Genomic DNA, 230,686 nt, shown 5'->3' with positions numbered 1-230,686 from the left:
TGAGTTTTGGAGAAAGTTCTGACATTTTCTTGCCTCTGGACACAGTTTGTTCAGGTCATTGCCTTTTGCAGGCTGTTGATTTTCTTAGCGTTTAAGCAGCGCTTTTGTTGCGTTTTCTACATCGTCCTGCCGCATCAGGCTTTCACCGATGAGGAAGGTGGAGATGCCGGATTTTTCCATGCGGGAAAGATCTTCCGGAGTGAACAGGCCGCTTTCGCCGACGATGATCCGGTCTTGCGGGATCAATGGAGCAAGGCGTTCACTGGTCTCCAGTGATGTCTCGAATGTTTTCAGGTTGCGGTTATTGATGCCGACGAGTGGTGAGGTGAGCTTCAGTGCGCGCTCCAGCTCAGCCTCATCGTGCACCTCAATCAGTGCATCCATGCCAAGCTCAAAGGCGGTGTCTTCCAGCTCTTTGGCTAATGCATCATCAACGGCTGCCATGATGATCAGGATGCAGTCTGCGCCCCAGGCGCGGGCTTCATGCACCTGATAGGTGTCATAAAGAAAGTCTTTGCGCAGAACTGGCAAGGAGACTTCATTGCGGGCTGCGACGAGGTATTCTGGCTTGCCCTGGAAGGACGGCGTGTCGGTCAGCACGGACAAACAGGCTGCGCCGCCGTTCTCATAAGCTTTTGCAAGTACTGGTGGATTGAAGTCTGCGCGGATCAGGCCTTTGGACGGGCTGGCCTTTTTTACCTCAGCAATCAGGGCGCACTCACCGTTTGCGTGCTTTGCTTTCAGTGCGTTTGCGAAGCCGCGGGTTGGAGTTGCTGCCTTGATTGCCGCATCCAGATCAGCCAGAGAAGTTTGCGCTTTTGCAGCGGCAATCTCTTCACGCTTGTAAGCTTCGATTTTCTTAAGGATATCTGACATGGGATCCGTGGTCTTAGAGTTTCATGTTAGCAGCTGTTGCAGCGTCGGAGGCTTCAACAAGTTTGTCCAGTCGGGAAAGGGCGGTACCTGTATCGATTGCCTGTGCAGCCATCTCTACGCCATCGGTGAGAGTGGCGACTTTGTCCGCAACGATCAGGGATGCTGCGGAGTTGAGCAGGACGATGTCGCGGTATGCGTTCTTGGCGCCTTGCAGTACTTCGCGCAGGGCTTGAGCGTTTTCTTTTGGATCGCCGCCCTTCAGGTCTTCCGTCTTTGCAACAGGTAAGCCTGCATCTTCTGGTGAGATGGTGAAGGTGTTGATGCTGCCGTTTTTCAGTTCGGCGACAAAGGTCGTTCCTGTGGTGGTGATTTCATCCATGCCATCGGAGCCATTGACGATCCAGGCTTTCTCGGTGCCCAGTTCTTTCAGGGTGTTGGCGAGCGGCTCAACCCACTGCTGCGCGAACACGCCGGTCATCTGGCGCTTTGCGCCTGCCGGGTTGGCGAGAGGGCCAAGCAGATTGAAAATGGTTCTGGTGCCAAGCTCGATACGAGCCGGGCCGACATGGCGCATGGCTTTGTGGTGGTTTGGCGCGAACATGAAGCCAATGCCAGCCTCGTGAATGCAGTGGCTGATGCCGTTTGCATCCAGATCTAGATTGATGCCCAGTTCGGCCAGTGCTTCAGCGGAACCTGATTTGGAGGAGAGGGAACGGTTGCCGTGTTTGGCAACTGTTACGCCGCAGCCTGCGACCACAATCGCTGTGCAGGTTGAGATGTTGTAGGAGCCGGATGCATCACCGCCAGTGCCGACAATGTCGATGGCGTGGTCTGGTGCTTTTACCGGGATCATCTTGGCGCGCATGGTCTCAACTGCTGCGGAGATTTCATCGATGGTTTCGCCGCGCAAACGCAGGGCCATCAGGAAGCCTCCAATCTGAGCAGGAGTTGCGGCGCCTGACATGATGATCTCGAATGCCTCGCGGGCCTGAGGCCGGTCCAGTGCGTTGCCGTCAGCGACAATTCCAATGAGATTTTTCAAATTGCTCACGGCGAAAACTCCCTCAATCCCTCAGGTAATTCCTTAATGCACACAAAGGCTAACTATTAGATAGCTTTAGGAGGGCTGTCTAGGAGATAAACAAAAGCCCGCCACACTTAAAAGTGTGGCGGGCTTGTTTTCGACAAGGTTTTGTCTACTGGCGATCCAGGCCGGTCAACTGATTGAAGACTGCCTGATTTACGAGGACGCCTTCAGTCTGTTCCAGCTGGTTGATGAACTGGTTGAGCAATGAGCTTTCCAGTGCGCCTGTCAGCTGGGTGTTGATGCGCTGAGCGTTCTCTGACTCTATCATGAAGGCTGGAGCTGTTGTGTCCGTCAGAACCAGAAGGATCCGATCTTCATTGTTGCCAGGAACCTGTGCAGCGGTGCCTTTCGGGCCGGAGAAGGCTGCTGTAACAGCTGAGCCGGAAAGGCCTTGTACGCCTCCGTTGCGGGTGAATGGCTGAGAAGTCGTTGTTGTCAGGCCTTCAGCTGTCGCGATCTCGGAAAGCGACTTTCCTGCTTCCACTTCCGCAATCAGAGCTTTGGCTTTTTCTTCCAGCAGTTCACCAGTGCGGTTTGCTGTCCAGTCAGCAATCACAGCCTCTTTGACTTCAGAGAGTTCTCTGTCGCGGGAAGGTGTGACTTCTTTGACTTCGTACCAGAGGTGACCGGTGCGGCCGATTTCCAGCGGATCGTTTTCAACGCCAACATCGGTTGAGAAGACAGCGGTGGTCAACTCGTTTGCGACTGGCAGTTCAACGGTTTCGCCTGCTTCATTATTGCCGGAGGCGTCGAAAGCAGGGGTGTTGATCAGTTCCAGATCGAAGCGTTCTGCGATCTCTTCAAAGGTGCTTCCGCCTGCGCGAGCATCTTCAACCTCATTGAACAGGTCTTCCACTTCATCAGCGGCGTTTGCCTGAGCAACTACGGTGCGCAGTTCGTCTTTCACGTCTTCAATTGGCTGAACAGCAGCTGGTTTGACTTCTTTTGCAAAGAGGATGGCGTTGGTGAACTGCCCTTCGACCACGTTACTTGCCTGACCTTCTTTCAGAGCAAACGCAGCGTCTGCGATCTTCTGATCGAGAAAGCCTGCCTTATTCATGAGGCCGAGATCGACGTCTTTTTCAGTCAGGTCGCGCTCGTTCATCAGGTCTTCAAAGGTCTTGCCGGAATCCATCTCCACCACAGCAGCTTCTGCTTCCTGTTTGGTTGGGAAGGAGATCTGATAGATGCGGCGCTGTTCCTGAGACTGGTAACGGTTTTTGGTGCGCTCATATTCCTGAGCGATCTCTTCATCCGTTACGTTTTCAGGCTTTGCGATTTTGTCTGATGTCAGCTCGATGATGGTCGTGCTGCGGTATTCAGGTGCTTTGTAGTTACCTTTGTTTTCTTCAAAGAACGCGTTGAGTTCTTCGTCAGTCGGCGCAGGAACGTCGGTAAGAGAGCTTTTTGGCAGTACGAGGTACTCAACAGTGCGCTCTTCCATCGCGTACTTGTCGAAAGCTTCGAGCATGGTTTCTGGCACTACAATGCCACCAATGATGGCTTCGGCGAGCTGCTGGCGCTCAGCGACGAGCTGCTGCTGCATGACGAACTCGTCTTCGCTCATGCCGAGATTGTAAAGAACCTGACCGAGGCGATTACGGTCATATCCATTCACACCCTGAAAGGCAGGTGTTTCCTGAATGGTCTTGATGATTGCTTCATCTGAAACGCCGATGCGCAGCTTTGATGCTTCATTATCAAGCGCAGCTTCAGCGACCAGGCGGCCCAGAACCTGAGCTGGTACGCCAAATGCAGCGGCCTGTTCCTGTGTGACAGGCTGGCCGACGCGGCGTGACAGCTGGTCGAGCTCGCGTGAATAAGCTCGTTGGAAATCCTGAGCTGAAATTTCTTTGTCACCAACTGAGGCAACAGATGTGGAGCCGATTCCAGTAAAGACGTCAGCGATCCCCCAAACTGCAAAGCTGAGCACCAGAAGGCCGATCAGGATCTTTGCAAACCAGGAACCTACGCTATTACGTAGCGCGTCGAGCATAATTTTATCCGTTCTCTTGTTGAAGGCGAGGGACAGTCTCCCCGCGCACACATGCAAGGCCGCCGGATAATAGTGTTCCTTTCGCCGTGGGGCAAGTTTACACAACATAAAGCCTGTGAGATTCGCCGTGAGATACGAAGTTCATCGCACTAGCGGTAATCCACTATGGGACTTAAGTGTTTTTTCTGCTAGTGAGCACACATTCCATATGGGAATCTAGAATTCATATTTGGGGAACGGATCAAATGACTAATCGGCCACTTGTTGCTGGTAACTGGAAAATGAATGGCACCAAAGCTTCTGCTGCAGAGCTGGAAGCTATGGGTGCGGGATACGACTCAGCACTTGCCGAAAAAGTAGAGCTTCTGATTTGCCCTCCTGCATTGCTGGTTGCACAGCTTGCTTCTCAGGACAAAATCGCGATTGGCGCCCAGAACTGCCACGCTAAAGAAAGCGGTGCGCATACTGGCGACATCTCCGCTGAGATGATCCGTGATGCTGGCGGCAAGTTTGTTATTGTTGGTCACTCCGAGCGCCGTGAAGACCATGGCGAATCTGACGCGGATGTTTGCGAGAAGGCTGAAGCTGCTTATCGCGCTGGTCTGGTTGCGATCGTTTGTGTTGGTGAAGTTGAGAGTGAGCGCCGCGCTGGCACTACTCTTGATGTTGTTACCAAACAGGTTCTTGGTTCTGTGCCAGCAGGCGCAACCGCTGAGAATACCGTGATCGCTTATGAGCCAGTCTGGGCAATCGGTACCGGCCTGACGCCAACACCTGCTGATGTGGCTGAAGTTCATGCGTCCATCCGCGCAACGCTGATCAAGCAGTTTGGCGATGAGATTGGTGGCAAAATGCGCGTCCTTTATGGTGGCTCTGTTAAGCCTACCAACGCAAAAGAACTGCTTGCGGTTGAAAACGTTGACGGTGCACTGGTTGGCGGTGCAAGCCTGAAAGCGGCGGATTTCCTTGGAATCGCTGAGGCTTATCGCGGCTAATATTAGTCGGATTATAATAATATTCTTAGCAGTCCACCAATTTGCTGCGCCTTTAGGGTAGAAAGGCGCAGCAAATTCGGTTAGAAGGCCGACTAACGAATTCATTAAACCTACGGATACCTATGGAAACCGTTCTGATTGTTATCCACCTGATGGTCGTCGTTGCGCTGGTAGCAATGGTTCTACTGCAGCGCTCCGAAGGCGGCGCATTGGGTATTGGCGGCGGCGGCGGCGGTGGCGTGATGAGCAGCCGTGGTACAGCAAATGTGCTGACACGCGGTACTGCGATTCTTGCTGTCTGCTTCTTTGCAACTTCACTCGCTCTTTCTCTGCTGGCACGCTACGATGAGCGTCCAGGTTCTCTGCTTGATCAGGTTCCAGCTGGTTCCGCAACTCAGGGCACAGAGCAGGGCGGCGGCAATGGTCTTCTTGACCAGCTTCAGCAGCAAAGTCAGCCAACTGGCCCGCAGGTTCCACCTGCACAGTAATCTGCTGTAAAGCAGAAACAGTTGAAATATACGTTTGACGGCACCGCACCTTGTGCAGTGTCCGTCATTCGTGCGTTCAGACATAACTCAAATATCCAGGGTATTGGATTATCAGGCACAACGCTAAGTGTGCTTCCCTACTGATAAAATCCGCCCTTTCTAACGTGGTAGCGATCCATGGCACGGTACATATTCATCACCGGTGGTGTTGTTTCTTCTCTCGGGAAGGGACTTGCCTCCGCAGCTCTTGGTGCGGCTTTACAAGCGCGCGGATACAAGGTGCGACTTCGTAAGCTCGACCCTTATTTGAACGTTGATCCAGGTACCATGAGCCCTTACCAGCATGGTGAGTGTTATGTGACCGACGATGGCGCTGAAACTGACCTGGATCTTGGTCACTACGAGCGTTTCACTGGCCGTCCGGCAAACAAGCAGGACAACATTACCACTGGTCGCATTTATCAGGACATTATCGCGAAAGAACGCCGTGGTGATTACCTGGGTGGTACCGTGCAGGTGATTCCTCATGTGACTGACGCGATCAAGAACTTCGTTCTGGATGGTAATGAAGGCTATGATTTCGTACTCTGCGAGATCGGCGGTACCGTTGGTGACATTGAAGGTCTGCCATTCTTTGAAGCTATTCGTCAGCTTGGCAACGATCTACCACGCGGACAGGCTGTTTACATCCACCTGACACTGCTGCCTTATATTGCAAGTGCTGGTGAAATGAAAACCAAGCCAACCCAGCACTCTGTTAAAGAGCTGCGCTCCATCGGTATTCAGCCAGACATTCTCATGGTTCGCTGTGATCGCCAGATCCCTGAGAATGAGCGTCGCAAGCTGTCCCAGTTCTGTAACGTTCGCGAAGAAGCTGTTATCCCGGCATACGATGCAAAGAGCATTTATGAAGTGCCGCTGGCCTACCACAAGGAAGGTCTGGACGAACAGGTTCTGGATGCGTTTGGTATCACAGGTGCTCCGGCTCCTGACCTGTCCCGCTGGGAAACCATCGTTCATTCTCTGTTTAATCCAGAGGGTGAAGTCACTATCGCAATCGTTGGCAAGTACACCGTACTCAAGGATGCATATAAGTCCCTGATCGAAGCGCTGGTTCACGGCGGTATTGCGAATGGTGTGAAGGTCAATCTTGAGTGGATTGAATCTGAAGTCTTTGAAAAAGAAGACCCAAGCGAGTTCCTTGCCAATGTGAATGGTATTCTTGTTCCTGGTGGTTTTGGTGAGCGCGGATCTGAGGGTAAGATCGCTGCAGCACACTATGCACGTGTGAACAACATTCCTTACTTCGGTATCTGCTTCGGTATGCAGATGGCTGTTGTGGAAGCTGCCCGCAACATGGCTGGCATTGCTGACGCAAGCTCTACCGAGTTTGGTCCTGCAAAAGAGCCAGTTGTTGGCCTGATGACCGAATGGACCCGCGGTAACGAAAAAGAAGAGCGTCATGCTGAAGGCGATCTGGGCGGTACCATGCGCCTTGGTGCTTATGATGCAGTTCTGAAAGCTGACAGTAAGATTGCTGCGATCTACGATTCTACCGAGATCTCTGAGCGTCACCGTCACCGTTATGAAGTGAACATCGGCTATCGTGAGAAGCTTGAAGAAGCTGGCCTCATCTTTGCTGGCACATCACCAGACGGCGTTCTGCCTGAGACTGTAGAGATCGACAACCATCCGTGGTTCATCGGTGTACAGTATCACCCAGAGCTGAAGTCCCGTCCGTTTGAGCCGCATCCGCTGTTCTCCTCATTTGTAGGTGCTGCGCGCGACAACAGCCGTCTGGTTTAATCTGCTGTTTTGGGGGAAACGCTTTGACCAAGGGAATTGACCACATTGTGCTTGCTGTAAACTCTTTGCAGGATTCAGCAGGACACTGGGAACAGCTAGGTTTCAAGGTGACGCCAACTGCGCGTCATCCTTGGGGGACTGAAAATCGTCTCGTCCAGCTGAATGGTAGTTTCCTTGAGGTTCTGGCAATCGGCGAAGGTGCTGAGCTGACAGAACCGAGTGAAGGCGTTTTCTCTTTCGGTGCATTCAACCGTGACTTTCTGCTGAAGGGCGAGGGTGCTTCCATGTTTGTTATGGACAGCACCAACGCTGCGGCAGATCGTAGGGCCTACAATGCTGCTGGCCTTGCAGAGTACGCGCCATTTTCCTTTGAGCGGATTGCTGTGACGCCAGAAGGTGAAGAACGCCAGGTCGCGTTTGATCTGACGTTCACCACTGATCCGCTCAGTGCGGAAATGGGCTTCTTCACTTGCCACAACAAATTTCCTGAGAACTTCTGGAAGGCTGACTATCAGTCGCATCCGAATACTGTTCGCGATCTGACTGAGGTGGTTTTTGTAGCAGACGATCCGGCAGACCATCATGAGTTCCTCAAGGCATTCATTGGAGAACGTACTGCACGACTTTCCAGTCTTGGCGTTGAGATTGAGACTGCTCGTGGGACTGTGAAGGTGTTGTCACCAAGCGCTTATGAAAGCCTTTATGGTGTGAAGGCGCCCGCTGACCGCAAAGGTCTGAAATTGGCTGCCTTGGGCTTTACCGCAGAAGATCTTGAGAGCTTTGCTACCTATGCCAAGGCTCTTGGAGGACGCAAGCGCGGTGACTTCTGGGTTATAGAGCCTGAGCGAATGGCCGGTGTGGCTGTTTTCTGTAGCTGATCGTGTTTTGAACCCCGGTAGCATTGCTCCTGGGGTTTTTCTTTGCCCGAGTTATTATGCTGTTACGACCACTGGTGCCTGATTTTCATCCACGATCAGTTCCAGCTGTGCTGGTGGTGATGAAAACTCCATAACCTGAACCATGTTGTGATTGGTGCCCGCTCCATCCTGATCGAAGCTCAGGATACCGCCCGAGAGCTGGAAATAATCTCCCACATTTTGTTGCGTGATCTCTTCTGTGCCAACTAGTTCCGTTACATCTAGTTTGTCTGCATCTTCTCCGGTGGATTTGTAATCTGTAATCAGATCTGCCACGGAGAGGTTGGAAAGATCGAGCACGAATGTGTCGCTGTCCTCTCCGCCGGTGAGCGTATCTTTCCCCCCCATACCGGCGATCTTGTCTCGCCCGGCACCACCGTTGATCGTATCATCACCACCAAGGCCTTTGATGAGTTCGCTTGTCTGGGTACCAGTGAGGACATCGTTGCCTGAGGTGCCGAGAATGGGCGGTGCTGCTGGTTTGATAGAAATGAGATGACTATCCGTATCTGTATCACCATCCCCATCTTCAACGGATATGAAGAACTGCAGAGTTTGAGGTTGGTTGAAGTCCAGCCCCGTACTGGCTGTGAACTCCCAGGTCCCATCTGAATGGATGGTTAGCTCACCTTGTTTCGTGTAGAGCGTAGTTTGTGTGTTGGGAGCTAAGCTGACGATGTGTTGGTCGTTGATGTCTGTATAGACCGTCACCTGTTTATACCCATCCGCTCCCGAACTGAGGGAAAACGTATCGGTGATGGTTTCACCTTCAGAGACGATATCCTGAACATCTGCAATATCAATATCCGGACCATCATCCTTGATTGAGATGTTTGTGAAACCAAGAGCTGTACTGCCATCTGTATCAGTCGCGATGATGGGTACGCCCAAAATAGTGAAGTCGCTGGTTCCGTTGGTGACGTGAGGAAATTCGGCAAGAAGTGTTGCCGTGACCTGAACTGTGCCCGTGGTGCCAGCAAGGATGGTTGATCCGGTTAGAGACAGCTGGATGACGTTCTGACCGTTGATTGATCCAGTTAGGGTTTGCTTGTCAGCGGACAGTGTCCAGTTCAAAGAAGTTACAACAGCTCCACTGTCGTCCCGAACTTCGATGCTGGAGGTGTCTCCTATAGTGAAGCTGACGATATTGTCAGAACCTGCAGTGAAGCTGAGTGTATCGCTTTGAGTTTCTGCTGTGCTTGCCGGATTGGAACCGATGACATCCCCAGTGGGGTCATTGTTGCCAATCTGCTCTCCAAGCGCGCTTTCATCAAGGCTCAGCGCGATGATATCGCCCCCAAACGGATTGGGGCCATCTGTGATGGTGATGGTCTGGGTATCGGTTGTCGTGTCACCATCTGCATCCATTGCGGTGATGGTGAAGTTTTGCTCTTGTGGGTCGTCATTATCCAGATTGGTTGCTGCTTCAAAGGAGTAAGTGCCGTCTGGATTGACGGTTAGGGTTCCCTTCGGCAACGTGAAGGTAGCGGGTGTGTTGCCGGACAGTGCGATTGTCTGGTCCGCTTCACCGGGGACAGACACGGTTATGTGCGTGACGTCATCTGCTCCCGGGTTGAGGGTCCATGTTCCGTTGAGCGTGTTGCCCTCCGCAACTGATGCAGGCGTATCGGCGATGTCCAGCTGGGGTGCGTCGTCGATTATGTTGACCTGAATGTTCGCTGTGACAGTGTCGCCATCGTGATCTGAGGCATTGATGGTGATGCCGTTGATCTTGATTGGCTCTCCGCTTGCATCATGCGGGAAGGCGTCTGTGAGTGTTGCTGTGACTTGCACCGTGCCTTGTTGGCCTGCTTGGATCTCTGCTGCATTGAGCACCAGAATGATTGCTGGTGTGCCGTTTATGGAACCGACGAGCTGGCCGTTGGTAATTGTCCAGCTGACGTTGAGAGCTGCATCGCCGTTGGTGATGGTGATGCCCGAGGGATCACCAAAGGCAAAGGTGGAGAGGTTGTCCGAGCCAGCTGTGAAGGTGAGGGTACTGGAGATCTCTGTCTCATCAGTGCTTGTTGGATCGGATCCAGAAGTATTTCCGGTGGCCAGATCATCCTGATCCTGTGTTGTATCAAGGGCTGCTTCGTTAACTGTGAGGATCAGATCGACGACTTCACCGGGAAGGTTGTCTGGCGGTGTTGGCGATGTACCGTCAGTGATTGTGATGATCTGGGTGTCTGTTGTTGTATCTCCATCCGCATCCGTTGCGGTGATGGTGAAACTTTGCTCTTGTGGATCGTCATTATCCAGATTGGTTGCTGCTTCAAAGGCGTAGGTGCCGTCTGGATTGACGGTTAAGGTTCCCTTCGGCAACGTGAAGGTGGCGGATGTGTTGCCGGATAATGCGATTGTCTGGTCCGCTTCACCAGGGACAGACACGGTTATGTGCATGACGCCATCTGCTCCTGGGTTGAGCGTCCATGTTCCGTTAAGCGTGTTGCCCTCTGCAACTGATGCAGGTGTATCAGCGATATCCAGTTGTGGTGCGTCGTCGATTATGTTGACCTGAATGTCTGCTGTGACCGTGTCGCCATCGTGGTCTGAAGCGTCGATGGTGATGCCGTTGATCTTGATTGGCTCTCCGCTTGCATCATGCGGGAAGGCGTCTGTGAGTGTTGCAGTAACTTGTATAGAGCCTTGCTGGCCTGCGGGGATCTCAGATGCATTGAGAGCCAGAATGATGGCTGGCGTGCCGTTTATGGAGCCGATGAGCTGGCCATTGCTAACCGTCCAGCTCACATTGAGAGCTGCATCGCCGTTGGTGATGGTGATGCCCGAGGGATCACCAAAGGCAAAGGTAGAGAGGTTATCCGAGCCCGCGGTAAAGGTGAGAGAGCTGGAGATCTCCGTCTCAGCAGAGCTTGTTGGGTCGGAACCGGTGATGTTCCCAGCGGCCAGATCATCCTGATCCTGCGTTGTATCAAGGGCTGCTTCGTTGACGGTAAGGATCAGATCGACGGCTTCACCGGGCAGATTGTCTGGCGGTGTTGGCGATATGCCGTCGGTGATGGTGATGGTCTGGGTATCGGTTGTCGTGTCTCCATCCGCATCCGTTGCGGTGATGGTGAAGCTTTGCTCCTGTGGCTCGTCATTATCCAGGTTGCCTGCTGCTTCAAAGGAGTAGGTGCCGTCTGGGTTGACGGTGAGTGTGCCTTTGGGCAACGTGAAGGTAGCGGGTGTGTTGCCGGACAGGGCGATTGTCTGATCCGCTTCACCGGGGACAGACACGGTTATGTGTGTGACGCCATCTGCTCCCGGGTTGAGGGTCCATGTTCCGTTCAAGGTGTTTCCTTCAGCGACGGAAGCGGGCGTATCAGCGATGTCCAGCTGGGGTGCGTCATCGATGATGTTGACCTGAATGTCCGCTGTGACAGTGTCGCCATCGTGATCTGAGGCATTGATGGTGATGCCGTTGATCTTGATTGGCTCTCCGCTTGCATCATGCGGGAAGGCGTCTGTGAGTGTTGCTGTGACTTGCACCGTGCCTTGTTGGCCTGCTTGGATCTCTGATGCAGAGAGTACCAGAATGATGGCTGGAGTGCCGTTTATGGAACCAATGAGTTGGCCGTTGGTAATTGTCCAGCTCACATTGAGAGCTGCATCGCCGTTAGTAATGGTGATGCCTGAGAGATCTCCAAAAGCGAAGGTTGAGAGGTTGTCAGAGCCAGCTGTGAAAGTGAGGGTGCTGGAGACCTCTGTCTCAGCAGTGCTTGTTGGATCGGATCCAGTGATGTTGCCGGCGGCCAGATCATTCTGATCCTGCGTTGTATCAAGGGCAGCTTCGTTGACTGTCAGGATCAGGTCGACAGCTTCACCGGGGAGATTGTCTGGCGGTGTTGGCGATGTGCCATCAGTGATGGTGATGGTTTGGGTATCGGTTGTCGTATCTCCATCTGCATCCGTCGCGGTAATGGTGAAGCTTTGCTCTTGCGGATCGTCATTATCCAGATTGGTTGCCGCTTCAAAGGCGTAGGTGCCGTCTGGATTAACGGTGAGTGTGCCTTTGGGCAGCGTGAAGGTGGCGGATGTGTTGCCGGACAGGGCGATTGTCTGATCCGCTTCACCGGGGACAGACACGGTTATGTGTGTGACGCCATCTGCTCCGGGGTTGAGAGACCATGTGCTTACGAGGGTATCGCCTTCAGCCACTTGAGCCGGATTATCGGTGATATCGATGAGTGGCTCATCGTCGACGATGTTGATGGTGATGTCGCCGGTTGCCTTATTGCCTTCCTCGTTCGTAACACGAACTTTTAACATGTCTTGTTGGGCGTTGTTACTGTGATCACCCGCTGTATCAAGGGTGTATGTCCAGCTGTAGGTTCCGTCTGGATGAGCTGTGATGGTGTAGGTGCCATGAGGCGTGGTGATTTGTCCGCCATTGGTTACATCGATCCAAATATCCTGTGTCGGATCACAGACTTCGAGTGTCTGGAGCGGAGATGATCCGCTCTGAATGTTCATGGGGCCTGCTGTTTGCGTCACAGCCTGACCAGCATTGCTGCCGGATGCCAGGCCTGCCTCATACACGTCATCGGTGTTGCCTTCGAAGAAAGCGGGGCGCACTGTTGGATCAGATGGATCCATGCTGGAGATGATTGGTTCGTTGTTTTCAAAGACTCCATCCCCGAAGTCTCTTTCCAAAAACTCTTCGCTGCGTTCTGAAGGGAGCAGGAGCGGAGTGATTGGAAAAGAAGGTTGAACGGCGATCGGAATGGGCTCAAAATCATTACCGCTTCCGGTCAGGTCCTCATTTGCTGGTAATGGAGACTGTGGCTCGTTGTTGCCGCTGGAGGGTTCTGACCCACTTGAAGGGCCCGATGAGGCCTCCGGGCCGGCGCTTGGTTCTGCATTTCTTGCAGCGGCAAACGCTGTTTGAATCTCCTGTGCAGTGAGGATCTGATTTTCAATCTCAATGGATGGAGGATTTTCGCTGTGGCCCTGGATGATCAGCAGCGTGCCATCTGCAAGTGTGATCTGGGTGGTGTTATTGGCTGTCTGGATACCTGCGAGTTCCAAGCCTGATGGAAGCAGCAAAACCTCTCTGACCGGGTCCCATTCAACCTCATTCAGCAGCAGGTTTATGCCGCGTGGTGGGGCATCCGGCTGGTCCTCCAGATCGGCTGCAATATCTGGTGGAAGTTCAATGATGAGGCGGCTTTGAGAGGGAGCGGATGGGCCCTTATTAGGTTGCAGCTCAACAACTTGTTCTGAAGAAGTGTCCTGGACTGAAGGGACTTGCGTTTCATCAGTTCTGATTGTCGGCATATAGGTCTTCCTTTGCAAACAGAAACAAGACGTTGACGGGCATTCTCCGAGAAGGAAAATGTTGCAAGGATGAAATTGTGTTGCCGAATTCTAAATCAAATAGGGTTCAAATTTATATATACATTATGCAATACGTATAAATGACATGTATTCGTATTCGGATTTATGAATTGCTATTGTTATTAATTTTTGAGCTATCGATATTTATTACACTTAATTGGTTGAGGAATGACATTATATTAAAATAAAGTAAATTAAAGCTTCAGTTGCCCGGTTGTCTTAAGTATTGCGTAGAGGGCGTGTGTATGAAGTTGTTTGCGCCTTTTTTCCTTGGCGTTGCTGCAGTTGGCCTGTTGAGCGGAGCAGGTCACGCGATGTCTCTCAGAGATGCAGTGAATCTGACCGTTTACAGCAATCCCGAAATTGGTGAAGCAGTATTTGATCGCAATGCGATCGGCTTTGAGCTGAAGCAGGCCAAAGGTGAATGGCTGCCGCGTCTTGATCTAGAGTTTCGTGGAGGTGCGGAATGGGCGGACCGAAGTTTTACCCGCCAACGCGATCAGTTCTTCTATGGCCCTTATGAGGTTCGAGCTACGGGGCGGCAAAAGCTGTTTGACGGCTTTGCGACGACCTATGAGATTGAACGTCAACGGGCGCGGTTGGATGCGACTTCCTTCCGTGTATGGGAGCGCTCTGAGTTCATTGGCTTGAGTGCTGTGCGGGCTTATGTGGAAGTTTCCCGCCTTTCTGAGGTCAAGCAGGCGGCGCAGCGCAATATTGCTTATCACAGCAAGGTTGCGTCGGATATGCGTGCGGGCTTGTCACGCGGTGTCGTATCAGTGGCTGATGTTCAGCAGGCCAGCGAGAGAGTGTTTGCTGCAACACTGGCATTGGAAGAGGTCGTTGAAGAGCTGGAATTGGCCGAGGCGACGTTTATTGAGGTGGTTGGTAAACCAGTGGGACGCTTGGGGGGCGTGCCAAGTGTGACGCGCCGCATTCCGGGTACGCTTCCAGCGGTCCTGAATGTGGCGCGGCGCAACAACCCGCTGATTGCCTTGCGCAAAGCGGATGTGGATGCTGCAAACGCTCAGATTAAGATTGCGGAAGCGGACTACTATCCTAGATTTGATCTGGAACTGTCGTCTCGTGTGGGAGAGAACCTCAACGGTTTTCCCGGCGTGAACAATCAGGCGACTGCGCTGGTCGTGATGCGTTGGAATCTGTTCAACGGCAACATTACAAAGAACCGGCGTGCGGAACAGGTGGAACGTGCTGGAGAGGCGCGCATGCGGACGGCGCGTGCGTATCGTGAAGTGGAACGGGAGACACGCGCTTCCTGGATCCGGCGGGTGGAGCTTTCCAAACAGCTTGCAATCATCAAAAAGCAGTTGTCAGCGTCACAGCAACTGCTGATTTCCTATGAAGGACAGTTCACAGTTGGTCAGCGCACTCTGCTGGATGTTCTGGATACGCAAAACACGGTGTTCTTCACTGAGGTTTCTGAGATTTCTGCGCGGTATGCGCAGACTTTTGCTAATTACCGGCTACTTGCTGCTATGGGCGGATTGCTGGAGGCGTTTGAGGTTCAACCACCGGCGCAGGCTGAAGCTGGCTATCGTAAAGTACGGGATGATGAAGAGACAGAGAGCTGGTTGCCGGGCAAAGCCTTGCCGGGAGTTACTGCTCAATGGGTACGAGGCACACCTGTCGCAATGCCTAAGCCAAAACAGTGAGGGAGGGGATTATGGACATGCATAAGCTGCTAAAGCTGGCGAGTGGCCCCGCGCTTTTGTTTTGGGGGGCAGCGGCTTCGCTCAGCATTTGGGCGAGTGAAGCGACAAGTGCAGACCTTTCGGTAGCGACCTCTGACTATTACCGTGGTGGTGTTTGCTACAACTTCAATCTGCAGCATCCGGAGGAGCTGCACAATGAGATCTCCATTCGGGTGCATGATTACTTTGAGGAGGCCAACACAATCGTTGTGGCCGCTCAGCAGGCAACCATTGTGCAGCTGCGGTTTGATTGGGCCTTAGAAACGCGGGATTGGTGCGGCGTGGCCATTGGGTACATGAAAGAGGCGGTTTGGGATGATGAGGCCGTCAATCGCTGCCTTTGCTTTCATGAGTACATGAGAGAGTACTAGGCTGCTTGGTCATCCATTTCCCTTTGAGAGGATATGGATGACCTTTTCTTTTGGTCCATCTGCCAGAATGCGGCCTTTATCCAGAATGATCAGTCTGTCGACCAGTGAGAGTGGTGCGGTTCGGTGTGTCGCGATTATCAGTGTTTGCGCTGGTTTTATGGCAGCTGACAGCGCGTTGATAAGTTGCTGCTCTGTTTGCCCGTCCATCATGCCAGTCGGCTCATCTAGATAGAGCACCTTTGGATTGCCCATAAATGCTCTTGCAAGGATCAGCTTTTGTCTTTGTCCTGAAGATAAGTCTCTGCCACCTTCCTCGATCAGTCTGGCGAAGCCATGTGGGTGCGCGTCGATGAACTCCAAAGCGCCGGAATGCTCGCAGGCTTTGACTAGATCAGCATCAGAGGCTTCTGGTCGTCCCAACTTGATGTTGTCTCTGATTGAGCCTGAAAAGAGGCTGGCATCCTGTCCTATGTAGCTAATGGACCTTCTTAGTTCAGTGGGAGCGAACTGTTGATGATCCAGATTGTCGACGGAGTAATTGCCTGCTTCTGGCGCATAAAGACCGCTTAGGAGGCGGCCTAGTGTCGACTTTCCGGAACCAACGGGGCCGAGGATCGCGACGCGTTCGCCAGCCTTGATTGAAAGATTGAGGTTTCTGAGAGTGGGTTCTTCCGACTGAGGGTATGTGAAGCTGAGGTTCTTCAGAGCAAGCTGACCTTCATCAATGGTTTTGGTCAGATGTCTGGAAGCCCAAGGCTTTTCTCTTGGCAACTGATTGATGGCATCAAGGCGTTTGTATGCGGCTTTGACTTGCTGGAAGCGAGCAAGGAAGCTGGAAAGCGTAGCGAGCGGAGCAACGGCTCTACCGCCCAGAATAACGCAAGCCACAATGCCACCCATGGAAATGAGCTTTTCTGAGAAGAGATAGGCTCCTGTCACTAAGAGAGCGACGGTGGTGAGCTGTTGCAGAAAGCCTGTCAGGTTCAATGCCCACGTGGAGAGGGATCTGACCTTGTTTTGGGCTGCAGCTGCTGCTGCGCTGGCACTTTCCCATTTGCCCAGCAGTTGGCCCTCTGCTCGCTGAAGCTTGATTGTTTCCAATCCATACAGACTTTCCACCAATAAGGCGTTTCGGAGTGTGGCATCCGCGACAGTGGTTTCAACGGCTTTCTTAATCGGGAACTGCATGATCAAGCCAATTGCGACCACACCGATTATGGCAGCTAAAAGCGGATAGACCATTGGGCCGCCGATGTACCAGATTAGTCCGAGGAACATTCCCAGAAAGGCAAGATCCGTAATCGCAGCGATTGTTGCTGAGGTCATGAACTCACGGATGGTCTCAAACTCGCGCATTTCATTCAGAAAGCCAGCAGTGCTGCTGGGTCTGTGAGACATCTTCAGGTGCAAGGCCTGATCGAACAGTCTAGACGAGATGATCAGATCAGCGCGTTTGCCGGCAAAGAAAATGAGGGATGCGCGTAATGTCTTCAAAAGCAGATCAAAGAGCAAGGCGCCGGTGACACCGAGCGTAAGAACCCAAAGTGTAGGGAATGCCGAGTTGGGCAACACGCGGTCATAGACGTTCATTGTGAACAGAGGTGATGCTAAAGCCAATAAATTGATGAAGGCTGCTGCGAGTGCAACGAAGACATAGTCGCGTGCGACTGCTTTGATGCCGCCAAAGAACCAGTGAGACTGTTCCGGGTCCTTTACTTCTTCTTCAGTGCGTTCCGGTTTGTAAAAGGGCTTGGCGACAATCACAGTGCCGCTGCAAAGGGCCTGAAGTTCTTCCAGTTTCGCAAGGACTGCGCCACCATCTGCATGGGGTAATGCGACGGCATAGGAGTGCTCATCGTATTTTTCCAGTACCACCAGCGCGCCGCCAGATTTCAGCATGAGTACAGCAGGGAACAAGAGAGAAGACAGGTCGGTGATCTTTTGATGGAATGCCTTCGTAGAGAAGCCAGCGCGCTGCAGGGCTCTTTGCAGCAGATCTTCAGTCAGCTTTCCATCTGCCAAGGGAAGTCCCGCGATCAGGTTCTCCGAGTTGGCGGGCATGTTGTGCTGAACAAGCAGGATCTCAAGACATCCTCTGAGAGGATCAATCTCGGTTAAGATATGAGGTTCTGCCGTATCTTCCTTGGGCTGCGTTTTTGGTGACTTCTTTTCTTGGGGCATTTCAATTTCAGGTGCGACTTCCGAAGCATATCCTTCGATCACCAATGCATCATCTTCGTCAGAAGACGCTTTGGGCAAGTCTGGTTTGGCCTCTTTTCCAGAAACCTGCGTCTTTTCTTTTTTGGTTTTTGGCTTGGCCGTTTCTGTCAGTTCCAACCTGCAATTCTCCGCAATAGATCCCCGTAGTATTCAGAAAAAACAAGGAGAGTTACCCTTGGTTAGGATAGCTTGATTCCGGTTGGCTGCGTGCCTCTGGAACTTGTTGGGGAGTTTCTAGGGGGATCATCTTTGCGCCTGTTAAATCTAAAGGAGCTGATGAGAAAGTGGATTGGTTCGGGCTCTGAAACTGCCCAGCTTCCCAAAGGAGCTGCTCAGGTTTCCGTTGGGCTGGAGCATGCTGTGTTTGCCAGAACACGATTGTTGATCCTGCTCATCGGTCTTCTTCTTGTTGCATTTGTTGTTTGGGCCAGTTGGGCTCAACTGGAGGAAGTGACACGTGGTGACGGGCGGATCATTCCCTCGGCAAAGATACAGGTGATCCAAAGCCTTGAGGGGGGGATCGTTAAGGAGGTGCTTGTTAAGACCGGAGATCTTGTCAGTAAAGGGGATGTGTTGATCCGGTTGGATGATACTGGCTTTTCATCCAATCTCGGAGAACTTGTCGCCAAGCAACTTGCTTTGGAGATCGCGCGGGAGCGGCTGGAGTTCCAATCGGTCTGGCCACAAAGGGGCGAGGAGCTGTCTTATACTGACCACTATCAGGAGAAAGCCCCTCAGATTGTTGCCTCAGAGCTTTCTCTGTTTCAAGCCAATGTGGAAGGCCTGAAAGGACAGGTCGCAATCAATCGGTCTCGTGTGGCACAGCGTATGGCGGAACTGGAAGCCTCTGAGAACCAGAAGCGTAAACTGATGGAGTTACTGCGTCTTGCAAACGAAGAACGTGAGTTGAAGGCGCCCCTTGCTGAAAAGCAGATCATCCCGCGCACTGATATGCTCAAGTTGCAGCGGGAGATTGGGGATCTGGAAGGGCAAATCAACACACTTCAGGTGACTGAGGGGCGGCTGCAAGCTGCCGTTGATGAGGCTGAGCAGGAGATTGAGAGTCTTTACATCAAGTTCCGTCAAGCTGCCCGAGCTGAGATGAGTGAGGTACAGGCACAGCTGGATATCATTACCGAAACCTCAAAAGGGGCCGGCGATAAGGTCAGGCGGGCAGAAATACGCGCTCCCATGGATGGCATTGTGAACACGATTGATGTGAGCACGATTGGAGGCGTTGCATCACCTTCGCAGCAATTGATGACTATCGTGCCCGTTGAAGATCTTCTGCTCGTGGAAGCCAAAGTTAAGCCGCAAGATATTGCCTTTATCCATCAGGGCCAGCAAGCACTTGTAAAATTAAGCGCTTATGATTTTTCCATCTATGGTGGGCTTGATGGAGAAGTTGAGGGAATTTCTGCAGATACTGTTTACGATGAAGTCACCCATGAGCAGTTTTACTCCGTAATTATCAAAACCAAGCAAACGGAGTTAGAAAGTCGCAACAAGAGTCTTCCCATCCTGCCGGGGATGGTCGCCTCCGTCGATATTCTCACCGGAGAGAAGAGTGTGCTTTCTTACATTCTTAAGCCGGTTAATCGTGCACGTGAGGAGGCGCTAAGAGAACGGTAATGCGTTATGGCTCTTCCGGAATACCGGGGCAAACATCGTAGAAAACGCGGTTTGCTGCGACGAAGCTTTATAGGGATGGTGGTGAAAGCCGCCTTTCTTTCCGGAATTGTGTCCAGCATCTCCAGAGGGCAGGCGCATACTGTAAAGCTCGACTATCCCAGCAAAATACGCCGTCGCCGTCTGTTTTCGTTTATCCGCTTCACCAATCCAGCAAACCGAAAGTCACAAGAGAGCTTTGGGTTGTTTGGATCTGTCGAGATTTCTGGTGGAGACAGTCGGGCTTTCAAGAAGTGGGAGGCTGTGCTGCCGGAATGCGATCAGCAGCTGGCTTCGCTGAAAGAGTGCATTGCTGGTAATGTGCGCTGTGCTGGCTCGGTTGACTATTGGTCGCGTATTGTGCGTGGGGTAGGGCAGACGCAGTCGGTGCGCCAGCTTTCCTTGCTCAACTCCTACATCAATGAAAGTGCGGGTTACGACCCGCAAGCTGTCGCCGCTGGGTATGCGGACGTCTGGCGTGCCCCCTTGCAGTTTCTTGGGTATCGGGGGGATTGCGAAGATTATGCGATCGCCAAGTACTTCAGCCTGCTTGCGCTGGGCTACGCGGAAGCGGATCTACGCTTTATAGTGGTAAAAGACAGTCGCAGGCAGGTTATCCATGCTGTGACTTCAGTGCAGTTTCAGGGTGAGCGGTATGTGCTCGACAGTCTGCTTCCGGTGGCAACAAAAGAAGTTGACCTTCTCCATTACCAGCCTTTGGTTTCCATGCAGCGTGACGCGCACTTTACTCACTTCAGAACAGTTGAGATGCGGCAGAGGTTCTGGGCTCAGCACCGTAATGGGTAGCTATGCTGAGCCGTTACATTTAAGCGCTGTGCAGTTCCTTTGAATTTTCGTAGGCGAGTATCGCGCCTGCCAGATCTTCCAGTGCAGCCCCGACGGACTTGAAGAAGGTGATCTCCTGATTACTCGTTCTGCCCGGATTTTCGCCTCGTGTCAGGTCGTATAGATCTGCAACTACGTCCTCAGGTTTCAGAGTGCCGTTTGCGAGCGGAATGGTCAGATCACCTGCTTCTTTCATGGCGCCTGCGCGTGTATCGACAAACACTCTGGAACGGGTGATCGCTGTGTCATCTGCTTCGCGCATATTCGGGGTGAAACCACCGACGAGATCAAGATGACATCCTTCTGGCAGCCACTCGCCTTTGACTAAGGGGGCATTGGAGAGTGTTGCCACTGAAACAATGTCTGCTTGTCCTACAGCCTTTTGCAGTGACTGCTCGGCAATTACATTGAGGCCGAGCGTTGCACTCAAGTCTCGCGCATTCTCCTGTGCTTTTTCGAAGTTTCTGCCCCAGAGGTAGACAGTTTCGATCTGTCTGGTTGCGCAATGTGCTTCGACGAGGTTGGCGGACAGACGGCCAGTTCCGACCATGGTCAGTGTCTTTGCATCTTTGCGCGCAAGGTAATCGGCCGCCAGAGCTGAGGCAGCTGCGGTGCGGCGGGCTGTCAGTTCTCCACCGTCAACCAAGGCAAGTGGAGCGCCTGTTGTTCCATCGGATAACAGATAAGTAGCTGAAACTGCTGGAATACCCATGTCCGCATTGCTTGGAAAGACGCTTGCCAGCTTCACACCGAAATAGGCACCCGATTGCCAGGCTGGCATAAGAAGGAGTGTGGCATCCGCTTTGTCCGGTACACCCATGGTGTGATGGTGCCGAACCGGCATTTCGCAGCCTTCCCTGAACATGGTTCTCAAGGCTTCCACCAGTGGTTGGAAGGGCAGGGCGTTTTTTGTTTGAGTGTCAGACAGCTGCAACATACGCGTTGCTCCCTCATAATCTGCGAAGAGTACTTTGATATCTCACAGGATTACTGGTGAAGGGTTGGGTTTGTCACTTGAGATTTCATAGGGTGCGCGCTGTACCCACAAAAAAGCCCGCCGATTGACCGGCGGGCTGATCAGCTTACCGTGCTGCGTAAACGATTTCTTTGATGACATCAGGGGTGATCTTGCCGTGCTCACCAATGGCCTGCAAGAAGTCTCGTCCCTCAATGATCTGCATCAGCGTGTCGATGTCGTTCTGCTCCGTGATTTTTGCATCAGAGAGGCGGATTGGCATTGCCAGTTCTTGATAAAAATCTTCGATAGCATCGATTGTCTTTTCCGCAAGATCTTCGGTTTTCGGCAAGGCAAAGACCTTGATGCCCATCTGTTCCAGTTTTTCCCGCTTCAACTCAATCTGGCTACGCAGAAGGCTTGGCTGGATAATGGAGAGTGTCTGAGCATGGTCGATTCCATAACACGCGGTCAACTCGTGACCGATCTGGTGAGTTGCCCAGTCTTGCGGTACGCCGCAGGATATCAATCCATTTAGCCCCTGATTTGCTGCATACATCAGATTTGCGCGCCACTCGTCTGTGTCTCGCTCAGAGTATGTCTGACCCAGCTGAATGAGCGTACGCAGGAGTGCTTCTGCGTAACCATCCTGAACCAGTGCGCCTGTCGGGAAGGTCAGATACTGCTCACATACATGAACGAATGCATCGACCAGGCCATTCTTAATCTGGCGCTCAGGTAGCGTTTTCATTGTGTCCGGATCCAACACTGAGAAAACCGGATAAACATGCGGTGACCCGAAGGCCAGCTTTTCACCCGTAGACTTGCGCGTGATGACAGAGTTGCCGTTGGACTCAGAACCGGTTGCCGGTAATGTCAACACGGACGCCAATGGAGTGGCTTTCTTAATGCGGTGTTTGCCGCTTGGGATATCCCAATGGTCGCCATCATAATGAGCGGCTGCAGCAACGAACTTACACCCATCAACGACAGACCCGCCCCCAACAGCGAGAATGAAGTTAAGGTCATGTTCCTTTACCAGATCAACAGCCTTTTCCAGCGTCTCAAAATGTGGGTTTGGTTCAATGCCGGAAAACTCCACTACAGTGAAGCCTTCCAGCGCGCTCATCACCTGATCATAGACACCATTGGCTTTGATGGATCCACCGCCATATGCAAATAGCACACGACTACCTACTGGGATCTGGCGGTGAATTTCAGAGATTTGTCCCTGACCAAACAGCAGCTTGGTTGGATTTTGATAATTAAATTTCATTTGATTGCCCGGACAATTAAATTGTGCAGCCTGAATTTAATGCACATTTCCCGAGTTTGAAGAGCCGAAGTGAAACTAATTCACTTAAATAGATGATTGGGTGAGGATATGTTTTCTGAAAGGCGAGTGATTGATGAGGGGGAGTAAGTTCTACACCAAAGCCAGCTCGTCGCGCTGCATCATTTGTAGGGTTTTAGGAGACAACCTTGTCAGGATTTAAGGTGCTGATTTGATTTTTGGTTCTGTGAAATGCAGTGATCTTGAAGATATGTAATGTAGTCACTAATCCATATAACTTATTGTATTTTTGAGTAATTCCAAATCTTGATTATTTAACTCATATTTGACTTTTGTCATTTGCGACAGGAAGTCTCTTTCATATTTCTCGGATTGCAAATCATTCTCAATTGCGGGAAGCGATCAGTTTTGTCCTGGTTGGTTCGGCGCATTGGAGGGGGATGGGGGAGGTTTGCTCATGTTGGGCCATATCCTCATAAAGAGATTCCGAGTTAAAGCATGTTGAACAAAACAGCACTTCTATCATTCGCATCCGCAGTGGCAATCAGCTCCGCAGCACTGGCTGGTTCTCCTGAGGTAAAAGTCGAGGTTCTCGACAAGGTCTTTGATCCGGCAGGTGGCTTCCTAGCATACACCGAATTCGAACTTTCCGGAGAACCATTGGCTGAGGGCCTTGGTCTGGATCTTGATGTTCTGGATCCAAACCTCGTTAACCAGCCAACTGCTTTTGACTATGCAGCCGGCATCGAAAGCTACGAGTACTCTGAAGAAGCAATGTATGCGGTGAACTACCAGTCCAAAATGGGCCCGCATATCGTCAACGGGCCTTTGAACAAAGCTCGTGGTGGTTCTCTGGAAAGTCTTGGCAAACGCGTGATTGAACTGGCTGGCTCTGTTGCCTTCCCAGCAGAAGAAATCCCGCTCAACATGTATCCGATTACCTTCCCATACATCTCAGCTCTTCCTGAGTTTGGGCAGGCCGTCGACACCTCTGTTGTGTCCGGTGATGAAGCAGAGATCCTGAACGCGCATGGAAAATCCAAGATCGTAAAGGTCGATATTCCTGCTTACTTCCGCGACTACGCATCGCTTGCGTGGAAGGAAGAGGGCATGGACAAATCCTTCAACCCGGGTGCTGCTGCCGGTATCATGCTGAAGGACGTGCTGTGGGCGCAGGACTTCATGGGCGGCATGCACACCATTGCTGATGATCTGGAAGTTGAAGCTGAAAGCGCTGTCATGGACCAGGACGGCGTACATGCACTTGGCGTGTCCACCGCAGATGGCTTTAACGGCGTTATCTTGACTGAAATGATCAATGATCGTCTGGTCACATTGCGCGATCAGTTTGGTTATGACGGCAAGATGCTGGGCACGAAGCTGACCTCTTCTTATGATCCTGCAAACGGACCAATCTGGTTCCCGCGTAAAGTGGCAGTGACCGAAAAGACCGAAAACTCAGTAAAAGCAATAGGATCTTTGAAGGTGATCGATGGAGCTTCAACACTGCGCGATACATGGCTGATGCTGTGGCCACTTGCTGAGATCTATGCGTACAGTGATCAGCGTACAGTGAACACCAACCAGAACCCTGCGTTCTTGGCGGTGTTTGATGGAGCTCCGTTTGCAGCAGCAGCTGATCTGAACAAAGACAGCGATCCAATGAATGACGTTGCTTCTGACGATGTCTTCTCTGTGGCCAATGTTCTGACCAACGCAACCTTCAAAAACCTTGATGCGCTTCACTTCAATAAAGAAGCAGGCACTCTGGTTGATCTTTATGACGGCAAGCAGGGCGCTACCGTAACCTCCTATGATGCAGCATACGCTTTGCAGGCGCTGAATATCTTCCAGCGTTCTCAGGATGCTCTGGCGGTTGGTTACGCTTCAGCTGATGCCGGTGAAAGCCTTGATACTGCACGCGGTAAGCGCGCTCTGGAGCTGATCAAAGCGCAGGCAGACTTCATCCTGAAGAACCTGATTGCTGACAACGGTCTGGCTGTTGATGGCTTTGAGATCGGAAAAGGCGCGCAAGACGGGCAGAGCCTAGGCACTCAGTTTGCAGTTGTTCATGGTCTGACCTCAGCGTTCCTTGCAACTAAGGACGAAGCCTACAAAGAGGCAGCTCGTAAGCTGTTCCTGACCATTGAAGCGAAGATGTATGACAAAGCAATTGGCACTTATGCCGTGGCTCCAGGTCAGCCAACTGAGCACACACCATACACTGCCGCTGCAATCAGCGCGGGCCTGCGCAGTGCAATGCTGATCCTGCGCAACAGCGAAGGTGAAAGTGAGCCTCTGCTCGATCTGGCAAGCCTTACTGAGCGTTATGAAAGCTGGTTCCGCACTGTCATCAATGGCCGTAATGTCAACGAAGGCATGCAACTAGCAGAGTGGCTCGGCGACAGTGGTGAGAACGTGGTTGCAGGCAGTGAAGATATAGACACTGATGCAGATGGCGTTCCTCAGGTAGTGCAAGCTGGTACTGCTATGGTGATGGCCGGTAAGGTCAAGGTTTCTGCTGTAAAATAAGTAGTTTACCGAAAACTATGACAGCCGGGGTGTAAAACATCCCGGCTTCTTCTGCTTGTTAACTTAAGTCAAATGCGAAGCATTCGCATTTAGCTATAGAGACAACAAAACCAATAATCCTACAAAAGAATCGATCCGCACTCATGGATGATGCAAGCAAAAACAGTGTACCTGCAAACGGACCTAAGCCAGCACAACCCGGCGCAATAGCAGTGTTTTGGAAGCGTCTTGGTTACAAAAGCAAACATGCTGAGTTCGTGCTTTACTTCCTCACTATCAGCGGATTGATGCTGTGGGATGTGGTTGGTCTCCCGTGGCAACTCATTCAGCCCACGCTTGCCGTCCACTTTGTTGTTTCTCTCGTCCTCTTTCCCTTGTTCGTTCTTCCATTCTGGTTTTCTCATCGTGATCTTATCAAGCGCAACGGTCGTCCGTTTTTGCGCAGAACAGGGCAGATGATTGAGATTGCACTGGCCTTACTGGTGTTGAGCGGCATATATCTCGCGTTTTTTGGTAATCGGGGCAACGTTTTAGGACAGCTGGCCTATTGGCTGCACCTGTTGCCAGCGCTTCCCGTATCCCTTTTGGTGTTCCATCACGCCAAACGCTATTCCATGGTCAAGGTTGCAGCCTGGATCTTTCCATTTCTACTGGCGCTGGTGGCACTCATGGTGCCAGCTTATGCTGCCGTTGAAAGTGGCTCCCTTACACTCAATAAGGATGGAACAAAGCTGATTTCTGCCAATTTTGATGCAGGCAGCGTGTCTGTTCTTGATCGCAGCTCCAACCTTTTGCTCCACGAAATTACAGTTGGTGGAGAGGTGCGCCGTGTCGCGCTGGATGGTCACCGCAATGTTGTTGGCCTGACCGATTACACAGGTGATCGTGTGATCTTTGTTGATCTGAAGACCAACAAGGTACTTTCCGAGTTCAAAACAGATTACCGCCCGTTTGGTATTGTTTATGACAAGGCAAACGATGTCTATTGGGTATCTCTATTCGAAGCACACAAGCTTATTGCGATTGATCCCAACCGCGGTGTTCTTCAGGAAATCGAGAGTGAAGAAACGCCGCGTGGTCTCGCACTGCTGAATGATGGTCGACTGATTGTGACCCATGCCATGGTTGGCAAGGTATCCATTTGGGACACTGCTGGCGCAAAATTGAAACTGCTCAAGACCATTGCTCTTGCTGAAACGCAGGACAGCGATGAAGCCGTTTCTCAAGGTGTTCCACGCATTCTGGATGATATCGCGGTGAGCCCGGATGAAAAAGAAGCCTGGCTGCCTCACGTTCTTTGGAACTTCGATCATCCGTTTCAGTTTCAGTCTACGGTGTTCCCGAGTGTTTCACTGCTGAGCCTTGAGCGAGGTCAGGAAACAGAGATTGCTGAGCGCCGTAAGCATCTGTTCAAGCAGATTAACATCATCGACACCAACAACCGCACACGCATTGTTTCCAATCCTCATGATGCAGCGTTCTCTGATGATGGCAAAAAGGTTTATGTGACACTGGCGGGCAGTGAAGACCTGATGGTCTTTGATCTGACACGCAGAACTGCACTGACCAGCAAGAAAAAACGTCGTGCGCGTCGGAAAGGCAAACTCCATCAGGGTGGGGCAAAGGTTACGCAGATTTTCCGCCATATCCCGGGTGATAATCCGCGCGGTCTTGTGGTCTCAGTCCAAGACATCTTCGTGCAAAATGCGATGACGCTTGATCTGGTTAAACTGAAGCGCGGTGGTGACGGTCCCTTTGCCAGAGTTGCGTTGAGTGACAAACCGTCTGTTCGCCTTGTGCAGAAGGACCCGGTTGAACCTAAGCTTCGCCGTGGTAAAACGCTCTTTAACAGCGGGAACACAGATGATGCCAAGCTGACGCCGACCACAGGTGATTTCTGGATGAGTTGTCAGAGTTGCCATGTGGACGGTTTTAACTTTACCAATGGCTATCTTTACCGTTCCACGCCTACTAAAAAGTTCGACAGATCCGTTATTGGTCACGATAATCTGAAACACATGATTTCGGGCAACTTTGTCGGCGATTACCTGCGTATCATGCAAAAAACGCAAGGCGGGATGGGACACGATGATCGCGATGGTGCGCTGCAGATTAATCCGGATGAACCTACTGAACCTGTTAAACGCGACATGGAAGCGCTGCAGGCCTTTGTAACGTCGCGTGGAAACCTTCCTCTGGGCGCAAGCTGGGTCCGGCTGGATGATGATCGCAAGGTTCTGCACGAAAAGGACTGGGTGAACTCCGCCGCATGTGCCTCCTGTCACTCAGATATGTTCGAGCAATGGGCTGACTCAAATCACCGCCTGATGGGGGAATCCAATCCGTACTTCATGGTCGTGAAGTCTGTTGCTGAACAGACTGAGGGTAAAGAGTTCGGCAAATGGTGCCTTGGTTGCCATGAGCCGCAAGAGCAGTTCACAGAACCAAAAGCTGTTCCACAGGAAGGGCATATGTTTGAAAAAGGCGGCATAAGCCTTTTCAAAGCGCTTGAAGAGGGTACCCCGGATTCTGATGAAGGCACCGGTTGTCTGTTCTGTCATCGCATCACACGCATTGAAGCGGCCATGGGCAAAACAGCGGGCACCAACGCCAGCTTCACTGTCAATGTGAAGGATAGAGAGAAGTACTTTTTCGAAGATAATGACAATGCGTTGCTGCATTGGGTTGGAAACCGCCAAATCAACGCCAAGCCCGAAGTACATGCCAAGTCATACTCTCAGCCGTTTTACAAGGATTCTGCGCTGTGTAGCACGTGCCACAACGAGGTTGCACCGGGCACAGGCAGTGTGATTGTGAACACCTATGGTGAGTGGGAGAAGTCCTCCTACAACAATCCTGATGATCCTTCCAAAAACCGAACTTGCATCAGTTGCCACATGATGGCTGATGTTCAGAAAATCGGTGAGAACGTTCCAGGCATCTCCACGGATGGCGGCAAAGTGAAAGACAATGTGGTGACCCACCAGTTTACGGGTGCCAATCATCACCTTGTTGGCCTGCGCAACAAAAAACTCGCAGACATGAGCATTGAATTGTTGCGGACTGCGGCCGAACTGGAAAGCCGGATTGATGACGATGGTCAGCTGGTTGTTCGCGTCAAGAATGTTGGAGCAGGGCACGCTTTACCAACCGGTGTGGCTGACTTCCGTCAGCTCTGGTTGGATGTGACGGTCAAAGACGCCAATGGAACCATCATTCTGGAAGACGGAAAAATGGATACCAAAGGCGTGGTACCTGCTGATGCCCGCATGTTCCAGAAAGTCTTTGGTGACAAAGATGGCAATCCTGTTGGCCTGCTGTTCTGGCGTTATGAGAAGATGATCAAGGATACCAAGATCCCAGCGGATGGCTATCGGGACGAGGCCTTTGTTCTGCCAGAAGGTGTTGCTTTTCCACTCAGCGTTGATGTGAAGATGATGTTCCGCATCTATCCGCAGTGGGTGACGGATGCCGTTCGTCAATCCTACCCAGACCTGCCAAACCCTGAAGCTGTTGTTATGGCTGAACTAAACGAAATTCTGGAGCGGCCATAATGTTTGCTAGTTTTCTGATCACTTTCCGCGAAGGGCTGGAAGCATTCTTGCTGGTCGGCATCATCCTGTCATATATGCACAAACTGGGTGTTCGGCACTTCAATAAGTACGTTTATCTGGGCGTCATTTTAGGCCTCATCGTTTCTCTTGGTCTTGCCTTTGTCTTCCAGGTGGTGATCGATCAGTTCTCCAATGAACACTATCAGCACCTTCTGATGATCTTCATCCTGCTGTTTGCCACGCTAGTGCTCAGCTATATGGCCATCTGGATGCACAGACAGGCCAAAGCGCAAGTTGATCATGTCAAGAAGCAGCTTGAGTTTCATATCTCCTCTGGCAACCTGTGGGGCATGGTGTTTCTGGCGTTCATTGCTGTGCTGCGCGAGGGCTTTGAGACAGTTCTGTTCTTCTCAGCTCTTATGTATTCAGGGCAGGGCGTTACGTTGGAAAACGGCCTGATTGGTGCTTCAATCGGTTTAATTGCGTCGATTGTTCTGGTCTGGGCCATGATGCGTGGTACGCGTCAGGTGCCGATTGCTCCATTCTTTAAGTACACCAGCTTGCTGATCATCATTATTGCGGCCGGTTTGTTCTCTTCTGCAATCAATATGCTGCAGGCGATTGATGTGGTTCCGATTGTGGTCGAGCAGATCTTCAATATCTCGTTCATTCTTGATGATCAGGGCACCTTTGGCACTTTCATGCGCGCCTTGTTCGGTTATAACGCATCTCCAACGCTGATCCAGTTTACAAGCTGGGCGCTTTATCTTGGACTATTCCTGAGTTTCTGGAGCCGCGGCTATGCTCAAAAGGCCTGATCATGTTTTGGTGCTGGGAGCGGGCCCAGCTGGCCTGACTGCTGCACTGCACCTGCTGGAAGCCGGTATTCAGGTCACCGTGCTTGAAAAAGCTACCAAAGAGGGCGGTCAGAGTGGGACGACCACTTTTGAAGGGCGTCACGGAACTTATCGCTTTGATTACGGTGGTCACCGCTTCATCACCCATAATGCAGGGCTATTGAAGTTAGTAGAGGACCTCGTTGGTGATGAGTTGCTCACCAGCCAGCGTAAAAGCGTTATACGCTTTCATGGCCGTACTTATGATTACCCGTTGGCAATGGGCAACATCCTCAAAACAGCTCCGGCATCCTTGCTGGCCGGTGCCCTAAAGGATCTGGCGGCCTTACCGTTTAGCAAGCCGAATGACGACAATTTTGCGACCTGGATCTCCAGCAGGTTTGGCAAGACCCTCTATAAGAACTTCTTTGAAGGATATACGGCCAAGCTATGGGGCCTTGATCCGTCAGAACTCTCTGCTGATTGGGCAGGGCAACGGATCAGTCTGCTGGATCTGAAAGATGTCGCAAAACGCCTGTTGCCCGTTGGTAAGGATACTCCACGAACCTACGCCAGAAGCTATCGCTATCCCAAGTACGGGTTTGGCGTGATCTTTGAACGAATGGTGCAAAAGGTCGAAGCTCTCGGCGGTAAAATTATCTATGACGCACCTGTCGATGGTTTCGACTATGAGAATGGGCGCATCAAATCTGTAAAAGCAGGTGGAAACTCCTACGCCGCAGATGCTGTGCTCTCGACACTCTCACTTCCGTACATGGTCAACCTGACAGGCGGAGAGCCCGATCTTTCGTTCAGAGGCCTGCGGTTCTTCAATATGCCTTTGGAGATGGATAACCTGTCTGATTGCACCTGGCAGTACCTCTCTGATCCTGACATCATGGCCACCCGTCTTCAGGAGCCTAAGAGACGCTCTCCCTTTATGGCGCCTGAGGGACATACCTCAGCCATGCTTGAAATCCCATGTGATCCGGGAAGTCCGCTCTGGGAAATGGACAACGAGCAGATGTTCGCCAAGGCTTGCGAGATGCTGAACAAACTTGGCATTGATAGCGCAGCGGCGACAGGGGAGTATTTCTCGACTTATCAGAGCCAAGCTTATCCTTTGATGTCTGTTGGCTATGAAGCAAAAAGAGCCAGAGCGATTGCTCACCTCAATCAGTTTGACAATCTGATCCAATGTGGTCGCCAAGGCACCTTCCGTTACATCTTCACGGACACCTCTATGGAGATGGGCCAGATGGCTGCAAATGCGCTGATTGGCGATGAGAATAACCGTACAACGATATATGAACACCGCAGCGAGCGAACCGTAATTGAAACGGAAAGTGTCGCCTAGGAGATTTGTCATGATGAGAGTGTTTTATGCATTGCTGATTTCCCTGTTCGTAGTGGGGCAAGCACATGCTTATTCTTATGCTGCTGCGGGCAAAGAACCGCTGATTGATGCACGTGAAGCAATGTTGAAGGCTGCACTTGAAGGCAACTTTGAGGCTGTAGAAACCGCTGCAAGTGAGATTTCTGAGGAGCTGACGTATCTGACGCAAGATTATGATAGCGGTCTTTCTGAAGCGTTCGAGAGTGCATTCGCATCGCAGGATACACCAGCGCTTTCAGCTGCTATCAACCGTGCATTCATCGCTGAGATAACCCGGCGCCTACAGGCTGGAGCTGAAAACCTGAACGACTATCAAACAGCAAAGGTGCTGGTGGTTAAATCTAAGCGTTTCTTCGATTCAATGGCTGGGGAGCTGCCTGGAGAAAAACGTCAGGCAGCAGATGAAGCCCTGCGTCAGGTACTGGAAGCAATAGGTAATCCGGGTGTGTTCGGTGTGGGTAAACGTGAGCCTGATCCAGCTGCCTACAATGCGGCCGTCGAAGCCACTCTGCAAGCTTTGGCAAACTAAGATGCTGCGGGTAGGGTGGGGCCTTGCTCTCTTTTGTTATGCGGCACTGTCCATCTGGCTGCTCCGCCACCCTCCCAGCATTCCGACTGACGATGCATTCTTTTTCGTCAATGGCACAATCCGCTTCAGTGTCCTTGAGTTCAGGCCACATTTCCCCGGTTACCCCGGTTTCATCGCTCTCAGCAAACTTCTGTATTTTGCAGGCCTAACCGCCAAGCAAGCCGTCTTCTATCTCACGCTCTGCTCAGCACTTTCACTACCACCACTTTCTGCATGGGCGGCAAGAGCACATGGAGCCACACCAGCAGGCACATTACTCGCGTTTGCCGGCGTTCTAACCCTCCCGTTTTTGCCTCTCGTCAGCCTCAGTATGATGAGTGACGCCACCGGCATAGCCTTCTTCCTTGTGGTTCTGGCAAGCATGGGCAGGGGGCATCACGGCTTCGCCGGTGCTTTCGCAGGATTGGCACTCGCCTGCAGACCGTCCTTCCTCATCCCTATCGGTCTCTCTCTTCTCTCCGAATGGTGTTTAAAGAAAGAAGCCCGGTTCACCTTGTTCGTTGCAATGGCAGCAACACTCTTCCTGTTTTTCGGCGCAGTTGTTCTGTTAGAGGGCGAAAGCTACTTCCTGGAAGCGCTACGGTTTACAGAGGGCCACTTCACAGTTTGGGGAAACACCTCATTCGAGCAAGCAACAAAACGCGACACTTGGCTCGACGCAGCAACCCGCGAACCTCTCGCTTTCATCACCTTATCCCTGCTCATCTGCACTGCTGCTTATGCACTTTTCAAAAAGCCCCAACTCACTCCTCTCACAATCGCCACCCTATCAGCTCTCCTCTGGACAGCATTAGCCCAAAACCCAGAGAACCTGCGCCACGTTTTGCTGCCGTCTGCATTGCTGGTTATTTGGTTGGCAAGTTTGCGGGCGAGGTATGCGAACTACGCGCTGCTCATTGGTGTGCTATTGCAGCTGAGCTTGTGGTCCCAATTTGTACTTCAACCGACATTAGACTCACCATTGGATCGGTCGATCGAGTTCCTAGAAAAACAACCAAACGGTCTGTTGGTTACAAATCGCGGAGTTTACTATCTGCGAAATCGGCTACCTAAACATCAGATTAAAGATGCTTATTACATTGATGGTGAAGAGCGACTAACTATTCAAACAAACAGTCCTGCGTGGAAACTTACAGGATCAACCGAAGATATAAAATGGTGTGAAAACAATTACTCGTTTGGAAGCAGAACACTTGGCGAGAGAGACTTGCATATTCAGTCTAATTGCTGAGTATTGCGAAATCGAACTAGAGAATTTTAATTACTCCTTATATAGTCACTCCAAAATGTAAAAAAATTCCCAATTGAAAACTTTACTAAACCTCTTAATATACCATGAGGTTAAATGGTGAGCCCGCACCGGTTCGAACCGTGGACCTACTGACTAGATGGCACTTCAGCGGGGAGCGTTCATTTGCGTTGAAGAGCGAATCATTGCTATGAATCACAAATAGTTGCAGAAAATTATTTGCTCTGACCTACCTTGCTTTTCGCGCTCAATCTCATACATTTGCTGACAGAGAACGGTAAGCAGTTCGTTTTGACCTATCACGGTTTGGATGCTGTTTTGCACAGGTTCTAAAAGAAACTCCTAGTGGTCGTCACAGGCTGTCAGGCCTTCAGAAACGGCAGTAATCGGCTACGTATTTCAATTGATATTTTCGTATGTGTGGTGGCTCCTGTCACGAGCCGTCAGCGGGAGAGGTTTGTCTATGCCGAACATAACGAAGCGAACGGTGGATGCGGCAAGTCCAGCAAGCAAAAAGCGACTTCTAAGGGATAGCAAGCTCAAAGGCTTTGGCCTTCAAGTGATGCCAAGCGGTGCAAAAACATTCATTGTGCAATATCGCACGCATGAAGGCCGCTTCCGTCGTATGAGCCTTGGCAGAAATGGAGAGTTGACCCCAGATCAAGCTAGGGACTTGGCGACCGATGTTCTGGCAAAGGTCCGAAACGGGGATGATCCCTTGTTAGAGCGGGAAAACAAACGACCGGCTCCCATAGTGAATCATCTTCTTGATACTTACATGAGCAAACATGTGCAGGTTCATAATATGCCTAAGACAATGAACGTCTCCTAAAGCGATGTGTCGTTCACGACTGGGACACATGAAACTCAGCTCTGTTAGGCGGCAGGATATTGCAAAGCTGCACCACGCGTTGCGAGCAACACCACGTCAAACCAATCAAGTTCTGGCAGTCTTATCAAAGGCGTTCAATCTCGCTGAAGTGTGGGGATTGCGACCAGAGCACACTAATCCGGTTCGGTTGGTCAAGCGTTACAAAGAAAACGAGCGTGACCGTTTCCTAACAGGGGAGGAGTTGCAATGACTGGGGCGGACTCTTGAACTGGCAGACCAGGAAGGTCTTCCCTGGGTCATAAAAGCTGGGAAGAGTACAGCCAAGCACTTGCCCAAAGATATTGCAAAGCGGAAGACATTTGTTAACCCAAGAACTCTTTGTTGCTTGCGTCTGCTGCTTTACACCGGTGCGCGTTTGAGTGAGATCGCAACCCTGAAATGGGAGCATATTGATTTTGAATTGGCCACGTTTGCACTGCCTTCAAGAAAAGGGGATGAACGTAAACCTCATCCGGTAAGTATCAGCGCCGTCGAAATACTCTCTGAGATCCAACGAGTGCATGGTTCACCTTATGTTTTACCCGGCTGTAAAGAACCGACACAACGTGACCATCACCAATCGCTATGTGAACCTTGATGCCCATCCAACTCGGGTGTTGTCAGAGACGATTGGAGAACGGATTGAGGCCGGATTGGAAGGACGAGAATGAGAACTCCGCTACAGCATTTGGAGGTATTTACTTGGATATTTGCGAGCACCGTATGAGGTTTTTGACCAATTGCTGCCATTTGCTTTGGTGTGAAACAATCCTAATCAAAGAAAGACCTCAACCTAGAAGCGACTATATAGGCTGGACGCTGCGGGGCAGTGTCCGTCATCAAGGATAGTTGGACAAGATTGGCTTTCGAATAGTGGAGTGTCTGGCCCTTTTGCGTGTTGATGTTAAGCGGCTTGAGCGTGGTAGCGCAAGCGACGATTTTGAAGAGTTCTGCGTTTAATCATCTGTCGGTTTTGTAAGATCGCCTTATCCCTCTCGAAATAAACATCTGCTGGTGTCACGTTACCTAGGCTCTCGTGATAGCGATGATTATTGTAGTAATCGACGAAGTTCCCGATCTGTGCTTCCAAGTCCTCCGACATGTAGTAGTTTTCGAGTAAGATGCGGTTCTTCATGGTCTGATGCCAACGCTCGATCTTACCTTGCGTTTGCGGATGGTATGGCGCTCCCCGAACATGCTTCATACGCTTCTCCTCCAACCATTCAGCCAGGTCGGTAGAGATGTAGGAGCTCCCGTTATCGGACAGTAGCCGTGGACGATGGAGTATCTTGGGCTGCTCGCATCCAGAGACATCGAGTGCCAGTTGAAGGGTATCGGTTACATCCTTGGCTTTCATAGTGGAACACAGCTTCCAGGCAATGATGTAACGGGAGTAATCGTCGAGAACAGTTGAGAGATAGAACCAACCCCAACCAATAATCTTGAAATAGGTAAAATCGGTCTGCCACTGCTGGTTCGGCTTTGTTGTCTTATCCTTGAACTCGTCTGCGGCCTTGATGACGACATAAGCCGGGCTGGTAATCAGGTCTTGCGCTTTCAGTAGTCGGTAGACAGAAGCTTCAGATACAAAATAGCCTTTTGTGTCTGTGAAGCGGACCGCGAGCTCTCGTGGTGACAAATCTGGCTCGTCTAGCGCCATCTCGATAATCTGTGATCTGATCTCATCGGGAATACGGTTCCAGACCTTGGCGGGACGTGAAACTCTGTCCTCCAACGCTTCAACGCCGCCTTCCAGATAGCAGTTATACCAAACATAGAACGTTGAGCGTGGAATACCCAGCAGCTCTAACGTGCGCTTGATTGGCTGATGTGATCCTTCAACCAGCCGAATAATCTCCAACTTCTCGTGGGCGGGATATCTCATTCGTCGTCTCCCCCATCCTCGAGCATGCTTTTTTTAAGAAGCCGCAGCTCCAGAGCTTGTTCGGCGACCACCTCCTTGAGATCGCGTGCTTCTTTGCGCAGCACCTTGACCTCACCGGTGCTGGCCTGACGGGCCGTATCACCAGCAAGTCGCTTCTTACCGGCTTCCAGAAACTCCTTCGACCAGCTGTAGTAAAGCCCCTGTGAGATGCCCTCTTGTCGGCACAACTCGGCAATACTGTCCTCACCACGCAGTCCAGCCAGAACGATACGTATCTTGTCTTCAGTGGAATAGCGCTTTCGGGTCTTGCGCCGGATGTCTTTAACCGCCTTCTCAGCTGCAGCGCTGGCGGTCCTTGTGTTTTGCCCCATTGTTCACTCCTAGTCTAGTGATCATGGGCCAAAACACTCCCTTACTCAAATCGATCGATCTGTCCATATGACTTCGACGGGGAACAAACTCCAGATGGTTGAGCAGTGGTACAATCGCGGATTTGAGATTTTGAAATTGAATGGGGCAGGGCAGCCTGCCCACTGCACTTATTATCAAGTCGCCGGCGCTGATCCGGCTCCCCTCAAAATTTACAGCGAAGAGATACGCTAGGAGACGGGAATAATGACTGCAACTCTTTACACGATGACGCCAACTCAACAAGCTGGCGTAATGGAATGGTCTGAGGTCGGACAGCCAGCATTCAGTCAATCCTATGACGCTCTGACAACCTACGACAATTATGGCACCATGATCCTCGTCGGATACCATAAGGGCAGCGGAAGTTGTGACACATTCGAGCTTCTTGAAGCAGAACCTTGGATCAAGCAAGTGCCCAATACATTTGAGCTTGGCAAAGATTGGGATTCAATTCAGCCGTTTCACATGATGAACAAGCCTCATTTGCTCGCCTATCAGGCTAAAAACGGGCACATGTATTTCTTCCCTTTAACTAAGGATCTAAAATCCGAATATCCTTTGCATTTTTATCATACACGCTATCCCTATACGACGAACCTGAGCGAAGTAAAATGCGCTGTCGATCTGGGGCAGAATTTTGTGTTTGGCTACAACCATACAGATGGTTCCGTTAATACCTGGACGATCGCAGCCACGGCAAAATCTGAAGGGAAAAGTCCTCCGCTTGTCGTAGAAAATGTCTGGGCTCACCAATGGGCTAAAGGCTGGACACGTTTTGCCTTCTTCACCTGGGGCAAAGAAAATTTCTTCTTGAAAACAAATACATGGAAACCGAACGTCAATATCGATCATTTCTCAGATGATCTAAGCGAAGGAACCAACGAAGTTGGATCTCATCTGCGTCTGAAGGATGATCAGGAGCTGGATATTGTGCATCCGTTTATGGTTGGTCCAGGAAATCCATATTTTATGACCTACATCGCGAGTAGTGGCGAAGTAACCTTAAACCGCGTGCACGGTGACTGTATGGGTTGGACAACTGAGGCAACTGTTACCGCGGTCACAGACGTGTCGCAAATTATTCCATACCGGCTGGGTGAGCAAAACTATGCGCTATTTATGTAGTTGGATAATAGACTAATCCAAAGTCCAGCGCAGTTGGTAGCCAAAGCAAAACTTCAGCCATATTTGCAGATTTAACATTTCCCAACGCTCGATACAGGGGCGTTGGAGACTTCAAAGCTTCTAATAACTCAGCCTGCCAATCATTAATTTGCAAAGAAATGATCTTGTAGTCTTTTCGCGTGAGAGCTACCCAATTTTCAGTTCGCTGTGGTGTTGTCACAGTGTCGTTCAAATGAAGTGACGCGGCCAGTGAACGGATTGGGTACTCTAACTTAAGAGTTCTTAGGCATGGCGATGCTTGTAATAGCTCAGAGTGGATTGATATCAGAGAAGTGATCGACGTTTCTGAAGGATAATAAAAATACTCTTCAAGACCATGATGGAGCAATATCTCGGCCTGCGTTCTCTCATATCGCGCCAACTCAGCTGGGATCTTAAATAGAGCGACTTGATCAGGGCAGTTTGCTCCCTTCGGTTGCGTTTCCTCCAGAAACTCAGGGAGTTTAGCTCCTAGCTTATATAAACTGGAATAACGCGAAGGATGGGTGACAATGTATGCCTTAGCAAATCCCTCAAAGACTTCATCTCCCATGAACTTACATAGCAGCGGATACTCTGCCTTTAACGCTTCGACCAAGCGCATAATGTATCCTGACGCATAAATGTTGATGCGCTCGATTGCAGGAAACTGTTCCGTCTCTTTTATGGCCTCTTCGAGGGTAAGGTTTGTTTGGTGCTGAGCTCCTAAAAGTTTTTGATAGAGGTCACCACGGTTTATCAATACCTCCTGTAGCCAGTTTTGTAGTTGCTTTAGTTGGGTATCTTTCTTTAGACAACTTTCCTTCATTATCGAACAACCGGGCTCGAGAATGCACCAGACGCTTGATTGATGTCGACATTCTCTAGTTGTTGGTAAGGCTTTCCTTCAAAAATGAGCCGTGCCTTGTTCAACTCAGCGACAACCTCAGAAAAGCTCGGAATGTTTGCATCCCATTCCAGCAGTGTCGAAACGGGGCCAGTTTTCTCTAGGAGCACTTTGTAAAGCTCCCAGACTTGATCTGGGACAGGTTGATCGTGGGTATCCACCAGACAGTTACCAGCCCGTGTAGGACCAGCTAAATGCACTTGTTGGATGCTGCTGTGAGGAATGTTCCTCAGATACTCCAGCGGATCATAGCCATGATTGAAGGAGGAGACGAAGACATTGTTTACATCAAGCAGTAAAAGGCAGTCTGTTTTTTTGACGAGTAACGACATGAACTCCCACTCGCTGAGCTCATTTTGTCGAAACTCAAGATACGTGGATGGGTTCTCAAGAAGGATTGGTTGCCCAAGAAAGGTCTGAACTTGCAGCACCCTCTCGGATACATGATTGAGGCTCTCTTCCGTCAAAGGCATTGGTAGGAGATCATGAGTGTTGTGCCCAAGAATGCCTGTCCAGCACAGGTGATCAGAGATCCACGATGGTTGGACAAAATCAGCCAGCTCTTTGAGCTTTTGAAGATACTCCCAGTTCAGTGGATCTGAAGATCCCAGATTGAGGGAGACACCATGCATCACAATCGGGCATCGGCTACGGAGCTCCTTGAGAACATGGCGACTATATCCGTGGTTGTCGATGAAGTTTTCACTTATGATCTCAAACCAGTCGACAGGTAAACTCTCGCAAGCCATAATCTCAGGGAAGTGTTGAGAACGCAGGCCAACCCCAAATCCTAAATAGTCAGTGTTTTCGTTCAATTTCGAAGCCGCTGAATCTGCGGCCTCGTGTTTTGAAGTAGTCAATGAACTCATTTGATCCCGTTCAGGTGCTTGGTGGCATTGCTAGGCGCAAATCATTGGCCTTTGGTGCTTTATGAACATCAGGATCGAGCCCTTTCGCATGACAGTAAGCTTTCCACGCTATGTCGTAAACGGCATCCCCTTCAGAGTAAGGGAGATGTTGCTTCAACGGCTCTGAGGTATGTTCAGGAGCAGGTCCAAACTTATAGAGTTGCATCTCATAGCAATCATCGTCTTGTTTTGGGTAAAGCTGAGAGGCTGAAATTGGTACTGCACATCCTCCAAAACCTCCGCATTTGTTGTCGGCTGGTGCGCTCTTAAGGCCTTTGGCAACAGAACCTCCACAGCTACCTCCACCGCTGGCACTTTGAACGAAACCGCACCCACCCTGCGTCTTACATTCGTTTGAACCTTTACAGCTATGGTAAGCTAAAACGCTTGCACAAGTCTCGGCATCTGAACCGTTTAAGTCCATACCCTGACAAGCATGGTAAAGAACATGCTCCTTTTGTGAAGCAATGCCTGACACAAGATCCGGTACTTTTCCGGTTACGGCCCAACATATAGAAACTCGATCACCAGACCCATCCATGGCAGGAGAGGGGAACTCGGTGTTATCGCTGTTGTTCCAATAGCTGTTCAAGACTGTAGTGATGCCCTTAATCGTCCCAACCGCGGCTTGGCTTAAGATTTGATAGCTATTGGGATTGGCTTTCAGGTTGTTGAGGGCTGTTGCGATGTCTTCAACACATGGCACGTTAGGGGCTCCATTTATGCCAAGCATATCTGGCTTCCAGATATGCTTTTCATGCCATGTATCCCATGTCATGTAATCGGGCTTTTGTACAAGTTGAAGCACTTCCGAAAATAGTTCGAAGTGGTCTTTATCCGCTGCATCAGATCTGGCGCGAGCTATACCAGATAACGTTGGGAGCTGTTTGCCTTGATCATCGTAATGAGGATAATCTTGAACCAACGCTTCTTTGTTAGGCTGGAACTTTTCCTTAACACTGCCTAGAGGGTTTGCTGAGCCTCTTGCAAGTGAGTTAGCCCATGACTTAAAGCCCCAAACCCTCACAATGTCTTGGACAACATCCCCGCCTTCACCCTGATCAGTGATTGCATTGATATTGTTAATGAGCTTGAGCTTCAGGCTGTCCAGCTCTTCCAGGTTCATATCAATCATCGGATATTGTGAAGCCGTTTGTACAGGCTTATTGAACCGGTCACGTTGTAAACCTAAGAGGCGCCCAAGCAAACTGGTTCCATCTGAATAGGTAATTTCAAGATAACTCCAGTAACATAAGTACATATGCCCAATTGAACCGAACAGAGGTAGATCTGCTTCCGTCATGCTGGCTTTAAACCAATCAAATGGTGCAGGTTCAAAGTACTTTAGTCTGGTCTTATCACCATCGGGCTGAGGATCTGGTATGGGAACTTCAGAATTTTCCAGATTGAGCTTGGCGAGTTCAACGGTCTCTTCAATTGCCATGAACAGTTTTGCCTGATCTTTGTTCATGGCGCGTAGGATCACTTGCATACCTTTTAAGTTCATTAGGTCGGGATCATATGAACACAAGATGGGATGATCTATCCAATCATTGAAATCCAAGATATGCGGAATCATGGTGTTGCCATGCTGATAGCAGATCCATCCGAACTCTTCGTTCTGTAAGGCTCTGCTTGTGAAACATGGTTTTACTCCAATCAAATTTGCCATGTTTGAAGCGAGTTGTAGATGCAACATCTCTTCGATAAACACGCTGTAGACTTTATTGAAGACTTGCTTGTTTGTTGTGTCAGGGTCAGCGGCAGGACCAGAACCAGGCCACCAGCGGCCTTCATAGAGCTTACTGCCCTTACTATTGATTTGATGTGTACCTTGGACTGAGTACAGTGCTGTCATGTAAAGGGGGATTGTAAACAACTCTACATTGATAGCTGCTTGAGCTATCGCTTTAACACAGGACAGATCGTCATCTATGTACTTTGGGTCGCGATCTGTGCAAGCATCGACCAGAGCCGAGCAGGCGCTATCAGTCAGTTCCAGGAAAGGGTGTTTCATTGAGGTGTCCTTCGGTTTGGCGAAAGCACACCTGGCGTTGATTTTCATTATCGCCAGGCGCTGAAGAGAAAAACAACGACTGACTTATATAGTTGAGATTGCAATTTGTGCCCCAACTCTGACAAATGGCCCATTGTCCGAGTTGTCATCTGAAAGTGGGTTTACAATCGTAAACTGCTTGATGGCTTTGGGCTGAAAAACAAGAGCCATTGAGGATCCCCCGTAGCTGAACCACCCAAGTTCTTGTCCTTTTTCAACTCTATCGCCTAGTTTGACCTGAATTGAGATAGATGAGATCTCTGTGATCCCAATGGGCATAACGCATACGCAACCGATTGCAGGATTTTCGCTCTCAATAAAGATAAGTGCCCTAGTGTTTACCATCGCTTCGTATCCTTGAGACTTAGTTCCAGCTGATGGATCAAACCCTTCCGAATAAAGCTCAGAGAACATATATCCGTTTACGACTCGTGCTTCGACAACCTTACCGGCGATAGGAGCTCTCCACCGGTGATAGTCGTTGCCACTCAGGAACGTTTGAACGACATCTCCGCCAACAAAGCGCGTTGTGAGAGGGCTGCCGTCAAGCATTTGCTTGAGAGAATAGTTTTGGGCTTTCGTCTCAAAATCGTCGTCTAGTTTTACATTACGTGCGATGCGATAAACGGTGCCATCATTAGCAGATGTAATCACTCGATCATTGTCCGGTCCATCAATTGGTCGGCAGATCGCAATGATTTGACGATGGAAGAAGTCGTTAAACGACGTGTATCCCCAATGCGCAGGGTCTTTCTCGATCTGTTCTTTCGTAACGAACTGATCCAGGCTGTTGGCTTTCCATGAGGCTTCAGAAAGCCAACCATCCTTTGAGGTAACAACGACACTCAGTGAAGCAGGAGAGTCCAAAAACTCACACCAGGCATCAAGAATGTTTCTCAGGGCGTCATTGAAAAGCTTGTTTTTAAAGACAAAGTTCCCTGCAGGTGTCCACATCATGTAGACAAACAATCCTGACATTGGAAATGCTGAATGCGGTAAGTCCGGGTCAAAGATTGGTGCATGTTTGATAATGTAATTGAGGGCACATAGCATATCGTTGATGGATTTAATTCCATACGTTACTTTAGGTTCTTCTTCCTGGTGAACTTGCCAGCCTTGCTCAATCATCTCGCTCACAAGACCATGAAGGTGATCGTCTTCATTCAGCAAAAAGGCTAGGGCTTGAACTGAGGGCTCGAGAAAAGAGTAGCCTTGTTCAATTTGCTGTCCATACGCTGATATGGACTTTTTACTGATATGATCCAACCACTTCCCCAGAAGCTTTGAGTCCCGCGGGAGAAAACCTGCAATCACACCCGGTCTATTTTCATGATGAGATTGAAACTGTCCTTGAGGCATCTATAGCTCCTGTCGCAGCATGCATGAACTTGATATGCATGCTGACAATAGGGAGAGCAGATTTTGGAGAGCAACTTCTGAATACTATTTGGCAAATCCTGCAACAGTAGAGTTAGATTAATTTTGCTTGCTTAAACAAGTGATTTTTGAGGTCTACTGGTATAATGGTTTAGTAAATTTCTTTGTAAAATATTCTATCGGCTACTACAGATGCTTAAATGAAGATCTGTAGCCTATCCAATTTGATTTCCGGGTTACTTCGAATTCCCCATTTGCATTCGGAAATAAAAATTTGGGCGTTTTCATTGTTGCAACTTGATTGAAAGCAGATTTTCTTCCAGCGATAAGAAGCTAATCATTTTTAAATGTACGATTTAAGATGTTGCGCTTAAGGCTAGCTCTTAATCAAAAATGGAAAGGATATCGGGAGGAGCTAAGAGAGATGAAATTGCGCTTTCAAATGCTCTCATTTGTTGACATAGGCTGACACAAGGCACAAAAGCAAAAAGCTCCCGGGAGGGAGCTTTGTTAAACCTCTTTATATACCATGAGGTTAAATGGTGAGCCCGCACGGGTTCGAACCGTGGACCTACTGATTAAAAGTCAGTTGCTCTACCAGCTGAGCTACGGGCTCTTGGGCGGTGACCGCTGGGTCGCTGCCTGTGAGGGGTCTTCTAAGGATTGCAGGGGTTTAGCGCAAGAGCTTTTTTTCATTTTCCACACAGTGCGTTTTTAGGCTTTTTGACCGTTCTTATGTTGAGGGGGCGATGCGATTGCTGAATTGCTTTAAACTGGAAAGATGGGGAGTGAATTGATGTTTGGTTGAGCACTCTCTATATGAACGACAGATGAGCGACCTCCGTCCTCACGTCGGCAGAGTGTAGGGTGCGGTGCACAAATTGCGCGTTGGGCTATGATCTGCTCCAGAGGAGGTGACTGCTGCAATCATTTCAGTCATCCATTGGTTTTGGGGGTATTATTAGTTCTCTAGGTGAAATAACGTAGGATCGCTACTTAAAATGAAGCGTGATACTTCACAAAATCTGTAATACCTTAGTATACTATTTTGTGGAGGCAATTGGCAGTTTGCTGGTGTATCACCTGAATTTTGGCAGTTTTTCGTGAAATATCTGTGGGGCTTTCGCGTGTGCGAAATGCTCATATATCTGAAAAAGTATTTTTGAATCAGTTTGTTAGGTGAAATGGCGTGCGGCTTGGACGTCACCGGCAGTTTTGAGAGTTTACTGGTAATCCAAGCAATAGATGTGTACGTATTTCACCGCTTTTGGCATCATTCATTCTGTGCCAGTGGGAAATAGGCGTGTCTGATGGTTAAAATGCCAAGATTTCCTATTCGCGATACCGTGAGTTACGGGATCGCGCAATTACAACTTAAGTGGAGGTTCGTATGAAACTTAGCAATGTTGCAGTTGGAGCTGCGCTGATTGCGGTTAGCGTTGCAACTGGAGCTTCGGCAGAAAATCGTTTCGTATCCATCGGCACCGGCGGTGTTACCGGTGTTTACTACCCAACCGGTGGTGCGATCTGTCGTCTTGTAAACAAGACCCGTAAAGAGCACGGCATCCGTTGTTCTGTAGAATCCACTGGTGGTTCTGTTTACAACATCAACACCATCCAGAATGGTGAGCTTGAGTTTGGTGTTGCTCAGTCTGACGTTCAGGCGAACGCATACGAAGGTCGCTCACAGTGGGACGGCAAGCCTTTCGGCGAGCTGCGCTCCGTATTCTCCGTACACCCTGAGCCAGTAACAATGCTTGCTGCAAAAGGTTCCGGCGTAAACAACTACACCGACCTGAAGGGCAAAAAAGTCAACATCGGTAACCCAGGTTCCGGTCAGTATGCGACTTGGCAGCTTCTTGAAAAAGAAGGCATCGTGAACAAGGGCGATCTGGCTCTGGCGACCGAGCTGAAGTCCGCTGAAGCTGGTGCTGCACTTTGTGACGGCAAGATCGACGCTTACTACTGGCTGGTGGGTCACCCATCCGCATCTACTCAGGAAACTGTAAGCACCTGTGATGCGCAGCTGGTGAACGTTGAAGGTAAAGCAATCGACGATCTGGTCGACAAATACTCCTTCTACCGTAAGGCAACTATCCCTGCAGGCATGTACAACAACGCAGAAGACATCAACACCTTTGGTGTTGGCGCAACTTTCGTGTCTTCCGCTGCTGTGCCTAACGATGTTGTTTACACCATCGTGAAGTCCGTATTCGAAAACTTCGATGACTTCAAAAAGCTGCACCCTGCATTCAAAAACCTGAAAGAAGAAGAGATGATCAAGGATTCCCTGACAGCTCCTCTGCATGACGGTGCGGTTAAGTACTACAAAGAACGCGGCTGGATGTAATCTATCCGGTTTTTCTATAATGCGGGGCGGCTCTAGCCCCGCATTTTTTGGTTTTCTATGAGATTTAGTAGGTTTCTTGCTCTGCCTTTACAGCTAAGGCAAAGGGGGAACTGTATTTGGGGGTGCGAATGAGTCCAGAACGACACAAGGCGCAAGTTGATGCGCAGGAACTGGTCGCTCAGGCAGATACCGGTGCACGAAGCCTTTCTGGCGGCTTAGGCACAATGATTGCGGCCATTGCCTTTTTCTGGTCTGTTTTTCAGCTCTACGTGGCGTCGAATGTTCCGTTTTGGCTGAATGATACCTTTGGCATCAATCTCATCTTCAACAACTCTGCAGTCAGAAACATTCACCTGGCCTTTGGTTTGGTGCTTGCAGCTTTTGCATACCCTCTGTTTTCCCGCAGCCCGCGTCACACCATACCGTGGTATGACTGGATCCTTGCATTTTTAGGCGCTGCGGCTTGTCTCTACCTTGTGATCATGCGGTCTGAAATCGCTAATCGCGCCGGTCTTCCAACTCAGATGGACCTGGTTGTGGCCACCACTGGCCTGACTGTGCTTGCGATCGCGGTTTACCGCAGCCTTGGTTTGCCACTTGTGATCGTTGCAGCGATCTTTGTCGGCTATGCCATGTTCGGCAACTCTTCTTTCCTGCCTGAAGTTATTCAGTGGCGCGGCGCTTCCTACGGTAAGGCCATGTGGCACTACTGGATCCAGGAGGAGGGCGTCTTTGGTGTTGCTGTTGGCGTCTCGGCTTCCATGATCTTCCTGTTCGTTCTCTTCGGCTCACTGCTGGAGAAGGCGGGTGCAGGTAACTACTTCATCAAAGCGGCGTTCGCGCTTCTCGGTCACCTGCGTGGCGGTCCGGCGAAAGCGGCGGTTCTTGCTTCTGCGATGAGTGGTCTTTATTCCGGTTCTTCCATTGCGAACGTTGTGACCACTGGTACCTTTACTATTCCGCTGATGAAGCGCACTGGCTTCCCGGCTGAAAAGGCGGGTGCTGTTGAGGTTGCGTCTTCCGTGAATGGTCAGTTGATGCCACCTGTGATGGGAGCTGCAGCGTTCCTGATCGCGGAGTTCACCGGTACCAGTTACCATCAGGTCGTTATTCACGCCTTCATTCCAGCTGTGATCTCCTATATCGCTCTGGTGTACATCGTGCACCTGGAAGCGTTGAAGATGAACCTGAAAGGCCTGCCTAAGCCTCCTGTGCATGTCACTGTGATGCAGCGTCTGATCGGTGTTCTGACCGGCTTTATCGGTATCACCATTGTTGGTGCTGCGGTTTACTACGGTCTGGGTTGGACTAAGACCGCGTTCCCGTCTCTGACGTTCCCAGTTGTTCTGGCACTGTTTGGTGCTGGTTATCTCTTCCTTGTTTACATCGCAGCTCAGGTTCCTGACCTTGAGGTGGATGATCCGAATGCACCTATCAAGGAGCTGCCGGCTGCTGGTGATGTTGGCCGTACTGGCTACTACTACATTCTGCCGATTGTTGTTCTGATCTGGTGTATTCTGGTTGAGCGTTTCTCGCCGTCTCTGTCAGCGTTCTACGCAACCATGGCGATGATCTTTATCGTTGTAACCCAACACCCAATCAAAGCTTTCTTCCGTGGGGAGTCTCAGACTGGCCGGGTATGGCAGGGTATCGTTGATTTTGCTGAAGGCATGATTGGCGGCGCGCGCAACATGATCGGCATTGCTGTTGCAACAGCTGCTGCGGGTATCATCGTGGGTACTGTGTCCCTGACCGGTATGCACCAGATGATCGCTGAACTGGTAGAATTCCTTTCAGGTGGCAATCTACTTGCAATGCTGTTCCTCGTCGCTGTGATGAGCTTGATCCTTGGTATGGGTTTGCCTACCACTGCTAACTACCTCGTGGTGTCCTCATTGATGGCACTTGTTGTGGTGCAGCTTGGTGAGCAGACTGGCTTTATCGTGCCACTGATTGCTGTTCACTTCTTCGTCTTCTACTTCGGTATCATGGCGGATGTGACGCCACCTGTGGGGCTTGCGGCCTTTGCTGCTGCTGCGATCAGCCGTGGTGATCCGATCAAGACGGGTGTTCAGGGCTTCATCTACTCTTTACGTACAGCAGCGCTGCCGTTCCTGTTCATCTTCAACACTGATCTTTTGTTGATCGATGTTGAGCCTCTTCAGGCGGTCTTTGTCTTCATTGTCTCTGTCGTGGCGATGATGCTGTTTGCAGCGGCGACGCAGGGCTACTTCTTTGCCCGTTCCCGTCTTTGGGAATCGCTGGTTCTGCTGCTCGTGGCATTTTCTCTGTTCCGTCCGGGCTTCTGGCTCAATCAGGTGCAGGACGAGTACGTAACTGTCACAGGTCCAGCCATTCTTGAGATGGTCAGCGATGCGCAGCCGGGTGAAATCGTGCGTCTTAACCTCGCAGGTCCGGATTTTGATGACATGGATAAAATCCTGACGCTGACATTGCCGCTAACTATTGGAGAAGAGCAGGGTGCTGATGCACGGCTTGAGGCTGCTGGTCTTGTCACCATGGAAGATGATGGCAAGCTGATCCTCGATGAGCCGTTCCCAGGCACAACGTTTGCTGAAAAACTGCAGGGCTTTGATTTTTACGGAGATGTTCCGGTTTCAATCCTAAGCTCTCAGGTGGAAGCAGAGCGTATGCCGAAGGAATTGTTCTACATTCCTGCGATACTCTTGCTCTTGCTGGTTGTTATGCTTCAACGCCGACGCCAAACTCAGCCCGCTTTTTAAGCGGGCTGTGCCATAAAACTATAATTTTTGAGGAGTTGGGAAATGTACTCCAATATCTTGCTGCCTTTGGATCTAAACGAAGAAAGCAGCTGGAAAACTGCGCTTCCCGTGGCTGTTGATCTGGCTCGTCATTACAAGGCTCAGCTGCATGTGGTGACGGTGCTGCCAGATTTTGGCAAATCTATTGTAGGCGGCTATTTCGCTCGCGAATTTGAAACCGAAGCTCTGGAGCGTACCCGTGAAGCTCTTGAAGAGTTTCTGGATACGCAGCTTCCTGATGAGGAGCTGGATGTGAAAGGGCACATCGCCCACGGAACGATCTATGAAGAGATCACCAGCGCAGCTGACAAGCTGGGCACTGATCTGATTGTTCTTTCCTCACATCGCCCTGAGCTGAAGGACTTCCTTCTGGGGCCAAATGCTGCGCGCGTTGTGCGCCATGCCAACCAGTCTGTTCTGGTGGTTCGTGACAAATAAAAGTCACTTATAGTGTTTTTGGTGGACGGTGGTTACGTGTTTCTACCCGCCGTTCACCAAAATGTGTCGCAGATTTTCTTGCCTGTTTGACGAAACACATCCAACTTTCAGCAAAATTGTATATATAAGCGTTGGTCATCTGTTGCCGGACCAGAACTTTGTCACGCCATCATGCGTGTCAGCGTCAGGTCCTTCAGGATGCATTCCAAACGGAATTAGGAAAGCTACATGTTGCAAGACATCACCCTATGGGGCGCATTTTTCGCGGGCATTTTGTCGTTTGTTTCTCCCTGCGTCTTACCGCTGGTGCCGCCTTATCTTGGATACATCGCTGGTCTGTCCATTGAAGAGGTGACAAGCAAAGATAAAAGCGCAGCGCAGAGCAACAGGGTTATGATTGCGGCCATGTGTTTTGTGGCTGGGTTCTCAACCGTGTTTGTGCTGCTTGGTGCAAGTGCATCGTTCCTTGGTCAGTTCGTGCTGCAGTACTCCCAGTACCTTGCTTATGTGGCAGGTGCGATGATCATCATTATGGGTCTGCATTTCCTTGGTGCGTTCAAGATCGGTTTTCTTTACCGCGAAGCGCGTGTGCAGATTGACCGCCAGCCAGGTGGCTTTGGTGGGGCTTATCTGATGGGCCTTGCGTTCGGCTTTGGCTGGACCCCGTGCATCGGTCCGGTTCTGGCAAGTATTCTTCTGATTGCTGGTACGCAGGCTTCTGTTAATCAGGGCGTCATCCTGCTGGCAGCTTATGCGCTGGGTATCGGTGTGCCGTTCATGATCGCTGCGATGTTTGCTGGTCCGTTCATGGGCTTCATGGCGCGATTCCGCAAGCATATGGGCACTGTTGAGAAAGTCATGGGTGCGTTTCTGGTGCTTACCGGTGTGGGCTTCCTGACCGGTTACATTCAGGCGTTCTCTTTCTGGCTGCTGGAAACTTTCCCGGTTTTCTCCCAGATCGGCTAAATCGCTCTATAAATGATGAAATGAAAAAGCAGGCCCCGGGGCCTGCTTTTTTGCGTTTAGAGCTGATTGTTTTCACGTCCTATGCGCTGGCCTTTTTCCGGAAGATGCCGGCTGGAAGAGTTGCCAGCAGGAGGCCTGCCATGATCGGTGCGAAGCCGAGGTAGTGGAATGTCTGCAGCTTCTCACCCAGAAACAGAACTGCCATGCCAACGCCGTAGGGTGTCATGAGATACATGAACATGCCCGCGATGGATGGGCCGACCAGGCGGATGCTGAACTGGTAGGTGAGGAACGAAGCAACAGATGCGACCAGTGCTACCCCTGCGATCGACATCCAAACTTCGCCTGTGTTTGGCACGGACGACGTGATTGCCATCTCAGTGACTGCGAATGGTGCGAGGATGAGCGTGCCGAGGATGGCGAGGATCGTGAACAGTGGTGCTGTTGAGATGCTTTGCAACTGGCTCTTCTTGATGAGCACGGAATAGATCGCCCAACTGAGTGTACACAGCGCAAAGAGCAAGTCACCGCTGTTCAGTTGCAGGCTGAGCAAGTTCCCCAGCGAGCCCTTGGTGACGATCACGAAGACACCGACGATGGCCAGTGAGATGCCGACAAGCTCGCGCATGGCCACTGCACGGCCTCTGAAGAGCCACTCAAGGGCTAGGATCAGAGCAGGAGCTGCAGAATAGATCAGCGTTCCGTTGGTGGCTGATGTTTCTTTCAAGGCCAGATAGACGATGGCACCGCAGATCCACATGGCGAGGAAGGCCATGAAGCTGAGGAGCTTCAGGTTTTTGCGGATAATCGGCAGACTTCTTTTCAGCTCACGATATGTAAACGGCAACAGGATGAGAGAGGCCAGACCCCATCTGAAAAAGGCGAGGGTCCATGGCTCTGTATGGGCAATGGCAGGCTTGGCAATAATGATATTGGAGCTCATGAAAACGGGCATGAGAAACAACAGGGCATATGTTGAGGCCCAATTTGAGCTCGAAGGAGAATGAGACACGCGTGGTATTCCGAAATGACCTGCAAGGCTGGGGTTGATCACGTCACTACTGGCGCGGTTGGTCCCAATCTCAGGTGCAGAAAGATGAAGCTAACTTATTGGAAAATGGTTGGCGAGCAATTGACTTTTTCTCGCACCAGTCTTGCGCAGACCACAGCGGTGTCTGCTGCGTTGAAGAATGGGCCCGCTGTCAATGTGAACTGCATTGTTCCATCAATCTCAGCGGTTGAGACCCGTTTCCTCAGGTCACCCAACAGGAGAGGATTGCTTTCCTTGAGCTTTTGCCACTGGTTGTTGAGCGCGTTGGTGTTGTCAAAGCTACCCAGATCAACCGCGAAGGAAGTGCGCACGATCTTGCGACGGCCCGACTGGCTGAGTTTGCCTGCTGCCGGGGTTTTGTAAAACTCAGGCAGCTCTGCTTTTGCCGGGATTGATGCGACAGTTTCAGGCGCTGAGGCATCCGGCAGAGTGGTTTCTGTGATTTCCGTCAGTTCTGAAAGTTTCATCTCCGGTAGTGGGTCGGGTGCCTGCGGTTGCGGCTTTGCGGCAGAAAGCTCTGGCGCTGGTAGCGTTTCGATTGGTGTTATCGGCTTTTGCTTTGGCTTTACTGCGGTGACTGCCGGTTTGGGAGCGGCTTTGGTTTCAGCCTGGGCTTGGCTTGCAGCTTCATCTAGCGCCTTCAGCTTGCTTGACAATCTGCGATTTTGCTCTGTCAAACGCAGCATGGAGCGGCGGAGAGAAACGATCTCCTCACGCACGGCCCGAAGCTCTTTTGTGTTCTGCAGTTCCTGCTGTGATTCGGTTTTTTCGCCAGTTCCATCATAAATCTGGAAGGCATTTTGTGCTGTTTGTCCACTGATTGAGGCCGTTGTGGTCACAGGGCCGGGTGCCGGGAGTGGAATTATTGCCTGGGCAAAATGGGGTGTTTGAGCTGCAAACTTGCCTGGCATCTGCACTGCGGAGGCGGCGAGGGCGACGAACGAGAGCGCAGCAATACCCCATGCCAGAACGGTCACACGTTCTCGCAGTACTTTCGGTTCTTGCCGTAACTCGTTGATTTTATGAGGAAGTCGCAACGCTTCCGGTCGCCTCGTATTCGAATCTAATCCTAACTATATGTATTAACTTGATTTTTTATGGTTAACAAAGTGCAAACGCAACCTGAAAAAGATGTATTAAACACTATCTGCTACTTCTAATGGGTGCGCTGATTTTCTTGGTGAAAGCAAAGGGATGTCCTTTGAAATGCCAAAGCTCTGGTGCAGGTTGCCTGTCAGTTTTGATTTCAAGTTACCCAAGGGGTTTGCATGTCCAATAGTTCTTGTTTGGCAATTGTTCTGGCTGCTGGATTGGGAACGCGTATGCGTTCGGCCCTGCCAAAGGTGATGCACGAGATTGGCGGGCTGCCGCTTGTTGGCCACGTGCTGAACTCTGTTGTTCACGCAGGAGCTGACAAGGTCGCTGTTGTGGTTGGCCCAGAGATGGCGAAGCTGGAAGAGCATGTCGCCATCCGCGTGCCTCATGCGACCTGCCATGTTCAGGTTGATCGCCTTGGTACCGCACATGCCGTAAAAGCGGCTGAGGATGCTTACAAGGCTGCTTCAGATCACGTTCTGGTTCTTTTTGGAGATACGCCATTGGTGAAGGCAGATACGCTGCATCGTCTGCGCGAGCGTCTTTCAGGTGGTGCTGATGTTGTGGTTCTGGGCTTTGAGGCAGATGACCCGTTTGGATATGGCCGTCTTCTGGAAAGCGATGGCGAACTTGTTGCGATCCGTGAAGAAAAAGAAGCAACTGATGAAGAACGCAGAGTCACGCTTTGCAATGCTGGCATCATGGCGTTCAAAGGCTCAGCATTGTCAGACCTGATCGCCGAGATCAAAAACGACAACGCCAAGGGTGAGTATTACCTGACTGATGCAGTGGAAGTGGCGCGCAGCAAAGGCATGCGTGTTGTTTCTGAACTGGCAGATGAGAAGGAAGTGCAAGGTATCAACAATCGCTCTCAGCTGGCCTCTTGTGAAGCTGTGTTCCAGCAGGTTCAACGGGAGACCTTCATGGAGAACGGCGTGACCTTGCAGGCGCCGGAAACTGTCTACTTCTCCTGGGATACTGAGATCGATCCAGATGTTGTGGTGGAGCCGAACGTCGTGTTTGGTCCGGGAGTTCATGTTGACAGCGGTGCTCGTATCCGTGCGTTCTCTCACCTTGAAAAGGCACATGTGAGTGCGGATGCCACAGTCGGTCCTTACGCACGACTGCGCCCGGGGGCGGATATCGGGGAAGGCGCCCATATCGGCAACTTTGTTGAGATCAAGAATGCCAAGGTTGAGAGTGGTGCCAAGGTCAACCACCTTTCTTACATCGGTGATGCACGTGTTGGTGCCAAATCCAACATCGGGGCAGGCACGATCACCTGCAACTACGACGGTTACCTGAAGCATCACACAGACATTGGGGCTGGCAGCTTTATCGGCTCTGACAGCGTGCTGGTGGCGCCTCTGACCCTTGGTGACGGTGCCTTTGTTGCTGCGGGCTCTGTGGTGACTTCTGATGTGCCTGAGAACGCGTTGGCGATTGGGCGTAGTCAGCAGGTGAACAAGGAAGGCCGTGCCAAAGTGATGCGTGAAATGCTTGCTGCGGCTAAAGCTTCAAGAAAGGGCTGAGCAATAATGTTGCACATTGCTGAGGTTAGCAGTGTGCTTGCTCAATTATCCTCAAGCTGTAACGAAACGAAACACGGATTGATTTCCCTCGCAGCAGTGCATCAGGTTAAAGACTTGGCCAAAAGTTGATGCTCGCATCAGTTGCGAGGTGGGATTTCAAGGAGAACACTTATGTGCGGTATTGTCGGTATTTTGGGGCAGACACCTGTTGCACCATTGCTGGTAGATGCGCTGAAACGGCTTGAGTATCGCGGGTATGACTCTGCAGGTATTGCAACTGTTGTCGGCGGCGACCTTAATCGCCGCCGTGCGAAGGGTAAACTTCGCAATCTGGAAGCGTTGCTGGAAGATAAGCCTCTTTCCGGCACAAGTGGCATTGGCCACACCCGTTGGGCAACCCACGGTGCTCCGACGGTAGAAAATGCACACCCGCATGCTGCTGATGGCGTGATGGTCGTGCATAACGGTATTATCGAAAACTTCCTGGAGCTGCGCGAAGATGTACGCAGCGCCGGTGTGAAGCTTTCTACCGAGACAGACTCTGAAGTTGTTGCGCACCTCATTTCACTTGAAGTGAAAACTGGTAAATCCCCACAGGCTGCTGTCGCAGCTGTTCTTGGTCGCCTGAAAGGTGCGTTCTCACTGGCAATTCTGTTTGCTGATCAGGACGATTTGATGATCGGCGCTCGCCGCGGTTCCCCGCTTGCTGTTGGGTATGGCGAAGGTGAGATGTTCCTTGGTTCTGATGCAATTGCTCTGTCCCCATTTACAGACCGCATCAGCTACCTTGAAGAAGGTGACTGGGTTGTTTTGACCCGTGCTGGTGCGCAGATCTTTGATGAGAACAACGCTGCTGTTGAGCGTGTGGTTCAAACGTCCAGCGTCAGCTCCACCATGATGGATAAGGGCAACTACCGTCACTTCATGGCCAAAGAAATCCATGAGCAGCCAGAAGTGCTGGGTCATGCGATCTCTCAGTATCTGAAATTCAATGAGGGCAAGGTCGCTCTACCGGAAGGCAATGATTTTGACTTCTCCAAGATCAATCGTCTCGTCATTTCCGCGTGTGGTACAGCTTACTATGCGGGATTGACTGCTAAGTACTGGTTTGAGAAGTACGCTCGCCTGCCAGTTGATATCGATATTGCCTCTGAGTTCCGCTACCGCGAAATGCCATTGGGTGAAGGTGATCTGGCGCTGTTCATTTCTCAGTCCGGTGAAACAGCAGATACGCTGGCATCACTGCGCTACTGTAAAGAGCAGGGCATGACCATCGGTGCGGTTGTGAACGTTTCTGAGAGCACGATTGCGCGTGAATCTGATCTGATCTTCCCGATCTTTGCAGGACCGGAAATCGGCGTTGCGTCAACGAAGGCCTTCACGTGTCAGCTGGCTGTTCTTGCAAGCCTTGCTGTGCTGGCTGGTCGTCAGCGTGGACATCTGAGTGAAGCTCAGGAAAATGAGCTGGTTGGTGCGCTTTCTGAGCTGCCAGCCCATGCTATGCAGGCACTGAAGCTGGAGCCTCAGATTGAAAAGCTGGCGCCATGGATGTCCAAGAAGCATCATGCTCTGTTCCTCGGTCGTGGCACAAGCTTCCCACTTGCTCTGGAAGGTGCGTTGAAGCTGAAGGAGCTCTCCTACATTCACGCAGAAGGCTATGCAGCGGGCGAGCTGAAGCATGGTCCGATCGCGTTGATTGATGAGAACATGCCGGTTCTGGTCGTTGCGCCATTTGATGGTGTTTACGAGAAGACCGTCTCCAACATGCAGGAAGTTGCTGCCCGTGGTGGTGAGATCGCTCTGTTCACGGATGAAAAAGGCGCGGAGGCAGCCGGTGTTGCTGCCAACCAGATGATCATTCTACCAGAGCTTCCGGAAATCGTCGCTCCACTCATCTACGCCCTGCCTCTGCAGATGCTCTCCTACCACACCGCCGTGTTCATGGGCACCGACGTAGACCAACCACGCAACCTGGCAAAGTCCGTCACCGTTGAATAAGCGGATGGAATGCTGAAGTTTTAAATGTTGGAGAGTAATAAAGTATCATACTGAGTAATAAAATTGCATACTGAGACCGCCGGTATTATGCTTGCTTTGCGAGTATTAAACCGGCGGTTTTGATATGGCAGGTAAGAACAAAGCGTTTTCTGACGCAAAGCTTGCAAAAATGATCAAAGAAGGGCGAGGGAGCGGAGCGTATTCTGAATACAAACCTTGGCTGACTGTTCGAGACTTGCCGTCTCTTGGGAGAGTACACCGTGTCTTCGGCCATAAATCGAAGAGAACCCATCATTTACTATCTGACCTAGAACTTTCCGTGTTCCTGCTTCTGGAATGGCATAATGAAGTTATCCAAGTCCGTGAGCAGTTCCCCCTTGAAAGAGATGATACTCGCAAGCTTGCGCTTGAAGCTGGGATCAAACATCCTAGTCTAGCTGGTGTTGACCAGTATATGTCCTCCGACTTCTTGGTGGACACGAGCGATGAGCAGCGGCCTAAGTTCGTATTGCAAGCGAAGTATAAAGATGCGCTGCAGGATGCTCGCACGGTTGAAAAGCTGGAGCTAGAGCGGCGATACTGGCAAGCGAAGGACGTACCTTGGTACCTCATTACCGAGCAAGAGGTGCCAGCTATCGTTACCAAAAATATAAAATGGCTCCACCCGGCGATGCGGAAGGAGGAAGGTCTTGACGAACTGTCTCTGGACCAGATGGATTTCTATGGTCACCACTTTAAAAAGAACCCAAATAAGACGCTCATCAGTATCTGTAAGGAATTGGATGTGGCCTATGGGCTGCCGCTTGGCCAGTCTCTTCAAGAGATAAGACAGCTTTTAGCTAAGCGATACTTCACCTTTGATATCTTTGCTCCTGTCACCAAGCTCAAGGCGAAAGAACTGAAAACAGGAGACCTAGGTTTTATCCGGGAGGTGTATCTTGTTTCAAATCAATGAAGTTTTGATGTTAGATCAAAGACGCTATCGCATTCTGCAGCTGATGGGTGAGTACTTAGTCTGGATTGATATAGACGATAAGTCGGCTTTCCCTGAAATCGCATCTACCGATGAGTTGAGATCTGCCATTGAAGCGGAAATCCTTGACCGGGTACAGGATCCTTTCAGTGAGCTTACTTTCCAGAACCCAGCAGAGGGAAGTACGGCGAAGGCAAAGCGAGACAGTAACTACGTTCTCATCAAACCTCTGGTGGATCTACCAGACTTTTATGATCCGGAAAGCCGCGGCGCTGCCATAAATATCATTCTTGCCAGTAAAGGCTCTACCAAGCAAACCCTCTACAGGTTAGCTCGTCGATACTGGCAAAGAGGTCAGGTTCCGAACGCTTTGCTACCTGATTACAAGAACTCAGGTGGGAAGGGGCAGCGGAGACTGGCAAAGGATAAGAAGTTAGGGCGTCCGCGCAAATACACCCCAGGAGTTGGTGCCAAGGTCGACGAATTTACAGAACGTTTGTTCCGCATAGCCATTGACCGTTATCTTCTCAAGGATAAGGGACACTCATTTCCTTATGCTCATCGCCGCTTTGAGAACATGTATCTGAATTACTTCCCAGATACACCTTCAGAAGAGTTGCCGTCCAACTGGCAGATGATGCATTTCTACAAGCGTGAGTACCAGCAGGCTGAAACACTAAAGAAACGAGTGTCTGCTATAGAATACAATAAAGATATCAGGCCTTTACGTAGTACCGCAAATGCACAAGTACTGGGGCCAGGTTCCCGCTATGAGATTGATGCGACCATAGCGGATATTTACTTGGTATCCGATAGTGAGCGCGGCAATATAGTTGGTCGACCCGTGGTATACATGGTGATTGATGTTTTCAGCCGCATGGTTGCTGGCTATTACATCGGCTTTGAAACACCTTCTTATGCAGCGGCGATGCAGGCTCTCTTTATGGCGGTAACTGATAAGACAAGTTACTGCAATGAAATGAAGTTTGAAATTGATGTCAAAGATTGGCCATGCATCGGTGTTCCTGACGCTGTCTTAGCTGACCGGGGTGAGTTGCTTGGGCATCAGATAGAAAATCTGGAGAGTAAGTTCTCAGTCAGGATAGAAAACACACCACCTTACAGAGGTGATGCGAAAGGTATTGTTGAACGTAACTTCAAGACAATTCAGAGCTCTTTCGGCCCCTTTGTGCCAGGCCATGTTTCAGGCACAACGGTTAAGAAACGTGGAGGGAGAGACTACCGACTGGATGCCAAGCTATCGGTTAAAGATTTTTCTCAAATTATCCTGTCGTCCGTGCTTTGCCACAACCAATACGCCGTCCTTGAGAAATACGACAGGGACGCTGACATGCCGACGGATCTTCCTGCCACTCCGCTCCATCTGTGGAACTGGGGGCTGCAGCACAGGACCGGGCGCCTGCATCAGGCTGATCCAGATGCACTCCGCATAGCCTTACTGCCGAGAAAAAAGGCAACTCTTTCAGAGCTTGGGGCCTGCTTGTTTGGCATCTACTATACATCAACAGAGTTTCTCCGACTTGGATGGACGCATCGTGGTCGGAATGTAAAACGTCCAGCGAGCATTGAAGCAGCCTACGATCCTTTGGTTGCAGACCGGATTTACCTGTTTCCAAACAGAGGCAGCAATAAATATTGGGTCTGTAATCTCTCAGAGCGCTCTCGTGAGTTCCGCGGGTGTTCGTTCTGGGATGTGTGGCAGGTTCGAGATGAACAGAAGAAAACATCAGCGACTGCCAAGGTGCGGTTCAAAACCATGAAGCGTCAGCATGAAGAGTTTGTGATTGAGAAGATTTCTCAGGCTAAGAATGCGGCGCCTGATAACTCGGCAGAGCCCAAAGCGCAGAGGATCCGTGCCATCAATGAGAACAAGCGTCACGAAAAAGCAGGTGAGCGAGCCCAAAAAGCACACCGTCCTGAAGCTGAAAGTGAACGTAAGTCAGGTGAGATAGTCCACCTTTCTGTGCGCGAACCGGATCTAAATTATCCTGATTTCATTGATGAGCTGTTTGAGGACGATGACTGATGCCATTGCCGGAAAACTTTGTTGAGGCTGTATATGTTGATCCGGGTTTGGAGCGTTATCGCGACAATCCATTGATTGAAGCGCTGCCACCAATCATGGATCTCTCTGCGCTTAAGAAGAAGTTAGCTGGAAAGATCACTTTCAATCCGCAAGATTGCTTTGAAAAAGGTCATATTCGTGCCCATCAGGTTAGCGCACTTCTAGACGATTTCTTTCAGCCATTGTCCATGCATAAGCAGTTGGAAGAAAAAATCTCAATTATGATCCGGGGTGGTTATGTCGGTCGCAATATAGCCGATGGTTCTTTGAACAGGAGGATGCAGGAAGGCTATCAAAGGATAATGTCAGGTGCGGCAGAAGGCTTTCATTTTGCTCAATCGAAGTCTACGGCTAAATGCTTCTCGCTGATTGGGTGCTCTGGTAGCGGCAAAAGCTCGACAATAAATCGTATTTTGGCGACCTATCCGCAAGTTATCTACCACAAGCAATACAACTACATTCAGATGCCCTATCTTCGGATCGAGTGCCCGTCTGATGGCTCTCTAAAGAGCTTGTGTCTAAATTTTTTCGTGAGGTCGATCGTGCGCTGAGCACCGCCTATGAGGAAAAGTACGCCCGTAAGCGTCACAGCACTGAAGTGCTGCTTTCTCTGATGGGACAAGTTGCAACGCAAAGGGCTGTCGGCGTGCTTGTTATTGATGAAATCCAGCGATTGACGCTTAAGAGGTCCATCAGCAAGGAAGCTATGCTGGAGTTCTTCGTTGAGCTAGTGAACAAGGTTGGTGTGCCAGTAGTCATGGTTGGCACTCCCAAGGCGAGACCTATATTTGAAATGGAGTTACAGGCAGGTAGGCGCAGTGCTGGCTTTGGGTCTCTGTTTTGGGAGCCGATGCAACGCGGTCCTGTCAGAGTAGATCCCGGTACAGGTAAGCAACGAAGGACAGAATGGCAGGCTTTTTCTGACAAGCTGTGGCGATACCAATGGTTATCTCAACGCGATGAGAACTTAAGTGAAGAAATCCGCGATTGCTGGTATGAGTTGTCGCAAGGGGTGATCGATATCGTGGTTAAGCTGTTTGTCCTTGCTCAGTTGCGGGCGATTTCTACAGGCTTGGAGCGGATAACGGTAAAGCTGCTACGTACAATCTATGAGCAGGAACTCAAGCCAGTGCACCCAATGTTAGACGCACTGCGTAGGGGAGATCCTGATGCAATTGTTAAATTCTCTGACCTGCAGATGCCGGCGATAGACAGACGCCTTCTTGAGTTGCGGAAATTAATCGATGAGAGGCAAGAAGAAAGAGAAAGTGAAGACGCATTCAGCGGTAATGAAAAAGCCAAAAAGTTGTCTACTTTATTGCAGGCAATGGGGTGCGATTCAAAGTTGCTACAGCCTTTAATAATAAACGCCTTCAATAAACATCCGAACCTTTCTTTACCTGACCTAGTTCAGATCGTTCTGGGCTGGTATTCTGCCTCGGTACAGCCGAAAACAGCTAAACCTGAAACAGTTAGATTTTCAGATTGGCATTCACTGCCCTCGGATGACTTTAGGTTCAAGTTTTCGCAGGCGGAACAGGGACTTTTCATGATGAACTGGCAGCAAGCCAGGATCTGTTCGACGTTTCTGGCTGGTTAAAGAGAGTGGGATGATATGTTAGGCTTCCCCTTACCTTATTGCGACGAACTGATTTATAGTACGATTGCAAGGTATGGGGTCCATAGCGGTATTACCTCCCCTAAAGAACTCCTGTTTGAGGTGTTCGGCGACACCAAAATTACTGCAGTTTCAGACCTGCCTGGACATTTAAAGAAGGTAGCAGAGCTTTATCCGGAACCACTCGGTATTGCGCCGCTCGACCTTCTCTACAAGCATACGCTCTTTCCTTTATATGCACCTTTTATCGGCAAAGCTCGACATAAGGCTCTTTCTCATGAGCTAGTCGGGAGCCGAAAAAGCTCCGTGCATCTGATGGCCGGCGTTATTGCATCACGCGTCAAGCAACCGAAGTACCTTCGGTATTGTCCTGATTGCGTAATCGAGCAATTTGAAAGGCATGGAGAATGTTATTGGCGTCGGATCTGGCAAGTCGCTGGAGCGGATAGCTGTCCTAGTCACGGTAAGTTAATTGATGCAAAAATATGCCGTCATGATGTGCATCGCCATGCATTTAAGGCAGCAAGCCCTGATACTTGCCCGTCAGTAAAAGCTCAATCTGGAAGTTGGCAAGATGTTGTGATGGCCATAAGTATAGACGAGCTACTGGGCCTTCGTGTGAAACATGTCCCTGAGTTAACTCAGTGGGGGATTTACTATAAAAACTTGGCAGCTGAGAAGGGTTTCAATCGGGGATTGCAGGTGCGCCATGAGGAAATCAAAGAGAGGGTCATAGAGTACTGGGGAGCGGAATGGCTTGCTGGGCACTCTCTTTTGCCCACCACGGACGCTGAGAGCTGGCTACAAAGCATCTTTCGAAAACACCGCAAGGCCTTTAGTTATCTTGAGCACTTGATCGTTCTTCATGCTTTGTTAGAGCCAAGATGGAATTTGCAAGACGCTATCAATGAGGTAGTGCAGGGCAAGGCTGTGAAGGGAGCTCCCAAGAGTTTACCAGTCCAGAACGAGGATAAGAGTGAAGCACACCGAAGTAAGTGGCTTGTTGCTCTTAATAAATATGGCGTAAAGGCGGCCAGGCTTAATGGCTTTGGGAGTGTCTACACGTGGCTCTATCGCCATGACAAAGTCTGGTTGATGGAGGTTAATCAGAAGCACTATAAACCGACAACTAGGCGGAAGGCACGTGTGGATTGGTCGATGCGGGATAGCAACACCCTTCGAGTGTTGGTTAAGTTGCGTGATCAGTTTGATAATCAGCTGAATGGGCCAAGGCGCTCAAAAAATTGGTACCTAAAGAAAATAGACGTTGCGGCGAGTGTTGAGAAGCACTTGGAACTGCTCCCTCTTTGCCGAGCTTTTCTAAAGCGTCACAGTGAGAGCATATCTGACTATCAAATAAGAAGAATTAAGTGCACCCTTTTAGGACTGAAACAGCACGGCGCTTCCATTAAGCGATGGAGAGTCCTAAGGGCAGCGGGATTGAGCGAAGAACGCCTTACTGAGCCAGCTCGTTGTTTTCTTATGGGGGTACTAAGAAATTGAATGGAATTGTGCATCTCAAAGGGTTTGAGGAAAATACCTGGATCAACGGTATAGGGGATTTGTTCTGCCGACAAGGTGGGGTTAGGTGGGCCGTAAACCTGAGTGTATTTCCACGCAGGCAAAACGGGGCTGACGCAACTTTGCTTTCAAATGCACCCTTACTGGTCCGCAAAAGCCTCATTAATCAAACAAAGGGCAATTATCGCCAGAGTCTTGAAAAGACTTTTACAGTTCAAAGAGCGAATGAATGGCGGTTTGACCGCTTGGGAAATTGCCCAGCTCTTGAACGGCGCTTACCAAATGAGCTTAGGCAATATTGTTTTGTCTTTGAACTGCGAGATGGCATTCAGGTTTTCCTTCCGCAATTCGAGTTAGCACGAGCTCTATTTTTCCATAATGGCTATTTAGCCCGCTCATCTGTGGTTCATGATGTTCTGAGTAATGAGTTTGCCGTTGAGTGTAACGAGTTCAATAAGGCGACAACCATCCATGTACTCCAGACCTGCAATTGCCCCCTGGAGATGTTTAATGATCCCGGATACCGCAGGTTGCTTGCCTGGTTGCTACTGGATAAGAATGCTAGGCGCTCCTATGAAAGCATAAGCCAATCCCAATTGCTCTACGGTCGCGACATAGGTCAGTATCGACGATGGACCTTTCAATTTGAGCCGCCACCGCTGACGAATGTTAGCTTAACGGTGAAGGGCAATTTTGAACCGGTGAGCCAGACACTGCTTGTTTATGAAGTGACTGGCATAAAAAACATTCCCGCTAATGTTCCAGATCAGGTCGAGTTCTGTAGCCCCAAGTTTTACGCGAATGGCAATGGTGCAGGAGAGAGAGGACAGCTTACCTCACCAATGCCAGAGCCTATGCAATATAATGTGGATGATAATGCAGAGGGTAGCCGGGAGAACAAACCAATCACCCTTAATGTAAGTAATACAGAGTTCGAGTTTGCGGAGGCGGTGGCAACTTCGAGGGTTGCGAAGAAGTCAAGACTGGCGCGGGGAGGTCGAAAGGATAACGGTCAACTTGAAAATGTTTTCACGAATGTGAGTACCGAGGAGCAAGGACCATTTGGAACGTTACCCAGCGCGGAGTGGGATAGCCTAAAAGAGCAAACAGACGATACCCACTTATACTTAAACAAGTTTAAGAGCTATTTTGAAATGCTTACGCTTCTGGAAGACAGGTACGGCTGCACTGTAGGCAAATATCCGCTTAGGAAGCTTCCGGCGCTAGGAAAATGCAGAAGGCATATCCTGGAAACTGATGGCAACCGTCGATGTCTTTCAGTTGCGCTCGTCACGATAGGTCAGCTGAGCTATTATTTTTTGGAGGTTGATACTTCTGATGCAAAGAAAGCATTGTCAACCAAAGTGATTTTTGCAACATCCATTCGAGCCATTACCGATCATTTGCGGGAGCTGGAAGAAAGACTCTTGAGTGGGTCTTTGTCTTGGCCAAACAAGTATTTAGACAATCTTGTTGGCAAAAAGAATCATTTTTGGATCTCTCATCAGAAGTCTCGTAAAAGTGGAGCTTTGACCTCTGATGAAATAGCTAAATGGGCAGAGCGTGTATTTTCTCGATTGCGTTAGCAGCTACTAACTGATGAAGATGCTTAGAGCAAAGATCGTCTTCGCCTTGTGTTGATTTAGTTGAAAAAGCCTATGGTTTTGAAGTGCTCGTTTCCATTTAACAGCAGCTAAGAATATGGAAAACAATAGGTGTCCGTCGTCGAATGAAGTTAGACAGAATTAGGTTCTGAATAGCGGAGTGTTTGGCCCGGTTTGCATGTTGATGCTAAGCGGCTTGCGCGTGGTAACGCAAGCGGCGATTTTGAAGAGTTCTGCGTTTAATCATCTGTCGGTTTTGTAGTATCGCCATATCCCTCCCGAAATATGCATCTGCTGGTGTCACGTTGCTCAGGCTCTCGTGATAGCGGTGGTGATTATAGTAATCGACAAACCTTTCAATCTGGGCTTCCAGATCCCCTGGCATGTAGTAGTTCTCGAGCAGGATGCGGTTCTTCATGGTTTGATGCCAACGTTCGATTTTGCCTTGGGTTTGCGAATGATAAGGAGCACCCCTGACATGCTCCATATCTTTTTCCTCCAGCCATTCGGCCAAGTCCGACGAGACGTATGAGCTGCCATTGTCAGAAAGTAGGCGTGGACGATGCAGCACCTTTGGTTGGTCACAGCCTGAGGCATCGAGCGCCAACTGAAGAGTGTCAGTGGCGTCCTTGGCTTTCATTGTGGTGCACAGCTTCCAGGCAATGATATAGCGGGAGTAATCATCAAGTACGGTGGACAGATAAAACCATCCCTAGCCTATGATCTTGAAATAGGTGAAGTCGGTTTGCCATTGCTGATTTGGAGCCGTGGTTTTGTCCCTGAACTCATCAGCGGCCTTGATGACCACATAGGCCGGTGAGGTATAAGGTCCTGCGCTTTCAGTAACCGATAGACGGAAGCCTCTGAAACAAAATAGCCTTTTGTGTCTGTGAAGCGGACCGCGAGCTCTCGTGGTGACAAATCTGGCTCGTCTAGCGCCATCTCGATAATCTGCGCTCTGATCTCATCGGGAATACGGTTCCAGATCCTGGATGGACGTGAGATACGGTCTTCAAGCGCTTCAACACCGCCTTCCAGATAGCGATCATACCAAACATAGAATGTTGAGCGTGGAATACCCAGCAGCTCCAACGTGCGCTTGATTGGCTAATGTGATCCGTCAACCAGCCGGATAATCTCCAACTTCTCGTGGGCGGGATATCTCATTCGTCGTCTCCCCCATCCTCGAGCATGCTTTTTTAAAGAAGCCGCAGCTCCAGAGCTTGTTCGGCGACCACCTCCTTGAGATCGCGTGCTTCTTTGCGCAGCACCTTGACTTCACCGGTGCTGGCCTGACGGGCGGTGTCACCGGCAAGTCGCATCTTACCAGCTTCCAGAAACTCCTTCGACCAGCTGCAGTAAAGCCCCTGTGAGATGCCCTCTTGTCGGCACAACTCGGCAATACTGTCCTCACCGCGCAGTCCAGCCAGAACGATACGGATCTTGTCTTCAGTGGAATAGCGCTTTCGGGTCTTGCGCCGGATGTCTTTAACCGCCTTCTCAGCTGCAGCGCTGGCGGTCCTTGTGTATTGCCCCATTGTTCACTCCTAATCTAGTGATCATGGGCCAAAACACTCCATTACTCAAATCGATCGATCTGTCCATAAGGCGTCGCCGACAAACAGCCCCGGTGAATGAGCCCATTCCCTTTTCCGGCATTTTAGATGAGATCTGGGCGAAGGCAGCACCTTGCATTGTGAACTCCGCATCGACGGGGTCAAAACCGACCTGATGCGGCTTGAGGTGTCCACCAGCGCTTATACTGTCAAGAAATATATTGGAGTACCGCTTGACCTGGTCATAAGCCTCTCCTGCAACTCCAGCTGCCAATCCAGCCTGCCGGCTAAACAGAACCTGGGTCATTGCGGTAATTTCCGCTCCGACAATAAAATGCTGGAACTTGTCAAATCCAGGCCAGTTGGTCGTTCCGGGGTTGTTATCGACGAACCTTTTTACCTTCCACCAGCGTTCCCGATCTTTAGCGCCCTCAAGGTTGCCCACGTTGCGCCCCAAGAGCCTGGCCATAGGATGAATAACGCGATGTTGGAAGGATCCGCGCCATTGCAGCGGATCTTGTCGATCGGCCAATGCCATTTCTGCCATTAAGCGATCAGGTTCCAGAACATCGGCATCAATAAGATCTCGCAGTTTTTGATTGGCAGTTTGAGTTACAGGTACAGACATTTCCCACCTTCAATGGATGCAATCAAAGCTTCCCAAACGTTAGTAACTTTAAGGGGGGAGCGGCAAGCCATTTGTCGTACATCAAGGCCGAACAAGTTCGACAAAGGGGATAAACGAAGTTGCGAGTTATGGTGACTGCTAAGCCAGATTTCGTAGATAGATCAGTTGTGGGAGAGTAATGAGCTTTCATACTGACAAGCACCTTTAGCAGTGCAACCCAGCTGCTACGAGATATCTGCCATAAAATAGAGTTACATGTTGGCCGAAACGCATTTGCTTTCAGTCGCAACGCTCATCTGGCTTTAGGTCTGCGCCATTGTTTGCAGGATGCGCAGTAGGAGTTGGACTTCTTTCACTCATTCTGACGATGAACTGCTGACATCTCCTGGGCGTCCACACATGCGTGTTGGGTCCAGTTGGGGCTTGAAAGAAAATTCTACAAAACAAATGATGCAAGAAAATAATCTACTACATACCCAGGGTAAGGCCGATTTATTGAAGATGATTCGAAGGTAAAATTAAAATTATGAGGCTTAAATTAACTAAAGTACTCAATAGATTCAAATTATGATAAGTATCACAATGGAAAGATGTAAAATAATTCATCTAAATCTATGTTGACTCATATGTACTACTTGTTTTGAATGTAATTCATACTTCAATGAATACAAAAAAGTGAATTGTGCAATTTATAGGTGTAAAAATGTCATCTAGTACTTTGAGTAATTCCCATCTGGTTCAAATAAGCGAGATTGCAGGTATTGGAGAGGCCAGATCTCAAGCAAAAATTGTAACTGGAAAGCTAGCTGACAGCTTTGCTGACGATCAAAAGATTCAAAAAAAACACTCAGATTTGCTCTCAGATTCATGAAAGTTTTTGCGCCGTAACAGATAGGCGTTTCATGACTGACAGCACCACTGCGCGGTGAGTTGTGAGCTTCTGTTGAGTTTTATTTTTTTACTTTTCCAAGGCCATTTCCCTTGACTTCAAACATCGATGATATTCTCCCTCTGTCGTCCTTACAGGAAGCCTTGCTCTTGCGGACGATCGAATATCCAGATGACGATGCTTATCTGGAAGAAGCGGTTGTACGCTTAAAACATCCCATAAATGTGGATCGGCTCCGCAATGTCCTCACAGCCTTATTCGATAGGCATGCCGGGCTTCGTGCACGCTTCCATTGGGAAGGATTGAGCCGTCCTGTACAAATGATCTTAAAGCCAGATGGAACAGCACCTTTCAGTGTCATTGATGTGTCTGGCAAAAAAAACTGTGATCTGGAAAATGCGCTTCAAGGATGGTTGGACAAGAGCAGAAGCAGCAATGATATTGCGCGTGCACCTATCCAGATTTGCCTAGTGCAAGGAAAGAAGAGTGCAGCGCTTGCACTATCATGGCACCACATCCTTCTTGATGGCTGGAGCCTTGCTATTTGCTTGAAGGAGATCTTTGAGGACTACTCAAAAGGGTTAGAGTGTACTCCGGAAAGGCTGCAGACCTCGCCGAAATCTCTCCTGCCGTCCAAAGACGCAATCCGACATGATGGCGAGTTTTGGAAGACTAACCTTCAATCTGCTGAACCTTCTTTTCTTATGGCATCAGGCACTCAGCCTGAACCGTGTGAAGCTACTTTAGTTAAAGAACAGCACACTAAAGAACTCGACTGTATTTCTCAGATTACCCGCTTCTGTTCGACTGTGTCGGTGACACCAGCTGCATTGTACTACACTGCTTGGGGGCTTCTTGTTCAAAGGTGGACGCATAGCTTTGAAGCATTGTTCGGTACGGTCTTTTCGGGTCGGAGCGCTGCCACCGTCAACTCAGATAAGACGGTTGGCATGTTCATCAACACCCTGCCGATACGGGTCGCGTTTGAGGGTTCCGATCGGGTCGATGAAGTCGTTCTGGCGACACAGACGCATATCCAAGATTGCTCGCAACATCAATCGGCTTCGCTAGCGGATGTCACGAAATTAGTCAATCCAGGTGCGCGAGGACGAGTTTTCGACTCGTTGTTTGTAGTTGAAAATTATCCATTAGACCCAGAGCTCCTTAGTAGCTCATCGGACCTAGTTCAAGCCGTGTCGTTAGATGAAACAACTGAGTTTCCCGTCACAGCAACAGTGCTCGAAATGGATGGGAAACTGCGGCTTGAGGTAACTACTCGGGACGTGCGCTCGCAAGGATTAGCAAGAACGTTCGCTGACCTGTGGTCTTGCCTGTTAGAACAGATGATTGCAGACCCCAAAGCGCAACTTGCAAGCTTGCAAAACCTGTCGGATGAAGAGCTTACTCTTCGTCAATCTGTATTCCATACAGCGGTTCAAGATCGTACTTTCTGTTCGATACTGGATCGGATCTGGTGCCAAGCAGAGCGATCTCCAGATCAGATCGCCTTGGTTGATGCAAAAAGGTCGATGACGTACCGGGCGATGATTGCAGACGTCGAACAAAAGGCGCAGGCTTTGGCAGCGCACGGAGTGCGACCGGGTGATCTTGTCGGAATTCTCACGGAACGTTCCGTCGAGACTATCCTTTGCCTCATGGCGATACATAGGGTTGGGGCAGCTTATGTTCCAATCTCTGGTGACTATCCCTCTGGGCGTATCTTGGAGATCCTCGAAGATTGCACACCAAAACTGGTTCTTACAAACTCAGACCACACTCTCTTGGAGTTGGAGGCGGCCTGCCCGTTTGTTCAGGTTCAAGATTTGCATATCAAAGAGCCTGTGGCCTCTTGGGAGCCGGACAAACCAAATCCAGATGACTTGGCTTATGTGATTTACTCGTCTGGGTCGACCGGGAAGCCAAAGGGTATCGCTGTGCAGTATCGAGCTATGCCCCGATTGGTGCTCGATCAGCAGGAGCTTCTACCCAGTCCAGGTGAAAGTGTCCTGTTGACGAGTGCCTTTGAGTTTGACGTTTCGGTTTTTGAGATGTGGTCGACACTTGCGCAAGGCGCCAAGCTGGTTGTGCCCTCATGGGTCGATCTTTTGGACAGTGACTTGCTGGCGCGCTGGGTAAAAGAAGAATCCATAACTCAAGCTTGGTTCATTACGTCGCTGTTTAATGCACATCTCTCATCAGGCGCGAAGTTTTTTGCGACGATGAAGAAGGTCATCATCGGTGGAGAAGCGCTGTCAACGTCCCACGTCCGGCAAGCACTAGAGGTTTTTCCGCACTTAGAGATATTGAATGGCTATGGTCCAACTGAGAACACTATCTTCACGACTTGTACGCCTTTGAGCCTACCTGTGGAAGAGCCGGTCCCAATTGGTTACGCCGTCAATGGAACAAGCCTGCAAGTTCTGGACTTAGACCAAAACCTATTGCCGGTAGGCGCTTTGGGTGCCCTGGCCGCTGGGGGAACTGGTGTTGCTGCAGGGTATTTGAATCGCCCTGAACTTGATCGGGCCCGTTTTGTTAATGATCCGTTCAATCCAGGCAAAAAGCGCTTTCTTACTGGTGATCTCGTCAGAGAGCGCACTGATGGATCCCTTTTGTATTATGGACGTGGTGATAGCCAGGTAAAGATCCGCGGCAATCGTCTGGACTTATCAGAGATTGAGCAACGGTTACTGGCGATTGAGGCCATCTGTGAGGCATCTGTTGTTCTCGTTAAACATCAAGACACTGAGCGCATTGTTGGCCTAATCCGGACTGAACAAGAGTTATCGAACTCAATCGTTCTCACTAAGCTTGCTGAGCATTTGCCGACTTGGGCGGTGCCTGAGCATCTGGTTCAGGTCAAGCAGCTCCCCACGCTTTCAAACGGGAAGCTCGACCGTTTGTTGGTAGCAAAACTTGCGCAAGAACATGTCAATGACCAACAAAAAGTGATCAGTCCCAACACTTTATCCTCAGAGCCGCCGAAGGGAAGCGGTATCGGGTCAGAAAGATCAACAGATCGAAACGCTATAGAACTAGCTGTGCGTTCTGCATGGGAAAAAGTACTGGACAAGACCGATATTCCTTACACGACGTCGTTTTTCGAGGCAGGTGGCACATCGCTGCACATCATCCGCTTGAAGAGTTTGTTGTCAAAGGCATTGGGGCGTTCGATTGCGGTCGCGGAGCTTTTTACTCACGTGACCATTGCTGATCAGGTGCGGCACCTGGAGGCTGCTGACGGATTAAGCCCCGCAAAGCCAGCGAGAAAATCGGAGATCAGAAGCACTCAGCCTGATGATGAAAGAGATTTTCGTCAAGATGATCTTGCGATTATTGGGATGGCTGGCCGCTTTCCCGGTGCTACCAATATTGATGAGCTTTGGGAGTTGGTGAAGAAGGGAAACTCGGCACTCCATCGCTTTAGTTGCGAAGATCTTATTGCCCATGGTGTTGCCCCTCAAGACCTTCTGGACGACAGCTATATTCCCATCAAAGGGCTTTTGGACGATGTCCATAAGTTTGATCCGACGTTTTTTGGGTATTCCGAGCGTCAGGCAAATTTAATGGACCCCCAAGTTCGCTTGTTGCACCAAGTTTGCTGGGACGCTCTGGAAGCGAGTGGTCAGAGCGATACTGACCACGGCACGCGGGTTGGCCTCTATGCTGGGATTTTGTCGAACCCGATATGGCTGAATGGAGTGATGGCTGGGGTTGATGGTGCGACGGAGTTATACGAAGCATCGAACTTGAACTTGCAGGCTCCCACTGCGCTGATCTCCCATTCATTGGGACTGACCGGACCATCGATGCAAATCGACACGGCGTGTTCGACCTCAGCGGTTGCGATCCATGTTGCCGCACAAGCAATACTGTCGTCTGACTGTGATGTTGCCTTGGCCGGAGCGTCTTCGATTGAAATGCCGGTTCGTCGAGGATATCGGCGCGTTGAAGGTATGATCCACTCTAAGGATGGCTACTGTCGTCCATTTGATGAGGCCGCATCTGGAACAGTGACTGGTGACGGTGTAGCTGTCATTGTCTTAAAGCGGTTAAGCGCAGCTATCCGGGACCATGATCAGATCCTTGCGGTTTTGAAGGCGAGCGCGATCAACAACGACGGTGACCGAAAGGTCAGTTACACGGCTCCCAGTGCGCTCGGACAGGCAGAAGTCATCAACGCCTGCCTCGATAAGGCGGGTATAGAACCAAGGACTATTGGTCTGGTCGAAGCGCACGGTACCGCCACGCCGCTTGGTGATCCAATCGAGGCAGCGGCACTGACCCAGGTATTTGCTACAGATGGTCAACCTGCCTGTGCCCTAGGTTCAATAAAAGGTACCATTGGACATTTGAACTCGACCGCAGGTGTCGCTGGTGTGATTAAGGCCATTTGTGCGTTACAGCATAAAACACTGCCGCCAAACCCCAACTTCAACCGCCTGAACCCAGAAATCAATGCGCAGACGCTGCCGTTCTTCTTTCCATCAAAAGCAACTGCTTGGGAAAAGACAAATGATACAGCACGGCGGGCAGTGATCAGCTCGTTCGGGATCGGCGGGACGAACGCACATATTGTTCTGGAAGAAGCGCCGGAGCGTGTTTCAGTCGAAGGAACGCGTGCATTCAAGAATGATGAAACCAAGCGAGCCGATAGACTACGCATCTATCCGTTCTCGGCATCTGACGATGCGTCGCTGAAACGGCGCATTCAAACCACGATAGGGGAGGCGGAGGCGCAAAGAGTATCCTGCGATGATGTCGAGTTTACCCTTCGCTCTAGCCGCCGTACGTTCGCGCACCGGGCAGTCGCTTTAGCCCGTCCAGTTGAGACCACGTTCACGCAAGATGAGATGCTGCTTGCAGATTGGGAACGCGGATGTGTTGCTGATCAACCTGCACAACCGGTGTTCCTATTTCCTGGGCAGGGTACACAGTACATAGGAATGGGACGTGGTCTTTATCGTAACGTCCCGCAATTTGCGAGAATTCTAGATGACCTTTTGGCCCGCTTAGAACCGCATATAGATTTTGATGCCCAGCATCTCATCTTTGAGGCGCCGATAGAAGAGGGGCTGCGGGATACTAAAATTGTCCAACCACTCTTGTTTACGCTGGAACTTGCGCTTGCGAAATGCCTGATGGCGATTGGTGTAACGCCAAAAGCAATGGTTGGGCACAGTTTGGGCGAGTTTACCGCTGCGACACTTGCCGGTGTTTTTGAGTTAAATGATGCATTGTCATTGGTTGCGTTGCGTGGCCGGTTGATGCAATCTCAGCCGACAGGGCATATGTATAGTCTGCCGATGTCTGAGGCTGAGATCGCCACTGTCCTTGAAGGTTGGCCAGACATTGAAGTTGCGACCATTAATATGGCGCAAGCCTGCGTTATTGCTGGCCCACAAGCGAAGCTGGCTGACTTCTTCGCACAAATGCCCGATCTCGCTAGTTCGGCGGTTCGCCTGCAAACATCGCACGCATTCCACACTCAAATGATGGACGGCATGCTGCCGGCTTTTAAAAAGGCGCTCCAGGCAATTACGTTAAGGGCACCAAGTATTCCGTATATTTCGAATGTAACGGGAACTTGGATTACTCCTGAACAGGCGATGGATCCGGATTATTGGTGCCAGCATACGCGCCAGGCTGTACGCTTTGCACAAGGTCTTTCAGAGCTGTTATCTGAGACCGGTTTGTTCATTGAGGTTGGTCCTCAAAATGTCCTATCTAATTTGGCAAAACGCCACGCAAGTTGGGATGTTAAATCGCATTCGGCGTTTGAGCTTTTACCTAAGGAACCAAGCCCTCCTGTAGATCAGGTTTCGCGTGATTGGCTACAGTTCAGCCGGACGCTCGCACAGCTTTGGTGCCGCGGTTGTAACTTGTCTTGGAGTGCTTTGGATGACCATTGTGATGGACAAAAGGTCAAAGTGCCAGGCTATCCATTTGCGCAACGGGCCTACTGGAAATTTGGCAATACATTCGAGCCTTTAACGCTACGGGACCGTAAGCGAGCGAGTAAGAGTGAGTGGGCACGTCAACCAGTCTGGACGGCGATGTCTACCACGGATGTTCGTCTGGCGCGCGGACATGAGCTTTGCGTAGTACCAATTGATCCGATGGCTACCGAAGCCACGAACCGCCTATGTGAGGTTCTAAAGAACCAAGGGATTGCCCATACTCATGTTAAACACAGGAGTGATGCGGCATTGGGGCGGAGTGGGACTGAGGCCGCGCCTTTATATTGGCTTTTGGTCGCAGAGTCACAAGCGGATCCGCTGGCGGATAGCGATGCCGCCAACGCATTGTTGGCGCAATATCTTGACCTTCTTAAGGGCGTGACTTCGCATTTCGGTCCGCATGACAAGATTTGTCTTTTAACTCATGGAGCCTTCCCGGTTCTGCAACAGGAAATAGCAAACCCCACAACACGTGCCATCGCTGGAGCAGCACTTCAAGCGCGCACTGAGCATGTGGGCCTGTCCATGTCTCAATGTGATCTTCCAGTTGGCGGGATCGCGCCGCAATGGCATATGACCTCCCTCCTGGCAGGGATGTTCGAAGGCCCGAACAAGCGGCCGTACTTGGCCTGTCGAGACGGTAAGCTCTTTGTCCGCGATGCTTGTCAGTTGAGCTATGCATTGTCAAAACGTACTGAGTTGCCGAGTGCACCAAAGGTTTGGGTCTTTGGAGGGCGTGGTGGCATCGGTTCAGCACTTGTCGAGTACTGGCTGACCCATCCCAAAGCTGAGGTATCAGTTTTTGTGCGAGGGGAAATTTCGCCGAGACAAGCAGCAGTGTTCCAACGCTTATCAGCCACTCACGGCTCGATGTGGAGGAGCGTCCGATTTGATGCCAACAATCGCGATGATTTGAAGATTATCGGCAATCATCTCCTGCAGTTTGGCAAGCCTGACCATATCGATTTTGCGATGGGCGTGGCTGGCTCTACGCTCCTGCATGCCTTAGACGAAAAAGCGTTGTCCAGGGAGCTATCTGCAAAAATCAATGGAACAGCTCTTTGCTTGGCTGAGTTGCAACGACATCGCGCTCTGCACGAAGAGCTCACGGTGAACTTTTGTTCATCGATTGCTTCAGAGGCAAGTGGGGGCCCCGGTCAGATTGCATATGGCGCTGCCAATGCTTGGTTAGACGCCATTGCGCACTATTGCTCCAAGACCTTCCATATCAACGCTTTGGCGTTGGGATGGGATACTTGGCGAGACCGCGGGATGGCTGCACGCCTAATCGGATCATCGTCTGCCGAAACTGAACCAGTTCCATTCTCTGAGCTTTTTTCAGGTGGAGCAGATGATATTTGGCCATCGCATGCATTGGGTCACAAGAACGTTAGAACATTGATCCGTCTGCAACGCTCAAACGATTGGATCGTGGAAGCTCACAAGTTGGGCGAGACGGGAGTTATGCCCGCGACTGGATATCTGTTTCTTGCGCTAGAAAGCGTGAAGGCTCTTGGGAGTGAGCTTGCAAACTTAGAAGAAGCCATTGTGCTTGCCCCCTTAAGCTTGGCTCAGGGCGAGGAGTGTTTGATCCGTGTGGACTGTGAGCAGGACGGTGATCACTTTAATATCGTAATTCGCTCTTGTTCGGACGCTTTTGATGACCAATGGACAACTCATTTTCAAGGCAAGGCTGCGATCGAACCGCCCGTTTATGTGAATGAGGCTGAACTTTCGCAAGATGTACAATTGTCTGACAGCAGACAGTTACAATCTGTACGCCTCCAGGACTTGCATACAACCGTCTTGAGTTATTCTGGCCCTTGGGAGTGTATCAAGAGTATTAAGTGCAATGCCGATATGTCGTTTGTTACGGCTGAACTGGCTATGCCGTCAAAATACTCACGGCAAACTGAGAGTATCCAGGTTCATCCAGCCCTTCTTGACGTGGCAATTGGGCTTCTCGACCGCGTTGCAGGAACCGGGTTGGATACAGTTCCGTTCTCGTTTGAAAAGCTGGCCGTGTCAGGACCTTTAGGTGCAACCGTCAAGGCGGAGATCACTGCGCAAAGCTGCGGTTCAGCGGTTCCGAGTTTTTCTATGGTTTTACATGGAGACACCGGCCATCGCCTAACATGCCAAGCTGTCATTAAGCGAAGAGTGGAAGTTGGTGTGCCTGAAGATGTCCAAGAACATCTTGTTAGAGGCTCATGGCGCACGCTTCCAACGAGTGCAAACTATGATCTGATCCAAGCCGAACCTGGCGTGCTGCAAAGCTTGGGTTTCGTTACTTGCGAGAAGACAGTGCTAGCAGCAGACGAAGTTGAAATCGAGGTCTTATCGTCTGGTCTCAGTTTCAAAGACGTGTTGTTTGCTGCAGGGCATTTACCGGAAAGTGCGGGCTTTACTAGTTTCGGGCTGGAATGTGCGGGGCGTGTCAACCGCGTCGGAAAAGATGTTTCGACCTTCCGCGTAGGTGATGGAGTTATGACGGTTGTGCCTGGCGCGTTCCGGCGTTTTTTGACGGTGCGTGAATGTTCTGTTGCAGCCATTCCAAGCAACAGTACATACGAATCCGCCGCTGCCTTGCCAGTTGCTTACCTAACGGCCCTTGTTGCTCTGCGCGAGCGGGCTAAACTCAAGCCTGGCGAAACAGTACTAATCCACTCCGCAGCCGGCGGTGTCGGATTGGCTGCCGTTCATATCGCAACGCACCTGGGCGCGAGCGTCTACACAACGGCTGGGACGGATGAGAAGAGACAGCGACTAGCAGATATGGGCACCACTGTTGTGGGGTCTACGCGCGATGAAAGTTTCGAAGCAGGTCTTTTGGCTGCCACCAACGGCAAAGGTGTAGATGTTGTTTTAAATGCTCTGACTGGGGAGCTTCTGGAAGCAGGTATGCGCTGCTTGTCTGTTGGTGGACGCTTTGTCGAAATGGGGGTTCAGGATATCTCATCTGGTCGCGGGTTGCCGATGGATCTGCTCAGCGGTGGCCGGCAGTTTATTCCCCTTGGAGACAGTTTGGATCCTGAAGCGTCGGGAGGAGCTTTAAGAGAACTCGTGCGCTTGGTGGAAGCTAGGGCCTTGCCACTCCTGCCTGCAACCACTTTCGGTGTAGATGAGGTTTGCGACGCATTCTCATATATGGCTGGCGCGCGGCATTTCGGCAAAATCACAATCACGCACCGTAACCGGGAGGTGATGAAACAGTTGAACGCGATCTTGGATGAGCGCGTCAACGGCGCCTTTGCTACGGGTTTTTCTGATGAAGAAGCTATTGAGTTGTTTGACAACTGGGCAGGGCGGTCAACTGCCTCGTCGCAGATCATCCTCAGTCCGCGCCCCCACGAGCAGTTGCACGAACAGATGCATAGCGAGCGTTCTACTGCATCTGCAGATACTGATCCGCTCAGGGCGGAACTTCGGCCGCGCCCAAATCTGACGTCTGAGTACAAAGCCGCGCGGTCGGAGATGGAAGAACGCTATGTGGCATTGCTCGAAAGCCACCTTGGCACTGCTCCAGTTGGAATTGATGATAACTTCTTTGAACTCGGTGCCACCTCACTCGATATTGTACAGATTGCTGGAAAATTGGCCAAGATCGAGGCCAGCAGTAAAGTCGTTGATTTTTACAAGTTCACCACAGTTGCGATGCTCGTCAAGCACTATGGGGCCGGTCAAGAAGAGCCAAGCTCCGTCTCTAATGCAACCGAAACGAACAAAACTGCCACCAAACCTAGACTGAGCGCCGTTGATGCCGTTCGCAACCGTGCCAAGACGGCGTCTCAAAAACGCGCCCAGAGTCGGAGGAAACGTGATGTCAGTAGCGTGTGATCCAACAGATTTTGGCATGGGCTTGGCGATTGTCGGAATGGCAGTCCGCCTTCCTCAAAGCGAGACCCTCGAAGATTACTGGCATACCATTGTCGGTAAGAAGGCGTGCCAGACTTGGTTCGACAAGGATGATCTGATTGATGAAGGTTGGGATCCAGAGCTTGTAAAAAATCCAGCTTTCATGCCAGTCAAGCCAGTGATTTCAGGCGTGGAGCATTTCGATGCTGACTTTTTCGGGTACAGCCGGGCAGAGGCGGCACATCTTGATCCGAAGACACGTGTCTTTCATGAGGTTGCTTATCATGCTTTGGAGCATGCGGGCTATGGTGGCAATATCAGATCAGAGATCCCAATTGGCGTCTTTGCTGGTGCGTCAGAGGACCCCGAATGGCTTCGCAGAACGTCTGCCATGCTTTCTCGAAACAGCGTTGAGCAGTTTGAACGTGGAGTTCTCGCACACAAGGACTTGTTAGCCCAACTTGTGGCGTTTCATCTTGATCTGCATGGCCCGGCATACACATTGTACACCGCCTGTTCCACATCATTAGCAGCGGTACATATGGCTGCGCAGAGCCTTTTGTTCGGCGAGTGTGATGTTGCTATTGCTGGCGGTGTCACAATAGATCTGCCCATAAAGTCAGGCTATTTGGCGCAAGAGGGCATGATCCACTCTCTTGACGGGTATTGCCGGCCGTTTGATGCCGCCGCAAAGGGCACGCTGTTTGGCGATGGCGCTTGTGCGGTGGTCTTGAAGCGCCTTCAAGATGCTGTGGCTGATAGAGATCACATTCACGCTGTCGTACGGGCTGTTAGTGCAAACAACGATGGACATCGAAAAGTTGGTTTCTCCGCGCCCAGCCTGCAAGGTCAAAGTGATCTGATTAGCACAACTTTGGCTATGGCTGACGTTGATCCAAGCACTATCGGATATGTCGAAACACACGGGACCGGGACAGTCATTGGCGATCCGGTTGAGTTTGATGCTTTGGTTGAGGCGTTCGGCACGACGCTAGGACAACGATGTGCGCTCGGTTCTGTGAAAGCCAACATTGGTCATACGCATGCCGCTGCTGGGGTCGCCGGTTTAATTAAGAGCGTCCTCGCCATCGAGAACGCCACAGTGCCGCCTATGGCGCATTTTCAGGCACCAAATCCCAACATGGCGCTGGAGCAAAGCCCTTTTTATATTCCAACTGAACCTCAGGTTTGGCCAGCTGAAATGACACCTCGGCGGGCGGCGGTCAGTTCTTTTGGGATTGGTGGTACTAATCTTCACGCTATTATCGAGCAAGCACCTAACTTTCCAACCCCTTCAGCTTCGCAAGGCCCATTAGTCTATCCAGTCTCAGCTCAGACAGAAGACGTTGCTAAGGAGCTGGCAGAGCGCCTGCAAGCGCAGTTGAGCACGTTATCCAAAAGGGATGATTTTAGTCGTCTGGCATTTTGCCTTCAAACCAAACGCAGAGAGTTTCCTTATCGTCTTGCAATTGTTGTGAGTGAGGGAAAGGAAGGACAGTGGCTCTTTGAGAAAGTAGAGCCTACTTGCGGTGCAAATGAGGTGTCAGGTTCTGTCTTACGATTGAGGCATGAAAACGCGGTCGCGCTGAGTGCCTGTGAACGCGATACACTGGTATCTCAAGCCAAGACGCTGATTTCGGCTGTGCCATCGATCACGTCTATTGCGGGTCAAGGCGATATGTTGTGGCTCGCAGCGGCCGTTGCTGGTGTGATGGAAAGTGAAGGTATTCTTTCGGCATTGGCCTTTGCACAGTCTGGTGCGTTGCCTACTGTTCCATCACGCCACCACACACCCTTCATAGTGCTGAGCGATATCAATGGGATCGCAATAACTCCCGATCAATTGGCTGATGATGGGTTCTGGATTGGGCAGCTGACTAACACGGCGCAAGCGCATCCGGCCTGTTCAGAGAATAAAAGAACTGTCGGTGGACATGGCTTAACCTTCGGCCTGGCAGAAACCCAATCACCTGGTCTTGAGCGCCTTCTTGCAGAACTGTGGGTCAACGGAGGTGCAATCGATTGGCGGGTCTTTCACAGTAACGGTGTACCGTCTCACCTTGCCGGACCGAATTACCCCTTCTCCAGAACGCCATTTCCGGTACCTCCTGCCGTATCTCAACAGGTAAGTCCAAGCTCAGACAGCGCACTGCCAAAAGAACTCACGAGTGTCAACGCACGTCCTGATCTTTCCTCCACATTTCGTCCCGCTGAAAACCAGACCGAACTCCTCGTCACTGGTTTGATGGAACAGATGCTCGGCATTGCACCGGTCGGAATGGATGATGATTTTTTCGAGTTAGGTGGTCACTCCCTTTTAGCCACCAAACTGGCAATCGCAATCGAAAAGAGCTTCGGCACGGTCTTAGAGATCGCCAACTTTCTTGAGGTTCCAACTGCAGCTTCGATCTGCAGCTTTCTTGCCAGCGCAACTCCAGCTCAGTTCCCTTACAACCATGGAAATGAGGAAGCAAACACATGAGTTCTCAGGTCAATAGCGACTTATCGGTCCTGTCCAAGCAAACAGTATGTGAGCCAATCTCCGAACTCGTCGCGGTCATCGGCGCCGGTACAATGGGTACTGGGATCGCGCATGACCTTGCTTTGCATGGGTTGGATACTGTTGTTGTAGATATCAACTCAGATCAGCTTGATATCTGTGCCAAGAACATCAAGCAGAACCTACGCCTGTATCAGATGCATGAAGTGCACGGGAAGCTAACGGTACCGCGCGAGACCATTTTGGAACGGTTGACATTCACCACATCGCTGGAGGACGTCGCGGACGCAGGGTTCGTCATCGAAAATGTCACCGAAGATTGGGACATTAAGCAGCAAGTTTATCAAAAGATGGCTGAAGTTTGTGGGCCAGAGACTGTCTATGGCGTTAATACTTCGGCCATTTCGATAACTCAGGTCGCTAGCTTGATGCCGGTGCCAGAGAATGTCGTCGGTGTGCATTTGATGAATCCGGTGCCGCTCAAGCCGATGGTTGAACTTATCCGTGGTTTTCGCAGCAGCGAGGGCGCTCTAAATCGTATGCGTGCTCTGTTGGCGCGGTTGAATAAAGAGAGCATTACCGTCGAGGACTCACCCGGTTTTGTTACCAACCGAGCCATGATGATCTTCGTCAACGAGGCCATCTTCATGGTCCAAGAACACGTCGCATCACCCTCTGACGTCGATACACTATTCAAGTCCTGTTTTGGCCACAAGATGGGGCCGCTTCAGACGGCCGATTTGATTGGTCTCGACACGATTCTTAAGTCGCTGGAGGTTCTTTACGAGGGCTTCAATGACAGCAAGTTTCGCCCCTGTTTTCTGCTCAAGAAAATGGTCAGTGCCGGCAAAATGGGCATGAAGTCCGGATCCGGTTTTTATGAGTACACACAATAAGCCTCGGAGATACTCTCATGGAAAACATTAGAGCACAGATCCGCGAATTCCTGTCTCGTGCGACCAATGGTGCCGCGATTGAAGACAACACGAACATATTCGAACTGGGATTAGCGCACTCGTTGTTCACCGTTCAGATGATCTTGTTCATCGAAGGTAAGTTCGGGATCGAACTCGAACTGGATGACATCAAACCAGAAGATATCAGCACAATTGCCAAAATCTCCGAACTGATCTCAACACATTTAGTGGCAGAAAATCGGGAGTTGGAACATGCAGCCTCCTGACAATCTTACTCAGTTCCAGGCCAACGTACGTGCCTTTGTCGAAAAGACGCTTTTGCCAGAAGTGAGTAAGATCGACGAAGCCGAGCAAATCGACCGTTCGCTAATTCAAGCGATGGCCAATCAAGGATTTTTGGGAGCGTCGATCAAGAAGAAGAATGGCGGGCAGGCTCTACCCTCTGATCACCTGATGGTGCTGCATAAGGAAGTGGCACGCGCGCATGGTTCTTTGGAGAATCTCGTGACGGTGACCGGCATGGTTGCAGCTGCGGTGGAGCGTTTTGCCAAGTCCGATCTGATACGTGACTACCTTAAGGCACTGGCTAAAGGCGAGTTGATCGGCGGTTTTGCGATGACCGAGCCCAATATCGGCAGCAATTTGAGCCATGTGGAAACCACCATCACACGCGATGGCGATGACTATGTGATCAATGGCGTCAAGACGTGGATCACTTTGGCCCAAATCGCAGATTTCTTTGTCGTCCTTGGTCGCACGCGTGACAACCACACCCAGGTCATTTTGGTTGATCGCTCGACGCCAGGTCTGAGTGTGGAACCGATCCGCGGGATGATTGGTCTGAGGGCCAATATGCTTGGCACGGTAACGTTTGATCAATGTCGAGTGCCTGCTCATTATCTTTTAGGCAGCGAAACTCAAGGATTGGCATTATCAGCGACGTTTGGCCTGCATGAGGGACGCTTTACAACGGCTTGCGGATGCCTTGGCCTGGCTGACGCTGCTCTGGAAGTGATGACTGAGCGGTGTATCTCACGCCAGCAGGCGGGCAAGCCACTTTACCGGCATCAGCTGGTTCAAAAGATGCTCTCGGAGACCTTGGTCGCGGTAATGTCTGCGCAAGAGCTGGTCAATCGCGCTGCTGAAGCTCGCGATATGGCCTCACCAGACATGGTGCAAGCGATTATGATCGCGAAATATGCGGCCTCCCAAGCTGCTCGTCTGGCCAGCAATAACGCGGTTCAGTTGTTGGGAGCCTCTGGGTGCCACGCCGTCAATCATGCCGAGCGTTACTTTCGCGATGCAAAGGCGATGGAGATTATCGAAGGCACGACGCAAATCCATGAAATTCAGATCGCGTTGGCATACATCGCAACGAATGTTGAACGGGCCGCAGCATGACACATCTTGCATTCATATTCCCCGGTTCCGGATCACAGTATCCGGCAATGGCATCGCGCTTGATCAAGAACCATGACTTGATCAAGGAGCTGTTTGTTGAAGCGTCAGATGTTCTCGGATGGGACTTGACCGATCTTTGTACTAAGGGCGGGTTGACGAAGCTTAGCAAAACTAAATTTCTGTTCCCAGCTTTGCACGTCACAAATGTTGCTCACTTCAAGGCAGCCATCCTGGAATATGAATGCAAGCCAACAGTTATGCTTGGTCACAGTTTAGGTGAGTACTCGGCACTTACTTGTGCCGGAGCGATGTCTTTTGCTGATAGTGTCAAAGTGGTCGCTAGACGCGCAGAAATTGCAGCAAAAGCTCAAGCGGCTGCGGTCTCTGCAACAACGATTTTTAAGAATACGGATCTGGAGACAGTTCGCAAAACGCTTGAAGAGGTGCGTGCGCAAACAGATGCCCTGGTGAGCCTTGCATGCATCAATAGTGACACGCAATTTATGGTGACGGGCGAAGCCAAGGCAGTGTTGCTGGCTGAGCAGTCTCTCTTAGCTTCTGATGGTAGTGCCGAGGTTGTACCACTGTATGGCGGTGCACCTTACCATAGTAGTCTTATGACACCTTACGTTGCAGAGTTACGCAGCGCATTAGAAATGGTAACGTGGCAATCACCGCAGATTTCCGTGATTTCCAGTGCGACCGCGAACAAAGTTGAGACGCCTGATGCCATTAAGGATGCTCTAGCACGGCAGCTTGATCATACTGTATTATGGCGGGATTGTATTGAGCGGATCAAAGATGAGGGCATTTCCTGCGTCGCCGAAGTTGGTCCACAAAGCGTTTTGAAAAACCTGCTTTTGGAGACGAACTATCCAGGTGTAGTTCTGGCTCATGATGACCAATCGGACAAGCTAAAACTGGCAGAGTTTGGTAATCCGCCAAAGACTGAGACACCCGAAAAAACCATTATGAGTGCAGTGGAGCGCTCGTTTCGCTCATATCCAGATGCTGTGGCTGTTCGTTGTGAAACGGGCAATCTGACGTACTGTGAGTTGGATAAGAAATCCAGCCATCTAGCTCATAAACTGAGAAGCCTCGGCGTTGGCAAAGACACGCCAACGGCCGTTTCAATGCCGCGCAGCTCTGATATGATTGTCGCTATATTCGCGATTTTGCGTGCAGGCGGGGCTTACTTACCAATCAATGCCCATCACCCTGTTGACCGTGTGCAGACCATTTTGCGTGATAGTGGTGCCGTTGGGCTAATCACAGACACGACCGATCGCTTAGACGTATCGTTTGATGGGTTCAGCCTCGCAATGGATGTCTACGATTGGGGCGCTCCGGTCGTAAGTGGTGAGCTGCCCGAACCACAGCCAGAAGACTTGGCGTACATAATTTACACCTCGGGTTCTACCGGGCGGGCAAAGGGTGTTTGTACAGAACACGCGGCGCTCAGCAATCGCCTTGACTGGATGCAAGAAGCTTATCCAATAGGTCCCGCTGACACGATACTCCAGAAGACTGTTACGACGTTTGATGTCTCGCTTTGGGAGTTGCTTTGGTGGGCTATGGAGGGTGCGAGTGTTGCTCTGCTGCCATCCGGGAAAGAGCATGATCCGAGGGCAATCTCTCGTAGTATTCGCACCCATAACGTTACTATTATTCACTTCGTGCCATCAGTATTTGAGCTGTTTCTGACCTATGAGGAGATCAAAGGACGTCCCGAAGAGCTTTCCAAGCTTCGGTTCATTTTTACAAGTGGCGAGAAGCTCTTGGTTGAAGCGGTTCAACGGTTCCATACGCTGACACAGAACCAACCAAGTATTGCGCTGGTTAATCTATACGGCCCTACTGAAGCGGCAATAGACGTGACCTATTTCAATTGCGTACGCGGCCAGGTCCTGTCCGATGTTCCAATTGGTAAACCGATTACAGGAATCGAACTGCACATTGTCGATGAGGCTCTTAAACCCATAGACGGTGAAGGGGAGTTGCTAATTTCTGGTGTTGGTTTGGCGCGAGGATATTTGAATGCAGAAGAACTGACAAATGCAGCCTTCGTAAATGTCCCAGCATTAAATGGTCTACGCGCCTATCGCACAGGTGACTTAGTCACGAAAGACAGCAAAACTGGTAACTATCACTATATCGGTCGTAATGACTTCCAGATCAAGCTACGTGGATTGCGTGTTGAGCTTGGTGAGATCGAGCATGTGATTTTGCAAAGCCACGGTGTTACGTCAGCATGTGTTTACGCTGACACGGATAACCCCATGTCACAAAACATCTTCGCGTCAATTGTTGGTGATGGTGAAGTTGATATTGATGACGTGCAGCTGAACCTCTTGAATGCGCTACCTGAGTATATGATCCCAAGCAGACTGCTCTTGTTAGATGCAATGCCACTGTCCAAAAATGGGAAGTTGGATCGCAAGGCACTTTTAGCTCAAGCTAAAAGCGTTCAGGGCGTGACAGTGGACCTTCGTAAAGCAAGTGATGTTGGTGGGAAGGCTATACAGGCTCAAGAAGCTATCCCTCTGATAAATGGGCAGAATGCAATGTGGGTTGCACAACAACTGCACCCTGATCGTAGCCTGTTCACCTCTCCGATAATGCTCAAGCTGAAGGGCATTTTGGACGTGGACCAGTTGTCCAAAGCAGTGGAACTGACCGTTGCCCGCCATGGGCAGCTGCGCTCAGGTATTTCTTCTGATCGCTCTGTTCAAGTTACAAATGCTTTTTTGCCCAAACTTGAGTGTCTTAGTACGCTGCCAGCAGGCTACAAGGCAGGCACACCACTTCCATTTGCGACGGGGCGCTATGACATAGAGCGACCTTTGGTTCGATTTGTCTTGGTTAAGCTAGCGCAGGATGAATACTTGCTACAGATTGATCTGGATCACATCCTTTGTGACGGTTGGTCTAAGGCGGTTCTGATTGATGATTTGCTCGGGTTTTATTATGACACCCCGACCGAAATGCCGGGCAAAACATACATTGATCATGTGTCCCAGTTAGCAGAGTTTGCATCTTCCGAAAAATATGACCGACAGCTTGATTTCTGGTTGAAAAAACTCTCAGGGGATCTGCCAGTTCTGAGCTTACCTTTTGATCGGCGCCGGCCATCGCTTTCTGCCCGGACTGGCTCATTCGTTGATTTTTCACTGCCATTAGAAACAACAAAAACCCTGAAAGGTGTCGCAGCACGTAATCGCGTTAGCTTTTATAATGTTCTTTTGGCGGCGTATGCCCTCTTTTTGAATAAGCATACAAGCCAGGCCGATATCATTATTGGCATCCCTATGGCTGGGCGATTTGAGGCAGCTTATGAACGAACATTCGGGCTTTTTGTAAACAGCCTTCCCCTTCGCTTAGACATTGATATTTCGCTTTCATTTTCCCAGTTGCTGGAAAAGATCAAGAGTGAAAGCCTGAATCTCATTCGAAATGGTTCGATAGGGTTTGAAGATATTGTCAAGACAGTCAAACCCCGGCGACAGGGGTCTGCCTTTCCAATCTATCAGACGTCTTTCCAGCTTGACAGTTTGCCGGTGCCGGATCTGAAAAGAGACGCACTAGAGGCTGACGTCCTGTTGAATGATACAGGTATTTCTCTTTTAGATTTGTCGATCAGTCTTCATGAAACAGGCGATGGTCTGCAAGGTACTTTTGAGTACGATGACGAGCTTTTTGATCGAGAAACAATCGAACGCTTTGCTGCGCGGTATCGTTGTCTCCTTGAGGCGATTGCAAAAGACGAGACGGTTGAATGTGCAGATCTTTCAATCATGTGCGCGCAAGATTTTGAGGCTTATGAACGACTAAATGCACGTTGTTTGACCAAACCCGCCCACTCCTCGCTTTGGCCCTTACTCAAATCTGCTCTTTCTGAAAAGGGAGACGCGATTTGTATTAAAGACAAGGGTGACGAGGTTAGTGGTAAATCGCTTTTGTCGGCAGTGTACCGTTTTACCAGTAAGCTTGCTGATTGTGGCGTGGTCCCGGGGTCGCGCGTCGCTAGTGTGATGGAGTCCGGCCTCCCAGCAATTGTGGCACAGCTGGCAACTTTTTGTATCGGGGCCGTCTGGGTCCCGGTTGATCCCAAATCTCCGGCTGATCGGTTGGCGCACGTGTTGAATGAGTGCGAGCCGCTTGTTTTGCTACTCGATTCAGCAAGCGCCGAGTTCTACGGTAAGACAAGTCCCGTCCTTGAAGGTCAAACTTTGATTGAGGTGGAACCTCTTCAGGCTCAGGACTTGCGAGTGTCGTCCGATGATGAAGACCCAAGCTTTGAGGTTCCAATCTCAAGTGATGCAGTGATCTTGTTTACGTCTGGTAGTACGGGTCGGCCCAAGGGTGTTCGGCTGACACATCAAGGACTTGCGATCTTGGTGGAGTCCTTTCTGGAAAGTTATGACATCACAAATCAAGATGTTCTGCTTCCGGTTACCTCGGTTGGCTCTGCAAGTTATTTGGGAGAAGTGTTGCCAATCCTCATCGGGGGCGGACAGCTCTTGCTTGTCGATCAGATGACAGCTCTCGACATAGACGCAACACTCAATGCCATAAAGCAGGATCACGTTACCATACTGAGCACAGTTCCAGGGCTCCTGGACCGCCTCAACAAGGCCGTTACCAAAGACGATACTCGTTTTGAAAGCGTGCGTTGGTTGTTAAGTGGTGGTGAAGCACTGAATTTCAGTCAGGTCGACAATCTGATCAACCATGCAAGGGTGGTGAACGGCTATGGTCTGACTGAGGCGACGATTTGTTCGACCTTCTACGAAGTGTCGGCGGCCGACAACAACACCGTGGGTCCATTGCCGATTGGCACGACGGTGTCAGAGACCGATGCGATTTTGCTCACTGAGAACGGAACCAAAGCGCCAATTGGCGTTAATGGCGAACTGTATCTTTCCGGACAAGGTCTTGCAGCAGGATATTTGCGGGAGGAGCAAACGGACAAAGCCTTTGTGGCACTCCCTCAAACCTCAGATCAAGTTTTCCTGCGCACTGGAGATCGTGTCCGGATGAGACCGGATGGGTGTTTGGATTATCTGGACCGTGTGGATCGGCAGGTCCAAATTCGTGGCCATCGAGTTGAACTCGGCGACATTGAAACGGTGTTGATGGGGCATCCGGAAATCGAGAGAGCCCATCTCGTCTTACACGAAGTACAAGGTGGTGCAAGAGACGCACAAGTGTTGTCGGCCTTCTACACGACCAAAACACAAGTGACAGTTGCTGATAGTGATTTGCGGGCTTTTGTTTCTGCTAAACTTCCGGCCTATATGGCCCCAGCTGCTTTTATCTTTCTCAAAGATTTGCCGCTGTCATTGAATGGCAAAGTTGATGAGGCGCAGTTGCCAACTGCACAAGCAACAGTTCAATCGATGGCCAGGCAGGAGCTCTGTCCGCCCCGAACGGATGTCGAAAAGAAGTTAGCTACCATTTGGGAAGACCTATTAGGCGGTGTTCAGCCTGCTGCTGATGCCAATTTCTTCGAACTGGGTGGCAACTCACTACTGCTCACAGACCTACAGCACCAAATCGCACGTGAGTTTACAACGAAGATTGAGTTAGTCGAGCTTTTTTCAAACCCAACAATTCAGTCGCAAGCCAAGCTGCTCGATACCTCCAGCACACTCGAGCCAACACATGAGCATGCTCCCGACAGTGCGATCGTGAGGAAATCTGCATTTGCCCCCAACCGATGGAAGCCAGCGGTAAACGCCTAGAGGGAAAACTGACATGACTACGCAAACTAATGATCTTGGTGTCGCTGTAATTGGGATGGCTGGACGATTTCCGAAAGCCGATACGACAGCGCAACTATGGGAAAACATTAGATCTGGGCGGGAGTGTATATCCGAGTTTACAGAGGAAGAAGTGATTGCATCTGGCGTCTCACCTGAGATCGTACGACGTCCGGATTACCTACGTCGCAAGGGCGCAGTCTCTGACATTGATCGGTTCGATGCGCCATTCTTCTCTATTTCTCCTCGGGAAGCTGAGTTAACCGATCCACAGCACCGTCTCATGTTGCAATGTGCTTGGAATGCGATGGAGGATGCTGGTTACGATCCCACTTCGTACCAGGGCGACATCGGTGTGTTCGCTGGGAAAAGCTTAGATTCTTATTTGATGCTCAATGTGTTGCCAACTTTCAAGAAGGTTTTCTCTTCGGGAAGTCTTCAGGCCGCAATCGGCAATGATAAAGATAGTATGACCACCCAGATCGCCTATCATCTAAATCTGACTGGGCCGGCCATCACCATTCAAACGTCTTCGTCGACTTCGCTCGTGGCAGTGTGCAGTGCTGCCCAAAGTCTGCTTACATGGCAATGTGATTTGGCACTTGCCGGTGGTGTGACGCTCGGACCACCAATTCACAGCGGATATCTGGCACAAGAAGGCGGCATCACATCTCACGATGGTCATTGTCGAGCGTTTGATGCGGCCAGCTCTGGTTTCGTACCTGGCACGGGTCTTGGTCTTGTTGTGTTGAAACGACTAGATGATGCAATCCGTGACAATGACTCCATTATATCAGTAATTCGCGGCTTCGCCGTCAACAATGATGGTTCCCAGAAAGTCAGCTATACTGCACCGAGTGTCGACGCACAGGCTCGAGTTATTGCGCGTGCGCATGCAATGGCAGGTTGGACAGCGGATGAGCTGTCTTATGTCGAAGCCCACGGAACGGGTACACGCATGGGAGACCCCATTGAGGTCTCCGCTCTAACAAACGCCTTTCGCAAGACAACCGATAAGACATCGTTTTGTTGGCTAGGCTCTGTGAAGTCCAACATTGGCCATCTGGATACTGCTGCTGGCGTGACAGGGTTGATCAAAGCCTCATTGAGTATAAAGCATGGAGAAATTCCTGCTTCAGTGAACTATGCGACACCAAACCCTGCATGTAACTTCGAAAGCTCTCCTTTTAAAGTTGTACAGGAACTTACCCCATGGGTACCGGATAGTGGTGTGCGTCGGGCTGGCGTGACTTCGTTGGGTATGGGGGGCACAAATGCCCATGTTGTATTGGAACAAGCGCCAGAGCGGTCTAAGTGCGAAGCCAGGCAGCTAGCGCTTCCCTATATCTTGTCAGCGCGCAGTGAAACCGCGTTGGCCAGGCAGATCGACCTTCAAGGCAAAGCTCTTTCAAGACGAGATTCTGCTCAACTTCTGCCTCAAGATGCAGCTTTTACTCTGGCTGTTGGCCGTAAGGCGATGCCCTGGCGTGCAGCAGTCGTAGCCCGCTCTATCCAGGAGGCTGGCAACAAGTTCCTGACTGGAGACAGAAACGAGATTTACCTTGGTCAACCGGGACTGGTCAGCCCCTTAGCCTTTTTGTTCACGGGGCAGGGGAGTCAGTATCCGGCAATGGGTGCAGATCTTTATAAGCATGATGCTGACTACCGCGATGCATTTAACAGTGCAGCTGAAGCCATAGCCGCCGCCGAGGGGCCGGATTTGAGGAATGGGCTTTATGGTGATGAAGATGTGAGATTTAGTGGAGATCAGCTTGCGCAAACTCACCTGACCCAACCCGCGTTGTTCGCTGTGGAGTATGCACTTGCGATGGCATGGTTAGCGCGTGGCATAACACCCGGTGCATTGATTGGCCATTCATTGGGTGAGTGGGTAGCGGCGGTCGTGGCAAATGTTATGTCTTTGGAGACTGCTGCACGTCTGGTTATTGTTCGTGCGAACGCGATGGCAACTGCACCATCGGGTGCGATGCTTTCCATCCGGGCGGATGCCAGCCAGATCCAGGATAAGCTTATTGAGAACGTTGAGCTTGCAGCCGAAAACGCTCCTGGGCTTTGTGTTGTTGCTGGTCCTTCTGAAGTGATTACCGATTTTGAGCAAAAACTGGATCAACTAGGTATCCGTCATAGCAGGCTCAAAACCTCTCATGCCTTCCACTCAGCATCAATGATAGGTGCTGCAACACAGTTGCGAGACGCAATGGAGGGGCAGACGCTCCATCCGCCAGTTTATCCGATTTATTCAACGGCGCTTGGTCGGCTGGCTCGGTCCGAAGAGCTAACAGATTCCACCTACTGGAGTGCGCAGGTGCTTAAGCCTGTTTTGTTCCAAAAAGCGTTGATGGCAGCTTTGGAAGATCTGAACTGTAACATGCTGGAGGTAGGACCGGGTAACGCATTGTCTTCGATGGGAGTGCTTTGTGCAGGTACGACAATCGCTCCCATTACATCGCTCCCGCAAATCACAGAACTACAGTCTGCTTTGGATCACAATATGACGGCAATGATCCAATTGTGGACCATGGGGTATGATCTGAGTTGGGAGGTTGTTTTTAAAAATCAGAAATGTGGGCGTGTCTCACTACCTGGTTACAATTTTGACAAGCATCGATATTGGATCGCAAGTGAAGAAGAGCAATGTGGGCACGATGGCGAGTCCACTGATTGGGATACAGATCAGGCTGCTGCCTCTACCACATTGTCAATGTCTGCTGCAAAGAGCCCAAGACCTAAGTCACTCTCAACAACTTTTGAGCCTGTGGCGTCCGAACTAGAAGCGAAAATCAGTGAAATCTTCGAGGATCTTCTAGGGATCTCCGGGATTGGTCGCACCGATGATTTCTTTGAACTTGGCGGCCATTCTCTGATGGCGTCGATGATGATAGCACGCCTTGCAGAGTTGCATGGCATCTCGCTTGATACCCAGACATTCTTCACAGCACCAAATATTGCAGATCTGACTGCTGAACTTGAGAAACGCGGCAAGGCAGGGAGTACTTCTCTTGTTGAGAGTTTGCTTACAGACTTTGAAGTTAGTTCTGAGCTGTTGGAACACGCACAGCAGCCAGAGGAGGTCGCAAAATGACGACATCTCCTCCTCTGTCTGTCGCGGATCGCTTGGTCGCGTTGCCTAAGGATAAGCGCAAGGCTTTCTTTTTGAAGTTGCTGGAAGAAGGTGGCTCTCTTGCATCGCTTCCAATCGCCCGTCTACATCAAGACGAAGAAGTGCAGCTGTCATTTGAGCAAGAGCGCCTTGCGATACTTGATCAGCTTGACCCAGATGCCTGTGACTATGTTCTCTACCAGGGCTTCCGAATTTCGGGCATGTTGGATGTCGACGTGCTTATCCAGGTTTTTGAAAATCTGATTCAGCGTCATTCGAGTCTACGTATACAAATTGATCTTGAAAAAGAAACACTGACGCAGCGTATTCGTCCCCACATTGGTGTGCCGCTCACAGTTCATAACTTGTCTGGTGACCAGTTCAATTTGTTAGAAAATGCGGCAGTTGGTATCGCAAGCAAGCCAATTCCGTTGGCCGAAGCTCCGCTGTTCAGGATTGACTTTCTAACGAATGATGGACCAGATCAGCTGCTTTTACTAAGGATCCATCATGTGATCGCTGATGGCCTATCATTGGCAATCCTGTTTCGACAAGCGATGACGTCATATGATGCGCTGGTCCGCGGACAAGCTCTGGAGCCTATAAAGGCGGAGCGGGCTAGCCTTGTTGATTTCGCGAACTGGCAGCGTAGCTGGTCTGATGGAATGCGCGCCTCGACCTTTGCCACTAACTGTGCAGAGGCTTTCCATAGCGCACCTGTGCAATCCATGTTGCCCCCAGATCAACCCGCACCTACGGGATCAATAACCACGCAGAAAGGGCGACGTCTTCGGCGTCTAATCGATCCAAGTCTGACGCAAAAGATTGAGGCAACAAGCCGAAGTGCGAAGACGGGCATGCACGCCGTTTTTCTTGCAGCACACGCTCTCACACTGCGTGCCTTCACCGGGCAGGACAGGATTATCGTGGGGTCACCAGCCACTGGTCGCTTGCGTCCAGAAGTTGAGGAAACAGTAGGTTTTTTTGCAACCACCACGCTTTTGGATGTGGATTTGGCAGAAGCTGAGACTTTTGCAGATGCTCTTGGTCAAGCGGCAAAGAGCATCCATAACTCTGACACGTTCAAGTCGCTTCCGATGGAGATTCTTCGGGAGAAGCTAGTTGTTGACGGACAACTTGACGGCAATGTGCCGTTTCAGACTTTCTTGATTTCTCATGCGACGGCAAAGCAGAGTAAGTTTCGGATTGCCGACCAAGATTGGGAGATGATTGACCTTCACAATGGTAGTTGCAAGTTCGACCTGACCCTCGAGCTAATACCATCGGAGGGAGGGTATGAGGTAACGGCTGAGTTTGATGTAACACGATATTCTACGTATCTAATCGAACTTTACTTCGACACCTTCCTGGAAATGCTCAAGCAGATTGCGCATGCGTCGGACGTAACTTTAGAAGCTGTCTCAACCCCTATCGAAGACAAGACCCAAGCTCTCCTTACAAGATTGAACAAGACCACCGCACCCCGCAGTGATGCTGATTTGGTTCTTGCACGATTTGAGGACTCTGTTCGTCAATTTTCAACGGACGTGGCGATTGCATCTCCACATGAGACCTGGAGTTACTGCGACCTTGATGAGGCAAGTCGGCGGTTTGCAGAAAATCTGCGGAGGCGCGGTATCGGCACTGGCGATCTTGTTGCTGTGGAACTGGACCGCGAACCATTATTGATCGCAGCAATGCTTGGCATCTGGCGGTTGGGTGCGGTCTATTTGCCCCTTGACCCGTATAACTTGCCGGAGCGCACAGACATTGTTTTGAACCTTGCTAAGCCATCGCTGATTGTCAGCCGCAATGCGCATGCATCGTTCAATGTCGCTGATCCACACGAGTTGACCTCGGGCACGGTTGAAACAGCTGAAGTGGATGAACTGCCGAGCTCCTCAGATACGGCTTACGTAATCTTTACGTCTGGCAGCACTGGAACGCCTAAAGGCGTCTGCATACGCCATGGCAACCTTGCTAACTTCCTGTCCTCAATGGCTCATCAACCAGGCTTGACGTCAAAGGACCGCCTTTTGTCCGTCACGACCCCAAGCTTTGATATTTCCCTTTTGGAGTTCCTATTGCCGTTATGTGTTGGTGCATGCGTCGAAATGGCTCCTCAGGATATTGTTAGCGATGTTTTTGAGTTACGGGCATTTATTGAGCAATGCCGCCCAACGGTGATGCAAGCAACGCCGTCTCTTTGGCAAATGTTGGTAACAAGCGGATGGCGTGCTGACAGTACACTGCGTATCTTGGTCGGTGGAGAACCATTGCCATTGTCTTTGGCGCAGGCGCTGACGAGCACAGGTGCCGAATGCTGGAACATGTATGGCCCGACTGAAACAACAATTTGGTCGTTGTGCTGCAAAGTAGAACCGTCTGACACGAGTATCTCAATTGGTGCGCCCATCGATAATACGAGTATTCGCATCATCGATGATCTGGGACGACAAGTACCTATTGGAGTGACTGGAGAGCTTTGGATTGGAGGAGCCGGGCTTGCGGCAGGCTATAAAGATCGCCCAGACCTGACAGACAAACAGTTTATGAGTTGCGGTGAACCAGCCGCTAGGTGGTATAAAACCGGTGATCGGGTGTGCCTGACATGGGATGGCAACATTGTATTTAAGGGACGCCAGGACAATCAACTTAAGATCCGCGGGCATCGGGTTGAGCTAGGGGATATTGAAACCAGCCTGATCGCGCATCCTGAAGTGTCGTTTGCTGTTATAAGGCCGCAAGAGGTAGACAGTGGCAATGTCCGATTGACTGCCTTTATCGAACCCGTAATCGGCACGGACACAGCCGATCTTCATCCTCGTCTGGTCCAATATACGACTGAGCATCTGCCCGATTACATGCGCCCGGCGCGTTGGAGATTTGTCGAAGCATTCCCTAAGAACTCAGCTGGCAAAATCGACCGAGCCGCGCTGGATGGACAAGAACTTGCTTCAGCAAATGTTGCGACCACAACGCAAGCACCAGAAACTGGAACTGAACTGTCCCTTGCTGCGATTTTGCAGCACTTGCTTTCATTAAAGACCCTTGATCGGCATGCGGATTTTTTTGCCATTGGTGGGCACTCTCTTTTGGCAGTCGAGTATCTTGTCCAAGTGCGCGCAGCATTGGGAGTGAAAGTTCTTCTCAAGGATCTACTCAGGAACCCAACTATTGCGTCTTTGGCATCACATATCGATGAAGGCCAAGCAGCTGGTGACTTGGCCCAGATCCAAATAGAGCATACGGATTATGGTTCTTTACGTCATATAAGTCAGCCGGATATCGATTTTCCGCTCACCGATGTTCAGCGTGCATACTGGTCTGGGCGTCAGCTTGGTGCCAATGGAGCTAAAGTTTCCTCGTTTGTTTATCAGGAGTTTGAGAGCCGGTCGGTGGATCTCAAACAGTTAGAAAATGCTTGGAACAGGTTGATCAAGCGTCAGGATATGTTGCGGGCAATCGTCACCCAAGACGGTCAACAACGGATTTTGTCGGATGTTTCGCATTACCCTATTCCAGTTGAAGATCTGAGCACCACACTAGTCGAGGTGCGAGAAGAAAAGCTGCAGCACAAGCGTGCCCGTTTGCGGCGGGGATGCGAGACGATTGATACTTGGCCTCTTTTCTCACTGGAAGCGACGGTGTTGCCTGATGGCATGGTGCGATTGCATTTCGGGATAGATCTTTTGATCGCTGATGCTGCGAGTTTGAGCATTATCGCTGAGGAGTTGATACTGCTTTACGAAGAGCAAGATGTGAAGCTGACGCCACTACCATTTTCTTTTAAAGATCATGTGCTGGCTTCACAACACGCGGTCCAGAAGCAAGATCTAACTGCTGCGGAGTGTTGGTGGGATGCCTCTATTGCGACCTTCCCGGCAGGTCCAGAGTTGCCTACACGCGATGACCAATTGGCTCTTCAAAGCACCACGTTTCGTCGTCGAAGTCACTGCCTCAATGGAAAAAACTGGGCTGCCCTTCGCAGCTCTGCTCAACGTATAGGTGTAAGTGCAACCAGTCTCCTGCTGTCGGCCTTCTCGCATGTTCTGAGAAGGTGGAGCCGCGCGCCTGAGTTTGCACTAAATCTCACTGTGTTCAATCGGCCGCGAGTCAAAGGGGCAGATACACTGATCGGTGACTTCACCGACATCCTTTTGCTTCCGGTAGATTTGAAGACAGTTACCAGTGTCAGATCGGCGGCTTTACAAATTCAAGACAGGCTCTGGGAGGCCCTTGACCACGCAGCCCTGTCTGGTGTGCGCGTCACGGAGAAACTCATCCGTGCAGGACGGCTCAGAGCCCCTTTGCCTGTTGTATTCACCAGTTTGCTTGACCAGCCGAAACAAGACACGAATGCGGCGATATCTGCATTGGGTGTTGAGACTGTCTACACTATCAGTCAGACCCCGCAGGTTTGGCTTGATCATCAGGTTATGGAGCGAGACGGGTGTCTTTATCTAAACTGGGATGCAGTTGAGGAGTTATTTGACGCGCGCATTCTGGATGAGATGTTTGCATCCTATGTTGCGCTTCTTGAAGGATTGGCGCTGGACCCGACCTTGTTGGAAGCGGCTGATTTACCGCGGTTGCCCGCGGTTGCGTTGCCGGTGGCCGAGAGCGCTCTCCCAGTTGCAAGCCTACATGATGGGCTGGCGCGATATGCGGTTGAGACACCAGAGGCAGTGGCTATCTGGCAGGCGGATGCAAAGGGTGGCTGCGCATTTGAGGTCAGCTATGATCAGTTGCATCGGGCGGCGAACAAGGTGGCCACGGTTTTGCGTGCAGGTGGTCTTGCGCGGGAAGAGTTTGTGGCCATCATCATGGACAAAGGGTGGGAGCAGAGTGCTGCAGCACATGGCATTTTGCGCGCTGGCGGAGCCTATCTTCCCATCGATCCTGAGGTGCCACCGCAGCGTCGTGCTGAGTTGCTCGCAGCGGCCGGTGTGCGCCAGATTCTCACACAGCCCTGGCATCTGGGTTCTCTGCAACGCGACTTGGCAAACCGACCAGGGGCGGTGGAGACGCCAGTATTACAGGCGCTCGACATAAGTTGGCAATGCCATGATGCTCCCTTCGCAGAGGTAGTGGCCACGCCCGATCAGACAGCCTATGTGATCTTCACCTCCGGTTCGACAGGCTCGCCCAAAGGTGTCGTGATCGCACACCAGGCTGTCATGAACACCATTGAAGATATCTGCGTGCGACGCTGCCTGACGTCAAATGATGGTGTGTTCGGCCTGTCATCACTCAGCTTCGATCTCTCCGTGTTCGATCTGTTCGGCACGAGCGCGCGGGGTGCACGCCTTGTGCTGCCGCATCCTGATGGTTTGAAGGATCCACGCCACTGGGGCCGTGTTCTGCGTGCTGCGGGTGTGACAGTCTGGAACTCGGTTCCGGCTTTGTTGCGCATGCTGGTTGCACACGAGCAAGACAGTGAAGCGGCTTTCCCAGAGCTGCGCGTTGCGATGCTGAGCGGCGATTGGATTCCGCTTTCACTGCCCGAGCAAGCTTGGCAGAGCCTTAATTCTGATCTGCAAATTATCTCGCTGGGTGGGGCGACAGAAGCCTCGATTTGGTCGATTGAATATCCGATTGAGACAGTGGATCCAACCTGGCAGAGCATTCCTTACGGGACTGGGCTGACCAACCAGCCAATGCGTGTTGTTGGTCACCGGCTGGATGAGTGCCCGACCGGTGTGATTGGTGAAATCGTGATCGCAGGTGTTGGACTAGCCAAGGGGTATCTCGGGCGTCCGGATTTGACCGAGCAGAGCTTTGTCACTCACGCTGATACTGGTGAGCGGCTCTACAAAACCGGTGATCTTGGCCGCTATACAGAAACGGGTCTTATCGAGTTCCTTGGCCGCAAAGACACCCAGGTCAAAGTCAACGGATACAGAATTGAACTGGGGGAAATCGAAACAATCCTCGAAAGGCATCCAGACATCGCCCAGGCGGTGGTGGTTCCAACAGAGGCAAGTTTGATGGCCTTTGTGTCTCCTGAAAATCAAAGCACACCCACAAAAGAGGTTTTGGGATCTTGGGTGGATTACCTGCGTAACCGGTTACCTGTCTACATGGTCCCACGCGCCCTAATACCGATTGAGACATTACCTGTAACAAGGAATGGAAAAGTGGATCGCAGAGCTCTTGCCGCCAAAGCAACCTCCCATACTCAGACTGAAGAAAAGACGATGCTGTCCACCACTACGGTGTCTGCGGGGAACGCGATCCAAAAGAAGCTCATGAACATTGTGGCTGATGTTTTAAATCGAGATCGGGTTGGACTTGATGACAACTTCTTTGATCTAGGCGGTGGATCGATCGAGATTGTTTTGATCCATCGCCAGCTGGAAGGCCAGTTTGATACTGAAATCCAGATTACCGACCTGTTCCGGCTTGGAACCATTCGGCGAGTTGCCGATCACCTGTCCAACAATGCCGATCCGTCCGATCAAATTACATCAGTCAAAGCGCAAGCGAAGACACGAGGCGAGCGACGTAAGGAAGTTGGTCGCCGTCGCCGATCATCGCAAAAGGCGAAATATGCAGTCAAGGCGAGGAATGAGCCATGAGCTTCAACGATACTGACATCGCGATCATAGGCATGAACTGCCGGTTCCCCGGCATTGATGGGTTAGATGCGTTTGAAGCCTGCCTTCGTGATGGAAGAGACATGTTGGCCCCAGTTGTTCAAGAGCTTGAAGGCGGTGGACGGCGGGTAATTTTGAACGCCACAGTTCCCGGATTAAAGGCGTTTGATGCCGATCGGTTTGGTTATACTCATCAGGAAGCACGCATCGCTGATCCTCAACAAAGGCTGTTTCTCGAGACTGTTTGGGAAATGCTGGAAATGGCTGGTTATTCGCCAAAACACATCCAGCCGACCACCGGGATATTTTCGGGCGTTAGCACCAGCTATTACTTGCTCTACCATCTGCTGGGGCATTCGAGTGAAGTTCGAAACTCGAGTGATTTGCAGGTAATGATCGGTAATGACAAAGATCATTTGACATCGCAGATAGCTTATCGTTTGGACCTGACTGGGCCAACGGTAACCGTTCAGGCTAGTTGTGCGACTTCCCTCGTCGCAACCCATCTTGCTTGTGAGAGCCTAAACAGTGGGCAATGTGATCTGGCGATTTCGGGGGGTGTTTCGCTGCGAGTGCCCTCCCAAAAAGATTATGACTTTCAACCTGGTGGTCTTTTGTCAGAAGATGGGGCGATCCATGCCTTCGATGCCAATGCCAGTGGCACCGTTTACAGCAGCGGCGTGGCAACGCTTTTGTTGAAGCGTGCCGAAGATGCCGTTCAAGATGGAGACCAAATCTTTGCGCTTATTTCTGGCTCAGCGATAAACAATGACGGCGCGCAACGCGTTGGGTACACGGCACCTGCCGTTAATGGGCAGGTCCGAGCCTTGATGGAGGCTCAGGAGGTTGCAGATGTCAATGCCCGAGACATTGCCTATATCGAAGCACACGGAAGCGGAACGCCATTAGGTGACCGTATTGAGTTGGATGCTTTGTATGAGGCTTTCCAACAGTCCAACTCTGCGACCATTGAAGCAGGCTCTTGCGGGCTGGGGTCGGTCAAGACAAACATTGGGCATTGTGAAATGGCGGCGGGAGCAGCGGGCCTGATAAAGACAGCATTGTCTTTGAAGTCAGGCAAGCTGTTTCCAAGCTTGCATTTCGAGACGCCTGCACAGGAATTGATGCAGGATGGGTCCCCGTTTTACGTGAATGACCAGCTATGCGATTGGCCCGTAGATCGTCCGCGGATTGCGGGCGTGAGTTCCTTTGGACTTGGTGGGAACAATGCGCACGCGATCCTAAGAGCTTACGATCCATCCGAGAGCACGCCCCAAGATATGGCTGAAGAACAGCCAGAACTGCTTGTTCTATCGGCCCGCAATCAAGATCAGTTCAGCACATACGAACGCTCTTTGATTAGTGCTGCAGGGACACTGGATCGCAGTGATGTTGCTCACACACTACGTGTCGGTCGCGAAGCGGACCCATTTCGCAAAGCAGTGATTTGGAGGCAGGGCCAGTCAATTGCCGATGCATTGACCCATGCGGATGTTATAGCGTCTGCTGAAAAGCAGATCGTTCTGTTGCTTTCTCCTGATGCCGCTTTGAGCGATGAGTGCGTAATAAATTTGTGTCGTCTCATGCCAGAAGTTTTGGATCAAATGCCAGAGCTTGTGACTGAACATTCGCTCAAAGATTATCCCAACTGGACGCCAGAGCGCCGCATCGCCTTCTCTACGTCTGTTATTTTTGCGTTTTTGGACCAGTTGGAGTGCACACCAGCTGCAGTGCTGTTCGCAGGCAATAAAGACGATGCTACTGCGTTATGGTCGTTTTTGATGAGGCAAGTCGAAGAGCGGCCGTGCTTTTACTGCAATGAGACTGGCTGGGTACCGGTAACAGGTGACAGTGTGTTCGCTACGATAAGCGACGTCACACAGCAGTTGGAGATTACCAATCCGTTCATTTTAGGATTTGGCAGTAATGGCGATGTGCAAACGGACCAAGCCTTCTACCACTTCGAAGGACAGGCCTCTTATTCTGATCTCATCAGCAGTTTCGGACAGGCTTGGGCACACGGGGTACCAGTCAATTGGCAGAACTGGCCTGGTACACAAAATGCGCGCCGGATCAGGATTCCACGGCCCGAGTTCATTCGCAATGATTTTTGGATTGAGATGCCGGACGTCAACTCCAATGTTTTGGAGTCTAGCTCGAAGGATCGCTCGACGCAAAAATTGGCAGAGATGGACAGCCAAGGAGTTTTCGATTGCGTCAAGGAAACTTGGGAAGAAGTATTCGGAACCGAACTTGAGAACGAAGACGCCAACTTCTTTGAACTGGGTGGGCATTCGCTTTTAGCAGCACGTTTGATTACGTTGCTTCAGGAACGGTTGGGTGTCACCGTTCCGATGAGCGCTTTTTTCGAGACCCCAACAGTCGCGGGACTTGCTTCTGCGTGTCAGCAACAAGCTACGCAGAACAAAGTCTTCAGTCCTCAAGAGGTCGTGCAAGAACCGGATAATCTTAACAAACCCTTCGCGCTGACAGATGTTCAATTGGCGTATTGGGTTGGGCGTCAATCTTCATTGGCATTAGGTGATGTCGCCACGCACATCTATTTCGAGTTCGACTTACCTGACTTCTCACACGTCCAATTCGAGGATGCTGTGAACAAGGTGATTGCACGCCATCCAATGTTGCGTGCAGTGATCAAAGAAGACGGGACCCAGCAGATACTGGAGTCAGTTCCACGCTTTACGATTGAAGACATTCCGGCGGATGATTGGAATTCGAATGCCTTCCAAGCGGCGACCAAACGACTGCGGTCGAAAATGTCCCATCAGGTGACGGATTGTAGTCAATGGCCGCTTTTCGATATTCGCGCTGTGACGGTCGATAGTGGGCAAGCACGGTTACATGTGTCTTTTGATCTTCTGATTGCCGATGCCTGGAGTATCGAGCTCTTTATGCGCGAAGTTTCATATCTTTATCGGCAACCCAAGATCGATTTACCTGCATTGTCGTTTAGTTTTCGCGACCATGTTCTGACGAGTAAGAAAGCCGAAGAAAGCGAGGCGTTCCAAGCTGCTAAATCTTATTGGGAAGAGCGAATTCCAACGCTGCCGATGGGACCTGATCTGCCTCTGGAAACAGCCCCAGCATCGTTAACGGCACCGAAGTTTGTTCGCAGAACCAAAGTGCTCGATCGTCCCTTTGTCACCCGACTTCAGTCCTTGGCGTCGCAGAATGCGTTGACAATGACTGGGCTTATGATGAGCTGCTTCGCTAGCGTTCTGGCGCGGTGGAGCCGCGATCCGCATTTCTGTATCAATCTCACGCTCTTCAATCGCCCAACTGTGCACCCCGACATTTTGGAGGTGATCGGAGACTTCACCACGTTAAACATCATGGAAATCGACTTTCGTGGTGATGGCAGCTTTCTCGACAATGCACAAAAGGTGCAACGTCAGATCTGGCAAGACCTTGATCACCGGTTGTTCAGTGGTGTGCAGGTGTCGCGGCGACTGACCAAACGCAATGGTTCAGCGCAGGAAAGCGTGATCCCTGTAGTATTCACCAGTCTGCTTAATCAAGATAGCGTTGATTGGGCTGATGAGACGAATGACACCCTGGGAGCTGATAACTTCTACACTATCAGCCAGACCCCGCAGGTTTGGCTTGATCATCAGGTTATGGAGCGAGACGGGTGTCTTTATCTAAACTGGGATGCAGTTGAGGAGTTATTTGACGCGCGCATTCTGGATGAGATGTTTGCATCCTATGTTGCGCTTCTTGAAGGATTGGCGCTGGACCCGACCTTGCTGGAAGCGGCTGATTTACCGCGGTTGCCCGCGGTTGCGTTGCCGGTGGCCGAGAGTGCTCTCCCAGTTGCAAGCCTACATGATGGGCTGGCGCGATATGCGGTTGAGACGCCAGAGGCAGTGGCTATCTGGCAGGCGGATGCAAAGGGTGGCTGCGCATTTGAGGTCAGCTATGATCAGTTGCATCGGGCGGCGAACAAGGTGGCCACGGTTTTGCGTGCAGGTGGTCTTGCGCGGGAAGAGTTTGTGGCCATCATCATGGACAAAGGGTGGGAGCAGAGTGCTGCAGCACATGGCATTTTGCGCGCTGGCGGAGCCTATCTTCCCATCGATCCTGAGGTGCCACCGCAGCGTCGTGCTGAGTTGCTCGCAGCGGCCGGTGTGCGCCAGATTCTCACACAGCCCTGGCATCTGGGTTCTCTGCAACGCGACTTGGCAAACCGACCAGGGGCGGTGGAGACGCCAGTATTACAGGCGCTCGACATAAGTTGGCAATGCCATGATGCTCCCTTCGCAGAGGTAGTGGCCACGCCCGATCAGACAGCCTATGTGATCTTCACCTCCGGTTCGACAGGCTCGCCCAAAGGTGTCGTGATCGCACACCAGGCTGTCATGAACACCATTGAAGATATCTGCGTGCGACGCTGCCTGACGTCAAATGATGGTGTGTTCGGCCTGTCATCACTCAGCTTCGATCTCTCCGTGTTCGATCTGTTCGGCACGAGCGCGCGGGGTGCACGCCTTGTGCTGCCGCATCCTGATGGTTTGAAGGATCCACGCCACTGGGGCCGTGTTCTGCGTGCTGCGGGTGTGACAGTCTGGAACTCGGTTCCGGCTTTGTTGCGCATGCTGGTTGCACACGAGCAAGACAGTGAAGCGGCTTTCCCAGAGCTGCGCGTTGCGATGCTGAGCGGCGATTGGATTCCGCTTTCACTGCCCGAGCAAGCTTGGCAGAGCCTTAATTCTGATCTGCAAATTATCTCGCTGGGTGGGGCGACAGAAGCCTCGATTTGGTCGATTGAATATCCGATTGAGACAGTGGATCCAACCTGGCAGAGCATTCCTTACGGGACTGGGCTGACCAACCAGCCAATGCGTGTTGTTGGTCACCGGCTGGATGAGTGCCCGACCGGTGTGATTGGTGAAATCGTGATCGCAGGTGTTGGACTAGCCAAGGGGTATCTCGGGCGTCCGGATTTGACCGAGCAGAGCTTTGTCACTCACGCTGATACTGGTGAGCGGCTCTACAAAACCGGTGATCTTGGCCGCTATACAGAAACGGGTCTTATCGAGTTCCTTGGCCGCAAAGACACCCAGGTCAAAGTCAACGGATACAGAATTGAACTGGGGGAAATCGAAACAATCCTCGAAAGGCATGAAAAAATCCGACATGCCAAAGCGATGGTACGGGACACAGGGGAGGGCGTAAGCCTGGTTGCCTTTGTGGAAACCGATGAAGATACTTCTACCCATAAGGTAGATCCGACGATCATAACTGATCCTGGTGCACGGCTTGCTTTCAAACTTGAACAACGCGGTATCCGTCGGCTCAAGGGTGAACGTCATGCCTTTGGTGTTCCTGAGGACACTGACACACGTTTTGTGCGGCGGAGAAGTTGTCGCAACTACGCAGATCAAATAGTCACGAAAGAACAACTGGGCGAAGTTCTTCGCTCGCTATCACAACGCCATTTCGACCGTCTGCCCTTTCCCAAGTATCGATATGGTTCAGCAGGTGGATTGTACCCGGTTCAAACCTATGTGGGTGTCCATTCTGGCAAAATCCAGGATGTGCCCGCAGGTCTTTACTACCATGATCCTAGGACCAATGAGCTGGTTGCCACGGGTGAACGATCAAGTGGCATTGTGGCAGGTCAGGCTGGACCAAATGTCTCGCTTATTGAGAGTGCATCGTTTGCTCTTTATTTTGTCTGCGACAAGTCGGCTATCGAACCTCTTTACGGTAAGGACCTGGGGGTGATGTTTGCCGCGATGGAGGTTGGTGCTATGTGCCAGCTTCTGGAAGACCAAGCTGCTGATCTTGAGTTGGGGTTCTGCCAGTTGGGCGCAATGAACGACCGAGATCTTCGTCGCGCACTGGATCTTGGGGATGGCTACATGCCCTTGCATTGTATCGTCGGTGGCTTTGTTCCAGCAGACCAACATGACGAGGAAGCGCTGATCCGGGATTTCTCCAGTTATGAGAAGCAACCGAAATCGGATGTAGCGGATCAGGATTTTGGCACTGAGTTGGCGGAGTTTCTGAAAGACAGACTTCCAAATTATATGGTTCCACAACGGGTTGTCTCGTGCCGACGGATGCCATTGACTTCAAACGGCAAGATCGACAACAAGGTCTTGATAGACCTGCTTGAAGATGAACAGCCTTCCAAGGAAGGCACTTCTGCTGCGCGCGAGATAGCGACACAAGAACCTGCACGGCATCAAGGTATAATCAAAAACGCTAATGATGCCGACGTCGAAGTGTTGGAAACCAAAGTTATTGGGTGGTGGACTGAGGCACTTGGTGGTCGGAATCTAAGATCTCAAGACAGCTTCTTTGATGCTGGCGGCACATCCCTTGAGCTAGTGCGGGTGCACCGGCTGATGGAGCAAGAGCTTGGGGCTGAAATTCCAATTGTAGACTTGTTCCGCTTAACGACGCCGCATGAGACGGCACTCTATCTGGCGGATTTGCAATCGCGCTCTGCAGAGGCTGAGCAGCTTGTTCAGAGAAGCGCAGAAACACATCAGTCTGTAAGACCTGAGAACCCAGCAAAAGCGAGCCGCTCGGCATTGTTGACGCGGCGTCATAATATGTCATCTGCACAGATGGAGGACGCGTAATGACATCGTCCAACATCTGGCAGTTGATGGAAGAACTTCGTCAAGGGCGGACCACGTCTCTTGAACTTGTTGAAACCTATGTACAGAACATTTCTGCGGCGAACTCAAAGCTCAATGCTATCAGCCAGTTGCGTCTCGATGAGGCGCGCAGAGAGGCAGAAGCAAGTGATGCCGCCCGAGCAAGGGGGCAGGCTCTAGGTGCTCTCGCTGGTATTCCTTGCACGGTGAAGGAGGCCTTTCACGTCGCCGGGCTTCGCAGTACGGCGGGTGCTAAGCACCTGGAAGATAACCTGGTGGAAGAAGACGCACCTGTGGTGGCAAAACTCAAGCACGCGGGGGCGATTGTGCTTGGGAAGACCAATATTCCAGCAATGACAGCTGATTGGCAGACTTATAACGACATCTTTGGCATTACTCGCAATCCGTGGAACATGGACTGTACAGCTGGTGGGTCATCAGGTGGATCTGCGGTGGCTGTTGCAAGCAATATGACCGCATTCGACATCGGTAGTGACTTATGTGGTTGTCTGCGAATTCCTGCGCATTTCTGTGGAGTTTATGCGCATCGTCCTAGCTATGGTCTCACATCGGTGCGGGGGCATATACCGGGTGATCCTGCCTCAGTCGTTGAACCTGATCTATGCGTATCCGGTCCTTTGGCGCGATCAGCACGGGACCTGACCTTGATCATGCAGGTGATGTTAGACCCCTGGATTGAAGCTCCTGAGTTCAAACCGTCAGTTGATCGTGAGCGCCCCTTACGAGTGTTGGTTTGGTTAGAGGCGCCGGCGCACAAGACCGACAGCGTCATGCGAGAGCACATAAAAGAGATGCTGGGGCGTATTGAGCCAACCGCGCATGTTGAACTGGTCTACGGAGCTCCGGCGGAGTTCGATCTTGATGAAATCATTGATCTTACCATGGTTTTGACTGGCCGCCTGATGTCTACGGCGAGTTCCCCCATTGGGCGTATGGCATCAGCAGTAAATGCACTTGGATTAAAGCTTTTCAACTCGAAGGACAAGCGGGCTGACTATGCTTGGTCGATTGCCAAAGGGCAGATTGGGGCTGATCGCGTTGATCGGGATCGTGCCGAGGTGAACGAGCGGGTGAATGCCTTCTTTGACCGGTTCGATCTTTTGGTGATGCCGGTGGCACCCGTCTGTGCATTCGAACACGATTTTAGACCATCCAACAAGCGCACGTTTGACGTTGATGGGCGGCCCATCGCCTACAATGAGCTCATGGTTTGGAATGCACTTGCGAGCGTTTTCGGGCTGCCGTCAACTATTATCCCTTTAGGGACAGGAGACAATGGGCTTCCCGTTGGCATTCAAGCCATCGCCAAGCGCTTTAACGACATTACAAGCCTGGATTTTGCTGAACGCGTAGAGGCCGTATTGCCAGCGAGCCCTGCCCCAAAGGAGTTTTTGCTATGAGTACTGCGCAATCAGAGAACATTGTCTCTCAGAGTGTTGATGGCGTGTACGAGGGGCCGCTTTTGCCCGTCATCATTCAGATGTCCGTTCCGATAGTGATCGGATTTCTAATCCAGGTCTTCTACAACATTGCGGATACGGTCTGGATCAGCATGATTGATCCATCAAACCCTGCGATTATTGCTGGGGTTGGCCTGGTCTTTCCGTTGGGAATGATATTGTTTGCGATCGGCAACGGTTTGCAAGTTGCGATGGGCTCTGTTTTATCTCGCGCGATTGGTGCACGTGAGGATGCTGCCACGCAGGAGCTCTTTGCAGTTGGCCTTTTACAAGCCTTGCTCATAGGTGCTCTCGTTCTGGCCCTTGCTTTGATTTTCGGAGAGCAACTGCTCGCCTTACTCGGCGCATCGGGAGAACTGGAAACTTACGCTCTAGAGTTTTTCATTTATTCATTGCCAGGCGTGGTACCAATCGTTCTGATTGGTACCTTGATGGGTATGCTACAGGGCCAGGGCCGCATGACGGCCATGATGCAGGCTGTCTTGATTGGATCGGTCGTCAACATCGTGCTCGATCCGGTGTTAATTTTCGTTTTCGACATGGGCGTAAAAGGTGCGGCACTTGCAACTGTGATCGCCCAGTTCATTGTAATGGCAAAACTGCTTTTGACGCTCGCGATGGAACCCGGTGAGCTGCGCCTGAAGCTGATCCCCGTAAAAGGAGGCTTTAGTCTTTCAAAGAGACTGTCGACCATCGGATCTGCTCAAATGTGGATCCAGATCATCATCGCTGGCAGCGTCCTGATCTACAATAGGTTTGTGATCGATGTCGATCCCATGGCGATGGCGGCATTCACACTTGTTGGTCGACTGGACTTCCTCATTATGATCCCGATGTTCGGGATATCCACGGCCTTGCTGACAATTGCTGGTCAGAACTGGGGGCGCAAGAATTACGACCGTGCGTTTGCTGTGCTCCGTATTGCGACGATTTTGGCGTTCGTGTGTGTTCTGGTTTTGGCACTGCTTCATATCCTGATTGCGCCCCTGATCTATCCGCTGTTTTCTCAGGTGCCCGAAGTTGTCAATTACGCAGTCCTGCAAGTGCGCATCATGGAGCTTTCGCTGCCCTTCATTGCGATTAGCCTTTGCGTTGCCGAGTTCCATCAGGCCATTGGCAAGCCTGCACCTGCTTTGATGCTGACGGTTATCCGGCATTTTGTCCTGTCGGTACCAGTCGTTTATGTGCTCATTTATATGCAGCAGATGGGGATTATGGGGGTTTACTTCGGAGCAATGTCGGGGACCTTCTTCGCCGCTGCGGTCGCCTATTACATGCGGTTTCGACTGGTCAGTGCTTACAGCAATGAAACCTCGATTCCAGCAATGGGGGATGCCTCATGACACATGCATCTCTCAGCCATGGGCAGCGGCGGGCTTTGGTGTCGCAAGAACTTCACCCTGACTCTGCCGTTAGTAACATTGGCGGCATCGTGCGCATTCATGGGCCTGTGGATGTGGCAAGACTTGAACAGTCAATCGAGGCAGCGCAGTCGGAGTTCGAGGCTTTTAGATTGTCCATTGAGGTCGAGGAACGAGACACTTTTCAAAAGCTGAATACTAGTCCGACTGGTGTGATCCAAACGGTAGATTTGTCTAACTTGTCGCTGTCGAAGGACGATACTTTCGATGCATGGGCCGAGGCAGAATTTCGCACGCCCTTGAAGGAGGGCGAGTATCACCATTTTTGCGTGTTCAAAACAAAGGATGGTGGGGGGTATGTCGTGCGAATGCACCATGTCTTCACAGACGGTTGGGCGATGTCCTTACTGACATCATTCATCGAGCGGGCATACCAATCCGAAACGCCAAAAGACTATCGAGAGAACGGTCCATCTTATCTATCTGTTCTGGAACGTCGCACGGACTACTTTTCATCCGACCGATGTGCTCGTGACAAAGAATATTGGTCAGGCAGGTTAGCTCAGCACAAACAGTCTTTACCGGTTTCAGCGGGCGCAATTGGCGGCCAAGGAGTACGCACTGTTTTCACGTTAAGTGATGCACAATCAGAGTGCTTCAGATCGTGTGCTAGTCGGCTAGATTTGTCCTTGAACCAACTCCTGCTTCTTCTACATGCAGTTTACCTTGGCCACCGTGACGGCGCAAATACCGGAGTGATAGGGTGTCCCCTGATGGATCGGCGTAGTCGAAGCGAACGCCAAACCTTCGGGATGATGACAACGCACATTCCGTTCACTTGGACTTTGGATCCAAGTGAGAGTTTTGAAGAGCTGGCAAAACGGATCAAACTTGATTTCGGGAATGCTATCCGTCATGGCCAGATGCCTCCCGAATGTATGCAGGATTCTATTCCGGTAGATAAACGCCATACGGGTCCGTTGTTTGATAGCTGCATCAATTATTACGCTTTTGGACACAACGCAGACTTCGCTGGCTTCCCGCAATCTGTCGAAGATTTCTATACTGGCTGCCAGACATTTCGCTATCAGATTGTCCTGCGTGAGAATCGAGATACTGATGTCATTCAACTGGTTTACGACGATGCGCCGGCGCAGGAGACACGTGCTGAGATCAAAGCACTACATGCTGGTCTCATGTCCCTTGCCGAGCAGGCTAACGACAATCCGGGTATGACGCTATCTTCGGCAAGGGTCCTATCAGCCGAGCAACTTGCGGCACGCAGGCAGTTGATGACTGGACCGAGTCGACACCTTTCACCCACAGCAGATGTTGTAGAAGCGCTACGCCATTTTGCCCGAACAACACCGGATGCGATTGCACTAAGGACCGATAAAGATGTGATTTCGTATCGGCAACTCGAACAGCATGTTGAAGCGATCGTACAGGATTTACATGACGCGGGTCTTGGTGAAGGTGCAACCGTTGGAATCCTTGTGCAACGAAGTCCACATACCGTTGCAGCACTTCTTGCGGTTTTGTGGCTCGGCGGTCGTTTTGTGCCTTTGAACCATGCATTTCCAATAGACCGTCTTGGTCATATGTGCGCGAAAGCAAAAGTTGACGCCATCTTACACGATCCCGGCGGTGCGACACTCGCCTTGAAACTTACAGACATCTGCATCCCTGTCGGTCTTAATAGGCTTAAAGCCCGAAGCAACCCGGTGCCATCACCGGTGAGAGGGAAGTCGGCCTATGTCTTGTTTACTTCTGGCTCGACGGGGTTGCCTAAGGGGGTGGAAATCAGCCGAGATAATCTTGATAACTATCTCCAGTTTTCATCGAGTGCTTATTATACAGCTGACGATTGCTCCGCCTTTTACACGCCCATCACATTTGATCTCACAATCACAGCTGTACTGTCACCGATCTCGGCGGGAGCGAGTATTCGGATATACGACGAAACGTTATCGGTCGCTGACATTTTTGAAGATATTGTTTCTGAGGCCCGTGTCACCACGCTCAAAATCACACCGTCACATCTCAAGATTTTGACGATGATCGAAGAGGGGCAATCGGCTTTGCGTCGGCTTGTCGTTGGGGGAGAAGACCTACGACAAAGTTTAGCGTCGCGTTCTGTAGATCGGTTTCCCAATAGTATCATTTACAATGAGTATGGACCAACAGAAGCAACAGTCGGCTGCATGATCTCGGTGTTTGACCCTAAAGGCCAGACAGAAAGCGTTCCGATAGGCGCCCCGATCGATAACATGCAAGTGCACATCCGAACACCCTGGGGCAGTGATGCACCAATAGGTGCGATTGGTGAAATAGTACTAGAGGGAGCATCCGTCGCACTTGGATATGTTGACGAGCCAGAACTCACATCCGCAAAGTTCTCACAAGCAGATCATATGCGCGGTGCAAGAATGTATCGTACTGGTGATTTAGCCAAGTTTCATGCAGAAGAGTCGTTGGTGTACCTTGGCAGGCGCGACCGTCAGATCAAGTTACTTGGAAACCGGATTGAGTTAGACGAAGTTGAAACTGCAGCATCCAATTGCCCGGGAGTAACACAGGCTGCGACGGTTGTTTTGCTCGATCATAACAGTGAGCCGAATGCTCTTGCAGTAGCCTTTACACCGTCCAGCATTGAGATCGAAACCGTGCGGGCATGTCTTGAGGCAGCATTGCCCAGCCAGATGATACCACATGTGTTTGTGGGATTAGACTGTCTGCCACTCACGAAAAATGGGAAGGTGGATACAGAGCGGTTAGCGAAGGAACTGGCTCCAAATGTACAAAGCACGTCTTCGATGGAAGAAAGCGAACTTCAAGTTCAAGTTCGTGAAGCCATTGAAGAGATCTTGAATGTGAAAGGCATCGGAGCTGACGAGAACCTATTCTTGTACGGTTTGGATTCCATCAAGAGCTTGCGTATTGCCGCGAAGCTACAACCCTTTGGCATGACATCGCCTGATATCCTGAAACTGGCATCATTGCGTGGCATAGCTATGAAGTGCTGCAGTCAGGCTCAGGTTGTAGATGACATTCCCCTGGGATCTTTGCCTCTTTGTTTGACGCCAGCCGCACAATGGTTCCTCAGTTGGAATGCACTGCGTCTGGACCGATATGCACAGTTCGCTATTGTGAATCTGAAAGAGCCTACGTCAATGGAAAGGGTCGCTGGAGCTGTCGCTAAACTCACCGAGAACCATGAAGCTCTGCGGCAGATTATTGATCAGCCAAATGATCAGGTAGGTCATAAGTTCCGGGCCACTTCCAATGTCCCGATTGTCGCGCTGGGAGAAGATCAAACACTTGAAAATGCAGTGGCGGCTGTCACCAGCAGCATCGATTTGGCCTCAGGGTGTTTGGTTGCCCTAGGCTCCTACGGAGCAACTAGCACACGCTTTCTCCTCGCAGTTCACCATCTTGCCGTCGACGCCTATTCTTGGCTCCTGTTGTTGCAAGAGTTGGATGCGATATTGAGCGGTACGGTTGCAAGCTCCGTTCCAAGTATGAGCGGTGAAGCATCCAATCGCGGTGCTTATCTTGAGAAGGTTGCGCGTGATTTACCACGTGCTCAAATTGAGGACTGGCATCGACTTGTAAGTGCTACTGGCCCGGCGTTTCAAAAGCAGATCAGCTGTCCATCTGAACAGCCCTTTACTCAAATGTCACGCAAGATCGCACTGAATGGAGTTGCGCTGGAAGGGCTTGCGCGAGATCTCTTTGGACTTAACGCAGAGACCTTGACGATTTCGGTTATTCTGAAAGCACTGTCTCATTGGACTACAACAGCATCATGTCAAATTGAACTGGAACGTACAGGTCGTACTGAGATTGCTGGTGTTCCATCCAATCTGAACGAAGTTGGCTGGTTCTCAGCGCTCTTCCCAATCGCGCCGCCCTCCTTCATGGGATCATGGGACCAGTGTTTTAGGAATGTCATCTCGCATTTGGCTGAGCTTCCGACGGCCCCAGAGCTCTTCGGTGCGTTGCAACAACTTATGCCGGAGAAGTTTAAATACCATCCGCAAGTTCGCCTCAACCCTCTTGGATCGTCTGTCGGTGTCGACTTAGAAAAGCTGACTGTTGATGCGAGGGACTGTGGTTTGCACAATGGAACAGGTATGCACAGTCAATGTGCTGCTGAGCTGGATGTTGCCTGGACATCCACTGAAGTTCTACTGCACTTGCGTGCGGATCCATTTGAAATATCTATTGAAAATCAGGAGCTTATACTTGAGCGTGTGGTTAGTGCGTTCAAAGAAGTTCATTTACATATTTCGCAACGGGGTGGGCGCGAAGCAAATATCTTAGACTTTGATGCCGTTGATCTGTCCGAAGATGAACTCGTGCTCTTGTTAGATGCAGCCTCAGAATTACGCGAGGTGGAGCGGAATGAAGCATGATATCGAAACACTGGCAAAACTAAAGATCGAACGCCATGAGCCACCGATCGAGGTGAAGGCCAAGAAACAAGCTTCTATTCTTCGAGATCTGATTGTTTTCCTCATTGGGACTGTGTCTGGGGCTGCAGGTCTGAGTTACATGGAAAGTGGTTTTGATCTTGAAAGCGCGTTCTTACAGCCCTTGGCGGTAGTGCCTGATACCGGATCGCAACCAACTAAAAATCAAGAAGCCAATGCAAAAGATGTTTCGGAGGAGCTTGCACCTTCTGCTGCAACGAAGGCTGCTGCATTTGTTCCTACGGCGGCCGCTTTAGAAGCGACCGGATATGTTCGTGCACCGCGACGCATTCAGGCAGTGCCACAGATCGGCGGCAAGGTTGAAGCCGTTTTTTTTGACATTGGCGAACACGTGGAAAAAGGCGACATCCTCGCTAGCTTAGACGACGAGTACGCTCAGATTGCGCACGATCAGGCCAAGTTAACGCTGAAGCGCGAACAAGCTGTCTTGTCCGAAACCAAACTGTCTTTGGAGCTGGCGGAAGCACAGCTGGAACGTAACCGCTTGCTGTCAAACAAAGGGCTACTCACATCGCGCACTCTGCAGGAGAGTGAGGTGGAAGTTGCTATTCTCAATACTCGGTTTCTAGCGCAGCAACAAGCGACCAAACTGGCTGATGCCAATCTTCGTTTGAAAGCATTAGACCTGAAGAAACACCTTGTTCGCGCAGCATTTTCTGGTGTCATTGTTGAACGCTTTGCAAGCCCAGGTGATTACGTATCCCCTACATCAAGTGCGACACAATCTGGTTCCAACCAAGGATTGGCAACCCTAGTGGATATCTCCAGTATCGATGCAGTGGTCGACGTATCTGAAAAACTCGTCTCACAAATCCAGCCAGGACAATCAGTTCTCGTGTCGGGAAATGGTGCTGATATTCCAGATATGCCGGGCCGTGTCAGCAAAGTCATTCCGATGGTCGACCGCGGACGGGCCACGGTCAAGATACTCATCAAACTGGATGAGTATGATGCTCGGTTTCTGGCCGATATGGGCGTCCGGGTTCGCTTTTTCTCATCCACCAATATATCCAATCAAGGACATTGAACATGACGAAGACAAATATTCGAATTCAAAACCTGTCCAAACACTTTGAGCAGGGCCAGGTTGAGACCCACATTTTCCAGGATCTCGATCTGAGTATCAAAGAAGGTGAATTTGTTGCCGTCATGGGGCCTTCAGGATCTGGCAAAACCACTCTGCTCAATTTGATTGGTGGTATCGATTCACCAGATGCCGGATCCGTTGTGGTGGACGGGCTTGATCTAGGCTCCGCATCCAAGAAGGAACTGGCGAAATTCCGTTCGCAGACCATCGGGTTTATTTTCCAGTTCTACAATCTGCTTCCCTTCCTGAATGCTGAAGACAACGTGGCGTTACCGTTGCAGCTGACAAGATTGAGTAGCAAAGAGAAGAGTGAGCGAGTAGCGCTGGCCCTAAACATTGTGGGATTGAGTGAGAAGGCAAAGTTCAAACCGAGCCAGCTTTCTGGCGGGCAAGAACAACGTGTAGCGATCGCACGAAGCATCGTGTCCGATCCGGCAATTTTGCTGTGCGATGAACCGACGGGCGACCTCGATCAGAAGACTGCAGATGAGATCATGGATTTGCTCTCTGCGTTGAGCGAAAGCCACAACAAGACGATCGTGATGGTGACGCATGACCCACGTGTTGCCCAACGCGCGTCACGCATCATTCACTTTGACAAAGCTGATCGTTTCACACGCATCGCCGAACCAGCGTAGCAGGAGGACACAATGCCTTTGCTCCTAAAAATGACGTGGCAATCTATGCTTCGCAAACCGCTTAGAACAATACTTGTCATGATGACCATTTCCTTTGCTTTTGCAATCTTTGGTCTTGCTGACGCCATCGACAATGCGTTCTCCGGTGGACGCGATTTGTCTCAAACCAAGCGTTTGATCACAAATCACAAAGTTTCGATGACAAACACGATGCCTATTCACTATGGCGATCAAATAGCTCAACTGGACGGCGTCACCATGGTCACCCACGCAACGTGGTATGGGGGCTACTATCAAGATGAGCGAAACCCAGTGACTGTCTTTGCCGTTGATGCGCAAAAGTACATTGAGATCTTTGATGAACTGGTCTTTGCAGATGAACAGAAGTCGGCATTCTTATCTAACATATCTGGTGCGGCTGTCGGCCGTGCAATGGCTGACCAGCAAGGCTGGCAGCTTGGTGACAGAGTGCAGATACATTCCAACATCTGGCGGACCAAGCATGACACCAATGTGTGGGACTTTGAAATTCTGGCAATCTTTGAAGGCGAAGACACCAACACTGAAACCAACTTATTTCTGATCCATCACGATGGGTTCGATGAAACCAGAAGCTATGGCAACTACAGTGCAGGTTGGTTTTCAATCAAAGTAGAACCCAGTGATACGAAAGAGCAACTGGCGATAGCAGCTGAGATTGATGCTCTTTTTGCCAACTCTGAATCGGAAACGAAAACAGCAACCGAACAGTCATTCCTTGAATCTTTTTCAAACCAGTATGCCGATATCGGCCTGGTTTTGAAGATGGTCATGGGGACTGTTGTGGCAACACTCTTGATTGTATGTGCGTCAACCATCACGCAATCTGCTAGGGAGCGCCAAAGAGATTTTGCCGTGCTTCAAACTATGGGGTTCCGTGTACCCTGGATATCCACTTGGATTGCATTGGAATCTTTCTTCACTGTTCTCATCGGTGCTGTGCTGGGCATCGTGATGGCCATGCTCTTTGCAGGGCGTCTTAAGGTGGTCTTCACAGAACTCATCCCTGAAGTGACGATCGGATTTGGCGACTTAGCATTTGGTTTGATGATCTCTGCTGGCGTTGGCCTTCTCGCTGCAATCTTGCCGATGTTTGAGCTGTCCAACACGCCCATCGTGAAAACCCTGAGCCGGAGATAACTCAATGGTATACCAAGTCATTACGTTGGTCGCGAACGGCTTAAAAAGCACGTTAACACGACTTTCGGGCGTATTCGTTGCCATCTTTTGTGTGGCCAGTGTGGTTTTTTTATTCATATCTGTTCTCTCGATGCTAGCAGGTTTCAGTAAGACTATGAGTAGAACCGGCCAAGAGGATGTTGCGGTCATCATGCGTTCTGGCGCTTTGTCTGAAGTGAACAGCGTCCTTAACGTATCTGATCTACCAGCGATGCTGGCGCATCCTGAGATCGCCTCAGAAGGGGATACCAAGTTGGCTTCGGGGCAATTCTACCTTGTCGTGGAGCTGGCCAAAAAGAATGGTCAAGCTGTGAACGTTCCTATGCGTGGTATCGAACATGAAGAAACCGCACTTCATCCAGATTTTGTGTTGTCAGCAGGTCGAATGTTTACACGTGGCACCACAGAGATTGTTGTTGGTACAGCAGCCTCCGGACAGTTCGCCGGTTTGGAACTCGGGAACACTGTGAACATTCAGGGCGCTAACTGGACTGTCGTTGGATTGTTTGATGATGGTGGAAATGTTTATGAGTCTGAGATTTGGGCTGACTTGCAAACGATGCAAGCAGTGTTCCAACACCAAGATACGCTTCAGTCGTTGCGGGTTAAACTGACCTCACCAGCAGTTTTCGACAGCTACAAAGCAGCGATCCAAGGGGATCCTCGGTTTGATCTCCAAGTCGAGCGAGAAACGGACTACTTTTCATCGCATGGCAGTGGGCTCATCACCTTGGTGCAAAAGACGGTGGATCCCTTAGCTATGTTGATGATGGTTGGTGCGATCTTTGCAGCGTTGAATGCAACATATGCATCTATCTCAACGCGAATGACGGAGATTGCAACGTTGCGCGCGCTTGGTTTCACTGATGGGGCAATGTCACTGGCTGTTCTTTTGGAGGCGATCCTGGTTTCTCTGATTGGTGGACTGATAGGAATCGGGGTCTCATATCTCATTGTTGATGGCTTCTTGTTCTCTACGATGAATGGCGAAGCATTCAGCCAGCTGGTGTTCCGGTTCAATGTTACTCCGATCATTGTGGCGCAGGGCATAGCAATGGCCTTGGCGATTGGTCTGCTATCGGGCCTTTTGCCAGCATGGCTGGCGATCCGAACTCCGCTTCATATCGCGTTACGCAAAGCGTGACAGTTGCAGTTGCTCACTGCCCAATCAGGGCATTGAGCAACTGTGGCCGATCTTCTGGAGTAGGATGAAAAAAGATGAATGATCCGACAGGTGATATCTCTCCTTTCGACGTAGCAATTGTCGGAATGAGCGGAAAGTTTCCTGGTGCTCGCTCGGTGGAAGCGCTTTGGGACGCGCTGCTTAAGGGTGTCGAGTTAACGTCGCCAAGGTTTGCCCCGGTGTCTTCGACAGAGATTGCGCATTCTGACACTCCGGTCGTCAAGCGCATACTGCTCGATAATATGATCGATGATCTTTATGGGTTTGATGCTGAATTCTTCAATGTGTCGCCATTGGATGCAAAGTTGACAGATCCACAACATCGGTTGGCGCTCGAGTCTTGCTATGATGCCTTGACACGAGCGAATGTGCCCAATGCAAAGAGTCCCCTTGTGATGAAGGAAGGCGACCATCCGACCATTGGCCTTTTTGCCAGCAAGTACAGCAATACTTATTTGCTTGAGCGTGTTTATCCTGCTGTTATCCAAAAGGGTGGGATGTCTGCCTTGCAATCCCAGATCGCGAATGACGGCGATCACCTTGGTCCGTTTATTGCGTATAAACTTGGGTTGAGTGGACCTGTCATTTCGGTTCAAAACGCTTGTTCCAGTTCACTGGTGTCGGTCCATCTAGCTTGCGAGTCATTGATTTCTGGACAGTGTGATGTGGCATTGGTTACGGCAGCCACTGTTAGTCTTTGGCAAAATGGCTCGTATGATGTCACCGAAGGGGCTCTGACTTCGAATGATGGCCATTGCAAACCGTTTTCGACCACCGCTGATGGCACGGTGTATACGAATGGCGTTTGCACCGTGGTTCTGAAACGACTTGAAGATGCTGTGTCGGATCAAAGTGATATCTATGCTGTGATAAAGGGATCGGCAGTCAACAACGACGCAGAGCGTCGGATGGGCTATGCGGTACCCTCGGTTGACGGGCAGAAGGCGGTTGTTTCAAAAGCTCTAAGTACAGCCTCGGTTGATAGTCGTCAGCTTGATTTTATTGAGTGCCACGGCACCGGGACGAACCTGGGTGATAAGATCGAAGTGCAAGCGCTTCAAGATGTTCACAAGATGCGCGAACACAACTCACAGCCCTGCTACTTGAGCTCTGTAAAGGCCAATATTGGTCACCTTGGTGTTGCCTCTGGGTTGGCTGGCCTTATCAAGGTAAGCCTGAGTTTACGGACAAGCCTGCTGCCGCCTCAGCTCAACTGTCCGCAATCATTACCTGAAATCTCTAATAAGGAATCTGGATTTGGAGTGAACCAGAATCTTGCTGAGTTGCCTAAGACCCGGCAGAGGTTTGCGGGGCTGAGCTCTTTCGGTTTAGGCGGAACAAACGCTCACGCGGTTCTGGCAAGCTGGCCGCCTATGACATCCGACGCTGAAGAAAGACCGGATACGGTGGGGGGCTCAATCATCTTGCCTTTTAGTGCTCGAACTCAAACAGGGTTGGATCGCTTGATTGAAGATATTGGGCGACGTCTTGAAACGATTGGCCCGGTATGGGCTGATGACATGGCGCGGTGCCTTTATCATCACCGTGAAGACTATCCTGTTCGTGCCGCTGTGGTCGTGGAGCACGGCACGCTTTTGAATTCTCACGACACATTGAAGGATGGCCTCAACTTTAGTGAAGCTAAGGATCTCGTCGAACCATATCTTTTGTTTTCAGGTTCGGAACAGGCGGCTACAGATCTTCTGGATCTCGAAGTCGACGAGGGATATGCAAAGGCCATTGCGCACTGGAAATCTATAATTTCTGTAGATCTAAGATCTCCATCATTGCTTTCACAAAGGGTTCTTTCTGTTGTGAGCCAGTGTGCCAAGGCAACGCGAGTAGCGACTGAAATCGGACCTATTGCAGCACTTGCTGGTGACGGAACTGGTTGGATTGCCGCTTTGCTTTTTGCTGGTGTGCTTTCAGGAGACCAAACCGTGGAAATGCTGGAAGGTTTACCAGACAAAGAAGGCGATATTGACGTTGATGGGTACGTTAGAAGCTTCCTCAATGTCCGCGGTGTTCGTACTGATCAGGGTCCGGTGCGAGTACTGAACTCACTGGATTGGAATGGCAAAATTGGCGTTCCGTCTTACTTGAATGGGCTCATAGCGGCAGCGTTAAATCCGAACGCAATCTTTATCGAAGTCGGTTCGCCTGGGGCTTTCAGCGAAGCGCATCACGATTTTTCCGCCTCAGGCAACAAACTTGCGTTTCATTCATTTAGTGCCTTGTCAGGTGACAGCTTAGAGCGTTTGCGGGCATTTCTTTGGAGCAACGGCGCAATCAAACTTCGTGCTCCTGTTGCAAAAAGCGGCTTTTGCCCCGCCCTACCAGTACCGGAACTGATCCATACGCATTATGAGATTCCTGCCGCAAAGATACTGGTCGAAGAGATAGATGGAGAGGACCTAGAGCTCTCCTTGAAACAAAATCTTCAACGTCTCTGGCACGAGGTGTTTAGCATCAAGGCAGCGATCGATGACGACATAATCTTTGAACACGGAGCCACCTCGCTAACAATCGCGAACTTTGTCGAAACCTTGTGCCGCGAGCTGGATGTCCACGTAGAGATTGCGGATATCTATGAGTGCCCCTCATTCGCAGCTCAGTTGCAGCTGATCAAGGAACGGATGTGAAATGAATACTGGGCGAAGAATTTTGATTGCTGTGCATTTCGCACTCATTAGCGCATTAACCGCTGCGTTTCTGCCAATGCCTGCTAACGCGGAGCAGCAGGAGCACACACAATCACGGGCGCATCTTGAGGAACAATTGGATGCATTGATGCGGGATGGTGTCATTCCAGGGCTAGCTGTCTATGTCTCCAGCCCAAACGGTCAATGGACTATCTTTAAAGGCGTGCAAGATCTTGACAACTCTGTTCCTGTGGGGCCGGAGACCATCTTTGAGATCGGGTCAAACAGCAAAGCCTTCACGGGTGCATTAGCCCAACTGTACATTGCGCGTGGCATCCTTGATCCAAATCGTAGTGTGCAGTCATATCTGTCTTGGTTTACGCCATCCTATAATGGTGTTGAACCTCGTGTCCGCGACCTAATGTATCATACCTCTGGTTTGGCATTTGGTACAATCGAGCATGTTAAAAGTGGGAACTCTGACAGTGCAGAGAAGATCGTTCGGAGCTTAGTCAACGATTCATTGGTGTTCGAACCAGGGACTACATTTTCTTATGCAACCCTAAACTACACAGTTCTAGCGCTGATCATCGAAGAAGTGACCCAAAAGTCGTTTGCTACGCTGATCAGAAGCGAGATCCTAGAGCCTTTGGATTTGAACAAGACTTGGATCCCTGACGGAACTGCAGCTCCACAGACAAAGAGTGATGGGCACAAGTTACGCTATGGCCAAGCTGCCCGTGTGGAAGCACCACTTCACATTGGTCATGCACCCGCCGGTTACATCCACTCAAACTTGTCTGATATGAGACTGTGGGCAGAGGCCATTTTAACAGCTGCTAAGAAACCAGCTTCTGAGTTGGACACTGCCTTTGCTCAATCATTAAAACCCAACATGAGCGTTGCGCCATCACCGACCTACGGATCCTTCTATGGTACTGGATGGTTTGTATTCAACACATGGGGGACAGAGTATTATCACGCCGGAGCTAATCCAACATTTTCATCCTGTATCGACATAAAACCCGACAATGATACTGTCATTGTTGTTCTTGCAAACCTCAACTCAAACTTGGTCGCAGAGTCTTGTCGTTCCATCCTCTTTTATCTAGAGACTGGGAATTTTGGACATAGCAGCGAGTTTTTTAAGACAATTGACCGCTACGCAATGGGCTTGTCTGCACTCGCATTAGTTGTTGTCTTTGTCTCATTGGCTTTATGCCTCTATCGATGTTTTTGCATCTTTAAGGAAAAACGCATCTCGACTCGGATAGGGGTTTTAAAGAGCGGCTTTTCATTGGCGCTTTGGGTTGGATTGGCGACTGGCCTGGCCCTCGTTCTTCCATCCATGCTGTTCTACATGCTTCCCTTGTCAGTCTTGTTTGAATGGGGGCCATTGAGTTTGGCACCGACAATTATTCTGCTTTGGTGCGCAGTCGCACTTGCAGCCTTGTTCCGGTTCCTCGGCACCTGGCAGAGCACTACGCTTTGATAGGAAAACGCGATGATGCCTATTGATTTGTTTTGTATTCCTTATTCAGGAAGTTCTGCGACGACCTTTTACAAATGGCGTCCGAAGCTGAATGAAGGTACGCGGCTTGTCCCATTGGAGTTAGCAGGGCGGGGCATGCGGATGCGTGAACCTCTCTATCAATCCGTGGAGGAAGCTGTGAGTGACCTTTATGAGAAACTTGTAAAGGAACGAAAGTCATCCTCTTACGTGATTTTTGGCCATTCGGTCGGTGGCCTTTTGACGTTTGAACTAACCCAGAAGATTCTTGCAAAAGGAGAGATTGAGCCGCCGTCGCACTTGTTCTTTTCGGCATGCCGCCCACCTCATAGCGCACATGACGAAGAGGTTGTTCATACTTTGCCCAATGATCGTTTTATGGAAAAAATATTTGCGCTTGGCGGAACATCAATCGACGTCCTGAGTAATCCATCTTTGATGGAAATGTTTTTGCCTATCATTCGGGCAGATTACCGGCTTTACGAAACCTATGTGTACCCGGGAAACACGCGCAAATTGCCGTGTCCCGTGACAATCCTGTCCGGAGATTTAGACAAGTTGGCCACACCAGAGTGCCTTACAGAGTGGCAAGTTCATGCACCATACGGGTTCCAGCACAAGGTTCTGCAAGATACTGGGCATTTCTTTGTAGAAGATCGGTTGGACGACACAATAGCCTCAGTAAACACCGTCCTTTCGGCAGTTGATGAGGGATTACGGGAGACTTCCTGAGACAATGCCTAAAGAGGCGATATCGCGCTTTTGCTAGCCAATCATCTGGAATGGTAGTTCCAGAAACGTGACTTGGTCATCGCTCGCGCTCTGGCTTTCTATAGCAGATGACATGTAGTGCTTAGGCGTCGGTTGGCAGCTTTGTGTGATCCAGTTGAGTGGCGCACCTGTCTGGCTGTCACAAATACGGCTCTTATAATCCAGAGCTTCAACGAAAAAGCTCTTTAAAGAATGGCTCATACCTAGTCCGATACCTTTGATGTATGCCTCTTTTGCAGTCCAAAGCTGAAAGAAGGTTTCCTGTCGCTCAGTGTCTGCCACACTATTTAGGAGATCGGTATCCTGCGAGGCCAAAAATGTCTTGGCTAGGTTTGCGGTATCTATATTGAGATTGACACACTCAACATCGACACCGATAGGGGCCTGGAACGCGACAGCAAAAGCGACAACTCCTTTCGTATGCGAGAGACTGAACTGAATGGGGTCTTCATCACATGCACGAATAAGTCTGGGTTTCCCATGCGACCCGATGGTGAGCGGAACGTCAGTGGGCGTTTGGCACGTCATGGCTCCGAGCGCGAGCCGCTTGATCGCGTGGGCAACGACAAAACTGTCGTGGTCGGTGCGAAAGTAAAAGCGTGCTGCCCGAGCGCACTCCTCCGGGCTTAGGTAGTTCTTAAGGTCGTCCGTTTCGCATGTCTCTGGGATCTCAGCAAAAAAGGCAAACGGGGTTTTCTTGGATTGAAAATGGGAGACAGCGAACTTTGAAAGCTGGTCGTTGATACTCGTGATCATGTGATGCCGTTTGCTCGTTTCCATTTGCGTAGCCGTGTGCGGGCGTTGGCATAGGGAGATGAGGTATTGAATTGGATCATACGCCCTAAGGTGTATTTCTCATACCAATTTGCCCCATAGAGGCGCTCGTCTGTCTGATCGGAAATGAAATCGACAATCTCCTGCTTGGCGCCTTTAAAATCCTTCAAAAGCTGATCGAAGGCGACGTCTTCATAATCTGAATAAAATTTCTGAGCGAGCAGGCCAAGTTGGTTCCATTGAAACCCAGTTTCCGGAAAATCGATCGGTGCGTCTTTGGCATCAAGATCAAGCCATTTCAGGACTAGATGGTTCCAGCCAACCAGATAGCTGACCAGATTGTGTACATTCATCATCGTGCCCTTTACGTGCCCTTCCAGGGTCGCCTCTCTGCATAACGCATCAGGGACAGTTTCAAGGTCTTTGAAAAGTTTTGCAAAGTTCACTTCGATTGCGTTAAGCAACTCGCTGCGGGATGTTGGAATCGGCATGCTGAAATGTCCCTTTTTCAAATATTACCAGTCCATCACGTTGCGTTAATAGCTGCCACAGATGGTTGATTTTGATGTTGAGTTCACTGCCTGCGGTAAATGCAACCAATTATATGTTATGGGTTTTACTCTGATGCTGCAACGATCAACTTTAGCGAGTTCAAAAGACTAATTACCTATTTCTCTGGTTGTAGCCCTAGTGGAATCAGCGCTTTGCCTTCATCGCTCATTAATCAAGGCAAAATCAGTTTGCTCACTCATTTGAGTGGATAGCGTCTTCTTCACATGTAGCTATGAAAACAGAGAAGAAGAATGAAGAAATCAACACTATTGGCTCTTGTAGCGGTTATGTCCTACATAGATCCAAGTTCAGTAACCGCGCAAAATGCTGCTCATTATGATCACCTATCTGCGCTAAACGCATACGAGCAATCATACTTCATTAATCCAAGCTATTTTCTTGGAGAGGGTAACTATAAAGCAGCTTTCTTGATCCCCAAACCTGCTCTAGTTATCAAGACCTGTATTGTTCAAGGAGCCACTCCCTTGAGTTGCTTTTATGAAATGCGCGCTCAGATCGAGGATTACAACACATTAGAGCGAGACTTTCGGGATCAGCTTGTTAATTTTTATCCAACAGATCATACCAGAATTAATCCGTTCGTGTGTGCTCAACACGATGCAGAAAATCCAAGTAAAGATTGTCACTTTATGCTCGAAGAGTTTCTTTATGGGGCTTGGATGCCACTGCACGCAGATTTTCAATCGCTCGAACGTTCTGGCGTTTGTCATTGGTCATACTTAACGGATGAAGCAACCTTCGCTTACGAGCTAAAAAAGGCGATGGAGCCCTTGTTCAATGATGGTGGGTATACAAAGCTGACAGGATCAGTGAATGGGAGTTCTATTGCCTCCATTTCAAGTACATTGGCCCGTGTCAGTTATGCCTTTGAGGACTTGCAAGGCTCATTCACTTCCAACGGATTTATTATTAGTGACACCGGAGTAGACAAAGGTGATGACTATAAAGAGGATCGAAATTGCCAAGTAAACTGGTTGTGTGCACTTGCTAAAGAACTTGATGCGGACGCGTCTTGTAGTTTTATCAGGCAAAACGAGTAGCTGTATCAGCTTGAGATTCCCCTGATTTACAGTCTTAAGCGAGCTGAGCCCCAAATCGTGATGGTCTCAGTTCGCTACCAGTACATAAGAGCCCTGAGCACCAGCCGATGCGGGCTGGACGTCCTCTCGATATGTCTGCGGAGCCATGTGCTCATAGCAAAGTTGCGAAGCCATTTCGGTTAAGCTACAGCACGAATAATGGTGCTGGCGTACAATGCGAGTAGCCTCCGTGTCTTGGTATGTTATCAGTCAGTACATAAACAGCTTTGCTGTACTGGCTGCTGTAGGAGAGCAAAAAACTTTCATACTGAAGAGCCCGTTGTAGTTATACGCCATACAATTTGCCTTGGCGTATGTAGCAAGTCGCTCAGTGACCATTTGCGGACATTCGCAGGTGTCCGAAGTAATCTCAGCTAATGCGAGGTTGCAACTGTAGGTCGGTGTTTCTAGGCTCAAAATGAAGGAAGTAAACAAAGCCTCCTTAGGTGGTCGAGTAGCCTGAAGGAATTTCACCCTCTGGCTCTCACAGAACCGGACGTGAACCTCTCGTCTCATAGCTTGCAGCAATAGGGCCATCAAATTCTTTTTGTTGCAGCGATCTATTGAGCCACTTACAAGCCGCCGTTGTATCACTAGAAGGCATAATGAGTATGAGACGAGCTGTATGAAATAAGCGCTGGCCAATAAGGTGAGACCACCTACCAATTACATTAAATCGCAGTGCCTAATCTAAAATTGCGAGCAAATGATATGTAGGTTGAGGGATCTGTATGCTTCGATAACTATTGTCGATAGAAACATACAAGAAATTTTGGGTCTTCAAGTATTATATCTAGATAGTGAAGCAATTACATCTCAGCGCCTGAGATTTGTGAAGTAATAATAATGAATATCTGGTTACTTCCAGCCAAGTTGTTCAAATTTGAATAAGTAAACCCTTGCATGCCACTTTAGCACGCGAAGTTCGGCTGTGTAGTCGTGCATAGGCTAAACGCATCAGCGTGAGCATACTGTATGAGTTGGCAGTAATTAGCCATGCAACCGGTTAGCTCAACTGGCCGCACAGCAAATTACATCACGCCCGTGGACATTATCGAAAGGACAAACCATGGTTTTACGTATAAACGATACAATTCCCGATTTGACGGTGACGACTGATCAGGGAAAACTCAACCTGCACAACTGGGTTGGCGACAGTTGGGCGATAATTTTCTCGCACCCTAAAGACTTTACACCCGTTTGCACAACTGAATTTGGTGCTGTTGCAAGACTGGCGAAGGAATGGGAAGCTAGAAACACCAAGGTATTGGGTATCTCGGTAGATGGTGTTGAAGACCATAAAAAGTGGAAAGGTGACATTGAAGCCGTTGGTGGGGCCAGGCCAGAGTTTGCAATTGTTGCTGATGACGATTTAGAGATGGCAAAGGCATTTGACATGCTGCCAGCGGAATATGTGATGCCAGACGGTCGGACGCCAGCAGACTCTGCCACAGTACGTTCAGTGTTTATCATTGGACCTGACAAGCAGGTGAAACTTATGATGACCTATCCGATGTCTGTTGGTCGTAATTTTTCCGAAATATTGCGTGCTTTGGATGGCCTGCAAATGTCTGCCAAAGGCGTTGCTACCCCAGCTGATTGGCAGGTAGGACAAGATGTGATTGTACCGCCAGCGGTTAGCACGGAGGATGCTCAAACGAAATTCGGTGTGGTGAATACCATTTTGCCGTATTTGCGCACTGTCCATGCGCCACGTTAACCTCATTTGCCTGATCGTGTTTTATTAAGCTAAGCGATTATGAACCTCGGAAGAAAAATTTCCCGAGGTTCTTCTCTAGTTCTTTCTTAGTGTATGATTTTTACAAAATTCATTCTGGCCCTAGAACACACTGAAATTGGCCGTTCTCTAAGATCAACTCAGTTTGGATGTCATTTCTCTTGAATATAATCTTGGCGCAGACGCGCTATAACTAGGATCTCGGTCTTTTAATCTCGAAAATCGACGATATTACACGGAAGCTGCAATATCAGAAAATCTCCCAGTTTTTAGGGCATATGAGCAAACAGTTTGCGACGGTTTGGCTGCTATGTCTATTTCTAACAGTTTCAAAATGTGGTCAAATTGGCAGCTTCACAAGCCTACACACTTCTGTTTAAAGCGCAGCCTCCTGTGGCATTTTCTGTTTGGGAGCTCGCGATCATTAGCAACGTTAAAATTGCTCAATGATTATTGCAGTGACTTAAGAGTATTCGTGGCTCTGACAGGCGGCAGGTTGGCTTACTTCCAAATGACCTGCACCGAATATCTTTGACCCACTTCTCAGCGGCATTGCCGACAGGCCTTACAAATTGCCTGGTTACTCTCTCCTGCACAAAAGATGATCTACTCACTTGGCCTTGATGACAAACACAGCAGCCTAATCAAACACAAACAGGTGGTCGCTCTCCCGACACCGCCTTCAGCAAATCATGCGGCTCGTGCAGCTTCATATGCACGGTCTATCCTACATTTTAGCCACTGAAGTGTCCTCCAACAGAGCCTGCGTTCCTCCCCCTTCACCTCATAGCTAATAGCAATAAGGCCTTCAATTTCTTTCTGTTGTGAAAGTCCAGAGTCTAATCCATCTCTGCAAATGAAATTGCCGAAATGTTGGATCCTAGAGGAAGGGTGAGCAATGCAGCTTTCAGATTACAATACTCAAATCAGGAACCTATCTCAGTCCTTTACCTGGGCAATTCTGGTTTTGGGCGCTTTTCAATTTCTGCTCGGAGTTGGGTTTTTCGAACAGAAGGCAACGGAGATCGACGCGGCGGGCTACACGCGCTTCCATGCATATTGGGGTATGGGACTTTTAATCGCCATTCTTGGCAAACTCATTCTACTTCGCTTTGTAGAAAAGCGTGGGCTTCTCGACAAATCGCACCATTGGTTTTTACGCCAATCAATCACAGTGCTATTTGCTCTCCTTGTCATTCTGCCTCTCGTTGGCGGAGTGAGAGTGCTGGCAAATGAAGGACCTAGCAGTTCTTTGGGGCTTGCTGTAGCGAGTTGGGTGCATGGGGAAGGCGTAAATCTTCTAGCGGAGTTGCACACTGCACTGGCTTATGCGCTTGGCTGTGCCACAGTCGTCTACGGCCTGAGCTGGGCGGCAAACTACATTCACTCTGTAAATAGAGAACTATCCCACATTGTTATAGAGGACCCATACACTTAGAGGTGGAGCTCCGCAATAAAGCTACGCCGGAAACTCTATCAAGTTTCATTTAACGAAGGGCAACGGTTAGTCCATTCGAAAAGCCTACCAGAGATGGGCCGAGTCAGATGAAATGAGTGACAGTAATTAGCAAGAGACTACCTCTTATCTGATACAGTTGTTCATTTTTACTCTCCACCACTTCAATCCGAATGAGTGATAGTGACCGTTCTGCATGAACGTGTTGCGCATAAAACTGTCCATCCGAACCGGAAGCACTTCGCAGGTACCATTTTGCGCTTTTTCGAGAAGCCATACCAAGAACTGACGAATGTTCCTGAATAGGCGCCGACAAATTCCACGTCAAAACAATAAAGTTTTGAACCAAGAGTTCTGATATACGCATGACTACTCCCCCTACAAGAACATGTTTTGAGCACTTTTTGAGCCATCTGAGGCACGGTGGACGTATGACTAAAGTGGCTGGTATTACAGCAAGTCGAGCGCCTTATCTTGCAGCTGCGGCAATAGCCTCAGGGCCTTTGATGTTGTCCGTTACAACCACTGCTCTGGGGCAGTCTTGGGAAGGCAACCACTCAACAGACTGGTTTACTGAGGATAACTGGTCTGGGGACATTATCCCGAATAAGACACAAGATGTTTACATCGATACCACAGCACCCAACTCGGCCAAAGTAACGAATAAAACCACCAACGGAACGGCAGGGGCGCAACGACTACATGTCGGTGAACGCGGCGAAGGTACACTGACGGTATCCGATGGCGGTGCGGTGAGTAGTACGCACGGCTATATCGGCCATTTCAGTGGCTCAACCGGCACTGTTGAGGTGACCAGCACCGGGGCAGCCTGGGACAATTCAGTGGATCTGTTTATCGGTGACTATGGCGATGGCACTCTGAGGGTGTCCGATGGCGGCGCGGTGAGTAGTGAGTGGGGTTATGTCGGTTATAACAGTGGCTCAACCGGCACTGTTGAGGTGACCGGCATCGGGTCAACCTTGGAAATTTTAGAGACCCTATATATCGGCGAAGGCGGCGAAGGCACTCTGACGATTTCCGAGGGCGGCTCGGTGATCGGTACGAACGGCTATATTGGTGGCAACAATGGCTCAACCGGCAGTGTTGAGGTGACCGGCACAGGTGCAACCTGGAGCAACTCGAACATCCTGCTTGTTGGGGAGCATGGTGATAGCACTCTGACGGTGTCTGATGGTGGCGTGGTGAGCAGTGCCTACGGCATTATTGGCGGCGGCAGTGACTCAACTGGCACAGTTGAGGTGACCGGCACAGGGACAACCTGGAACAACTCAAGCAGTCTGCAGGTCGGCCTCGGCGGTGATGGCACTCTGACGATTTTCGAGGGGGCAACAGTGAGTGTGTCTGGGGCGACCGAGTTGGGCGCTGTTTCAACGAGTTCTGGCGTTTTGAACATCGGTGCGGGCAGCGGCGAAACGGCGGTTGCTGCCGGCACACTTGATGCCTCGACGGTTGAGTTCGGAGACGGAATGGCCAAGCTGGTTTTCAACCACACGGATGAGACCGGTGCCTATCAGTTCGACGCTGACCTTGCCAGCACCGGCTCTGGAACTCATTCGATTGTGCACGAATCCGGCTGGACGGACTTAAGTGGTAACAACGCAAACTTCACCGGAACAACAGTAGTCAACGGTGGCACTCTGTCCGTAAGTGGGTCACTGGGCAGTTCGAGCGGCATCATCGGCTCCCAAAGCGGTTCAACGGGCATTGTTGAGATATCTGGTATCGGCTCAATCTGGGAGAACTCAGAGGATCTTTATATTGGCGAACATGGCGAAGGCACACTGACGATATCCAATGGCGGTGCGGTGAGTGATGTGAACGGCTTTATCGCTAATAGTAGTGGCTCAATCGGCACTGTTGAGGTGACCGGCACCGGGTCAACCTGGAGCAACTCGAGCACTCTATATGTCGGCGAAGACGGCGATGGTACAGTGGCCGTGTCTGATGGCGGCGCGGTGAGTAGCAGGAACGGCTATATTGGCGACAACAATGGCTCAACCGGCAGTGTTGAGGTAACCGGCATCGGATCAACCTGGGACAATTCGGGTATTCTGGTTGTCGGCGCTTCTGGCAGAGGCACTCTGACGGTATCTGATGGCGGCGCGGTGAGTAATGCGACCGGCTATATCGGCTCCAGCAGTGTCTCAACCGGCACTGTTGAGGTGACCGGTACCGGGGCAAACTGGGAGAATTCGGACACTCTATTTGTCGGCCACGACGGCGAAGGCACCCTGACGATTTCCGAGGGTGCAACAGTGAGTGTGTCTGGAGCGACCGAGCTGGGCTCAAGCTCAACGGGTTCGGGCGTTTTGAACATCGGTGCAGCAGCTGGAGATTCTGCCTTGGGGGCGGGAGTGCTCAACTCAGCAACCTTAACCTTTGGTACTGGTACAGGTACTATCAACTTCAATCACACGGATACCGATTACATTTTCACGCCCCAGATCGTTGGAAACGGAGCGGTTCATCAACTGTCCGGCACCACAATTCTGTCCACCACCAATTCGGGCTACACCGGTGGTACGACGGTCTCGGGAGGTGTGCTGGATGTGCGTAACGGCAATGCTCTGGCCAACACGGGGGATGTGAGTGTCAACGGCGGACGCCTTCTGATCACAAATACTGAGACAGTGGGTGATACAGCAGTCTCTGGTGGCTCTCTGGAGATCGGTACGGGCGCAACCCTTTTCGCGGATGCATTCACGCTGACGGATGGAACGGTTACTGGTGGCACGCTCAAGGGGAGTTCATATACAGTAGAAAACGGCAACATTGATACGGCCCTGACCGGGACCGGCCCTTTGACCAAGACCGGCACTGGCATAGTTAGATTGACTGGTACCAACACTTACACCGGTGGTACAACTGTCTCGGAAGGCGTGCTGGTGGTTGATGGTTCGATTAGCGATGTGACAATCAATGGCGGCACCCTTGGCGGTTCGGGCACGATCAATGGTTCGGCAACAGTCACAAGCGGAACCATCTCTGTCGGAAACAGTCCGGGTACGCTGACAATTGGCGGTGACCTTAATCTGACCTCCGCATCCGTTCTGGATTTTGAGCTTGGATCTCCGTCTGGCACAGCGGGTGTAGACAGTGACCTCATCACTGTTGGCGATGATTTGACGCTGGATGGATCGCTCAATGTCACTGATGCAGGTGGCTTTGACGCCGGGGTCTATAATTTGATCACCTATGGTGGCAGCTTGACCGATAACGGTCTGGTGGTGGGCACCGCGCCCACAGGCTTCCTTTACAACGTGCAGACAGCAACAGCCGGACAAGTCAACCTTCTGGTGAACCCGGACCAGCTGAGCTTCTGGAACGGAGCGGTAACAAGTGCTGATGGAACCGTTCATGGTGGTTCTGGCACCTGGAGCACTGCGGGAACCAACTGGACCGATGCCACTGGCTCAGCAAGTGCACCTCATCAACCGGACAGCACACTGATTTTCCAGGGAACACCGGGCACAGTCACGGTGGATAGCGCCGGAGTTTCAGTTTCCACGGGCATGCAGTTTGCAACAGACGGATACAGTATCTTGGGTGGCGATATTACACTGACAGGAGAAGCTGGATTCCGCGTCGGAGACGGGACCTCCGCGGGCGCGGGATATTCGGCAATCGTTGCGTCTAACCTGACCGGCACGGGTTCACTGGAAAAAAACGGCTTCGGCAAGCTCGTCCTGACCGGTACCAACACCTATACCGGCGACATCATTGTTTCCGGTGGCAAGCTGGTTGTTAACGGCACCATTGGTGATGTTACTGTCGATGGCGGTAGCCTTGGTGGTTCGGGAACGATCATCGGTTCGGCAACGGTCACAAGCGGAACCATTGCAGCGGGTAACAGTCCGGGTACGCTGACAATTGGCGGTGACCTTAATCTGACCTCCGCATCCGTTCTGGATTTCGAACTCGGCTCTCCGTCCGGCACAGCAGGCGTGGACAGTGACCTCATCGCCGTTGGTGGTGATCTGACACTGGATGGATCACTCAATGTCACTGATGCGGGTGGCTTTGACGCCGGGGTGTATAACCTGATCACTTATGGCGGCAGTTTGATCAATAACGGTCTGGTGGTGGGCACCGCGCCCACAGGTTTCCTTTACAACGTACAGACTGCAACAGCCGGACAGGTCAATCTTCTGGTGAACCCGGACCAGCTGAGCTTCTGGAACGGAGCAGTCACAAGCGCTGATGGAACCGTTCATGGTGGCTCTGGCGCCTGGAGCAGTGCAGGAACCAACTGGACCGATGCCACCGGTTCAGCAAGTGCACCTTATCAACCGAACAGCACGCTGATTTTCCAGGGAACACCGGGAACGATCACGGTGGATAGCGCCGGGGGTTCGGTCTCCAAGGGCATGCAGTTTGCCGTGGACGGCTACAGCGTAACTGGCGGAGATGTGGCTCTGAATGCTCGTTCTCAGTTTGATAACATTTCTTTCAGGGTTGGGGACGGAACCAACTTGGGCACCGGTTTCACCTCAACCATTGCTTCCAACCTGACCGGGACTGGATCACTGCAAAAAACGGGTCTTGGAACTCTCGTCTTGACGGGTGACAACACCTACAACGGCAGCACCACTGTTTCAGAAGGAGTACTGGAGTTCAGGGATGGTGCTACCCTCAGTGAAGGCCAATTTTTTCGCGTTGGCGGTTCTGCAACAGCATCTCTGATCATTGCAGATGGCAGCGATGTTTCTGCAAGAATATATACCTTCGTCGCTACGGGCGCCGGCTCGTCTGGAGCTGTAACGGTAACAGGCCCTGGTACACGTTTTCAAGCTGGGAGTACTTTTGGCATTGGATACCATGGAAACGGAGCCCTGAGTATCTTGGAGGGCGGTTTAGTTTCCGGCATTTCTGGCAATATCGGCTCGTATGCAGGCTCCACCGGAACTGTGGAGGTGACTGGAGAAGGGTCGCATTGGAAGAACGATTTCGGTTTGGATACACAAGGTATCAGTCTTGCCGTGGGACGTGACGGGACCGGAACTCTGACCATTGCCGAAGGTGGTCGGGTGACCAGTCAAAAAGGGGTGATCGGTTCTGGAGCTGGTTCTTCGGGGGACGTAGTCGTGACTGGAGATGGGTCTCTCTGGGAAAACAGCCACTATATGAACATCGGATTGCTCGGACGGGGTACTCTGACGATCTCAGATGGTGGTGTGGTTGAGGTGGAAAATAGCGCTTATCTGGGCAGGATGACAGGTTCCAGTGGCACGCTCAACATTGGTGCTGCAGCAGATGATCTGGCTCAGGCAGCAGGTGTTTTAGATGCTGCAGCGGTTAAATTTGGTGATGGTGCCGGGGTAATTAACTTCAACCATACGGATACTGACTACACCTTCTCCGCAGATATTAGCGGGACGGGCAGTGTCAATCAGCTTGCAGGCACCACTATCCTGACCGGTACCAACACTTATACCGGCGGCACTACTGTTTCGGGTGGCAAGCTGGTTGTTAATGGCACCATCGGTAATGTGACAATCAACGGCGGTAGCCTTGGTGGTTCGGGGACTGTCGGGGCTGTTGCCTTCAACTCAGGTGCCGTAATCGCTCCGGGAAACTCCATCGGGACTCTGAATGCGACTTCTCTTGTTTTCAATAGTGGTTCAACCTTTGAAGTTGAGTTGAACGATGGGGGCAATGCGGCAGGCATCAACAATGATCTGCTGGACGCCAGCGGGACTGTGACGATCAATGGTGGTACTGTGCATGTGAAGCCGGAAAACGGAACCGACGATGGTTCAACCTACGCTGCAAATACGGTCTATACAATTATAAGCGCTGTAGGCGGCGTCTCCGGAACATTTGATTCATCCACCCCAACAGATGACTTCGCATTCCTTGATTTCGCTCTGTCATACGACGCGAGCAACGTTTATCTGAGTTCCCAAATGGCAACCAGCACGTTCTGTATTCCTGGGATGAGTTCTAATCAGTGTGCTACGGGTGAGGGTACATTCTCACTTGGCAGCGGAAGTTTGTTTAATTCAGTCTTGAACCTGTCCAACTCAGATGCACCAGAAGCACTCGATCAGCTTTCAGGTGAAGCCCACGCCTCAATAAAAACAGCACTGATTGAAGATAGCCGCTTTGTCCGCGAGGCCGCTCTCAATCGAGTGCGCATTGCAATGGATTCCATTGCTGTGGATGGACAGGAGCAAGTAGAAAAGCGCGTTGGTGAGAGCCTTGCGTTCTGGGGACAAAGTTTTGGGTCTTGGGGACGCTGGAGTGGAAACAGCAATGCCGCAGCGCTAGATCGATCAATCGGCGGTTTCCTTCTGGGTGGAGATGTCCAGATTGGTGAGAACTCCCGTCTTGGCTTTTTCGGTGGCTACGACAACAGCAGTTTCAAGGTAAATAGCAGAACGACCTCTGCGACGGCAGACACGCTGCACCTTGGTGCTTATGGAGGCACAGAATTTGGGCCTCTGGGATTACGCGCAGGTGCTAGCTATGCATGGCATGATATCGACACGACCCGTTCGGTCGCCTTCACTGGCTTTGCCGAGAACCTGTCAGGGTCCCACACAGCGCAAACAGCGCAGATCTTTGGTGAAGCAGGGTATCGTTTTGATTATGCTGCAACCAGTCTGGAGCCTTTTGCCAACCTATCCTACATCCAGTTGTCCAGCGATGGGTATTCTGAAACCGGTGGATCTGCTGCGCTGAAGGCTGGTCGCCAGACAATGGACAGCACCTTCACCAGTATCGGGCTGCGTGCAGAGACATGGGCGAAACTTGGTCAATTTGCCGCGAAGCTCTCGGCTCAAGCTGCCTGGCAGCATGCGTTTGGCGATGTAACACCTGTTGCCAATCATGCCTTTGCCGGAGGCGATGATTTCTCCGTTGCTGGCATCCCGATTGCCAGAGATGCCCTCCTGCTGAATCTGGGAACATCAGTGGATTTGGGGCGTAACACAACCTTGGACTTAGCATACGATGGCCAGTTTGGTTCCGGCTTCACCGATCAGGGGCTCAAAGCAAACATTGCCGTGAAGTTTTGACCGTTTTCCTGTCTGTGCAAGAACACCAACCCGACATAGACTTGCCCGCCACCTGAAAACTCAAGTGGCGGGCAAGTGCTCTCCAATTGTCAGAATCCATATGAACCAATCCCGCTGTTTTATCCCCGCCCTGAGCACGGTGTTATTCATTAGCACTGTGACCTTTGCGTAGGAAATGAAGGCAGTCCCGGGGTAATCCCCCCGAGAACTCTGTCAGTCTGCCATCCAGACCGCTTCAACCATTGATAGAACAGTGCGAATGACCGCAAATGGCCCGACTTTAGCAACTGCCTCTCAGTTGCCTGAGTTTTCGTGCTGCAACGAATGGCGGATGTGATCCGCTCTTCTACTGTTCGCAATTAATGTGGTTCGGACTTATGATTGCAGGTCGTGAACTATGGCTGCGGCAAAAGTCCTGCAATGCGTTATTTATTGGTCAAAATTAGGTCTGTCGGGGAAAAGGTTAGAATGAGTGAGCGGCCTATATGCTCAGATATAGTTTTGTTGACCTGGATGCCTCTTAAACTCACAAAAGCAGTATTATTGTGGTTTTTAAAATATATAGATATATATTATTATCGAAAATGGAATAATATTTTCCTTCATAATAGTATTTGTTATATATATGCTTAGTTCTTTTGTTTTAATTATTTAATCACTTGCGTATGGGTATTATTTACATCGTATAGTTATACTTAGGTCATATGGCGGCCACGTGATGACTGGATTGTGACTATGCCCAAAACGCCCACAACGAAACTGACGGCAAAGGAGAAGCAATGGCTTCGGGACGTGGTTGTTGCGCTCAAGCTGAAGATTGAAGACGAAGAGCAACTCGAGCTTGCGACGTCCTCAAACACATTTGCCAAGATGAAATCCGGCATGGATCAAATAGATGGTGAGGTTAAAGAGGCAAATAGTCCTTTAGCGCCGGAGGGGGGGGCTTTTGACCTTATTTGTGTGGGCCGAGGCACCTCTGCTGCCGCTTACCTGACCAATCTTAAACGCTCTGCGTCACAAGAGGGGATATCAGTGGATCAGCAACTAGAGGTCCTTGCTATAGGTAAAGACGATCCTTGGGCGGGTGCCAGGGGGTATGAGAAGGGGAAATATAGTCAGTGCATCAATCAGGCAGAACAATTCATAAATCCGGGTGAAGGCAAGTTCGCGTCTTCCAGCATTGATCCGGTGGATCGAATGGCCTTTGCAGCTACTAATAAGAAAAAAATTGAAAATGCGGCATTGGGAAATGTTCTTGATGCAGAAGTTCAAAAGATTGAGCGGGACGAAAAAACCGGCCTTTGGAAAATTCAGACTGATGCAACGGGTAATCCGCTCATGGCGCGAAAAGTTGTGTTGGCGACGGGCGCTGGCATTGAGACCACAGACTCCGAATACCATTATGTTCCGCCTGAAGTTGCGCAGTTCCGAGAAACAGGGGGTGAGGCAGCCAAGCGTATCATGGATTTGGACCAGTTTCAGAAAGGGCATGAAGGAACCAAGGAACTTAAAGACAGCGTTGTAACTGTTTTGGGTCCTAACGCTGGTACAGATGCCGTTATGGAATTGGCAACGCGCAATGTGCCTTTGGAAAATGTCAACTGGATGATGGGCAAAAATGACACTCCAGGGACGGCGCTGACCTGGGATGTCAGCAGTAAGGATATCACGCCAACCTTTACTGCCGAACAGGCGAGTTTGGATAGAGGTAAGGGAGGCCCTGTTCATAGATATAACAGCAAACAGGGATTTGAAATTTCTGCAGGCAAAGAAAAGGCGCTTGCGATCAAGACAGATGCGGGTGTGTTTGAAACGGATTATCTCGTTTATGCAACTGGGCAGCGCGGAGGGGGTATAAATCGTGCGGTAGGTCCGCAGGGTAAAGTAACGCAAGTGCCAATGCTGGAGAAGGGCCTCGCTGCACATCTGGAGCCTGTATATGACGTGAACCAGCGTTTCAGCGATCTTTATGAGTATGATGGTCCTCATAAAGGTGGAGCGTGGCAACATGTTGTGGGGTTGCAATTAAAAGGAACAACATCGACAGATGGCCTGGAGGTTATCGGTGCTGCTGCAATGCAAGCGGCCCGAGATGTGAAGCACAACTATATGGACGATGAACTTTGTAAACTCCAGGATATGGCTTTAAAGAGCCCAGCTGAAATTGGAGACCCAGCTAAGAAATGGCTTCCGGAGATATGGGAGAATGTAGCCTTTAGCAACATTGGGGATGCAAAGGTAAGCGATGATTACGCAGGCCGAAAAGAAAAGCTCTTGGAACTGCTTGAAGGCAAGCTTAAGATCAAAGAGATTGAAGAGGAACCCCTGAAGCAGCTCAAAGAGCTGATCTATACATTTGAGCTTCGGCAAAAGGCAGCGGCGGATCTGGGGGCAGATGCAGCAAAGAATGTATCTTCTGCGCTCGCAAAGGGATTACAGCGCACACAACCTGTCACAGTTGCTGATCCGCGCCTGATTTATGGTGCTCAGCTTAATATAGCCGCTCAAACGGAGAGTTTTAAAGAAGAGCAAATTACGACACCGGGTGGCATCAACTACAATGAAGACCAACAGACAATTGCGATGTACATTGCCCAAGTCTATCCATATATACCCCGTAAAACAGCTAATGAGTTTGTCGCCGAGCTAATTAAAAAACGCACGGACGGGAAACATTTGCGTGGATTCACTGGTGAAGATCGGAAGAAAATGGAAGGTGTTTTAATCCGTCTAAATGCAAAATATGAGAAAATTGTGAAAGATGCAGAAGCCAAATCTCGTAGCTTTAGGCCGAAACTGTGATCAATCCTGTACCATAACTTTCAATAGGTGCAGCGTGTCCTATGCTGAGAGCTCTGCTATCAATAATGGACAGTATGCCTGTTCCAATAGCCAAACCAATATGCAAGTTGTTACCAAGCTGCACGGGAAGGCTACTTGTGAAATTCGTCCTGCTTTCCGGACAAATTGAGTAAACCCATTATGCCGTCATTTCCCAAGCCCTTTGTTCAAATGCCGGACAAGGTGTTTGTAGCTGATAGCCGAATGTCTGGTCGTTCGGTTATCTATAGAACACCCGATTGTAGTCGAATATTCCCTTATCAAAAATCCAGACTGGCCTAAGAAACGTGGAGAGACTTCGCCGAATGTCAGGGCATGCCTTAGCCCGCTTACCGCTTCGGGGCTTGGCCTGTGGGAACCACCGGGCCTGCAGCCATGTGTGCCGCGTAAACAGGCAGGACACTCATCTGCAACTGACTTTTGTGGGTCTTTATGAGCTGGTCAAGCTGAACGCTCCTGAAGAGAGTATTTATAAAATGATTGATCTGTCTTTAGAAGTGTTGCGATCTCGCATGAAGTATACCCCAGAGCTGCCGTAATCGAGTAGACGGAAGGCATTCTACCTTCAGACTAGTTTGAGGGGCCTTTCTGCATTTTTTTAAAAATTACCTATTGCAAGTTGCAAGATCTAGTTTGACATGACACCAGTCATAAGTTGCAACGACATTCCAGTTAAAATGCTGCTGAGTTAGCGCGAATGTCCGTTCTTTTAGTCGTTGAGTAAATCCAGATCGCCCATCAGAGCTACTGAGAACACTTTGGGTGAGCCAATCTCAACCCATGATGGAACCCGACTGAATGTCCGGTAATGGCCCTGTCTCGGTACGCTTGGCATATAGCTGCATGACCAAAGCAGAGGTTGGCTTGGACGGCTTGCGTTCTCAACTTCATGTCGATCTCATTCAGCATGGCACTTAGGGCGGACTGCTGATTTTTGCTGCAGATGTGAATTTTTTGATGTCATCTATAAAAAACGAACATTGAAGAGATTTACTATAGAATTGAGATCGTGACGATGAGCTAGAGCTACAAAACTGGCATGCCGTTTTGAAGATGATTTTCCTTAAAAAGTTTCTCCTTCGATCTTAGATTCCATTCTTCTATCGAAAAGCAAAAAGGTGAGCGGAAGAAGCGAAAATAGCAGAGCAGTGGCTAGAGTAGCTGGTCCCTGAAGGTCTGTAAGGTTGGTAAGTGTGGCGATCGATGCTCCGCCGAACATGCGCAAGAAACCGCCTATGGACGCTGCAAGGCCTGCGCAATTGGGGAAGGGTTGCAAGGTGAGGCCCGTAGAGATACCGATCATCAAGCTGAAGCCAGCACTGCCAAGAGCAGCAAAGGCAAAGAAGGTCATCGTGACACTTTGCGGCACAAACAACAGGCCAAGCCCGCTGATGACGGATAGAGACAGCCCGACCAGAACGGTTGTAGGTGCCCCAATCATCTCAACCATACGCGGAGCGAGGAAGCTGAACAGCATTTGCAGCAGGCCAATGGCACCAAGAATAGTTGCGAATTGCATCTCGCTCATGCCGCCTTGCTCCATGGCAACTTCCGGTGCGATGGAAACATAGGTCATGACCGCGCCAAAGGTGGCAGCATTGGCAAGACTATAAAGGATAAAGGCGCGGTTGCGGGCCATGTCGCCTAGATTGCAGGTGATTTGATCGGGTGCGCCAAGCATGCGGTGGCGCTTTTTGGTCGGTGGCAAGGCAAGAGGTGTCAGGAACAGAAGCAAAAGGCCTGCTGCTGCCATCAGGAAGAAGGCTGCTTGCCACCCCCAAATAACACCCAATATGCCGCCAATCATCGGTGCAATCATGGGAACAGAGCCGGTCAGGCCGCTCATATAGCTCAGCCATTTGCCTGCTTCATCGCCTTCGAAATTGTCGCGCACCCAGGCAAAGGTGGTGACCATGGTAAACGATGCTCCAAAGCCTTGCACCAGACGCGCGCCATAAAGCCAGTCGAGGCTGGGGGCAAAGGCGGCGCCTAGGCTGCCCAATGCATAGAGCGAGAGGCCGATCATGGCGGAGGCTCGACGGCCAAAGCGATCCGAGATCGGGCCACCCACCAATTGGGCGAAACCAAGAGCAAAGATATAGAGCGGTATGGTGAGGCGCATCTGCTGGTTTGTGGCCTCAAACACGCTCAGCATTTCCGGGACAGAGGGCAAAAAGATATCGATGGCCAATGGTCCCAAAGGCGTCAGCATGAAAATGATGATGAGGGCAAAGGTACGGCGGCTCATGCTGGTTCTCCTTGTCTTGCTTCCGTGGGACATTGGACTTTGCCGTGCCGATCAATTTTGGTGAAAGGCAGGATGGCAGCTTTCTTCATCAGAACATCAAATCGCGCTCGTAAGTCGGAAGGTAGGGTGAACTCAGCCACCATGGAAAGGCTCTGCAAATCTGCAAGCAAGATGATGCTGTCGAGGCTCAAAGTGTCTGAGGTGAGAATGTGTTCTACCTTTGCCAATCTGGCTTTGATCTGGGCGGCAAACTGATCGCTCAATGCCAAGGCATCCTCAAATGAGCGACCAATGCGCTTGGGCATGGTTGTATTGAAAAAGCCACGGGCTCCGATGCTGGAAAGCTCGCCTGGCAAGAGATGCGGAATGCGCGGATAGCAAAGGCTGTTCAGCGCGACATTGACCTCGCGTTGCCATGCTTCCAGCTCCTCACTCATCTCATAGTTTTGCAGCAGCGGTGGTCCCTTCTGATCGAGATAATGGATAATGTCCGAGCTGTCTTGCAGCACGAGATCCTCGTCTTTCAGTATGGGCACGGTTAGGCTGGCAATGTGGCTTTTCAGCTCGGACGGGATGGTGCCGGGTGAAAGGGTGATGACATCAAGAGAGATGCCTTTCAGGCCAGCCATGATCTTGACTCGGATGCAATAGGGGCAGGTGTCAAAGGAATAGAGCTTCATGTCATGTGTCCCGCAAAGACTGAGAAGGGTGGGGGAAAGGCGCAACAAGACCGCGCCTTGAGGTTCATTGGTTAGCCGCCATGGATGATGGCAAAGCCCATTTTCAGGACATAATCGGGAAGGTCTTTGTAATTCTCCCATTGCTCATAGGCGGGCAGGCTGACCTCCTGGCGCATTTGTAAGACACGTTTGATCAACTGGCGGGAGTCTTCCTTTTGCCAGCCTTTGCATCTCAGGAAAGACTGCATCATAGAGATCGTTATAGAATTGAGCAGAAGCCTTCAGCAGAGCCGGATCGGTATTGTTTGAGTGAGTGTTGATGGCATGGTTCAAGTCCCAGCTGGCCAGTTCATTGAGGATTTGGCGGGAGCCGAGCAGGTTTGAATCCGTCAGTGCCCAGCCCGGTGTGAGAGCATTTTCCAAATACATGTCAGAGGTGACGACAATGCCTTCTTTTGGCAGATGCACCACGGCCACGGCAGTGCCATCAGCAGGGCCGAAATGGCTCAGCTCCACCTTGGTCTCGCCCACTTTCAGGGTCAACTTTTCTTCAAAGGTCACATCGATCTGATCGGGCAACAGACCAAGGGGATCCTGATCCATGAACATTTCGAAATTCTCATGGGCGATCACGTCGGCCTTAGCAAAGACCTCGGTACCACCCACATGGTCATAATGCTCGTGGGTCATGACGATCTTGGTGACGGGAAGGTCCGTCAGTTTGCTGATTTCCTTAGCGAGCAGTGAGGCCCGATAAGGATTGGCTGTATCTGTGATCAGCACGCCCTTGTCGCCAATGACGGCGAGGGAGGTATAGTGCAATGCGCTGATGGCATAGATATTTTCGCCCAGTTTTTGGGTTTCGATCTTTGGGCCTTCAGCAAGTACGGGGATGGTGGAACCGACAAGGGCAAGGATGCCCGCGGCCAACAGGGTTGAGAGCTTTTTCATCTTGTTCTTCCATTGTGCTGGCTGATGGGCCGGGTGGCATGCACCCGGCACTGATTGAGGCGTTGCTTAGTGGCCATGCCAGATGGAATAGGCCATGCGCTCCACATGGGCTGGCAGATTCTGCTCATACATGGCCCAGTGGCTGAAGTCGGGCAGCTTGACGGTCTTTTTCAGCTCCTCGATAGATTTGCCTGCCTGCATGCCATCCCATACCGCCTTGAACAGGGCTTCGTTGAAGTCCCAATCTTCCTTTAATTGAGCGGGGGAGGATTTTGCCATATGACCGGAAATCACGGTGTCAAATTCCAGCTCCTTGTGCACGCGGCGCAAGGTGTTGAGGGAGCCGACATAATCGTGGGTGTTCAGGCGGCCGGGCAGATTGACAAAACCCTGCAAGTGCCAGTCGACAGCCATCAGCACCTTGTCTTCGGGCATATGGATCACGCTATTGCACTGGCCGTCATTGGAGCCAAAATATTTCAGATCGATCACCTTGCCGCCGAGCTCGATGCGATGTTCCTTCTCATAGGTGACATCCGGCTGCACCACGCGTTTTTCCAGATCACGCCCGAGAAGTTCGGTGCAATTCTCATGACTGATGAATTCCGCACCTTCATCCTTGAAGATCTTGCCGCCGCGTGAATGGTCGAAATGAGCGTGGGAATAGATCACCTTGACCACCTTCTTGTCGGTTAGTTTGGCAATCTCTGCTCGTAAGGCTTTGGCGCGAAATTCGTGGTTGGGATCCACAATTGCCACACCTTCATCAGTGATCACCACCAGACTGGAATAATGGGCCATGTGGAATTGATAGACCCCATCTTTCAATTGGATCATGACTGGCTTCATTTCGTCATGATCGCCAGCAGCAATGGCGGGGGCGGTGAAGGTGGCACCTGAGATGGCAGCGGCGGCCAGCAGGCTCAACATTGTCTTTTTCATCGTCTTTCCCTTTCTTGGACTGCACGGAAGGGCCGCGCGGATAAGGCAAAGATACAATTGACTTCTGTTGAGATAATTGGTCTTCTATTAACAATATAAAATACAAAAAGTATCGAATGGATAAATTGCGGAAAATGGCTCTCTATTGCCGCGTCGTGGAACTAGGGAGCTTTGTTGCGGCGGCGCAGGACCAGAATGTCAGCCCAGCCATTGTCGGGAGGCATGTTAGTGATCTGGAAGCGATGCTGAAGGTGCGCCTGATCAATCGCACCACTCGCAGCATGGAAGTGACTGAAGTCGGGCATCGCTATTATCAGGGCTGCAAGATTTCACTAGCGCAATTGGCGGCGCTTGAACAGGACATGACGAACGAAGAAGGCGAGGCCCTTTCCGGTATCATTCGGTTGGCTGCACCAGAAGGGCTGGGCGCCCCCCATCTGCTCAGCGCAATCGAGAGCTTTCAGGGATTCTATCCCAATATCCTGTTTGATCTGGTTTTGGATAATGGCCAGACTGATTTCATCAGCGAGAATGTCGACCTCTCCATCCGGTTGGCCATTTCCATGCAAGATAGCTCGCTGATTGTGCGCAAATTAACAGACACGCGCCTTTGCTTTTATGCTGCGCCCTCTTATTTGGCCAAGCATGGCACGCCCAAAAAGCTAGAGGACCTAGATCAGCACGCTTGTCTGGCTTTCGGTGCCTCACGTTTCGGAGATAGTTGGCCCATAGTGACCGATATGGGTCTCTCCAAGTATCGTCTGCCCTGGCGAGTGGTGGTCAATCAAACACAGTTCTATCGAAAAGCCTTGATGAAGGGCATGGGTATCGGTCTTTTGCCTGAGATTATGGTAGCAGAGCAGGCCGAAGACGGTTCACTCACGCCTCTATCACTTGATGTCACTCTGCCAGAAGTCGGCATTTATGCCGTCTATCCTAACCGGGAGTTTCAACCCAAACGTGTGAGCCTATTCCTCAAACATTTGGCAGAAAGGTTTGGCAAGGTAGAGTGATTTGTGCCAGCAGAAATCTCTAACAGAACATTTCTGTCCGCATGTTAGTTTAAACAGCTCTATTGCAGTGCCAGGTCCTGGCCATACGGTGGTAGTCATGGCCCACACGTCATCAAAGATAATTTATGAGTATTGCTACAAAAACTTCCCCGCGAGCTAACTCAACCCTTGATAGACCTGCTCGAATGTCCGCTTGTGGCCCAGTCTGTCTTAAATTTGGTCAAAATCTCTGTCTGATGTGCAGTGGTGTTGATCGCAGATATTAAAATGAGTTTCCAGACCTATGATCTGCAGGAAAGGCGAGTATGATACTTTATTACTCCAATTTTGGCCGCTATGTTGAAGTTTGCGATCCTCAGTATGATACTTTATTTTTTGGAGTATATTTTGAGTTGGCGGATTTGTGCCAGTTTTCGGGTGTTTCAGTATGATACTTTATTACTCTCCTACATTAAAGCGCGGGGCTTATTGCTCCGCGTTTTTTGTTTTGGGGATGTGGGTGGTGGGCTGTCAGGCTGGCCAGTTGACTTTCAGGTCGGCATTGGTTTTGAAGGGCGGCTGGCGATGTAGGCGGCTATGGAGCACATGATGAGGGCGACGGTGACGGCCAGCAGGATTGTCGGGTGGGACATTTTCAGGAACATCAGGTAGCCGAAGGTCAGACCGGTGAAGGCGAAGATCTTTGCTTTTTTCGGGATGACCTTATGCTCCTGCCACTGGATGACGCTGGGGCCGATTTTCGGGTGTGTCAGGATCCAGTTTTCCAAGCGCGGGTTTGACTTTGCAAAGCAACCTGCTGCGAGGATGAAGAAAATCGTTGTTGGCAGCAGAGGCAGAAAGATGCCAATGATCCCTGTGGCCACAAGGGCTAATCCAAGCGTCATGTAGAATAGCTTTTTCACAGGGTGCTCCACTTCTGGCAAGCAGTTTCTGCCTTATACGCCTTGTTTGCGAGTGCTGACAATAGTTGGAATCTGGCTATTGCCGCGACAAAAGGCGACCGTGGCTAACATATCCACCCCATTACATGAGAAGCGTGAATTCTTTTTCAAGGGGAACTTGCAAAACCTACAAAATACACTAGTTCGTAAAGAAGCATGGATATATCTGCAGCTTGCCGCAGACATAATGCGGATGGTTCCCGAAATAAGAAAGTATGGCCGATGGGATCTGACGGGGATAAAAAGCCGAAGCGCGTTGGGTTCATGACGCGGCTCAGGAACTACTTCTTTACTGGCCTTGTTATTACGGGTCCGGTGGGTATTACCTTGTACCTGAGTTGGTCGCTTATCCAGTTGATTGATGGCTGGGTTAAGCCGTTTCTGCCATCTATTTACAATCCAGATAATTATCTGCCGGTTGAAGTACCTGGCTTTGGGCTGTTTGCAGCACTGCTTGCGATCACTGTCATCGGTTTTCTGACAGCTAATATTGCAGGTCGGTCGCTCATCAGCTTTGGCGAGTCCATTCTGGGCCGCATGCCATTGGTGCGTAACCTTTATTCCGCGCTCAAGCAGATCTTTGAGACTGTTTTGAATGACAGCGGGCGTAACTTCACCAAAGCCGGTCTGGTGGAGTATCCACGCAAAGGCTTGTGGGCGATTGTGTTTCTTGCCACCGATACCAAAGGGGAAGTGGCAGCGCGTTTGAAAGATGAGGCAGATACCGTCTCAGTCTTCCTGCCAACGACGCCAAACCCAACCTCAGGCTTTTTGCTGTTTGTGCCGCGTGATGACATCATTGAGCTTTCCATGAGCGTTGAAGATGCTGCAAAGCTTGTGATTTCTGCTGGTCTTGTCAGCCCGGAGTATCCAAAGCTTCTGGAAGGTGAAGACAAGAAGGCTGTTGAAGCGCATCAGCGTAAGAAGGCGAAGAAAGACGGCGACGGTTCTGAGACCGTCGCTGCTGAATAACTCAGCCTGCTCTGAGCAGTTTGATAGCTTCGTCTCTGGCGAAGAGATACAGGAGGTGGCGCAAGGCGTCGCCTCTTTCTGTTTCCAGCTCCGGGTCTGTAGTCATAATGAGCTTGGCATCATCTCTTGCGATTTCCATAAGGTCAGCGTGATCTTCAATGGAAGCCAGTCTGAAGCCCGGAGAGCCGGACTGACGGGTGCCGAGAAGTTCACCTTCACCGCGCAGACGAAGATCTTCTTCCGCGATCAGGAAGCCATCGTTGGTTTGGCGCAGGATGTTGAGGCGGGAAGCCGCTGTCTCATTCAGAGGAGCTTTGAATAGCAGCAGGCAGGAAGAGGCTAGGCTGCCACGGCCTACGCGGCCACGGAGCTGGTGAAGCTGGGCAAGGCCGAAGCGTTCTGCGTGTTCAATGACGATGATGGTGGCGTCAGGAACGTCAACGCCAACCTCGATCACTGTGGTGGCGACAAGCACGCGAGCGTCACCGTTTTTGAAGGCATCCATGGCGGCTTGCTTCTCATCGGCCTTCTGGCGGCCATGAACGAGGGCGACCACTGGGCCGAGTGCATTTTGCAGATCGTTGAAGCGTTCTTCCGCAGCTGCAAGGTCGATCTTTTCAGATTCCTCCACCAGTGGGCAGACCCAGTAGATCTTCTGGCCTTGAGCGATCATAGCGCGCAGGCGTTCTACCACTTCACCAATGCGATCCAAGGAAATGGAGACGGTTTTGATTTCCTGGCGGCCTTTGGGTTTGTCGGTCAGGCGAGAGACGTCCATGTCGCCGAAGTAAGAGAGGACGAGGGTGCGTGGGATTGGCGTTGCCGTCATGACCAGCACATCCACATGAGCGCCCTTAGAGGAGAGCGCCAGACGCTGGTGAACGCCGAAACGGTGTTGTTCGTCGACAATGGTGATGCCGAGGTCTTTGAAGTTGACAGTGGACTGGAATAGGGCGTGGGTGCCGACGATGAGATCGATTTCGCCCGCTTCTAATGCTTCCCCGATTTCCCGCTTGGTTTTGGCGGTGTCTTTGCCTGATAGGACGGCTGCCCGGATGCCAGCGGCATCGCAGAGTGGTTTCATGGAGGCAAAATGCTGGCGGGCGAGGATATCGGTTGGGGCCATCATGGCGGCCTGTCCGCCAGTTTCAATGACAGCTGCCATTGCCATGAGGCCGACGACAGTTTTACCGGAGCCCACATCGCCTTGCAGCAGACGCAGCATGCGGGTTGGCTCTTCCAGATCAGCGAAGATTTCTTTCAGCGCGTCTTCCTGGCCGCCAGTCAGCTCAAACGGCAGTGCAGCAAGGATTTTCCGGCGCAGGGAGCCATCGCCTTTGCGGGCTTTGCCGCCCATGTGGCGTAATGAGTTGCGAACCAGTGCAAGAGCCAGCTGGTTGGCGAGGAACTCGTCATAAGCCAGACGGGCACGGGCCAATCCTTCAGGAGCCAGATCTCTCGCGTCTTCCGGCTTATGAATGGAGCGCAGGGCGACGTCAAATGGCGGGAAATTGCGTTGCTCTACAAACTCTTTGTTCTGCCACTCCGGCATTTGAGGCAGGAACTGCAGTGCGGTGCCCATAGCGCGTTGGAGCGTTTTAGAGGCAAGGCCGGCTGTCATTGGATAGACTGGCTCTACAAGCGGCAGGTTCTCGGCTTCTTCCTCAGAGACCATATGGTCCGGGTGTACCATCTGGGCGCGTTCGTTGAACCATTCGACCTTACCGGAGATGATACGTTTTTCGCCAACTGGCAGAACGCGTTGCAGATAATCTCCGCGTGCGTGGAAGAAGACCAGCTCAATTGCTCCGGTCTCATCGTGCGCCAGAACCTTGTAGGGAGCCCGGCTGCCGCGAGGTGGTGCGCGGTGCTGGTCGATATGAAGAACCAGCGTTACGATTTCTCCTTCCGGAGAAGCGGCGACACCTGGGCGCAAGCGTCGGTCGATAACGTTGACCGGTACGTGGAAGAGAAGATCTGAGATGCGAGCTTCGCGATCCGGGCTGCCGACAAGCAGGTTGGTTATGGTCTTCGCGATCTTGGGGCCAATGCCCGGGAGCTTGGTGACAGAAGCGAAAAGAGGATCAAGGCGAGTAGGGCGCATACCATATAGACCATAACGTGAACAGCTAGCCTGATCTGTGCCATGTTCCCGTGATTTGTGCAACGCCCTTAAGAAAACACTGACAGATGAAAATAAGGGTTGTATACAGGCGAAACGATTTGGCCCTATCTATTTGCAGATAGTGACAGGGATCAGAGACCTTCTAGGGGAATGACGATGGATCATAGTGCGCAGAGCGAAGATCAAAACGAGAACATTGAGCTGGATAACCGGAGAAAGCGTATCGTTTTCCGTTGTCACCATCGTGGCATGAAGGAAATGGATATCATGCTTGGTGGCTATGTTGAGAAGCATATTGCGCAGATGAATGATGAAGAGCTGGATGAGCTGGAAGTGTTCCTGCAACATCATGATCAGGATCTGTTCTCCTGGTTCATTGGCACTAAACCTGTGCCGGATGAGGCCAATACAGAACTGTTCCGTAAGATCCTGGATTACTACAAGGATAAGAGCGACAGCTAAGTGCTCTTGGGCATCTGGATAGGAGCTGTTCAGGTGCCATAATTGTCCGAGAAAGATTTGAAATAATAAGGTTGCCCCGCCCGTGTTTGAAAGTTTGCTCAAGAAAAGTGAAAACATAACGCTCGCTTCTGTCCCGGATGGAGCTGAGGCCTATGTGCTTTCAAAGATCCTCTCTGAGATTGAGGAGGGCGGCCTTGCGCTGACCTATGTGGCGCGGGATGCAACGCGGATGGTGGCGCTGACGGAGGCTCTGGGCTTCTTTGCGCCGGATGTGGAAGTCCTACAGCTGCCAGCATGGGATTGCTTGCCGTATGACCGCGTATCCCCGCATGGGGCGATTGTTGCGCGCCGGTTGCTGACTCTGCTTCGACTGGCGAAAGGGCTGCCGAAGAAAAAGAAGTTTGTGCTGATCACCACGGTCAACGCGGCTTTGCAGCGGATGCCGGTGCGGGATTGGACCTCCAATCACATTCTGTCTTTTACACCGGGCAATCGCATCAATCCGGACAAGATTATCAAGTGGCTGGAAGTGAATGGTTTCGCCCGTACGCCTACTGTTCGGGAGACCGGTGAATATGCCGTGCGCGGGGGGATTATTGATCTGTTCTCGCCTGCCACCAAAGAGCCGGTGCGTCTGGACTTCTTTGGCGATACGCTGGAATCCATCCGTTCTTTTGATACGGATAGTCAGCGGACGCTTGCTCAGAAGAAGGGACTTACTCTCGTTCCTATGAGCGAGATCATTCTTGAGCCGGAGACAATCTCGCGCTTCCGCCGAAACTATGTGACTGCGTTTGGTGCTTCCGGGCCAGATGATGTTCTGTACCAGTCCATCAGTGAAGGGCGTCGCTATGCGGGGATGGAACACTGGCTGCCGCTGTTCCATGAAAACCTTGCGACCCTGTTTGATTACATCGGCGAAACCCCAGTTGTTCTGGATGCCAATGCCGAGGATATGATCAAAGAGCGGCTGGAACAGATTGAGGAGCACTTTGGGGCGCGTCAGGATGGCCTGAACAACAAGGCTCTCTCTTCAGGTGTGCCATACAAGCCTATTCCGCCAGTGGCGATCTATCTTCAGGAAACTGAGTTCAATACCTGTGTGGCTGACAGAGCCTCTGCGCAGTTGTCCCCGTTTGCCATGCCTCCGGGAACTGGGAAGACCGCCATTGATATGGGTGGTCGTCAGGGACGCAACTTTGCAGCGGAACGTGCTGCTGGTGACGTGAATATCTTTGACGCGCTTTCCACGCATGTGTCTGTGCTTGCCAAGGATGGGAAGAGGGCTGTTCTTTCCTGTTGGAGTGAAGGCTCTAGAGAACGTCTAACACAAGTTCTGAGCGATCATGGATTGGACCGTACTGGATATGCAGGGAACTCTGGAGAGCTTGGCAAGGTTCCCGCTGGGCTGACTGCACTGATCATTCTCGGACTTGAGCACGGCTTTGAGATTGATGATCTGGCCTTCATCGGGGAGCAAGATATCCTTGGTGATCGCTTGGTGCGTCAGCGTCGGCGTAAGTCCAAGGGTGCCAATGTTTTAACTGAGGCTTCTGCGCTTTCGCCGGGTGATCTGGTTGTTCATGTGGAGCATGGTATTGGTCGCTTTATTGGGCTGAAGACCATTGAAGCTGTAGGGGCGCCGCATGACTGTCTGGAGCTGCAATATGCAGGGTCGGACAAGCTTTATCTGCCGGTTGAGAACATAGAGCTGCTGACGCGCTATGGTTCGGAAGATCAGGAAGTTCAGTTAGATAAGCTTGGTGGCGGGGCGTGGCAGGCCCGTAAAGCCAAGATGAAAAAGCGCATTCTTGAGATTGCCGATGGCCTGATCAAGATTGCTGCGGAACGTGCATTACGAACCGCTCCGGCGATTACGGCGCCTGAAGGGGCTTATGACGAGTTTGCGGCGCGGTTTGTTTATGACGAGACTGATGACCAGATGACGGCGATTGAATCTGTCTTTGATGATATGGCGTCCGGGCGTCCTATGGACCGGTTGGTTTGTGGTGACGTGGGCTTTGGTAAGACGGAAGTTGCTCTAAGAGCTGCGTTTTTGGCTGCGATGTCTGGGCGGCAGGTGGCGATTGTGGTTCCGACCACGTTGTTGGCACGTCAGCATTATCGGACGTTTGCGGATCGCTTTAATGGGCTGCCTATTGTTGTGCGCCAGGCTTCACGACTTGTCCCCGGTAAGGAGCTCTCTGAGACCAAGAAGGGCCTGAAAGACGGTTCTGTTGATGTTGTGGTTGGTACCCATGCGCTTTTAGGAAAAGCTATTGGTTTCAGAGATCTGGGGCTTCTTATTATCGATGAGGAGCAACACTTTGGGGTGAAGCATAAAGAACGGTTGAAAGAGCTGAAAAGTGATGTTCATGTTTTGACCCTTTCTGCGACCCCGATTCCTCGTACTCTACAATTGGCACTGACGGGTGTTCGGGAGCTTTCCCTTATTGCGACGCCGCCGGTGGATCGTCTGGCTGTACGCTCGTTTATATCCCCATTCGACCCGATGGTTATCCGCGAGAGCTTGCTGCGTGAGCACTATCGTGGGGGGCAGAGCTTCTATGTGTGTCCGCGTGTGTCTGATCTAGCGGAGGTGAGGGCGTTCCTAGAAGAGAACGTGCCTGAAGTTAAAGTGGTTTCCGCTCATGGTCAGATGCCTCCAGGGGAGCTGGATGACATCATGAATGCCTTTTATGAGGGCAAGTTTGATGTGCTTCTGGCGACCACGATTGTGGAATCCGGTCTGGACATACCAAACGCCAACACTTTGATTGTGCACCGCTCGGACATGTTTGGTCTGGCGCAGCTCTATCAGATCCGTGGGCGTGTGGGTCGTTCCAAAACAAGAGCCTATGCCTTGTTTACAGTTCCTGCCAACAAGACGTTGACGGCTACGGCAGAGCGGCGTCTTAAGGTGTTGCAAAGTCTTGAGAATTTGGGTGCAGGCTTCCAACTTGCATCGCATGATCTGGATATTCGCGGAGCGGGTAACTTGCTGGGGGAAGAGCAGTCCGGGCATATTAAAGAGGTGGGTTTCGAGCTTTACCAGCAGATGCTGGAGGAGGCGGTTGCTCAGCTCAAATCAGGCGGTGAGGACTTCCAGGAAGACAAGTGGTCGCCGCAGATTGCTATCGGTACGCCGGTTCTTATCCCCGATACCTATGTGCCGGATTTGCAGCTGCGCCTTGAGCTCTATCGCCGTCTGGCCGACCTGACAGAGCTTGACGAGATTGATGGTTTTGGGGCCGAGATGATTGACCGCTTCGGGCCACTTCCTGAGGAAGTTCAACACCTTCTGAAGATTGTTTACATCAAGGGGCTGTGCCGCAAGGCGAACGTTGAAAAGATTGACGCTGGGCCGAAGGGCATCGTGATTGCCTTCCGTAATGGCGAGTTCAACAATCCGGCGGGGCTGGTATCCTACATCGCGGAACAAGGTATCCTCGCCAAAATCCGCCCGGATCAGAAGGTGGTGCTAACCCGTGACTGGCCGTCTGCGGATGATCGGTTGAAGGGCACCGCTGCTGTGTTGATTAAACTCTCGCGGCTGGCGGAAAACGCCTAAAATACTGTCTTGAGCGCTTAAGTGGACTGGGGTTTCGGTGAAATCCCAGTTTTGCGTTGTTATGTGCGTTCGTTTGCGTTGATTGTGTTATTTCTGCGTTTTTTAGTTTAGGGAAGCTGGAGTTGTTATCTGTTTCCAGCAAGTTGAACATGTTTGAGAACGAAAAGTGAATGCGCTGCAGATTTGGGGTACTTATCTGTGTTGTTGCGGAGCGCTGAATAGCATTCAGAACACTTTCATTGTATGTGCGCAGCATATCAAATGTATGTTGTCGTGTTCATTGCTGATGGCTTTGGCGGCAAATGCGCAAGAAGGATTTAATATGCCGGTTAAGCCTAGTTTTCTGTCTCTCAAGTCGGTCGGATTGTCCTGGCTGTCAATTGCTAGCTTCTTGCTTATGGGCGTGCTGATCTCATCGGGGCAGGCGTATGCCGAGGACAGCTTGGTAGGTGAGGACAAGCTTACTCAGAAAATTAATGCAAAGGCCAAAGACGACTTCTCAAAATCGGACAGATTCTTCTCTCTAGAAGCTGATCAATGCACTCTTAAAATTTATAATGAGTATCGTAGTCTATGTGAGCTCCCTGCACAGAACTTGGGTACGAACTTTGTCATCAACTTAGCAGAGATTGAGTCTATCAAAGCTAGTCAGGTTAGAGACAAAGTGCTTGCATCATTCCGGCTAAATCCCAGTTCAGCAAAGATTGCGAAGGAGGCGGGACAAAAGCTGAGTAGGCTATATAAAGAAAAGCATGAAAAGCGAATTCGAGAGGGAAAAGTGGACGTTGGTCCGACTGAGATTGTGTATGAGCAAACGATTGATGAAATAAGCCTCGTTGCAGTGGAATTTATTGATAAGAAAAAGCTGTCAACGAGGTCTTTCACATCCAGCTGCTCTGGTCGCACGACATACGGGGCTCCATTGTTTGACACAACATATGCTGTCCTCTTTCCTTTGACGGTTTCTCGGGAGTTGTTTGAGGATATATTCGTGCTCAAAAAGAGATGTGCTCAATAGGAGTTGCAAACGATTAAAGAGATTGTTTGGGAGGCATGCACAGGTTCTCGAAGAATAGAGCTTCAATAGCGTGCTATTCGGACTACTCATTATCGCAACGACCTTGCCGGGCGTGATTGTTTAAATTTCCAAAAAATAACAGATATGGCCAAATTTCAGTTTTATCGGAAACTCTTGGTTAAGGGCGTTGTGAAATAGTGCGGGCATGTGACCATTTTTGTAATGAGTAGGTCAATCAGTGCTAGCTACCACACGTCAGCGAAAACACTCCTATCTAAAGAATCTCCTGGTGCCGGGAATTGCCATTGGTGCGCTTTGCTACTTTGCATTTCATGCGCTCAACGGTAAGCTGGGTCTTGTGGGCCGACCACAGATCGAGCATGAAATCCTTGCTCTGGAAGTTGAGCTTGAAGAGTTGCGGGCAGAACGCCTGCAATTACAACGCCGTGTCATGCTGCTTGACCCGGAGAGCCTTGATCCAGACATGGTGGATGAGAGGGCTCGCGCTTCCCTGAATCTGGCGCACGTGAATGAAGTTGCGATCATGCGTAACTGAAACATCAGCGTGTATTAACTTGAAGTAGGTTGATTTGCATGAATTAACCTAATTTGAGTTAACTTGAATATTTCAATAAAATCAACGCCTTACATAAATCCCCAAGTGTTTTTGCTCATATTGGCATTCAGTGCTGTGGGGGCTAGTGTGCTTTCACCAATTCACGTCAAAAGAGACGAGGCTCATGGCTGGAACTCAATCCAAGTCTTCAGGCGGTCGCGCTAAAGGCGCCACCAAAGCCCGCGGTGCGATGAAAAACGTGCCCGCCCTTGTAGAATTTTCCAAAGAAGAAGAGCTAAACGCTTACCGCGAAATGCTTTTTATCCGTCGCTTTGAAGAAAAGGCGGGTCAGCTTTACGGTATGGGTCTGATCGGTGGCTTCTGTCACCTTTACATCGGCCAGGAAGCTGTTGTTGTTGGAATGGAGATGGCCAAGGAACAGGGTGATCAGATGATCACTTCTTACCGTGACCACGCTCACATGCTTGCTTGTGGTATGGACCCGAACGGCGTGATGGCCGAACTGACCGGTCGCCGCGGTGGTCTGTCTAAAGGTAAGGGCGGTTCCATGCACATGTTCTCCAAAGAACAGGAGTTCTATGGCGGACACGGCATCGTTGGTGCGCAGGTTGCTCTTGGTACCGGTCTGGCATTTGCTAACCGCTATAAAGAGAACGGCAAAGTTTCCATGGCGTTCTTCGGCGATGGTGCTGCCAACCAGGGTCAGGTTTACGAGAGCTTCAACATGGCGAAGCTGTGGAACCTGCCTGTGATCTACGTGATCGAAAACAACAAGTACGGCATGGGTACCTCCATTGAACGTGCATCTTCCACAACTGATCTGTCTCAGCGCGGTGCCTCCTTCGGTATCCCAGGTGTTCAGGTTGACGGCATGGACGTGCGCGCGGTGAAAGCTGCGACCGACTATGCGATGGAATGGTGCCGTGAAGGTAATGGTCCTTACATCCTTGAGATGATCACCTACCGTTACCGTGGTCACTCCATGTCTGACCCTGCAAAATACCGCAGTAAAGACGAAGTCCAGAAGATGCGCTCTGAGCATGACCCGATTGAACAGGTTCGCGCTCGCCTTCTTGAAAAAGAATGGGCTACCGAAGACGAACTGAAAGCGATCGATAAAGAAGTTCGCGGCGTTGTTGCTGCTTCTGCTGAGTTTGCACAGAACGATCCTGAGCCGGATCCATCTGAGCTGTACACGGACATCGTTCTCTAAGGTCGGGATAATTAATTATGGCTATTGAAATTTTGATGCCTGCGCTTTCTCCGACCATGGAAGAAGGCAAGCTGGCCAAGTGGCTTAAAAAAGAAGGCGACACCGTTTCTGCTGGTGACGTGATTGCTGAAATCGAAACCGATAAAGCAACCATGGAAGTGGAAGCCGTGGACGAGGGTGTGATCGGCAAGATCCTCGTTGCTGAAGGCACTGAAGAAGTTAAGGTCAACGCTCCAATCGCAGTTCTGCTGGAAGAGGGCGAAGACGCTTCTGCTGCTGACAAGGTTGGTTCTGCACCAGCTGCTGCTGAAGCGCCAGCTGCACCGGCAACTCCTGAAGCTCCGGCTGCGCCAGCGGCTCCTGCAGCTCCAGTTGCCAGCGTTGCACCGGCAGACCCAGAAATTCCTGCGGGCACCAAAATGGTGAGCATGACCGTTCGTGAAGCTCTGCGCGACGCGATGGCGGAAGAAATGCGCCGCAACGAGAACGTGTTCCTGATGGGCGAAGAAGTTGCTCAGTATCAGGGCGCCTACAAGATCTCTCAGGGTCTTCTTGATGAGTTCGGCGAAAAGCGCGTGATCGACACTCCAATCACCGAGCATGGCTTTACCGGTCTTGCTGTTGGTGCTGCGATGGCAGGCCTGAACCCAATCGTTGAGTTCATGACCTTCAACTTCGCAATGCAGGCGATTGACCACATCATCAACTCTGCTGCTAAGACCCTTTACATGTCTGGCGGTCAGATGGGTGCACCTATGGTGTTCCGTGGTGCAAACGGTGCGGCAGCACGCGTGGCAGCACAGCACTCTCAGGACTACGCTGCATGGTATGCTTCCATTCCGGGCCTCAAGGTTATCCAGCCTTACTCTGCTGCTGATGCAAAGGGCCTTCTGAAAGCTGCTATCCGCGATCCAAACCCAGTTGTGTTCCTTGAGAACGAGATCCTTTACGGTCACCATTTTGATGTGCCGGACGTTGACGATCTGGTTCTGCCAATCGGTAAAGCGAAGATCGTTCGCGAAGGTACTGATGCGACCATGGTTTCCTGGGGCATTGGCATGACCTACGCACTGCAGGCTGTTGACGAGCTGGCGAAACAGGGCGTTTCTGTTGAACTGATCGACCTGCGCACCATTCGTCCGCTTGATATGGACACTGTTCTGGCTTCTGTTCGCAAGACAGGCCGTCTGGTGACCGTGGAAGAAGCCTTCCCAATCTGTTCCGTTTCCTCTGAAATTGCTTATCAGGTTCAGAGCGAAGCCTTCGATTGGCTGGATGCGCCAGTTCTGCGCGTAACCGGTAAAGACGTTCCAATGCCTTACGCAGCAAACCTTGAGAAGCTGGCTCTGCCAAACGCCAAGGAAGTTATCGACGCTGTTAAGGCTGTGACCTACACCGCCTAATTGGAGACAAGTGGTATGCCAATCAACATTTTGATGCCTGCGCTTTCTCCAACCATGGAAGAAGGCAATCTGGCCAAGTGGCTGGTTAAAGAAGGTGACGCGATTTCTGCAGGCGACGTGATTGCAGAGATCGAAACCGACAAAGCGACCATGGAAGTGGAAGCAGTCGATGAAGGCACCATCGGTAAGATCATGGTTGCTGAAGGAACCGAAGGCGTGAAGGTGAATGCACCGATCGCGATCCTTCTGGAAGAGGGCGAAGACGCTTCTGCAATGGACGCCGCACCAGCTGCGGCTCCTGCACCAGCGGCTGCTGCTCCTCAGGCTCCTGCGACGCCAGCTGCGCCTGCGGCTGCGGCGGCTCCTGCACCAGCTCCAGCGGCTCCGGTTGCTGCTTCTGGTGAGCGTGTGTTCTCTTCTCCTCTGGCACGCCGTCTGGCGAAACAGAATGGTCTGGACATCGCTCTGATCGCTGGCAGCGGCCCTAAGGGGCGCGTTGTGAAGCGTGACGTTGAAGCTGCGATTGCTGCTGGCACCGGTAAAGCGGAAGCTGCTCCTAAGGCTGCGGAAGCTCCAAAAGCGGCTGAGGCTCCAAAGGCTGCACCAGCTGGTGCTTCTGATGAGCAGACCCTCAAGCTGTTTGAGGAAGGCTCTTACGATCTGGTTCCTCACGATGGTATGCGCAAGGTTATTGCGAAGCGCCTGACAGAATCCAAGCAGACCGTTCCACACTTCTACCTGACTGTGGAGTGTGAGCTGGATGCTCTGCTGGCTCTGCGTGCTCAGCTGAACTCTTCCGCTCCAACTGACGCTGATGGCAAGCCTGCTTACAAGCTTTCCGTCAACGACATGATCATCAAGGCGCATGCGCTGGCACTGAAAGCAATTCCAGCTGCAAACGCATCCTACCTTGAGAGCGGCATGGTTATGCATAAGCATGCTGACGTTGGTGTTGCAGTTTCCATCGATGGTGGTCTGATCACTCCGATCATCCGCCGCGCTGAAGAGAAAACGCTCTCCACCATCTCCATCGAGATGAAAGACCTGGCGAAGCGTGCTCGTGAGCGCAAGCTGGCTCCAACCGAATTCCAGGGCGGTACGACTTCCGTTTCCAACCTTGGCATGTTCGGCGTGAAGGAATTTGCTGCGGTGATCAACCCACCACACGCAACCATCCTTGCTGTTGGCGCTGGTCAGAAGCGTCCGGTTGTGAAGGGCGATGAGATCGTTCCTGCGACTGTGATGTCTGTGACCCTTTCCACTGACCACCGCGCGGTGGACGGTGCGCTGGGTGCAGAACTTCTGCAGGCCTTCAAAGGCTACATCGAAAACCCGATGTCCATGCTGGTTTAATCAGGATGTACCGGCGGAAAGCAGGAAACCCCTGCTTTTTTCGCCGGTAAATCCAAGTGGTAGGTGTGAGCAAATAGAGTGGAGTAAGCTGAAGACCGTTTGAGCAAGGAGACCTGATCAATGGTCAAAGTTGTCGATGGCTTCACGTTTTTCAACGAACTCGATACCCTAGAAATTCGCCTTGGCGAACTGTTTGATGTGGTAGATGAGTTCATTCTTGTAGAGGCAACCAAGACCTTTACGGGAGCCGAAAAACCTCTCTATTTTGCTGATAACAAGTCGCGGTTTGCACCGTTTTTGAGCAAGATCCGGCATGTGATTGTCGAGGATATGCCAGAGACGCCGCAGAGCGCCTGGTCGAGGGAGTACCACCAACGCGACGGCATAGAGCGCGGCCTTAAAGACCTTGCGGTCAATGATCTGATCCTTGTGTCCGACGTGGATGAAATTCCAAAGCCGGATGTTCTGCTCAGAGTTAAAAATGATCGCAGGAGTTCAAAGAGTCTGACATTCTTTGGCGCTGATATTTTCCGCTACAGACTGAACTTTAAAGATGATGTCTCGGATTTTACCTCTTGCCCTAGAATGATCGGTGCGATGTTTTTCAAGGGAGCTCAGGCTTTGCGGCGTGAGCGGGCTTATCAAAGCAAAAGTCTCCATCCTGTTCTCGAGACTGCTTTGTGGCACTGGAAAGCTCTTGCACGGCACAGCCGACCTATGCGACGTCAACTGCTTCGTTCTTCCAGCTGGCATTTCAGCTTTCTGGGGGACATGGAGAAGGTGGTTACGAAACTCGAGGCTTACTCGCACACCGAACACATAAATGATGCCTATCTGGGCCGTGCGCAAAGAACGCTGGACCGTCTGGATGCGGGCGATGGCAGAGGAAAGCTGGTCACCAAGGACAGCGGAGAACTGCCCGACTACGTTTTGGAGAATTTTTCCAAGTTCTCCCACCTTTATGTGGAGCCTCAAGCTCCTTGAGGCCGATTTGGCGAGGTTAAATAGATGAGTGGCAACGCCTACGACGTGATTATCATTGGTTCTGGTCCTGGTGGCTATGTAACCGCAATCCGCTCCGCGCAGCTTGGTTTCAAGACCGCGATTGTTGAGCGTGAACATATGGGCGGTATCTGCCTGAACTGGGGCTGTATCCCAACCAAGGCGCTGCTGCGTTCTGCTGAGATCTACCACTACATGCAGCATGGCAAAGACTACGGTCTTTCTGCTGAAGGCGTGAGCTTTGACGCTGCTGCTGTTGTGAAACGCTCCCGTGGTGTTTCCGGTCAGCTCAATGGCGGTATCGGCTTTCTGATGAAGAAGAACAAAGTGGACATCATCTGGGGTGAAGCAAAGCTCACCAAGCCGGGTGAGATCGCTGTTGGTCCTTCTTCCAAAGACGCTATGCAGCCTCAGCACCCAACTCCAAAGGGTGTGAAGGGCCACGGTTCTTACTCCGCCAAGCACATTATTGTTGCAACTGGTGCGAAGCCGCGCGTTATTCCGGGTCTTGAGCCTGATAAGGAAAACATCTGGACCTATTTTGAAGCGATGGTTCCGGAAAAGATGCCTAAGTCTATCGTTGTGATGGGTTCTGGCGCGATCGGCATTGAGTTTGCGTCCTTCTACAAGACAATGGGCGTTGATGTGACCGTTGTTGAAATGATGCCAACCATCATGCCGGTTGAAGATCCTGAAATCTCCGCGATTGCGAAAAAGCAGATGGAGAAGCAGGGCATCAAGTTCGTGATGGAAGCGAAGGTTTCCAAGGTTGTTAAGGGTGGCGGTCAGGTGACTGCGACTGTTGAAACCAAAGACGGCAAGAGCCAGGACATCACTGCTGAGAAGCTGATTTCTGCTGTTGGCGTTGTTGGCAACATTGAGAACCTTGGCCTTGAAGATCTTGGCATCAAGACAGACCGTGGTTGCATCGTCACTGACGAGTTCAGCCGCACCAACGTTCCTGGCGTTTACGCAATCGGTGACGTTGCTGGTCCTCCAATGCTGGCGCATAAGGCTGAGCATGAAGGCGTGATCTGCATCGAGAAGATCTCCGGCCTTGACGCTCACCCAATGAAGCGTGACCAGATCCCTGGCTGTACCTACTGTAACCCGCAGGTTGCTTCCGTTGGTTTGACCGAGCAAAAAGCTAAGGACGCTGGTTATGAGGTTCGCGTTGGCCGCTTCCCATTCATGGGTAACGGTAAGGCGATTGCTCTTGGTGAGCCGGAAGGTCTTGTGAAGACTGTATTCGACAATAAGACCGGTCAGCTGCTGGGTGCGCACATGGTGGGCGCTGAAGTGACCGAGCTCATTCAGGGCTTTGTTGTTGCAATGGGTCTTGAGACCACCGAAGAAGAGCTGATGCACACCTGCTTCCCGCATCCAACCCTTTCCGAAATGATGAAGGAAAGTGTTCTGGACGCTTATGGACGCGCTCTGAATATGTAAATCAAATCCCTCTCACTGGAATTTTACCAGTGAGAGGGACTTAATTTTTCCAAGGTACTCTTCTTTTTTAAAAAAGGAGAAGAGTCATGGATTTTTTGGAAAATATCATCTGGGTGGTGACGGCAGCAGTTTGTGCCGTGATTGCAACAGCGTTGGTGATGTTTACCGTTGGAGGCGAATTCAGCATACTTGTCATTGCTGGATTTGTCGGTGGTATTTCAGGGGTTTATCTGTTCGAGTTTGCGAACGTAGAAGTTTCCCTGGGGAATGAGTATCTCGATCAAGCCGTTGTCGCATTGGTTGGCGCAATCGCGTTTGCCTTCATTGCAGCACTGATTGGCGGGGATGCTATTGGCTTTGAATAGGCGTGGTCCTGAGGCGCAGAACTGACTGAATACCAGTGTGTAGCATTGAGAGATGCTTCATTTCCTGTTATGGACCACTAAATTTATAAGAGACAGGGACACTGACCCTTAAGGCAAGTGTGCAGCAAGTCTCGGACCTGACGGAACTGATATGGTTACACTGGTAAATACACTCGATCCTAATCATAAAAGCCAAACGGCGTCTGCAGTGCAGGAAAAAGAGCGTCCGCGCCATCCGGAAAAAGCGCATCGCCCCGACAACCCTGTACAGCGCAAGCCAAAATGGATCCGTGTTAAGGCTCCGACTTCTCCTGTCTATAAAGAAACCCACGAACTGGTTCGCAAGAACAACCTTGTGACAGTTTGTGAGGAAGCAGGTTGTCCGAACATCGGTGAGTGCTGGTCCAAGAAGCATGCAAGCTTCATGATCCTGGGCGATACCTGTACCCGTGCCTGTGCGTTCTGTAACGTGCGGACCGGTATGCCAGGCGCTGTTGACCAGAGCGAGCCGGAAAGCATCGGTAAGGCTGTGTCTTCCATGGGCCTTGAGCACGTGGTGATCACCTCTGTGGACCGTGATGATCTGGATGATGGTGGTGCAACCCATTTTGCGAACGTGATTGCAGCGATCCGCAAGGCTTCTCCAAAAACAACCATTGAAGTGCTGACACCTGACTTCCTTCGTAAGGATGGTGCGCTTGAGATTGTTGTTGCGGCCAAGCCAGACGTGTTCAACCACAACCTTGAAACTGTGCCTTCCAACTACCTGAAGGTTCGTCCAGGTGCCCGTTACTTCCACTCCATCCGCTTGCTGCAGCGCGTGAAGGAGATTGATCCTGAGATGTTCACCAAGTCCGGCATCATGGTTGGTCTGGGTGAGGAGCGCAACGAAGTGCTTCAGTTGATGGACGATCTACGCGTTGCTGATGTGGACTTCCTGACTGTTGGTCAGTACCTGCAGCCAACCAAGAAGCACCATCCGGTGATGAACTTCCCGACACCGGAAGACTTCAAGGCTTACGAGAAAATCGCGTACGCCAAAGGCTTCCTGAAAGTTTCCGCAAACCCACTGACCCGCTCTTCCCACCACGCCGGCGAAGACTTCGCCGAGCTGAAGGCCGCCCGTAAGGCCAAGCAGGGCAACTAAGTCTGGTTTGATACTGTGAGATTTAAAAGAGCGTCCCACTGAAAGGTGGGGCGCTCTTTTTGCATCTGACACATGTTCTATCGTGTCAGGTGGATTTCTTTTGAAACTGAGGGAGTTTTAGCAGTCCAGTGGTGAATGCTACGCCTGTAAAGATCAAGAGTAGTCCAAGCATTAAGTGCGGTGTCAGGCTTTCTCCAAGAATGAGGGCACCAAGAGCGACGCTGAAGCCAGCTCGCATATAACTTCCTGTTGTTACGCCCAAAGGTCCGAGTGTCCGGATAAGGCGGAAGTAAATCACCATCGCTATTGCGGTTGAGAGAACACCAAGTGCCAGAACAGAGGTTAGTGCCTCCACCGTTGGAGAAAGGTTCTGCGGTTCATCAAGAATGAACGCAATGGGAGCCATAAGGCACGCTGCGAGTGCCATAGAACAGGCGGCTGTCAGCAAAGGTGGCTGGTTGAAGAAGCGCTTAGCATTAAAGGCCGCCAGTGCATAACAGAGGCTTGCTCCTGTGATTGCCAATTGTCCAAGTGTTGAGTTTTGCTCTCCAGCAAAAGCCGTTGGGCCAATGATCACTATGACGCCTGCAAATCCGATCAGGATGCCTAGGAATTTTCGGATGTCAGCGGTGCTATTGCGGAAGACGAAATAGCTTATCAGGAATACGAACAGGGAAGGTGTTGTGTTCAAGAGGCCTGCGAGGCCGCTGGTAATATGGAGCTGCCCCCAGCTGATGAGTGTAAACGGAAGCGCGTTTTGTAAGATGCCCTGAACAAGAAGTTCGCCCCAGCGTTTGGCAGAGCTTGGGAACTTGATGCCACTCAACAGGGTAAGTCCGATTAAGATTGCAGCCCCAATTAGAAGTCTGAAAAACACCATTGTCGCGGGTGGAATGGTGGTGATGGCAATTTCTATGAGTGTAAATGAGGCGCCCCAGAGGAAAGACAAAACAATGAGTAGAAAAATTTCTGGTAAGAGCTTTGTTGATGAATGAGGCATAATCAACCTTTCAAAAAATCATACATTTCTTGACATAAATAGCTATGTGCGACTGGCCAAAAACGGACGTCATCGTCGAACGGGGATCGACAGCTTCACAAAAAGTGAATTATCTAAGGGCATGAGAGAGACGGAAACAGAGTTCCCTGATTGGGAGACGTGTAATCAGACGCGATTGGACAGAGACCCAAGTTATGATGGTGTCTTCTTTTCTGGAGTCCGAACCACAAAGATTTATTGTAGACCAGTTTGTCCTGTTCGCCCTGCAAAGTCAAAAAATGTGAATTTCTATCCTAGTGCAGCTGCGGCAGAGTTGGCGGGATTTCGTCCTTGTCTTCGGTGCCGTCCAGAAACGGCTCCCGGCAGTCCTGCTTGGAGGGGGACTGCAACTACTGTTGGGCGGGCGATGCGGCTCATAAACTCTGGATTTCTGGATGAGAAAACAGTGCCTCAGCTTGCAGATGTCCTTGGTGTAGGCAGTCGTCATTTGTCGAGACTATTTGCTCAGCATCTGGGCGCAACACCAAGTCAAGTTGCTTCTACTGCCAGAGTTCAACGTGCGAAATGTTTGATTGATGCAACGGACCTGACTTTTGCAGAAATCGCGTTCGCCTCGGGTTTTCAGAGTGTCCGGCGCTTTAATGATGTATTTCAGAGAGTTTATGGCCGAGCCCCTTCGTCTTTTCGCCGAGCTGAAGGCCGCCCGTAAGGCGAAGCAGGGCAACTAAGGTTGGTTTGATACTGTGAGATTTGAAAGAGCGTCCCGCTGGAAGGTGGGGCGCTCTTTTTTGTTGGGCTTATGTGCCTTCGTAGATCGGGGTTCGGCGGGTGATCCAGGCGGAGAGGGCTTCTTTGGTGTCGTTAGTGGGGGCCATGCGGGCGAATTGGCTGGCTTCTATCTGGAGGCCCTCCGAGATGGTGGTGTTGAGGCCGCGAGTGACGGCAGTGAGGATGCGGGCAGCGGCAAGCGGGGAGTGACGCAGGATGCGCTCGGCAAGGGCAAAGGCCTCAGGGAGCAGGTCGTCATGCGGGACGATTTTGTTGATGAGACCGAGCTCATAGGCGCGCTCTGGGCCGAAAGGGTCTCCGGTCAAAAGCAGCTCCAGAGCGCGCTTGCGTCCTGCGAGGCGAGGCAGGCGCTGGGTGCCGCCGAAGGTGGGTGGGATGCCGATGTTGATTTCTGGCTTTGCAAAGACGGCACGGTCTGAGGCGATGGCCAGATGGGCGGCTTCAGTGATTTCGCAACCGCCGCCAAAGGCGATGCCGTTGACGGCGATGATGATTGGTTTGGTGAAGTTTTCGATGCGGCTGGTCATGGTCTGGCCGCGCCCTACGAACTCTTTTAGTGCGATGTCGGTTCCAGCTTCGATGCTCTGCGAGAACTCGTGAATGTCGCCACCTGCGGAAAAAGCACGATCTCCTGCGCCGGTGATGATTACGGCGTGGATGGCGGTGTCATCCTCGATGCGGTCCAGCAGCGACAGGAGGCGGTCGTTGGTCTGGTAGTTCAGGGCATTGAGCTTTTGCGGGCGGTTCAGGGTGAGTAGGGCAATCCGGTCTCTGACTTCAAACAGAACGAGCTTTTTCATGGTGTGTTCCTCTTGGTGATCTGGATTGACTTCAGGGTAGGAACAGCGCATGCTTCAGTAAACTCACTGGTTAGTATACATGGCTCAGACACCTCCTAGTTCAACCCGAGATCGCATACTGGATGCTGCCAACAGGCTGTTTTATGGCGAAGGCATTCGCGCAGTCAGCGTGGATGCGATTGCTGAGAAAGCCGGCATCACAAAGAAAACGCTCTACTACCATTTCAAGAGCAAGGATGATCTGGTGGCTGAGTATCTCGTTTCGCGGGATCAGCCGAACCTGACGGCTTTTGCCACGTGGTTTGAGGCGGCTGAGGGGAGTGTGGCGGATAAGACCGCTGCGATCTTCCTGAGGCTTTCAGAAAATGCGCGCCATCCCAAATGGAAAGGCTGCGGGTTCATCCGCACCGCTGCTGAGCTTGCCAATATGCCGGGGCATCCGGCTGTGGTGGTAGGAGCAGAGCACAAGAAGAAGTTTGAGGCGTGGTTGGGAGATTGTTATCAGCAGGCTGGATTGAAAGAGCCAGAGATGTTGGCACGCCGTGTGGTTTTGCTGATGGAAGGGGCCTTCTCGACCATGCTAATCCATCGGGATCCGAGCTATGCTGAAGAGGCCGCAGAGGCTGCCCGATGCGTTGTGCGGCTGCAGATGTGAACTTAGGGATTTGAAGAGCGCCGCTTTGTTTTGCTGGGGCGCTCCTTGTTTTAGGTCTCTGATCAACCGGTTGCCAGTGCTTTGGTGGTGCTCATGTTTTGTAGCCATGTGGTGATGTAGGAGAGGCTTTCCTCCCAGTTGTCTTCCAACATGAGGTCATGACCGGCATGTGGCACGATCTTGTGGGTGGCCTCGTAGAGGGCTGCGGAGTGCAGGGAGCGGTTGAAGGGGACGATGGCGTCCTCGCTGGCGGTCAGCCACAGTTTTGGTGTTTCATCATCCAGAGGCGGGAGCCATTGGGGCGGGCGGTGCTGCATGAGCACCACTTCGGATTCTGGCCCAAGCTGGCTTTGAATGTATTGCGCGACCGGATTGGTTTGCTCTGCCAGAAACCATTTTGCGGCGACTTTGGGCGAGCGGAACTGGAATTTGTAGCCGAGGAAGGGCGACAAGGCAGTTCCAAGCAAGTCGATGGTCATTGCGTTTTTCAGGCAGTCTTGCAGCACATCGATTGCGGTCCAGGAGGCGACAAAGACAGCGGCTTTCAGCCCGCCGACATATTTCAGATACCATTGCACCAGCGCGCCGCCCATGCTGTGACCGATGAGAACGGGTGGTCGCTCATGGCGCTGGACCTCATCGGCGATGAAGCGCAGGTAGTAGCCTAGCGTGGCTTTGGCTATGGGGCGTTGCTCTGGTGAGTGACCATGGCCGGGCAGGCTGATGGCGACACTTTCCCAGCCGGTTTCGGCGAGTTTTTCCTGATAGTTCTTCCAGCACCAGGCGCCATGCCACATGCCGTGAACGAAGATGAGCGGGGTTTTATGCTTGGGTTGGGGGGGAATGTATCTGATGCGCTCGATGCCATCCTCAACAACGGTGAGCTGCTGGAACTTGGCGGTTTCTTCACGGCTGATAACTTGCACAGGGGTATCAGCGAGCGCGTTGGTGGTTCTTAAGTAATCTTGTTCGCCGCCTTCTTTGGCGAGGCGGGATATTTTAAAAGGACTAAGCATTGGGTTTGCTTTCAAAAAGAGCTAAGTATTAGCGCATAGTGTAGAATTGAGTTTTGAGTACTGACCAGAGTTTTGAGATTGAAACGGTTGCGTTAGATCGTCGCGGTATATTTGCGAGGTGAAAATTTCTGATGCTTTTGGCTCACTGTTGCCAGCTGAAGAATGAGAACACTAAGATTTTTCTTGGCAAATCGAAAAAGGTCGCTTAGAGCATCCTGAAGAATTTTTGAAAAACTAGAAGAAAAAGAACGCGAGCATATGCCTTCTTTCGAAAGCACACATCGAGTTCAGCACAGTGCTGATGATATGTTTGACCTGGTTGCAGATGTGGAACAGTACCCCCAGTTTGTGCCGCTGTGTCAGGGCTTGCGTGTGCGTGGCCGCCGGAAGATTGATGACCACCGTGAAATGATGGTGGCGGATATGACCGTGGCCTACAAAGTCTTCAAAGAAACATTTGCCAGCCGCGTGACGCTTGATCGCGAGGCGAGCAAAATTACGGTTGAGTATCTGGATGGCCCGTTTCGCCATCTGGAAAATGTCTGGAGCTTCGATCAGGTTTCCGAAAAGGAATGTGATGTGAGCTTCTATATCAATTACGAATTCAAAAGTCGGACACTGGGCTCCATGATGGGTGCCATGTTTGACCGTGCCTTCCGCAAATTTTCCGCGGCCTTTGAAGACCGCGCGGACAAAATCTACGGCACCTGAGTGAGCTTGGCTTGATGCTCATCGTTCTGTGATTATCGAGATAATTTTATAATATTCCATAATCTAAAGAGTTGCCTGTTCAACTGATCTCAGGCATGGGTCGGGACTTTAGTTGCTCCTTTAATCCGGTTGGAAACAGGTCGATGCCGCGCTCATTTAGTGCATCGATATCGAACCAGCGGGCGGTGATTTCCGCGCCATTGTCTTCCTGAAAGATGATCTTCTCTTCAGATGCAAAAGCGTCCTCAGGGAAGGTCACTGTGGCGATGAAGAGGACTTCATGGCCGGTTTGCCCTTCGTGCTCATAGATGTTTTCCATGACCAGAGGGGCACCTGTTATGGTGACGTCTATTTTCAGCTCTTCCTGAAATTCGCGGATCAGAGCTGATTGCCAGTCCTCGCCAAACTCGAGGGTACCTCCAAGCGGGCGAACACCTTTAAGGGTGCCTGCATCATCATAAACTTCTGCGGCCAGAAGGCTGTTGCCGCGCCAGTGGAGCCCGAGGGACTTCACTTTGATGGTCTGTGCAGGTCGCCATGTGTGCATTTGAGCTCGCCCTTGATGCAAAACTTTCATGTATGAAAAGCGGGCTCTGAAGGTCTCCGGAGCGGGCTTTTGGTAATGATTTAAGCCCACTCAGCGTCTTGGGACAGCGAAATTTCCCTGAAATACCGCTTAATTCTTGTCGCGATTGTTCAGGAATTGGCTCAAACGGGAGCCTTTAGGCTCATAGTTGCTGGTGATTTCGGCTTCTGCCTGTTCTGCTGTCAGGCCGTTACGCATAACGAAGGTGCGGCGGATGGCCTGGAAGCGGTTGGTGAGCTCCTTATCCGGATCTCCCAGCTCCATGGTCTTTTCAAGAGAAGCGTAAATGCCAACGTCTTTGAGGTTGAGTGCGTTGGTTGGTTTGGTGCACAGCACCACCCAGCCGTAGCCCTGATTGACCTCAAGACGGATCTTATGGCCGAGTTGCTCTTCCCATTTGGTCCAGGCGACGGAATAAGGGCGCACCCAGTAGGACTGGCCACACAGGCGCAGTTCCTTATAGCCGGCGCGCGGCATCTTCTGGACTTCATGAGACCCGATGAACTCGTCATCAAGGCCTCTTGAAATAAGGAATACATCTGAAGCTGCGAACGCAGAAGTGCTCAAGCTTAGACCCAAAAACAAACTAGCAATATATCTCATGGGTATTCCGTGACATTCCGTTCTAAATTTAAAACAGATTTTATCTAAGTTTTCTTAGAATGTCTTAAGGTGTATTCCTTAGTCGGCACCCTTTTAGCGAGAAGGTAAATTTCGATTAATTACTTTCAATAAAATTTTCTAAAAGTTTTAATGCTTGTTCAAGCGCCTGAAAGCGTATTCCGTCGCGTCCTGTGTTCTCGAAGAGGCACTGTACGTGCTGGGTTTCCTCTTCGTCAGCTGCAAGGCCAAAATGGACCAATCCGACGGGTTTGTCTTTGGTGCCACCGTCCGGTCCGGCGATACCGGTGATGGAGACGGCGACGTTGGCGTTGGAGCAGAAATGAGCGCCGCTGGCCATGGCTTTGGCCACTTCGCTGCTGACGGCGCCGTAGCTGACGAGCAGGTCCACCGGGACGCCGATCATCTCGTGCTTGGCCTCGTTGGAGTAGGTGACGAAGCCGCGGTCGAGCACAGCAGAGGAGCCAGGCACTTCTGTTAGCAGGCCCGCGAGCAGGCCACCGGTGCAGCTTTCTGCTGTGGCGATTTTGATTTCTTTTTCTGCGTACCTGGAGACAAGAACGCGGGCTCTTTCCTTAAGGCTCAGGATATCGGTCATGGTTCTGTCTCCCTTTACAGTCTCGGCGATGTTCAGTCTTCGAACGGAAGCCGGATGGTTGCGCAGGCTTGCGCGGCAATACCTTCTTTGCGACCGGTAAAGCCCAGCTTTTCAGAGGTGGTGGCTTTGACCGCTACACGGCCAATGGGCAGGTCGCAGATCTGCGCGATCTGTTTACGCATTTCTTCCCGATGTGGGCCGATTTTTGGAGCTTCACAGATCAGCGTTAAATCCAAGTGTGCGATCATGCCACCGCGCTTGTGAACCCGGTCAACTGCGTATTTCAGGAACTGGTCGGACGCTGCGCCTTTCCACTGCATGTCGGATGGTGGGAAGTGAGAGCCGATGTCGCCATCTGCCAGTGCGCCGAAGATGGCGTCAGTCAGAGCGTGCAGGCCTACATCAGCATCTGAATGGCCTTTGAGTTTCTGAGTGTGCGGAATGGAAATGCCGCCAAGGATGACGGCATCGCCGTCTTCAAATGCGTGCACGTCGTAGCCGGTGCCAACGCGAATGTCGCCAAGGTCTGCGAGGCTTTTCATGGCGATCTGTTCCTGTGCGTTTGTCATGTCTTTTAATGTTGTGAGCTTGATGTTTTGCGGGTCGCCAGCGGTGATGGTGACAGACTTGCCTTGCCATTCGATCAAGGCTGTATCATCCGTGAAGCTGTCGATGTCTTGCCTGATGGCTTCCTGATGGGCTTCCCAGATGAGGGGGTAAGGGAAGGCTTGTGGTGTCTGCGCGGCCCACAGGTGGGAGCGATCCACGGTTTCCTGTACATGCTGCTTTGCGTCTGCGCGTTTCAGCGTATCGGTGACCGGTACTGCGGGAAGGGCCGCTTCTGCGCCGTTTTGCAGGGCAGAGATGGCATCTTCGATCACAGCTGGGGTGATGAACGGACGGGCTGCATCATGGATGAGAACGTAGCGCGGGGCTTGTTCTTCCAGTGCCTTCAGGCCACAAGCAACAGAGGCTTGACGGGTTGTCCCGCCAGTGACTGGTGCGATCAGACGTGGGTCAGTGATCATGCTGGCGGCATTCTGGTAGGCATCACCGTCTTCTGCGTGAATGACGGGCAGGACCAGATCGACCTGCGGAGAGGACAAAATTGCTTCCAATGTTCTTTGCAGAACAGTCTTTCCGCCAAGGTCGCGATACTGCTTCGGACTGCTGTCATTTTGCGTGGACATGCGTGAACCGCGTCCCGCCGCAACTATGATGCATGCAATTTTTTCAGTGGACTGCAAAACTGGATCACCTGATTGAGTAGGAGCTGCTGCACAAAGCCAATGTGGTGGAGAGCAGCTCTATGAAACTGTGTTGGTGAGGGTTTTGGAGGATTTGGCGCCGAAGCTCAACACTTCAATAGCTTCTCTTTAATATTCCCTTGCCTAAATTTTTAGTTTGGTTAGAATATGTGCAACTTCATATGCTGCTCATTTGATGTGCAACTAGGCTCTTTCAAGAAATATGCGTAATGCTGACGATAGGTAATATCCCTCTCAAAAACAAAGTTATTCTTGCGCCAATGTCCGGGGTCTCGGATTTGCCGTTCCGCCGTATTGCCTTGAGCTACGGCGTCGGGCTGGTGGTGAGTGAAATGGTTGCCAGTGAAGCGCTGTGTACCGGACATCCAGAATCGTTGATGCGTGCTGAGGGCGAGGGGATTGATCCTCATATCGTTCAGCTGGCGGGTAAAGACCCGCACTGGATGGGCGAAGGCGCGCGCATGGCTGAAAAAGCTGGCGCAGATGTCATCGACATCAACATGGGCTGTCCTGCAAAGAAAGTCACTTCGGGCTATTCCGGTTCCGCTCTCATGAAAGATCTGGATCACGCCATGACGCTGGTTGAAGCGACGCTAGAGGCGGTGTCCGTTCCGGTGACGCTGAAGATGCGTCTTGGCTGGGATGAGACCTCCATCAATGCGCCGGAACTTGCCAAACGGGCCGTTGATGCGGGTGTAAAGATGATCACCGTGCATGGCCGCACGCGTTCTCAGTTTTACAAGGGTAAAGCGGATTGGCGGGCGATCCGGCAAGTGCGGGATGTCATTCCTGATGTGCCGCTGGTTGCCAATGGGGATTGCTGCTCCTTTGATGATGCAGATGAGATGCTGGCGCAATCCGGTGCTGATCTGGTGATGGTGGGTCGTGGCGCCTATGGTCGGCCCTGGGTGCCGGGCCGCATTGCGCATTATCTGGAAACAAGCGAACGGCTGGCTGACCCGCATGGGGAAGAGCTGGCTGCGCTTGTTGTGGGGCACTACGACGCCATGCTGGAGCATTGCGGCTTTGAGATTGGCGTGCGGGCTTTCCGTAAACACATGGGTTGGTATCTGGAGGCCGCCGGGCGGCTGGATGATGCGCCGCAAGGGTTCATGCGCGGACTGATGACCAGTCTGGATGCGGATCAGGTGCGCGCAACCCTTTATGACTGGTTTGTTCAAACACCTTTGAGGAGCGCTGCCTGATGTTGGAGACGGGAGGAGACACTCTAACACATGCCAAGGCCACACTGAATAATGGTGTGCCTGGGCAGGCTGTTCTGGATTCTCTGCCGCACCCTGTTGTGGTGGTGGGCGGTGACGACAAGATCGTTGGTGCGAACAGTGCTGCGGAAGGGTTCTTCCATGCCAGCCTGTCGGTGATGAAGCGCCGTGAAGTTTCGTGGTTCGTGCCGTTTGGTAGTCCGTTGCTGGGGCTGATTGCGCAGGTTCGCGATCGTGGTGGACCGGTCAACGAGTACAAGGTGGATATTGGCTCTCCGCGTATTGGGCAGGAGAAGCTGGTTGATATACATGCATCTCCCTTAAGCGATGCTCCGGGCAGTGTTGTGCTGCTGTTTCAGGAGCGCACCATGGCGGAGAAGCTGGATAAGCAGTTGACCAGCCGCGGTGCCGCACGCACTGTGACCGGCCTTGCGGCCATGCTGGCCCATGAGATCAAGAATCCGCTCTCCGGTATTCGCGGTGCGGCTCAGCTTCTGGAGCAATCGGCCAGTGAGGATGACCGCTCACTGACCCGTCTCATCATGGAGGAGACGGACCGGATCGTGAAGCTGGTGGACCGGATGGAAGTGTTTTCCGATGAGCGTCCGATTGATCGCGAGCCGGTGAACATTCACGTGGTGCTGGATCATGTGAAACGTGTTGCAGAGAACGGCTTTGCGTCCAAGGTGCGCATTGTTGAGGATTATGACCCATCGCTGCCGCCGGTTTATGCCAATCGGGATCAACTGGTGCAGGTGTTTATCAACCTGATCAAGAACGCAAGCGAGGCGCTGAGCGGTGTGAATGAGCCGGAGATTGTTGTCTCCACGGCCTTCCGTCCGGGTGTGCGCCTTTCTGTGCCGGGTGTGCAGGAGCGTGTGAGCCTGCCGCTTGAGTTTTGTGTGCGCGATAACGGCTATGGGGTGCCGGAAGATCTGCGGCCACATCTGTTTGACCCGTTTATCACGACAAAGACAAATGGCTCCGGCCTTGGGCTGGCGCTGGTTGCCAAGATTGTGGGCGATCATGGCGGCGTGGTGGAATGTGAAAGCGGCAACCGGGGTACGACTTTCCGCATTCTGATGCCTGCCTTTACCGGGCCTGACGTAAAATCTGGAATTGAGGACTAAGAGTATGCCGAGTGGAACCATTCTAGTTGCTGACGACGATTCTGCGATCCGTACCGTTCTCAATCAGGCGCTTTCCCGTGCAGGGTACACTGTTCGGCTGACGTCCAACGCGACCACGTTGTGGCGCTGGGTGAGCTCGGGTGAGGGAGATCTGGTGATTTCTGATGTGGTGATGCCGGATGAGAATGCGTTTGATGTGCTGCCGCGCATCCGCAAGCTGCGCCCGGAACTGCCGGTGATCATCATGAGTGCGCAAAACACGTTCATGACCGCCATCAAAGCTTCTGAGCAGGGCGCTTATGAGTATCTGCCCAAGCCGTTTGATCTGAAAGAGCTGACAGGCATTGTTGGGCGCGCGCTTGCAGAGCCTAAAGGGCGTCAGTTTGATATGGGCGGTGAGGGGAACGACAATATTCCGCTCGTGGGCCGGTCTCCTGCCATGCAGGAAATCTACCGCGTGCTTGCGCGTTTGATGCAGACTGATCTGACCGTGATGATCAACGGCGAGAGCGGCACCGGTAAAGAGGTGGTTGCGCGAGCGCTGCATGATTATGGCAAGCGCCGGAATGGTCCGTTTGTTGCGGTCAACATGGCTGCAATCCCGAAAGATCTGATTGAATCTGAGTTGTTCGGTCACGAGAAAGGCTCGTTTACCGGGGCGCAGGCGCGGTCTTCTGGCCGGTTTGAGCAGGCTGATGGTGGTACGCTGCTGCTGGATGAAATTGGCGATATGCCGATGGAGGCGCAGACCCGTTTGCTGCGTGTGTTGCAGCAGGGAGAGTATACCTCTGTGGGTGGGCGCACGCCGATCCAAACCGATGTGCGTATCATTGCAGCGACCAACAAGGATCTGCGTCAGCTGATCAATCAGGGCCTGTTCCGTGAAGATCTGTACTTCCGTCTGAACGTGGTTCCCATCCGCCTCCCACCTTTGCGCGAGCGTACTGAGGATATTCCGGATCTTGTCCGGCACTTCTTTGCCATGGCGGAAAGTGAAGGGCTGCCAGCCAAGCAGATTGAAGTGGCCGCCCTTGATAAGCTGCGCCGCTATCGCTGGCCGGGCAACGTGCGCGAGCTGGAGAACCTTGTTCGCCGTCTGGCTGCGCTTTATCCGCAGGACGACATTACAGCGAGCTTGATTGATCTGGAACTGTCTCAGCCAAGTGTTGCGACCAGTGAGACTGACGCGCCTTCGGCTCAGGATCTGAGTGGATCTGTTGAGCGGTATCTGGGGGATTATTTCAGCGGATTTGGTGAGGAGTTGCCACCTCCGGGCCTCTACCACCGCATTTTGCGTGAGGTGGAGTATCCGCTGATCAGCGCTGTGCTTGCGGCCACCCGTGGCAACCAGATCAAGGCTGCAGAACTTCTGGGCGTGAACCGAAACACCCTGCGCAAGAAAATCCGCGATCTGGACGTACAGGTGATCCGCAGTTCGAGATAATCGATTTTATTCGTGTGAGATTTTCAAAATGGCGCTGTTACAGGCGCCATTTTACGTTTGGAGGGGGCTGTTCCTATCGATTTGTAGGAAGCATGCTTATTTTGACGTGTGGACTCTCTGGTTTTCCCCATCAAGAGTGTGACTAATAAAACCCATTGTCGCATTTTGGCAACAATTCGTGCTAATAGTCTGTTTCCAAAATTAATAAAGTTATCGCAGGTGCGCAGGTTCGCGTTTCATGATTTTCAGATCAAAAACAGAAGAACATACCCGAAAGCTTGATGCTAAGGGGCGGAAATCCCGGATGTTTGGCCTGACAGTGGTGTTGTTGGCGCTGTGTTCTATCGGGGTTTCTTTTCTGGTGCTGATGGGTGTAACGCCTATCGTTCCCTCTGAAAAGGTTGTCTATATCGCGCTTGGCATCAATGGCGCGCTAGTCCTACTGCTCATCGGGCTGATTATCTTCGAGCTGGTGAAGCTGTTGCAGGCGCGGCGCCGTGGGCGTGCTGCTGCCCGTCTGCACGTGCGCATTGTGACTATGTTCTCGCTGGTGGCGGCGTTGCCTGCGTTTATTGTTGCGGTGGTGGCAACAATTACGCTGGATCAGGGCCTCGATCGCTGGTTTGAGACGCGTACGCGCAATATCATCACCAATGCGCAATCGGTGGCGGCTGCTTATGTTCAGGAACACGGGAATTCCCTGCGCTCCACTTTGATTGGCATGGCCAGTGATGTGGACCTGAACCGTAACTCTTACTTCTATGACCCAACCCGCTTTGATCGCTTCTTTGAAACTCAGACATGGGTGCGCGGATTGCTGGGCGCTTATATCCTGAAGAACGATGGCACCGTTGTGATGCGCGTGCTGCGCGACCCAAAGGTGGAACCTTTGTTGCCGCCTCAGGTAGCGATGAACCAGGCGGAAGACGGGGCTCCGGTTCTGATCGCACCGGGCGTATCCAACCTTGTGGGCGGTGTGATGAAGCTGTCTGCCTATGAGGATCTTTATCTTTATGTGACCCGTGCGCTTGATCCGCGGGTGGTTGAATATCAGCGTCTGGCGGAAGCCGGGGTCAACGAGTACGCAGAGTTGGAGCAGCGACGCTTTGGGGTGCAGCTGGCCTTTGCGCTTGTTTATGTGGGCGTGGCGCTCGTTCTGTTGCTGTCTTCCATCTGGGTCGGCTTTGGGTTTGCGAACCAGCTGGTGCTGCCAATCCGCAATCTGATTGGCGCTGCGGATCAGGTTTCCAAAGGTAACTATTATGTTGAGGTTGAGGCCGCTAAAGCCAGTGGTGACCTTGAGAACCTTGGCCGGACCTTCAACAATATGACTGGTCAGCTGCGTGGGCAGCGTGATGCGCTTCTGGCTGCGAATGATCAGATCGACCGCCGTCGCCGCTTTAGTGAGGCCGTTCTGGCGGGTGTGTCTTCCGGCGTTATCGGGATTGATGATGAAGGCGATGTGACCATGGTCAACCGCTCCGCCAAGCGCCTTCTCAGTCAGGAAGAAGAAGAGCTTCTTGAAAAGCCAATTTATGAGACAATCCCTGAGGTTCAGGAGGTTGTTTCCAAGGCGCTTGAGGAAAGCAAGGATAGTGCTCAGGTGGCGCAGGTTGCTATCATGCGTAAAGGGCGTGAGCGCACTGTGAATGTGCGTGTGACGACCGAGGAAGCAACGCGTTCTGAGCATGGGTTTGTGGTGACGCTGGACGATATTACGGATCTTGTTGCTGCGCAGCGTAACTCAGCGTGGGCTGATGTGGCGCGCCGGATTGCGCATGAGATCAAGAATCCGCTGACGCCAATCCAGCTTTCTGCGGAGCGCATTCGCCGCCGATATGGCAAGCGCATTGAGGATGATGACCGCAAGGTGTTTGACCAGTGCGTGGATACGATCATTCGTCAGGTGGGTGATATCGGGCGCATGGTGGATGAGTTCTCCTCGTTTGCGCGCATGCCGAAGCCGAAGATGGAATCTGCTGACCTGCGTTCTGTGGTGCGCGAGTCCACCTTCATGGTTTCCGTTGCCAATTCGCAGACCCACTTTGAGACGGATGTGCCGGGCGAGGCCGTTCGGGCGACGTTTGATAGTCGCCTTGTGGGGCAGGCTGTCGGCAATGTGATCAAGAATGCGTCGGAGGCTGTTGAGGCTTATCTGGCGAAAGAAGAAAACCCGGAGCAGGGTTCTGTCCTGGTGAAACTTTACTCGGAAGGGCCGGTTCACACGATTGATGTGATCGACAACGGAATTGGCCTTCCAACTGAACACCGCACACGGCTTTTGGAGCCTTATATGACCACCCGCGAAAAGGGGACGGGTCTGGGGCTCGCGATTGTGCGGAAAATTATGGAAGATCATGGAGGCGGTATTGAACTGCTGGATGCGCCATCTGTTGCCGAGGGCGGGCATGGCGCCATGGTTCGACTGACACTGCGCAGTTTCGATGATCCTTCCTCTCCCAAAGATGAAACTTAAGAATGGTGGTGATAAGCCGTGGCAAGTGACATTCTGATTGTTGATGATGAAGCAGATATTCGTGAGCTGATCGCCGGTATTTTGGAGGATGACGGCTACAATACGAGGACCGCTGGTGATAGCGATGCAGCGCTGGCTGCTATTGCAGACCGCAGGCCGTCTCTGATCATCCTCGATATCTGGCTGATGGGCAGCAAGCTTGACGGGCTGGAAGTTCTTGAAGTGATCAAGAAAGAAAATCCAGACCTGCCAGTCGTGATCATTTCCGGTCACGGCAACGTTGAGACAGCGGTTTCTGCGATCAAGAAGGGTGCTTACGATTACATTGAGAAGCCGTTCAAAGCTGACAAGCTGGTTCTGATCACAGAGCGTGCTCTGGAAGCCTCTTCCATGAAGCGCGAGATCAAGGAACTGAAGCAGCGGGCCGGTGATGTTTCCAATCTGGTGGGCAGTTCCTCGTCCATCAATAACCTGCGTTTGACCATTGAGCGTATTTGCCTGACCAACAGCCGTGTGATGATCACGGGGCCATCCGGTTCAGGTAAGGAGACCGTTGCGCGCACGATCCATGAAGCATCGCCGCGGTCCAAGTCTCCGTTTGTTGTGCTTTCTGCCGCTAATATTACGCCAGAGCGTATGGAAGAAGAGCTCTTCGGTATTGAAGAGACAGAAACCACACCGCGTAAGGTTGGTGCTTTGGAAGAAGCACATGGTGGCACGATCTATCTGGATGAGATTGCAGATATGCCGCTGGAAACGCAGAACAAGATCCTGCGCGTTCTGGTAGATCAGACCTTTACCCGTCTGGGTGGGCACAACAAGGTGAAGGTGGATGTGCGCCTTCTGTCTTCCAGTGCCTACAATCTGGAGAACCGCATTGCGGAAGGTCTGTTCCGTGAGGATCTGTATCACCGTCTGGCCGTTGTGCCGCTGCGGGTGCCGGCTCTTGAGGAGCGACGCGAGGATATTCCTCAGCTGATCCACTTCTTCATGAAGCAGATTTCCAACTCCACCGGCCTGCCAATGCGCCGGATTGGTGAAGATGCCATGGCTGTGCTGCAGACCCATGACTGGCCGGGCAACCTGCGCCAGCTACGCAACAATGTTGAGCGTTTGATGATCCTGACCCGGGCGGATCCGGATGCTGTGATTACAGCTGATCTTCTGCCTGCGGAGGTGGCTTCTACTGTGCCAAGCATGCCAGGCTCTTCCGGTGGTGAAGAGCTGATGTCCTTGCCGCTTCGTGAAGCGCGTGAGCAGTTTGAACGTGAATATCTGCAAGCACAGGTTAAGCGTTTTGGCGGTAATATCTCGCGTACCTCCGAATATATTGGTATGGAACGGTCAGCATTGCACCGAAAGCTCAAGTCTCTTGGTCTCACCTGATCGGTGACCGTTAAGAGGCAGAGCAAAGGACTGGAATTATGAAGGTTGTTATTTGTGGCGCCGGACAGGTTGGGTACGGCATTGCCGAAAAGCTTGCTGCGGAACAGAACGATGTTTCTGTGATTGATACCAGCCCGCAGCTGGTTCATGCCATTCGAGACACGCTGGATGTGCGCGGCTTTATTGGCCATGGTGCGCATCCGGATGTGCTGGCGCAGGCAGGTGCTGACCAGGCTGACATGATCATTGCCGTGACCTTGTATGACGAGATCAACATGGTCGCGTGTCAGGTGGCGCACTCGCTGTTCAACGTGCCGATCAAGGTTTCGCGTGTTCGTGCGCAAAGCTATTTGCAATCTCATTATCGCAATCTGTTTTCTCGCGATAACATGCCGATTGACGTGATCATTTCGCCTGAAATTGAGGTGGGTGAGATGATCCTGCGGCGCTTGTCGTTGCCGGGTGCTATGGAAACTGTGCGATTTGCCGATGACAACATGATTATCGTTGGCATTGATTGTGGTGGTGACTGCCCGGTTCTGGATACGCCACTGCGTCAGTTGACGGAGCTGTTCCCAGACCTGTCTGCTGTGGTCGTTGGCATTGCCCGTGATGGCAAGGTCTTCGTTCCGCACAGCTCTGATATGATGCGCGAAGGCGATCTGGTTTATGTGTGCTGTGAGCGCGGGCAGGTGCGCCGTACGCTGAGCATCTTTGGACATGAAGAACCAGAGGCAAAGCGCGTTCTTATCGCTGGTGGCGGTAATATTGGTGCTTATGTTGCTCGCCGCCTTGAGGGCAAGCAGAGCAGGACCAAAGTAAAGATTATCGAACATTCCCGCGACCGGGCTATTCGTATTGCGGATGAACTGCGCAGAACTGTGGTTTTGCATGGCAGTGCTTTGGATCAGGTCATGCTGCAGGAAGCGGATGTTGAAGACTCCGATATGATGGTGGCGCTGACCAACGAGGATGAGGTGAACATCCTGTCCTGCGTGATGGCCAAGAAGATGGGTTGCGAGCGTAACCTTTCGCTGCTGAACAACACCAGTTATCCAGCCTTTGCGCATGCTTTGGGCATTGATGCCTTTGTGAACCCGCGTCAGGTGACGATCTCCAAGATCCTCCAGCATGTGCGTCGTGGCCGTATCCGTGCGGTGCATGCCTTGCAAAATGGTGCTGCTGAGGTGATTGAAGCGGAAGCGCTGGATACGTCACCGCTTGTTGGGCGTCCTTTGCGAGAGGTTGAGCTTGCAGAAGGTATCCGTATCGGTGGTATTTTGCGTGATGGAAAAGTGATCACACCTTGCGGTGATGAGCGCATTCAGGCGCATGACCGCGTGGTCATCTTCGCCGTTGCTGACAAAGTTCGCCAAGTGGAGCAGATGTTCCGCGTGTCTCTGGAGTTCTTCTAGGGCGAATTACTGAAATAATTTTGGTTCTTGAGGTCTGTACCATCATAGCCGAAATGATTTGGAGCCTGATGCGGGATCGTGTCAGGCTTTTCTTTTATTTTGCGCCAGGTGTGCCGTACGGCACAGCACTGAAACCTGAGATGGTGGGTGCAAATGGCGATAAACGCCTGAGTGGTGGGTGTTGCGAAGATCTGTCTTCGTGTTGCTCAGGTTTTCTCAGTGATCCAAACCGGAAATATCCAGTTTTATGGTGCGGTAGGCACTTGATAGTATTCAGTAAATGCCCTTAGATGTAATTTGTTGAATATTTCGGGGAATGGAGAGGCTGATGAGCCGTGTTGCCTACGTAAATGGACAATATGTGCCGCATTCACATGCAGCCGTGCACGTTGAGGATCGGGGCTACCAGTTCTCTGACGGTGTTTATGAGGTCTGCGAGGTCTGGCGGGGGCAGATCGTTGATATGACTGCGCATCTTGACCGGCTAGACCGGTCCTTGAGCGAACTTCAGATTGCTTCACCCATGTCCCGTGCTGCTCTGGTGCAGGTGATGAAGGAAGTGATCTCCCTGAACCGCGTCAAAAATGGCCTGATCTACATGCAGGTCTCGCGCGGTGTAGCACCACGTGATCACTATTTTCCACCAGCGGGAACATTGCCTTCTGTGGTTATGACCGCAAAGTCCGTGCCGGCGGGCAAAATGGACAAGGTTGCGGCGCAGGGTGTTGGCGTTATTACGGTTGAAGAGAATCGTTGGGACCGCGTTGATATCAAGACTGTTGGTCTTTTGCCTAATGTTCTTGCTAAACAAAAGGCTAAGGAGGCCGGGGCTCGCGAAGCATGGTTTGTGGATAAAAATGGCCTTATAACTGAAGGCGGTTCAACCAATGCTTGGATAATTCTAAAGAACGGCACTTTGGTTACGCGACCTGCTACTCACGGAATTCTAAAAGGAATTACCAGAGCGGGCGTTCTAAAATTGGCGGAAATGAAAGGATTTTCCGTAGAAGAACGCGGTTTTTCTCTGGAAGAGGCAAAAAGTGCGCAAGAGGCATTTTTAACAAGTGCTTCCGGGCTTGTCATGCCTGTCGTGAAAATAAACGAAACAATTCTTGGTGATGGGCGACCAGGTCCAATCGTTCAAGACTTAAGAAAATCATTCCATGAAGCGTCAGAGTTGATTAAACTGGAGGTTGCCGGGGGTTAAGTGCCTCCGGTGTTTGCTGAAGGGAACTTACGAAGGACGGCGCACCTTAGTGTTGGGGCATCTCTCTTGTGTTTGTGAGTGTCACTTGGCCGTTTCGAGGATGGGAACAGTAAATGGTGGATGCCGCGGCCGTGTCCACTGAGAACAGGAAAAAAATAGTTATGGCTGACCGCGCTCAAAATCTTCAAGATACATTTTTAAATCATGTCAGGAAGCAGAAGACGCCACTGACAATCTTTTTGATCAATGGTGTAAAACTGCAAGGTGTAGTTACTTGGTTTGATAATTTCTGCGTATTATTGCGTCGTGACGGGCACTCCCAGCTCGTTTACAAGCACGCTATCTCAACAATCATGCCAAATAGCCCTATACAGCTGTTTGAACCAGCTGAAGAAGAAGGCGAAAAAGCAGGAGGCTGATGAAGCCCCAATCTAAGAAAGAGGCCGGTCTGAACCGCAAGCAACGTGATGCGAATGTTGAGGCCGGCGAAGACGAGGTGACCCGGGGAACCCGGTCACTCGTCATCGTACCAATCATTTCAAGCAGAGCTCTGGCAAGAGGTAAAGGTGCTCCTGAGCGCCCCTTTGGTGCTGAGCGTAGCCCTCAAGCCAGACTGGAAGAAGCTGTCGGACTTGCAGCTGCAATCGAGTTGGAGATTGTCTCCTCAGGTCTGGTGAGATTGGCAAATGTGAAGCCGGGTAGTCTGTTCGGTTCTGGTAAGGTGGAGGAAATCCGCGGCCAGATTGAAATCGAAGAGATTGAGCTGGTTGTTGTCGATCATCCACTTACTCCTATCCAGCAGCGAAACCTGGAACGAGACTGGAACACCAAGGTCATCGACCGGACGGGTCTTATTCTTGAGATCTTCGGCGAACGTGCGCAGACCAAGGAAGGACGCCTGCAGGTGGAGCTTGCTCACCTGACCTGGCAGAAATCTCGTCTGGTTCGCTCGTGGACGCACCTTGAGCGTCAGCGTGGTGGTCTGGGCTTCGTTGGTGGTCCGGGTGAAACGCAGATCGAGGCTGACCGGCGTATCATTCAGGATCGTATCACCTTGCTGAAGGGGCAGCTGGAGCAAGTTCAGCGGACCCGTAAGCTGCACCGCAAACAGCGTAAGAAAGTACCGCATCCGGTGATTGCCTTTGTGGGCTATACCAACGCGGGCAAATCCACGCTGTTTAACCGCATGACCAATGCGGAGGTGTTTGCCAAAGACTTGCTGTTCGCGACGCTGGATCCAACGCTTCGCCGATTGAAGCTGCCGCATGGCCGTGAGGTGATCCTGTCTGACACGGTGGGCTTCATTTCTGAGCTGCCGCATAATCTGGTGGCTGCGTTCCGCGCGACGCTGGAAGAGGTTATTCAGGCCGATATTGTGCTGCATGTGCGCGATATTGCTCATGAAGACACCAAGGCGCAGTCTCTGGACGTGAACGAAACTCTTGAGATGCTTGGTCTTAAAGTGTCTGAGAGTGATCGTGTCATCGAGGTCTATAACAAGATCGACAAGCTGGATGAGGCGCACCGCGAAAAGCTGCTGGAAAGCAACAGTGTTGATGAGGGGCCGATTTCGGTATCTGCGATCAGCGGTGATGGCATTCCTGATTTGCTAGCCCGTATTGAAGCGCGTTTGGCCGAGCAGCTGGACACGGTGACCATGGTTCTGCCGCACAGCGATGGGCAGGGGCATGCGTGGCTCTATCAGCACTGCGAAATCCTCTCACGTGATGACGTGGAAGATGGTATTCGCCTTGCTGTGCGCGTTCCGGATGCACATCGCTCTCGTGTGCGCGAGCGCTTTGCCAAGTACTTCGTGACTGGTCTTGAGCTGCCTGATGAGCCTGTGTCGGAAGAAGACGATGATACGGATGATAGCGGTTACTCGCCAATCTGATCTGGTCTGACCGACTGATACTACACAAAAGCCCCGCTCTGGTGAGTGGGGCTTTTTACTGGGCTGATCGTACAAATTCATGTGAAAATATTACGCACTGTCAGTTGTTAATGGTGCTTTGTTTCAATAAGTTTTCAAAAAATATAATTTTAGTAAAAATTGATATGATTATTGGGACTGATTATGTTTCGAAATATAATTGTCAGTGGCGGCGTGCTTTTTCTTATTGCCGGATGTCAGGGGACTGGTGACCCGGGGGCTTCTCCTTCCGGTACTATGGCGCAGCCTGCTTCTACATACGGAACTGTGAATGATGTTGCTGCTTTGATGGCTGGGGCATTAGCTGTTGCGGAGGCTATTGAGCATAGTGAGGCGGAGCGCAAAAGAGTCGCTTCCAGCTCCTCTTCTGGTTCTGAGCCGCTGATCCTGCCATCGGTGTTGCCGCCGGATACCTCTAAACCGGCACCTGCTAAGGCGTCGCGCAAGTCGGGTTCTGTTGTTTCCTACAATAAGTCCGGCGTCTCCCATACTTATCGAAAGAGTGGAGATAATTGCGTACATACAGAAGCCTCCAGTCAGTCAGAGATTGCGAAAACCATGCGTGGTCTGATTGTGACTGAAGAAAGCTCGGAGAAGACGTCCACGCGCGTTTGCGATTGATCTTCCGTGACTTCATGAGGGTGCGGCGCTAGACTGAGTGGGTGATGACCTGCGCCGCTAATTCGCCCCCAAAACTTACACCTCAACTGATCGCTGAGATTAATCGGTATCTGCTTGTCAGGACCGAGATCCGCAAGGCTGATCTGTGTTTGCTGTTCGGCTCGCATAAGAGTGCAGAGGCACGGGTTCAGGTGGCTGCGCAGCTGTGGCGTGATGGGCTGGTTGAGCGAGTTCTGGTCAGTGGCGGGGAGTATACGGAGACCGGTCAGTGTGAGGCTCACGATATGTGTGAAGCTTTGGTCGTGCAGGGCGTTCCTCGGCCTCGCATTATTCTGGAAACGCGGGCAAGCAATACGGGCGAGAATGTGGTGTTCTCTATCGGGCTTCTGAAAGATCTTGGCATTTATGATGCCATTCAGTCGGTAATCGCTGTTGGCAGCGTTAGTGCCTCCCGTCGCTATCTCATGACGTTGGAGCGTTATTGGCCTGAGGTTATCAAGATGCTCGCGCCTGCAAATAAATACCCGGTCTCAGTCGCAGACTGGCCTTTGCACCCAGAGTTTACGTGTGAAGTGTTGGATGAGTGGGGGAAGATACAGCCCTATCTCAAGGCGGGCTATGTGAATGAGCTCAATCTGGAGACGTGTCCGATAATTGACTGAGTGGCGCTTTGTTGAAAATTTATGGTTATCTGTGGTATTCTCAGGTCAGAGAAGGAAGGTAAGACGCTTTTCTTGATCCGGTGGGGAAGGGCTTTCGCCCTTTCCCCGTTAGCTTAGGTTTTGAAAATCAGGGTGAATTCGATTGTCACACCGAGGAACCTGATTTTAAAACCCGCCTTCCGGATTTTCATATGCGTCTCACCTTCCTTTCTTTTTTGCCGAAGGTGAAGTCCTTCTGACCCGCCAACTATATCGTGCCGGTCAGTTTCATACAGCTAGAAATTGTAGTGGGTTTCTGGGGCTTGTGAGGTGCTGTGTTGCCTCCGCTCACCTGGTCGGATCAAACTTCTTCGCCGTTTGCCAGTGGGTTTCCATTTCATCGAGGGACAGGTCTGCCAAGGGGCGGTTTTCGGCTTGGGCGGCGTCTTCGATGTGGGCGAAGCGGCGGCGGAACTTGGTGTTGGTGCGCTTTAGAGCGGCTTCCGGTTGGATCTCAAGATGACGGGCAAGGTTGGCGATTGCGAAGAGAACATCGCCGAGTTCATCTTCAATCTTCGCGCGGTCTGGTGCGTCTGCTTTTACCTCGTCAGTGAGCTCTTCCACTTCCTCTTTGATCTTGTCCAGAACAGGCTCGGCTGCTCCCCAATCGAAGCCGACTTTTGAGGCTCGGTGCTGGAGTTTTTCGGCTTCTGTCAGGGCCGGGAATGCGGATGGAACTTCGTCCAAAAAGCGAGGCAACTTTTCCGTCAGGCCCATTTGGGCGCGCTGCTGTTTGCGTTCCTGCTTTTCTTCTTCCTTGATGCGGTCCCAGGTGCCTCTGGGAAAGCCAGCAGCTTTTTGCTCCTCATCGCCAAACACGTGTGGGTGGCGGCGGATCATCTTTTTCGTGATCGCTTCCACCACGTCGCCAAAGGCAAAGGCAGCTTCTTCCTCGGCCATACGAGAGTGGTAGACGACTTGCAGGAGGAGGTCTCCTAGCTCTTCTTTCAGATCATGCAGGTCTTCGCGCTCGATGGCATCAGCGACTTCATAGGCCTCTTCGATTGTGTAAGGCGAAATGGTTTTGAAGTTCTGTTCCAGATCCCATGGGCAGCCAGTCTCTGGTGTCCGCAGGGCCTTCATGATCTCGATGAGGCGGGCGATGTCTTGGGAAGGAAGCATGTGTGTCCTGATGAGTAATGCCTGAATTTGGCGGCACATTATCAGGGCGGTGGGGCGATGGCGAGGGATTTTGCGTGACTGTTCTCACCTGTATTTATTCGGGTTGAGGTGCTGGTTAAAGTTAATAACTATTAACTTCAATAAATGTATGCAACATATTGATTTTTATAATTTTAGTATTGAGGTGTGCGTTGCGTTTGGGGGCTTTGTTGCATTACTGTGTTTCAGGAATCTGCGAAGGATGGCGGACTTAATCAATATTTGGGTGGGTGATCTAAGGTGATTGCGAAGGTTTCAGCCGTGTTGTTTTCCTGCATCGCGGTTTATTTAGTGTTCTTTCATATGGCTCTGGTCTTTGGGATGCCTTGGGGCGCTTTGACGATGGGAGGTTTCGTTGAAGGTAGCCTTCCGTTGCCTATGAGGGCATTGTCTCTGCTTCAGGCCTTTATTGCTGTCTTCATGGCTTGTTCTGTCTTGAAGCGCGGTGAGGTGGTCGCATTCAGATGGCCGGCGTGGAGTTATTGGCTTGTGATTGCTATTTGCACGCTCAGTGTGGTTGCGAATGCTGCCACGTCCTCAGAAGTGGAGCGTCAACTCGGGTTGCCGGTGACGATTGCACTTCTGGTGACAGCTTTGTTGGCGGGAAGCTCTAAGGTGCTGCGCAGATCTGCTTAAGGCTGACGTTCACCCAGCGTGCGGTTGTGAGTGAGGTGCATCATGCAATGATTTATGTTTCTTGTTTAGTGATTTGTTTTTGCAATAAAAAAGGGCGCTGAGGGCGCCCTTTCTGTTTCGTGTTTTGGACTGCTAGTCCAGGCTTTTGAGCACGTCCCGCAAGGTGCCGACCAGTGTGTCGATCTCGCTTTCGGAGATGATGAGCGGTGGTGACATTGCGATGGTATCGCCGGTGGTGCGGATGAGAATGTTCTTCTCGTAGGCCTTGAGGAAGGCGGTGAACGCACGCTTGGTTGGCTCGCCTGCAATCGGTTCCAGCTCGACCGCGCCAATGAGGCCGATGTTGCGGATGTCGATCACGTGTGGGCAATCGCGCAGGGAGTGAAGTGCTTCCTGCCAATACTCAGCCATCTTGGCGCCGCGTGTCAGCAGTTCCTCTTCAGCATAAACGTCCAGCGTTGCCAGTGCGGCTGCACATGCAAGTGGATGTGCTGAGTAGGTGTAGCCATGGAACAGCTCAATGAGATGATCCGGGCCGGTCATGAACGCGTCATAGACTTTGGAACTTGCGAATACCGCACCCATTGGCACAACGCCACTGGTGAGGCCTTTAGCTGTGGTGACGAGGTCTGGAATGACGTCGAAGTAGTCCACGCCGAATGGGGTGCCGAGGCGACCAAAGCCAGTGATGACTTCGTCGAAGATCAGCAGGATGCCATGTTCGTCACAGATCTCGCGCAGGCGCTTCAGGTAGCCTTCTGGCGGCAGGATCACGCCTGCAGAGCCAGCAACCGGTTCCACGATCACCGCTGCAATGGTGGATGGGTCGTGAAGCTGAATGAGGCGCATGAGATCTTCAGCATACTCGATGCCGTTTTTCGGAACGCCTTTGCTGAACTCGTTGCCTGCGATGCCGTGGGTGTGCCGCATGTGGTCCACGCCAGCCAGCATTGCGCCGAACTGTTTGCGGTTGGCAACCATACCACCAACGGAGATGCCGCCGAAGTTCACGCCGTGATAGCCACGCTCGCGACCGATCAGACGGGTACGGGAGCCTTCGCCTCTGGCTTTGTGGTAAGCGAGCGCCATCTTGAGGGCTGTCTCAACACTCTCGGAGCCGGAGTTAGTGTAGAATACGTGGTTCAGCGGGTCTGGCATCAGCGCTGCGAGACGGGCTGCGAGCTCGAAAGACTTTGGATGCGCCATCTGGAAGGCTGGTGCGTAGTCCAGCTCCGCAACCTGCTGCTGTACGGCTTCAACGATCTTCTGGCGACCATGGCCGGCGTTGCAGCACCACAGGCCTGCTGTGCCGTCCAGGATCTGGCGGCCATCGGCGGAGGTGTAGTGCATGTCCTTTGCCTTCACGAGAAGGCGTGGGTCTTTCTTGAACTGCCGGTTTGCCGTGAAAGGCATCCAGTAGGCATCAAGGTTGTTTGTGGTCAGGCCGGTGATCTGTTCGATCTCGTCCCGCGCCAATGTGTTAGCCTCTGTCATTTCCCCTCCGATAACGCTTGAGACGAATATTGCTTGGTCGGCTGAGTGCCGTAATTATTTTACCCTCTGGTAGGATATGGGACCGAGACTATGTAGAAGACCTGACTAAATCAAGCGATATCAAACATATACGTGCATTATACGTTCGCCTATACCTGTGGTGGCGTACGGTTTTGTTGGCTAAAACTTTGCAAAACTGAGGGCCTAGTATTATAGCGTGCTGTGTTGCTTTAAAGGTTGTTTTTTGACCAAAGAGTAAAATTTCCTATTTCAATCAATGCTATGCATGAGTGGTGTTACGGGCGGGCAAGATGAGTGAGCGCAAAAAAATAAAGGTGAACGAGCGCTTCTCGATCGAGGAGCGCGACATCAAAGAAGATTTCATCCGGGCCTCGGGTCCGGGCGGTCAAAACGTGAATAAAGTGTCTTCTGCCGTGCAATTGCGATTCAATCTGGATGGAAATACGACTCTTCCGGACGACCTGAAGAGTCGTTTGCGCAAGATTGCGGGTTCACGTTTGACGCTGAAGGGCGAGATCGTTCTGACGGCTGATCGCTTCCGTACGCAGGAGCGTAACCGGGAGGAAGCTCTGGAGCGTCTGCTGGAGCTTATTCGCAAAGCTGCTTATGTGCCGAAGACGCGCAAAGCCACACGGCCAACACTTGCTTCCAAGCGCAGGCGGGTGGAAGGCAAGAAGCAGCGTGGCAACATCAAGAAGCTGCGTAGCTCCAAAAATTATGATTGAGGTGTTGGGTGGGTGCTGATTGCCGCTGATAGCGAAGTAACTTGCCTCGACTAGGGGCTGGTTATTGGTTGGTCTATTTGAAGATCGAGCACTCATTCGAATAAGCGACTGTAGTGCCTGAAGTTGCCCAGATTACCTAACAAAAATACAAAGAGATATTTATCGGGTATCGTAAGTCTTCAGCATGCTTTTTGATCTAGAAACTTTATGAAAATCAAAATGTTTGCTTAAGGCAGAGGCCCATCGCGATGATGAATATCAGTTTCAACTCAGATGATGAAGACAATCCCATACATGTCGCGCTCAAGAAATTTCTGATCGACAGTCAGATACAAGACCTTAAAGAGGAAGGTAAGTTCGAAGAAGCTGAGCAGCTTGCCCTAAAAAAAGCAGATTTGGATTTAAGTGCTATTGAGAAAAAGCAGCTAGCATCCGGTTCAAATGATGAGAATTACACGCCTGACACATTACCTGAGCAATGTGTGAGCACAACTTTCGATAGGTATGCAGAGGACTTTGACCAGCACCTGACTAAGCAGCTCAATTATGCGGTGCCGGAGATTATCCTAGAAAAGATTAGTAAGTTTACAGATGCCCGATTTAATCGCCTTCTGGATTTGGGGTGTGGGACTGGTCTGTGCGCTGAAGCGATAGGAGATCGTGTAATGCACAAGACTGGTGTAGACCTTTCTGAGGGCATGCTTATTCAGGCTGATCAGAAAGAGCTTTATGATGATCTGTATCTGAAGGATCTCAATGAGTTCCTGCAGGTTGATTGGGATGATCGTTGGGACTTAATCATCTCAGGTGATACACTGGTTTATCTTGGTGCTTTGGAGGATGCGGTTGCTGGTCTTGCGAAAAATATTGAACCAAACGGCAAAGTCATCTTCACAACCGAGACAGCTGCAGATGAGGCTTTTACGGAAAAACCTTATGTGATGGGCAGCCGCGGACGGTTTGCTCATTCTGCCCTCTATCTGCGTGAATTGCTGGAGGCCAGTGGCTTTACGCTGATTGAGATTGAAGAAGTGACGCCGCGCTTTGAAAATGGAGAGCCGGTTCAGGGACTTGTTGTTGTTGCTGAATACAAAGGTGTATGAGCTTAAGCCTCTTGTTTTCTTAAGAGGCTCAACATCTCTGTAGTCGCGAGCTACCTGCTAGTCCGGCTGTCTAGTCTTCTTCTTCCAGAATGCGAAGGGCTGCGTCCATGGCGAGTGTGTAGCCGTGGGCGCCGAGGCCGCAGATCATGCCTTTTGCGACTTTGGAGATGTAAGAGGTGTGACGGAATTCTTCCCGCTGATGGATGTTTGAGAGGTGGAGTTCGATGACCGGGCGCTCAACACTGGCGATCGCGTCCATGATGGCAATGGAAGTGTGCGTGTAGGCACCTGCATTGAGGACGATTGCGGTGCGGGACTGGCGGGTTTCGTGAATCCAGTCGATCAGCTCGCCTTCATGGTTGGATTGCTTGCACTCAACCTCCACACCCAGCTGTTTTGCGTGGGCGCGGCACTGATCCTCGATCTCAGCCAAAGTGGTGGAGCCGTAAACTTCCGGCTGGCGCATTCCAAGCAGGTTCAGGTTCGGTCCATTGAGGATGAGGATCTTCTTCATAAAAGCTCTCTGAAGTTGTGCGGTGATCGTGTCTCACCTTAATGGCTTGAAAGCAGCTGAGACGCAAGGTCTTTGCTGTCGAGGCCGAGCGTAGACTTCAGTTCTTCCTTAAGGATCTGCACGGCCATGTCTGGTGTCAGCTCTGTTTCCGGCAGGTTGGACACATCATAAAGATTGAAGGCAAGTGACATGAGTTTCCACGCGGCAAGCTCAACGGGCAGGGTGAGGGTGTACTCGCCAGTTTTTACGCCTTCCCGCAGATTGCTGCAGAGCCATTGGTGGCTTTTGTTGGTTTCTTCCGCATAGACGCGTGCAAGTTCTGGGTCTCTGGTGGCTTCATCTGCCGCGCTGATCCAGATGGTGGTTTCTGCTTTTTCCTCCGATGTGGCGTTGAAGCTGATGAGGCGGAGTAGGGCCTGTGTTGGTGTCAGGTCTTTCGCGATAGAGATGCAATTGTCACCATTCTTTTGTGAAAGGTAGCGCAAGGCTTCGCATTTCAGATCTGTCAGGGATTTGAAGTGGTGGTGAAGGATGCCGGTTGCTGCGCCGAGCTGCTTGGCTACTGCGCGGGTGGTGATGCCGGCGAACCCTTTTTCCTTCACAACCTCCAGCGTTGCCAGAATGATTGCTTTGCGGCGTTCTTCTTTCGCCAGATAGGCCATATAGCGTTCCGTTTCGCGTCTTCAGATCTGTCATTCTTGACATATCATGAATTTGAGCGTATGTCCAAGTTGATCAATTGTTCAATTTCTATTTCTTCTCAATTTTGATGGAAACGCGGGAGAGTGCTCTCGGACGTAAAGGTGAAACCATGTCAGTGGCTATGGCAGATGAAAAGATGACTAAGGGACATCCGGCGAAAGAGTTTTTCCGGTTTGCGGTCCCGGCTGTGCTTGGCATGATCTCCATAGCCTCAGCCAGTATTGTTGACGGTATCTTTGTCGGCAATTTTGTTGGCTCAACCGCGTTGGCAGCTATCAGTCTGATTACGCCTATGTTTGCGCTCTACTTCGGCGTCGTGGTGATGCTGACGGTGGGCGCCGCTGTGATGGCAGGCAAGTTCATTGGTGAGAGGAGGGAGCGGGATGCTTCCAACATCTTCATGAAGGCCCTGATCAGCGTACTGGTGTTTTCCATTGTATTTGCGTTTTTGCTGCTTGCGTTTACGCCTGCTGCTGCGCGCATTCTTGGTGCTAATGCAGAAACAGCAGAAATGGTGGAGACTTACATCTTCACAGTAGCGTGGTTCTTTCCCGGCCTGAGCCTAGCTGTTGCGCTGTCGCATTTCGTTCGTGTTGACGGGCGACCCAACTTTTCTCTGGCGGGCATGGTGATGATCACCGTGGTCAATATTGTGCTCGATGCCTGGATGATTGGATATCTGGGCTGGGGCGTTTGGGGGGCAGCGTTGGCGACCGGCCTTGCCAGTCAGGCGGGGATGTTGTTTTTGCTGCTGCACTTTGCCAACAAGAAAGCCAAGCTGCGTTTCCTGAAGCCCTATGGCTCCTGGAGAGCGATGTATACAGCGGCCTATAACGGCCTGTCTGAGTTCATCAATGAAAGCTCCGGCGGTATCGTGGCGTTTCTGTTCAACTGGATCCTGATCACCGAAGTCGGTGCGCAAGGTGTGGCGGCTTTCACCATCGTGAACTATCTGTTCTTCACTGGCATCATGGTGTTTTACGGTGTGAGTGAGGGGCTTGGTCCTCTGGTGAGTGTGAACTTCGGCGCGCGAAAGCCTCGGCGGATCTATCATTTCTTGTCGCTTGGCGTGGGTACCAACCTGTTTGTCGGGCTGTTGCTGGCGAGCTTGCTGATCTTCCAGCCTATGTTGCTGGCAAGTGCCTTTGTTGGTGATGCGGATGAGGCCACCTTGAAGCTCACCCTCGAGATCATTGGTGTGATCTGGCCTGTGTTCCTGTTTAACGGCGTCAATATTGCGTTTTCCGGTTACTTTACCGGTATGCATTGTGCGACCCAATCGGCACTGATTGCCATGTCGCGCTCACTGGTGATGCCTTTGGTGCTGATTGTGGCACTGTGGTTCTTCATTGGTCCAATGAGCGTGTTCTATGCTCTGCCTGTGGCTGAAGCGCTGACGCTTGGCATGACGCTTTTGATGTTCTCGCAGAAAAAGCCGCACTGGATACTTTGGCAGAGCCGGCGCACAGCCTCCGGTGCTGCCTAGATCATTCAGATTTTACTGATTGAGTCTTTTGGCGGCAAAGTAACTTTAACGTAAGGCGCACGGGGTTTTGCTTACATAAGCAAGGCCCCGTCTAATTTTATTGCCGGAATTTGTAGTAAAATATCCTGTCTCTCTTTTGTGCGGGTGTTCCTGATCACAATCTGGAGATATTTCATAGTTTTTTATGGACAAGTACTTTGACGTAGGCAATGTGGTGCCTGTGCAAATTGTCACGCGTAGTTTTGCGTGTCTATGGACGGTCATTCGAACAACAGAGCTACAGCCCGGAGGCTGTATAATGAGCCACATCTTTCCTAGAAATACCCGTGTAACGCTACCAACAGCTGCAAAAGGCGACGGGTGCTACCTCATTGATTCTACTGGCAAGAGATATCTTGACGCCTGTGGAGGTGCTGCGGTTTCTTGTCTTGGTCACTCCAATGAAAAAGTGATCGAAGCTATCAAGACCCAGCTGGATAAGTTTTCGTTTGCGCACACTGGCTTTTTTGGCAGTGAGCCGGCGGAGGAACTGGCCAATAAACTGGTGGCCCAAGCTCCGACAGGAATTGACCGTGTCTATCTGGTTTCAGGTGGATCGGAGGCAATGGAGTCTGCTGTAAAACTGGTTCGGCAGTACTTTGTTGAGAAGGGAGAACACCAACGCTCGCACATGATTGCGCGTTGGCAGAGCTATCACGGAAACACGCTGGGAGCGCTTTCTGCTGGTGGTAACAAGTGGCGCCGCGAAATGTTCGGTCCGCTGCTGATTGAAATGTCTCACATCGACCCATGTTACACCTACCGCTATATGCAGGAAGGTGAAACGGAAGAAGAGTACGGTCTGCGTGCTGCGAACCTTCTGGAAGATGAGATCCTGCGTGTTGGTCCTGAAAAGGTTGCTGCGTTCTTTGCTGAGCCTGTTGTGGGCGCGACCATGGGTGCGGTTCCGGCTGTTAAGGGCTATCTGAAGCGCATTCGCGAGATCTGTGACAAGTACGGCATTCTGCTCGTGCTTGACGAAGTGATGTGTGGCATGGGCCGTACCGGTCATATTTTCGCATGTAACGAAGATGAGGTTCGTCCGGACATCGTTGCTGTTGCGAAAGGGATCGGCGCTGGCTATCAGCCGCTTGGCGCGATGCTGTGCTCTAAAGAGATCTACGACACCATTGCTGAAGGCTCTGGCTTCTTCCAGCATGGTCACACCTACATGGGCCACTCTCTGGCTGCTGCTGCTGGTTCTGCTGTTATGGATCAGCTTACTGAGCTGGGCCGTATGGAACACGTGCGTGCTATGGGTGAGAAGCTTTCTGCAGCTCTGCATGACGAGTTTGGTCAGCATCCATATGTTGGTGACATTCGTGGTCGTGGTCTGTTCCGTGCGCTTGAGCTGGTGAGTGACCGTGGCACGAAAGCGCCTTTGGATCCGTCTTTCAAGCTCCATGCAAAAGTGAAGCAGAACGCCATGAAGGCCGGTCTGATGTGCTATCCGATGGGTGGTACTGTCGACGGCAAGACTGGTGACCACATTCTGCTGGCACCTCCGTTCATCATTGATGACAGTCATATCGCTGAGATCGTTGAGAAGCTAAGCCTTGCTATGAAGGAAAGTTTCACTCAGGTCGGAGTTTCTGTCTGATGACAAAACGGCTCATCATGAGCGCTCCTAACGGGGCGCGTCGTGGCAAAGCAGATCATCCGCAACTGCCGGTGACGATTGAAGAAGTCGCTGCTTGTGCAGTGAGCGTGGAAGCGGAGGGCGCTGATGCCCTCCATGCGCACGTTCGTGATGCGGATGGACAGCATGTTCTGGATGCAGGCCTTTACAAAGAGCTTCTGCTTGAAGTGACGGCCAAGTGTCCTGATCTTGCGGTTCAGATCACGACTGAGGCTGTGGGACGCTACAGTGCGCAGGAACAGTATGATGTTGTTGCAGCCGTAGAGCCGGAAGCAGTCTCTGTTGCCATGCGTGAAATGGCGCCAGAAGGCGGTGACATGGATCTGGCGCGTCGGTTCTACTTTGAGGCTCAGGAAGCGGGCCGTGCGGTTCAGCATATTCTGTATGCGCCGGAAGATGTGGCTCGTCTTGACCTGCTGATGGGTGAGGGCATTGTTCCTACTGGGTATGGTAGCCAGCTCTATGTGCTGGGTCGCTATGCCAAGGATCAGGAGAGCGATCCGCGGGATCTGCTTGGTTTCCTTGCTGCCCGCGATGCTGCGGCTCATATTGCTCAGGACAACCCGTTCATGCTCTGTGCGTTTGGTCGTGCTGAAACGGCGTGTGGGGCGTTGGCCTTTGGGCATGGTGGTCATGCGCGTATTGGCTTTGAGAACAGCCTTTGGCATGGTTCTGGCAAACTGGCAAAGGACAATGCGGAGCGTATTCAGGTTGTCTCTCATATCCGCGGTGAAATGGGATATGAAGGTGCTGTTTCCAAGGATGACGTGTTGAAAGTGCTTGGTAAGCCTCAGTAATCTGCTGTTTACATTGAGAATTCAAAAGGCTGCTATTGTTGTGATAGCAGCCTTTTTTATTACTTGCAGTCTTTGCTGTGTTTCTGGATGAGGTCTTCGCGGTGGTCTGGGTCCGCTTCCAGGAGTGCGGCGATTTTGCCGGAGCCGTAGCCGAGGGCGTAAACTGCTTCCTGCTTGTTCATGCCCTTTGCGTACGCCATGGCGGTGATGATGCCTCTGGCGATGTCCTGTTTACCGCTTTGTTCGGTCAGCCCGTAGAGGTAGTAGCAGGTAATGTGTTCTTCGTTTTTCTTCGCAAACTTTTCAGCACGGCTTTGGTTAAAGCCTGCATTTGCAACTGATGCGCTGGCGGCGAGCATAAGCAGCCCACCGAGGATAACTCGTTGTTTCATGAAAAAGCCCCCGTGTTTTCGAGGGCTAGTCTGGGAAGGTATTGTGGCGACTTTTTCCTGAAATTCAGGAGAACCTATGTAATCGACAGGTATCTTTGCGACGCCTGTGGCTGAAGCGTGGCACTCTTTGAGCGTTTGAGCTTAGTGCACGTCCAGTCCGTACTTGCGGAAGGTGTCCTTAGCGGCTTCTGTTTCTTCAGCAGTTGGTTCGCGGGTGTCTTTAAGCTGATAGGACTTGCCCATGGACTGCCATTTGTGTTCGCCCATTTTGTGGAATGGCAGAACGTCAACGCGTTTCACATTGCCGAGCTCAGACACGAACTTGGCAACGCCTTCCACGTTCTCAGGCGCGTCTGTGAGGCCAGGAACGAGCACGAAGCGGATCCAGACATCTTTGTCCATCCGTTCCAGACGCTTTGCGAACTCGAGGGTAGGGCCAACTTCCACGCCAGTGACCTTCTTATAGGTCTCCGGTACCCAGGATTTGATGTCGAGCAGGTACAGGTCTGCCATGTCGATGGTTTCATCGTCGAGATTAGCGTGCAGGTAGCCGGAGGTGTCCACGGTGGTGTGAACGCCCATCTGGTTACAGCCCCACAGCAGAGTTTTGAGAAACTCTTTTTGTGCCATTGGTTCGCCGCCACTCACGGTCAGGCCACCGCCACCGGTCTCAAAGTAAGAGCGGTAGGTGGAGATGTCTTTTAGGAGTTCGTAGGCGGAAGACTGTTTGCCGGCTTTCAGCTTGAGCGTGTCCGGGTTGTGGCAATAAAGGCAGCGCAGCGGACAGCCAGAGGTGAACACAATGTAGCGCAGGCCCGGACCGTCAACGGTGCCGCCTGTTTCTACTGAGTGAACATAGCCCATGGTGTCTTGCATGGCTGGCGTCCTTTATCATCACTTGCGAGCGGCCTTTTTCTGATAGGGAGTGAGGATTTTTCCTCGGGCCGCTTCTGCTTTTCTTTAATACTTATAAAATAAGGTCTTTAGCCTTGTTTTTAAAGATGAATTTGTGCAACTCAGCCATTCATTTTCGGCGCATGTGCGCTCCTGTCGCACGGGAATGACGAATATGTCGCAACAAAGAAGGCGCGGGACTGAGCCCCGCGCCTTGTCTTGGAGTTTGAGTGGTCAGCGTTGTTGGCGCTGACCGTTGGCCTTAGCTTTCTTAGCGCTGGCCGTGGAAAGTACGGTTGATCACATCAAGCTGCTGTTCTTTGGTTAGCTTGATGAAGTTCACTGCGTAACCGGAGACACGAACGGTGAGCTGTGGGTACAGTTCAGGATGTTCCATTGCGTCTTCCAGAGTCTTGCGGTCGAACACGTTCACGTTGATGTGGTGACCCATGTCGTGCATGTAACCGTCGAGCAGGTGGGACAGGTTGTCGATCCGTTCAGCTTCGTCCTTGCCCAGTGCACCTGGGATGATGGAGAAGGTGTAAGAGATACCGTCCTGGCTGTCTTCGTATGGAAGTTTGCAGAGAGACTTCATGGAAGCCACTGCGCCCTTCTGGTCACGGCCATGCATTGGGTTTGCACCCGGTGCGAATGGTTCACCTGCTTTACGTCCATCTGGAGTAGAGCCAGTCTTCTTACCGTACACAACGTTGGATGTGATGGTCAGAACAGACTGTGTAGGTGTCGCATTGCGGTACATTGGCTGATTGCGGATCTTGCCCATGAATTTCTTCATGATGTCTTCTGCAATCACGTCAACGCTGTCGTCGTTGTTACCGAAGCAAGGGAAGTCGCCTTCCACTTCGTAGTCAACTGCGAGACCTTCGTCGTTACGGATGATCTTGACCTTCGCGTTTTTGATAGCGGAGATACTGTCAGCAACAACAGACAGACCAGCAATACCACACGCCATGGTGCGCAGGATGTCGCGATCATGCAGCGCCATTTCAACGCGCTCGTAGTTGTACTTGTCGTGGCTGAAGTGGATGCAGTTCAGCGCCTGAACGTAAACCTTTGCAATCCAGTCGAGCATCTGGTCGTAAAGTGGTTCCAGCTCTTCCCATTCCAGCACGTCGCCGGTGATTGGGTGTGCTTTTGGACCAACCTGTTTGCCAGTCTTTTCGTCGATACCGCCGTTGATTGCGTAAAGCATTGCTTTTGCAAGGTTGGCACGAGCACCGAAGAACTGCATCTGTTTACCGATACGCATTGCAGATACACAGCAAGCGATACCGTAGTCATCACCCCAGTAACGACGCATCAGGTCATCATTTTCGTACTGCACGGAAGATGTTTCGATAGAAACTTTAGAGCAGTAGTCTTTGAAGCCCTTAGGCATGTGCTCAGACCACAGAACGGTCAGGTTTGGTTCTGGTGCAGGGCCGAGGTTGATCAGGGTCTGCAGAACGCGGAAGGAGCTCTTGGTGACCAGTGTACGGCCATCGATGCCCATGCCGCCGATGGATTCAGTTACCCATACCGGATCGCCAGAGAACAGAGCGTTGTAGTCTGGAGTACGCATGAAGCGGACCATGCGGAGCTTCATGACGAAGTGGTCCATCAGTTCCTGAGCTTCAGCTTCCGTGATGACGCCTTTGTCCAGATCGCGCTGGATGTAGATGTCGAGGAAGGTGGTTGTGCGGCCCAGAGACATAGCTGCACCGTTCTGCTCCTTGATCGCTGCAAGGTAGCCGAGGTAGAGCCACTGGATTGCTTCCTGAGCGTTTTCTGCAGGGCGGCCGATGTCGAAGCCGTGTGCAGCGCCCATTTCCTTCAGTTCAGCGAGGGAACGGTACTGTTCGGAGATTTCTTCACGAAGGCGCAGTGTTTCTTCGTTCAGGACGTTGCCGTCCAGAGAAGCATGCTGTGCTTTCTTGTCTTCCATCAGCTTGTCGATGCCGTACAGCGCAACGCGGCGGTAGTCACCGATGATACGGCCACGGCCATATGCATCAGGAAGACCGGTTACGATGCCAGCAGAACGAGCGCGGCGGATTTCCGGAGTGTAGACATCGAAAACGCCATCGTTGTGGGTCTTGCGGTGCTTCTGGAAGATTTCAGCGGTTTTCTCAGAAAGCTTGTAGCCGTTGCTTTCCAGAGCTGCGACTGCCATTTTCAGGCCGCCATAAGGCATCAGTGCGCGCTTCAATGGAGCATCGGTCTGCAGACCAACGATCTTTTCGAGATCTTTGTTGATGTAGCCTGGAGCGTGAGAAACAATGGAAGAAACAACTTCGGTGTCTGCGTCGAGAACACCCTTCTTGTTTTCTTCTTTCATCAACTCAAGAACAGCGTCCCAGAGTTTGGTGGTTGCTTCTGTCGGGCCAGCGAGGAAGTCGTCAGCACCTTCATAAGGGGTGTAGTTGAGCTGGATGAAATTGCGCACGTCAATTTCTTTATTCCAGTCGCCCTTTTTGAAACCTGCGTAAGCCTTGGGTCCGTCCTCTTTCAGAAAAGGAAGAGTGTCGGCATTAGCCTTATCGATGTTCTGGTGAACGCCCATTTTTAGGTCCTTCATCATTTGAGCAAATCAGCGTGGCGCTACAAGTAAATTCCAAAGGCTTGCAGAGTGTTACGCTTTCTTGCATCCAGTGCTTGTTGACGTTGACTGTACTCCCCGAGTGGGGCTGCATCTTGATCTATGTCAATTCTGAAATGGCCAGCAGACCTGCAAAAAATGCAAGGCAGAATTATACAAATGCATACATTTTGGATATTGGGCGACCAATTGCAAGTGGTGATATAACTCGTTCAGGTTGTGTGCGTTGCGGTGGGGTCTGGAATGGTTCTAATCCTATGAATTTACTTGCTAAATTTTGACTTTGAAGGTGTTGATTTTGTGCATTTGCGAAACCCTTAAATAGGGCGCCCGCATTTCCACTTAGGTGCGAACTAAGTACATTATAGTAAGTATAATGTAGGTATCTCAAATCTGCATAGCTGCCATGCGAAGTTTGAAATATTAGTGCGCGAGGTGGAAAATCGACTTTTGGGCTTCCGGCGGGGGTGTGGAGGTGGCCAAAAAGACTCAATTCGGCCACACTTCTTTATTGGTAAACGGTGATATGCACAGGAGAGTTAGAATGCTCAAACCGAAAAAAACTTTTGCCAATCAATTTCCTAGTGCGACAAACTGTACACCTCAGTGAGATGTGAAAGGCATTCTTGATGGAAAGGGTTGACCTACCATCTGTTACAGCGCGGCCACCACTCTCCCTCATGGTCACCATTGATCATATGGTACCCCTCATAGGCCGCGACAGTCATGCAAGAATGGTTGGGCAGAACACGAAGCTGTGATCCAAGTGGGTAGAGCTCGAAGGGTAATGGGCTGCCATCTCTGGTGGTGATGTAGCCATGCTCCTGGCTCACACCTTGCACGTAAAGCAGCGGATCTACATGTCCGTCGACGTCACTGAGAAGGCCGAAACCGCAGTCGTTGCTTTGGCTTGCGCAAGAGCGGTCCTTGGAGAGTGCGAGGCCTCCGGCATCTACGACGATGCGGTTGAGGTGTGGGGCGTGGCTGATGACGCTGGTGAGTACGGTGGCTGCCACATCTTCCATGGCGCACATGCCAAGGTTGGCCTGAAACACATCCTGAAAGACGTAAACCCCTGCACGGACATCAGAAACGCCCTCAAATGACGTTCCGAAGAGGGCTGTTGGCGTGGAGCCGATGCTGACTTGCGGGCATGGGAGGCCAGCTTCAAGAATGGCGTCCTTTACTGCGAGGGTGCAGGTGCGCTCCTGTTTGGCTGCGGCTTCCAGTTCCTGCTGCCCGTTTGCTGCATAACTGACGCCGCCGCCGTGGGCCATGACGCCTGCGAATTCTAGATTAGATGCGTTTGCAAGTATTCTGGCCACATCAACGGCGCGCTGCTGATCTGCCTTCACGCCGGTGCGGTGACCGTCGACGTCGACCTCCAGATAGACGCGTGGCTTAGGGCCATCCAGTGTCATGGTAGAAAGGTGTGTTGCCATCTCGGTACTGTCCAGGCAGATGGACATTTGAGCTCCGGCGCGGTTGAGCTGCATGATGCGTTCCATCTTCTGCGGGACGATGGAGACGGCATAGAGGATATCTTTGAGGCCAAAGGAGGAAAAGTACTCGGCCTCCTTTAGCGTGGAGACGGCCCAGCGGTCTGCTCCGTGCTCTTGCAGAATGCGGGCGACATCGATGGACTTGGCTGTTTTGAGATGCGGGCGGAGCGGCACTCCGATCTGCTTGAACCTGTCTGCCATGCCTTTGATATTCCGGTTCATCGCAGCTTCATCGAGCAAGAGGCAAGGGGTTTGAAGGTCTTCAAGCATTCAGGGGCTCCGCAATCATCTGGTATTCCTCGTAGAAATGCCTATCAGATCTGATCTGGAATATACAGTAGGCCCTGCTGGAATTGTGAGAATGGCAAGTTTCTGCACTGTTTCGGTCGATTAGGCGGGGTGTTTCAGGCGCAATAAATTCTGATGCTAGTTGGTGAGTTTGGTACGTGTTGTTTCCAAACAACTCAACTTCTCGCGGGTAAACTCACTGATTATCAAGAGGAGGCAGATAGGCAGGTCTGATCAGCGGTTGTTTGTAACCTGAGGAGACTGGCCTATGAAAGCTGAGGACGTCCTGAGTATTCTAAATCCTGAACTGCAAAAGAGACTTGCTGCCAAATATGATGCAGCGGTGCCCGGCATGTCTGAGAGTGTCGTGGACTGGGCTTATGGTATGCATTATGGCCGTGAAGGGGTTGATCTGAAGACCCGGCAGCTTTGCAGCATTGCCGCTCTCACTGCGATGGGTGGGCACACGGGACCGCAGTTGGCCATGAACATCGAGCACACGCTGAATGCAGGCGCACGTCCTTCCGAAATCCTTGAGATCATCTGGCAAATGGCCGTTTATGCCGGTGTGCCAGCAGCTCTCAATGGCCTGAACACCGCACTTGCGTACTTTGAAGAGAAGGGGCTGGATCCTAGGTCTTGATCAGATAGTGGCGGGAGTGGGTGTAGAGCTCATTTTTCGCTAGGTTTAATAAAAAGAAAATCACTATTAATATCAATTATATAGATTGTATTGAAAGCTTTTGATATGTGCTGTGGAAGCTGAAAATGCACTTTTGAGTTCTGTTGCTGACTGTTACCTCATTTGCGTGACTGTTGCATATAATTAGAGGTTTGCATGAGGACTTTACTGAAGTGTTCGCTTGCTGTCGGAGCATTGGCTCTTCTGGCAGGCTGTAACTCCGGGGTTTCATCTCAGAAGGAGTTTAGCCGCATCATGTATCAGGAGAACTTGTTTCCTGAGTACCCGCGTGCGGGCCGAACCTATTTGAGTTTCAACCGTTTGCACGGCTTCCAGGTGGAGTATTTCGGGGCGAACAAAACAAACTTCCTTTGGTATCCGGGAAACAAAGTTGTTCTGCCAGGCCGATGGAAAGTGGATGGAAAGCTGGTTTGCTATCAGTATGGCTCGAACACCTATAATCCTGTCACCAACAAGCGTGGTGGAAAGTGGAGCTGTTCGCCTCGCGAGTTCTCCGCGAAGGGTGTTGTTGCTTCCTTGAAGGGAGATCCGTACGGGCTTAGCCGCTCTAAAGAGGCGCCTTATGCGCTTCAGAAATGTAAAGCGCCTGAGAAGTTCAAGTTGCGCCGGGCTGCGACCTGCTGATTAAGCTGCCTAAAGAGGCGCGGAGCAGAGCCCCGCGCCCTTAAATCTTACTTTTTCTTCTCTGGACGGGAAGGGCCTTCGCGTTCGGCGGATTGGGCCCAGAGGTTGATGTTGGCCTCTGTGGCGTACTGATCAATGGCGGTCAGTTCTTCTTCCGTGAACTCCAGATTGTTGATGGTGGCTGCGCAGTCGATCACCTGCTCCTTACGGCTGGCGCCGATCAGGGCGGAGGTGACGCGGCCTTTGCGCAGCACCCATGCCAGAGCCATCTGCGCCAGCGTCTGGCCGCGGTTCTGGGCGATCTCGTTCAGGGAGCGGATATGGCCAAGGGTGGTCTCATTGAGGAAGCTCTCCTGGAAGGAGCCCACGTGTTTTCCTGCCCGGCTGTCATCTGGCACGCCGTTCAGGTACTTGTTGGTCAGCATGCCTTGCGCGAGCGGGGAAAAGACGATGGAGCCGATGCCTTCTTCTTCCAGTGTGTCGAGCAGGCCATCTTCTTCAACCCAACGGTTGAGCATGGAATAGCTTGGCTGGTGGATCAGGCATGGAGTGCCCAGTTCCTTCAGGATTTTCGCCGCTTCCTTGGTGCGCTTGGAGTTGTAGGAGGAGATGCCGACATAAAGCGCTTTGCCCTGACGGACGATCTGATCAAGCGCCATCATGGTCTCTTCCAGTGGTGTGTCCGGGTCAAAGCGGTGGGAATAGAAGATGTCGACGTAGTCCAGCCCCATACGCTTCAGTGACTGATCACAGCTGGCGATGAGATACTTGCGGCTGCCCCATTCGCCGTATGGCCCCGGCCACATGTCATAGCCAGCTTTGGAGGAGATGATGAGCTCATCGCGGTATCCGGCAAAGTCTGTGCGCAGGATCTCGCCAAAGGCGGTTTCTGCGCTGCCTGGAGGCGGGCCGTAGTTGTTGGCCAGATCAAAGTGGGTAATGCCCAGATCGAATGCGGTGCGGCACATCTCGCGTTTGGTCTGGTGTGGGGTGGTTTCACCGAAGTTGTGCCAGAGACCGAGGGAAATGGCAGGTAGCTTGAGGCCACTCTTCCCGCAGCGGTTGTACTTCATGGTGTCATAACGATTGTCAGCTGGTTGCCAAGCCATCAGATGTCCTCCCAGACTTCTGTATGATTATGTTTTCATGGAATAATGAGGAGGGCTGGTGGCGAGGCCGCCACCAGAGTTCTTGATAGGGTGTGCCCGGTTTGTGAGCTGCGATCAGGCCGAGAGCTCAACCCAGACCGGGACGTGGTCCGATGGCTTTTCCCAGCCGCGGACGTGTTTGTCGATGCCAACGCCTTGCATGATGCGGGCGGCTTCTGGTGAGAGCAACAGGTGGTCAATACGGATGCCGTTGTCGCGTTGCCATGCGCCTGCCTGATAGTCCCAGAAGGTGTAGGTTCCAGCAGTGCTGTTGGTGGCGCGAACTGCTTCTGTGAAGCCGAGGTTGAGCAGGGCGCGGAAGCGTTGGCGGCTTTCCGGGCGGAAGAGTGCATCACCAACCCATGCCTCTGGTTTCTTTGCATCTTCCGGCTCAGGGATAACGTTGTAATCACCGACCAGAAGAAATGCCTCTTCCTTCTCCAGCTGCATTTCAGCGTGTTTATGGAGGCGGTCCATCCAACGCAGTTTGTACGGGAACTTTTCGGTTTCTACCGGGTTGCCGTTTGGCAGGTAAAGGCAGCCGACGCGGATTGGCTCGTTGTCGCCAGCAATGACGGCTTCGATATAGCGGGCCTGCTCGTCTTCCTCATCGCCCGGAAGGCGGCGATTGACCTCTTCAAACGGACGCTTGGACAGGATGGCTACGCCGTTGAAGCCTTTCTGGCCGTGGGTTTCCAGATTGTAGCCGAGCTCTTCAAACGGAGCGCGCGGGAAGTTCTCATCAACCGATTTAATTTCCTGAAAACAGGCGACATCTGGCTGTTCTTCTTCGAGCCACTTGAGAACCGTTTCTAACCGCGCTTTGACGCCATTGATGTTCCAGCTTGCGATTTTCATCGGGTCTCCCTTCGAGAAAGCAGCAGAACTTTGGCTGCTTGCTTTGTGTATGTCCTGTATTTGTTCTAGCACGGTCCCGCAGGAGGGCAAGGTAAGCAGGAAAAGTGTGTGTGGATGGGCATAACAGTACCCGCCAGAGGGAATAACTGCTTTGCGTTGAAATGTGCGTTGGTTTGAAAGGAAAGGGGGAAAGTTGCGTTTTTTGTGTGGGCGAGGCGGTGGGCCTCGCCGTGCGGGCTCGCGATCAGATGAAATAAGCTGAAGTTATCCCCTCAAGACCGGCAGGTGCTAGATTAGATGGAGAAGCTTGTGCCGCATCCGCAGCCGGCGGCGGCTTGCGGGTTGGTGATCTGGAAGGACTGGCCCATGAGATCTGTCACGAAGTCAATTTCTGAGCCTGCCATGTACTGCAGGGAAATGCTGTCGATTAGGACGGTAGCGCCGAGTTTGGCGAGGACGAGGTCGTCGTCTTCCTGTTCTTCAACGATGTCGTACTTGTATTGAAAGCCGGAACAGCCGCCACCTTCGACAGAAATGCGAAGCATGCTGCCGTCTGCTTCTTTTTCAAGAATCTGGGCTACGCGTTTTGCGGCCTTGTCCGTTAAACCAACGGTATTTTCTGGGGTCTGGGTCATAATCGGGTCTTGCCTGGGGGCTTGTACTTTCTTTGATTTGTAATTTAGGTGGTCTACACGCTAATTTCCATAGTATTTTGTTGCTAAATTGCATTTGGCTTGGGAAAGCGATTGTTTACAGGGCCTTTACATCTGTTATGTCATTGCTGTGATAAGAAAATCAGCGGCTATGACTCTGTGGTTTTCTCATGATAGCGGGTGGGGGATAAGGAATGGTCAAGACGTTAGGATACGGGGCTCAGCCGCGCGCTGAGTATGCTGTTGATCCGGAGTTGAGCCGCGGACGGCTTTATCCTGAATCTGACAGCCCGACGCGCACGCCGTTCCAGCGGGATCGTGACCGCATTATCCATTCTGCCGCTTTCCGCCGTTTGAAGCACAAGACGCAGGTCTTTGTGTATCATGAGGGCGATCACTTCCGCACGCGACTGACCCATACCATTGAGGTTTCCCAGATTGCCCGCTCGTTGGCTCGAGCCTTGCGGCTGGATGAGGATCTGGCCGAATGTCTGGCTCTGGCACACGACCTTGGGCATACGCCGTTCGGGCATGAGGGTGAGGACGTGATGCATGAGTGCATGGCGGATTATGGCGGGTTTGACCATAACGCCCAGTCCCTGCGCATCGTGACGGATCTGGAGCGCCGCTATGCGGAGTTCGACGGACTCAATCTAGCGTGGGAAACGCTGGAGGGGCTGGTCAAGCACAATGGGCCGCTGACGGATCATTCCGGCGCACCGTGTGGCAAGCTTTCAGACAAGGGCCTGCCGTTTGCTGTGAGTGAGTATGCCAAGCATCAGGATTTGCTGCTGTGGTCGTGGCCAAGTGCGGAAGCGCAGGTGGCGGCACTTGCAGATGATATCGCCTATGACGCGCATGATCTGGATGATGGATTGCGGGCAGGGCTGCTCAGCTTTGAGGCCATGAAAGATGTGCCTTATCTGAAGCGCATTCTGGACGAAGTGGACGGGAAATATCCCGGCCTTGAGGATGCGCGGCGCATTCACGAGATCGGGCGCAGATGTATCACCGGTATGGTGGAGGACGTGATTGCGGAGAGTATTTCCCGAATTAATCAACTTTCTCCCAAGAAATGCGGGGATATTCGTGATGCAAATGGTCCTGTTATTGCCTTTTCAACTGAAATGGCGCGAGAAGAGCGCGAGTTGAAAGAGTTTTTGTTCGCCAATCTTTACCGGCACGAAAGTGTTCTGGCTGTTCGCAAGCAGGTGGCTAAGGTGGTGCGGGATTTATTCCATGCCTACTTTAAGGCACCGGAAAGAATGCCAGAACCGTGGTGTACAGGATTGAATGGCGAGAGTGATGAGGTGGTGGCCCGCAGGGTCTGTGACTTCATTGCAGGCATGACAGATCGTTATGCCATAGACGAACATCGACGATTATTTGACGATACCCCTGAACTGGGGTAATGCGCCAATTCAAACACTATTAATTCACGGAGTTTATGTGGGGCTACGGCTTTGCAAAACCCTGTGAGCTGTCAAAACTAGGCTATTAAAAATGAACATCTTTGCAGACTTCGCCGAAAGGGTAAACAGTGTAGTCAAGGGCCTCGACCTTGCTGCTGACGCGCCGGAGCTGGATCTCCGACGTGTGACTGTTGAACCTCCTCGGGATGCTGCGCATGGCGATCTGGCAACCAATGCTGCCATGGTGCTGGCTAAACAGCTGAAGATGAAGCCGCGTGATCTTGCTGAAAAGATCGCGGAGGGCCTGCGCGCCGACAGTGAAGTTGAAGCTGTTGATGTTGCCGGACCTGGCTTCATCAACATCCGCGTCAGCAAAACCCTTTGGGAGCGTGTGATTGGCGACGTTGTTGCCAAGGGCGACAAGTTTGGCGCATCCGCACGTGGTGATGGCCTGAAGGTGAACGTGGAATACGTTTCCGCGAACCCGACTGGCCCAATGCATGTGGGGCATACCCGTGGTGCCGTGGTTGGTGATGCGCTGGCGAGCCTGCTGCAGTTTGCCGGTTATGACGTGACCCGTGAGTACGTGATCAACGATGCGGGCTCTCAGATTGATACGCTGGCGAACTCTGCCTTCCTGCGCTACCGTGAAGCGCTGGGTGAAGATATTGGTCAGATCCCTGAGGGGTATTATCCGGGTGAGTACCTTATTCCTGTCGGTAAATCTCTGACGGAAGAGTATGGCGAGAGCCTGAAGGATATGGCTCCGGCTGAGCGTCTTGCTTTGCTCAAGGGGTATACCGTTGACAAGATGATGGACATGATCCGCGGGGATCTTGGCGCGCTGAACGTCAAGCATGACGTGTTCTTCTCTGAAAAGACCATGCATGGTCAGGGCAACGCGATTGATCTGACGCTAGACGCTCTGCGCAAGCGTGATCTGGTTTACAACGGCACTCTGCCACCACCAAAAGGTGAAGTGCCAGAGGACTGGGAAGATCGTGAGCAGACCTTGTTCCGTTCTTCCAACTACGGTGATGACAGTGACCGTGCGCTGGTGAAGTCTGACGGCAGCTACACCTACTTTGCGGCTGACGTTGCTTACATGCGCGACAAGATTGAACGTGGCTTCAAAGAGATCATCTTTGTGCTTGGTGCAGACCATGCGGGCTACGTGAAGCGTCTGGAAGCGATCGGCAACGCGATCTCTGGCGGCGATGTGGATGTTATCGTTCGTCTTTGTCAGCTGGTGAAGCTGTTCAAGGGCGGTGCGGAATTCAAAATGTCCAAGCGCTCTGGTAATTTCATCACCCTTCGCGATGTGGTTGATGAAGTAGGCGTGGATGCGGTACGCTTTATGATGCTCTATCGTAAGAACGATGCGCAGCTGGACTTCGATTTTGACAAGGTGAAAGAGCAGTCAAAAGACAATCCAGTGTTTTATGTTCAATACGGTCATGCTCGGTGCCATTCTGTGCTGCGTCAGGCTGCTGAGGAACTGGATTGGTTCTCCAACACAGCTGAAGAGTTGCAGTCTGCAGATTTTGCACAACTTGAGGACGAGGGCGAATTGGCACTGATTGCCAAGATGGCTCAATGGCCTCGAATTGTTGACGGAGCCGCAGAAAACCACGAGCCGCACCGTATTGCGTTCTATCTGTATGAGCTTGCAAGCGCCCTGCATGGACACTGGTCCAGAGGCAAGGAAAAGCCGCAATTACGCTTTATTAATGATAAAACGCCAGAATTAACCAAAGCTCGACTCGCGTTAGTCTATGCAGTTTCACAGGTAATTGCTTCTGGCCTCAATGTTTTGGGTGTCACAGCACCGAATGAAATGCGCTAGTGCCTGAGCACAGTTATAGAGTACTGGAGGTTCGCGGTGGGGATTGCGAGCCTCTTATTTAAGGGAAAACACCGCTGCAATGACTAATCGCTCCAAGTATCCGGGACCGGGTGAGGTTTCTGCTAGGCAAACGGCAGGCGATGAACCGCAACAGTGGGCAGGCGATCAGGATCCGCTCGTAGAACTTGCCAGAATTGTCGGTGAGAGCACAGCTCAGTACCGTCCGAGTTCTCGCATGGAAAGCCAAGTATCTGAACGTCCGCTGTTCCCCAAAAGTGATGAGCGCAGTGCAAGTGCGCCTGTTGAGCCATCCGCTCCTCAGGTCGATGATTATTCAGTGGGTGCAGCTGAAACGAATGAGCCTGCATCCACTCAAGATTCATTTGCGGCTCTTGATGCCGTGTTTGCATCTCCAAAACCATCTGCATCTACCGGGCATGCGGATCCCTTCGCGGATCTGAGCTCTGCTGCGCTGACAACCGGCGCCTCAGGTGATGCGGTTGATTATGTGAGTGATCTGCCACCAGTTCCTAAGGCAAAGTCTGTGCCGGAGCCTAAGCCGGTTCCTGCCTCTGCGCCTGTTTCCGGTGATGTTCCTGCTGAGCCTGCACCTGTGCGCCAGCCGGTCACTGCCGCTGATTTTACCGCTGAACCAGAAATGGATGATGTTCTGTCCCGTGATCTGGAAGAAAGCCTTGTGGCTTCTCTCAACCAATCGCAGGTAGAGCGTGAGCAGACTGCTCGTCCTCAGCGCACTGTAAGCCGTGCGACACCAACGCTGGATGCTGTTGGTACGCGTGACGTGCGTCCTGAGCAGACTTTGCGTGAGCGTCTTGAGCGCCGCAATGCTGAACCGCGTCCAGTGACAACGCCGCGTCCTGCGGAGCCAGCTGCGGCTGCGCCTTCTGCTGAACCGCGTGCGCTTAATGAGCTTTCTCAGAGTGATTATGACAGCTGGCGTGCTGAGCGTGCAGCAGAGCGGGCAACTGCCGCCGCTGCTGCTGTTCAGGCAGCGCCTGCACCAGAGCCTAAGGTTGAGGCTGCTCCTGTTGAACCGCAGCTGCGTGGCACTCATGATGATGTGGCGCCAGCGGCTGAAAACATTTCGTTTGAGCCTGATATGGCTGCGTTCGCGGCAGATACCGGTGCGGAGCTGGAAGGTGAGCACATTACGGCTGCTGAAGCGCCTGTACAGGAAACGGTTATTCCAGCAGGGCATCTTGAAGATGCGTTGATGGCTGAGTTCAGTCTGGAAGGGGAAGAGCAGCCGACCGTGGTTGCCGAGCCAGTGGCGCCTCAGCCAGAGCTGGACATTGCTCAACAGATTGAAGAGAGCGTTGATGACATCTTTGCAGATGAAATCGCGCAGGAACCTGAGCCAGAGCCGGAACCAGAGCTGGAGCCGGAAGTTGCTGCTGAACTGAACGAATTTGAGCGCATGAGCGCCGGATTTGAGCAGGCTGCTCAGGAAATCGATCCGTTTGCCAATGAGGCTGATGAGGCCTGGCAGCTGGATGAGAGCGTGACAAATGATACGTCCCTGGATGAAATGTCCTGGCCTGCTGCTGCTGAAAAGCTGGCGCAGACCGAGGCGGCTCATCAGGAAGCTTTGAGCGCAGCCAAGAAACAGAGCGAAGATCAGACACCGCCTCCGGGTGGATATGATCTTGATGCTGTTGCTCAGGCGATGCGCAAGGAAGATCCTAGCCTTGATGGCGGCGTGCTGCCGCAAGCTGTGCCGCGCGTTTCTGTTGATGTTCCGGTTGAAGAAGAGACTGGCCGCAGTGGTGGTCTACGCAAGGGCCTGTTGGCTGCTTCGCTCATCGGCGGTGTTGTTGTGATCGGTGGTGCTGGTCTGTTCATGTTCGACTTCGGTGGAACAGGCGGCGATGCCGTGCCTCCGCCAATTATCCGGGCAGATGCTTCTCCAATGAAAGAGATGCCATCTCCTTCTGCGCAGCCGAAGAACAACGATCAGGCCAAAATCTTTACTCCTGAAGAAGCGTCTCAGCCAGCGACTGGTGAGAAGATGGTTCAGCGTGAAGATGCACCTGTGACGCCGTTGCCACCAGCGGCGAGCGAGACAGATACGGCTAAGTCCAGCGTGTTTGATGTGAACCCGACCAAGAAGGTGCGTACTGTGATTGTGCGTCCGGACGGAACCATCGTTCAGCGTGAGGGTACTGCTTCTGCGGCGCCTGCACCTGCTCAGCCACGCATTGTGACCAGCACTGTTCGTAATTCTAATCCGCAGAACACCGCAAGTGTTGTGCCTGCTACGCAACCTGCAAGCACTGGCCAGTGGGATCCGCTGCCGGGTGAAAACCAGAGTGCGAACCAGCAAGCTGCAAACACCACAACAAGCCTTCAGGATGCGTTTGCGAACGCGCCTGTGGCAACGCCGACCGAACAGCGCAACACGCTTCTGGGCGTGAGTGTTGTGCCTCAGTCCAAGCCGTTTGTGGTGGCTTCTGCGAATACTGGCAGCAACACCGTTCGCTCCAGCACACTGACCCCGCTGCAGCCGCAGACAACGTCTCGTGCGAGCAATGCGCCGCTGAACCTGACAGATAACCAGAACACGCAGACCGCTGCTGTGAACCCTCAGGCGATTGCGCCAACGCCAACACCGGGTGAAGGTGTTGTTGGTGAGATTCCGGCCGGCACTTACATTGTGCAGGTGGCGTCTGTGCGTACTATTGAGGATGCTCGTGGTCAGATCCGCCGTTACAACAGTCGCTATCCAAATCTGATGGCGCTGGTGACCCCGGTGATCACCCGTGCGGACCTTGGCGACAAAGGCATTTACTACCGCATTCAGGTTCCGTTCGACGGGCCGACCAGTGCGAACACCTTCTGCGGTGAGTTCAAATCTGCAGGTGGTGACTGTTACGTGCGCCGTAACTAAAACGAGTTTCCCGCTTTTGGGAATACGCTTTGGAGCTTGACGCAGTCATTGCGTCAAGCTACCAGCTTTACTCATGTTTTTAAAATCGTTCATTTCCGGATGCCTTGGACCTGAGCTTAGTGCTGAGGACAAAGCCTTTTTTCGTGATCAGCAACCTGTTGGTCTGATCCTTTTTGCACGCAACATGGAAACGCCTGAGCAGATCCGTCGTCTTTGCGCGGATTTTCGTGAGGCTGTCGGGCGTGCAGATGCGCCTGTTTTCATTGATCAGGAAGGTGGCCGTGTGCAGCGCTTTGGCGCGCCGCATGTGCCAATCTACCCGGCTGCCGGAACGCTTGGGCAACTTTACGGGCAGGATCCGGAAGCGGCAAAGCGGGCGGCGTACTTGCACGCGCTGTTGATCGGGCTTGATCTGCGCGATCTTGGGCTGACTGGCAACTGTATTCCGTGCCTTGATATGCCGATTGAGGGTGCTAGCAACATTATCGGTTTGCGCGCCTACGGTTCCGATGTGCGGTTGGTGAGCGATATGGGGCGGGCGGCTATGGATGGCTGTCTGGCGGCTGGTGTGATGCCGGTGATGAAGCATATGCCAGGACATGGACGTGCGCTGGTTGATACTCATCTTGCGTTGCCGGAAGTGGATGTCAGTTTTGCTGAGCTTGAGGCAAGAGACTTTATGCCGTTCAAGCTCTTGAATGATTGCCCTATGGGGATGACAGCCCACATCGTCTTTAAAGAGATTGATGGAGATCATCCTGTTACGCAATCTTCCTATGCTATTCAGAGGGTTATCCGGGAAACGATCGGATTTGACGGCGTTTTGATGAGTGATGATATCTCCATGAAAGCCCTTGGTGGTGAGCTGAAGGAACGGGTGGAGAAGATTGTTGCCGCTGGCTGTGATCTAGTTCTGCATTGCAATGGCGAGCTGGATGAAATGAAAGTTGTTGCCTCTGCTGTGCCAGAGGTGGATGGCAAGCGGGTGGAGCGCCTTGAAGCGGCCATGCAGCGAAATACCCAAGTGTTTGATGGGGATGTACATGCGCTGCGGGCGGAGTTTGATGAGCTAACCGCAAAAGCCAAAGGGATTGATGCTTGAGCGACAGTGAGGCCACTGAACAGGTAGAAGAAGCGTTGGCAGGCGCGGCGGCTCCGGAGCAGCCCGCGACTGGCGAGCCGAACCTGCTTGTGGATGTGGATGGGTTTGAAGGCCCGCTCGATCTGTTGCTCACGCTGGCCCGCAGTCAGAAGGTTGATATCACCAAAATCTCCATTCTGGCGCTCACAGAGCAATATCTGGAGTTCGTGCGCGAAGCGCGCCGGTTGCGGCTGGAGCTGGCGGCGGATTATCTGGTGATGGCAGCTTGGTTGGCTTATCTGAAGTCGCGCCTGCTCATTCCACAGCAGAAGGACACGGATGAGCCGACCGGTGAAGAGCTGGCGGCGGCTCTGGCGTTTCGTCTGCAACGGTTGGAAGCCATGCGGGATGCTTCGGCCAAGTTGATGAACCGGTCGCGTCTGGGCCGGGATGTGTTTGCGCGTGGTGCTCCTGAGACTGTGTCCGTTGAACGGCGCAGTGTTTGGACTGCCACGCTGTATGATCTGCTGATGGCCTATGCCTCGCAGCGCCAGCGTCATTCCGTGACGTCTGTGCATGTGAAGAAGCGGCAGGTTTGGTCTTTGCAGGATGCGCGGGATATTCTGACCCGTCTTGTGGGACAGGTGGCTGTGTGGACGCCCATTGAGCGCTTTCTGACAGCTTATCTGGAAGACCCGCAGGAGCGGGCCACAGCGATGGCTTCTGCGTTCTCGGCCAGTCTAGAGCTGGTGCGGGAGGGTGTGATTGATATTCAGCAGTCCGGCCCGTTTGAGACCATTTATGTGCGTGCTTCGCAGCGTACGCCGGAAGAGATCGGTGCGGGTGAGTCAATGGGTGAGCGCGAAGAGAAAGAGGTTGAGTTGTCATGAGTGAAACACCTGATCTTCTCGACGCCGTCTCACAGGATGAGGCCCTTGAGGTGGCTGATGCTGGTGAGCTTTTGGAGACCGACCGTATGGTTGAGGCTCTGATCTTTGCCAGTGCGGAGCCGTTGAGCTTTACCGAGCTTTCCAAGCGAATTCCGGGAGACCGGGATATCCGTGGGGCGCTGAACCGTTTGCGCGCGTTTTATCGCAAGCGCGGGGTGCAGCTGCGGTCCAGTGAGGATCGGTGGTCGTTCCGCACAGCTGAAGATCTTTCGTTTATTTTGCATCGCGAGGCAGTGGAGCAGCGGCGCCTTTCGCGTGCCGCGCTGGAAACCCTTGCGATTATTGCTTTTCACCAACCTGTGACCCGTGCGGAGATTGAAGATATCCGCGGCGTTTCTACATCTAAGGGCACATTGGATGTGCTGCTGGAAACGGGTTGGGTGCGTATGCGCGGTCGGCGGCGGACGCCGGGCCGTCCTGTGACTTACGGAACCACCTTTGATTTTCTTGATCATTTTGGTCTGGAAACCATCAAGGATCTGCCGGGTCTTGAGGAGTTGAAAGGGGCGGGGCTGTTGGATAGCGCTATCCCGGCCAGCTTCCATGTGCCGGCTCCGGACGACAGTATTGACCTGACGGAGGATGAAGATCCTCTGGATGAAAGTGAAATGTTTGCAACTGGCGCACTTGAAGAAGACGCCGGAGAAAAATAAACACATGCAGGAGAGTCGATGATTTGGTCGACCACCTTGCGAGTTTGAAGAGGGACTAATGGAACCAGGGAAGGTTGCAGCATCAGAGCGACTGGTGTTTGACAATATCTGCCATCATTATGGGGGGTTACCTGCGGTTCGCGGTGTTTCGCTTTCTTTGAAGAGCGGGGAAGTGCTGTGTTTGCTGGGCCATTCCGGTTGCGGAAAAACCACGCTCCTGCGTATTGCGGCTGGGGTTGTGCGTCAGCAGCAGGGTAGTGTCCGTATCAATGGTTCTGTGGTTGCGGACGAGCGGAATTTCCTGCCGCCTGAAAAGCGCGGTGTTGGGCTTATGTTCCAGGACTATGCGCTGTTTCCGCACTTAACGATTCTTGAAAATGTGAAGTTTGGCCTGTCCGATCTGGCAGCTGATGTTGCAGAACGCCGTGCGCGCGATGCGCTGCAGATGGTTGGGCTGGGTCAGTATGTGGATGACTACCCGCATGGACTTTCCGGTGGTGAGCAGCAGCGTGCTGCGCTGGCGCGTGCGATGGCGCCGCGGCCTCATACACTACTGATGGATGAGCCATTTTCAGGTCTGGACAGCCGCTTGCGTGATGATGTGCGCACGCAGACGCTGGAGATGATCAAGATGCAGGGCGCGACCGCGGTTGTGGTGACACACGACCCGGAAGAGGCCTTGCGTGTGGGTGACAGAATTGCGCTGATGCGCAACGGGGAAGTGGTTCAGCTGGATACGCCAGAGGATATCTACTTCCGCCCGAATAGTTTGTTTGCTGCCAAATTCTTTTCGGATCTCAATGAGATACCCGGAAAAGTTGTTGGTGGCCGCGTGGTCACGCCTATCGGGAATTTTTCCTCCAATGGCCTTGAAGAAGGGGCTCATGCGACCTTATGTGTAAGACCACATCACTTAAAGGTATGTCATGGTGAGGGGCAGTTCAAAGGCAAGGTCATTTCTCGCGCAATGGCAGGTGAGACAGATCTTCTGGACGTACAAGTTGATGGAATAGTGCAGCCTCTACGTATTCGTACGAGGGATGTATTACAATTCTACCCAGAAAATGTCATAGACTTGTGTATAAATGCAGAGAATGTTTTGGTTTTTGGACGAGAGACGGCAGTAAATCATAGTGGGTAATTCTTCTGGATACTACCTATTAGTATCTAGGGGATGTAGTGTCTCTCAAAACACGGTTCAGAGTTCTTAAGGAGTTTGGTTGATGGGCTCAATTGGTATTTGGCAAATCGTCATCATCGCGGTTGTCGTAGTTCTGCTGTTTGGTCGCGGAAAGATTTCCGAGTTGATGGGTGATGTTGCAAAGGGCATCAACAGCTTCAAGAAGGGGCTGAATGAAGATACCGCGGAAGCCAAAGAAAAGGCTGAAGATCCGAAGGTTATCGATCATGCTCCAGGCGAAAGCGTAAACGCGCAGACAAAAGCTGAAGACACCGCAAAAAAGGACTAAGTCTCCTTTATCGGTAGTCTATGCAAATTGTTTAGGGAAAGTCGGTCTATTCTGACCTAGAGTTTGAAACCTACGCCTTTCCCTAGTGGATGTGCCGTTTGCGGCACGACACGTCATCGATGAAAGCCTGGAAACGGGCTGTCATTGAGACAATAACGAAACGGCTTCTTTATGTTCGATATCGCATGGACAGAGCTACTGCTTGTCGCTGTGGTTGCCATTTTGGTGGTTGGCCCGAAAGAACTGCCGGGCATGTTGCGCACAATCGGACGCGCAATCGGCAGCGTGCGCAAGATGGCAGGCGAATTTCAGTCCACTTTGAATGACGCTGTCAAAGAAGCGGAGAAGCAGGCCGGCATTGATGAAATGCGGAAGCAGGCTGATGCTGCGCAGAACTTCAATCCACTTGGTGATTTGAAAAAGAGCCTTGAGGAAGAGAAGAAGAAGCTTGAAACCAGCATGAACCAGGCGACCAGCGATGTGAAAAGCTCGCTGAACGGTGAGGGCTCTGCTGAGGCGAAGCCAGAAGCTGCTCCAGAAGCAGCACCTGTGAAGGCTGAAGTGCCTGAGCAGAAAGTTGTTTCTTCTGCTGAGCTGGCTTCCACGCAAAAAGCTAAAGAAAGTGCCGCAAGCACTCCTTCCAGCAAAGATGAAAGCTAGGGCGGCTATTTTATGAGTGATAACGAAATTGAAGATTCACGTGCGCCGCTGATTGAGCACCTGATCGAATTGCGTTCCCGACTGATGAAGTCGGTCATCGCGATCGCTATTGCCTTTGTGGTCTGCTTCTACTTCTCTAACGACATCTTCAACTTCCTGATCAGACCTTATTCTGAGGCTGCTGGGGAAAGTATGGAAGTGAAGCTGATTTACACAGCTCCGCAAGAATGGTTCTTCACGCAGATGAAGCTGGCCTTGTTTGGTGCGTTGTTTATCGCTTTCCCTGTGATTGCCAGCCAAGTCTACATGTTTATGGCTCCTGGCCTTTACAAGCATGAACGCCGTGCGTTTGCGCCTTATCTGGTAGCGACGCCAATTCTGTTTGTGATTGGTGCTGCTCTGGTGTTCTACCTTGTGATGCCGATGGCAATGAGCTTCTTCCTTGCCATGCAGCAACTTGGTGTTGGTGAAGAGGCATCCATTGAGATGCTGCCGCGCGTGAGTGAGTACCTGAGCTTTGTGATGGTTCTTATCTTTGCGTTCGGTCTGGTTTTTCAGCTTCCGGTTGTTTTGACGCTTCTGGGTCGCGCGGGTCTTACGACTGCAGATTCCCTGAAATCTAAGCGTAAGTACGCAATTGTGGCGTCGTTTGCAGCTGCGGCAATTTTAACACCTCCTGATCCGATTTCGCAGATCGGTCTTGCACTTCCCACTCTGCTTCTCTACGAAGTCTCCATCTATTGTGTAAGGCTCGTCGAGAAAAAGCGCGAAGAGAAGGAAAAGGAAGAAGAGGAGTAAGCTCTCTTCCAGCTCTAACGTTTATTCCCGGCGGGTTGTTTAGAAGGCAAACCTGCCGGGGTTACTAAGTTATGCTTGATATCAAGTGGATTCGTGAAAATCAGGAGAGCCTTGATGCGGCTCTCGCAAAACGCGGCCAAGAGCCACGCGCTGCGCAGCTCGTTGAACTGGACGACGCGCGCCGTTCCCACACCACCAAGCTTCAGGAGGCGCAGCAGCGCCGTAACTCCGCATCCAAAGAAATCGGCATGGCCATGGGCCAGGGCGACAAGGAAAAAGCAGAGGCCCTGAAGGCTGAAGTTGCCGAAATCAAAAGCTTTATTCAGAACGGTGAAGACGAACAGCGCAAGCTGAACGCTGCGCTTGAGGATGCTCTGGCTGTTATCCCCAACATTCCGCTGGATGAAGTGCCAGTGGGTGAGAATGAGGCTGATAACGTTCTGCTGCACACGCATGGCGAGAAGCCTGAGCTGGATTTTGAGCCGAAAGAGCACTACGAGCTTGGCGAAAAACTGGGTGGCATGGACTTTGAAACTGCTGCCAAGATGTCCGGTTCCCGCTTTGTTATTCTGAAGAGCCAGATTGCCCGTCTGGAGCGTGCGCTGGGTCAGTTCATGATTGATCTGCACACACGTGAGCATGGCTACACAGAAGTTTCTCCACCACTGCTGGTGCGTGATACCGCGCTCTACGGCACTGGCCAGCTGCCGAAGTTCGGTGAAGATCAGTTCCGCGATCAGGACACTGGTCACTGGATGATCCCAACCGCTGAAGTTCCGTTGACCAACATGGTTTCCGGTGAAACGCTTAGCGAGGCTGATCTGCCGATCCGTGTGACTGCGCTGACTTACTGCTTCCGTTCTGAAGCTGGTTCTGCGGGTCGTGATACGGCTGGTATGCTGCGTCAGCACCAGTTCCAGAAATGTGAGCTTGTGTCCGTCACCGACGAAAATAGCTCTTTGGATGAGCTGGAGCGGATGCGCGAGTCTGCAGAGAAGGTTCTGAAGCTTTTGGGTCTTCATTACCGTGTGGTGACTTTGTGTAGTGGTGATATGGGCTTTGGTGCACGTAAAACCTACGACATCGAAGTTTGGCTTCCAGGTCAGGACGCTTACCGCGAAATCTCTTCCTGTTCTGTCTGTGGTGACTTCCAGGGCCGCCGCATGAATGCACGTTACCGTGTGGAAGGTGAGAAGGCGCTGAAGTTCGTTCATACCCTGAACGGTTCTGGCCTTGCTGTCGGTCGCTGCCTGATTGCAGTGATGGAGAACTACCAGAATGCAGATGGAACCATCACTGTTCCTGAGGCTCTTCGCCCATACATGAATGGCCTTGAAGTCATTGGTGCTTAAAAATTTGGTGTAAGCGTTGTTTTGATGGGAGGGCAGTCATGTCCTTCCGCACGACGGCGCGACGTTTATAAGGAATTGCTGCGATATGCGTATCTTACTAACCAACGATGATGGGATCCACGCTGAGGGTCTTGAGGTTTTGGAGCGCATCGCGCGGCAGATTTCAGATGATGTTTGGGTTGTGGCGCCGGAAACCGACCAGAGCGGTGTGGCGCACTCTCTTTCCCTGAATGATCCTTTGCGTGTTCGTGAAATCGACAGCCGTCATTTCGCTGTGCGCGGTACACCAACTGACTGTGTGATCATGGCGGTGCGTTCCATTTTGGATACGCCGCCAGATCTGGTTCTTTCCGGCATTAACCGCGGCGCCAACATTGCTGATGATGTGACGTACTCTGGTACCATTGCTGCGGCGATGGAAGGTACGCTGATGGGTGTTCGCTCCATCGCGCTGTCACAGGCGTATGCGTTTGGTTCTGAGTTCGGCCCGAACTACGACACGGCTGAAGCGCATGCTGTTGGTGTGATCCGCAGTCTGCTGGAATTCAACCTGCCGTCTGATACGCTGCTGAACGTGAACTTCCCGAAAGATGCGCCTGACATGGTAAAAGGTGTTAAGGTTGTGCGTCAGGGCAAGCGTGATGCAGGTTCACTGTATATTGAAAGCCGCAAGGACGGTCGTGGCAATCCATACCACTGGCTTGCGTTCCACAACCGCATTCCAAGTGCCCGTGAAGGCACTGACATCGGGGCTTTGAAGGAAGGCTACATTTCGGTCACGCCTTTGCACCTGAACCTGACAGCGGATGAGCTGATGGGGCAGTTGGAAAAGACGCTCGAAAAGTCCTGACTTGATTGATTGGGGCTTGTCAGCTTCTGGCAAGCTCCGCACTGCAGATAGACGGAGTGTTTAAAATGGAAGACAGTCTATTTGCTGATGAAGATGGTCGTTCTGCTGAGAACCTTGCCAAACAAGCGGCATGGGTGATGAAGCTGCGATCTGAGGGTGTGCAGAACCTTGAGGTTCTGGGCGCGCTGGAAGCTATTCCTCGTAAGTTATTTTTATCAGCGAGCCAGCAATTTCTGGCCTATGAAGATCGTGCGTTTCCCATTGATTGCGGGCAGATGAGCACTCAGCCGTCTCTGATTGGCAAAGTGGCAGATTTCCTGCAGATGAAGCCGGATCACTCGCTGCTGGAGATTGGCAGTGGCTCGGGTTATCAGTGCGCGGTTCTTTCCAAGATTTGTGATCGTATTGTGTCTCTGGAGCGGTATCGCACGCTGGCTGATCTGGCGCGCGAGCGTCTGCGGTCCTGTAAGATCCATAATGTGGATGTGATTCACGCAGATGGGCTTGTTGCGCCTGTGGATGAGGAGGATGACGGCGGACCGTTTGACCGGATTATTTTGAATGGCGCGCTGGAGCGTGTGCCGGGCTTTTTGTTTGATCGCCTTGCGCCAGGTGGCCGTCTTTTGGCGCCAATTAAGCATGAAAGCGGGCTTTGCCGGCTTACTCAGTATGACAAGGGTGGGCGCGGACTTGATGAAACGGAGCTGGGCCGGTTCCGCTATCTTTCCCTGACGCCGGGAATTGCTGCAAAACTGTAACCAAACGAGACTTTGATTAAGTCTTTATCAACTCTGTTGTCAGTAAACTTACGCCAGTTAGCCTTTTATTTGTATTGGGTAGGGCGATTATGCAGTTTCATTCCCGTGAGAAAGCCAGATTACGGCGCGGTGTCGCATTGTTTTTGCTGTCGGCAGGTCTTGCAGGTTGCAGTGGCAATGTGGACCGATTTGGTCAATCAGAATATGTTGATGAACCAACATCTCCGGCACAAACTGCCGTTGTAGTTACGCCCGGACTTCCATCAAGCAGCTCGAAATCTGTTGTTCAGCGCGGTGTTATGCTGCCAGCGCCAACATCGAGTGATGCGCCTATTGTGACCGGATCCACGCAGGCGACTGCGTATCCGAAGCAGACATGGCAACCAACATTTTCCAAGCAGCCTGTTCCGGTGAGCCAACGCAAGCGCGCGAGTGCTCTGGTGCCTGCCTCTCTAGCTAAAGCGCCAAATGATGGCACGCTTGGCTGGACGGCTGTGGGTGGACGCGTTGTTACGCTGAAGCGAAATGAGAGTGTTGAGAGCCTTTCCTGGCAGTATCGTGTGCCAGTTACTGAGATTCTTCATGCCAACCGTGTGACTGTCAGCTCGGCGCTGCAGCCTGGCGATTCTGTTGTGATCCCGGTGAAGATGGTGCGCAAGCCAAACCGTGAGCCGCGGGCAAGTGCGCGTGTGCTGCCGTCAAGCAGCACGCAGCCGGTGACAACGGCTTCTATTCCAGCGCAATACGTGACGCCGCTCAACGCCAATGGGCAGTCTGCAGCGAGCAAACAGTCACGTGATGAGTTTGCGACCAAGATTGCTGCTGCGTTGATCCCTCCGGGTAACGTGGGGGAGAGATCGCGTCCTGTTTACAGTGATGCACCGCCACCAGCTTATCCGGTTCAGCGCCGTGCGCCTGTTGCTGCGGTTCCAGCTTCCTCTCTGGAGCCTATTCAGCAGCCAGCGCCTGCGCAGGTTTATCGTGCGCCTCAACAGCCAACGACAACCTATCGCAGTCAATCTCTGACACCGATTGTGCCGCCTCAGCCAGCAAGTGCGCAGCCAGCTTATGGTGCGCCGGTTACAGGGCAGGCCGCTCGCAGCACTGCTGCACCACTGCGTGTTTCTGCTGTGCCGAAGAGCAAGCCGCAGGCTTATGTGGCTCAGCGTCCGGTTGCTGTGGCAAAGGCTTCGACTGCGAATGCGGTACCAAAACCGAAGCGGATTGCTCTTGCAAGTGCTCAGCCATTGCCGGTTGCGCCTGCGCCAGCAACGCAGCGTGCGCTTGCTAATTCTCTAGCACCTGCGCCAGTTCATACGGCCAGTGTGCAGAAGCCTCAGGCTCCGATTGTGCCTGTTGTGCGGGAAGCTGAAACTGATGTGGTGCGTTTGCAGCCGACTGAGGTTTCCAAGCCAGCTCCAGTGCAGCCTGTGAAGGTTGCGAGTGCGCCCAAGGCAGCGGCTGTTGCTGAGGAAACTACCTTCCGCTGGCCCGTTCGTGGTCGGATTATTTCAGACTTTGGTGTGAAGCCGGGTGGGTCTCGCAACGACGGTATCAACCTTGCTGTTCCGTCTGGAACGGACATCAAGGCAGCTGAAGACGGGACAATCGTTTACGCTGGTAACGAGTTGAAGGGCTTTGGGAATCTGGTTCTGATCCGTCACGACAACGGCTGGGTGTCAGCTTACGCTCATAACAAGGAGCTGAAGGTGCGCCGGGGTGATGTTGTGCGCCGTGGGCAGACGATTGCGATGGCTGGTGCGACCGGGTCTGTGACCCAGCCTCAGCTGCATTTTGAGCTTCGTAAAGATAATAAGCCGGTAGATCCGATGAGTTTCCTACCGCGCTCATAAAGGGGGAGGGCTCCTTAACGGAGACCTTTTCAAAGTCAGAACCCGCCGTGATGTTGACCTTCACACGGCGGGTTCTTGCGTTTTAGCTCAGGGTTTGACCGAGGCGACCTGCCAGGTCCTGAATGAACTGCCAGGCAACACGGCCAGAACGGGCGCCGCGGGTGGTGGACCACTCTAAAGCCTCAGCGCGCAGTTGCTCCTGATCGATCTTCAGATTGAAATGCTCGGTGTAGCCGTAGATCATGTCCAGGTATTCGTCCTGATTGCACTTGTGGAAGCCGATCCAAAGGCCGAATCGATCAGAGAGGGAGACCTTCTCTTCCACCGCTTCACTGGCGTGGATCGCTGTGGAGCGCTCGTTCTCCATCATATCGCGCGGCAGAAGGTGTCTGCGGTTGGATGTGGCGTAGAACAGGACATTGCTCGGGCGACCTTCAATGCCGCCGTCCAGAGCGGCTTTAAGGCTCTTGTAGCTGGTGTCATCGCCATCGAAGGATAGGTCGTCACAGAAGATGATGAAGTTGTAGGGTGCGCTGCGCAGCTCGTTCATGAGGGCAGGGAGCGCTTCAATGTCTTCACGGTGGATCTCGATGAGGATCAGCTTTCGGTAGCCCTCAGAGGTGCCGTGCTCGATATTGATGGCTGCATGAGCAGATTTCACCAAAGAAGACTTGCCCATGCCTCTTGCACCCCACAGCAGCACGTTGTTGGCGGGGAAGCCTTTTGCGAAGCGGCTGGTGTTCTCCATCAGCATTTTCTTGGAGTGATCGACGCCCTTGAGCAGGCTAATATCGACGCGATTGACTTTTGCAACAGGCGCGAGCTCAAACGGAGAGGGATGAAACACGAACGCATCGGCTTCGTCGAAATTGACGGGAACCGGAGGCTTGGGTAGGGAGCCTGCCAGCAGGCTGACAATCTCGTCCAGCTTTGATGTAAGAAGGGCGACTTCAGAGGTATTTTCTTTGGTGGTCATGTGTATCTACGTGATTAACTCAGGTGCGCTGGTGCGGGCTTTACGCAAAATGAACTAGGTGAAAAATTGTCTCAGCGGCGGTTCTGCTATTTGATCTGCGGCCAAGTATCCCTATTTACAGCTGTATCATGCCCAATACTCTTGGGGAAAGTCCCAGTTAGCATGTCAATGCCTTGAAAACACTGGAGTGGACTGTATAGTCCAGCCCAAAATCCTTGTTCTATCGGGCCAAGGTCAATTTTGGAGAGGCTCGCCTCGCCAATTGTTTAATGAACGCCATCAGGTTCCATTGGAATTTGTGGTAAGGAGAAACTAATGCTTATTACCCCTGCCTATGCACAGGCCGCAGGTGGTGCACCGGACGTGATCATGTCCATCGTGCCATTCGTTCTGATCTTCGTGATCATGTGGTTCCTGATCATTCGCCCTCAGCGTCAGCGCATGAAATCTCACCAGGAAATGGTGAACAATCTGCGTCGTGGCGATACTGTTGTGACCTCCGGTGGTCTGATTGGTAAAGTTGCCAAGGTTGTTGATGAAGCTGAGCTGCAGGTGGACATCGCGGAAGGTACGCGTGTGCGTATTGCTCGCGCAATGATCCAGGAGGTTCGCTCCAAAGGTGAACCTGTCAAGGACGGCGAATAATCGCGCCTTGATGCTTGTAGTTTCAGGCCGCTTTCCTGCTGAGGCACAGGCCTTGCGGAAGGCGGTCTGCCTATACTAGGACCGGGCATATACTCATGCTTCATTTCGCGCGTTGGAAAATCGCCCTGATTATCGTTGTGGTGCTGGGCGGTATACTTACAACATTGCCGAACTTCTTCCCGGCAAGCACTGTTCAATCCTGGCCGGATTTCATGCCTAAGCGCCAGATTGTTCTCGGTCTTGACCTTCAGGGCGGTGCTTATCTGCTCTATGAGGTTGATAAGGAAGATTACAAAGAAAAACAGTTCCGTCAGCTGGTTGGTAACATCCGCCGGGCCCTGCGCGAAAACCCACGTATCGGTTACACCGGTCTGGGCATTCAGGGAGACGGCGTTCAGGTGCGCATCCGTGATGCAGCACGTTACGACGAAGCTGAACGACGCCTTGCAGAACTGGTAAACCCGCTTAACTCCGGCGTTTTCGGCGGTGCAGCGGTTAACGAATTTGTTCTTGAGCCTCAAGGTGACGGCCTGTTCCGTATGGCCTTCTCTCAGGAAGGTCTGGACATGCGTCTTGCTTCTGTTGTGAGACAGTCCATTGAGGTGATCCGTCGCCGTGTTGATGAACTCGGCACGACTGAGCCTTCCATTCAGCGTCAGGGCACTGACCGTATCCTTGTTGAAGCGCCGGGTGAATCTAACCCACAGCGCCTGAAGGATATCATTGGTGCAACTGCTCAGCTGACTTTCCACCTTGTTAGCCAGGAAATGAGCGCGTCTCAGGCACTTCAGGGCCGTCCACCGAATGGTACGATGGTTGTTGAAGGCAATGACGGCCAGCCATACCTGCTGGATGAAACTCCGCTGCTGACTGGTGAAGAGCTGCAGGACGCTTCTGTGGCGTTTGACCAGCAGACCAATGAGCCTGTTGTGAACTTCCGCTTCAACACTGCCGGTGCCCGCGTCTTTGCGGATGTGACCCGTGCAAATGTTGGCCGTCCGTTCGCAATTGTGCTGGATAACGAGGTGATCACTGCGCCGGTTATCCGTCAGCCAATCACGGGTGGTTCCGGTCAGATCTCCGGTAACTTTACCGTTGATGGTGCGAATGATCTTGCAGTTCTGCTGCGTGCCGGTGCGCTTCCTGCGCGTCTGGACGTTGTCGAAGAGCGTTCCGTTGGTCCGGGCCTTGGTCAGGATTCCATTGATAGCGGTAAGATCGCGTCTATCGTCGCTGCTGCTGCGGTTGTCATCTTCATGCTGCTGGCTTACGGCCAGTTTGGTGTGATTGCGAACCTTGCACTGGCTTCCAACGTGTTCCTGATCTTCGGTGTGCTCACCACACTGCAGGCCACGCTGACGCTGCCAGGTATTGCGGGTGTCGTTCTGACCATCGGTATGGCGGTTGATGCGAACGTGCTGATCTATGAGCGCATTCGTGAAGAAGCGCGCGCAGGTCGCTCTGCCATCGGTTCTATCGATGCAGGCTTTAGCCGTGCACTTGGCACAATCCTGGATGCGAACATCACAACGCTGATCGTGGCTGTGATCCTGTTCTTCATCGGTTCCGGTCCTGTTAAAGGCTTCGCGGTGACCCTGATGATCGGTATCTTCACCACGGTGTTCTCTGCATTTACCGTGTCTCGTTTCCTCATCTCAGTATGGGTGAAGCGTAAGCGTCCATCCAAACTGCCAATCTAACTCGGAGCATGCTTTATGAAACTTCTTAGACTTGTTCCGGAGCAGACCAACTTCCGCTTTATGCATTGGCGGGTGTTGAGCTTCCCGTTTTCTGGAATTACAGCAGTTCTTTCCATCGTTCTGTTCCTGACAGTCGGCCTGAACTACGGCATCGACTTTAAGGGCGGTACACTGATTGAACTGCAGTCCACAAACGGTCCTGCTAACCTTTCTGAAATTCGCCGGACCCTTGGTGGTCTCAATCTGGGTGATGTTCAGGTTCAGGAGTTTGGTAGTCCTACCGAAGTTCTGATCCGTATTGAATCTCAGGGCGAAGGTGAAAGCGCACAGCAGGATGTGGTTGAAAATGTTCGCAGTGCTTTCACTGATGGATATGAGTTCCGCAGAACAGAGGTGGTTGGGCCACGTGTTTCCGGTGAGCTTGCATATGCAGGCACGCTGGCGGTTGGCTCTGCGCTGCTGATGATCATGTTCTACATCTGGTTCCGCTTTGAATGGCAGTTCGCAGTTGGCGCGATCATCACAACGTTCAACGATATTCTGCTGACGGTTGGCTTGTTTGCGATACTGCAACTGGACTTTACGCTGTCCAGTATCGCAGCGGTGCTGACAATCATCGGGTACTCGCTCAACGATACGGTGGTTGTTTATGACCGTATTCGTGAGAACCTGCGTCGCTACAAGCGTCTTTCTCTGGAAGAGCTGCTTGATAAGTCCATCAACGAGACCCTGTCCCGTACAACAATGACATCTGTCACCACCTTGCTGGCACTGTTTGCGTTGTACTTCCTGGGCGGTGAAGTGATCCAGTCCTTTGTGCTGGCGATGATCTTCGGTATCGTGATTGGTACTTACTCATCTATCTTCCTTGCTTCTCCGCTGCTGATGCTCATGAAGCTTCGCACTAGCGTGTTTGACAAGAAAGACGACGAGACATCTCCTGCAAAATCCGCTTAACCTGCGGAAACAGCTAGAGTTTTAGATGGGGCTGACTACAGTTGTGGTCAGCCCCATTTTCTATTGGACATTCTTTCGCGTGTAATTAAACAGAAGGCTATCATTTAGCGCGTATACTGGGCCAAAACAGCCCATCGGAGGTCATTATGGGAAAACGCGGCGAGCCTTTGGAAGTGCGGGATGCGCATTATCCGAGCATGGTTCAGATCGATGCCTACGGAAATGGCGGGTTTCGATTTGCCGATATGTCCCATCGTGGTTCTTTGATGTGTGTGCCTTCCGGTGTGTATGGCTGGGAGCCTAAGACTTTTGAGGAAATCACCGACGAAGCCCTGGAGCAGGTGCTTCAGGAATCTGATGGCATTGAAGTGCTGTTGATTGGTGCTGGTGATGAGTTGAAGCCATTCCCGGAAGCTCGCAAGGCACCGTTCCGCGAGAAAGGCATCATGGTCGATAGCATGTCTACCGGTGCTGCTGTGCGCACTTACAATGTGCTTCTTAATGAAGACCGGGCCGTGGCCGCTGTTTTTATTGCCGTTGAAAATACCTGAATGAGCATGGGACCCAGCTATGAGCCAGGCCTATAACTACTGCAATGACTTTGTAAAACGCTTCTCATACGAGCGTTACTTGAGTACGCTTTATGCGCCGATCACTGCGCGCCCAAGCCTGATTGCGCTTTATGCGTTTGCCTGTGAGATTGCGCGGATCCGTGAATTGGTGAATGAGCCGATGCCCGGTGAGATCCGGCTGCAATGGTGGCATGACGCGCTGAGTGGTACCGACCACGGTGATGTGATGCATAATCCGGTGGCGCAGGCGATCATCGAGACCATCGAGCATCACAAACTGCCGCGCGAGCCGTTTCTCAATCTGATCTCAGCGCGCCGGTTTGACCTTTATTCCGACCCGATGCCAACAGTGAATGATCTGGAAGGGTATTGCGGTGAGACCAGTTCTGCGCTGGTTCTGCTTGCCTCCATGATCCTGAGTGGGAAGCCGGCGGACCGTCAGGTCTCTGATGCGTGTGGTCATGGCGGTGTGGCTTATGCCATGTCTGGCCTGATGCAGACATTGGCATGGCAGGCCTCCCGCCAGCAGCAGTTCATTCCGAAGGAAGTGCTGGAACGGCACGACGTGGATCCGAATGCTTTGAAGGGCAACCGATCTGATGATGGTGTCTGGGCTGTGTTTGAGGAAATGGTGGAGCTGAGCCGGAAGCATCTGGATGACTGTGAAGAGGCTCTGGAAGGGATTGATAAGTCTGTCCTGCCAGCATTTTTGCCAGTGTTTCAGGTGGAGCTGTTCTTCAATGAGGCGGATAAAGACAGCTTTGAGCCGCTGCAAGTTTGTGGTGGCGCGCCGCATATTCGGCGGATGTGGCATATGTGGCGTACATCGCGCCGTCTTGCCAGATTGTCCCGCAAATAGAAAAAGGCCGGAATTTCCGGCCTTCTTTGTATCTTGTGCTAGGTGCTTGCTCTTTAAACGGTCGCAACCCAAGCTTTGAAGTCATCCAGACCACGTTTGGCCATGACCTGCTTTTTTAGGCGGGTCTTTTCTTTGCCGCGCAGACGCTTGCCTTCCGGATGCTTTGGCATTTCGTCCAAAGGCGGCAGCAGACCGAAGTTGATGTTCATCGGCTGGAAAGAGCGCGGGCCTGAACCATCTTCACGATCGATGTGGCCACCGGTGATGTGGTTGATGATCGCGCCGCAAGCGGTTGTTGCAGGCGGTGGTGCGATGTCCGTGCCAAGAGCCTGATGGGCTGCGAACAAGCCTGTCATGCAGCCAACAGCGGTTGATTCAACATAACCTTCACACCCGGTGATCTGACCTGCAAAGCGCACATGCGGCAGAGCCTTGAGGCGCATTTGCTCATCCAGCAGTCGTGGTGAGTTGAGGAAGGTGTTGCGGTGCAGGCCACCAAGGCGTGCGAACTGAGCATCTTCCAGACCCGGGATCATGCGGAAGATTTCGGACTGTGCGCCGTACTTCAGTTTGGTCTGGAACCCAACCATGTTGTAGAGCGTGCCCAGTGCATTATCCTGACGCAGCTGAACAACAGCATAGGCCTTGATGTCTGGCTGGTGCGCGTTGGTCAGGCCCATTGGTTTCATCGGGCCATGGCGCAGAGTTTCCCGGCCACGTTCAGCCATGACTTCGATTGGCAGGCATCCGTCGAAGTATGGGGTGTTTTCTTCCCATTCTTTGAAAGATGTTTTCTCGCCGCCGATCAGTGCATCAATAAAGGCTTCATACTGCTCTTTGTCCATTGGGCAGTTGATGTAGTCTTTGCCAGTGCCGCCTGGACCAACTTTGTCGTAGCGCGACTGGTACCATGCCTTGTCCATATTGATGGACTCAGTGTGGATGATCGGCGCGATCGCATCAAAAAAGGCGAGGGAGTCTTCGCCGGTTGCTTTCAGGATCTGCTCGGACAGTGCCGGGGAGGTCAGCGGGCCGGTTGCCAGAATAACCTGGCCGATTTCAGCTGATGGAATCTCGGTCACTTCTTCGCGGATGATCTCAACGTTCTTGTGGGCTTCCAGCGCAGCTTGAACTGCTTCGGAAAAGCCATCACGATCCACGGCCAGAGCGCCACCTGCAGGCACCTTGTTGGCATCTGCGGATCTCATGATCAAGGAGCCAGCTGCGCGCAGTTCTGCGTGGAGCAGGCCAACAGCGTTGTTTTCAGCATCGTCAGAACGGAATGAGTTGGAGCACACCAGTTCTGCCAAGCCGTCTGTTTTGTGTGCGTCAGTCTCACGGGTCGGGCGCATTTCGTGCAGAACGACCTTGAGGCCTTTTTCTGCAATCTGCCATGCTGCTTCGGAGCCTGCTAGGCCGCCACCAACCACGTGTATGGGTTGCTTCGTCATTTCCTATCCAATCGACTGGGCTTTCTGTTGCGCTAAAGCGTCCATGGAAGCCTAAGTGTTTATCGCTTGCGAATTGCTTAGCCTCTGAACTTGCTCAGTTCAATCATTTAGGCCATCAATCTTCCATGGTTGTGCAAAGTGATTCACATAAACACATGTATTTTTTAAATAAGAAATTCAAGAAGGTTTCTCGGGGCTTAGTGCTTGCAATTGCTGCAGTTGGGCTAAGTGCTTGCATGAGCCAGATTAATCGGCCGACAAGCACCTGGTATGCCCAGATGGGCGGAATCGAAAATATGGGTGACACACTTTACATCTGCCATGGGTTTGGATGCGAGTATCGCACTGCGGTTACCTTTAGCCAGAAAGATCAGCGCCGCCTCCGTGCGATCCTGAAGAAGGGTAGTCGTAGCCCTGAGGCGGAGCGTGCTGCAATTTCCAAGGCAGTGCAGTGGCAGGAAAAGCGTGTGGGGCCTGTGGTTGGCTCTTCCAACGATATTGGCGGGCTGGACATGAGCAACGGCAATGTCCGCGGACAGATGGATTGCATTGATGAAGCGACCAACACCACCAGCTTGCTGGCTTATGCAGGTTCACAAGGGTGGTTGAAGTACCACCGTGTAGCACGCCCAGCTTCCCGGGGCTTTTTCTTTGATGGCAAATACCCGCATGCGTCTGCTGTTGTTGTTGATACCACCACGGATATTCCATGGGTGGTGGATAGCTGGCGTTTGAGTAATGGCGAGCCGCCGGACATTTTGCATATGTCCAGATGGTTGACGATGACCAGCGCGGATCTGGTGAAGCCAGTGACCAAGTAAGTCTGGTTCAATCTCAAAACTGCGAGCAAGAGAATGAGGGCGTATCAGCACAGCTGATGCGCTTTTCTTTATCGCGTGCTGGTTTTGGAGCTTACTTGGGCGATTAATAAAAAATAGGCCCTTAAAACAGCTAACGCCCGTCGATGGGAGGAACGACGGGCGAAGCTAGTAAACAGAGAACTGGGAGGAAATCTCTGTTTTGAAACCATCAAGCGGCTTGGGAGGAGGTGCCACTTGAGGATTGTATGTTAGGCTGCCGAGGTTTGATTGGGAGGAGTTCCTCAGCGGCCTTGAGTTGGTTTATACAAAAGACTTTTCGATTGTGCATCACATCATTTCGCATGTCCGATATGCAAAAAATGCATGGCATTGTGGCGAATGATGGCGCTAACACTCCTCAAAACGACATAAATGCTAAGAAGTGCGATTGTGCGCCGCAGCAATTTTGTGATCTGCGGCACAAATCTGCATACCTGAAAAGCTGAAAGGCCGGTTTTCAGGCACTTAGAGCTAAAAATTTAATCATATTTCAAGGAGTAAGGCGCCTTGAGCCGATGTCGCAGACAAAGGTGCGTGCATTGGCAACTTATGCCATTGGAGTGAAGTGAGCGGCTCTGCGTGCGCAAAATGTGCAAAAGAAAAGGCCGGGACAGTGCCCGGCCTTTGGATAACTATTCTGCTGCGTCCAGTTTGTTGGCGCTTCGTCGGTCAAACAGTTCTTTGAGGAACTGGCCGGTGTAGCTTTCCGGCACCTCTGCAACGTCTTTTGGCCGACCTGTTGCCACGATAGTGCCGCCACCATCGCCGCCTTCCGGACCAAGGTCGAGAATCCAGTCAGCGGTTCTGATGACTTCCAGATTGTGCTCAATCACCAGCACCGTGTTGCCTTGATCGACGAGTTCATGAAGAACATCGAGCAGTTTGGCGACATCATGGAAGTGCAGGCCAGTTGTTGGCTCATCCAGAATGTAAAGCGTGCGGCCTGTTGAGCGTTTGGAAAGCTCTTTTGCTAGCTTCACGCGCTGTGCTTCACCGCCTGACAGTGTGGTTGCCTGTTGGCCGACCTTGATGTAGCCGAGGCCAACACGGGCGAGGGTTTCCATTTTATCGCGGATGGATGGAACGGCGGAGAAGAAGCCTGCTGCTTCCTCAACAGTCATGTCCAGAACATCTGCAATGGATTTGCCCTTGAACTGAACTTCCAGCGTCTCGCGATTGTAGCGTTTGCCTTTACAGACATCACACGTGACGTACACATCCGGCAGGAAGTGCATTTCAATCTTGATGACACCATCACCCTGACACGCCTCACAGCGTCCGCCTTTCACGTTGAAGGAGAACCGGCCCGGTGCGTAACCACGTGCTTTTGCTTCCGGCATGCCTGCAAACCACTCGCGGATCGGCGTGAAGGCGCCGGTGTAGGTGGCCGGGTTGGAGCGTGGGGTTCTGCCGATTGGAGACTGGTCGATGTCGATGACTTTATCCAGCCGCTCCAGACCTTCGATACGGTCATGCGGGGCAGGGTTATCGCGCGCACCGTTGAGGCGGCGAGCGGTTGCCTTGTAGACAGTATCGATCAGGAACGTGGACTTGCCGCCGCCGGATACACCTGTCACGCAGGTAAATGTGCCAAGTGGGATGCTTGCGTCGACTTCTTTCAGGTTGTTGCCACGAGCACCGAAGACCTTGATCTGGCGGTTCTTGTCGATCTTGCGCGGCTCATCCGGCTGCGGGATGCTCATTTTGCCGGAGAGGTACTTACCAGTGAGAGAGGCCGGGTTGGCCATCACTTCTTCTGGTGTACCTTGTGCAACCACCTGGCCGCCATGGATACCTGCGCCCGGTCCCACATCCACCACATGGTCAGCTGTGAGAACGGCATCTTCGTCGTGTTCAACCACGATGACAGTGTTGCCCAGATTGCGCAGATGCTTCAGCGTTTCCAGCAGACGTGCGTTGTCGCGCTGGTGCAGGCCGATGGACGGTTCGTCCAGAACATAAAGAACACCGGTGAGGCCAGAGCCAATCTGAGATGCAAGACGGATACGCTGGCTCTCACCGCCTGACAGGGTGCCGGAGGAGCGGTCCATGGAAAGATACTCAAGACCAACGTCATTGAGGAACTTTAGGCGCTCACGGATTTCCTTCAGGATGCGATAGGCGATTTCGTTCTGCTTATCAGAGAGCTTCTCTTCGATGCTGGAGAACCAGTCGTGTGCTGTTTTGATGGAGAGTGCGGTGATCTCGCCAATGTGGCGGTCTGCAATCTTCACGCACAGCGCTTCTGGCTTCAAGCGGTAGCCGTTACAGGCATCACAGGCGTGGTCTGACTGATAACGGGACAGCTCATCGCGCACCATCTGGGAATCGGTTTCACGCCAGCGGCGTTCGATGTTGCCGACGACGCCCTCAAACGGTTTTTCGGTTTTGTAGGAACGGGTGCCGTCATCATAGACAAACTGCACTTTGGTTTTGCCCGTGCCAAACAGGACCGCATTGCGGAAATCTTCTGGCAGTTCCTTCCAGGCTTTGGTCATTGGCTGCTTGTAGTGCTTGGCCAATGCTTCCAGGGTCTGGGTGTAATATGGAGAGGTGGAACCGGTTTTCGACCACGGCAGGATTGCGCCGCCGCGTAAAGACAAGGACTGATCCGGCACGACGAGTTCAGCTTCAAACGCCAGTTTGGTACCTAGGCCGTCACAGGTTGGGCAGGCGCCGAACGGGTTGTTGAATGAGAACAGGCGTGGTTCAATCTCAGGAATCGTAAAGCCGGAGACCGGACAGGCGAACTTTTCGGAAAAGACGATTTGCTTGGCTTTGCCTTTTTCATCCTTCTGGTCGGCGAACTCAATTGTTGCCAGACCTTCAGCCAGTTCCAGAGCAGTCTCCAGAGAATCTGCGAGGCGGCCAGTCATGTCTTCACGTACGACAACACGGTCAACGACCACATCAATGTCGTGCTTGAACTTCTTATCCAGTGCTGGGGCATCCGCGATTTCGTAGTACTCGCCATCAATTTTGACGCGTTGGAAGCCCTTTTTCATGAGCTCGGCGAGCTCTTTCCTGTACTCCCCCTTGCGGCCGCGCACGATTGGGGCCAGCAGGTAAAGGCGTGTGCCTTCGTCCAGCATCAGGACGCGATCGACCATCTGAGAGACGGTCTGGCTTTCAATAGGAAGGCCGGTTGCCGGAGAATATGGGATACCGACACGCGCAAACAGAAGGCGCATGTAATCGTAGATCTCAGTGACCGTGCCCACGGTAGAGCGTGGGTTTTTGGAGGTTGTCTTCTGTTCGATGGAAATGGCTGGAGACAGGCCGTCGATCTGATCAACGTCCGGTTTCTGCATCATTTCAAGGAACTGGCGGGCGTAAGCGCTCAGGCTTTCAACGTAGCGGCGCTGCCCTTCAGCGTAGATGGTATCAAAAGCGAGGGAAGATTTGCCTGAGCCGGACAGGCCGGTCATGACGATCAGGCTATCGCGTGGAAGGTCCAGATCCACATTTTTCAAGTTATGTTCGCGAGCGCCGCGTACAGTAATCTGCTTCATTAGATCAGCGCGCGTGGAATTGTTTTCGATGTCATGTGTTGGCGACTTCGCCATGGAACTGTCCTTTATCACGGATGCCGAGTTCGCATATAAAAAGCAAAACAGGTCAGGGCGCGATCCTCAAAATGAAGGAGAATGTGCGCTGGAAATCAGGTGGAACATAAACGGAACAATTTTAAGGGGCAAGCCTTTTTGAGTTCGCTCTCAGAAAATTGTCCTTTAGAAAAATTGAGAGTTGAACTTGGCGTTTTCACAAGGCATTGTACTGGAACAAATATAGAACGAGTGGAGAGCCCTGCTTCCTGACGCCTGATATTCAAAAGGAAAGCCTCGGAAATGTGGACAACCGGGGCCGCTTTGCGAAAGCCTGTTTGATTTGTAGAGCGCGGAGCATAGGTTACTTGCCAACTTAACCTGCTCAGCTATGAGTTGGTTCAGATTTAGGAGTAATTCAATGGCCGGTAGCGTCAATAAAGTCATTTTGGTTGGAAACTTGGGCGCAGATCCGGAAATTCGCCGTACGCAGGATGGTCGTCCGATCGTCAACTTGCGTATCGCGACTTCCGAAAGCTGGCGTGATCGCAACAGCGGCGAGCGCCGTGAGCGCACTGAATGGCACCGCGTTGTTGTGTTTAATGAAGGCCTTGCAAAGGTTGCTGAGCAGTACTTGCGCAAAGGCTCCAAAGTTTACATCGAAGGCCAGCTGCAGACCCGCAAATGGCAGGACCAGAGCGGTCAGGACAAATACTCTACTGAGATTGTTCTGCAGGGCTTCAATTCTACGCTGACCATGCTTGATGGTCGCGGCGAAGGCGGCGGCATGGGTGGCCAGGGTGGCCAGTCCGGCGGCGGCTTTGGTGGCGGCGGTGGCGGCTACGACCAGGGCGGTGGCTTTGGTGGCGGTGGCAACCAGGGCGGCGGCTTCGGCGGAAGTGGCGGCGGTGGGCAGGCTCCATCCGGCGGTTTCGGCGGCGGAATGGACGACGAAATCCCGTTCTAAGCCAAGCGCATTATTCATTAAGGCCCGGCGTGAGTATCAGCTCATTGCCGGGCTTTTTTGTTAGCGGCGGTTTATATGAGTGCGTGTCTTCTCTCAGCATTGGAGCTGGTAGAGCTGGTGCTACGAAGAGAGACGTTGCTGGGGCAGGATGCTTTGTGTGCGTTTATGCAGACGTAGCCATTTGCTTGCAGAACTTATCACGATGTAAGGAAGAGAAATGGTACGCCCAAGGGGAATCGAACCCCTGTTTCCGCCGTGAAAGGGCGGCGTCCTAACCGCTAGACGATGGGCGCACTCTACAGCGTTTTCGCCGTGCGGCGCGCTGTGTGAGGAGGCTTATAGATTTTCACTAGGATAATGTCTAGTGCTTAAAATTTTATAATTCAAACAATCCACAAATATGAGGATGGCATATACTTTTCTTAATTATGCTTTGATTTCAGCGCCTCAATGCTGATTGAGGCGCTGTATCAGATCCTATTGGATTACCAGCTTCCGGTGTTGCCCATGGAGAGCCATGGTTCGGCTGGCTTAAGATTTGCGCCTTTTTGCAGCAGTTCGATGGAAATGCCGTCTGGAGAAACGATGAATGCCATGCGGCCATCACGTGGTGGGCGGTTGATGGTGATGCCAGCCGCCTGCAGTTTTTCGCAGGTCTCGTAGATGTTATCGACTTCATAGGCGAGGTGGCCGAAGTTGCGACCGCCGGTGTATTCCTCCGGATCCCAGTTATAAGTCAGTTCCAGCGCAGGAGCAGAAGAAGCGTTGAAGGCTTCTTTATCTTTAGGTGCTGCAAGGAACACCAAGGTGAAGCGGCCTGCTTCGCTTTCGTGGCGGCGTACTTCTTCCAGTCCGAAGATCGTGCAGTAGAAGTTGAGTGACTCATCCAGATCTTTAACCCGGACCATGGTGTGCAGATAACGCATGTCGAACACTTTCTTATATGGGGTGGCTCTCAGAACAGGAGCCAGCGGAGGTTGAAGTTGAGCGAAGCTAGCGTGAAAAATGATAAAGGGAAAGGGTGCCTAGTATTTCTGATTTGGGAATATACAAGGTACACCTCGCAGTAGTGTGTATCCGATGATGTGGTGGGCTTTTGAAAGTAACACGGGGTTTCATGGGATAAAATCTTCAGTAGTGTTAGCTATACCCCCTCCAAACTTCAGGTAAATGGTGTTGATAGGACAACACTAACCAAATCAATGGGGGATCATTTAGCTCTTTGTTAATTTTTTACCTTCTTGGCGTCGGGCGTGATGATATTCTTTTCGTGGAATCAAGTGGCGTTCGGTTCGAAATGGACGCTACATTTCAGATGCGGCAAATTTCGGGGCATTCATCATGGTGGTAAAAACGGCGCCTCAGGTAGGCTCTGTCGAGGACCTGGTTGACGATACAGCCTTAGATGTTCTTCAGGTAGCAGGAACAATCAAGTGGTTTGATATTGGGAAAGGCTATGGTTTTGTAGAGCCGGAAGACGATCTGCCTGACGTCTTGCTGCATGTTACATGCTTGCGCAGAGACGGGTATCAGACTGCCTATGAGGGTGCTCGCGTTGTTTGCGAGGTCTTAAATCGTCCACGTGGTTTGCAGGCGATGCGCATTCTTTCCATGGATGAAAGCTATGCGGTTCATCCGTCACAGCTGCCGCCATCCCGCACTCATGTTCAGGTCACTCCAGAGGGTAGCTTTGTTGAGGCTGAAGTGAAGTGGTTTAACCGTGTCAAAGGCTTTGGCTTCCTGACACGCGGTGAAGGCACGGAAGATATCTTTATTCATATGGAAACTCTGCGCCGCTTTGGTATCACTGAGCTGCGGCCGGGCCAGAAGGTTCAGGTGCGCTTTGGTGATGGTCCAAAAGGCAAGATGGCTGCAGAGGTTCGCCCTGTTGGAAATGGTACGCATATTCCAGCGTCGCACTAAAGAGATCTGTTTGGTCAGATCACAATATTGAGATTTGCCGATTTCAAGCCCTTGGTGACTTGCCAAGGGTTTTTCTTTGCCTCAAAGCTTAAAGAAAAGAGGTTCAGAGCGAGCGGTATGACGGTTCTTCGATTAGCTTTTCTAGTATTATTAATGGGTATGACAACTGCGTTTTCTGCGGGCATGCGAACTGAAACGGTCGAGGTTCGTAGCGATAACGGGACACACGAGTTTCAGGTTGAAGTGGCTGAGACGGCAGATGATCGAGCGCAGGGACTGATGGGACGGACTGATCTGAAGCCGGATCAGGGAATGTTGTTTATTTTTCCGCAATCAGGTCTTCAGTACTTCTGGATGAAAAACACACCGACTTCGCTCGATATCATTTTTATTGGATCGGATTACAAGATTAAGAGCATCGCAGCGAACACGGTGCCGTTTTCGGAGGAGATTATCCCTTCCGGATTGCCTGCAAGATATGTTTTAGAGGTTCTGGCAGGTCGCGCTGCTGAGCTTGGGATCAAACCTGGGGATCAGGTTATTCGCATTCCATAAGACTGTTTGAACTCGCTGAAACAAAAAAGGTGCCGACTGAGAATTTCAGTCGGCATTTTTGTTAGAGGCTGTTTTTGAACTGGAGTTT

158 protein-coding genes, 2 tRNA genes and 2 pseudogenes (2 of these 162 running past the window's edge) are annotated in these 230,686 nt (G+C 51.6%); 112 read left to right on the top strand and 50 right to left on the bottom strand.

From position 1 onward, the window contains the following. From moaC to PSE_RS16480, 4 genes are all read right to left on the bottom strand, one after another. Positions 1 to 25: the start of a cyclic pyranopterin monophosphate synthase MoaC gene (moaC, locus tag PSE_RS16495; RefSeq protein WP_041768630.1), read on the bottom strand. Its footprint begins 479 nt before the window's first position; 25 of the gene's 504 nt are visible here — the first part of the coding sequence; its start codon is at positions 23 to 25; its stop codon lies beyond the left edge, outside the window. Between the two features lie 59 nt (positions 26 to 84). Beyond that, positions 85 to 876, bottom strand: a complete 792-nt coding sequence (gene trpC / locus PSE_RS16490) for an indole-3-glycerol phosphate synthase TrpC (RefSeq protein ID WP_014285912.1) — start codon at positions 874 to 876, stop codon at positions 85 to 87. 13 nt (positions 877 to 889) lie between these two features. Next, positions 890 to 1,927: an anthranilate phosphoribosyltransferase gene (gene trpD, locus PSE_RS16485; protein ID WP_014285911.1), complete on the bottom strand. Its 1,038-nt coding sequence runs from the start codon at positions 1,925 to 1,927 to the stop codon at positions 890 to 892. 145 nt (positions 1,928 to 2,072) lie between these two features. After that, the gene (locus PSE_RS16480) at positions 2,073 to 3,959 is read right to left on the bottom strand and encodes a SurA N-terminal domain-containing protein (RefSeq protein WP_014285910.1); all 1,887 of its coding nucleotides are present in this window, start codon (positions 3,957 to 3,959) and stop codon (positions 2,073 to 2,075) included. 245 nt (positions 3,960 to 4,204) lie between these two features. Here PSE_RS16480 and tpiA point away from each other — a divergent pair, with 245 nt between their 5' ends. The 4 genes from tpiA (at position 4,205) to PSE_RS16460 (ending at position 8,126) form a co-directional block, all read left to right on the top strand. After that, positions 4,205 to 4,954, top strand: a complete 750-nt coding sequence (gene tpiA, locus PSE_RS16475) for a triose-phosphate isomerase (RefSeq protein WP_014285909.1) — start codon at positions 4,205 to 4,207, stop codon at positions 4,952 to 4,954. 122 nt (positions 4,955 to 5,076) lie between these two features. Beyond that, a complete protein-coding gene (gene secG, locus PSE_RS16470; protein ID WP_014285908.1) occupies positions 5,077 to 5,442 on the top strand; it encodes a preprotein translocase subunit SecG in 366 nt (121 codons plus the stop codon). A gap of 177 nt (positions 5,443 to 5,619) precedes the next feature. Further along, complete coding sequence (locus PSE_RS16465) at positions 5,620 to 7,248, top strand: CTP synthase (RefSeq protein WP_014285907.1); 1,629 nt, start codon at positions 5,620 to 5,622, stop codon at positions 7,246 to 7,248. Positions 7,249 to 7,271: 23 nt separating this feature from the next. After that, positions 7,272 to 8,126, top strand: coding sequence for a VOC family protein (locus PSE_RS16460; protein ID WP_208997963.1), 855 nt, complete (start codon positions 7,272 to 7,274; stop codon positions 8,124 to 8,126). Positions 8,127 to 8,180: 54 nt separating this feature from the next. Here the strand turns inward: PSE_RS16460 and PSE_RS16455 are convergent, their stop codons facing one another. After that, positions 8,181 to 13,445, bottom strand: coding sequence for a type I secretion protein (locus PSE_RS16455; RefSeq protein WP_014285905.1), 5,265 nt, complete (start codon positions 13,443 to 13,445; stop codon positions 8,181 to 8,183). Positions 13,446 to 13,750: 305 nt separating this feature from the next. On the opposite strand from PSE_RS16455, the gene PSE_RS16450 reads away from it, so the two are divergent. Both PSE_RS16450 and PSE_RS16445 read left to right on the top strand, forming a co-directional pair. Beyond that, positions 13,751 to 15,178 (top strand): TolC family outer membrane protein, encoded by a 1,428-nt coding sequence (locus tag PSE_RS16450; protein ID WP_014285904.1) that lies wholly within the window; start codon positions 13,751 to 13,753, stop codon positions 15,176 to 15,178. Between the two features lie 11 nt (positions 15,179 to 15,189). Further along, a complete protein-coding gene (locus PSE_RS16445; RefSeq protein WP_014285903.1) occupies positions 15,190 to 15,588 on the top strand; it encodes a hypothetical protein in 399 nt (132 codons plus the stop codon). A 9-nt stretch (positions 15,589 to 15,597) separates the two neighbouring features. Here PSE_RS16445 and PSE_RS16440 read toward each other — a convergent pair whose 3' ends face one another. Beyond that, positions 15,598 to 17,925, bottom strand: coding sequence for a type I secretion system permease/ATPase (locus PSE_RS16440; RefSeq protein ID WP_014285902.1), 2,328 nt, complete (start codon positions 17,923 to 17,925; stop codon positions 15,598 to 15,600). 159 nt (positions 17,926 to 18,084) lie between these two features. On the opposite strand from PSE_RS16440, the gene PSE_RS16435 reads away from it, so the two are divergent. Next, positions 18,085 to 19,440 (top strand): HlyD family type I secretion periplasmic adaptor subunit, encoded by a 1,356-nt coding sequence (locus PSE_RS16435; protein ID WP_148266164.1) that lies wholly within the window; start codon positions 18,085 to 18,087, stop codon positions 19,438 to 19,440. A 6-nt stretch (positions 19,441 to 19,446) separates the two neighbouring features. After that, positions 19,447 to 20,283 (top strand): transglutaminase-like cysteine peptidase, encoded by an 837-nt coding sequence (locus PSE_RS16430; RefSeq protein WP_208997962.1) that lies wholly within the window; start codon positions 19,447 to 19,449, stop codon positions 20,281 to 20,283. Positions 20,284 to 20,302: 19 nt separating this feature from the next. Here PSE_RS16430 and PSE_RS16425 read toward each other — a convergent pair whose 3' ends face one another. Both PSE_RS16425 and PSE_RS16420 read right to left on the bottom strand, forming a co-directional pair. Beyond that, entirely contained in the window at positions 20,303 to 21,259 is a 957-nt protein-coding gene (locus PSE_RS16425) for an ornithine cyclodeaminase family protein (protein WP_014285899.1), read from the bottom strand. A 145-nt stretch (positions 21,260 to 21,404) separates the two neighbouring features. After that, the gene (locus PSE_RS16420) at positions 21,405 to 22,553 is read right to left on the bottom strand and encodes an iron-containing alcohol dehydrogenase (RefSeq protein ID WP_014285898.1); all 1,149 of its coding nucleotides are present in this window, start codon (positions 22,551 to 22,553) and stop codon (positions 21,405 to 21,407) included. Between the two features lie 516 nt (positions 22,554 to 23,069). On the opposite strand from PSE_RS16420, the gene PSE_RS16415 reads away from it, so the two are divergent. From PSE_RS16415 to PSE_RS27510, 9 genes are all read left to right on the top strand, one after another. Next, positions 23,070 to 25,103: a hypothetical protein gene (locus PSE_RS16415; RefSeq protein ID WP_014285897.1), complete on the top strand. Its 2,034-nt coding sequence runs from the start codon at positions 23,070 to 23,072 to the stop codon at positions 25,101 to 25,103. A 143-nt stretch (positions 25,104 to 25,246) separates the two neighbouring features. Then, positions 25,247 to 28,657 (top strand): multiheme c-type cytochrome, encoded by a 3,411-nt coding sequence (locus PSE_RS16410; RefSeq protein WP_014285896.1) that lies wholly within the window; start codon positions 25,247 to 25,249, stop codon positions 28,655 to 28,657. Then, positions 28,657 to 29,475, top strand: coding sequence for an FTR1 family protein (locus PSE_RS16405; RefSeq protein ID WP_014285895.1), 819 nt, complete (start codon positions 28,657 to 28,659; stop codon positions 29,473 to 29,475). The genes PSE_RS16410 and PSE_RS16405 overlap by 1 nt, the downstream gene beginning before the upstream one ends. Next, entirely contained in the window at positions 29,459 to 30,850 is a 1,392-nt protein-coding gene (locus PSE_RS16400; RefSeq protein ID WP_014285894.1) for an FAD-dependent oxidoreductase, read from the top strand. The genes PSE_RS16405 and PSE_RS16400 overlap by 17 nt, the downstream gene beginning before the upstream one ends. A gap of 10 nt (positions 30,851 to 30,860) precedes the next feature. Then, a complete protein-coding gene (locus PSE_RS16395) occupies positions 30,861 to 31,418 on the top strand; it encodes a hypothetical protein (protein WP_014285893.1) in 558 nt (185 codons plus the stop codon). Further along, the gene (locus PSE_RS16390; RefSeq protein WP_193384372.1) at positions 31,354 to 32,709 is read left to right on the top strand and encodes a hypothetical protein; all 1,356 of its coding nucleotides are present in this window, start codon (positions 31,354 to 31,356) and stop codon (positions 32,707 to 32,709) included. The genes PSE_RS16395 and PSE_RS16390 overlap by 65 nt, the downstream gene beginning before the upstream one ends. A 481-nt stretch (positions 32,710 to 33,190) precedes the next feature. Continuing rightward, positions 33,191 to 33,559 (top strand): Arm DNA-binding domain-containing protein, encoded by a 369-nt coding sequence (locus tag PSE_RS27520; RefSeq protein WP_208997945.1) that lies wholly within the window; start codon positions 33,191 to 33,193, stop codon positions 33,557 to 33,559. Between the two features lie 328 nt (positions 33,560 to 33,887). Continuing rightward, on the top strand, positions 33,888 to 34,196 hold the full coding sequence (locus tag PSE_RS27515; RefSeq protein WP_208997961.1) for a tyrosine-type recombinase/integrase: 309 nt from the start codon (positions 33,888 to 33,890) through the stop codon (positions 34,194 to 34,196). Further along, positions 34,132 to 34,269 (top strand): hypothetical protein, encoded by a 138-nt coding sequence (locus PSE_RS27510; protein WP_208998256.1) that lies wholly within the window; start codon positions 34,132 to 34,134, stop codon positions 34,267 to 34,269. Before PSE_RS27515 ends, PSE_RS27510 begins: the two co-directional genes overlap by 65 nt. 233 nt (positions 34,270 to 34,502) lie before the next feature. On the opposite strand, the gene PSE_RS16380 is transcribed toward PSE_RS27510, so the two are convergent. Next, a protein-coding gene (locus PSE_RS16380; RefSeq protein ID WP_086003608.1) for an IS3 family transposase occupies positions 34,503 to 35,854 on the bottom strand; the annotation gives its coding sequence in 2 pieces (ribosomal slippage) (positions 34,503 to 35,516 and positions 35,519 to 35,854; 1,350 coding nt in all). 244 nt (positions 35,855 to 36,098) lie between these two features. On the opposite strand from PSE_RS16380, the gene PSE_RS16370 reads away from it, so the two are divergent. Continuing rightward, positions 36,099 to 37,019: a hypothetical protein gene (locus tag PSE_RS16370; protein ID WP_014285889.1), complete on the top strand. Its 921-nt coding sequence runs from the start codon at positions 36,099 to 36,101 to the stop codon at positions 37,017 to 37,019. On the opposite strand, the gene PSE_RS16365 is transcribed toward PSE_RS16370, so the two are convergent. From PSE_RS16365 to PSE_RS16345, 5 genes are all read right to left on the bottom strand, one after another. After that, positions 37,012 to 37,866, bottom strand: a complete 855-nt coding sequence (locus PSE_RS16365; RefSeq protein ID WP_014285888.1) for a DNA-binding domain-containing protein — start codon at positions 37,864 to 37,866, stop codon at positions 37,012 to 37,014. The two genes, PSE_RS16370 and PSE_RS16365, sit on opposite strands and share 8 nt — an antisense overlap. Beyond that, positions 37,866 to 38,813, bottom strand: coding sequence for a DUF692 domain-containing protein (locus tag PSE_RS16360; protein ID WP_051125929.1), 948 nt, complete (start codon positions 38,811 to 38,813; stop codon positions 37,866 to 37,868). The genes PSE_RS16365 and PSE_RS16360 overlap by 1 nt, the downstream gene beginning before the upstream one ends. A 10-nt stretch (positions 38,814 to 38,823) precedes the next feature. After that, positions 38,824 to 40,869, bottom strand: coding sequence for a ferritin-like domain-containing protein (locus PSE_RS16355; protein WP_148266163.1), 2,046 nt, complete (start codon positions 40,867 to 40,869; stop codon positions 38,824 to 38,826). 84 nt (positions 40,870 to 40,953) lie between these two features. Continuing rightward, positions 40,954 to 42,267, bottom strand: a complete 1,314-nt coding sequence (locus PSE_RS16350; protein WP_041768628.1) for a phosphatidylserine decarboxylase family protein — start codon at positions 42,265 to 42,267, stop codon at positions 40,954 to 40,956. A gap of 558 nt (positions 42,268 to 42,825) precedes the next feature. Beyond that, a tRNA-Lys gene (locus tag PSE_RS16345) sits at positions 42,826 to 42,901 on the bottom strand. 774 nt (positions 42,902 to 43,675) lie between these two features. Here PSE_RS16345 and PSE_RS16340 point away from each other — a divergent pair. The 4 genes from PSE_RS16340 (at position 43,676) to PSE_RS16325 (ending at position 48,822) form a co-directional block, all read left to right on the top strand. Then, on the top strand, positions 43,676 to 44,635 hold the full coding sequence (locus PSE_RS16340) for a TAXI family TRAP transporter solute-binding subunit (protein WP_008546441.1): 960 nt from the start codon (positions 43,676 to 43,678) through the stop codon (positions 44,633 to 44,635). Positions 44,636 to 44,763: 128 nt separating this feature from the next. After that, positions 44,764 to 47,379: a TRAP transporter permease gene (locus PSE_RS16335; protein WP_014285884.1), complete on the top strand. Its 2,616-nt coding sequence runs from the start codon at positions 44,764 to 44,766 to the stop codon at positions 47,377 to 47,379. Positions 47,380 to 47,421: 42 nt separating this feature from the next. Continuing rightward, a complete protein-coding gene (locus PSE_RS16330) occupies positions 47,422 to 47,856 on the top strand; it encodes a universal stress protein (RefSeq protein ID WP_008546255.1) in 435 nt (144 codons plus the stop codon). A 228-nt stretch (positions 47,857 to 48,084) separates the two neighbouring features. Continuing rightward, the gene (locus PSE_RS16325; protein ID WP_008546769.1) at positions 48,085 to 48,822 is read left to right on the top strand and encodes a cytochrome c biogenesis CcdA family protein; all 738 of its coding nucleotides are present in this window, start codon (positions 48,085 to 48,087) and stop codon (positions 48,820 to 48,822) included. A 79-nt stretch (positions 48,823 to 48,901) separates the two neighbouring features. Here PSE_RS16325 and PSE_RS16320 read toward each other — a convergent pair whose 3' ends face one another. Both PSE_RS16320 and PSE_RS16315 read right to left on the bottom strand, forming a co-directional pair. Beyond that, on the bottom strand, positions 48,902 to 49,834 hold the full coding sequence (locus PSE_RS16320) for a DMT family transporter (RefSeq protein WP_256378184.1): 933 nt from the start codon (positions 49,832 to 49,834) through the stop codon (positions 48,902 to 48,904). Between the two features lie 95 nt (positions 49,835 to 49,929). Continuing rightward, positions 49,930 to 50,910: a hypothetical protein gene (locus PSE_RS16315; RefSeq protein ID WP_208997959.1), complete on the bottom strand. Its 981-nt coding sequence runs from the start codon at positions 50,908 to 50,910 to the stop codon at positions 49,930 to 49,932. Positions 50,911 to 51,141: 231 nt separating this feature from the next. On the opposite strand from PSE_RS16315, the gene glmU reads away from it, so the two are divergent. The 8 genes and pseudogenes from glmU (at position 51,142) to PSE_RS16280 (ending at position 62,282) form a co-directional block, all read left to right on the top strand. Continuing rightward, a complete protein-coding gene (gene glmU, locus PSE_RS16310; protein ID WP_041768626.1) occupies positions 51,142 to 52,500 on the top strand; it encodes a bifunctional UDP-N-acetylglucosamine diphosphorylase/glucosamine-1-phosphate N-acetyltransferase GlmU in 1,359 nt (452 codons plus the stop codon). Positions 52,501 to 52,671: 171 nt separating this feature from the next. Beyond that, positions 52,672 to 54,498, top strand: a complete 1,827-nt coding sequence (gene glmS / locus PSE_RS16305) for a glutamine--fructose-6-phosphate transaminase (isomerizing) (RefSeq protein ID WP_014285879.1) — start codon at positions 52,672 to 52,674, stop codon at positions 54,496 to 54,498. 124 nt (positions 54,499 to 54,622) lie between these two features. After that, positions 54,623 to 55,453 (top strand): heteromeric transposase endonuclease subunit TnsA, encoded by an 831-nt coding sequence (locus tag PSE_RS16300; RefSeq protein ID WP_014285878.1) that lies wholly within the window; start codon positions 54,623 to 54,625, stop codon positions 55,451 to 55,453. Next, positions 55,437 to 57,518 (top strand): DDE-type integrase/transposase/recombinase, encoded by a 2,082-nt coding sequence (locus PSE_RS16295; RefSeq protein WP_014285877.1) that lies wholly within the window; start codon positions 55,437 to 55,439, stop codon positions 57,516 to 57,518. The genes PSE_RS16300 and PSE_RS16295 overlap by 17 nt, the downstream gene beginning before the upstream one ends. Further along, a pseudogene (locus tag PSE_RS27505) lies at positions 57,518 to 58,317 on the top strand (ATP-binding protein); the annotation flags it as partial. The gene PSE_RS16295 and the pseudogene PSE_RS27505, both read left to right, overlap by 1 nt. Continuing rightward, complete coding sequence (locus PSE_RS27500; RefSeq protein ID WP_371260880.1) at positions 58,315 to 59,157, top strand: hypothetical protein; 843 nt, start codon at positions 58,315 to 58,317, stop codon at positions 59,155 to 59,157. The pseudogene PSE_RS27505 and the gene PSE_RS27500, both read left to right, overlap by 3 nt. 15 nt (positions 59,158 to 59,172) lie before the next feature. Further along, positions 59,173 to 60,678: a TnsD family Tn7-like transposition protein gene (locus PSE_RS16285; protein ID WP_014285876.1), complete on the top strand. Its 1,506-nt coding sequence runs from the start codon at positions 59,173 to 59,175 to the stop codon at positions 60,676 to 60,678. Further along, positions 60,675 to 62,282 (top strand): Tn7-like element transposition protein TnsE, encoded by a 1,608-nt coding sequence (locus tag PSE_RS16280; RefSeq protein WP_051125928.1) that lies wholly within the window; start codon positions 60,675 to 60,677, stop codon positions 62,280 to 62,282. The genes PSE_RS16285 and PSE_RS16280 overlap by 4 nt, the downstream gene beginning before the upstream one ends. A gap of 205 nt (positions 62,283 to 62,487) precedes the next feature. On the opposite strand, the pseudogene PSE_RS16275 reads toward PSE_RS16280, so the two are convergent. Then, positions 62,488 to 63,838: pseudogene (locus tag PSE_RS16275) on the bottom strand (IS3 family transposase). Next, positions 63,801 to 64,484: a hypothetical protein gene (locus PSE_RS16265; RefSeq protein ID WP_041768624.1), complete on the bottom strand. Its 684-nt coding sequence runs from the start codon at positions 64,482 to 64,484 to the stop codon at positions 63,801 to 63,803. Before PSE_RS16265 ends, PSE_RS16275 begins: the two are co-directional and overlap by 38 nt. 981 nt (positions 64,485 to 65,465) lie before the next feature. Here PSE_RS16265 and PSE_RS16260 point away from each other — a divergent pair. The 19 genes from PSE_RS16260 to PSE_RS16170 all read left to right on the top strand — a co-directional run bounded on the left by PSE_RS16260 (position 65,466) and on the right by PSE_RS16170 (position 118,468). Next, positions 65,466 to 75,170 (top strand): hybrid non-ribosomal peptide synthetase/type I polyketide synthase, encoded by a 9,705-nt coding sequence (locus PSE_RS16260; protein WP_014285871.1) that lies wholly within the window; start codon positions 65,466 to 65,468, stop codon positions 75,168 to 75,170. Further along, entirely contained in the window at positions 75,154 to 77,670 is a 2,517-nt protein-coding gene (locus PSE_RS16255; RefSeq protein ID WP_014285870.1) for a polyketide synthase, read from the top strand. The genes PSE_RS16260 and PSE_RS16255 overlap by 17 nt, the downstream gene beginning before the upstream one ends. Continuing rightward, entirely contained in the window at positions 77,667 to 78,584 is a 918-nt protein-coding gene (locus PSE_RS16250; RefSeq protein ID WP_014285869.1) for a 3-hydroxyacyl-CoA dehydrogenase family protein, read from the top strand. The genes PSE_RS16255 and PSE_RS16250 overlap by 4 nt, the downstream gene beginning before the upstream one ends. Before the next feature lie 17 nt (positions 78,585 to 78,601). Continuing rightward, complete coding sequence (locus PSE_RS16245; protein WP_014285868.1) at positions 78,602 to 78,871, top strand: acyl carrier protein; 270 nt, start codon at positions 78,602 to 78,604, stop codon at positions 78,869 to 78,871. Further along, positions 78,858 to 80,006: an acyl-CoA dehydrogenase family protein gene (locus PSE_RS16240; RefSeq protein ID WP_014285867.1), complete on the top strand. Its 1,149-nt coding sequence runs from the start codon at positions 78,858 to 78,860 to the stop codon at positions 80,004 to 80,006. Before PSE_RS16245 ends, PSE_RS16240 begins: the two co-directional genes overlap by 14 nt. Further along, positions 80,003 to 85,750, top strand: a complete 5,748-nt coding sequence (locus PSE_RS16235; protein ID WP_051125927.1) for a non-ribosomal peptide synthetase — start codon at positions 80,003 to 80,005, stop codon at positions 85,748 to 85,750. Before PSE_RS16240 ends, PSE_RS16235 begins: the two co-directional genes overlap by 4 nt. 13 nt (positions 85,751 to 85,763) lie before the next feature. Next, positions 85,764 to 88,871, top strand: coding sequence for a type I polyketide synthase (locus PSE_RS16230; protein ID WP_083841583.1), 3,108 nt, complete (start codon positions 85,764 to 85,766; stop codon positions 88,869 to 88,871). After that, complete coding sequence (locus tag PSE_RS16225; RefSeq protein WP_014285864.1) at positions 88,868 to 95,470, top strand: non-ribosomal peptide synthetase; 6,603 nt, start codon at positions 88,868 to 88,870, stop codon at positions 95,468 to 95,470. The genes PSE_RS16230 and PSE_RS16225 overlap by 4 nt, the downstream gene beginning before the upstream one ends. Beyond that, on the top strand, positions 95,467 to 102,102 hold the full coding sequence (locus PSE_RS16220; RefSeq protein ID WP_014285863.1) for a non-ribosomal peptide synthetase: 6,636 nt from the start codon (positions 95,467 to 95,469) through the stop codon (positions 102,100 to 102,102). The genes PSE_RS16225 and PSE_RS16220 overlap by 4 nt, the downstream gene beginning before the upstream one ends. Then, positions 102,102 to 103,541, top strand: a complete 1,440-nt coding sequence (locus PSE_RS16215; protein ID WP_014285862.1) for an amidase family protein — start codon at positions 102,102 to 102,104, stop codon at positions 103,539 to 103,541. The genes PSE_RS16220 and PSE_RS16215 overlap by 1 nt, the downstream gene beginning before the upstream one ends. Next, positions 103,538 to 104,944, top strand: a complete 1,407-nt coding sequence (locus tag PSE_RS16210) for an MATE family efflux transporter (protein WP_014285861.1) — start codon at positions 103,538 to 103,540, stop codon at positions 104,942 to 104,944. Before PSE_RS16215 ends, PSE_RS16210 begins: the two co-directional genes overlap by 4 nt. Next, the gene (locus tag PSE_RS16205; protein WP_014285860.1) at positions 104,941 to 109,380 is read left to right on the top strand and encodes an amino acid adenylation domain-containing protein; all 4,440 of its coding nucleotides are present in this window, start codon (positions 104,941 to 104,943) and stop codon (positions 109,378 to 109,380) included. The genes PSE_RS16210 and PSE_RS16205 overlap by 4 nt, the downstream gene beginning before the upstream one ends. After that, positions 109,370 to 110,485, top strand: coding sequence for an efflux RND transporter periplasmic adaptor subunit (locus PSE_RS16200; protein WP_014285859.1), 1,116 nt, complete (start codon positions 109,370 to 109,372; stop codon positions 110,483 to 110,485). Before PSE_RS16205 ends, PSE_RS16200 begins: the two co-directional genes overlap by 11 nt. 2 nt (positions 110,486 to 110,487) lie before the next feature. After that, entirely contained in the window at positions 110,488 to 111,183 is a 696-nt protein-coding gene (locus tag PSE_RS16195) for an ABC transporter ATP-binding protein (protein ID WP_014285858.1), read from the top strand. 12 nt (positions 111,184 to 111,195) lie between these two features. Further along, positions 111,196 to 112,362, top strand: coding sequence for an ABC transporter permease (locus PSE_RS16190; protein WP_063307572.1), 1,167 nt, complete (start codon positions 111,196 to 111,198; stop codon positions 112,360 to 112,362). A gap of 4 nt (positions 112,363 to 112,366) precedes the next feature. Further along, the gene (locus PSE_RS16185; protein ID WP_041768621.1) at positions 112,367 to 113,545 is read left to right on the top strand and encodes an FtsX-like permease family protein; all 1,179 of its coding nucleotides are present in this window, start codon (positions 112,367 to 112,369) and stop codon (positions 113,543 to 113,545) included. A 74-nt stretch (positions 113,546 to 113,619) separates the two neighbouring features. Then, positions 113,620 to 116,226 (top strand): type I polyketide synthase, encoded by a 2,607-nt coding sequence (locus PSE_RS26765; protein WP_014285855.1) that lies wholly within the window; start codon positions 113,620 to 113,622, stop codon positions 116,224 to 116,226. Between the two features lies 1 nt (position 116,227). Further along, a complete protein-coding gene (locus PSE_RS16175; RefSeq protein ID WP_014285854.1) occupies positions 116,228 to 117,718 on the top strand; it encodes a serine hydrolase in 1,491 nt (496 codons plus the stop codon). A 12-nt stretch (positions 117,719 to 117,730) separates the two neighbouring features. After that, a complete protein-coding gene (locus PSE_RS16170) occupies positions 117,731 to 118,468 on the top strand; it encodes a thioesterase II family protein (protein ID WP_014285853.1) in 738 nt (245 codons plus the stop codon). 33 nt (positions 118,469 to 118,501) lie between these two features. On the opposite strand, the gene PSE_RS16165 is transcribed toward PSE_RS16170, so the two are convergent. Then, positions 118,502 to 119,287, bottom strand: coding sequence for a 4'-phosphopantetheinyl transferase superfamily protein (locus PSE_RS16165; protein WP_083841581.1), 786 nt, complete (start codon positions 119,285 to 119,287; stop codon positions 118,502 to 118,504). Beyond that, a complete protein-coding gene (locus PSE_RS16160) occupies positions 119,260 to 119,793 on the bottom strand; it encodes a ClbS/DfsB family four-helix bundle protein (protein ID WP_305809551.1) in 534 nt (177 codons plus the stop codon). The genes PSE_RS16165 and PSE_RS16160 overlap by 28 nt, the downstream gene beginning before the upstream one ends. Positions 119,794 to 120,084: 291 nt before the next feature. Between PSE_RS16160 and PSE_RS16155 the strand changes: the two genes are divergently transcribed. The 5 genes from PSE_RS16155 to PSE_RS16130 all read left to right on the top strand — a co-directional run bounded on the left by PSE_RS16155 (position 120,085) and on the right by PSE_RS16130 (position 133,969). After that, the gene (locus PSE_RS16155) at positions 120,085 to 120,894 is read left to right on the top strand and encodes a hypothetical protein (protein ID WP_014285850.1); all 810 of its coding nucleotides are present in this window, start codon (positions 120,085 to 120,087) and stop codon (positions 120,892 to 120,894) included. A gap of 1,108 nt (positions 120,895 to 122,002) precedes the next feature. Beyond that, positions 122,003 to 122,653, top strand: coding sequence for a peroxiredoxin (locus PSE_RS16145; protein WP_041768617.1), 651 nt, complete (start codon positions 122,003 to 122,005; stop codon positions 122,651 to 122,653). 916 nt (positions 122,654 to 123,569) lie between these two features. Beyond that, a complete protein-coding gene (locus PSE_RS16140; protein ID WP_014285848.1) occupies positions 123,570 to 124,109 on the top strand; it encodes a hypothetical protein in 540 nt (179 codons plus the stop codon). 449 nt (positions 124,110 to 124,558) lie between these two features. Continuing rightward, complete coding sequence (locus tag PSE_RS26760) at positions 124,559 to 131,167, top strand: autotransporter domain-containing protein (protein ID WP_014285846.1); 6,609 nt, start codon at positions 124,559 to 124,561, stop codon at positions 131,165 to 131,167. A gap of 735 nt (positions 131,168 to 131,902) precedes the next feature. Beyond that, complete coding sequence (locus PSE_RS16130; protein WP_148266162.1) at positions 131,903 to 133,969, top strand: type III effector; 2,067 nt, start codon at positions 131,903 to 131,905, stop codon at positions 133,967 to 133,969. Between the two features lie 1,102 nt (positions 133,970 to 135,071). Here the strand turns inward: PSE_RS16130 and PSE_RS16125 are convergent. From PSE_RS16125 to PSE_RS16110, 4 genes are all read right to left on the bottom strand, one after another. Continuing rightward, on the bottom strand, positions 135,072 to 136,256 hold the full coding sequence (locus PSE_RS16125) for a multidrug effflux MFS transporter (RefSeq protein WP_014285843.1): 1,185 nt from the start codon (positions 136,254 to 136,256) through the stop codon (positions 135,072 to 135,074). Next, positions 136,253 to 136,936, bottom strand: a complete 684-nt coding sequence (locus tag PSE_RS16120) for a glutathione S-transferase N-terminal domain-containing protein (protein ID WP_041768615.1) — start codon at positions 136,934 to 136,936, stop codon at positions 136,253 to 136,255. The genes PSE_RS16125 and PSE_RS16120 overlap by 4 nt, the downstream gene beginning before the upstream one ends. A gap of 144 nt (positions 136,937 to 137,080) precedes the next feature. Next, entirely contained in the window at positions 137,081 to 137,887 is an 807-nt protein-coding gene (locus PSE_RS16115; RefSeq protein ID WP_148266161.1) for an MBL fold metallo-hydrolase, read from the bottom strand. A 66-nt stretch (positions 137,888 to 137,953) separates the two neighbouring features. After that, entirely contained in the window at positions 137,954 to 138,829 is an 876-nt protein-coding gene (locus PSE_RS16110) for an MBL fold metallo-hydrolase (RefSeq protein ID WP_008546846.1), read from the bottom strand. Positions 138,830 to 138,945: 116 nt separating this feature from the next. On the opposite strand from PSE_RS16110, the gene PSE_RS16105 reads away from it, so the two are divergent. Further along, entirely contained in the window at positions 138,946 to 139,842 is an 897-nt protein-coding gene (locus PSE_RS16105; protein ID WP_014285840.1) for a LysR family transcriptional regulator, read from the top strand. A gap of 530 nt (positions 139,843 to 140,372) precedes the next feature. On the opposite strand, the gene PSE_RS16100 is transcribed toward PSE_RS16105, so the two are convergent. Beyond that, positions 140,373 to 140,744, bottom strand: coding sequence for a YbaN family protein (locus PSE_RS16100; protein ID WP_371260787.1), 372 nt, complete (start codon positions 140,742 to 140,744; stop codon positions 140,373 to 140,375). Positions 140,745 to 141,005: 261 nt separating this feature from the next. On the opposite strand from PSE_RS16100, the gene PSE_RS16095 reads away from it, so the two are divergent. Further along, entirely contained in the window at positions 141,006 to 141,755 is a 750-nt protein-coding gene (locus tag PSE_RS16095; RefSeq protein ID WP_014285838.1) for a DUF502 domain-containing protein, read from the top strand. Position 141,756: 1 nt separating this feature from the next. On the opposite strand, the gene recG is transcribed toward PSE_RS16095, so the two are convergent. Continuing rightward, entirely contained in the window at positions 141,757 to 143,859 is a 2,103-nt protein-coding gene (gene recG, locus PSE_RS16090) for an ATP-dependent DNA helicase RecG (RefSeq protein ID WP_014285837.1), read from the bottom strand. 177 nt (positions 143,860 to 144,036) lie between these two features. Here recG and PSE_RS16085 point away from each other — a divergent pair, with 177 nt between their 5' ends. From PSE_RS16085 to lipA, 11 genes are all read left to right on the top strand, one after another. Next, the gene (locus tag PSE_RS16085; RefSeq protein WP_014285836.1) at positions 144,037 to 144,342 is read left to right on the top strand and encodes a succinate dehydrogenase assembly factor 2; all 306 of its coding nucleotides are present in this window, start codon (positions 144,037 to 144,039) and stop codon (positions 144,340 to 144,342) included. An 82-nt stretch (positions 144,343 to 144,424) separates the two neighbouring features. Continuing rightward, on the top strand, positions 144,425 to 147,913 hold the full coding sequence (mfd, locus tag PSE_RS16080; RefSeq protein ID WP_014285835.1) for a transcription-repair coupling factor: 3,489 nt from the start codon (positions 144,425 to 144,427) through the stop codon (positions 147,911 to 147,913). Positions 147,914 to 148,199: 286 nt separating this feature from the next. After that, entirely contained in the window at positions 148,200 to 148,931 is a 732-nt protein-coding gene (locus tag PSE_RS16075; protein ID WP_208982106.1) for a hypothetical protein, read from the top strand. 289 nt (positions 148,932 to 149,220) lie between these two features. After that, positions 149,221 to 149,487 (top strand): septum formation initiator family protein, encoded by a 267-nt coding sequence (locus PSE_RS16070; protein ID WP_008546702.1) that lies wholly within the window; start codon positions 149,221 to 149,223, stop codon positions 149,485 to 149,487. A gap of 250 nt (positions 149,488 to 149,737) precedes the next feature. Next, the gene (pdhA, locus tag PSE_RS16065) at positions 149,738 to 150,721 is read left to right on the top strand and encodes a pyruvate dehydrogenase (acetyl-transferring) E1 component subunit alpha (RefSeq protein ID WP_244421388.1); all 984 of its coding nucleotides are present in this window, start codon (positions 149,738 to 149,740) and stop codon (positions 150,719 to 150,721) included. A 17-nt stretch (positions 150,722 to 150,738) separates the two neighbouring features. Then, positions 150,739 to 152,124 carry a pyruvate dehydrogenase complex E1 component subunit beta gene (locus PSE_RS16060; protein WP_014285833.1) on the top strand — a complete coding sequence of 462 codons (1,386 nt, stop codon included), beginning with the start codon at positions 150,739 to 150,741 and terminating at the stop codon, positions 152,122 to 152,124. Between the two features lie 15 nt (positions 152,125 to 152,139). Continuing rightward, complete coding sequence (locus PSE_RS16055) at positions 152,140 to 153,477, top strand: pyruvate dehydrogenase complex dihydrolipoamide acetyltransferase (RefSeq protein WP_014285832.1); 1,338 nt, start codon at positions 152,140 to 152,142, stop codon at positions 153,475 to 153,477. Positions 153,478 to 153,597: 120 nt separating this feature from the next. Next, entirely contained in the window at positions 153,598 to 154,461 is an 864-nt protein-coding gene (locus PSE_RS16050; protein WP_014285831.1) for an N-acetylglucosaminyltransferase, read from the top strand. Between the two features lie 24 nt (positions 154,462 to 154,485). Continuing rightward, positions 154,486 to 155,928 (top strand): dihydrolipoyl dehydrogenase, encoded by a 1,443-nt coding sequence (gene lpdA, locus PSE_RS16045; protein WP_014285830.1) that lies wholly within the window; start codon positions 154,486 to 154,488, stop codon positions 155,926 to 155,928. A gap of 86 nt (positions 155,929 to 156,014) precedes the next feature. Beyond that, entirely contained in the window at positions 156,015 to 156,293 is a 279-nt protein-coding gene (locus PSE_RS16040) for a hypothetical protein (protein ID WP_014285829.1), read from the top strand. A gap of 151 nt (positions 156,294 to 156,444) precedes the next feature. After that, positions 156,445 to 157,440 (top strand): lipoyl synthase, encoded by a 996-nt coding sequence (lipA, locus tag PSE_RS16035; RefSeq protein ID WP_008546199.1) that lies wholly within the window; start codon positions 156,445 to 156,447, stop codon positions 157,438 to 157,440. An 85-nt stretch (positions 157,441 to 157,525) separates the two neighbouring features. Here the strand turns inward: lipA and PSE_RS16030 are convergent, their stop codons facing one another. Further along, the gene (locus tag PSE_RS16030; protein ID WP_014285826.1) at positions 157,526 to 158,440 is read right to left on the bottom strand and encodes a DMT family transporter; all 915 of its coding nucleotides are present in this window, start codon (positions 158,438 to 158,440) and stop codon (positions 157,526 to 157,528) included. A 121-nt stretch (positions 158,441 to 158,561) separates the two neighbouring features. Between PSE_RS16030 and PSE_RS27000 the strand changes: the two genes are divergently transcribed. Further along, positions 158,562 to 159,149 carry a bifunctional transcriptional activator/DNA repair enzyme AdaA gene (locus PSE_RS27000; RefSeq protein ID WP_083841577.1) on the top strand — a complete coding sequence of 196 codons (588 nt, stop codon included), beginning with the start codon at positions 158,562 to 158,564 and terminating at the stop codon, positions 159,147 to 159,149. Positions 159,150 to 159,237: 88 nt separating this feature from the next. Here PSE_RS27000 and PSE_RS16025 read toward each other — a convergent pair whose 3' ends face one another. Further along, on the bottom strand, positions 159,238 to 160,029 hold the full coding sequence (locus tag PSE_RS16025) for a crotonase/enoyl-CoA hydratase family protein (protein ID WP_208997956.1): 792 nt from the start codon (positions 160,027 to 160,029) through the stop codon (positions 159,238 to 159,240). 79 nt (positions 160,030 to 160,108) lie between these two features. On the opposite strand from PSE_RS16025, the gene PSE_RS16020 reads away from it, so the two are divergent. Next, the gene (locus PSE_RS16020; protein ID WP_014285823.1) at positions 160,109 to 160,684 is read left to right on the top strand and encodes a TetR/AcrR family transcriptional regulator; all 576 of its coding nucleotides are present in this window, start codon (positions 160,109 to 160,111) and stop codon (positions 160,682 to 160,684) included. A 62-nt stretch (positions 160,685 to 160,746) separates the two neighbouring features. Here the strand turns inward: PSE_RS16020 and PSE_RS16015 are convergent, their stop codons facing one another. Further along, positions 160,747 to 161,700: an alpha/beta hydrolase gene (locus PSE_RS16015; protein ID WP_041768612.1), complete on the bottom strand. Its 954-nt coding sequence runs from the start codon at positions 161,698 to 161,700 to the stop codon at positions 160,747 to 160,749. Between the two features lie 258 nt (positions 161,701 to 161,958). On the opposite strand from PSE_RS16015, the gene PSE_RS16010 reads away from it, so the two are divergent. Beyond that, entirely contained in the window at positions 161,959 to 162,411 is a 453-nt protein-coding gene (locus PSE_RS16010; RefSeq protein ID WP_075698601.1) for a type II toxin-antitoxin system RatA family toxin, read from the top strand. Between the two features lie 79 nt (positions 162,412 to 162,490). Here PSE_RS16010 and PSE_RS16005 read toward each other — a convergent pair whose 3' ends face one another. The 4 genes from PSE_RS16005 to PSE_RS15990 form a co-directional block, all read right to left on the bottom strand. Continuing rightward, positions 162,491 to 162,958, bottom strand: coding sequence for an NUDIX hydrolase (locus tag PSE_RS16005; protein ID WP_041768610.1), 468 nt, complete (start codon positions 162,956 to 162,958; stop codon positions 162,491 to 162,493). A gap of 129 nt (positions 162,959 to 163,087) precedes the next feature. Beyond that, the gene (locus PSE_RS16000) at positions 163,088 to 163,564 is read right to left on the bottom strand and encodes a hypothetical protein (protein ID WP_008546650.1); all 477 of its coding nucleotides are present in this window, start codon (positions 163,562 to 163,564) and stop codon (positions 163,088 to 163,090) included. A gap of 151 nt (positions 163,565 to 163,715) precedes the next feature. Then, a complete protein-coding gene (locus tag PSE_RS15995) occupies positions 163,716 to 164,216 on the bottom strand; it encodes a CinA family protein (RefSeq protein ID WP_008546368.1) in 501 nt (166 codons plus the stop codon). 32 nt (positions 164,217 to 164,248) lie between these two features. Next, complete coding sequence (locus PSE_RS15990) at positions 164,249 to 165,463, bottom strand: bifunctional 2-C-methyl-D-erythritol 4-phosphate cytidylyltransferase/2-C-methyl-D-erythritol 2,4-cyclodiphosphate synthase (protein ID WP_193384371.1); 1,215 nt, start codon at positions 165,461 to 165,463, stop codon at positions 164,249 to 164,251. A gap of 230 nt (positions 165,464 to 165,693) precedes the next feature. Here PSE_RS15990 and dusB point away from each other — a divergent pair, with 230 nt between their 5' ends. The 11 genes from dusB to PSE_RS15935 all read left to right on the top strand — a co-directional run bounded on the left by dusB (position 165,694) and on the right by PSE_RS15935 (position 178,981). Then, on the top strand, positions 165,694 to 166,689 hold the full coding sequence (gene dusB / locus PSE_RS15985) for a tRNA dihydrouridine synthase DusB (protein ID WP_014285819.1): 996 nt from the start codon (positions 165,694 to 165,696) through the stop codon (positions 166,687 to 166,689). Beyond that, positions 166,689 to 167,837: a nitrogen regulation protein NR(II) gene (locus PSE_RS15980; protein ID WP_014285818.1), complete on the top strand. Its 1,149-nt coding sequence runs from the start codon at positions 166,689 to 166,691 to the stop codon at positions 167,835 to 167,837. Before dusB ends, PSE_RS15980 begins: the two co-directional genes overlap by 1 nt. A 4-nt stretch (positions 167,838 to 167,841) precedes the next feature. After that, a complete protein-coding gene (gene ntrC, locus PSE_RS15975; RefSeq protein ID WP_014285817.1) occupies positions 167,842 to 169,281 on the top strand; it encodes a nitrogen regulation protein NR(I) in 1,440 nt (479 codons plus the stop codon). 304 nt (positions 169,282 to 169,585) lie between these two features. Then, on the top strand, positions 169,586 to 171,757 hold the full coding sequence (locus PSE_RS15970) for a PAS domain-containing sensor histidine kinase (protein ID WP_014285816.1): 2,172 nt from the start codon (positions 169,586 to 169,588) through the stop codon (positions 171,755 to 171,757). Between the two features lie 18 nt (positions 171,758 to 171,775). Next, positions 171,776 to 173,143, top strand: a complete 1,368-nt coding sequence (locus tag PSE_RS15965) for a sigma-54 dependent transcriptional regulator (protein ID WP_008546581.1) — start codon at positions 171,776 to 171,778, stop codon at positions 173,141 to 173,143. 38 nt (positions 173,144 to 173,181) lie between these two features. Then, positions 173,182 to 174,558 (top strand): Trk system potassium transporter TrkA, encoded by a 1,377-nt coding sequence (gene trkA / locus PSE_RS15960; protein ID WP_008546938.1) that lies wholly within the window; start codon positions 173,182 to 173,184, stop codon positions 174,556 to 174,558. A gap of 328 nt (positions 174,559 to 174,886) precedes the next feature. After that, the gene (locus PSE_RS15955; protein ID WP_008547130.1) at positions 174,887 to 175,765 is read left to right on the top strand and encodes a D-amino-acid transaminase; all 879 of its coding nucleotides are present in this window, start codon (positions 174,887 to 174,889) and stop codon (positions 175,763 to 175,765) included. Positions 175,766 to 175,926: 161 nt separating this feature from the next. Beyond that, positions 175,927 to 176,184: an RNA chaperone Hfq gene (hfq, locus tag PSE_RS15950; RefSeq protein WP_008546823.1), complete on the top strand. Its 258-nt coding sequence runs from the start codon at positions 175,927 to 175,929 to the stop codon at positions 176,182 to 176,184. Next, positions 176,184 to 177,659: a GTPase HflX gene (hflX, locus tag PSE_RS15945; protein WP_014285814.1), complete on the top strand. Its 1,476-nt coding sequence runs from the start codon at positions 176,184 to 176,186 to the stop codon at positions 177,657 to 177,659. The genes hfq and hflX overlap by 1 nt, the downstream gene beginning before the upstream one ends. A gap of 183 nt (positions 177,660 to 177,842) precedes the next feature. After that, a complete protein-coding gene (locus PSE_RS15940) occupies positions 177,843 to 178,319 on the top strand; it encodes a hypothetical protein (protein WP_208997955.1) in 477 nt (158 codons plus the stop codon). A gap of 44 nt (positions 178,320 to 178,363) precedes the next feature. Further along, positions 178,364 to 178,981 (top strand): YdcF family protein, encoded by a 618-nt coding sequence (locus tag PSE_RS15935; RefSeq protein WP_014285812.1) that lies wholly within the window; start codon positions 178,364 to 178,366, stop codon positions 178,979 to 178,981. Between the two features lie 327 nt (positions 178,982 to 179,308). Here the strand turns inward: PSE_RS15935 and mazG are convergent, their stop codons facing one another. Then, positions 179,309 to 180,142 carry a nucleoside triphosphate pyrophosphohydrolase gene (gene mazG / locus PSE_RS15930; protein ID WP_014285810.1) on the bottom strand — a complete coding sequence of 278 codons (834 nt, stop codon included), beginning with the start codon at positions 180,140 to 180,142 and terminating at the stop codon, positions 179,309 to 179,311. 381 nt (positions 180,143 to 180,523) lie between these two features. On the opposite strand from mazG, the gene PSE_RS15925 reads away from it, so the two are divergent. Beyond that, positions 180,524 to 180,817 carry a hypothetical protein gene (locus tag PSE_RS15925; protein ID WP_208997954.1) on the top strand — a complete coding sequence of 98 codons (294 nt, stop codon included), beginning with the start codon at positions 180,524 to 180,526 and terminating at the stop codon, positions 180,815 to 180,817. Positions 180,818 to 180,949: 132 nt separating this feature from the next. Here the strand turns inward: PSE_RS15925 and PSE_RS15920 are convergent, their stop codons facing one another. Beyond that, positions 180,950 to 182,311: an aspartate aminotransferase family protein gene (locus PSE_RS15920; RefSeq protein WP_014285808.1), complete on the bottom strand. Its 1,362-nt coding sequence runs from the start codon at positions 182,309 to 182,311 to the stop codon at positions 180,950 to 180,952. Between the two features lie 311 nt (positions 182,312 to 182,622). On the opposite strand from PSE_RS15920, the gene arfB reads away from it, so the two are divergent. Together arfB and PSE_RS15910 are read left to right on the top strand one after the other, a co-directional pair. After that, a complete protein-coding gene (arfB, locus tag PSE_RS15915) occupies positions 182,623 to 183,057 on the top strand; it encodes an alternative ribosome rescue aminoacyl-tRNA hydrolase ArfB (RefSeq protein WP_041768606.1) in 435 nt (144 codons plus the stop codon). 248 nt (positions 183,058 to 183,305) lie between these two features. Continuing rightward, entirely contained in the window at positions 183,306 to 184,160 is an 855-nt protein-coding gene (locus PSE_RS15910) for a class I SAM-dependent methyltransferase (RefSeq protein WP_014285806.1), read from the top strand. 70 nt (positions 184,161 to 184,230) lie between these two features. On the opposite strand, the gene aroQ is transcribed toward PSE_RS15910, so the two are convergent. Continuing rightward, the gene (aroQ, locus tag PSE_RS15905) at positions 184,231 to 184,674 is read right to left on the bottom strand and encodes a type II 3-dehydroquinate dehydratase (protein WP_014285805.1); all 444 of its coding nucleotides are present in this window, start codon (positions 184,672 to 184,674) and stop codon (positions 184,231 to 184,233) included. Positions 184,675 to 184,712: 38 nt separating this feature from the next. Beyond that, a complete protein-coding gene (locus PSE_RS15900; RefSeq protein ID WP_014285804.1) occupies positions 184,713 to 185,336 on the bottom strand; it encodes a TetR family transcriptional regulator C-terminal domain-containing protein in 624 nt (207 codons plus the stop codon). Between the two features lie 149 nt (positions 185,337 to 185,485). Here PSE_RS15900 and PSE_RS15895 point away from each other — a divergent pair, with 149 nt between their 5' ends. From PSE_RS15895 to PSE_RS15885, 3 genes are all read left to right on the top strand, one after another. Next, positions 185,486 to 186,862: an MATE family efflux transporter gene (locus PSE_RS15895; protein ID WP_041769049.1), complete on the top strand. Its 1,377-nt coding sequence runs from the start codon at positions 185,486 to 185,488 to the stop codon at positions 186,860 to 186,862. Between the two features lie 298 nt (positions 186,863 to 187,160). Further along, a complete protein-coding gene (locus PSE_RS15890) occupies positions 187,161 to 188,501 on the top strand; it encodes an aspartate aminotransferase family protein (protein ID WP_014285802.1) in 1,341 nt (446 codons plus the stop codon). Beyond that, positions 188,501 to 189,337, top strand: a complete 837-nt coding sequence (locus PSE_RS15885) for a 3-keto-5-aminohexanoate cleavage protein (protein ID WP_014285801.1) — start codon at positions 188,501 to 188,503, stop codon at positions 189,335 to 189,337. The genes PSE_RS15890 and PSE_RS15885 overlap by 1 nt, the downstream gene beginning before the upstream one ends. A 59-nt stretch (positions 189,338 to 189,396) precedes the next feature. On the opposite strand, the gene PSE_RS15880 is transcribed toward PSE_RS15885, so the two are convergent. The 4 genes from PSE_RS15880 to PSE_RS15865 all read right to left on the bottom strand — a co-directional run bounded on the left by PSE_RS15880 (position 189,397) and on the right by PSE_RS15865 (position 194,994). After that, complete coding sequence (locus tag PSE_RS15880) at positions 189,397 to 189,729, bottom strand: hypothetical protein (RefSeq protein WP_041768604.1); 333 nt, start codon at positions 189,727 to 189,729, stop codon at positions 189,397 to 189,399. 141 nt (positions 189,730 to 189,870) lie between these two features. Next, complete coding sequence (gene pflA / locus PSE_RS15875) at positions 189,871 to 190,605, bottom strand: pyruvate formate-lyase-activating protein (RefSeq protein ID WP_008546726.1); 735 nt, start codon at positions 190,603 to 190,605, stop codon at positions 189,871 to 189,873. Positions 190,606 to 190,894: 289 nt separating this feature from the next. Continuing rightward, positions 190,895 to 193,204 (bottom strand): formate C-acetyltransferase, encoded by a 2,310-nt coding sequence (gene pflB, locus PSE_RS15870; protein WP_014285799.1) that lies wholly within the window; start codon positions 193,202 to 193,204, stop codon positions 190,895 to 190,897. Between the two features lie 662 nt (positions 193,205 to 193,866). Next, complete coding sequence (locus tag PSE_RS15865) at positions 193,867 to 194,994, bottom strand: alanine racemase (protein ID WP_014285798.1); 1,128 nt, start codon at positions 194,992 to 194,994, stop codon at positions 193,867 to 193,869. 286 nt (positions 194,995 to 195,280) lie between these two features. Between PSE_RS15865 and PSE_RS15860 the strand changes: the two genes are divergently transcribed. Together PSE_RS15860 and PSE_RS15855 are read left to right on the top strand one after the other, a co-directional pair. Next, positions 195,281 to 195,655, top strand: coding sequence for a carboxymuconolactone decarboxylase family protein (locus tag PSE_RS15860; RefSeq protein WP_014285797.1), 375 nt, complete (start codon positions 195,281 to 195,283; stop codon positions 195,653 to 195,655). Between the two features lie 195 nt (positions 195,656 to 195,850). After that, complete coding sequence (locus PSE_RS15855) at positions 195,851 to 196,339, top strand: hypothetical protein (protein ID WP_014285796.1); 489 nt, start codon at positions 195,851 to 195,853, stop codon at positions 196,337 to 196,339. A 47-nt stretch (positions 196,340 to 196,386) separates the two neighbouring features. On the opposite strand, the gene mgrA is transcribed toward PSE_RS15855, so the two are convergent. From mgrA to erpA, 3 genes are all read right to left on the bottom strand, one after another. Then, positions 196,387 to 197,448 carry an L-glyceraldehyde 3-phosphate reductase gene (gene mgrA, locus PSE_RS15850; protein ID WP_014285795.1) on the bottom strand — a complete coding sequence of 354 codons (1,062 nt, stop codon included), beginning with the start codon at positions 197,446 to 197,448 and terminating at the stop codon, positions 196,387 to 196,389. A gap of 114 nt (positions 197,449 to 197,562) precedes the next feature. After that, positions 197,563 to 198,345: an exodeoxyribonuclease III gene (gene xth / locus PSE_RS15845; RefSeq protein WP_014285794.1), complete on the bottom strand. Its 783-nt coding sequence runs from the start codon at positions 198,343 to 198,345 to the stop codon at positions 197,563 to 197,565. Positions 198,346 to 198,638: 293 nt separating this feature from the next. Then, positions 198,639 to 198,980, bottom strand: coding sequence for an iron-sulfur cluster insertion protein ErpA (erpA, locus tag PSE_RS15840; protein WP_008546796.1), 342 nt, complete (start codon positions 198,978 to 198,980; stop codon positions 198,639 to 198,641). A 212-nt stretch (positions 198,981 to 199,192) separates the two neighbouring features. On the opposite strand from erpA, the gene PSE_RS15835 reads away from it, so the two are divergent. The 14 genes from PSE_RS15835 to PSE_RS15770 all read left to right on the top strand — a co-directional run bounded on the left by PSE_RS15835 (position 199,193) and on the right by PSE_RS15770 (position 215,588). Further along, complete coding sequence (locus PSE_RS15835) at positions 199,193 to 200,410, top strand: deoxyguanosinetriphosphate triphosphohydrolase (RefSeq protein ID WP_014285793.1); 1,218 nt, start codon at positions 199,193 to 199,195, stop codon at positions 200,408 to 200,410. Positions 200,411 to 200,501: 91 nt separating this feature from the next. Continuing rightward, positions 200,502 to 202,256 carry an arginine--tRNA ligase gene (gene argS, locus PSE_RS15830; RefSeq protein ID WP_014285792.1) on the top strand — a complete coding sequence of 585 codons (1,755 nt, stop codon included), beginning with the start codon at positions 200,502 to 200,504 and terminating at the stop codon, positions 202,254 to 202,256. Positions 202,257 to 202,335: 79 nt separating this feature from the next. After that, the gene (locus PSE_RS15825; protein ID WP_014285791.1) at positions 202,336 to 205,164 is read left to right on the top strand and encodes an SPOR domain-containing protein; all 2,829 of its coding nucleotides are present in this window, start codon (positions 202,336 to 202,338) and stop codon (positions 205,162 to 205,164) included. Between the two features lie 73 nt (positions 205,165 to 205,237). Then, a complete protein-coding gene (gene nagZ / locus PSE_RS15820) occupies positions 205,238 to 206,266 on the top strand; it encodes a beta-N-acetylhexosaminidase (RefSeq protein WP_014285790.1) in 1,029 nt (342 codons plus the stop codon). After that, on the top strand, positions 206,263 to 207,135 hold the full coding sequence (locus tag PSE_RS15815) for a ScpA family protein (protein WP_014285789.1): 873 nt from the start codon (positions 206,263 to 206,265) through the stop codon (positions 207,133 to 207,135). Before nagZ ends, PSE_RS15815 begins: the two co-directional genes overlap by 4 nt. After that, the gene (scpB, locus tag PSE_RS15810) at positions 207,132 to 207,848 is read left to right on the top strand and encodes an SMC-Scp complex subunit ScpB (RefSeq protein ID WP_008547077.1); all 717 of its coding nucleotides are present in this window, start codon (positions 207,132 to 207,134) and stop codon (positions 207,846 to 207,848) included. The genes PSE_RS15815 and scpB overlap by 4 nt, the downstream gene beginning before the upstream one ends. 58 nt (positions 207,849 to 207,906) lie before the next feature. Further along, positions 207,907 to 208,989 carry an ABC transporter ATP-binding protein gene (locus PSE_RS15805; protein ID WP_014285788.1) on the top strand — a complete coding sequence of 361 codons (1,083 nt, stop codon included), beginning with the start codon at positions 207,907 to 207,909 and terminating at the stop codon, positions 208,987 to 208,989. 82 nt (positions 208,990 to 209,071) lie between these two features. Further along, the gene (locus PSE_RS15800; RefSeq protein WP_014285787.1) at positions 209,072 to 209,317 is read left to right on the top strand and encodes a twin-arginine translocase TatA/TatE family subunit; all 246 of its coding nucleotides are present in this window, start codon (positions 209,072 to 209,074) and stop codon (positions 209,315 to 209,317) included. Positions 209,318 to 209,488: 171 nt separating this feature from the next. Beyond that, positions 209,489 to 209,977 (top strand): Sec-independent protein translocase protein TatB, encoded by a 489-nt coding sequence (tatB, locus tag PSE_RS15795; protein WP_008546621.1) that lies wholly within the window; start codon positions 209,489 to 209,491, stop codon positions 209,975 to 209,977. A gap of 12 nt (positions 209,978 to 209,989) precedes the next feature. Further along, complete coding sequence (gene tatC, locus PSE_RS15790) at positions 209,990 to 210,775, top strand: twin-arginine translocase subunit TatC (protein ID WP_008547224.1); 786 nt, start codon at positions 209,990 to 209,992, stop codon at positions 210,773 to 210,775. 71 nt (positions 210,776 to 210,846) lie between these two features. Then, a complete protein-coding gene (serS, locus tag PSE_RS15785) occupies positions 210,847 to 212,127 on the top strand; it encodes a serine--tRNA ligase (RefSeq protein WP_014285786.1) in 1,281 nt (426 codons plus the stop codon). Between the two features lie 85 nt (positions 212,128 to 212,212). Next, positions 212,213 to 212,977, top strand: coding sequence for a 5'/3'-nucleotidase SurE (gene surE / locus PSE_RS15780; protein WP_008547068.1), 765 nt, complete (start codon positions 212,213 to 212,215; stop codon positions 212,975 to 212,977). Positions 212,978 to 213,042: 65 nt separating this feature from the next. Continuing rightward, on the top strand, positions 213,043 to 213,735 hold the full coding sequence (locus PSE_RS15775; protein ID WP_051125924.1) for a protein-L-isoaspartate O-methyltransferase: 693 nt from the start codon (positions 213,043 to 213,045) through the stop codon (positions 213,733 to 213,735). An 89-nt stretch (positions 213,736 to 213,824) separates the two neighbouring features. Then, the gene (locus tag PSE_RS15770; RefSeq protein ID WP_014285784.1) at positions 213,825 to 215,588 is read left to right on the top strand and encodes a M23 family metallopeptidase; all 1,764 of its coding nucleotides are present in this window, start codon (positions 213,825 to 213,827) and stop codon (positions 215,586 to 215,588) included. Between the two features lie 82 nt (positions 215,589 to 215,670). Here the strand turns inward: PSE_RS15770 and PSE_RS15765 are convergent, their stop codons facing one another. Continuing rightward, positions 215,671 to 216,564 (bottom strand): ATP-binding protein, encoded by an 894-nt coding sequence (locus PSE_RS15765; RefSeq protein WP_014285783.1) that lies wholly within the window; start codon positions 216,562 to 216,564, stop codon positions 215,671 to 215,673. Between the two features lie 315 nt (positions 216,565 to 216,879). Between PSE_RS15765 and yajC the strand changes: the two genes are divergently transcribed. The 5 genes from yajC (at position 216,880) to PSE_RS15740 (ending at position 221,297) form a co-directional block, all read left to right on the top strand. Then, positions 216,880 to 217,209 carry a preprotein translocase subunit YajC gene (gene yajC, locus PSE_RS15760; RefSeq protein ID WP_008546278.1) on the top strand — a complete coding sequence of 110 codons (330 nt, stop codon included), beginning with the start codon at positions 216,880 to 216,882 and terminating at the stop codon, positions 217,207 to 217,209. 95 nt (positions 217,210 to 217,304) lie between these two features. Further along, entirely contained in the window at positions 217,305 to 218,909 is a 1,605-nt protein-coding gene (secD, locus tag PSE_RS27705; protein ID WP_014285782.1) for a protein translocase subunit SecD, read from the top strand. A 15-nt stretch (positions 218,910 to 218,924) separates the two neighbouring features. Next, positions 218,925 to 219,866 carry a protein translocase subunit SecF gene (secF, locus tag PSE_RS27700; protein ID WP_008546498.1) on the top strand — a complete coding sequence of 314 codons (942 nt, stop codon included), beginning with the start codon at positions 218,925 to 218,927 and terminating at the stop codon, positions 219,864 to 219,866. 146 nt (positions 219,867 to 220,012) lie between these two features. Continuing rightward, the gene (locus PSE_RS15745; protein WP_014285781.1) at positions 220,013 to 220,417 is read left to right on the top strand and encodes an Mth938-like domain-containing protein; all 405 of its coding nucleotides are present in this window, start codon (positions 220,013 to 220,015) and stop codon (positions 220,415 to 220,417) included. Between the two features lie 19 nt (positions 220,418 to 220,436). Further along, entirely contained in the window at positions 220,437 to 221,297 is an 861-nt protein-coding gene (locus PSE_RS15740) for a phytoene/squalene synthase family protein (RefSeq protein WP_014285780.1), read from the top strand. 53 nt (positions 221,298 to 221,350) lie between these two features. Here PSE_RS15740 and trmFO read toward each other — a convergent pair whose 3' ends face one another. Further along, positions 221,351 to 222,748 (bottom strand): methylenetetrahydrofolate--tRNA-(uracil(54)-C(5))-methyltransferase (FADH(2)-oxidizing) TrmFO, encoded by a 1,398-nt coding sequence (gene trmFO, locus PSE_RS15735; protein WP_083841576.1) that lies wholly within the window; start codon positions 222,746 to 222,748, stop codon positions 221,351 to 221,353. Between the two features lie 236 nt (positions 222,749 to 222,984). On the opposite strand from trmFO, the gene PSE_RS15730 reads away from it, so the two are divergent. Next, positions 222,985 to 223,569 (top strand): hypothetical protein, encoded by a 585-nt coding sequence (locus tag PSE_RS15730; RefSeq protein WP_208997953.1) that lies wholly within the window; start codon positions 222,985 to 222,987, stop codon positions 223,567 to 223,569. A gap of 671 nt (positions 223,570 to 224,240) precedes the next feature. On the opposite strand, the gene uvrA is transcribed toward PSE_RS15730, so the two are convergent. After that, a complete protein-coding gene (gene uvrA / locus PSE_RS15725; RefSeq protein ID WP_014285776.1) occupies positions 224,241 to 227,174 on the bottom strand; it encodes an excinuclease ABC subunit UvrA in 2,934 nt (977 codons plus the stop codon). Positions 227,175 to 227,574: 400 nt separating this feature from the next. On the opposite strand from uvrA, the gene PSE_RS15720 reads away from it, so the two are divergent. Then, positions 227,575 to 228,120, top strand: coding sequence for a single-stranded DNA-binding protein (locus PSE_RS15720; protein WP_014285775.1), 546 nt, complete (start codon positions 227,575 to 227,577; stop codon positions 228,118 to 228,120). A gap of 218 nt (positions 228,121 to 228,338) precedes the next feature. Here the strand turns inward: PSE_RS15720 and PSE_RS15715 are convergent. Together PSE_RS15715 and PSE_RS15710 are read right to left on the bottom strand one after the other, a co-directional pair. Beyond that, positions 228,339 to 228,413, bottom strand: a tRNA-Glu gene (locus PSE_RS15715). A 192-nt stretch (positions 228,414 to 228,605) separates the two neighbouring features. Next, the gene (locus PSE_RS15710) at positions 228,606 to 229,046 is read right to left on the bottom strand and encodes a VOC family protein (RefSeq protein ID WP_041768601.1); all 441 of its coding nucleotides are present in this window, start codon (positions 229,044 to 229,046) and stop codon (positions 228,606 to 228,608) included. Positions 229,047 to 229,461: 415 nt separating this feature from the next. Between PSE_RS15710 and PSE_RS15705 the strand changes: the two genes are divergently transcribed. Together PSE_RS15705 and PSE_RS15700 are read left to right on the top strand one after the other, a co-directional pair. Further along, complete coding sequence (locus PSE_RS15705; protein WP_008546686.1) at positions 229,462 to 230,043, top strand: cold-shock protein; 582 nt, start codon at positions 229,462 to 229,464, stop codon at positions 230,041 to 230,043. Positions 230,044 to 230,160: 117 nt separating this feature from the next. Further along, positions 230,161 to 230,598, top strand: coding sequence for a DUF192 domain-containing protein (locus PSE_RS15700; protein ID WP_208997952.1), 438 nt, complete (start codon positions 230,161 to 230,163; stop codon positions 230,596 to 230,598). Positions 230,599 to 230,659: 61 nt separating this feature from the next. Here PSE_RS15700 and galE read toward each other — a convergent pair whose 3' ends face one another. Further along, positions 230,660 to 230,686, bottom strand: partial view of a UDP-glucose 4-epimerase GalE gene (gene galE, locus PSE_RS15695; RefSeq protein ID WP_083416392.1) — the 3' end only. Its footprint extends 963 nt past the window's final position; 27 of the gene's 990 nt are visible here — the last part of the coding sequence; its start codon lies off the right edge, out of view; the stop codon is at positions 230,660 to 230,662.

Source organism: Pseudovibrio sp. FO-BEG1 (assembly GCF_000236645.1).
Lineage (GTDB): Bacteria > Pseudomonadota > Alphaproteobacteria > Rhizobiales > Stappiaceae > Pseudovibrio.
The sequence above is the reverse complement of the archived record's forward strand: the minus strand, read 5'-3'. Positions and strand labels throughout refer to the sequence as shown.

Excerpts from the sequence above, each read along its gene's own strand:
- trpC (WP_014285912.1), bottom strand. The coding sequence starts at position 876 with ATGTCAGATATCCTTAAGAAAATCGAAGCTTACAAGCGTGAAGAGATT.
- PSE_RS16480 (WP_014285910.1), bottom strand. The coding sequence starts at position 3,959 with ATGCTCGACGCGCTACGTAATAGCGTAGGTTCCTGGTTTGCAAAGATC.
- tpiA (WP_014285909.1), top strand. The coding sequence starts at position 4,205 with ATGACTAATCGGCCACTTGTTGCTGGTAACTGGAAAATGAATGGCACC.
- secG (WP_014285908.1), top strand. The coding sequence starts at position 5,077 with ATGGAAACCGTTCTGATTGTTATCCACCTGATGGTCGTCGTTGCGCTG.
- PSE_RS16465 (WP_014285907.1), top strand. The coding sequence starts at position 5,620 with ATGGCACGGTACATATTCATCACCGGTGGTGTTGTTTCTTCTCTCGGG.
- PSE_RS16455 (WP_014285905.1), bottom strand. The coding sequence starts at position 13,445 with ATGCCGACAATCAGAACTGATGAAACGCAAGTCCCTTCAGTCCAGGAC.
- PSE_RS16450 (WP_014285904.1), top strand. The coding sequence starts at position 13,751 with ATGAAGTTGTTTGCGCCTTTTTTCCTTGGCGTTGCTGCAGTTGGCCTG.
- PSE_RS16445 (WP_014285903.1), top strand. The coding sequence starts at position 15,190 with ATGGACATGCATAAGCTGCTAAAGCTGGCGAGTGGCCCCGCGCTTTTG.
- PSE_RS16435 (WP_148266164.1), top strand. The coding sequence starts at position 18,085 with ATGAGAAAGTGGATTGGTTCGGGCTCTGAAACTGCCCAGCTTCCCAAA.
- PSE_RS16430 (WP_208997962.1), top strand. The coding sequence starts at position 19,447 with ATGGCTCTTCCGGAATACCGGGGCAAACATCGTAGAAAACGCGGTTTG.
- PSE_RS16425 (WP_014285899.1), bottom strand. The coding sequence starts at position 21,259 with ATGTTGCAGCTGTCTGACACTCAAACAAAAAACGCCCTGCCCTTCCAA.
- PSE_RS16420 (WP_014285898.1), bottom strand. The coding sequence starts at position 22,553 with ATGAAATTTAATTATCAAAATCCAACCAAGCTGCTGTTTGGTCAGGGA.
- PSE_RS16415 (WP_014285897.1), top strand. The coding sequence starts at position 23,070 with ATGTTGAACAAAACAGCACTTCTATCATTCGCATCCGCAGTGGCAATC.
- PSE_RS16410 (WP_014285896.1), top strand. The coding sequence starts at position 25,247 with ATGGATGATGCAAGCAAAAACAGTGTACCTGCAAACGGACCTAAGCCA.
- PSE_RS16405 (WP_014285895.1), top strand. The coding sequence starts at position 28,657 with ATGTTTGCTAGTTTTCTGATCACTTTCCGCGAAGGGCTGGAAGCATTC.
- PSE_RS16400 (WP_014285894.1), top strand. The coding sequence starts at position 29,459 with ATGCTCAAAAGGCCTGATCATGTTTTGGTGCTGGGAGCGGGCCCAGCT.
- PSE_RS16395 (WP_014285893.1), top strand. The coding sequence starts at position 30,861 with ATGATGAGAGTGTTTTATGCATTGCTGATTTCCCTGTTCGTAGTGGGG.
- PSE_RS27520 (WP_208997945.1), top strand. The coding sequence starts at position 33,191 with ATGCCGAACATAACGAAGCGAACGGTGGATGCGGCAAGTCCAGCAAGC.
- PSE_RS27510 (WP_208998256.1), top strand. The coding sequence starts at position 34,132 with ATGTTTTACCCGGCTGTAAAGAACCGACACAACGTGACCATCACCAAT.
- PSE_RS16370 (WP_014285889.1), top strand. The coding sequence starts at position 36,099 with ATGACTGCAACTCTTTACACGATGACGCCAACTCAACAAGCTGGCGTA.
- PSE_RS16365 (WP_014285888.1), bottom strand. The coding sequence starts at position 37,866 with ATGAAGGAAAGTTGTCTAAAGAAAGATACCCAACTAAAGCAACTACAA.
- PSE_RS16360 (WP_051125929.1), bottom strand. The coding sequence starts at position 38,813 with ATGAGTTCATTGACTACTTCAAAACACGAGGCCGCAGATTCAGCGGCT.
- PSE_RS16355 (WP_148266163.1), bottom strand. The coding sequence starts at position 40,869 with ATGAAACACCCTTTCCTGGAACTGACTGATAGCGCCTGCTCGGCTCTG.
- PSE_RS16350 (WP_041768628.1), bottom strand. The coding sequence starts at position 42,267 with ATGCCTCAAGGACAGTTTCAATCTCATCATGAAAATAGACCGGGTGTG.
- PSE_RS16340 (WP_008546441.1), top strand. The coding sequence starts at position 43,676 with ATGAAACTTAGCAATGTTGCAGTTGGAGCTGCGCTGATTGCGGTTAGC.
- PSE_RS16335 (WP_014285884.1), top strand. The coding sequence starts at position 44,764 with ATGAGTCCAGAACGACACAAGGCGCAAGTTGATGCGCAGGAACTGGTC.
- PSE_RS16330 (WP_008546255.1), top strand. The coding sequence starts at position 47,422 with ATGTACTCCAATATCTTGCTGCCTTTGGATCTAAACGAAGAAAGCAGC.
- PSE_RS16325 (WP_008546769.1), top strand. The coding sequence starts at position 48,085 with ATGTTGCAAGACATCACCCTATGGGGCGCATTTTTCGCGGGCATTTTG.
- glmU (WP_041768626.1), top strand. The coding sequence starts at position 51,142 with ATGTCCAATAGTTCTTGTTTGGCAATTGTTCTGGCTGCTGGATTGGGA.
- glmS (WP_014285879.1), top strand. The coding sequence starts at position 52,672 with ATGTGCGGTATTGTCGGTATTTTGGGGCAGACACCTGTTGCACCATTG.
- PSE_RS16300 (WP_014285878.1), top strand. The coding sequence starts at position 54,623 with ATGGCAGGTAAGAACAAAGCGTTTTCTGACGCAAAGCTTGCAAAAATG.
- PSE_RS27500 (WP_371260880.1), top strand. The coding sequence starts at position 58,315 with ATGGTTGGCACTCCCAAGGCGAGACCTATATTTGAAATGGAGTTACAG.
- PSE_RS16285 (WP_014285876.1), top strand. The coding sequence starts at position 59,173 with ATGTTAGGCTTCCCCTTACCTTATTGCGACGAACTGATTTATAGTACG.
- PSE_RS16265 (WP_041768624.1), bottom strand. The coding sequence starts at position 64,484 with ATGTCTGTACCTGTAACTCAAACTGCCAATCAAAAACTGCGAGATCTT.
- PSE_RS16255 (WP_014285870.1), top strand. The coding sequence starts at position 75,154 with ATGTCAGTAGCGTGTGATCCAACAGATTTTGGCATGGGCTTGGCGATT.
- PSE_RS16250 (WP_014285869.1), top strand. The coding sequence starts at position 77,667 with ATGAGTTCTCAGGTCAATAGCGACTTATCGGTCCTGTCCAAGCAAACA.
- PSE_RS16245 (WP_014285868.1), top strand. The coding sequence starts at position 78,602 with ATGGAAAACATTAGAGCACAGATCCGCGAATTCCTGTCTCGTGCGACC.
- PSE_RS16240 (WP_014285867.1), top strand. The coding sequence starts at position 78,858 with ATGCAGCCTCCTGACAATCTTACTCAGTTCCAGGCCAACGTACGTGCC.
- PSE_RS16235 (WP_051125927.1), top strand. The coding sequence starts at position 80,003 with ATGACACATCTTGCATTCATATTCCCCGGTTCCGGATCACAGTATCCG.
- PSE_RS16230 (WP_083841583.1), top strand. The coding sequence starts at position 85,764 with ATGACTACGCAAACTAATGATCTTGGTGTCGCTGTAATTGGGATGGCT.
- PSE_RS16225 (WP_014285864.1), top strand. The coding sequence starts at position 88,868 with ATGACGACATCTCCTCCTCTGTCTGTCGCGGATCGCTTGGTCGCGTTG.
- PSE_RS16220 (WP_014285863.1), top strand. The coding sequence starts at position 95,467 with ATGAGCTTCAACGATACTGACATCGCGATCATAGGCATGAACTGCCGG.
- PSE_RS16215 (WP_014285862.1), top strand. The coding sequence starts at position 102,102 with ATGACATCGTCCAACATCTGGCAGTTGATGGAAGAACTTCGTCAAGGG.
- PSE_RS16210 (WP_014285861.1), top strand. The coding sequence starts at position 103,538 with ATGAGTACTGCGCAATCAGAGAACATTGTCTCTCAGAGTGTTGATGGC.
- PSE_RS16205 (WP_014285860.1), top strand. The coding sequence starts at position 104,941 with ATGACACATGCATCTCTCAGCCATGGGCAGCGGCGGGCTTTGGTGTCG.
- PSE_RS16200 (WP_014285859.1), top strand. The coding sequence starts at position 109,370 with ATGAAGCATGATATCGAAACACTGGCAAAACTAAAGATCGAACGCCAT.
- PSE_RS16195 (WP_014285858.1), top strand. The coding sequence starts at position 110,488 with ATGACGAAGACAAATATTCGAATTCAAAACCTGTCCAAACACTTTGAG.
- PSE_RS16190 (WP_063307572.1), top strand. The coding sequence starts at position 111,196 with ATGCCTTTGCTCCTAAAAATGACGTGGCAATCTATGCTTCGCAAACCG.
- PSE_RS16185 (WP_041768621.1), top strand. The coding sequence starts at position 112,367 with ATGGTATACCAAGTCATTACGTTGGTCGCGAACGGCTTAAAAAGCACG.
- PSE_RS26765 (WP_014285855.1), top strand. The coding sequence starts at position 113,620 with ATGAATGATCCGACAGGTGATATCTCTCCTTTCGACGTAGCAATTGTC.
- PSE_RS16175 (WP_014285854.1), top strand. The coding sequence starts at position 116,228 with ATGAATACTGGGCGAAGAATTTTGATTGCTGTGCATTTCGCACTCATT.
- PSE_RS16170 (WP_014285853.1), top strand. The coding sequence starts at position 117,731 with ATGATGCCTATTGATTTGTTTTGTATTCCTTATTCAGGAAGTTCTGCG.
- PSE_RS16165 (WP_083841581.1), bottom strand. The coding sequence starts at position 119,287 with ATGGAAACGAGCAAACGGCATCACATGATCACGAGTATCAACGACCAG.
- PSE_RS16155 (WP_014285850.1), top strand. The coding sequence starts at position 120,085 with ATGAAGAAATCAACACTATTGGCTCTTGTAGCGGTTATGTCCTACATA.
- PSE_RS16145 (WP_041768617.1), top strand. The coding sequence starts at position 122,003 with ATGGTTTTACGTATAAACGATACAATTCCCGATTTGACGGTGACGACT.
- PSE_RS16140 (WP_014285848.1), top strand. The coding sequence starts at position 123,570 with ATGCAGCTTTCAGATTACAATACTCAAATCAGGAACCTATCTCAGTCC.
- PSE_RS26760 (WP_014285846.1), top strand. The coding sequence starts at position 124,559 with ATGACTAAAGTGGCTGGTATTACAGCAAGTCGAGCGCCTTATCTTGCA.
- PSE_RS16130 (WP_148266162.1), top strand. The coding sequence starts at position 131,903 with ATGCCCAAAACGCCCACAACGAAACTGACGGCAAAGGAGAAGCAATGG.
- PSE_RS16125 (WP_014285843.1), bottom strand. The coding sequence starts at position 136,256 with ATGAGCCGCCGTACCTTTGCCCTCATCATCATTTTCATGCTGACGCCT.
- PSE_RS16120 (WP_041768615.1), bottom strand. The coding sequence starts at position 136,936 with ATGAAGCTCTATTCCTTTGACACCTGCCCCTATTGCATCCGAGTCAAG.
- PSE_RS16115 (WP_148266161.1), bottom strand. The coding sequence starts at position 137,887 with ATGAAAAAGCTCTCAACCCTGTTGGCCGCGGGCATCCTTGCCCTTGTC.
- PSE_RS16110 (WP_008546846.1), bottom strand. The coding sequence starts at position 138,829 with ATGAAAAAGACAATGTTGAGCCTGCTGGCCGCCGCTGCCATCTCAGGT.
- PSE_RS16105 (WP_014285840.1), top strand. The coding sequence starts at position 138,946 with ATGGATAAATTGCGGAAAATGGCTCTCTATTGCCGCGTCGTGGAACTA.
- PSE_RS16095 (WP_014285838.1), top strand. The coding sequence starts at position 141,006 with ATGGGATCTGACGGGGATAAAAAGCCGAAGCGCGTTGGGTTCATGACG.
- recG (WP_014285837.1), bottom strand. The coding sequence starts at position 143,859 with ATGCGCCCTACTCGCCTTGATCCTCTTTTCGCTTCTGTCACCAAGCTC.
- PSE_RS16085 (WP_014285836.1), top strand. The coding sequence starts at position 144,037 with ATGGATCATAGTGCGCAGAGCGAAGATCAAAACGAGAACATTGAGCTG.
- PSE_RS16075 (WP_208982106.1), top strand. The coding sequence starts at position 148,200 with ATGGCTTTGGCGGCAAATGCGCAAGAAGGATTTAATATGCCGGTTAAG.
- pdhA (WP_244421388.1), top strand. The coding sequence starts at position 149,738 with ATGAAAAACGTGCCCGCCCTTGTAGAATTTTCCAAAGAAGAAGAGCTA.
- PSE_RS16060 (WP_014285833.1), top strand. The coding sequence starts at position 150,739 with ATGGCTATTGAAATTTTGATGCCTGCGCTTTCTCCGACCATGGAAGAA.
- PSE_RS16055 (WP_014285832.1), top strand. The coding sequence starts at position 152,140 with ATGCCAATCAACATTTTGATGCCTGCGCTTTCTCCAACCATGGAAGAA.
- PSE_RS16050 (WP_014285831.1), top strand. The coding sequence starts at position 153,598 with ATGGTCAAAGTTGTCGATGGCTTCACGTTTTTCAACGAACTCGATACC.
- lpdA (WP_014285830.1), top strand. The coding sequence starts at position 154,486 with ATGAGTGGCAACGCCTACGACGTGATTATCATTGGTTCTGGTCCTGGT.
- PSE_RS16040 (WP_014285829.1), top strand. The coding sequence starts at position 156,015 with ATGGATTTTTTGGAAAATATCATCTGGGTGGTGACGGCAGCAGTTTGT.
- lipA (WP_008546199.1), top strand. The coding sequence starts at position 156,445 with ATGGTTACACTGGTAAATACACTCGATCCTAATCATAAAAGCCAAACG.
- PSE_RS16030 (WP_014285826.1), bottom strand. The coding sequence starts at position 158,440 with ATGCCTCATTCATCAACAAAGCTCTTACCAGAAATTTTTCTACTCATT.
- PSE_RS27000 (WP_083841577.1), top strand. The coding sequence starts at position 158,562 with ATGAGAGAGACGGAAACAGAGTTCCCTGATTGGGAGACGTGTAATCAG.
- PSE_RS16025 (WP_208997956.1), bottom strand. The coding sequence starts at position 160,029 with ATGAAAAAGCTCGTTCTGTTTGAAGTCAGAGACCGGATTGCCCTACTC.
- PSE_RS16020 (WP_014285823.1), top strand. The coding sequence starts at position 160,109 with ATGGCTCAGACACCTCCTAGTTCAACCCGAGATCGCATACTGGATGCT.
- PSE_RS16015 (WP_041768612.1), bottom strand. The coding sequence starts at position 161,700 with ATGCTTAGTCCTTTTAAAATATCCCGCCTCGCCAAAGAAGGCGGCGAA.
- PSE_RS16010 (WP_075698601.1), top strand. The coding sequence starts at position 161,959 with ATGCCTTCTTTCGAAAGCACACATCGAGTTCAGCACAGTGCTGATGAT.
- PSE_RS16005 (WP_041768610.1), bottom strand. The coding sequence starts at position 162,958 with ATGCACACATGGCGACCTGCACAGACCATCAAAGTGAAGTCCCTCGGG.
- PSE_RS15995 (WP_008546368.1), bottom strand. The coding sequence starts at position 164,216 with ATGACCGATATCCTGAGCCTTAAGGAAAGAGCCCGCGTTCTTGTCTCC.
- dusB (WP_014285819.1), top strand. The coding sequence starts at position 165,694 with ATGCTGACGATAGGTAATATCCCTCTCAAAAACAAAGTTATTCTTGCG.
- PSE_RS15980 (WP_014285818.1), top strand. The coding sequence starts at position 166,689 with ATGTTGGAGACGGGAGGAGACACTCTAACACATGCCAAGGCCACACTG.
- ntrC (WP_014285817.1), top strand. The coding sequence starts at position 167,842 with ATGCCGAGTGGAACCATTCTAGTTGCTGACGACGATTCTGCGATCCGT.
- PSE_RS15970 (WP_014285816.1), top strand. The coding sequence starts at position 169,586 with ATGTTTGGCCTGACAGTGGTGTTGTTGGCGCTGTGTTCTATCGGGGTT.
- trkA (WP_008546938.1), top strand. The coding sequence starts at position 173,182 with ATGAAGGTTGTTATTTGTGGCGCCGGACAGGTTGGGTACGGCATTGCC.
- PSE_RS15955 (WP_008547130.1), top strand. The coding sequence starts at position 174,887 with ATGAGCCGTGTTGCCTACGTAAATGGACAATATGTGCCGCATTCACAT.
- hfq (WP_008546823.1), top strand. The coding sequence starts at position 175,927 with ATGGCTGACCGCGCTCAAAATCTTCAAGATACATTTTTAAATCATGTC.
- hflX (WP_014285814.1), top strand. The coding sequence starts at position 176,184 with ATGAAGCCCCAATCTAAGAAAGAGGCCGGTCTGAACCGCAAGCAACGT.
- PSE_RS15940 (WP_208997955.1), top strand. The coding sequence starts at position 177,843 with ATGTTTCGAAATATAATTGTCAGTGGCGGCGTGCTTTTTCTTATTGCC.
- PSE_RS15935 (WP_014285812.1), top strand. The coding sequence starts at position 178,364 with ATGACCTGCGCCGCTAATTCGCCCCCAAAACTTACACCTCAACTGATC.
- mazG (WP_014285810.1), bottom strand. The coding sequence starts at position 180,142 with ATGCTTCCTTCCCAAGACATCGCCCGCCTCATCGAGATCATGAAGGCC.
- PSE_RS15925 (WP_208997954.1), top strand. The coding sequence starts at position 180,524 with ATGGGAGGTTTCGTTGAAGGTAGCCTTCCGTTGCCTATGAGGGCATTG.
- PSE_RS15920 (WP_014285808.1), bottom strand. The coding sequence starts at position 182,311 with ATGACAGAGGCTAACACATTGGCGCGGGACGAGATCGAACAGATCACC.
- arfB (WP_041768606.1), top strand. The coding sequence starts at position 182,623 with ATGAGTGAGCGCAAAAAAATAAAGGTGAACGAGCGCTTCTCGATCGAG.
- PSE_RS15910 (WP_014285806.1), top strand. The coding sequence starts at position 183,306 with ATGATGAATATCAGTTTCAACTCAGATGATGAAGACAATCCCATACAT.
- aroQ (WP_014285805.1), bottom strand. The coding sequence starts at position 184,674 with ATGAAGAAGATCCTCATCCTCAATGGACCGAACCTGAACCTGCTTGGA.
- PSE_RS15900 (WP_014285804.1), bottom strand. The coding sequence starts at position 185,336 with ATGGCCTATCTGGCGAAAGAAGAACGCCGCAAAGCAATCATTCTGGCA.
- PSE_RS15895 (WP_041769049.1), top strand. The coding sequence starts at position 185,486 with ATGTCAGTGGCTATGGCAGATGAAAAGATGACTAAGGGACATCCGGCG.
- PSE_RS15890 (WP_014285802.1), top strand. The coding sequence starts at position 187,161 with ATGAGCCACATCTTTCCTAGAAATACCCGTGTAACGCTACCAACAGCT.
- PSE_RS15885 (WP_014285801.1), top strand. The coding sequence starts at position 188,501 with ATGACAAAACGGCTCATCATGAGCGCTCCTAACGGGGCGCGTCGTGGC.
- PSE_RS15880 (WP_041768604.1), bottom strand. The coding sequence starts at position 189,729 with ATGAAACAACGAGTTATCCTCGGTGGGCTGCTTATGCTCGCCGCCAGC.
- pflA (WP_008546726.1), bottom strand. The coding sequence starts at position 190,605 with ATGCAAGACACCATGGGCTATGTTCACTCAGTAGAAACAGGCGGCACC.
- pflB (WP_014285799.1), bottom strand. The coding sequence starts at position 193,204 with ATGATGAAGGACCTAAAAATGGGCGTTCACCAGAACATCGATAAGGCT.
- PSE_RS15865 (WP_014285798.1), bottom strand. The coding sequence starts at position 194,994 with ATGCTTGAAGACCTTCAAACCCCTTGCCTCTTGCTCGATGAAGCTGCG.
- PSE_RS15860 (WP_014285797.1), top strand. The coding sequence starts at position 195,281 with ATGAAAGCTGAGGACGTCCTGAGTATTCTAAATCCTGAACTGCAAAAG.
- PSE_RS15855 (WP_014285796.1), top strand. The coding sequence starts at position 195,851 with ATGAGGACTTTACTGAAGTGTTCGCTTGCTGTCGGAGCATTGGCTCTT.
- mgrA (WP_014285795.1), bottom strand. The coding sequence starts at position 197,448 with ATGGCTTGGCAACCAGCTGACAATCGTTATGACACCATGAAGTACAAC.
- xth (WP_014285794.1), bottom strand. The coding sequence starts at position 198,345 with ATGAAAATCGCAAGCTGGAACATCAATGGCGTCAAAGCGCGGTTAGAA.
- erpA (WP_008546796.1), bottom strand. The coding sequence starts at position 198,980 with ATGACCCAGACCCCAGAAAATACCGTTGGTTTAACGGACAAGGCCGCA.
- PSE_RS15835 (WP_014285793.1), top strand. The coding sequence starts at position 199,193 with ATGGTCAAGACGTTAGGATACGGGGCTCAGCCGCGCGCTGAGTATGCT.
- argS (WP_014285792.1), top strand. The coding sequence starts at position 200,502 with ATGAACATCTTTGCAGACTTCGCCGAAAGGGTAAACAGTGTAGTCAAG.
- PSE_RS15825 (WP_014285791.1), top strand. The coding sequence starts at position 202,336 with ATGACTAATCGCTCCAAGTATCCGGGACCGGGTGAGGTTTCTGCTAGG.
- nagZ (WP_014285790.1), top strand. The coding sequence starts at position 205,238 with ATGTTTTTAAAATCGTTCATTTCCGGATGCCTTGGACCTGAGCTTAGT.
- scpB (WP_008547077.1), top strand. The coding sequence starts at position 207,132 with ATGAGTGAAACACCTGATCTTCTCGACGCCGTCTCACAGGATGAGGCC.
- PSE_RS15805 (WP_014285788.1), top strand. The coding sequence starts at position 207,907 with ATGGAACCAGGGAAGGTTGCAGCATCAGAGCGACTGGTGTTTGACAAT.
- PSE_RS15800 (WP_014285787.1), top strand. The coding sequence starts at position 209,072 with ATGGGCTCAATTGGTATTTGGCAAATCGTCATCATCGCGGTTGTCGTA.
- tatB (WP_008546621.1), top strand. The coding sequence starts at position 209,489 with ATGTTCGATATCGCATGGACAGAGCTACTGCTTGTCGCTGTGGTTGCC.
- tatC (WP_008547224.1), top strand. The coding sequence starts at position 209,990 with ATGAGTGATAACGAAATTGAAGATTCACGTGCGCCGCTGATTGAGCAC.
- serS (WP_014285786.1), top strand. The coding sequence starts at position 210,847 with ATGCTTGATATCAAGTGGATTCGTGAAAATCAGGAGAGCCTTGATGCG.
- surE (WP_008547068.1), top strand. The coding sequence starts at position 212,213 with ATGCGTATCTTACTAACCAACGATGATGGGATCCACGCTGAGGGTCTT.
- PSE_RS15775 (WP_051125924.1), top strand. The coding sequence starts at position 213,043 with ATGGAAGACAGTCTATTTGCTGATGAAGATGGTCGTTCTGCTGAGAAC.
- PSE_RS15770 (WP_014285784.1), top strand. The coding sequence starts at position 213,825 with ATGCAGTTTCATTCCCGTGAGAAAGCCAGATTACGGCGCGGTGTCGCA.
- PSE_RS15765 (WP_014285783.1), bottom strand. The coding sequence starts at position 216,564 with ATGACCACCAAAGAAAATACCTCTGAAGTCGCCCTTCTTACATCAAAG.
- yajC (WP_008546278.1), top strand. The coding sequence starts at position 216,880 with ATGCTTATTACCCCTGCCTATGCACAGGCCGCAGGTGGTGCACCGGAC.
- secD (WP_014285782.1), top strand. The coding sequence starts at position 217,305 with ATGCTTCATTTCGCGCGTTGGAAAATCGCCCTGATTATCGTTGTGGTG.
- secF (WP_008546498.1), top strand. The coding sequence starts at position 218,925 with ATGAAACTTCTTAGACTTGTTCCGGAGCAGACCAACTTCCGCTTTATG.
- PSE_RS15745 (WP_014285781.1), top strand. The coding sequence starts at position 220,013 with ATGGGAAAACGCGGCGAGCCTTTGGAAGTGCGGGATGCGCATTATCCG.
- PSE_RS15740 (WP_014285780.1), top strand. The coding sequence starts at position 220,437 with ATGAGCCAGGCCTATAACTACTGCAATGACTTTGTAAAACGCTTCTCA.
- trmFO (WP_083841576.1), bottom strand. The coding sequence starts at position 222,748 with ATGACGAAGCAACCCATACACGTGGTTGGTGGCGGCCTAGCAGGCTCC.
- PSE_RS15730 (WP_208997953.1), top strand. The coding sequence starts at position 222,985 with ATGAGCCAGATTAATCGGCCGACAAGCACCTGGTATGCCCAGATGGGC.
- uvrA (WP_014285776.1), bottom strand. The coding sequence starts at position 227,174 with ATGGCGAAGTCGCCAACACATGACATCGAAAACAATTCCACGCGCGCT.
- PSE_RS15720 (WP_014285775.1), top strand. The coding sequence starts at position 227,575 with ATGGCCGGTAGCGTCAATAAAGTCATTTTGGTTGGAAACTTGGGCGCA.
- PSE_RS15710 (WP_041768601.1), bottom strand. The coding sequence starts at position 229,046 with ATGCGTTATCTGCACACCATGGTCCGGGTTAAAGATCTGGATGAGTCA.
- PSE_RS15705 (WP_008546686.1), top strand. The coding sequence starts at position 229,462 with ATGGTGGTAAAAACGGCGCCTCAGGTAGGCTCTGTCGAGGACCTGGTT.
- PSE_RS15700 (WP_208997952.1), top strand. The coding sequence starts at position 230,161 with ATGACGGTTCTTCGATTAGCTTTTCTAGTATTATTAATGGGTATGACA.